Origin of the sequence: Pseudomonas batumici (genome assembly GCF_036585405.1) — a bacterium.
Lineage (GTDB): Bacteria > Pseudomonadota > Gammaproteobacteria > Pseudomonadales > Pseudomonadaceae > Aquipseudomonas > Aquipseudomonas batumici.
This window is the reverse complement of the sequence record NZ_CP144470.1, coordinates 6329370-6560055: the sequence shown is the minus strand read 5'-3', so window position 1 is coordinate 6560055 and position 230686 is coordinate 6329370. Positions and strand designations below refer to the sequence as shown.

203 protein-coding genes and 7 pseudogenes (2 of these 210 only partly in view) are annotated in these 230686 nt (G+C 61.4%); 109 read left to right on the top strand and 101 right to left on the bottom strand.

The window, feature by feature from the left end:
* A protein-coding gene (locus tag NUH87_RS30155; protein ID WP_338523922.1) for a filamentous hemagglutinin N-terminal domain-containing protein crosses the window boundary here: on the bottom strand, positions 1 to 7161 show its 5' portion. 7077 nt of this gene lie to the left of the window's left edge; only the first 7161 of its 14238 coding nucleotides appear in the window; it begins with the start codon at positions 7159 to 7161; its stop codon lies off the left edge, out of view.
* A gap of 513 nt (positions 7162 to 7674) precedes the next feature.
* Between NUH87_RS30155 and NUH87_RS30150 the strand changes: the two genes are divergently transcribed.
* Together NUH87_RS30150 and NUH87_RS30145 are read left to right on the top strand one after the other, a co-directional pair.
* A complete protein-coding gene (locus NUH87_RS30150) occupies positions 7675 to 9669 on the top strand; it encodes a methyl-accepting chemotaxis protein (protein ID WP_338523921.1) in 1995 nt (664 codons plus the stop codon).
* A 128-nt stretch (positions 9670 to 9797) separates the two neighbouring features.
* Positions 9798 to 10262 carry an SRPBCC family protein gene (locus NUH87_RS30145; protein ID WP_338523920.1) on the top strand — a complete coding sequence of 155 codons (465 nt, stop codon included), beginning with the start codon at positions 9798 to 9800 and terminating at the stop codon, positions 10260 to 10262.
* A 107-nt stretch (positions 10263 to 10369) separates the two neighbouring features.
* Here the strand turns inward: NUH87_RS30145 and NUH87_RS30140 are convergent, their stop codons facing one another.
* Positions 10370 to 11764, bottom strand: a complete 1395-nt coding sequence (locus NUH87_RS30140; protein WP_338523919.1) for a YfcC family protein — start codon at positions 11762 to 11764, stop codon at positions 10370 to 10372.
* 35 nt (positions 11765 to 11799) lie between these two features.
* Positions 11800 to 12924, bottom strand: a complete 1125-nt coding sequence (locus tag NUH87_RS30135) for a M20 family metallopeptidase (protein ID WP_338523918.1) — start codon at positions 12922 to 12924, stop codon at positions 11800 to 11802.
* A 60-nt stretch (positions 12925 to 12984) separates the two neighbouring features.
* Here NUH87_RS30135 and NUH87_RS30130 point away from each other — a divergent pair, with 60 nt between their 5' ends.
* From NUH87_RS30130 to NUH87_RS30090, 9 genes are all read left to right on the top strand, one after another.
* The gene (locus tag NUH87_RS30130; protein WP_338523917.1) at positions 12985 to 13968 is read left to right on the top strand and encodes a LysR family transcriptional regulator; all 984 of its coding nucleotides are present in this window, start codon (positions 12985 to 12987) and stop codon (positions 13966 to 13968) included.
* Between the two features lie 78 nt (positions 13969 to 14046).
* Positions 14047 to 15066, top strand: coding sequence for an alpha/beta hydrolase (locus tag NUH87_RS30125; RefSeq protein ID WP_338523916.1), 1020 nt, complete (start codon positions 14047 to 14049; stop codon positions 15064 to 15066).
* 14 nt (positions 15067 to 15080) lie between these two features.
* Positions 15081 to 16034, top strand: coding sequence for a D-2-hydroxyacid dehydrogenase family protein (locus NUH87_RS30120; RefSeq protein ID WP_338523915.1), 954 nt, complete (start codon positions 15081 to 15083; stop codon positions 16032 to 16034).
* A 582-nt stretch (positions 16035 to 16616) separates the two neighbouring features.
* Complete coding sequence (gene glgA / locus NUH87_RS30115; protein WP_040067549.1) at positions 16617 to 18182, top strand: glycogen synthase GlgA; 1566 nt, start codon at positions 16617 to 16619, stop codon at positions 18180 to 18182.
* Positions 18183 to 18219: 37 nt separating this feature from the next.
* Positions 18220 to 20301 (top strand): 4-alpha-glucanotransferase, encoded by a 2082-nt coding sequence (gene malQ / locus NUH87_RS30110; protein ID WP_338523914.1) that lies wholly within the window; start codon positions 18220 to 18222, stop codon positions 20299 to 20301.
* Positions 20302 to 20376: 75 nt separating this feature from the next.
* Positions 20377 to 20658: a DUF2934 domain-containing protein gene (locus NUH87_RS30105; RefSeq protein WP_338523913.1), complete on the top strand. Its 282-nt coding sequence runs from the start codon at positions 20377 to 20379 to the stop codon at positions 20656 to 20658.
* A 10-nt stretch (positions 20659 to 20668) separates the two neighbouring features.
* Complete coding sequence (gene glgX, locus NUH87_RS30100) at positions 20669 to 22828, top strand: glycogen debranching protein GlgX (protein ID WP_338523912.1); 2160 nt, start codon at positions 20669 to 20671, stop codon at positions 22826 to 22828.
* Between the two features lie 140 nt (positions 22829 to 22968).
* A complete protein-coding gene (locus tag NUH87_RS30095; protein WP_338523911.1) occupies positions 22969 to 23721 on the top strand; it encodes a PIG-L family deacetylase in 753 nt (250 codons plus the stop codon).
* A 308-nt stretch (positions 23722 to 24029) separates the two neighbouring features.
* Positions 24030 to 25076, top strand: coding sequence for an autotransporter outer membrane beta-barrel domain-containing protein (locus tag NUH87_RS30090; RefSeq protein ID WP_338523910.1), 1047 nt, complete (start codon positions 24030 to 24032; stop codon positions 25074 to 25076).
* Here the strand turns inward: NUH87_RS30090 and glgB are convergent, their stop codons facing one another.
* Complete coding sequence (gene glgB, locus NUH87_RS30085) at positions 25077 to 27305, bottom strand: 1,4-alpha-glucan branching protein GlgB (RefSeq protein WP_338523909.1); 2229 nt, start codon at positions 27303 to 27305, stop codon at positions 25077 to 25079.
* Positions 27306 to 27919: 614 nt separating this feature from the next.
* Between glgB and ccoG the strand changes: the two genes are divergently transcribed.
* Both ccoG and mapR read left to right on the top strand, forming a co-directional pair.
* Positions 27920 to 29332 (top strand): cytochrome c oxidase accessory protein CcoG, encoded by a 1413-nt coding sequence (gene ccoG, locus NUH87_RS30080; RefSeq protein ID WP_338523908.1) that lies wholly within the window; start codon positions 27920 to 27922, stop codon positions 29330 to 29332.
* An 83-nt stretch (positions 29333 to 29415) separates the two neighbouring features.
* Positions 29416 to 30834: a GntR family transcriptional regulator MpaR gene (gene mapR, locus NUH87_RS30075; protein ID WP_338523907.1), complete on the top strand. Its 1419-nt coding sequence runs from the start codon at positions 29416 to 29418 to the stop codon at positions 30832 to 30834.
* Positions 30835 to 30836: 2 nt separating this feature from the next.
* Here mapR and NUH87_RS30070 read toward each other — a convergent pair whose 3' ends face one another.
* The 8 genes from NUH87_RS30070 to NUH87_RS30035 all read right to left on the bottom strand — a co-directional run bounded on the left by NUH87_RS30070 (position 30837) and on the right by NUH87_RS30035 (position 39850).
* On the bottom strand, positions 30837 to 31424 hold the full coding sequence (locus NUH87_RS30070) for a GNAT family N-acetyltransferase (RefSeq protein ID WP_338523906.1): 588 nt from the start codon (positions 31422 to 31424) through the stop codon (positions 30837 to 30839).
* A 119-nt stretch (positions 31425 to 31543) separates the two neighbouring features.
* On the bottom strand, positions 31544 to 32290 hold the full coding sequence (locus NUH87_RS30065; RefSeq protein WP_338523905.1) for an SDR family oxidoreductase: 747 nt from the start codon (positions 32288 to 32290) through the stop codon (positions 31544 to 31546).
* A gap of 94 nt (positions 32291 to 32384) precedes the next feature.
* A complete protein-coding gene (locus tag NUH87_RS30060) occupies positions 32385 to 32738 on the bottom strand; it encodes a gamma-glutamylcyclotransferase family protein (RefSeq protein ID WP_338523904.1) in 354 nt (117 codons plus the stop codon).
* Positions 32739 to 32864: 126 nt separating this feature from the next.
* Positions 32865 to 35777, bottom strand: coding sequence for a bpX6 domain-containing protein (locus NUH87_RS30055; RefSeq protein ID WP_338523903.1), 2913 nt, complete (start codon positions 35775 to 35777; stop codon positions 32865 to 32867).
* The gene (locus tag NUH87_RS30050; RefSeq protein ID WP_338523902.1) at positions 35770 to 37590 is read right to left on the bottom strand and encodes a hypothetical protein; all 1821 of its coding nucleotides are present in this window, start codon (positions 37588 to 37590) and stop codon (positions 35770 to 35772) included. Before NUH87_RS30050 ends, NUH87_RS30055 begins: the two co-directional genes overlap by 8 nt.
* 62 nt (positions 37591 to 37652) lie before the next feature.
* Complete coding sequence (locus tag NUH87_RS30045) at positions 37653 to 38066, bottom strand: hypothetical protein (RefSeq protein ID WP_338523901.1); 414 nt, start codon at positions 38064 to 38066, stop codon at positions 37653 to 37655.
* Positions 38067 to 38080: 14 nt separating this feature from the next.
* Positions 38081 to 39211 carry an AAA family ATPase gene (locus NUH87_RS30040; protein ID WP_338523900.1) on the bottom strand — a complete coding sequence of 377 codons (1131 nt, stop codon included), beginning with the start codon at positions 39209 to 39211 and terminating at the stop codon, positions 38081 to 38083.
* A gap of 189 nt (positions 39212 to 39400) precedes the next feature.
* Positions 39401 to 39850 (bottom strand): hypothetical protein, encoded by a 450-nt coding sequence (locus tag NUH87_RS30035; RefSeq protein WP_338523899.1) that lies wholly within the window; start codon positions 39848 to 39850, stop codon positions 39401 to 39403.
* A 275-nt stretch (positions 39851 to 40125) separates the two neighbouring features.
* Here NUH87_RS30035 and NUH87_RS30030 point away from each other — a divergent pair, with 275 nt between their 5' ends.
* The gene (locus NUH87_RS30030) at positions 40126 to 41616 is read left to right on the top strand and encodes a serine protease (protein WP_338523898.1); all 1491 of its coding nucleotides are present in this window, start codon (positions 40126 to 40128) and stop codon (positions 41614 to 41616) included.
* 236 nt (positions 41617 to 41852) lie between these two features.
* Positions 41853 to 43745 carry a penicillin-binding protein 2 gene (gene mrdA, locus NUH87_RS30025; RefSeq protein WP_338523897.1) on the top strand — a complete coding sequence of 631 codons (1893 nt, stop codon included), beginning with the start codon at positions 41853 to 41855 and terminating at the stop codon, positions 43743 to 43745.
* A 62-nt stretch (positions 43746 to 43807) separates the two neighbouring features.
* Here the strand turns inward: mrdA and NUH87_RS30020 are convergent, their stop codons facing one another.
* Positions 43808 to 44437, bottom strand: a complete 630-nt coding sequence (locus NUH87_RS30020; RefSeq protein WP_338523896.1) for a LysE family translocator — start codon at positions 44435 to 44437, stop codon at positions 43808 to 43810.
* A 178-nt stretch (positions 44438 to 44615) separates the two neighbouring features.
* Between NUH87_RS30020 and NUH87_RS30015 the strand changes: the two genes are divergently transcribed.
* The 3 genes from NUH87_RS30015 to NUH87_RS30005 all read left to right on the top strand — a co-directional run bounded on the left by NUH87_RS30015 (position 44616) and on the right by NUH87_RS30005 (position 49237).
* Entirely contained in the window at positions 44616 to 46241 is a 1626-nt protein-coding gene (locus NUH87_RS30015) for an NADP-dependent glyceraldehyde-3-phosphate dehydrogenase (RefSeq protein ID WP_338523895.1), read from the top strand.
* A gap of 162 nt (positions 46242 to 46403) precedes the next feature.
* Complete coding sequence (locus NUH87_RS30010; RefSeq protein WP_338523894.1) at positions 46404 to 47984, top strand: sensor domain-containing diguanylate cyclase; 1581 nt, start codon at positions 46404 to 46406, stop codon at positions 47982 to 47984.
* 104 nt (positions 47985 to 48088) lie between these two features.
* Positions 48089 to 49237 (top strand): PatB family C-S lyase, encoded by a 1149-nt coding sequence (locus tag NUH87_RS30005; RefSeq protein WP_338523893.1) that lies wholly within the window; start codon positions 48089 to 48091, stop codon positions 49235 to 49237.
* Positions 49238 to 49376: 139 nt separating this feature from the next.
* On the opposite strand, the gene NUH87_RS30000 is transcribed toward NUH87_RS30005, so the two are convergent.
* From NUH87_RS30000 to NUH87_RS29980, 5 genes are all read right to left on the bottom strand, one after another.
* Positions 49377 to 49583 (bottom strand): hypothetical protein, encoded by a 207-nt coding sequence (locus NUH87_RS30000; RefSeq protein ID WP_338523892.1) that lies wholly within the window; start codon positions 49581 to 49583, stop codon positions 49377 to 49379.
* A gap of 171 nt (positions 49584 to 49754) precedes the next feature.
* Entirely contained in the window at positions 49755 to 52874 is a 3120-nt protein-coding gene (locus NUH87_RS29995; protein ID WP_338523891.1) for an efflux RND transporter permease subunit, read from the bottom strand.
* Positions 52871 to 54076 carry an efflux RND transporter periplasmic adaptor subunit gene (locus NUH87_RS29990; RefSeq protein ID WP_052451184.1) on the bottom strand — a complete coding sequence of 402 codons (1206 nt, stop codon included), beginning with the start codon at positions 54074 to 54076 and terminating at the stop codon, positions 52871 to 52873. Before NUH87_RS29990 ends, NUH87_RS29995 begins: the two co-directional genes overlap by 4 nt.
* Entirely contained in the window at positions 54073 to 55515 is a 1443-nt protein-coding gene (locus NUH87_RS29985) for an efflux transporter outer membrane subunit (protein WP_338523890.1), read from the bottom strand. Before NUH87_RS29985 ends, NUH87_RS29990 begins: the two co-directional genes overlap by 4 nt.
* 101 nt (positions 55516 to 55616) lie before the next feature.
* Positions 55617 to 56306 carry a response regulator transcription factor gene (locus NUH87_RS29980; protein WP_338523889.1) on the bottom strand — a complete coding sequence of 230 codons (690 nt, stop codon included), beginning with the start codon at positions 56304 to 56306 and terminating at the stop codon, positions 55617 to 55619.
* 172 nt (positions 56307 to 56478) lie between these two features.
* On the opposite strand from NUH87_RS29980, the gene NUH87_RS29975 reads away from it, so the two are divergent.
* The 3 genes from NUH87_RS29975 (at position 56479) to NUH87_RS29965 (ending at position 59429) form a co-directional block, all read left to right on the top strand.
* Positions 56479 to 57168 carry a response regulator transcription factor gene (locus NUH87_RS29975; protein ID WP_040067502.1) on the top strand — a complete coding sequence of 230 codons (690 nt, stop codon included), beginning with the start codon at positions 56479 to 56481 and terminating at the stop codon, positions 57166 to 57168.
* Positions 57146 to 58504, top strand: coding sequence for a sensor histidine kinase (locus NUH87_RS29970; protein ID WP_338523888.1), 1359 nt, complete (start codon positions 57146 to 57148; stop codon positions 58502 to 58504). Before NUH87_RS29975 ends, NUH87_RS29970 begins: the two co-directional genes overlap by 23 nt.
* A gap of 118 nt (positions 58505 to 58622) precedes the next feature.
* Positions 58623 to 59429, top strand: coding sequence for a DUF1460 domain-containing protein (locus NUH87_RS29965; RefSeq protein WP_338523887.1), 807 nt, complete (start codon positions 58623 to 58625; stop codon positions 59427 to 59429).
* Between the two features lie 51 nt (positions 59430 to 59480).
* Here the strand turns inward: NUH87_RS29965 and NUH87_RS31450 are convergent, their stop codons facing one another.
* Together NUH87_RS31450 and NUH87_RS31445 are read right to left on the bottom strand one after the other, a co-directional pair.
* Positions 59481 to 60344, bottom strand: a complete 864-nt coding sequence (locus NUH87_RS31450) for a methyl-accepting chemotaxis protein (protein ID WP_422393964.1) — start codon at positions 60342 to 60344, stop codon at positions 59481 to 59483.
* Positions 60339 to 61103, bottom strand: a pseudogene (locus NUH87_RS31445) (MCP four helix bundle domain-containing protein); the annotation flags it as partial. The pseudogene NUH87_RS31445 and the gene NUH87_RS31450, both read right to left, overlap by 6 nt.
* A gap of 238 nt (positions 61104 to 61341) precedes the next feature.
* Between NUH87_RS31445 and NUH87_RS29955 the strand changes: the two are divergent.
* Complete coding sequence (locus tag NUH87_RS29955) at positions 61342 to 62364, top strand: glycosyltransferase family 9 protein (protein WP_338523885.1); 1023 nt, start codon at positions 61342 to 61344, stop codon at positions 62362 to 62364.
* A 66-nt stretch (positions 62365 to 62430) separates the two neighbouring features.
* On the opposite strand, the gene NUH87_RS29950 is transcribed toward NUH87_RS29955, so the two are convergent.
* The 11 genes from NUH87_RS29950 to NUH87_RS29900 form a co-directional block, all read right to left on the bottom strand.
* Positions 62431 to 63453, bottom strand: a complete 1023-nt coding sequence (locus tag NUH87_RS29950; protein ID WP_040067492.1) for an ABC transporter permease — start codon at positions 63451 to 63453, stop codon at positions 62431 to 62433.
* A gap of 66 nt (positions 63454 to 63519) precedes the next feature.
* A complete protein-coding gene (locus NUH87_RS29945; RefSeq protein ID WP_338523884.1) occupies positions 63520 to 65088 on the bottom strand; it encodes a sugar ABC transporter ATP-binding protein in 1569 nt (522 codons plus the stop codon).
* Positions 65089 to 65158: 70 nt separating this feature from the next.
* The gene (locus NUH87_RS29940; RefSeq protein ID WP_338523883.1) at positions 65159 to 66085 is read right to left on the bottom strand and encodes a sugar ABC transporter substrate-binding protein; all 927 of its coding nucleotides are present in this window, start codon (positions 66083 to 66085) and stop codon (positions 65159 to 65161) included.
* A gap of 167 nt (positions 66086 to 66252) precedes the next feature.
* Positions 66253 to 67113 (bottom strand): sugar phosphate isomerase/epimerase family protein, encoded by an 861-nt coding sequence (locus NUH87_RS29935; RefSeq protein WP_040067488.1) that lies wholly within the window; start codon positions 67111 to 67113, stop codon positions 66253 to 66255.
* Between the two features lie 58 nt (positions 67114 to 67171).
* Positions 67172 to 68182, bottom strand: coding sequence for a Gfo/Idh/MocA family oxidoreductase (locus NUH87_RS29930; protein ID WP_338523882.1), 1011 nt, complete (start codon positions 68180 to 68182; stop codon positions 67172 to 67174).
* 56 nt (positions 68183 to 68238) lie between these two features.
* Complete coding sequence (gene iolD, locus NUH87_RS29925; RefSeq protein WP_338523881.1) at positions 68239 to 70170, bottom strand: 3D-(3,5/4)-trihydroxycyclohexane-1,2-dione acylhydrolase (decyclizing); 1932 nt, start codon at positions 70168 to 70170, stop codon at positions 68239 to 68241.
* Complete coding sequence (locus tag NUH87_RS29920; RefSeq protein WP_338523880.1) at positions 70167 to 70997, bottom strand: TIM barrel protein; 831 nt, start codon at positions 70995 to 70997, stop codon at positions 70167 to 70169. Before NUH87_RS29920 ends, iolD begins: the two co-directional genes overlap by 4 nt.
* Before the next feature lie 35 nt (positions 70998 to 71032).
* A complete protein-coding gene (locus tag NUH87_RS29915; protein ID WP_338523879.1) occupies positions 71033 to 72535 on the bottom strand; it encodes a CoA-acylating methylmalonate-semialdehyde dehydrogenase in 1503 nt (500 codons plus the stop codon).
* 40 nt (positions 72536 to 72575) lie between these two features.
* Entirely contained in the window at positions 72576 to 73385 is an 810-nt protein-coding gene (gene iolB, locus NUH87_RS29910) for a 5-deoxy-glucuronate isomerase (RefSeq protein WP_338523878.1), read from the bottom strand.
* The gene (gene iolE, locus NUH87_RS29905) at positions 73382 to 74275 is read right to left on the bottom strand and encodes a myo-inosose-2 dehydratase (RefSeq protein ID WP_338523877.1); all 894 of its coding nucleotides are present in this window, start codon (positions 74273 to 74275) and stop codon (positions 73382 to 73384) included. Before iolE ends, iolB begins: the two co-directional genes overlap by 4 nt.
* Positions 74276 to 74353: 78 nt before the next feature.
* Positions 74354 to 76297, bottom strand: coding sequence for a bifunctional 5-dehydro-2-deoxygluconokinase/5-dehydro-2-deoxyphosphogluconate aldolase (locus NUH87_RS29900; RefSeq protein WP_338523876.1), 1944 nt, complete (start codon positions 76295 to 76297; stop codon positions 74354 to 74356).
* Positions 76298 to 76573: 276 nt separating this feature from the next.
* Between NUH87_RS29900 and NUH87_RS29895 the strand changes: the two genes are divergently transcribed.
* On the top strand, positions 76574 to 77494 hold the full coding sequence (locus NUH87_RS29895; RefSeq protein ID WP_040067472.1) for a MurR/RpiR family transcriptional regulator: 921 nt from the start codon (positions 76574 to 76576) through the stop codon (positions 77492 to 77494).
* 20 nt (positions 77495 to 77514) lie between these two features.
* On the opposite strand, the gene NUH87_RS29890 is transcribed toward NUH87_RS29895, so the two are convergent.
* Positions 77515 to 77715, bottom strand: coding sequence for a hypothetical protein (locus NUH87_RS29890; protein ID WP_040067470.1), 201 nt, complete (start codon positions 77713 to 77715; stop codon positions 77515 to 77517).
* A 444-nt stretch (positions 77716 to 78159) separates the two neighbouring features.
* Between NUH87_RS29890 and NUH87_RS29885 the strand changes: the two genes are divergently transcribed.
* Positions 78160 to 78507, top strand: coding sequence for a DUF6124 family protein (locus tag NUH87_RS29885; protein ID WP_338523875.1), 348 nt, complete (start codon positions 78160 to 78162; stop codon positions 78505 to 78507).
* 113 nt (positions 78508 to 78620) lie between these two features.
* Here NUH87_RS29885 and NUH87_RS29880 read toward each other — a convergent pair whose 3' ends face one another.
* Both NUH87_RS29880 and NUH87_RS29875 read right to left on the bottom strand, forming a co-directional pair.
* Positions 78621 to 79112: a pyridoxamine 5'-phosphate oxidase family protein gene (locus tag NUH87_RS29880; RefSeq protein WP_338523874.1), complete on the bottom strand. Its 492-nt coding sequence runs from the start codon at positions 79110 to 79112 to the stop codon at positions 78621 to 78623.
* A 198-nt stretch (positions 79113 to 79310) separates the two neighbouring features.
* A complete protein-coding gene (locus tag NUH87_RS29875) occupies positions 79311 to 79958 on the bottom strand; it encodes a hypothetical protein (RefSeq protein WP_338523873.1) in 648 nt (215 codons plus the stop codon).
* A 343-nt stretch (positions 79959 to 80301) separates the two neighbouring features.
* On the opposite strand from NUH87_RS29875, the gene NUH87_RS29870 reads away from it, so the two are divergent.
* Positions 80302 to 81267: a Dyp-type peroxidase gene (locus NUH87_RS29870; protein WP_338523872.1), complete on the top strand. Its 966-nt coding sequence runs from the start codon at positions 80302 to 80304 to the stop codon at positions 81265 to 81267.
* Positions 81268 to 81338: 71 nt separating this feature from the next.
* Here the strand turns inward: NUH87_RS29870 and NUH87_RS29865 are convergent, their stop codons facing one another.
* Genes NUH87_RS29865 through NUH87_RS29855 form a run of 3 tightly spaced genes read right to left on the bottom strand, consistent with a single transcriptional unit; the run spans position 81339 to position 83742 of the window.
* Complete coding sequence (locus tag NUH87_RS29865) at positions 81339 to 81755, bottom strand: VOC family protein (RefSeq protein WP_338523871.1); 417 nt, start codon at positions 81753 to 81755, stop codon at positions 81339 to 81341.
* A 34-nt stretch (positions 81756 to 81789) separates the two neighbouring features.
* Complete coding sequence (locus tag NUH87_RS29860) at positions 81790 to 82581, bottom strand: SDR family oxidoreductase (RefSeq protein WP_338523870.1); 792 nt, start codon at positions 82579 to 82581, stop codon at positions 81790 to 81792.
* Positions 82582 to 82611: 30 nt separating this feature from the next.
* Positions 82612 to 83742, bottom strand: a complete 1131-nt coding sequence (locus NUH87_RS29855) for an alkene reductase (protein ID WP_338523869.1) — start codon at positions 83740 to 83742, stop codon at positions 82612 to 82614.
* Positions 83743 to 83870: 128 nt separating this feature from the next.
* Here NUH87_RS29855 and NUH87_RS29850 point away from each other — a divergent pair, with 128 nt between their 5' ends.
* Positions 83871 to 84758: a LysR family transcriptional regulator gene (locus NUH87_RS29850; RefSeq protein ID WP_338523868.1), complete on the top strand. Its 888-nt coding sequence runs from the start codon at positions 83871 to 83873 to the stop codon at positions 84756 to 84758.
* Between the two features lie 71 nt (positions 84759 to 84829).
* On the opposite strand, the gene NUH87_RS29845 is transcribed toward NUH87_RS29850, so the two are convergent.
* From NUH87_RS29845 to NUH87_RS29805, 9 genes are all read right to left on the bottom strand, one after another.
* Positions 84830 to 85273, bottom strand: coding sequence for a PaaI family thioesterase (locus tag NUH87_RS29845; RefSeq protein WP_338523866.1), 444 nt, complete (start codon positions 85271 to 85273; stop codon positions 84830 to 84832).
* 18 nt (positions 85274 to 85291) lie between these two features.
* Entirely contained in the window at positions 85292 to 87007 is a 1716-nt protein-coding gene (locus NUH87_RS29840) for a fatty acyl-AMP ligase (protein WP_338523865.1), read from the bottom strand.
* Complete coding sequence (locus tag NUH87_RS29835; RefSeq protein WP_338523863.1) at positions 86986 to 87720, bottom strand: thioesterase II family protein; 735 nt, start codon at positions 87718 to 87720, stop codon at positions 86986 to 86988. Before NUH87_RS29835 ends, NUH87_RS29840 begins: the two co-directional genes overlap by 22 nt.
* A gap of 19 nt (positions 87721 to 87739) precedes the next feature.
* Positions 87740 to 88963 carry a cytochrome P450 gene (locus tag NUH87_RS29830; RefSeq protein WP_338523862.1) on the bottom strand — a complete coding sequence of 408 codons (1224 nt, stop codon included), beginning with the start codon at positions 88961 to 88963 and terminating at the stop codon, positions 87740 to 87742.
* A gap of 52 nt (positions 88964 to 89015) precedes the next feature.
* Complete coding sequence (locus NUH87_RS29825; RefSeq protein WP_338523861.1) at positions 89016 to 89879, bottom strand: cyclopropane-fatty-acyl-phospholipid synthase family protein; 864 nt, start codon at positions 89877 to 89879, stop codon at positions 89016 to 89018.
* Positions 89876 to 90151, bottom strand: coding sequence for an acyl carrier protein (locus NUH87_RS29820; protein ID WP_338523860.1), 276 nt, complete (start codon positions 90149 to 90151; stop codon positions 89876 to 89878). Before NUH87_RS29820 ends, NUH87_RS29825 begins: the two co-directional genes overlap by 4 nt.
* A 14-nt stretch (positions 90152 to 90165) precedes the next feature.
* On the bottom strand, positions 90166 to 91155 hold the full coding sequence (locus NUH87_RS29815) for an acyl-CoA desaturase (protein WP_338523858.1): 990 nt from the start codon (positions 91153 to 91155) through the stop codon (positions 90166 to 90168).
* Positions 91156 to 91236: 81 nt separating this feature from the next.
* The gene (locus NUH87_RS29810) at positions 91237 to 91638 is read right to left on the bottom strand and encodes a PaaI family thioesterase (RefSeq protein WP_338523857.1); all 402 of its coding nucleotides are present in this window, start codon (positions 91636 to 91638) and stop codon (positions 91237 to 91239) included.
* Positions 91639 to 91701: 63 nt separating this feature from the next.
* On the bottom strand, positions 91702 to 92490 hold the full coding sequence (locus NUH87_RS29805; protein WP_338523856.1) for an alpha/beta hydrolase: 789 nt from the start codon (positions 92488 to 92490) through the stop codon (positions 91702 to 91704).
* A gap of 344 nt (positions 92491 to 92834) precedes the next feature.
* Here NUH87_RS29805 and NUH87_RS29800 point away from each other — a divergent pair, with 344 nt between their 5' ends.
* On the top strand, positions 92835 to 93644 hold the full coding sequence (locus NUH87_RS29800; protein ID WP_338523854.1) for an isocitrate lyase/phosphoenolpyruvate mutase family protein: 810 nt from the start codon (positions 92835 to 92837) through the stop codon (positions 93642 to 93644).
* Between the two features lie 32 nt (positions 93645 to 93676).
* Here NUH87_RS29800 and NUH87_RS29795 read toward each other — a convergent pair whose 3' ends face one another.
* Positions 93677 to 94705, bottom strand: coding sequence for an AraC family transcriptional regulator (locus tag NUH87_RS29795; protein WP_338523853.1), 1029 nt, complete (start codon positions 94703 to 94705; stop codon positions 93677 to 93679).
* A 140-nt stretch (positions 94706 to 94845) separates the two neighbouring features.
* Between NUH87_RS29795 and NUH87_RS29790 the strand changes: the two genes are divergently transcribed.
* From NUH87_RS29790 to NUH87_RS29780, 3 genes are read left to right on the top strand one after another with little or no spacing between them, the layout of a single operon-like run.
* Positions 94846 to 95592, top strand: coding sequence for an SDR family NAD(P)-dependent oxidoreductase (locus NUH87_RS29790; protein WP_338523852.1), 747 nt, complete (start codon positions 94846 to 94848; stop codon positions 95590 to 95592).
* Between the two features lie 10 nt (positions 95593 to 95602).
* Positions 95603 to 97012, top strand: a complete 1410-nt coding sequence (locus NUH87_RS29785) for an SRPBCC family protein (RefSeq protein WP_338523851.1) — start codon at positions 95603 to 95605, stop codon at positions 97010 to 97012.
* Positions 96993 to 97838: an SDR family NAD(P)-dependent oxidoreductase gene (locus tag NUH87_RS29780; protein ID WP_338523850.1), complete on the top strand. Its 846-nt coding sequence runs from the start codon at positions 96993 to 96995 to the stop codon at positions 97836 to 97838. The genes NUH87_RS29785 and NUH87_RS29780 overlap by 20 nt, the downstream gene beginning before the upstream one ends.
* A gap of 43 nt (positions 97839 to 97881) precedes the next feature.
* Here the strand turns inward: NUH87_RS29780 and NUH87_RS29775 are convergent, their stop codons facing one another.
* Positions 97882 to 98901 (bottom strand): AraC family transcriptional regulator, encoded by a 1020-nt coding sequence (locus tag NUH87_RS29775; protein ID WP_338523849.1) that lies wholly within the window; start codon positions 98899 to 98901, stop codon positions 97882 to 97884.
* A gap of 198 nt (positions 98902 to 99099) precedes the next feature.
* Here NUH87_RS29775 and NUH87_RS29770 point away from each other — a divergent pair, with 198 nt between their 5' ends.
* From NUH87_RS29770 to NUH87_RS29760, 3 genes are read left to right on the top strand one after another with little or no spacing between them, the layout of a single operon-like run.
* Positions 99100 to 99405 (top strand): YtcA family lipoprotein, encoded by a 306-nt coding sequence (locus NUH87_RS29770; protein ID WP_167337440.1) that lies wholly within the window; start codon positions 99100 to 99102, stop codon positions 99403 to 99405.
* Positions 99406 to 99420: 15 nt separating this feature from the next.
* Positions 99421 to 100488: a multidrug transporter subunit MdtN gene (mdtN, locus tag NUH87_RS29765; protein ID WP_338523848.1), complete on the top strand. Its 1068-nt coding sequence runs from the start codon at positions 99421 to 99423 to the stop codon at positions 100486 to 100488.
* Complete coding sequence (locus NUH87_RS29760; RefSeq protein ID WP_338523846.1) at positions 100485 to 101555, top strand: FUSC family protein; 1071 nt, start codon at positions 100485 to 100487, stop codon at positions 101553 to 101555. Before mdtN ends, NUH87_RS29760 begins: the two co-directional genes overlap by 4 nt.
* A 53-nt stretch (positions 101556 to 101608) precedes the next feature.
* Here NUH87_RS29760 and NUH87_RS29755 read toward each other — a convergent pair whose 3' ends face one another.
* A complete protein-coding gene (locus NUH87_RS29755) occupies positions 101609 to 102046 on the bottom strand; it encodes a ParB N-terminal domain-containing protein (RefSeq protein ID WP_338523845.1) in 438 nt (145 codons plus the stop codon).
* A 27-nt stretch (positions 102047 to 102073) separates the two neighbouring features.
* Entirely contained in the window at positions 102074 to 102964 is an 891-nt protein-coding gene (locus NUH87_RS29750) for a CoA ester lyase (protein ID WP_338523844.1), read from the bottom strand.
* A 478-nt stretch (positions 102965 to 103442) separates the two neighbouring features.
* On the opposite strand from NUH87_RS29750, the gene NUH87_RS29745 reads away from it, so the two are divergent.
* The 14 genes from NUH87_RS29745 to NUH87_RS29680 all read left to right on the top strand — a co-directional run bounded on the left by NUH87_RS29745 (position 103443) and on the right by NUH87_RS29680 (position 120788).
* On the top strand, positions 103443 to 104837 hold the full coding sequence (locus NUH87_RS29745) for a Y4yA family PLP-dependent enzyme (protein ID WP_338523843.1): 1395 nt from the start codon (positions 103443 to 103445) through the stop codon (positions 104835 to 104837).
* A 14-nt stretch (positions 104838 to 104851) separates the two neighbouring features.
* A complete protein-coding gene (locus tag NUH87_RS29740; RefSeq protein ID WP_040067453.1) occupies positions 104852 to 105895 on the top strand; it encodes a PLP-dependent cysteine synthase family protein in 1044 nt (347 codons plus the stop codon).
* Between the two features lie 28 nt (positions 105896 to 105923).
* Positions 105924 to 107069: an NAD/NADP-dependent octopine/nopaline dehydrogenase family protein gene (locus NUH87_RS29735; RefSeq protein ID WP_338523842.1), complete on the top strand. Its 1146-nt coding sequence runs from the start codon at positions 105924 to 105926 to the stop codon at positions 107067 to 107069.
* 45 nt (positions 107070 to 107114) lie between these two features.
* Complete coding sequence (locus NUH87_RS29730; RefSeq protein WP_338523841.1) at positions 107115 to 108965, top strand: IucA/IucC family protein; 1851 nt, start codon at positions 107115 to 107117, stop codon at positions 108963 to 108965.
* A 16-nt stretch (positions 108966 to 108981) separates the two neighbouring features.
* The gene (locus tag NUH87_RS29725) at positions 108982 to 110226 is read left to right on the top strand and encodes an MFS transporter (protein ID WP_338523840.1); all 1245 of its coding nucleotides are present in this window, start codon (positions 108982 to 108984) and stop codon (positions 110224 to 110226) included.
* 16 nt (positions 110227 to 110242) lie between these two features.
* Positions 110243 to 111427 (top strand): aminotransferase class V-fold PLP-dependent enzyme, encoded by a 1185-nt coding sequence (locus NUH87_RS29720; RefSeq protein ID WP_338523839.1) that lies wholly within the window; start codon positions 110243 to 110245, stop codon positions 111425 to 111427.
* Between the two features lie 83 nt (positions 111428 to 111510).
* Positions 111511 to 112026, top strand: coding sequence for a sigma-70 family RNA polymerase sigma factor (locus NUH87_RS29715; protein WP_338523837.1), 516 nt, complete (start codon positions 111511 to 111513; stop codon positions 112024 to 112026).
* Positions 112027 to 113004 carry a FecR family protein gene (locus NUH87_RS29710; protein WP_338523836.1) on the top strand — a complete coding sequence of 326 codons (978 nt, stop codon included), beginning with the start codon at positions 112027 to 112029 and terminating at the stop codon, positions 113002 to 113004.
* Positions 113005 to 113118: 114 nt separating this feature from the next.
* Positions 113119 to 115551, top strand: a complete 2433-nt coding sequence (locus NUH87_RS29705; protein ID WP_338523835.1) for a TonB-dependent receptor — start codon at positions 113119 to 113121, stop codon at positions 115549 to 115551.
* A 64-nt stretch (positions 115552 to 115615) separates the two neighbouring features.
* On the top strand, positions 115616 to 116806 hold the full coding sequence (locus NUH87_RS29700; protein ID WP_338523834.1) for an ABC transporter substrate-binding protein: 1191 nt from the start codon (positions 115616 to 115618) through the stop codon (positions 116804 to 116806).
* Positions 116803 to 117861, top strand: a complete 1059-nt coding sequence (locus NUH87_RS29695) for an iron ABC transporter permease (protein WP_338523833.1) — start codon at positions 116803 to 116805, stop codon at positions 117859 to 117861. The genes NUH87_RS29700 and NUH87_RS29695 overlap by 4 nt, the downstream gene beginning before the upstream one ends.
* Complete coding sequence (locus tag NUH87_RS29690; RefSeq protein WP_338523832.1) at positions 117858 to 118613, top strand: ABC transporter ATP-binding protein; 756 nt, start codon at positions 117858 to 117860, stop codon at positions 118611 to 118613. The genes NUH87_RS29695 and NUH87_RS29690 overlap by 4 nt, the downstream gene beginning before the upstream one ends.
* A gap of 160 nt (positions 118614 to 118773) precedes the next feature.
* Positions 118774 to 119763 (top strand): hypothetical protein, encoded by a 990-nt coding sequence (locus tag NUH87_RS29685; RefSeq protein WP_338523831.1) that lies wholly within the window; start codon positions 118774 to 118776, stop codon positions 119761 to 119763.
* Entirely contained in the window at positions 119760 to 120788 is a 1029-nt protein-coding gene (locus NUH87_RS29680) for a hypothetical protein (RefSeq protein ID WP_338523830.1), read from the top strand. The genes NUH87_RS29685 and NUH87_RS29680 overlap by 4 nt, the downstream gene beginning before the upstream one ends.
* Before the next feature lie 99 nt (positions 120789 to 120887).
* Here NUH87_RS29680 and NUH87_RS29675 read toward each other — a convergent pair whose 3' ends face one another.
* From NUH87_RS29675 to NUH87_RS29665, 3 genes are all read right to left on the bottom strand, one after another.
* The gene (locus tag NUH87_RS29675; RefSeq protein ID WP_040067429.1) at positions 120888 to 121238 is read right to left on the bottom strand and encodes a BON domain-containing protein; all 351 of its coding nucleotides are present in this window, start codon (positions 121236 to 121238) and stop codon (positions 120888 to 120890) included.
* A gap of 140 nt (positions 121239 to 121378) precedes the next feature.
* A complete protein-coding gene (locus tag NUH87_RS29670; protein WP_338523829.1) occupies positions 121379 to 122077 on the bottom strand; it encodes a pentapeptide repeat-containing protein in 699 nt (232 codons plus the stop codon).
* 72 nt (positions 122078 to 122149) lie between these two features.
* Entirely contained in the window at positions 122150 to 122800 is a 651-nt protein-coding gene (locus NUH87_RS29665) for an NAD(P)H-dependent oxidoreductase (protein ID WP_338523828.1), read from the bottom strand.
* A 92-nt stretch (positions 122801 to 122892) separates the two neighbouring features.
* On the opposite strand from NUH87_RS29665, the gene NUH87_RS29660 reads away from it, so the two are divergent.
* Positions 122893 to 123540, top strand: a complete 648-nt coding sequence (locus tag NUH87_RS29660) for a TetR/AcrR family transcriptional regulator (RefSeq protein ID WP_338523827.1) — start codon at positions 122893 to 122895, stop codon at positions 123538 to 123540.
* A 77-nt stretch (positions 123541 to 123617) separates the two neighbouring features.
* Here the strand turns inward: NUH87_RS29660 and NUH87_RS29655 are convergent, their stop codons facing one another.
* Both NUH87_RS29655 and NUH87_RS29650 read right to left on the bottom strand, forming a co-directional pair.
* Positions 123618 to 123812 (bottom strand): hypothetical protein, encoded by a 195-nt coding sequence (locus NUH87_RS29655; protein WP_084614995.1) that lies wholly within the window; start codon positions 123810 to 123812, stop codon positions 123618 to 123620.
* 122 nt (positions 123813 to 123934) lie between these two features.
* Positions 123935 to 125614 (bottom strand): M24 family metallopeptidase, encoded by a 1680-nt coding sequence (locus NUH87_RS29650; RefSeq protein ID WP_338523826.1) that lies wholly within the window; start codon positions 125612 to 125614, stop codon positions 123935 to 123937.
* Between the two features lie 77 nt (positions 125615 to 125691).
* Between NUH87_RS29650 and NUH87_RS29645 the strand changes: the two genes are divergently transcribed.
* On the top strand, positions 125692 to 127185 hold the full coding sequence (locus tag NUH87_RS29645; RefSeq protein ID WP_338523825.1) for a PLP-dependent aminotransferase family protein: 1494 nt from the start codon (positions 125692 to 125694) through the stop codon (positions 127183 to 127185).
* Between the two features lie 24 nt (positions 127186 to 127209).
* Here the strand turns inward: NUH87_RS29645 and NUH87_RS29640 are convergent, their stop codons facing one another.
* Entirely contained in the window at positions 127210 to 127668 is a 459-nt protein-coding gene (locus NUH87_RS29640) for a MarR family transcriptional regulator (protein WP_338523824.1), read from the bottom strand.
* Between the two features lie 52 nt (positions 127669 to 127720).
* Positions 127721 to 128602 (bottom strand): NmrA family NAD(P)-binding protein, encoded by an 882-nt coding sequence (locus NUH87_RS29635; RefSeq protein WP_338523823.1) that lies wholly within the window; start codon positions 128600 to 128602, stop codon positions 127721 to 127723.
* A 264-nt stretch (positions 128603 to 128866) separates the two neighbouring features.
* Here NUH87_RS29635 and NUH87_RS29630 point away from each other — a divergent pair, with 264 nt between their 5' ends.
* The 3 genes from NUH87_RS29630 to ftsH all read left to right on the top strand — a co-directional run bounded on the left by NUH87_RS29630 (position 128867) and on the right by ftsH (position 131951).
* Positions 128867 to 128998, top strand: a complete 132-nt coding sequence (locus NUH87_RS29630) for a hypothetical protein (protein ID WP_338523822.1) — start codon at positions 128867 to 128869, stop codon at positions 128996 to 128998.
* A gap of 274 nt (positions 128999 to 129272) precedes the next feature.
* A complete protein-coding gene (locus tag NUH87_RS29625) occupies positions 129273 to 129896 on the top strand; it encodes a LysE family translocator (protein ID WP_040067419.1) in 624 nt (207 codons plus the stop codon).
* 219 nt (positions 129897 to 130115) lie between these two features.
* Positions 130116 to 131951, top strand: coding sequence for an ATP-dependent zinc metalloprotease FtsH (ftsH, locus tag NUH87_RS29620; protein WP_338523821.1), 1836 nt, complete (start codon positions 130116 to 130118; stop codon positions 131949 to 131951).
* 12 nt (positions 131952 to 131963) lie between these two features.
* On the opposite strand, the gene NUH87_RS29615 is transcribed toward ftsH, so the two are convergent.
* The gene (locus NUH87_RS29615) at positions 131964 to 133076 is read right to left on the bottom strand and encodes an alkene reductase (protein ID WP_040067415.1); all 1113 of its coding nucleotides are present in this window, start codon (positions 133074 to 133076) and stop codon (positions 131964 to 131966) included.
* A 150-nt stretch (positions 133077 to 133226) separates the two neighbouring features.
* On the opposite strand from NUH87_RS29615, the gene NUH87_RS29610 reads away from it, so the two are divergent.
* From NUH87_RS29610 to NUH87_RS29595, 4 genes are all read left to right on the top strand, one after another.
* On the top strand, positions 133227 to 133781 hold the full coding sequence (locus NUH87_RS29610; protein ID WP_338523820.1) for a TetR/AcrR family transcriptional regulator: 555 nt from the start codon (positions 133227 to 133229) through the stop codon (positions 133779 to 133781).
* Between the two features lie 112 nt (positions 133782 to 133893).
* Positions 133894 to 134385 carry a GNAT family N-acetyltransferase gene (locus tag NUH87_RS29605; RefSeq protein WP_338523819.1) on the top strand — a complete coding sequence of 164 codons (492 nt, stop codon included), beginning with the start codon at positions 133894 to 133896 and terminating at the stop codon, positions 134383 to 134385.
* 248 nt (positions 134386 to 134633) lie between these two features.
* On the top strand, positions 134634 to 136070 hold the full coding sequence (locus NUH87_RS29600; protein ID WP_338523818.1) for a sodium:solute symporter family protein: 1437 nt from the start codon (positions 134634 to 134636) through the stop codon (positions 136068 to 136070).
* Between the two features lie 149 nt (positions 136071 to 136219).
* The gene (locus tag NUH87_RS29595; RefSeq protein WP_338523817.1) at positions 136220 to 136891 is read left to right on the top strand and encodes a class I SAM-dependent methyltransferase; all 672 of its coding nucleotides are present in this window, start codon (positions 136220 to 136222) and stop codon (positions 136889 to 136891) included.
* Between the two features lie 41 nt (positions 136892 to 136932).
* On the opposite strand, the gene NUH87_RS29590 is transcribed toward NUH87_RS29595, so the two are convergent.
* Positions 136933 to 137727: an SDR family NAD(P)-dependent oxidoreductase gene (locus tag NUH87_RS29590; RefSeq protein ID WP_338523816.1), complete on the bottom strand. Its 795-nt coding sequence runs from the start codon at positions 137725 to 137727 to the stop codon at positions 136933 to 136935.
* A gap of 347 nt (positions 137728 to 138074) precedes the next feature.
* Between NUH87_RS29590 and NUH87_RS31440 the strand changes: the two are divergent.
* The 3 genes and pseudogenes from NUH87_RS31440 to NUH87_RS29580 all read left to right on the top strand — a co-directional run.
* Positions 138075 to 138215, top strand: a pseudogene (locus tag NUH87_RS31440) (double zinc ribbon domain-containing protein); the annotation flags it as partial.
* A 90-nt stretch (positions 138216 to 138305) separates the two neighbouring features.
* Positions 138306 to 141524 carry an adenylate/guanylate cyclase domain-containing protein gene (locus tag NUH87_RS29585; RefSeq protein WP_338523815.1) on the top strand — a complete coding sequence of 1073 codons (3219 nt, stop codon included), beginning with the start codon at positions 138306 to 138308 and terminating at the stop codon, positions 141522 to 141524.
* Positions 141525 to 141640: 116 nt separating this feature from the next.
* Positions 141641 to 142690 carry a patatin-like phospholipase family protein gene (locus tag NUH87_RS29580; RefSeq protein ID WP_338523814.1) on the top strand — a complete coding sequence of 350 codons (1050 nt, stop codon included), beginning with the start codon at positions 141641 to 141643 and terminating at the stop codon, positions 142688 to 142690.
* 7 nt (positions 142691 to 142697) lie between these two features.
* Here the strand turns inward: NUH87_RS29580 and NUH87_RS29575 are convergent, their stop codons facing one another.
* Complete coding sequence (locus NUH87_RS29575) at positions 142698 to 143576, bottom strand: LysR family transcriptional regulator (protein ID WP_338523813.1); 879 nt, start codon at positions 143574 to 143576, stop codon at positions 142698 to 142700.
* A gap of 154 nt (positions 143577 to 143730) precedes the next feature.
* Between NUH87_RS29575 and NUH87_RS29570 the strand changes: the two genes are divergently transcribed.
* A complete protein-coding gene (locus NUH87_RS29570; protein WP_338526998.1) occupies positions 143731 to 144723 on the top strand; it encodes an NAD(P)H-quinone oxidoreductase in 993 nt (330 codons plus the stop codon).
* 73 nt (positions 144724 to 144796) lie between these two features.
* On the opposite strand, the gene NUH87_RS29565 is transcribed toward NUH87_RS29570, so the two are convergent.
* Positions 144797 to 145645 (bottom strand): MurR/RpiR family transcriptional regulator, encoded by an 849-nt coding sequence (locus NUH87_RS29565; RefSeq protein ID WP_338523812.1) that lies wholly within the window; start codon positions 145643 to 145645, stop codon positions 144797 to 144799.
* Positions 145646 to 145901: 256 nt separating this feature from the next.
* Between NUH87_RS29565 and ggt the strand changes: the two genes are divergently transcribed.
* Complete coding sequence (ggt, locus tag NUH87_RS29560) at positions 145902 to 147659, top strand: gamma-glutamyltransferase (protein ID WP_338523811.1); 1758 nt, start codon at positions 145902 to 145904, stop codon at positions 147657 to 147659.
* Positions 147660 to 147718: 59 nt separating this feature from the next.
* Here ggt and NUH87_RS29555 read toward each other — a convergent pair whose 3' ends face one another.
* A complete protein-coding gene (locus tag NUH87_RS29555; RefSeq protein WP_338527071.1) occupies positions 147719 to 147880 on the bottom strand; it encodes a hypothetical protein in 162 nt (53 codons plus the stop codon).
* 200 nt (positions 147881 to 148080) lie between these two features.
* On the opposite strand from NUH87_RS29555, the gene NUH87_RS29550 reads away from it, so the two are divergent.
* On the top strand, positions 148081 to 148713 hold the full coding sequence (locus NUH87_RS29550) for a LysE family translocator (RefSeq protein WP_338523810.1): 633 nt from the start codon (positions 148081 to 148083) through the stop codon (positions 148711 to 148713).
* Positions 148714 to 148809: 96 nt separating this feature from the next.
* On the opposite strand, the gene NUH87_RS29545 is transcribed toward NUH87_RS29550, so the two are convergent.
* Positions 148810 to 149544, bottom strand: coding sequence for a helix-turn-helix transcriptional regulator (locus NUH87_RS29545; RefSeq protein ID WP_338523809.1), 735 nt, complete (start codon positions 149542 to 149544; stop codon positions 148810 to 148812).
* A 114-nt stretch (positions 149545 to 149658) separates the two neighbouring features.
* Between NUH87_RS29545 and NUH87_RS29540 the strand changes: the two genes are divergently transcribed.
* Both NUH87_RS29540 and NUH87_RS29535 read left to right on the top strand, forming a co-directional pair.
* On the top strand, positions 149659 to 150324 hold the full coding sequence (locus NUH87_RS29540) for a YebB family permuted papain-like enzyme (protein WP_338523808.1): 666 nt from the start codon (positions 149659 to 149661) through the stop codon (positions 150322 to 150324).
* Between the two features lie 20 nt (positions 150325 to 150344).
* Positions 150345 to 150746: a hypothetical protein gene (locus NUH87_RS29535; protein WP_338523807.1), complete on the top strand. Its 402-nt coding sequence runs from the start codon at positions 150345 to 150347 to the stop codon at positions 150744 to 150746.
* A 92-nt stretch (positions 150747 to 150838) separates the two neighbouring features.
* Here the strand turns inward: NUH87_RS29535 and NUH87_RS29530 are convergent, their stop codons facing one another.
* The 4 genes from NUH87_RS29530 to NUH87_RS29515 all read right to left on the bottom strand — a co-directional run bounded on the left by NUH87_RS29530 (position 150839) and on the right by NUH87_RS29515 (position 155890).
* A complete protein-coding gene (locus tag NUH87_RS29530) occupies positions 150839 to 151387 on the bottom strand; it encodes a cupin domain-containing protein (RefSeq protein WP_008011722.1) in 549 nt (182 codons plus the stop codon).
* Between the two features lie 226 nt (positions 151388 to 151613).
* On the bottom strand, positions 151614 to 152897 hold the full coding sequence (locus NUH87_RS29525; RefSeq protein ID WP_338523806.1) for an FAD-binding oxidoreductase: 1284 nt from the start codon (positions 152895 to 152897) through the stop codon (positions 151614 to 151616).
* Positions 152898 to 152949: 52 nt separating this feature from the next.
* Entirely contained in the window at positions 152950 to 154440 is a 1491-nt protein-coding gene (locus NUH87_RS29520; RefSeq protein WP_338523805.1) for an aldehyde dehydrogenase, read from the bottom strand.
* Between the two features lie 73 nt (positions 154441 to 154513).
* On the bottom strand, positions 154514 to 155890 hold the full coding sequence (locus NUH87_RS29515) for a glutamine synthetase family protein (protein WP_338523804.1): 1377 nt from the start codon (positions 155888 to 155890) through the stop codon (positions 154514 to 154516).
* Between the two features lie 280 nt (positions 155891 to 156170).
* On the opposite strand from NUH87_RS29515, the gene NUH87_RS29510 reads away from it, so the two are divergent.
* The 4 genes from NUH87_RS29510 to NUH87_RS29495 all read left to right on the top strand — a co-directional run bounded on the left by NUH87_RS29510 (position 156171) and on the right by NUH87_RS29495 (position 160092).
* Entirely contained in the window at positions 156171 to 156932 is a 762-nt protein-coding gene (locus tag NUH87_RS29510) for a gamma-glutamyl-gamma-aminobutyrate hydrolase family protein (RefSeq protein WP_338523803.1), read from the top strand.
* Between the two features lie 222 nt (positions 156933 to 157154).
* Positions 157155 to 158297 carry an ABC transporter ATP-binding protein gene (locus NUH87_RS29505; RefSeq protein ID WP_338523802.1) on the top strand — a complete coding sequence of 381 codons (1143 nt, stop codon included), beginning with the start codon at positions 157155 to 157157 and terminating at the stop codon, positions 158295 to 158297.
* Between the two features lie 23 nt (positions 158298 to 158320).
* Positions 158321 to 159205, top strand: coding sequence for an ABC transporter permease subunit (locus tag NUH87_RS29500; protein WP_422393963.1), 885 nt, complete (start codon positions 158321 to 158323; stop codon positions 159203 to 159205).
* On the top strand, positions 159202 to 160092 hold the full coding sequence (locus tag NUH87_RS29495; protein ID WP_338523800.1) for an ABC transporter permease subunit: 891 nt from the start codon (positions 159202 to 159204) through the stop codon (positions 160090 to 160092). The genes NUH87_RS29500 and NUH87_RS29495 overlap by 4 nt, the downstream gene beginning before the upstream one ends.
* Positions 160093 to 160145: 53 nt before the next feature.
* On the opposite strand, the gene NUH87_RS29490 is transcribed toward NUH87_RS29495, so the two are convergent.
* Positions 160146 to 160574 (bottom strand): TOBE domain-containing protein, encoded by a 429-nt coding sequence (locus tag NUH87_RS29490; protein ID WP_338523799.1) that lies wholly within the window; start codon positions 160572 to 160574, stop codon positions 160146 to 160148.
* A 90-nt stretch (positions 160575 to 160664) separates the two neighbouring features.
* On the opposite strand from NUH87_RS29490, the pseudogene NUH87_RS29485 reads away from it, so the two are divergent.
* Positions 160665 to 160754, top strand: a pseudogene (locus NUH87_RS29485) (class I SAM-dependent methyltransferase); the annotation flags it as partial.
* Between the two features lie 96 nt (positions 160755 to 160850).
* On the opposite strand, the gene NUH87_RS29480 reads toward NUH87_RS29485, so the two are convergent.
* Positions 160851 to 161234 (bottom strand): hypothetical protein, encoded by a 384-nt coding sequence (locus tag NUH87_RS29480; protein WP_338523798.1) that lies wholly within the window; start codon positions 161232 to 161234, stop codon positions 160851 to 160853.
* Between the two features lie 410 nt (positions 161235 to 161644).
* On the opposite strand from NUH87_RS29480, the gene NUH87_RS29475 reads away from it, so the two are divergent.
* The 4 genes from NUH87_RS29475 to NUH87_RS29460 all read left to right on the top strand — a co-directional run bounded on the left by NUH87_RS29475 (position 161645) and on the right by NUH87_RS29460 (position 164738).
* Positions 161645 to 161833 (top strand): DUF1843 domain-containing protein, encoded by a 189-nt coding sequence (locus NUH87_RS29475; RefSeq protein WP_338523797.1) that lies wholly within the window; start codon positions 161645 to 161647, stop codon positions 161831 to 161833.
* A 33-nt stretch (positions 161834 to 161866) separates the two neighbouring features.
* Entirely contained in the window at positions 161867 to 162502 is a 636-nt protein-coding gene (locus NUH87_RS29470; protein ID WP_338523796.1) for a DUF1842 domain-containing protein, read from the top strand.
* A gap of 51 nt (positions 162503 to 162553) precedes the next feature.
* Positions 162554 to 163135, top strand: a complete 582-nt coding sequence (locus NUH87_RS29465) for a DUF1842 domain-containing protein (protein ID WP_338523795.1) — start codon at positions 162554 to 162556, stop codon at positions 163133 to 163135.
* 139 nt (positions 163136 to 163274) lie between these two features.
* Positions 163275 to 164738, top strand: a complete 1464-nt coding sequence (locus NUH87_RS29460; protein ID WP_338523794.1) for a GDL motif peptide-associated radical SAM/SPASM maturase — start codon at positions 163275 to 163277, stop codon at positions 164736 to 164738.
* 130 nt (positions 164739 to 164868) lie between these two features.
* Here NUH87_RS29460 and NUH87_RS29455 read toward each other — a convergent pair whose 3' ends face one another.
* Complete coding sequence (locus tag NUH87_RS29455; RefSeq protein ID WP_338523793.1) at positions 164869 to 165993, bottom strand: hypothetical protein; 1125 nt, start codon at positions 165991 to 165993, stop codon at positions 164869 to 164871.
* 419 nt (positions 165994 to 166412) lie between these two features.
* Entirely contained in the window at positions 166413 to 167015 is a 603-nt protein-coding gene (wrbA, locus tag NUH87_RS29450; RefSeq protein WP_338523792.1) for an NAD(P)H:quinone oxidoreductase, read from the bottom strand.
* Between the two features lie 161 nt (positions 167016 to 167176).
* Between wrbA and NUH87_RS29445 the strand changes: the two are divergent.
* Positions 167177 to 167385: pseudogene (locus NUH87_RS29445) on the top strand (hypothetical protein).
* Positions 167386 to 167433: 48 nt separating this feature from the next.
* Here NUH87_RS29445 and NUH87_RS29440 read toward each other — a convergent pair.
* Entirely contained in the window at positions 167434 to 168618 is a 1185-nt protein-coding gene (locus tag NUH87_RS29440) for a sugar transporter (RefSeq protein WP_338523791.1), read from the bottom strand.
* Positions 168619 to 168829: 211 nt separating this feature from the next.
* On the opposite strand from NUH87_RS29440, the gene NUH87_RS29435 reads away from it, so the two are divergent.
* The 15 genes from NUH87_RS29435 (at position 168830) to NUH87_RS29365 (ending at position 191185) form a co-directional block, all read left to right on the top strand.
* Complete coding sequence (locus tag NUH87_RS29435) at positions 168830 to 170485, top strand: M64 family metallopeptidase (RefSeq protein ID WP_338523790.1); 1656 nt, start codon at positions 168830 to 168832, stop codon at positions 170483 to 170485.
* A gap of 36 nt (positions 170486 to 170521) precedes the next feature.
* A complete protein-coding gene (locus NUH87_RS29430) occupies positions 170522 to 170890 on the top strand; it encodes a hypothetical protein (protein WP_338523789.1) in 369 nt (122 codons plus the stop codon).
* Between the two features lie 13 nt (positions 170891 to 170903).
* On the top strand, positions 170904 to 171506 hold the full coding sequence (locus tag NUH87_RS29425) for a hypothetical protein (protein ID WP_338523788.1): 603 nt from the start codon (positions 170904 to 170906) through the stop codon (positions 171504 to 171506).
* Positions 171507 to 171627: 121 nt separating this feature from the next.
* Positions 171628 to 172032: a 3-hydroxyacyl-ACP dehydratase FabZ family protein gene (locus NUH87_RS29420; RefSeq protein WP_338523787.1), complete on the top strand. Its 405-nt coding sequence runs from the start codon at positions 171628 to 171630 to the stop codon at positions 172030 to 172032.
* Positions 172025 to 173317, top strand: a complete 1293-nt coding sequence (locus tag NUH87_RS29415; protein WP_338523786.1) for a beta-ketoacyl-[acyl-carrier-protein] synthase family protein — start codon at positions 172025 to 172027, stop codon at positions 173315 to 173317. Before NUH87_RS29420 ends, NUH87_RS29415 begins: the two co-directional genes overlap by 8 nt.
* Positions 173314 to 174054 carry an SDR family NAD(P)-dependent oxidoreductase gene (locus NUH87_RS29410; RefSeq protein ID WP_338523785.1) on the top strand — a complete coding sequence of 247 codons (741 nt, stop codon included), beginning with the start codon at positions 173314 to 173316 and terminating at the stop codon, positions 174052 to 174054. Before NUH87_RS29415 ends, NUH87_RS29410 begins: the two co-directional genes overlap by 4 nt.
* A gap of 13 nt (positions 174055 to 174067) precedes the next feature.
* Positions 174068 to 174331 (top strand): phosphopantetheine-binding protein, encoded by a 264-nt coding sequence (locus NUH87_RS29405; protein WP_338523784.1) that lies wholly within the window; start codon positions 174068 to 174070, stop codon positions 174329 to 174331.
* A 1-nt stretch (position 174332) separates the two neighbouring features.
* Positions 174333 to 176489, top strand: a complete 2157-nt coding sequence (locus NUH87_RS29400; RefSeq protein ID WP_338523783.1) for a ComEC/Rec2 family competence protein — start codon at positions 174333 to 174335, stop codon at positions 176487 to 176489.
* A gap of 31 nt (positions 176490 to 176520) precedes the next feature.
* Positions 176521 to 181077, top strand: coding sequence for a DUF6603 domain-containing protein (locus NUH87_RS29395; RefSeq protein WP_338523782.1), 4557 nt, complete (start codon positions 176521 to 176523; stop codon positions 181075 to 181077).
* Positions 181074 to 182567 (top strand): hypothetical protein, encoded by a 1494-nt coding sequence (locus NUH87_RS29390; protein ID WP_338523781.1) that lies wholly within the window; start codon positions 181074 to 181076, stop codon positions 182565 to 182567. The genes NUH87_RS29395 and NUH87_RS29390 overlap by 4 nt, the downstream gene beginning before the upstream one ends.
* The gene (locus tag NUH87_RS29385) at positions 182564 to 183421 is read left to right on the top strand and encodes a hypothetical protein (RefSeq protein ID WP_338523780.1); all 858 of its coding nucleotides are present in this window, start codon (positions 182564 to 182566) and stop codon (positions 183419 to 183421) included. Before NUH87_RS29390 ends, NUH87_RS29385 begins: the two co-directional genes overlap by 4 nt.
* Positions 183418 to 187125: a hypothetical protein gene (locus NUH87_RS29380; RefSeq protein WP_338523779.1), complete on the top strand. Its 3708-nt coding sequence runs from the start codon at positions 183418 to 183420 to the stop codon at positions 187123 to 187125. Before NUH87_RS29385 ends, NUH87_RS29380 begins: the two co-directional genes overlap by 4 nt.
* 14 nt (positions 187126 to 187139) lie before the next feature.
* A complete protein-coding gene (locus NUH87_RS29375; protein WP_338523778.1) occupies positions 187140 to 188990 on the top strand; it encodes a hypothetical protein in 1851 nt (616 codons plus the stop codon).
* Positions 188991 to 189200: 210 nt separating this feature from the next.
* A complete protein-coding gene (locus NUH87_RS29370) occupies positions 189201 to 190331 on the top strand; it encodes a methyl-accepting chemotaxis protein (RefSeq protein WP_338523777.1) in 1131 nt (376 codons plus the stop codon).
* Between the two features lie 32 nt (positions 190332 to 190363).
* On the top strand, positions 190364 to 191185 hold the full coding sequence (locus NUH87_RS29365) for a nitrate- and nitrite sensing domain-containing protein (RefSeq protein ID WP_338523776.1): 822 nt from the start codon (positions 190364 to 190366) through the stop codon (positions 191183 to 191185).
* 82 nt (positions 191186 to 191267) lie between these two features.
* Here the strand turns inward: NUH87_RS29365 and NUH87_RS29360 are convergent, their stop codons facing one another.
* From NUH87_RS29360 to NUH87_RS29305, 12 genes are all read right to left on the bottom strand, one after another.
* Complete coding sequence (locus NUH87_RS29360) at positions 191268 to 191870, bottom strand: TetR/AcrR family transcriptional regulator (protein ID WP_338523775.1); 603 nt, start codon at positions 191868 to 191870, stop codon at positions 191268 to 191270.
* Positions 191867 to 192283 (bottom strand): N-acetyltransferase, encoded by a 417-nt coding sequence (locus NUH87_RS29355; protein ID WP_338523774.1) that lies wholly within the window; start codon positions 192281 to 192283, stop codon positions 191867 to 191869. The genes NUH87_RS29360 and NUH87_RS29355 overlap by 4 nt, the downstream gene beginning before the upstream one ends.
* The gene (locus tag NUH87_RS29350; RefSeq protein WP_338523773.1) at positions 192283 to 192510 is read right to left on the bottom strand and encodes a hypothetical protein; all 228 of its coding nucleotides are present in this window, start codon (positions 192508 to 192510) and stop codon (positions 192283 to 192285) included. Before NUH87_RS29350 ends, NUH87_RS29355 begins: the two co-directional genes overlap by 1 nt.
* Complete coding sequence (locus NUH87_RS29345; protein WP_338523772.1) at positions 192503 to 193081, bottom strand: hypothetical protein; 579 nt, start codon at positions 193079 to 193081, stop codon at positions 192503 to 192505. The genes NUH87_RS29350 and NUH87_RS29345 overlap by 8 nt, the downstream gene beginning before the upstream one ends.
* A gap of 222 nt (positions 193082 to 193303) precedes the next feature.
* Positions 193304 to 194725, bottom strand: a complete 1422-nt coding sequence (locus tag NUH87_RS29340) for an aldehyde dehydrogenase family protein (RefSeq protein WP_338523771.1) — start codon at positions 194723 to 194725, stop codon at positions 193304 to 193306.
* Positions 194726 to 194735: 10 nt separating this feature from the next.
* Positions 194736 to 195779 (bottom strand): homoserine dehydrogenase, encoded by a 1044-nt coding sequence (locus tag NUH87_RS29335; protein WP_338523770.1) that lies wholly within the window; start codon positions 195777 to 195779, stop codon positions 194736 to 194738.
* A 175-nt stretch (positions 195780 to 195954) separates the two neighbouring features.
* On the bottom strand, positions 195955 to 196392 hold the full coding sequence (locus NUH87_RS29330) for an Lrp/AsnC family transcriptional regulator (protein WP_040066289.1): 438 nt from the start codon (positions 196390 to 196392) through the stop codon (positions 195955 to 195957).
* 22 nt (positions 196393 to 196414) lie between these two features.
* Positions 196415 to 197794, bottom strand: coding sequence for a threonine synthase (thrC, locus tag NUH87_RS29325; protein ID WP_338523769.1), 1380 nt, complete (start codon positions 197792 to 197794; stop codon positions 196415 to 196417).
* Between the two features lie 16 nt (positions 197795 to 197810).
* Positions 197811 to 198701 (bottom strand): LysR substrate-binding domain-containing protein, encoded by an 891-nt coding sequence (locus tag NUH87_RS29320; protein WP_338523768.1) that lies wholly within the window; start codon positions 198699 to 198701, stop codon positions 197811 to 197813.
* 59 nt (positions 198702 to 198760) lie between these two features.
* Positions 198761 to 200191, bottom strand: coding sequence for an amino acid permease (locus tag NUH87_RS29315; RefSeq protein WP_040066285.1), 1431 nt, complete (start codon positions 200189 to 200191; stop codon positions 198761 to 198763).
* A gap of 151 nt (positions 200192 to 200342) precedes the next feature.
* Entirely contained in the window at positions 200343 to 201620 is a 1278-nt protein-coding gene (locus NUH87_RS29310; protein ID WP_338523767.1) for a cystathionine gamma-synthase family protein, read from the bottom strand.
* 149 nt (positions 201621 to 201769) lie between these two features.
* Positions 201770 to 202192, bottom strand: coding sequence for a RidA family protein (locus tag NUH87_RS29305; protein WP_338523766.1), 423 nt, complete (start codon positions 202190 to 202192; stop codon positions 201770 to 201772).
* 99 nt (positions 202193 to 202291) lie between these two features.
* Between NUH87_RS29305 and NUH87_RS29300 the strand changes: the two genes are divergently transcribed.
* On the top strand, positions 202292 to 203230 hold the full coding sequence (locus NUH87_RS29300; protein WP_338523765.1) for a LysR family transcriptional regulator: 939 nt from the start codon (positions 202292 to 202294) through the stop codon (positions 203228 to 203230).
* Here the strand turns inward: NUH87_RS29300 and NUH87_RS29295 are convergent.
* Positions 203178 to 203866: pseudogene (locus tag NUH87_RS29295) on the bottom strand (GntR family transcriptional regulator); the annotation flags it as partial. The gene NUH87_RS29300 and the pseudogene NUH87_RS29295 sit on opposite strands and share 53 nt — an antisense overlap.
* 274 nt (positions 203867 to 204140) lie before the next feature.
* On the opposite strand from NUH87_RS29295, the gene NUH87_RS29290 reads away from it, so the two are divergent.
* Positions 204141 to 205040 carry a LysR family transcriptional regulator gene (locus NUH87_RS29290; protein WP_338523764.1) on the top strand — a complete coding sequence of 300 codons (900 nt, stop codon included), beginning with the start codon at positions 204141 to 204143 and terminating at the stop codon, positions 205038 to 205040.
* A 22-nt stretch (positions 205041 to 205062) separates the two neighbouring features.
* On the opposite strand, the gene NUH87_RS29285 is transcribed toward NUH87_RS29290, so the two are convergent.
* Complete coding sequence (locus tag NUH87_RS29285; protein WP_338526996.1) at positions 205063 to 205491, bottom strand: hypothetical protein; 429 nt, start codon at positions 205489 to 205491, stop codon at positions 205063 to 205065.
* A gap of 255 nt (positions 205492 to 205746) precedes the next feature.
* Between NUH87_RS29285 and NUH87_RS29280 the strand changes: the two genes are divergently transcribed.
* Together NUH87_RS29280 and NUH87_RS29275 are read left to right on the top strand one after the other, a co-directional pair.
* On the top strand, positions 205747 to 206712 hold the full coding sequence (locus NUH87_RS29280; protein ID WP_338523763.1) for a DUF3298 domain-containing protein: 966 nt from the start codon (positions 205747 to 205749) through the stop codon (positions 206710 to 206712).
* Positions 206713 to 206885: 173 nt separating this feature from the next.
* Positions 206886 to 207497, top strand: a complete 612-nt coding sequence (locus NUH87_RS29275) for a hypothetical protein (RefSeq protein WP_338523762.1) — start codon at positions 206886 to 206888, stop codon at positions 207495 to 207497.
* Positions 207498 to 207528: 31 nt separating this feature from the next.
* Here NUH87_RS29275 and NUH87_RS29270 read toward each other — a convergent pair.
* From NUH87_RS29270 to NUH87_RS29260, 3 genes and pseudogenes are all read right to left on the bottom strand, one after another.
* Positions 207529 to 207636, bottom strand: a pseudogene (locus tag NUH87_RS29270) (transposase domain-containing protein); the annotation flags it as partial.
* Positions 207637 to 207784: 148 nt separating this feature from the next.
* Positions 207785 to 208732: a DHH family protein gene (locus NUH87_RS29265; RefSeq protein ID WP_338523761.1), complete on the bottom strand. Its 948-nt coding sequence runs from the start codon at positions 208730 to 208732 to the stop codon at positions 207785 to 207787.
* Positions 208729 to 208893 carry a hypothetical protein gene (locus NUH87_RS29260; protein WP_338523760.1) on the bottom strand — a complete coding sequence of 55 codons (165 nt, stop codon included), beginning with the start codon at positions 208891 to 208893 and terminating at the stop codon, positions 208729 to 208731. The genes NUH87_RS29265 and NUH87_RS29260 overlap by 4 nt, the downstream gene beginning before the upstream one ends.
* A 343-nt stretch (positions 208894 to 209236) precedes the next feature.
* Here NUH87_RS29260 and NUH87_RS29255 point away from each other — a divergent pair, with 343 nt between their 5' ends.
* Positions 209237 to 209941 carry a hypothetical protein gene (locus NUH87_RS29255; protein ID WP_338523759.1) on the top strand — a complete coding sequence of 235 codons (705 nt, stop codon included), beginning with the start codon at positions 209237 to 209239 and terminating at the stop codon, positions 209939 to 209941.
* A gap of 230 nt (positions 209942 to 210171) precedes the next feature.
* Here NUH87_RS29255 and NUH87_RS29250 read toward each other — a convergent pair whose 3' ends face one another.
* The 3 genes from NUH87_RS29250 to NUH87_RS29240 form a co-directional block, all read right to left on the bottom strand.
* Positions 210172 to 210957 carry an alpha/beta hydrolase gene (locus tag NUH87_RS29250; RefSeq protein ID WP_338523758.1) on the bottom strand — a complete coding sequence of 262 codons (786 nt, stop codon included), beginning with the start codon at positions 210955 to 210957 and terminating at the stop codon, positions 210172 to 210174.
* 40 nt (positions 210958 to 210997) lie between these two features.
* A complete protein-coding gene (locus tag NUH87_RS29245; protein WP_338523757.1) occupies positions 210998 to 211747 on the bottom strand; it encodes a DJ-1/PfpI family protein in 750 nt (249 codons plus the stop codon).
* A gap of 130 nt (positions 211748 to 211877) precedes the next feature.
* Positions 211878 to 212855, bottom strand: coding sequence for a GlxA family transcriptional regulator (locus NUH87_RS29240; RefSeq protein ID WP_338523756.1), 978 nt, complete (start codon positions 212853 to 212855; stop codon positions 211878 to 211880).
* A 138-nt stretch (positions 212856 to 212993) separates the two neighbouring features.
* Between NUH87_RS29240 and NUH87_RS29235 the strand changes: the two genes are divergently transcribed.
* A complete protein-coding gene (locus NUH87_RS29235; protein WP_338523755.1) occupies positions 212994 to 213383 on the top strand; it encodes a nuclear transport factor 2 family protein in 390 nt (129 codons plus the stop codon).
* An 80-nt stretch (positions 213384 to 213463) separates the two neighbouring features.
* On the opposite strand, the gene NUH87_RS29230 is transcribed toward NUH87_RS29235, so the two are convergent.
* Positions 213464 to 214495: a GlxA family transcriptional regulator gene (locus tag NUH87_RS29230; RefSeq protein WP_338523754.1), complete on the bottom strand. Its 1032-nt coding sequence runs from the start codon at positions 214493 to 214495 to the stop codon at positions 213464 to 213466.
* Positions 214496 to 214615: 120 nt separating this feature from the next.
* Here NUH87_RS29230 and NUH87_RS29225 point away from each other — a divergent pair, with 120 nt between their 5' ends.
* Positions 214616 to 215257: an HD domain-containing protein gene (locus tag NUH87_RS29225; protein WP_338523753.1), complete on the top strand. Its 642-nt coding sequence runs from the start codon at positions 214616 to 214618 to the stop codon at positions 215255 to 215257.
* Positions 215258 to 215433: 176 nt separating this feature from the next.
* Here NUH87_RS29225 and NUH87_RS29220 read toward each other — a convergent pair whose 3' ends face one another.
* The gene (locus NUH87_RS29220) at positions 215434 to 216360 is read right to left on the bottom strand and encodes an AraC family transcriptional regulator (protein WP_338523752.1); all 927 of its coding nucleotides are present in this window, start codon (positions 216358 to 216360) and stop codon (positions 215434 to 215436) included.
* 112 nt (positions 216361 to 216472) lie between these two features.
* Here NUH87_RS29220 and NUH87_RS29215 point away from each other — a divergent pair, with 112 nt between their 5' ends.
* Positions 216473 to 216838, top strand: a complete 366-nt coding sequence (locus NUH87_RS29215; protein ID WP_338523751.1) for a nuclear transport factor 2 family protein — start codon at positions 216473 to 216475, stop codon at positions 216836 to 216838.
* A gap of 147 nt (positions 216839 to 216985) precedes the next feature.
* Entirely contained in the window at positions 216986 to 217822 is an 837-nt protein-coding gene (locus NUH87_RS29210; protein ID WP_338523750.1) for an alpha/beta hydrolase, read from the top strand.
* 49 nt (positions 217823 to 217871) lie between these two features.
* Here the strand turns inward: NUH87_RS29210 and NUH87_RS29205 are convergent, their stop codons facing one another.
* On the bottom strand, positions 217872 to 219005 hold the full coding sequence (locus NUH87_RS29205; RefSeq protein ID WP_338523749.1) for an alpha/beta hydrolase: 1134 nt from the start codon (positions 219003 to 219005) through the stop codon (positions 217872 to 217874).
* Between the two features lie 291 nt (positions 219006 to 219296).
* Positions 219297 to 219524, bottom strand: coding sequence for a type II toxin-antitoxin system ParD family antitoxin (locus NUH87_RS29200; RefSeq protein WP_338523748.1), 228 nt, complete (start codon positions 219522 to 219524; stop codon positions 219297 to 219299).
* A gap of 342 nt (positions 219525 to 219866) precedes the next feature.
* Between NUH87_RS29200 and NUH87_RS29195 the strand changes: the two genes are divergently transcribed.
* From NUH87_RS29195 to NUH87_RS29185, 3 genes are read left to right on the top strand one after another with little or no spacing between them, the layout of a single operon-like run.
* Positions 219867 to 220877 carry a hypothetical protein gene (locus tag NUH87_RS29195; RefSeq protein ID WP_338523747.1) on the top strand — a complete coding sequence of 337 codons (1011 nt, stop codon included), beginning with the start codon at positions 219867 to 219869 and terminating at the stop codon, positions 220875 to 220877.
* A gap of 4 nt (positions 220878 to 220881) precedes the next feature.
* Entirely contained in the window at positions 220882 to 221481 is a 600-nt protein-coding gene (locus NUH87_RS29190) for a hypothetical protein (protein WP_338523746.1), read from the top strand.
* A complete protein-coding gene (locus NUH87_RS29185) occupies positions 221471 to 222091 on the top strand; it encodes a hypothetical protein (RefSeq protein ID WP_338523744.1) in 621 nt (206 codons plus the stop codon). Before NUH87_RS29190 ends, NUH87_RS29185 begins: the two co-directional genes overlap by 11 nt.
* An 81-nt stretch (positions 222092 to 222172) precedes the next feature.
* On the opposite strand, the gene NUH87_RS29180 is transcribed toward NUH87_RS29185, so the two are convergent.
* The 4 genes and pseudogenes from NUH87_RS29180 to NUH87_RS29165 all read right to left on the bottom strand — a co-directional run bounded on the left by NUH87_RS29180 (position 222173) and on the right by NUH87_RS29165 (position 225055).
* Positions 222173 to 222406 carry a hypothetical protein gene (locus NUH87_RS29180; RefSeq protein WP_338523743.1) on the bottom strand — a complete coding sequence of 78 codons (234 nt, stop codon included), beginning with the start codon at positions 222404 to 222406 and terminating at the stop codon, positions 222173 to 222175.
* A 145-nt stretch (positions 222407 to 222551) separates the two neighbouring features.
* The gene (locus tag NUH87_RS29175; protein WP_338523742.1) at positions 222552 to 223805 is read right to left on the bottom strand and encodes an arsenic transporter; all 1254 of its coding nucleotides are present in this window, start codon (positions 223803 to 223805) and stop codon (positions 222552 to 222554) included.
* Between the two features lie 151 nt (positions 223806 to 223956).
* Positions 223957 to 224312 (bottom strand): annotated as a pseudogene (locus NUH87_RS29170) (VOC family protein).
* 284 nt (positions 224313 to 224596) lie between these two features.
* On the bottom strand, positions 224597 to 225055 hold the full coding sequence (locus tag NUH87_RS29165) for a metallophosphoesterase family protein (RefSeq protein ID WP_338523741.1): 459 nt from the start codon (positions 225053 to 225055) through the stop codon (positions 224597 to 224599).
* Between NUH87_RS29165 and NUH87_RS29160 the strand changes: the two genes are divergently transcribed.
* From NUH87_RS29160 to NUH87_RS29125, 8 genes are all read left to right on the top strand, one after another.
* Positions 225026 to 225598, top strand: coding sequence for a T6SS immunity protein Tdi1 domain-containing protein (locus tag NUH87_RS29160; RefSeq protein ID WP_338523740.1), 573 nt, complete (start codon positions 225026 to 225028; stop codon positions 225596 to 225598). The two genes, NUH87_RS29165 and NUH87_RS29160, sit on opposite strands and share 30 nt — an antisense overlap.
* A gap of 114 nt (positions 225599 to 225712) precedes the next feature.
* The gene (locus tag NUH87_RS29155; RefSeq protein WP_338523739.1) at positions 225713 to 226081 is read left to right on the top strand and encodes a hypothetical protein; all 369 of its coding nucleotides are present in this window, start codon (positions 225713 to 225715) and stop codon (positions 226079 to 226081) included.
* Positions 226082 to 226502: 421 nt separating this feature from the next.
* Positions 226503 to 226850, top strand: a complete 348-nt coding sequence (locus NUH87_RS29150; RefSeq protein ID WP_338523738.1) for a DUF6124 family protein — start codon at positions 226503 to 226505, stop codon at positions 226848 to 226850.
* Between the two features lie 135 nt (positions 226851 to 226985).
* The gene (locus NUH87_RS29145) at positions 226986 to 227396 is read left to right on the top strand and encodes a DUF7079 family protein (RefSeq protein ID WP_338523737.1); all 411 of its coding nucleotides are present in this window, start codon (positions 226986 to 226988) and stop codon (positions 227394 to 227396) included.
* 42 nt (positions 227397 to 227438) lie between these two features.
* A complete protein-coding gene (locus NUH87_RS29140) occupies positions 227439 to 227825 on the top strand; it encodes a hypothetical protein (RefSeq protein ID WP_338523736.1) in 387 nt (128 codons plus the stop codon).
* A 58-nt stretch (positions 227826 to 227883) separates the two neighbouring features.
* On the top strand, positions 227884 to 228513 hold the full coding sequence (locus tag NUH87_RS29135) for a hypothetical protein (RefSeq protein ID WP_338523735.1): 630 nt from the start codon (positions 227884 to 227886) through the stop codon (positions 228511 to 228513).
* A gap of 102 nt (positions 228514 to 228615) precedes the next feature.
* Positions 228616 to 229320, top strand: a complete 705-nt coding sequence (locus NUH87_RS29130; RefSeq protein WP_338523734.1) for a hypothetical protein — start codon at positions 228616 to 228618, stop codon at positions 229318 to 229320.
* Positions 229321 to 229399: 79 nt separating this feature from the next.
* A complete protein-coding gene (locus tag NUH87_RS29125) occupies positions 229400 to 229810 on the top strand; it encodes a hypothetical protein (RefSeq protein WP_338523733.1) in 411 nt (136 codons plus the stop codon).
* Between the two features lie 168 nt (positions 229811 to 229978).
* Here the strand turns inward: NUH87_RS29125 and NUH87_RS29120 are convergent, their stop codons facing one another.
* A protein-coding gene (locus NUH87_RS29120; protein ID WP_338523732.1) for a hypothetical protein crosses the window boundary here: on the bottom strand, positions 229979 to 230686 show its 3' portion. Its footprint extends 270 nt past the window's final position; 708 of the gene's 978 nt are visible here — the last part of the coding sequence; its start codon lies off the right edge, out of view; it ends in the stop codon at positions 229979 to 229981.

Genomic DNA, 230686 nt, shown 5'->3' with positions numbered 1-230686 from the left:
GCCGCCCGCGGCGTTGTTCAACAGGCCGCCGACCGTCAGTTGCTGCGCGCCGCCGCTGGACAGGATACCGCCACTGTTATCCAGACTGGCGGCGGTGACGGTCAGGTTGTTCTGGCTGACCAGGGCCCCGGCTTGGCCGTTGAGCAACGCGCCACTGAGGGTTACGCCGAGGTTGCCGCTACGGCTGGACAAGGTGCCGCTGTTACGGTTGTCGAGACTGCCAGCGTTGACGGCCAGCCCCTGCCAGCCGGAGATCAGGCCGCTCTGGTTGAGGACGCTGTTGGCGGTCACGCCCAGTTGGTTGTTGCTGATCAGCTTGCCGCCGCTGTTGTCCAGGGTCCGGCCGGTGAGATTGAAGCTCTGGCTGCTGGACAGCTCGCCGTTCTGGTTGTTCAGGTCGCGCAGGTGGTTGAGGCTCAACGCGCCCTGGGCGTTCAACAGGCCGTTGCGGTTATCCAGGTCGCCGCCGGCCAGGTCCAGGCTGAGTGCCTGGCTGCCCAGCAGGCGCCCGCCATTCTGGGTCAGGGCGCCGAGGTTCAAGCCGATATCGCCCTTGGCCGAGACTTCACCGCCGTTGCTGGAGTCCAGGCTGTTGGCGCTGATGGTCAAGCCGCCCTGGCTGTTGATCAGGCCGTTGGCGCTGTTGTTCAGGGCCTGGGCGTTGAGGGTCAGCGCGCGGCTGCCAAGCAGCGTGCCGCCCTGGTTGTTCAGGTCGGCGCTGCCGATGGTCAGGGTCTGCGCGGCGTTGATCAGGCCCTGGTTCTGGTTGGTCAGGAGACCACTGGTGGTCAGGCTGAGGTCGCTGCGACTGGTGAGCGTCCCGCCGCTGTTGTCCAGGCTGGCGGCCTGCACGTCGAGCGCGGCGGCGGCGATCTGGCCCTTGAGGTTGCTCAGGGCCTGGTTGATCCGCAGGGTCAGCGCCTGATTGCTCAGCAGCTTGCCGTTGCTGTTGTCCAGGCTGTCGGCGAGCAGGCTGAAGGCTTGGGCACTGGAGAGTTCACCGCCCTGGTTGTTCACGCCCTTGAGGTTGTTCAGCACCAGCGACGGCGCGTTGATCAGGCCGTTCTGGTTGTTCAGCTGGCCGTGGTTCAGGTCCAGTGTCAGTGCGGTGTGGCTGAAGAGCTTGCCGCCCTGCTGGTCCAAGCCGCTGACGCTGGCGGTCAGGGTCTTTTCGCTGCCGAGGCTGCCGCCCTGGTTGGTGACCTGCCCGGCGCTGAGGCTGAGGCTGTCGGCGCTGCTCAGGCTGCCGTTGCTGTTGTCGAAGGCCCCGGTGGTGACAGCCGTCGTGCCCTTGGCGCTGATCACGCCTTGCTGGGTATTGGTGAGGCTGGCGCTGGTCAGGGTCAGTTGGTTGTCGGTGACCAACCGGCCGCCCTGGTTGATCAGTGCACCGGCGCTGGTGAGGCTCAAGGCTCCCGCGCTCGACAGGCTGCCCGTCGAGTTGTCCAGGCTGGCAACCTTGAGCGTCAGGTTGCCTTCGCTGCTGATCAGGCCCTGGAGTTGGTTGGTCAGGGCATTGTCGAGGGTGATGACCAGGCCCGACTGGGCACTCAGGGTGCCGCCGCTGTTGTCCAGGCTAGCGCCGCTGAGGCTGGCGCTGCCCTGGCTGCGCAACTGACCCAGGCTCTGGTTGATGACCTGGGCGACCTTGAGGCCCAACACCGTGTCGGCGAGGACCTTGCCGCCGGCGCTGTTGTCCAGGCGTGTACCGGTCAAGCTCAGATCGGCGCTGCTGGAGAGTTCACCGCCGCGGTTGTCGACTTGGTCGACGTTGAGTTTCAGCGCTTTTGTCGCCCCGACCAGGCCGCCCTGGCGGTTATCCAGGGTGCTGCCGTTGAGGCTCAGGGCGCCGCTGGCGATCAGTTGGCCGTTCTGGTTGTTCAGGCTGGCGATGTTCGCCGTCACGTCGGCCTTGCCGGACACCGCACCGTTGCGGTTGTCCAGGCTGTTGGCGGTCAGCAACAGCGCGCCGTCGCCGATCAGGGTGCCGTTCTGGTTGTTGAAGGCGTTGCTCACGCCGAGGTCGACAGTGCCCCGGCTGCTGATCAGACCCTGGCTGTTGTCCAGGCTGGCGCTGCGGCTGTCGAGCGATGCGGCGGAAATCAGGCCGTTGAGGTTGGTCAGGCTATCCGCGAGGCGCAGGGTCAGACCCTGCTCGCTCAGCAGCTTGCCATTGCTGTTATCCAGGCTTTGCGCGGCCAGGGTATAGGCCTGGGCGCTGGAGATTTCACCGTTCTGGTTGGCCACTCCGTTGAGGTTGTTCAAGACCAGCAGCGGGCCGTTGATCACACCGTGCTGGTTGTTCAACTGGCCGTTGTGCAGGTCCAGGCTCAGGCGGGTCTTGCTGAACAGTTCGCCGCCTTGCTGGTCGAGGCCAGTGACGCTGGCGGTCAGGGCCTTGGCACTGGCGATACGACCGGAGGCGCCGTTGCTGACCTGGGTGGCGCTGAGGTCCAGGCTGTCGTCACTGGTCAGGTGGCCGCCCTGGCTGTTGTCGAAGGTGCCCGTCGTAACGCGGGTCGCGCCCGTGCCGTTGATCACGCCTTGTTGGCGGTTGTCGAGGCTGGCACTGGCAAGGGTCAAGCCCTGATCCGCGAGGATCGAACCTCCCTGGTTGAGCAGAGCCCCGAGGCTGGTGATCGATAAGGCGCCCCCACTGCCGAGTTGGCCGGCACTGTTGTTCAGGCTTGCGGCATTGACGGTCAGGGTACCTTCGCTGCTGAGCAGCCCGGTGTGGTTGAGCAGTGCGCCATCGAGACGGATATCCAGGCCCTTGAGGCCGGAGACGTTGCCGCCGCTGTTATCCAGGCTGCTGCCGACCAGGCGTGTGGTCCCCTTGGCGAACAGGCGCCCCTTGGTCTGGTTGATCAGTTGAGCCACCGTCAGCCCGAGATCGGTCTCGGTCAGCAGCTTGCCGCCATCGCTGTTATTCAGGCTCTGGCCGCTCACCGCGACGCTGCTGGCGGTACTGGACAGTTCACCGGCCCGGTTGTCGATCTGCTCGACATTGAGGGTCAGGGCCTGGGTGCTGGCAACCGTACCGCCATTGCGGTTGTCGAGGGTTTTGCCGGTCAGCAACAAACTGCCTTGCGCCACCAGCGCCCCGCCCTGCTGGTTCAGGGTGTCGATGTTGGCGCTGAGATCGCCTTGGCTGGCGATACGACCCGCAGCGTTGGCGACTTCCTGTGCCTTGAGGGTCACCGGACCGACCGCACTGAGCAGGCCGCCGCTATTGTCCAGACGGGTACCTTCATAGCCGATGGCAGCCTGGCCGATCAGGTTGCCCTTGTCGCGGTTGTCCAGTTGATCGACCAGCAGCTGCAAGTCGTTGTCGGCTTGAATCACACCGCCACGGTTGTCGGCCGAGGCGCTGCGCAAGGTCAGTCGGTCCTTGCCCGCCAGGCTGCCGCCACGGTTATCCAGGCTGCCGGTACTGAGGTCGATGGCCTGGCCGGCGCGCAGTTTGCCCTGCTCGCGGTTGTCGAAGGCGCCGCTGATGGTCGCGCTGAGCGGGCCGTCGACCGCTAGCAGGCTGCCCGCCGCCCGGTTGTCCAGGCTGGCGGCGCTCAGGCGCAGGGCCTTGCCGGAACCGAGGTTGCCGGCATGGTTGTCCAGGGCGCCGCTGAGGTCGATGCTCAAGCCCAGATCGCCGGTCAGTTGGCCGCCGGTGTTGTCCAGGCTGGCCGCCTTGAGGCTCGCCTGCCCGGCGCTGGACAGGGTGCCGTTACGGTTGCTGACCGCGCCCAGCACCGTCAGGCCCAGGCCCGCATCGCTGCCGAAGGTGCCATTGGCGTTGTCGAGGCTCGCGGCGTGCACGTCCAGGCCGTTGGCCGTCACCAGCCCCTTGACGTTGCTCAGCGCCTGGTCGATGCGCAGGAGCAAGGCCTGCTGACTGATGACCTTGCCCTGGGTGTTGTCCAGGCTGTGGGCGGCCAGGGTAAAGCCCAGGTCGCTGGAGATTTCGCCGCTGTTGTTCAGTACGTCCTTGAGGTTGTTTAACGACAAGGCGCCGCGGGCATTGATCAGGCCGTTCTGGTTGTTGAGTTGGCCGTTGCCCAGGTCCAGGCTCAGGCTACTGCTGCTGAACAGCTTGCCGCCCTGCTGGTCGAGGCCGCTGACCCGCGCGGTCAGCGCCTTGGCGCTGGACAGGCTGCCACCGGCACCGTTGTTGAGTTGGCCGCTGCTCAGGTCGAGGGTATCGCCGCTGGTGAGGCTGCCGCCCAGGTTGCTCAGGGTGCCCAGGCTGTTGAGGGTCATGCCCTGGACGCTGGAGAACTGGCCGCCGTCGTTGTTCAGGCTGCCGGTGTTGAGCAGGATCGAGCCGTCGCCCTTGAGGGTGCCCTGGGCATTGAGCAACTGGTTGCTCAGGGTCAGGCCCAGGTTGCCCTTGGCGTACAGGTTACCGCCCTGACGGTTGTCGAGCAGGTTGGCGCTGAGGTTCAGGGTGTCGCCGGCGCTCAGGCTGCCGCCGCGGTTATCCAGTAGCCCGCCGATCGTCAGGCCCAGGCCGCCCTGGCTGACGACGCGGCCGTTGAGCCGGTTGTCGAAGCCGAGACTCTGGAGGCTCGAGGGACCGACCGACGACACCAGTCCGCCCTGGTTCAGCCATTGGCCGGCGAGAGTTGCCGTCAGCGCGGCATTGCTGCTCAGCGTGCCCTGAGTGTTGTCGAGGCTGGCGCCGCTCAGGGTCAGGTCGGTCCCACTGCTGATCTGCCCGCCCAGGTTGCTCAGCGCCCCGGTTGCGCCGAGGCTCAGGCGTCCCTGGCTGGAAAGCGTGCCGCTAGCACTGTTGTCCAGGCTGCCGAGGGTCAGGTCCAGCGCGGACTGGGCCGTGGCCCGCCCGCCCGTGTTGAGCAGGCTGGCCGTCTGGATCGCCAGGCTGTTGCCGGACAACACGCCCTGGGCGTTGTTCAAGGTCTGGTTGAGCAACAGGGTCAGGGCCGCGTCGCTCAGGACCTTGCCGCCGGAGCTGTTATCCAGGCTGTTGGCGGCCAGGGTGAAACCCTGATGGCTGGAGATTTCGCCGTTCTGGTTGACCACCGTGGAGAGGTTCTTGAGCAACAGCGCGCCCGGGGTGGTGATCAGCGCGTTCTGGTTATTGAGCAGGCCCTGGTTCAGGTCGAGGGTCAGGCCGGTGGTGCCGCTCAACTGGCCCTGGGTGTGCTGGTCCAGGCCGGTGACGCTGGCGGTCAGGCTCGTGGCGCTGCTGATGTGCCCGCCTTGACTGTTGTCCACCAGGCCGCTATTCAGACTCAGGGCGCTGCCGCTACTCAGTTGGCCGGATTGGTGATTGTCCAGGCCCGTGGAGTTGAGGGTCAGGGCCATGGCACTGGTGATACGACCGCTTTCGCTGTTGTTCACCTGACCGCTGCTCAGGCTCAGGGTGCTGCCGCTGCTCAGCAGGCCGGATTGGTGATTGTCCAGGCTGGCGCTGTTGATCACAGCGAGTCCATTGCTCTGGATCTGGCCGGATTGATGGTTGTCCAGCACGCCGTTGGTCGTCAGGCCCAGGTTGCCCTGGCTGACGATCGAACCTTGCTGGCTGTTGTCCAGCCACGCCGCGTTGACTTGCAGGTTCTGTGGCGCGGCCAGCCGTCCGCCCTGGTTGTTGAAGGCTCCGCTGGCATTGATGTTCAGGGTGCTGCCGGCCGCGATCAGGCCGGCGACGTTGTCCAGGCTGGCGACATTCAGGTTGACGTCGGCCAGGCTGGAGATTTCGGCCTGGCCGTTGCTCAACGCGCCCAGGTTAGCGCTCAGGGAGCCATTGCTGTGAATCAGCCCACCCTGGGTATTGAGCAGCTGCCCGGCGGCCACGCCCAGGCTAGTCGCGCTCAGGATCCGGCCTTTGTTCTGGTTATCCAGGGTCGACGCCGCCACGCTGACCTGCCGCTGCCCACTCAGGGTGCCACCCTGGTTGCCCAGGGCCTGCGTGGCGCTAACACTCAGGTCGCGGCTGGCGATCACGCTCTGGCCGCTGTTGCTGAGGTTCTGCGCGGTAATGCTGACATCGCCGCTGCTGTTGCGCGTGTTATCGGCATTGACCCCGGCCTCGATGATCGCGAGGTTGCTCAACTGGCCGCCGCTGTTGAGGGTGATGCTGTCCCGGGCCGCCAGGTTGTTCCGGCTGGTCAGATCCCCCGTGGTCTGCACGCTCAAGCTGCTGCCGGCGTAGACCGGACCTTGCGCATCCAGGCTCGCGGCCTTCACGTTGACCGCGCCGCTGGCGGTGGCCTGGGCCAGGCTCAGTTGACCGTTGGCATCGAGCTGGATATCGCCGCCACTGGCCGCCAGGTTGCCGGCCAGTTTGACCCCGACCCCGGCCTCGGTGCCCACCAGCTTGATTGCCCCGGCGTACATGCCGCCCAGGGCCGAGGAGTCGATGGCCACCTGGGGTTTGGCACTGCCGTCGTCGGCCCGCGCCGTGGCCTTGAGGCTCTGGGCATCGACGTCGTTGCGGCCGGCCACGATCGTCAGTTGATTGGCATTGATCTGCGCGTTGATCGTCGCGGCACGGGTGATGATTTCAAAGCGGTCGACGTTGTTGGCATTCAGCCCCGCGCCGTCGATGGACACGCTGCCCTGGTCGACCTGGTAGCCGCTGACCTGGCCGTTGCTGATCACCGCCTTGCCGGTGGTCAGGGTCGCTTGCGGGGTGTTGATGAAGCCACAACCGTTGCAACTGATGCCATAGGGGTTGGCCACGATGACGTGGGCCGACTGCCCCGCCACCTCGGTGTAACCGCGCAACTGGCTCGGGCTGCCGCCGTTCACTTCGTTGAGGATGACGTTGGCCGCGGCACCGCTGAAATTCGGGTTGCCGACGACGATTCCGCCCAGTTGCGTCGACTGGGTCCGTGCAGTGGCGTTGTTGAGGATGACCCCGTTGGCCCCGACGTTGTAGTCATGGAACTGGTTGTGCGACAGCCCCTGGGCATTCGGCGCGGCGATGTTGACGATGGGCACGCCATTGCCCGCCTGACCCAGCGTGGTGCCCGGCGCACTGACCACGATCCCGTCCGCCTGGGCCAGCAACGGTTGCCAGAACATCGCGTTCGCCAGGATGAAGGCCAGTCCGCGCTTGGGCAGTCCGCAGAAGTGCTCACGGTTTTTCAGGGCAGCAGAAGGCTGGCCCGCGAGGAAGGCAAACTGACGAACGTCCATGTCGGAATCTCGATGCAACGAAGGCGATAAATTGAATTAACGGAAGTAGCCCAAGTGGAAACAGATCGGCGCAGCACGCTCGGTCAAGCCGCTCATTGAGCAGGGGCATGTCAGGGCATGGGGGCGATACAGGGCTTGAAAAGGTGCTCGCAAACAGGGCGTCAGCACCTTGCACGTCGATGGTCTTGATGGAGAAACGGCACCGTGCCAACCCCCACATCGCAGATCCTTCTGGATAGCCTTATGCCATCAACGGGGTGCGATCATAGGGTGGCCATTTGATGGCGTCAATAAAATGTACCAAATTATTTCAAAACAGACACAGTTACTCCGAAAAGCATCGCAGTGGCTGCTCGCCGGGCCTTGGAGCGGTCAGCAGGCGCAACCTCAGAGCCTTCAGCGCTTTCTTGCACGATCGTACTAAAGTCGATTTATTTCAAGCCGATAGCTTGACGAAGCCCTGAACAGATCAGGCGACCGAAGAATAAAAACCGCTTTGCTAGGACAGCTCCCATGCCCATGTTCCGTACGATCCAAGCCCGCTACACGCTGTTTCTGGTCCTGTTCATCCTCCTGTTGTTCGTCCTGACCGTGGTCGGTATCAGCCAGTTGGTCGCGCCCACGCTGCGCAAGACCGAGGAGCAGGTCGTACTCAACCGCGTGGCCGAAGTGGCCGAGCAGATCAAGGGGGAGTTGAACAAGGTCCAGGCCCAGCAACGCAGCATTACCCAGACCATTCCCCTGCTCGACAGCGACACCATCGACAAGGTCCTGCCCGGCCTGGTGGACCAGTACGGTGAGCTGAAGGTCTTCGGTGGTGGTATCTGGCCCCTGCCCGGCCAGCGCACACCGGGGCGGAACAAGCACAGCACCTTCTGGCACCGCGATGCCAACGGCCAGTTGAAGGTCAATACCTTCTGGAACAGCGCCGAAGCCCCCAACTATTACGAGCAACCCTGGTACAAGGGCGGCATGGCCACCCCGCGCGGCCAGTGCCCCTGGGCGGCGGCCTACAAGGATGACGCCAGCCAGGAGCCGCGCACCAACTGCGCCATGGCCATCCAGCGCGACGGCGTGCCGTACGGCGTCTCGACCATCGACGTGACCCTGGGCTTTTTCAACGACCTGGTGGCGCGCAAGGAAAAGGACATCGGCGGTGAAATGCTGATCGTCGAAGCCGACGGCAAGATCATCAGCAACAGCACCCATATCAACAGCCCGGTGGTGCTCAAGAACATCAACGACCTGGCCGCCGGCTCGACCTTCGCCGCACAGGTCAAGAGCGCCCTGCAGAACCGTGACACCGCGTCCCAGCGGGTGGAATTCGACAACGATGGCGTGGCCAGCACCTTCTTCATGCGCCCCATCGAAGGCACCCCCTGGTTCCTCGCCACGGCCCTGCCGACCCAGTTGATCACCGCCCAGCGCGATGACGTGCTCAATACCCTGGCGCTGCTGCAGATCCCGATGATCGTGCTGCTGGCGCTGTTGCAGGTGTATGCCATCCGCCAGCTGGTGAGCCGGATGCAAGCACTCAGGAGCAATATCGACGCGCTGTCCACGGGTGATGCCGACCTGACCCGACGCATCACCATCCGCGCCGAAGACGAGCTGGGGGCCATCGGCCACTCGGTGAACCGCTTTATCGTCTACCTGCAGAACATGATCGGCGAAGTCACCCAGGCCACCGGCGACATGGCCTCAAGCCTGGACAAGCTGCAACAGACCTCGGCCCACACCAACCGGATCCTCACCCGCCACGCCTCGGAGACCGAACAGACGGTCACCGCCATCACCGAGATGAGTTCCACTGCCGACACCGTGGCCGGCAACGCCGCCGAAACCGCCGCTTTCACCCAGCGCGCCAACGAACACGCCGACCGTTCCCGGGTGGTGGTGGGCGAAGCGTCCAACAGCGTGATCGCACTGATCGACGAGGTCTCCAGCGCCACACACAAGGTCGAGAGCATGCAGCAGGATGCCCAACGCATCACCGAGATTCTCGGGGTGATCGGTGCCATTGCCGGGCAGACCAACCTGCTGGCCCTGAACGCCGCCATCGAGGCCGCCCGCGCCGGGGAGCAGGGGCGCGGCTTCGCAGTGGTGGCCGACGAGGTGCGCGCCCTCGCCGCCCGGACCCAGGCCAGCACCTCGGAAATCAACGAGATGCTCACGCGCCTGACCCAGGGGGTCAGCTCGTCGGTCGCGGCCATGGAAAACACCCAGGCCAGCTGTCAGTCCGCGGCCGACGCCACGGCGCGGGTCAACGCCGGGCTCGATGAAATGGCCGGTTCCGTCAGCCATATCAACGGCCTGAGCACCCAGATCGCCACGGCCGCCGAACAACAGAGCGCGGTCACCGAGGAGATCAACCGCAGCATGGTACAGATCCGCCAGATGGTCGAGGAACTGGTCGAAAGCGGCCACGCCACCGACGCCAATACCCGCAGCCTGCTGGACGCCAACAACCGGGTCAGTGCGTTGATGGGACGCTTCAAGGTCAGGTAGAACACGGTCGGTCGTGCCTGCCACGGGGGTGGGCACGACCGCTGGTCTTATACGCATTGAAACATTTTGTTTCATCTATGCTCATAACTGTTTCCGTCTTTAAACAAGGATGCAGTCGGAGCCATGACATGGAACAGTCCTCTTTTCAGTCTTATGCCAAGACACTCAGCAACGAAGTCTATATAGAAGTCGATATCGAGACGGTCTACGCCTATATAACCCAGCCGGACCGCTGGCATGAATGGCACCCCACGTCCGTCAGCGCCGAGACCGGCATCCGCGGCCCCCTACCCAAGGATCACCGCTTCACAGGCGTCATCGACCTGCTGGGCCTGCGGATCGAGATGAACTATCGGGTGGTCATCGCCAATCCTCCTGCCGAATTCAAGGCGGCCTTCACTTCCTCGGTGGTCGATGGCTGCATTCACTACAGCCTGCACCGTGCCGGCCCTGGTACGCGGCTCACCCGCAGCTTGCAGTACATCACCGAACTGAACCTGGGCGGTTTGCAGGCGCGCTTGGTCGAGCTCTCGACCCAGGCGACGAACAACCTCAAGCGCCTGCTGGAAACCCCGAAGCGCTCTACCGCCTGAGCCGTCCTGGACGAACGGGGTCGTCGCGGACTGCACCGGCCATTGATCGTCGATGCTTGACTCCAACTATTTCTGGCTCCCACCGGGCTTGCGCACGTTCGGTGGGATCAGAAAGGCCCCCAGTTCATTTCCACGCCTATGACCAAGGTGATGATGCAGATCGCTGCCCAGACCGCAATCAACGGTGCAACGAACTTCAGCCAGCGCCCGAAAGGAATACCCCCCACCGCCAGCACGCCCATCAGAATGCCTGAGGTCGGACTGACGCAATTGACGATGCCTTCCCCCAACAACACCGCCTGGACCGTCACCTGTCGAGTCAGCCCTACCATATCGCCAATGGGTACATAGATCGGGATCAGCAACGTGGACTCACCGGAGCCGGACGAGATAGCAAAATGCATGAGTGCGGCACTGATATGCATGCCTACCGCTGCCATGGCCGGATGCAGCGGAGCGATCAGCTCGGAGAGGTAACCCACGATCGGGTCAAGGATATTGCCGTGTTCCAACACAATGGAGATTGCCCTGGCCATGCCGACGATCAGGGCACCCTGCAGGATGCCGGAACAACCGCCGATGAAGCGGTTGACGATGGCCGACGGGGAAAGACGCCCGAGCAGGCCGCTCCCCACGGCCATGAATAGAAACATCGCCGTCATCTCGGTTTCGCCCCATTGGGCAGTCATTGCGCCGTAAATGAACGCGATCAAGGTCACGGAGGCAAAGGCCAGGATGATCCAGTGACGCCAGGTCGCCGGTGCGTCAGTGGCCTCCTCCTCGGGATTGACTGACCGTCGCTCGCCGTTTCGCCGGCACCGACGGGCGTATAACGTCAGAAAGACGATGCAGACCACGACGAACAGTGCTGACGTTATCCCCCTGAGACCCATACCCGAGAACAGCGGAAGTTGCGCCAAACGCTGGGTCAATCCGGTGGTCGCCGGGTTGGTGATCGCCGTGTTGAAACCGGCGGCGCAGGTCAGGTAGACGAGAGACACCCCGAACATGGGATTCAGGCCAATGGATCTGGCAACCAGCATGCCGATGGGAACGAAGGCAATCACCGCATTGACAACCACACCCGTGGTACCAAGCACACCAAACACCAACGCAAAAATCAGAATGATCGAAAAATCATTGAGCCTTGAACTGCGCGCGATGCCTTTGAGCACCTGGTGGATGGCACCGGTACTTTCCAGGACCGCGAGTGCGCCACCCGTAAACAAGATAAGAAAGATAATCGGCGCTGACGTCTGCAGGCCCTTGGCAACAGCCACGAAGATATCCAGCGGACGAGCGCCGCTTTGCTCGACAGCATGCAAACTGCCGGACACGGCAAAGGTAATGCCATCGCGCGTCTCCTTGTCGAAGACACCTGCAGGAACGACCCACGTGCCAATGGCCGCCACGATCAGAATGATAAACAGCAGCACGTAAGGGCTTTTGCCTTCTTGCCTCGGTTTCGCCGAGGGTGCTGCTGCCGGGTGAACGTGAGTCATTTCAAGCCTTCCTTATTATTGTCGTAGCCGAAGCCTTAAAGTTTCTTGATCAGTTCAGCAAGCAACGCGGCGCGAACGGGAAGATCGGCAATGATGATGTGCTCGTGGATGGCGTGCGGGCCGACACCGGTTGCTCCCAGGCCATCCAGCGTCGGTATGCCGATGGCCGAAGTGAAATTGCCGTCGCTTCCGCCGCCCACAGAGGCCTGGAGCAGATCAATGGATAATTCACCGGCCGCCTCTTTGGCGAGCGCAAACAACCTTCTGTTGCCCTCGGTGTTTTCCAGGGGAGGACGCACCAATCCACCCGTCACCGAAATTTGCGCCCCGGTCAACCGTGGCTGAAGGCCGTTGACTGCGGATTCGATACGGCGGGCTTCGGCGAGGCTGGTAACCCGTAGGTCCACGCTTAAACGGGCCCGCTCGGCAACGACGTTGGTACGATCACCACCCTGTGCAATCCCCACGTTGATCGTCGTCCCACGTTCAGGTGCATTGAGCCCCTGCAGAAAAAGAATCTGCTCGGCCATTTCATGCACGGCGCTGATCCCGTCCTCCGGGTTGTTGCCCGCATGGGCCGCACGTCCCTTGATAGTGATTTCAAATCGGCCTGTGCCCTTGCGCTCGGTTTTCAATGCATGGGTATGCGCCGTGGCGGGCTCCACCACCAGTACTTGCTGGCACAGCCTGGCCTCTTGCTCGATCCACTCCCGGGATGTCGGGCTGCCCAACTCTTCATCGCTGGAGCACAGGAATCTGATCTCATGATCGTCCAGAAGGTTGAGTTCCACCAACGCACGCACTGCCCAGATCGCCTGGACAAGCCCGCCCTTCATGTCCAGAACCCCTGGGCCATAGAGCTTGCCGCCTTCCTCGCGCAAGGTCAGGTGGCCAACATCCCAGACCGTATCAAAATGCCCCAGTATCGCGGTCCTGCGGGAACCCTGACCGACGCTGAACGCAAGGTGGTCCCCAAGTGTCTCACGAGGTATCACCTCGGCAGACGAACCCAGGCGCTCGGCGATGATGTCCTGCAAGACCCGACCGCAGGCGTCCACGGCCTGCTTGTCGGTAGAGGGCGATTCGGCACTGACCAGCCGTTTCAGATCATCCAGAATCTGTTGGGCATGGAGATGAAGGTACTGTTGCAGGCTGCTCATGGAAGGGTCGCTCAAGGCTGGATATAGGCCCAATTATGCCGAGCACCCAGTCATTGAAGAATGCGAGGTCGGGGCCTATATTGTTGCCCTGTAGTCAACAGTTTACTGGATCAAAGCCTTGACGATGGACGACGATTTTCAAGAAAAAAGACTGAGCTATCTCCATCAAGTGGGGGTACAAGGGGGATTCGCAAAGCTGCCGATGCGCTGAACGTCAACCCATCGGTCATCAGCCGCCAAGTGGCATTGCTGGAGCGCAGCCTGCATCTGCCGCTTCTGGAACGCAGCGGCAGAAACGTCATCCTGACCCAGGCGGGAAAGCTGCTCGCCGAGCACTTCGCCGAAACCCGAGCGCGTCGAGAAACGCTCACCAAACACCTGACCGACCTGCGCTACATGCGCGGCGGCACGGTGAGCCTGCGCATTGGCCAAGGCATGATTGAAAGCTTTGTGAACGGTGTCCTGCGGGAATTTTCCAATGACTATCCTGATGTCTTTGTCGACATCAGCACTGGCGACTTGGGCACCACCTTGATGATGCTGGTTCGCGGTGAGCTGGATATGGCCTTTTCCTTTGGCTCCGTCGGCAACATGTCCCTGCACCGCCGAAGTTTTTATCGGGGTCCCGTCTGCGCCGTGGTGCCGCAAGAACATCCCCTGGCCAGACGGTCAGATGTCAGGCTGAACGAGTTGATCGAGTACAGGCTGATTGCACTGACCGACGCGTTCGGCATACAGCGTTACGTCAACAAGATGTTCGAATCCGAAGGGCTGATATTCAGCCCCGCGTATCGCTGCAACCTGCTTTCATCGGCCCAGTCGCTATGCCAGGCAGGCCTGGGCATTGCCTTCATGACCGCCCAATCCCTAGGTCAAAGTGCTGCTACGAATCCACTCGTCGCGATCCCGATCGACCACCCTATCGCACGAACATCTGAATGCCATGTGCTACGCAGCTCCGACCGACGACTCTCCCCGGCAGCCGACCACCTGTGGCGGTTGTTGATCAACAGTTTGGAACGGGAGGTGTCGGCACACACCTAGGCAATGCTGCTGCAATACTCTTAATCCAGGGTTAATCGCCGCTCACCAGCATCGGTCCCATTCTTCTGGAGATCCCTTATGTCGAATGCCCGCGCCCTCGTGCTCGGCGGCCTGTTCCTGGCCGCCTCCCTCCCCGTCCTGTCCCACGCCGCCGAAGGCCCGGCCTACGGCCCGGAACTGCAAGGTTTCGAATACCCCTACCCGGTGCAGCATTTCGCCTTCCAGTCCCAGGGTAAATCCCTGCAGATGGGCTACATGGACGTCCAGCCCAGCGGCAAGGCCAACGGCCAGAACATCGTGCTGATGCACGGCAAGAATTTCTGCGGCGCCACCTGGGATTCCTCCATCAAGGCCCTGAGCGCCGCCGGTTACCGCGTGATTGCCCCGGACCAGATCGGTTTCTGCACCTCCAGCAAACCCGACCACTATCAATACAGCTTCCAGCAACTGGCGAACAACACCCACGCCCTGCTGGAGAAGCTCGGCATCCAGAAAACCCTGGTCCTGGGTCATTCCACCGGCGGCATGCTCGCCACCCGCTATGCCCTGCTCTACCCGCAACAGGTCGAACGCCTGGCGCTGGTCAACCCCATCGGCCTGGAAGACTGGAAAGCCCTCGGCGTGCCCTACCGGACCGTCGACCAATGGAACGAACGCGAGCTGAAACTCAATGCCGAGGGCATCCGCAACTACGAACGCAACACCTATTACGCCGGCCACTGGAAACCCGAGTTCGAGCGCTGGGTCGATATGCTCGCCGGCCTGAACAAAGGCCCCGGTCACGTTGCGGTCGCCTGGAACTCGGCGCTGATCTACGACATGATCTTCACCCAGCCGGTCTATTACGAGTTCAAGGACCTGAAGATGCCCACCCTGTTGCTGATCGGCACCTCCGATACCACGGCCATCGGCAGCGATATCGCGCCGCCCGAGGTCAAGGCGCGCATCGGTCACTACGATGTACTGGGCAAACAGGTGGCAAAACTGATCCCGCAATCGACCCTGGTGGAATTCCCCGGCCTGGGCCATGCGCCGCAGATGGAAGAACCGGCGCGTTTCCACAAGGCCCTGCTCGACTGGCTGGCCAGCAAACCCTGACGAGGAAACAACGAATGCCCCTGCAGATCGCGGTAATCGATGACTGGCAAGGCGTGGCCGCCAACGCCGTGGACTGGAGCGCCTTGAGCGCCGTGGGCCAGGTGAGTTTTCTCCACGACTACCCGGCCGATACCGCCACCATGGCCGAGCGCCTGGGCGGTTTCGAGGTGATCTGCGTGATGCGCGAACGCAGCCCGTTCAACGAGGCCCTGCTGCGCCAACTGCCCCGCCTGAAGCTGCTGGTGACCGGCGGTATGCGCAATGCCGCCCTCGACATCAAGGCCGCCAACGCGCTGGGTATCCAGGTCTGCGGCACCGAAAGCTACAAACAGGCGGCGCCGGAACTGACCTGGGCATTGATCATGGCCGTCAGCCGCAATCTCCTCAAGGAAGCCAACTCCCTGCGCGCCGGACACTGGCAGCAGGGCCTGGGCGGCGACCTGTATGGCAAGACCCTGGGGATTCTCGGCCTGGGCAGCATCGGCCAGCGCATCGCCGGCTACGGCAAGGCGTTCGGCATGCGGGTCATCGCCTGGAGCGAGAACCTCACCGCCGAACGGGCCGCCGAATCCGGCGTGGAGTACGTCAGCAAGGCCGAACTGTTCAAGCAGGCCGACCTGCTCTCCGTGCACCTGGTGCTCAGCGAGCGCTCCCGCGGCCTGGTGGATGCCCAGGCACTGGGCTGGATGAAACCCTCGGCCTACCTGATCAACACCGCGCGCGGGCCGATCGTCGATGAACAGGCGCTGATCGCCGCGCTTGAGCAAGGCCGCCTGGCCGGCGCCGCCCTGGACGTCTTCGAACAGGAGCCGCTGCCGGTCGACCACCCGTTCCGCACTCTGGACAACGTCCTGGCAACGCCTCATGTGGGCTACGTCAGCCAGAACAACTACCGGCTCTTCTACAGCCAGATGATCGAAGACATCCAGGCCTGGGCGGCCGGGCAGCCGATCCGGCTCCTGAGTTAAGCCATGGTGCAAGGGCCCGGCAACGGGTCCTGGCGCTGACCAGCCGTGGCCTGACCGACCACCACCTGCGGCCGTTCCTCGACCCAGTGACCCAGAAGCAAATTGGCGGGCTCTATATCTGGGCGTACCACGCACTCTCCCGAGCCACCCACGCACCATCCTTGAGCGTTTGGGTTTCGAGCCCGCGCCAGCGGGGTGCAGCCGTTCATGGACGTCCGTTCCAGATGGCAGCGTGATCGCCTGTGCCTTGAATCAAACGCGCCGCATTTTCCCAATATTCGTCTAAACAACGCCCTTCACGTCGGCGACATCTCTCCTACACTGATTTTCGGACCTGCTGACCGCCTGGTCATTTCTGCGACAAAAAGCCGAAACTTCTGCAACGGCGGCCTGTCAGGTCAAAGGTAGGGCCTCTGTCCCGGGGGTATTATGGACAGGGGCTCCCCTCGCACTTTCTTGCCGCCGTGCGCTGGACGTCCTTCGCCCAGTTTCGCGCAAGCGGTGTGTCCGACCAAAGGAAGCGGTTTGGGCACGTTGTATGAAAGAAAGGATGAACCAGATCAAATAAATCGGGAGAGGCACATGATCAACGCTGCGTTGGAAACTCAGGAAGAGCATTTTAATCAGGCCAGCGAAGCGGTCCCCGTGTCAGCCCCCTTGGCGGGAGGAAAACCTGTGTTGACGGCAGCCGCTGTCAATCCGGACAAGAAAAAGGTGCTGTTCGTCACCTCCGAGTTCGCCGACCTGGTCAAGACCGGTGGCCTGGGCGATGTGTCCGCCGCCCTGCCACGGGCCATGCATCACCTGCATGATGTGCGGGTGCTGATTCCCGGTTACCCGCAGGTGATCCACAGCGACAACCCGATCCATATCATCGGCGAACTGGGCGGCCACGCCGCGTTGCCGCCCTGCAAGATCGGCCGCATGGACCTGCCCGACGGCCTGGTGATCTATGTGCTGATCTGCCCCGAACTCTATGAGCGCGAAGGCACGCCCTATGGCGCCAACAACGGCCGCGACTGGCCGGACAACCACATCCGCTTCGCCCGCCTGGGCCTGGCGGCCGCCGATATCGCCGCCAACCTGGCCCAGATCCACTGGACCCCGGACCTGGTCCACGCCCACGACTGGCCGGCCGGCCTGGCCCCGGCCTATATGCACTGGCGCGGCCAGCGCACCCCGACCCTGTTCACCATTCACAACCTCGCCTACCAGGGCGTGGTCAGCCTCGCCTGCTGCCCGGAGCTGGGTATCCCGCCCCACGCCCTGCAGCAGGAAGGCATGGAGTTCTACGGCAAGCTGTCGTTCCTCAAGGCCGGCATGGCCTACTCCAGTCATATCACCACGGTGAGTGCCACCTACGCCCAGGAAATCACCACGCCGCAATTCGGTTGCGGCCTGGACGGTTTCCTCGCCAGCAAGACCCACCAGGGCCTGCTCAGCGGCATTCCCAACGGTATCGACGAAAGCTGGGACGCGGCCACCGACAGCCACCTGGTCCGCCCCTTCCTGCCGGGCGACTGGGAGGGCAAGGCCGTCAACGCCGACCATGTGCGGACCCTGTTCGGCCTGGACCCCTCCAGCGGGCCGCTGTTCGCGGTGGTCTCGCGGCTGGTCTACCAGAAAGGCCTGGACCTGACCGAGGCGGTCAGCGAAATGATCGTGGCCGAAGGTGGCCAGATCGCGATCATCGGTCGCGGCGAGCCGGAAGAAGAACAGGCCATGCGCCAACTGGCCCTGCGCTTTCCCGGCCGGATCGGGGTGCGCATCGGCTTCAACGAAACCGATGCCCGGCGCATGTTCGCCGGCAGCGACTTCCTGCTGATGCCTTCGCGCTATGAACCGTGCGGCCTGAGCCAGATGTACGCCCAGCGCTTCGGCTCGCTGCCGGTGGCGCGCAACACCGGCGGGCTGGCCGACACCATCGACAACGGGGTCACCGGTTTCCTGTTCGACGAGTCCACCGTGGAAAGCTATGCGCAGGCGTTGCGCCGGGCGTTCAAGGTGTTCGCCTACCCGCCGCTGCTCAACGCCATGCGTTGCCGCGCCATGGCCGCGCCTTTCAACTGGTGCAAGGCCGTGGAACCCTACGCCGAGCTGTACCAGAACCTGGTCGCCAAGTCCCGGAGCAGGTCGGGCCAGCACTGAGGAGGTCTTCATCGCAGCCACCCACCGGAGAACCCCCATGAGTGACGTGCAACTGGAAACACTCGCCCACCGGGCCGGCCTGGCCGTCGACTGGATCGATGCCAATGGCCGACCGCAGAAAGTCCGGCCCGAGGCCTTGCGCAAGGTCCTCGCCGGGCTCGGGCATCCCGCCGACAGTGACCAGGCCATCGAGAACAGCCTGCTGGAACTGCAACTGGCGCAGCAACACAACCACCTGCCGCCCCTGCTGACCGCGGACGTCGACAAGGGGCTGGACCTGTCCCGCTATTTTGCCGCCGGCACCTGCTGCGAGGTGCATCTGGAAAACGGCACGCTCCTGCACCTGCAACTCGACCAGGACGCGGTGCTGCCGGGCAGGATTCCCGTGGGTTACCAGACCGTCCATATCGACGGCCAGCATTTCACCCTCGCCGTGGCCCCGCAGCAGTGCCACAGCATGGCGGCGGCCACCGATACCGCGACACCCCGCGCCTGGGGCCTGGCGGTGCAACTCTATGCCTTGCAACGGTCGGGCGATGGCGGATTCGGCGACACCCTGGCCCTGGAGAACCTGGCCCGGGCCGCCGGCGAGCGCGGCGCCGACGCCCTGGCGATCAGCCCGTTGCACGCCATGTTCAGTTGCGACCCGCAACGCTACAGTCCCTATTCGCCGTCCAGCCGCCTGCTCCTCAACAGTCTCTATGCGGCGCCGGAGGCGATTCTCGGCGAACAGGCCCTGCGCCAGGCCATCGAGACCGCGGGGCTGGCCGACGAATTGCGCCAGCTGGAAGCCTTGCCACTGATCGACTGGCCTCGCGCCGCCCGCGCCAAGCAGTGCCTGTTGCGTGCGCTGTACGACGGTTTTCGCCAGGATGCCCACCCGCTCGCAGCGGACTTCGCCGAGTTCCGCCAGACCGGCGGCGAAGCCCTGGAGAATCATTGCCGCTTCGAAGCCCGGCAAGCGGTCTGCGCAGCCCGGGGCGAAAGCACCGACTGGCGGCAATGGCCCGCAGCCTGGCAGCATCCCGACAACCCGGCCCTCGCCGCCTTCGCCACGGAGCAGGCCGAAGAGATCGGCTTCTATGCCTTCAGCCAGTGGCTGATCGCCCGCTGCCTTGAGCGCGCGCAACAGGCGGCCCGGGACAGCGGCATGGGCATCGGCCTGATCGCCGACCTCGCCGTCGGTGCCGACGGCGGCGGCAGCCAGGCCTGGAGCCGGCAGGACGAACTGCTGGCCGAACTCACCGTCGGCGCACCGCCGGACAGTCTCAATCGCGCCGGACAAGGCTGGGGGATCTCGGCCTTCTCCCCGGAAGGCTTGAAGCGTCACGGTTTCAGGGCCTTTATCGAAATGCTGCGGGCCAACTTCGCCCATGCCGGTGGCCTGCGCATCGACCATGTGATGGGCCTGCAACGGCTCTGGGTGATCCCCCTCGGCTCACCGTCGAGCGACGGCGCCTACCTGTATTATCCGCTGGACGACCTGCTGCGCCTGCTGACCCTGGAGTCCGCGCGCCACCAGGCGCTGGTGCTGGGCGAAGACCTCGGCACGGTCCCCGAGGGCCTGCGGGAAAAACTGAGCGCCCGCGCGATCCTTGGCATGCGCGTGCTGTTGTTCGAGCAGGAATACGGCCATCGTTTCCGCCCGATCCTCGACTGGCCGGACAACGCCCTGGCCACCACCAGCACCCACGACCTGCCGACCCTCAACGGCTGGTGGCATGCCCGGGATATCGACTGGAACATCCGGCTCGGCTTGATCGACAAGACCAACGCCGAGCACTGGCGCGAAACCCGCCAGCGCGAGCGCGAGGGCTTGCACCGCGCGCTGAGCAACGACCCGCAGAATTTCCGCGATGAATCCCACGAGACCGACCAGGTCCTCGATGCCAGCGTGCGCTTCCTCGGCCATACCCGGGCGCCCCTGGTGTTGCTGCCGCTGGAGGACGTGCTGGGTGTCGAGGAGCAGGCCAATCTGCCCGGGACCATCGACAGTCATCCCAACTGGTGCCGACGCCTGCCCGGCGACAGCGGCCAGTTGCTGGACGATGCGGATGCCGCTCGCCGCCTGGAACTGCTGGCCTGTGCCCGGCTCCAGGCCGCCGAGCGTGACCGGTGAGTCCGTCGGGCGGTGAGGCACTCGAAGATTTCCCGGTCAATCTCTTTATACAAACCTGAGTTCAGGAGCATGGCGATGAGTAGCGACGAAAAACGCATCCGTGAGTTTGCCTATCAGATCTGGGAGTCCGAGGGTCGCCCCGAGGGCCAGGAGGGCCGGCATTGGGAGATGGCGCGCAAGCTGGCGGAGGCCGAGGCGCTGGCCCCGAAAAAGCCGACGACGGCCAAGCCTGCCGTCAAGCCCAAGGCCGCCACGAAGACCGCCGCGGCCGCGAAAGCGCCGGCGAAATCGGCCACCACCGCCAAACCCGTCGCCGAGAAGAAACCACGAGCGCCACGCAAGCCGGCGGCCAGTTGAACCTCTATCCATGACCAAGCCGAAAAATCCCGAACCCGCACCCAAAGCCCAGGCCTCGCGAATCCGCGAAGGCCTGCCCTTCCCGCTCGGTGCCACCTGGGATGGCCAGGGGGTCAATTTCGCGCTGTTTTCCGCCAACGCCACCCGGGTCGAACTGTGCCTGTTCGACGCCAGCGGCGAAGTGGAACTCGAACGCATCGAACTGCCCGAGTACACCGACGAGATCTACCACGGCTACCTGCCCGATGCCCTCCCCGGGCTGATCTACGGCTACCGGGTACACGGCCCCTACGACCCGCGCAACGGCCACCGTTTCAACCCCAACAAACTGCTGATCGACCCCTACGCCAAGCAGTTGGTCGGCCAGTTGAAATGGTCCGAGGCGCTGTTCGGCTACACCCTCGGCCACCCCGATGCCGACCTCAGTTTCGACGAGCGCGACAGTGCGCCCTTCGTCCCCAAGAGCAAGGTCGTCGACCCGGCCCACACCTGGAGCCACGACCAGCGGGTCAAGGTCCCCTGGGACCGCACCCTGCTCTATGAAACCCATGTGCGCGGCTTCAGCATGCGCCACCCCGCGGTGCCGGACGCGCTGCGCGGCACCTTCGCCGGGCTGATGGTCGACGAGGTGCTGGAACATATCCGCACACTCGGGGTGTCCTCGGTGGAGCTGCTGCCGATTCACGCCTTCGTCGACGACCAGCACCTGCTGCCCAAAGGCATGACCAACTACTGGGGCTACAACAGCATCGCCTTCTTTGCCCCCGACCCGCGCTACCTGGCCAGCGGCAAGATCGCCGAATTCAAGGACATGGTCACGCGCCTGCACGAAGCCGGCCTGGAGCTGATCCTCGACGTGGTCTACAACCACACCGGCGAAGGCGACGAGCAAGGTCCGACGCTGTCCATGCGCGGCATCGACAACGCCTCCTACTATCGCCTGATGCCCGACGACAAACGCTTCTACATGAACGACTCGGGCACCGGCAACACCCTGGACCTGAGCCATCCCAGCGTGCTGCAGATGGTCACCGATTCGCTGCGCTACTGGGCCACGGACATGCACGTGGACGGGTTCCGCTTCGACCTCGCGACCATCCTCGGGCGCTACCGCGACGGTTTCAACGAACGTCACAGTTTCCTTGTCGCCTGCCGCCAGGACCCGGTGCTGCGCCAGCTCAAACTCATCGCCGAACCTTGGGACTGCGGTCCCGGCGGCTATCAGGTGGGCGGTTTCCCGCCGGGCTGGGCCGAGTGGAACGACCGTTTCCGCGACAACGCGCGGGCGTTCTGGAGAGGCGACGACGGCCAGCTCGCCGACTTCGCCAAGCGCATGACCGCCTCCGCCGACCTCTTCGACCGGCGCGGTCGACGCCCCTACACCTCGATCAACTTCATCACCGCCCATGACGGTTTCACCCTGCGCGACCTGGTGTCGTACAACCACAAGCACAACGAAGCCAACGACGAAAACAACCAGGACGGCAGCAACCACAACCTGTCCTGGAACCACGGCGTCGAAGGGCCGACGGACGACCCGGCGATCAATGCCCTGCGCCTGCGCCAGATGCGCAACTTCTTCGCCACCCTGCTGCTGGCCCAGGGCACGCCGATGATCGTCGCCGGCGACGAGTTCGCCCGCACCCAGCACGGCAACAACAATGCCTACTGCCAGGACGGCGAAATCGGCTGGGTCAACTGGGCGCTGGACGACGACGGCCAGTCGCTGCTCGAGTTCGTCAAGCGCCTGGTCAAGCTGCGCCTGGCCTATCCGATCCTGCGGCGCGGGTGTTTCCTGGTCGGCGACTACAACGAGCAACTGGGGGGCAAGGACGTTACCTGGCTGACGCCGGACGGCCACGAAATGACCACCGGACACTGGCATGACGGCCACGGCCGCTGCCTGGGCATGTTGCTCGACGGGCGGGCGCGGGCCTGCGGCATTACCCACAGCGGCGACGATGCGACCTTGCTGCTCGCGGTCAATGCCCACCACGACGGGGTCAATTTCCGCTTGCCACCCGTGCCGCAAGGCATCGACTGGCGCTGCGTGATCGACACCAACGACCCGCGGGTCAAGGGCCAGGAGCGGTTCGCCTTCGCCCGTGAATACACCCTCGCCGGACGTTCGCTGGTGATGTTCGAACTACGGCGTGACGAAAAAACCTGACGTTTCTTCAGCAATAAAAGTCGCATTTCGAGTCATATGGGCGATACTCACTCGCGCACTACCCGGTTGCCACGCGGTACCGGACGCATCAGGATTGATGGAGGGTGCATGCATGTCCACACAAGGAAGTGACAAACATCATGAGAATCCAAGCTGCACGCAACGACGTTGCACCGCTGATCTGGAACTCGCGGCAGTTGGCCCGTGTCCCGACCATCGGCCTGCACCGCCTGATCCAACCCGGCGCCCGGGTGGTGGTGATCGCCCCCCATCCCGGTGACGAAGTGCATTGCTGCGGCGGCCTGCTGCAAATGCTCGCCGCCCTCGAACACCCGCTGCTGCTGATCTCCATTACCGATGGCAGCGCCCTCTACCCCGGCTCGACCCTGTGGCCTTCAAGCCGCCTGAGTGTGGTCTGCCCCCAGGAAAGTGCCGAAGCCTTGCGGCGCCTGGGCCTGGAACTGCACCGGCTGAAATGGATTCGCGGCGGCTTTCGCCACGGCGCACTGGAGCAGCAGGAGCAGCCCTTGAGTCAATTCCTGCGGCGCTACCTGCGCCCGGACGACGTGGTGCTGACCACCTGGCGCGAAGACGGGATTGCCGATCATGACAGTGTCGGCCGGGCCGCCGCCCAGGCCTGTGCCGCCAGCGGCGCAACGCTGCTGGAAATCCCCGTGCATACCTGGTTTCGGCCGTTGCGCGACGAAGGCCTGATCCCCTGGCACCGGGCCCGCAAGATCCGGCTCGACACCTGGGGCATCGCCCGCAAGCTGCACGCCGCGCATGCCTACCACAGCCACCTGCAAGGCGACCCGAAACTGGGGCTGCCACCGGCCCTGGTACCGGCCCTGCTCGAACGGGCGCGGCAGCCATTCGAGCTGGTGTTCATCTGAAAGACCTGGGGGCCAAGCCCCCTCTTTCCAGACTCGCTCAGATCCAGCCTGAATAAACCAAATAGCCGATTGATCAATCACTTGCAAAGCCTAATCAAACAGATCTATTTGTGCGTTACTTCCTTGACGCCGACCTGTAGCTCTCCTTAGCTAGAAGTGACTACCCCCGGTTTTAAAACCCAAGGGGCCAGCCCTCGGAGCCCGCCAGAGCGGGTCGCCGGAGGCTTGCCTCGATGATTTCGGCCGTCCCTCGTTCGGGGCAGGAGAGACACCAATGCAGGTATCTATGCGACAGCAAGGAACACCCGATGAACACGCTCATGGCCCACCCCAACCTGAGGATGACGGTTTATACGATCTCGACTGCCTTTTTGCTGTGCTCCGCCCTTGAAATCCAGGCGGCGCCCTCCGAAGAAGACCTCCAACCCTGGTACCGTGACAACGCGCCTTCACCCTTACCGCCCGGTCGACAGCCACTACTGGACAACAGCGGCCAATTACCTGGCTGGCGATTCGCCGGCATTACCCCGGACAGCGGCGCGGCCGATCCGGCGGTACGCTTCCACGACCGTGCACTGGGCCAAGGCGAGGCCGGCAACTTCGATCCGAAGTTTACCGGCGCCTTTGGCGACCTGCTGGTCATTCCCAGTCTTTACAGCAACCACAGCGATGGCCAGACATTGCAGGCCGGGGTTTTTACCGGACACAGCGGAGCCCTGGACCAGACTGATGCTTTCGTCACGGCGCCCCGCGATCCGCGTACGGACGGCCTGAGCCCCCAAGGCAATAATCTCGGGGCGTTCTGGAGCCTGACCGGACAACAGGGCTGGCACGTCAACCTGACCGCCATGAACAGCCAGAGTACGATCTACAGCCGCTCCGACCAGGGCACCCTGCAAGGTGCGGCCTCCCGGCAAACGACGTTTTCGCTGGAGGGCGGTTTCCCGATCGGGCTGGGCAAGTACTGGGTCATCGAGCCCCAGGCCCAGGTGGTCAACCAGCAAGGCAGCCTGGACACGCTCGGGCAGGCGAATACCTCCAGCGACCAGTCGCAGTGGAGCGGCCGCATAGGTGCCCGCCTCCAGGGCAGCTATGAAGTGAACGGCCTGCCGCTGGAACCCTACCTGCGGACCAACCTCTGGTACGCGTTCGGCAGCGGCAACACCCTGAGCCTGGAGCCGGTCGACAAGCTCACCAGTGGTCGCAACAGCCCTACCGTGGAGCTGGGTCTGGGCCTGGTGGCCAGGGTGTCTCCGACGCTCAGCCTGTATATCAGCGGGGATTACAGCGGCACCTCCCCTGACAATGGCCTGAGTGGCCTCATCGGCAACATCGGGGTGCGGATGCGCTGGTAGCTACTCCTCCGGGCGCAACATCAACACCGCCAGCGGCGGCAGGTTCAGCAGCAGCGACGTGGCCTGACCGTGGCTGGCGTGGTCTTCGGTGAAGACCGCGCCGCCATTGCCATAGTTGGAGCCGGCATACATCGCCGCATCGCTGTTGATGACTTCCTTCCACTGCCCGGCAAACGGCACCCCGATCCGATAAGCCTCGCGCGGCACCGGGGTGAAGTTGGCGACCACCAGCAGCGGTCGCCCTTCCCGGCTCCAGCGCACCCAGGCATAGACGCTGTTGGTCGCGTCATCGCCAATCAACCATTGGAAACCCTGGGGCACATCGTCCTGGTCGTACAGCGCCGGCTCGTCGCGGTAGAGCTGGTTGAGATCGCTCACCAGCTTCTGCACGCCAAGGTGCTCGGAGTATTGCAGCAGGTACCAGTCCAGTTGCTGGTCATGATCCCACTCGCGCCACTGGCCGAACTCGCAGCCCATGAACAGCAGCTTCTTGCCCGGGTGCGCCCACATGAAACTCAGGTAGGCCCGCAGGTTGGCGAACTTCTGCCAACGGTCGCCGGGCATCTTGTCGATCAGCGAATGCTTGCCATGCACCACTTCGTCATGGGAAATCGGCAGGATGAAGCGCTCGGACCAGGCATACACCAGGCCGAAACTCAGCTCGTTGTGATGATGGGCGCGGTACACCGGGTCCTGCTGGATGTAGTGCAGCGAATCGTGCATCCAGCCCATGTTCCATTTATAGGCGAACCCCAGTCCGCCTTGCCCGGTCCCCTGGCTCACGCCCGGCCAGGCCGTGGACTCCTCGGCAATCACCAGGGCACCCGGGGCCTCCAGGGCCACCACGTCGTTGAGGTGACGCAGGAAGTCGATGGCCTCCAGGTTTTCCCGACCGCCATGGCGGTTCGGCACCCACTCACCGGCGTTGCGCGAATAGTCGCGATACAGCATCGACGCCACCGCATCCACCCGCAGGCCGTCGACATGGAAATGCTTGAGCCAGTGCAGCGCCGAGGCCAGCATGAAGCCATGCACCTCGGTGCGGCCGAGGTTGTAGATCAGCGTGTCCCAGTCCTGGTGAAAACCTTCCAGCGGGTTGCCGTACTCGTACAACGCGGTGCCGTCGAACTGCGCCAGGCCGTGGGTATCGGTGGGAAAATGCGCCGGCACCCAGTCAAGGATCACGCCGATCTCGGCCTGGTGGCAGGCATCGACAAACGCCGCGAAGTCGTCCGCGCTGCCATAGCGCGCACTCGGCGCGAACTGCGACAGCGGCTGGTACCCCCAGGAGCCGCCGAACGGATGTTCCATGATCGGCATCAGCTCGATATGGGTGAAGCCCAGTTGCCGGACATAGGGAATCAGCCGCTCGGCCAGTTCGCTCCAGGTGTATTGCCGTGACACCTCGCCGACTTCATCGATCTCGCACTGCCAGGAGCCGGCATGCAGTTCATAGATCGACAGCGGCGCCGCATGCCGTTGCCGTTCGCCACGCGACTGCATCCAGGCCTGGTCCTGCCAGTCGATCTGCAAGGGCGCGGCGACACGCGAAGCGGTGTCCGGCGGCAGTTGGGTGGCCAGGGCCACGGGATCGGCCTTGAGCGGCAGGATCGCGTCCCTGCCGAGAATCTCGTACTTGTAGGCCTCCCCCGGACACAGGCGAGGAATGAAGATTTCCCAGACACCGCTGGGATGGCGCAGGCGCATCGGATGCCGACGCCCGTCCCAGGCATTGAAGTCGCCGACCACCGAGACCCGCCGGGCATTCGGTGCCCAGACCGCGAAGCGCACGCCGTCGATACCCTCGACCCGGGTCACCTGGGCCCCCAGGCAACTGCTGAGGTCGCGATGGTTGCCCTCGGCGAACAGGTAGAGATCCATCTCCCCCAGCAACGGTCCGAAGCTGTAGGGATCCTCGCAGACCTGCTCCCCCGCGGCCCACTGGATGCGCAACCGATAGGGTTGGCGATGCTCGAAGTGACCGACAAACAGCCCCGGCACCTCGGTAGAGTCGAGGTTGCCCAACACCTGGTCGCCGTCGTGGGCCAGCGCCTGGACGCCCAGGGCGCCCGGTAGAAAGGCGCGAATATACTGACCGCCGTCACCGTCGCCATGGGGACCGAGGATGGCAAATGGGTCCTGGTGTTCGGCCCGTACCAGGGCCTCGATATCCTTCCTGTCGGGCAATGCGCGGTTTCCGGGCTTACCTTGTTCCTTGCTCAAACTCATCACTGCTCTCCACCGGACAAGGTTTTCCCTCACTCAACAACCCGCTCAGGTCGTGCAACGGCACGCTGAGCCAGGCCGGGCGATTTTCCGCCCCATAGACACGTTCAGACGCGGCCCTCTCCAGGCTGAAAGCGATTGCAAAGCCTGTTCCATCCGACTGCCGAGCGTCTTGCTCCGGCGCTGGTGTCCTTGACCGTGCTCGGCCGCGCCGCACCTCAAGCATAGACGGGAATGTCGCTTCAGCCGCACATGCCCCTGAACGCGCTCCCCTGAAAACAAGGAGAGCACCAAGTCCGTGCATATCGAACACTCGAACCAGGCCTGTGCCCTGGAGCAAGGCAATATGCGCCTCCACCGCCCGGCCAGTGCCGTCGTGTGAACGCCGGCCACGGTGATTCGGTGATTTGATTGACCTGTATCAGCGCCGCCGCCCGGCATTTGCGCCAGGCGTCGCAGGGCACGACCGCCGGGAGTGGCGCGAGGTAGGACAACCTGTCGCAGGGGCCCGCACGCGCTCATCTGATCCGCTTTTTATTAAAATACCTGAGCCTGTTATGCAAACAGTTCGCCCGGCATAGTGCCCAGGCCTGATGGAGGCTGACGAGCGACAGACCATGAGCGAGAGAATCCCCGTCCAGATAGTTGAAACCTTCGAACCTTCGCGTCCAAGGACGAAGACCCGGTCCACCGACCAGATGATCCACACCCGCAGCTTCACCGGGCTGTTCCGCAACCTGCGCCTGGGCGGCGCGGGCTTTCTGTTCCTGCTGTTCTTCGGCACGGTATGGCTGAACTGGGGCGGACGCCAGGCGGTGCTCTGGGACCTGGCCGAAAGCCGCTTCCATATCTTCGGCGCGACCTTCTGGCCCCAGGACTTCATCCTGCTCTCGGCGCTGCTGATCATCTGTGCCTTCGGTCTGTTCGCCATCACCGTGTTCGCCGGACGGGTCTGGTGCGGCTATACCTGCCCGCAAAGCTCCTGGACCTGGCTGTTCATGTGGTGCGAGAAAGTCACCGAGGGCGAGCGCAACCAGCGCATCAAGCTGCAAGCCGCGCCCTGGGGCCCGAACAAACTGGCCCGACGCGCCGCCAAACATACGTTGTGGCTGGGCATCAGCCTGCTGACCGGGCTGACCTTCGTCGGCTACTTCACCCCGATCCGCCCGTTGGCCCAGGAGCTGATGACCCTGCAGCTCGGCGGCGTCAGCCTGTTCTGGATACTGTTTTTCACCGCGGCCACCTATATCAACGCCGGCTGGCTGCGTGAAGCGGTGTGCATGCACATGTGCCCCTATGCACGCTTCCAGAGCGTGATGTTCGACAAGGACACCCTGACCATTTCCTACGACGCCGCCCGTGGCGAAAACCGTGGTCCGCGTAAACGCGACGTGGCCCCGGCCAGCGTCGGCCTGGGAGACTGCATCGACTGCCAGATGTGCGTGCAGGTCTGCCCCACCGGCATCGACATCCGCGACGGCCTGCAGATGGAATGCATCGGCTGCGCGGCCTGCATCGATGCCTGTGACTCGATCATGGACAAGATGGGCTACGCCCGTGGGCTGGTGAGCTACACCTCCGAACACCAGTTGCAGGGGGGCAAGACCCACCTGCTGCGCCCACGGCTGATCGGCTACAGTGCCGTGCTGCTGATCATGATCGGCGCACTGGCCGTGACCCTGGCGGAACGGCCCATGGTGTCGCTGGACGTGAGCAAGGACCGCGGGCTGTTCCGGGAAAACAGCCTGGGCCAGATCGAGAACATCTACAGCCTCAAGATCATCAACAAGACCCAGCAGCGTCAGCGCTATCAGCTGGAGCTGGTGGACAGCGACGGCTTCCAGTTGCAGGGCAAGACCGAGCTGAGCCTGGCAGCGGGTGAAATCGTCGACCTGCCGGTGTCGGTGGCGCTGGTCACCGACAAGCCGAAAAGCAGTTCCCAGGCCGTCAGCTTCAAGGTGGTCGACAGCGACGAGCCCGGCGTCTACAGCGTGGCGAAGAGCCGCTTTGTCGCCCCGTTGAACCGTTGATGCCCTAGAATCCCGAGCACCGATACCGATCCATCAACACCGGTTCCTACAGGTCTCCGGTGTTTTCGAAATCCAGAGTTGCCATGAAACGCTACGAAAAATTCGCCGATGACATCGCTGAACTGATCCGCACCGGCGTCCTCGGCCCCGGCCAGCGGGTGCCATCGGTGCGCTATGCCAGCCAGACCTACGGTGTCAGTCCGTCCACGGTGTTCCAGGCCTACTATATGCTGGAACGCCGTGGCCTGATCCGCGCCCGACCGCGCTCCGGCTACTTCGTCAACGCCCACACGCCGAGCCCGTTCTCGGAGCCGGCGATCAGCAGCCAGGTCAACGAGTCCACCGAGGTGGATGTCAGCGAACTGGTCTTCTCGGTGCTGGACTCCATCAAGGACCCCGCCACCGTGCCCTTCGGCTCGGCCTTCCCGAGCCCGACGCTGTTTCCCCTGCAACGCCTGTCCCGGTCCCTGGCCAGTGCCGGCCGCGAGCTGGACCCGCGCATGGTGGTCACCGACCTGTCGCCGGGCAACCCGCAACTGCGCCGGCAGATCGCCCTGCGCTACATGGTCGGCGGGCTGATGTTGCCCATGGAGGAACTGCTGATCACCAATGGCGCCCTGGAGGCACTGAACCTGTGCCTCCAGGCCGTCACCGAGCCCGGCGACCTGGTGGCCATCGAGGCTCCGGCGTTCTATGCCTGCCTGCAAGTGCTGGAGCGGCTCAAGCTCAAGGCGGTGGAGATCCCGGTGCATCCGCGCGATGGCATCGACCTCGGGGTGTTGGCCCAGACCCTGGAACGCCATCCGATCAAGGCCTGCTGGTGCATGACCAGCTTCCAGAACCCTCTGGGCGCGACCCTGCCCGAGGCGAAGAAGCAGGAACTGGTGGAACTCTTGCGCCGCCATCAGGTGCCGCTGATCGAGGACGATGTCTACGCCGAACTCTATTACGGCCAGCAGGCGCCGAAACCGGCCAAGGCCTTCGACACCGAAGGCCTGGTGATGCACTGCGGCTCCTTCGCCAAGAGCCTGGCCCCCGGTTATCGCATCGGCTGGGTGGCGGCGGGACGTTACGCGCAGAAGGTCGAACGGCTCAAGCTGATGACCTCGCTGTGCGCCTCGATGCCGGCCCAGGCCGCCCTGGCCGATTATCTGCAAAACGGCGGCTACGACCGCCACCTGCGCAAGCTGCGCTATGCCCTGGAAGAGCAACAGAGCGCCATGCTGGCGGCCATTGCCCGCTACTTCCCGGCGCAGACCCGGGTCAGCCAGCCGAGCGGCGGTTACTTCCTGTGGCTGGAGCTGCCGGAGCAGCTGGATTCGCTGAAACTGTTCCAGATCGCCCTGGCCCAGGGCATCAGTATTGCCCCGGGGCCGATCTTTTCGCCGACCCAGCGCTTTCGCAACTGCATCCGCCTGAATTACGGCAGCCCGTGGAACGAGGTGTCGGAACAGGCCATGGAGACCCTGGGACGGATTGTGCGCTCGTTGCTGGACCAGTAAGGCTATCTCGCAGACGCCTCGGTCAGGGGCCAATGCATCAGATACGCCGCACCGGTCACCCGGATCAGCGGATGCGGCACGATCTGGCATTCGCCGACGATCGTGAAGCCATGGCGTTGATAGAAACGGCAGGCACCGCTATTCATCGCGTAGTCGATCAGGCTCAGGCCCTTGAGCTGGAGGGCCCGGCAGCGCTGGCGCGCGTGTTCGAGAAAACGCGCCCCCAGCCCCTGGTTGCGCCAGCCCTCGTGCAAGGCCAGGCTGGAAATATAGAGGGTGTCGGGAATCTCCAGGTCGGCATACGGCGCCAGGACCGGATCGGTGCTCGGCGTTGCATCCGGGTCATGCAGCATCGGATAACTGTGCAGCATGCCGATGACTTGGCCATCCGCCTCGGCCATCAGGCAATTCTCATAGGAAAAATCTACGCCTTCACGGGCATAGCGCCGCGCGCCGACATCCAGCAGGGACTCGGCGCCTTCAGCCAACTGGCTCCAGATGTAGTCGGACGCCCCTTCCGAGGAAATCTGGAACAGGCGGGCAATCTCGCGGGCGTCCGAGCGCAGCGCCGGACGAAAGATAACGGTCATTCGGGGTCCCCTGTAAGGTCGACCGGAGCCAGGCAAGGCCCTGGCTCCGGCCCTACAGTGTGGAACGTACGACCGACAGGCCTATATGCCCGAGCGACGTTCCTCGCGCAAAAACCGACTCAGCGTCCACCCGCCAGGTCGATGAAGGTACCGGTGGCGTAGGAGGCCTTGTCCGAGAGCAGCCAGACAATCGCTTCGGCCACTTCTTCGGCACGACCGCCACGGCCCATGGGAATGGCCGATTCCAGCTTGCTGACCCGGTCGGCATCGCCGCTCAAGGCATGGAACTCGGTGTAGATATAGCCGGGGCGCACGGCATTGACCCGGATGCCCTCGCCTGCCAGCTCCTTGGACAAGCCGAGGGTGAAGGTGTCCAGCGCGCCCTTGGAGGCGGCGTAGTCCACATATTCGTTGGGCGAGCCCAGGCGTGCTGCCGCCGAAGACACATTGACGATGTTGCCGCCCTGCCCGCCATGGCGCGGCGACATGCGCCGCACCGCGTGCTTGGCGCACAGGATCGGCCCCAGGGTGTTGGTCTTCAGGGTTTTCAGGATACGGAACTCGGACATTTCATCGAGCCGGGATTTCTGCCCGACGGTCCCGGCATTGTTGACCAGGGCGGTGACCGGCCCCAGTTCGGCGTCCACCCGGTTGAACAGGCGGATCACCTCATCCTCGATACTGACATCGGCGCGTACGGCAATGGCCACGGCGCCGAGTCCGCGGACCTGCTCCAGCACCCGCAGGGCCGCCGGCTCGTCCGCCAGGTAGTTGATACAGATGCGATAACCCTGCTGCGCGGCGAGCAATGCGGTGGCGGCGCCGATACCACGACTGCCGCCGGTGATGACGATGACTTTGTCCATGAATCCGCTCCCTCGATCAAGCTGTAACCTTGCCGCAAAAGCATACCCGTCGGTGACCGCTTTTGTGTAGTCACCGAAGGTCGCAAGCTTTGTACTAGGCGCTTACATAGACCCAGGCATCCAGGCCGGAGGCCAGTCGGACCGAGACCCGCCGGTAGTCCGACACTTCGTAGGCATCCGCCGCCGCCAGCTCTTCGGCGGTGATCCGGAACAGCATGCCGCTCACGCTGTCCTCGGGGTTGCGGCTGGGGCGCACGATGGGATGGTGGGTCTTGCCGCTGGTGGCGAGGACCTGGGGATCGGTGATCTCGACCCAGGATTGCGCGTAGCCGAGCATGCGATCGGCATCGCCCACCAGTTCGCGGCCGAAGTTGGAGAGCTGCACGGCCTTGTCCTGCAAGGTGCCGTAGGAGAACAACAGTACCGGCGTTTCAGTGAAATCGGACATGGTGGCTCCGCGTGTCGAAGAGGCCATAGAGTCTAGACGCTCTGCTGACGGATGCCGAGCCGATCAGCCAATGAGCGCCGTTAGAATAAAAACAGCGCGGCCTGCTCTCCACGGGCAGGCAAGCCCTCAATGAATGCTCAGGTTTCGAACCCGACTGGTGATCACATTGACATGGAAAAGCCGGCCGTCAGAGTCAGTGAAGATCCAGTCCGCCCCGTGGCGGCGCACGGCCACGTCCTGTCCCTGGCCCCAGTCCAGAATGGCACACAACTGCGACGAGCTACGGTTCATGAAATGCCAGCGCATTCGCTGCAACGACACGCGAAACCCGACCACCAGCCATTGTCGGTCAGACAATATCTGAGGCTGCAGATCCTCCGTGATCTCGGGAAAGCGAAAACGCCGCAACCGTTGCTCATCATTGACCACCAGTTCCTGCTGATCTTCTGCCGGCGCCTCGAACCAGCACTCGAGGTATTCGCCAAAGCTGTAGAACTGCCATGAAATATCCCCGCGGATCGGCTTGGGCGCAGCACCGCGACTCAGCAGGCGGCGCTCGGGCAGGCTGTAGTTCCAGCGTTCGAAAGTGCCGTCCGCCAGCTGGAGCAACCAATGTTCCCGAATATCCGTGGCGTCGAAATGTACCAGCGGGCCGGGCAAGTCGCTGACATGCCAGAGCGTAGCGAGCTCCTTGTCGATATCCACCACCCGCACCTGCTTGCGGGTGGCGATGGTCCAGGCCACCCCCTCGAAGGTACTGGCAAAGAAGTCCATGGCCAGAACCCCCAGGTCCGTGGCACTACCGGTCACCAGGTCCAGTTTGCTGACACGCCACAACTCATCGCGCCGGACCAGGGCCAGGGCAACCCGGCGATTCTTGCTGATGACCAGGCGCTGCGCAGGCACGGCGAAGCGCTGGCACAGGCTGCCGGAGCGATCAACCATCGCCGCGCCCGACTCACCCAGTGCCACCAGATACCCTTCATCGTTCAGTGGGACGGCGTCATACAGTGAGTAGCTGCCCGGTGGCGGCGCCGACCAGTGGGGTGTGGGAATAATAACCGTCGCCAGGTCCGACACGCCCTGTTGGGCAATCACCCCACTGGGCATGTCCAGCCTCAACAGTTCATCACCACTCAATTTCACCAGGGCAGCAAGCTCCTTGGGAGTGAGCCCCGGATGGCCACCGGCGTGGTCCGCCAGCACCCCATGGACAATCGCAGCCGCCATCGACCGCACCTTGCCCGCTGCGGGAGAAACCTTGAGCAGTTCCCGGGCCAGGTCCGCCCGCTCGCTGCCGCGCTGCGGATCGTCACGCAACGCACGCAGGTAAGGCTCATGGACCTCCAGGGTGTCGGGCAGCAGTACCGCCCGCTTGGCCAGTGCCGCTGCCGCCAGCCCGCCGCCGGCCGCCTCGGCACTGAGCAGCCATTGCCGGGCGCGTTCGCGGGACTTTGGCAGCGGCCAGATCACTTCCACCGCCTCCAACCAATCCCCCTGGCCGACCAACATCTCGGCCCACTCGATGCGCAATCGCTCGGCGGCTTCCGGCCAGCGATCCTGCAAACTCAGGACCGCGTTGGCAAACGCACGGTCGCGACGGGCAACCTGTACGGCTCGTTGCCAGTCGTCTGCCAGACACAGCAGCCGGACAATCATCGCCGGTCGCAAGTCCCAGGTCAGTGCCAATTCCGCCGCCTGTGGATAGCGCTGGTGTTTTTCCAGATAGTCCAACGCTTCCTGGCGCACATGCAGCAGCTCCGCCAGGACGTAAACCGCTTCTTCGATCCGCCCCTGGCGATCCAGGCGTTCGAATGTCTGGCGGTAGGTCCGGCGTAGATGCTCCCTGAGCCCGTCCGCCAGTTCCAGGCTGGCCGCAGGGCCTCGCGCCTTGCCCACGGTCAACTGGTCACGGCGCTTTGGCGTGCCAAAGGCCCGCCCGCTCCAGGCTTGGTCACTGCCCAGTGGAATCGCGTAGTGCAGCGCCTCGGCAATATTGCCGCTCTCGAACATTTCAAGCATGCGCTTCATATAGGCAGCCTGGCGCCGCTCCAGTAAACGGTTGAACTGCGAGGCCACGGCCATACGCTCCAACCACTGGCGCCAAAGTGACGGCCTGACCTGACCTCGCCGCTTGCGTTCAGGCACCGAGGCAGCGGCTGCGACAGCACCTTGTCGAGTCTGTGCGCGCGTGCCCTGGCGTAGTCGCCTGGTGGACAAGCGCACCAACCACACGACCAGGGCGACAAACAGCACACAGCCCAGGAACAAGGACGGGTTGAAGCCGGCCCCCGCCGAAGACTCGCTCAGAAGCGGCGATCGGGGGGTAGAGAGCGATGCCGGGCGAGCCGCATCCTGCCAATAGGAAATCAGCATCGCCAGCATGACCAGTCCCGACAACAGCCAGGTACGAACCGAGACCTTCAGCCCCTCGCTCGCTCGTACCACCTTCGGAACCTTCACCGCCGCGACGGGTGCCTGACGGGTCGCGGTACCGGCAGTTTTAAACGCCTTGGCGACAGCCTCCCGCTCGGCGCTGGGGGCAGGAATCACCTCCCCCAGCACTTGGCGAATGTCCTGCGATTCCCAGGCTTGCAGCACTGGTTCGGGCAGGGCTTCCCGGCAGTCATAGGTTTCCAGCAGACCATAACGCTCGATATCGAACCACTGGCCCGGTTGTAGTTCGATTCCATCGGCCAGGTTCAACGCCTGGACCCGGGCACCACGAATCAACCAGAGATCCGCCAGCGGCAGTGCACTGATTTCGTCCGACTCAAGCAACGCCGAACTCCAAGCCTGCCCCTGACGGATCAACGGCCATGGCTTGAGGCGGTCGCAGGGCATTGATTCGGCAACCTTGAAACACAGGACATCACCGTCGGCAAAACGATAGGCGCGAGCACCTGGCCGCCAATGCCGGACAATCTCTACTTGGCTGGTCACTTCGTCGAACCAGTCGCGGGGAAACCACAGCGCTCCGACCGACTGCCAGCCAACCAACCCAGGACGCTTGACGGACAGCTCAAGGATGTCACCCATCGACCTGCTCCTTACGGTTGCTCTGTACCTTCAGACGTACCTGCCGTTCGCTGACAGCGTAAACCACCAACTCACGGGCCTCGGTGATCAATGCCAATATCGTGGAGTCCGGACAGAAGCTGACCCGTAGAATTTTCGTGGTCGCCGTGAAGAGCACCTGGGTCTGTCCGCTCTTGACCAGCAGCACGCTTGTCTCGTCACTGCCAATGACCACCAGCGCAGGCTGCTCGCCCTCGACTTCATGCAACAACCCGATGGCCTTGCAGCCCGGAGCCAGTTCGAGACGGGCCAGCGGTTGAGGATGGCTGTCGTGGGTGAACAGTGTCCAGTTTTCCCGCCGGCCATGACCATATTGCACAGCACAAGAGCCGAAACGCCGACGCCAGAACGGCAGACTGGAAAACAGCACCTGCGTCGCCTCGCTACCTTCGCCCAGAGCATAGGAGTCATACTGTGTCGCGTTGAGGGTCACGTGACGAATACACAACTGGCCGGCACTGCGACTGGCATAGACCAGCACCTCATCATTGATCCGAGCCATACCGAGCACATCCCGATCCAGATAGTGAGTGATATCGGGAGCAACCGCATTCAGGCTCTTATCACTGGGCGTCATCCAGAACGCCAGGGTTCGATCGCTCGTCAGCATGAACAGCCGACTATGACGGGAGTCTCGCAGGTAGACCGCCGGGAGCAGCGTTGCCGTACCGACCGGCGCCAGCAGCTCCTCCCGGGGTGGGCGACTGACCGCGCCTATGCGTGGCAATTGCCAGAAGCGCAACTGGTCGCCAACACTCAGGACCGCGCCGGCCTGGCGATTCTGCAGGACCACACTCAAGGGCGTCGCCCCGCGCGGCCAGAGCTGCCGTTTGAACTTGGCGCTTTTTTTCTGCCCCGCCCGGGGGATCGCGTAGACCAACAGGCCCGGCTCATCCAGCAAGCGGACCGCGACATGGGTACCGGCACTGGAAATCAGCGGCGGCGAGGTTAGCGAGATTCGCTCCGACGTAGCGATGTGCGCCTCGACCGACACCTCATTCACAAACTGGCCCTTGAGCAGGCGTTGGCCTGCTGCCGCGTCGGGTAGTGGCAGGACGATCGGCGCGGTTCCCGAGGGCTGTGCCTGCAACTCCAGTGCCTCACCGAACAGCCCCTGCTGGATCTGCAAAACGCGCACGCCCTCGACCCGGGAACTCGTGACCGCCGGCAAGCGCTGACCGACCAACCAGCACTCGCTCGCCGCCTCGGGATACTCGGCCAAAACTGTCTGCCACCGCTGCCAGTGAACTTCGGTGACCACCGTATAGGTCCGCGCATCGAGCAGTCGGCGCAACTGCGAAGATGAATGCAACTCGAACAACTCGGGCTCCTGCTGCAAGACACCCCAGCGAAACTGTGCACCGTGCTCGGCCGCTCGTCGGGCCAGCAGAATCATCAGCGCCAGGTGAACCAGGCGGGCACCGCCCAGTTGCAGTGGACCGGCATCGAACAGCACCACGATCAGCCGTGAGGCCTGCCTTGCGCGAAGCTCGGGCGCGAGAAACAGATGCTCGCCGCTGGAAGCACGACGCAGGAACTCGTCGGCGAACTCATCGGCCAGCAACCACTCGCTGGTCAGCAGCCGTTCGTAGGAGCCACGCTGGCGCAAGTCACCCAGGCCATCCGGTTCCGGGACACCGCCTTGCTGTGCTCCCTTGAAGGGCCCCAGCAGCGGGCTGATGCAACCCAGCAAGGCCCCGAGAGTTGGCACCAGTTCAGGGGCAAACCACTCCAGCCATTGACGCCAGGGTTGCAAGGATTCGGGTAACTGCATGGAGGACCTACGAAGCCGGACGCCAGAGCGTCCGTGGAAGAATAAAAAAGCCAGGCATGCCGCTAGCGCCAGTAGGCATCGATGCGCGCCAACCATTCGGCACTGACCGGCAGCAATCGATCCAGCGGTACACAGGCTGCCGGCTGATGCCAGAGCAGCAGTGGCTGACGATTGAATTTCGCCGTCAGTGCCTGGGCCAGCAGATCAATCGCACAGTCCGGCTGCCAGAGACTCGGTCGCCACAGCTGCGGGGCATGTTCACAAAGGCAGGCATATTCGACGCCCGCCACCCAGGGCAAGCGCGAGGCTTCTGCGCTGACAATCAGCACATCGCGGTTGGCGGTCGCTTGCAGCCCCCGGAGTTGCTGGGCGCTCATCGCCGACAGGCGAGCATGCAGATCCCTGGCCACAAGTCCCCAGGCCACTGCCGCCACAGCTGGCCCGGGCTCGGATTGGGGCGTCCAGCCCCAACTCATTGGCAGCGCTCGGTTCATGTCGCAGGCGTCAGTTGCTTGACCAGCAGCCCCCTCAGGCCCAGCAACTCAGGCGGCATACTGTCTGCCGAGAAGTTCGCATCGATCTCGCGCAACACCGCCTCGGACTCGGCAGGGTCCAGCGCCTCTCCAGAGGATGCCCGTAGCAAACAATGCTGCGCGGCTTCCAGCAGACGGCTGGCGCGGGACAAGGGTTGCAGGGTCGCCTCCTCCACTGCACTGAACAGATTGCTGTTGCTCGACAGTTGCAGAACTTCGCGCAGCACTTCGCGACCATGCTGTTGTGCTTCCTTGGTCGCCAGTGCGTACAACAACGGCCAAAGGTCCGCCTCGGTGGCCTGCAGGCGGCCGCCGAGCAAGGCCGCAGCGGCAATCAGCCGCTGGGACTTGACGATACGCCGGTCGGACAGCTGGATACCCGCTGCCCGAAGTCGCCGAATGGCATTCGCCAGGGCTGGCCGGACCGACTGCATATCGACGTCCTGCATCGCCTGGCTCAAAGTGTCCAGTTCACTCAGATTCATCAGTTGCCGAACCGGCAGCCGATCGGACTGCCAACCACCGCTGAGCATGGCTTCAAGCTGGTTGTCCGGCACCGCGTCGACAAACAGGTGCAGCAGGAAGCGATCACCGAACGCGGCCAGCGCTTCATCGTCAGGCAAGCCGTTGGCAGCCCCCACACAGATTCGCAACGGGCACTTGATCCGGGTGTGCCCGCGCCGGAACTGACGCTCGTTAAGCACCCCGAGCAAGGTGTTGAGAATCGCGGTCGAACCCAGGAAGACCTCATCGAGGAATACAATGTCTGCCTCGGGCAGCATGCCGCTGACATCGGTCTCGACCGTGCCTTCGCGGAGTTTCTTCAGGTCCACCGGGCCGAACAGCTCAGAGGGTTCGGTGAAGCGCCCCAGCAGATACTCGAAATAGCGCCCGCCCATGGCCTGGGCCACGCGCCGCACCACTGCGCTCTTGGCCGTCCCCGGAGGACCAACCACCAGCAAATGCTCCTGGGCCACGGCGGCCAGTACGATCAGCTCTGCCAACTGTTCGCGTCCGACCAGTCCTTCGGTTGCCGCCCTGACGCCCTGACGGATGTGTTGTGCGGCTAGCTGTATGGCGGACGACATGCGACGGATCCTTCCTGGAACAAAAGTGCGGATCTTGCCTTAAACACGCGTGATCGCAAAGAGCCAGCTTGTTTCTCCTTTCTTCCGCAGCTATCGGCGCAGTCGCCTCCATGGTTGTGCGAAGAGGCTAGACCACCCAGCGACACGACTCGCACCGCGCCTTCGCGCTGACAGCCCGCTATGTGGCACTCAATCGAGTGCTCGAGGGACAGGTATGCGTTGTTGCGGATCGTAGAAAAACTGCTCCTGCGCGATACGCTCGCCCTCCCAACGCTGGTGGGCGATTTCTTCCAGGCGGGTGACGCTGCCGTCGGCCCATTCGAAGCGGAAAATCCAGCGAATGGCCACATGATCGCCATTGAGAAAGGCCGGGCGCACACAGGTCGAGGTCACGGAGCGCGCCCGGGACATCACCACCCGCTCCTTGGCGACATGAAAGTCACGCCCGACCCGCGGCGGTTCCTGGTTCTCCTGTAGCGAGGCGTCGGCGGTGTAGAAGGCTTCGACCGCTTCGGCGTGGGCATTGGCTTCGACCTGGGCGATAAAGCGTTCGAGGGTTTCAAGGGTCGGCATGGTCAGCTCCTGGCAGGGGTGATCGGCACTCATCACGCCATTGAGGCTAAGGTCGGCGACGGACAATGGAAAGGTCCATTCCGGCTGATCTGTGCAGTACCAATCAGCTAACGCCGCCCGACCGCCCAGGGGCTGAGGAACATCTCCGAGGCATAACGCAGGGCCATCAATAATATGAGACCTTCAGGTAAATGAACTACCTATACGGACCACTGGATGATTTCGTTCACGGGGGTGCCTACAACTATATATCGCACACATAAAAATCCTATGTGCTTAGATCGCTTTCAATCACCGCTCACATGATATCGAACACACCGCAAAACCTAAAGGAATAGACCATGCGTGCATTATTGACCACGGGCCTTGTTTTATATATCAACCTTCTGACGCCTTCACTTTATGCCGCCGCCTTTGAAACAGAAGATAACTTCATTCCTCCCCGTCTGGCCCTCAAAAATGAAAATGGGGAAAGTCGGCATTTGAGCGGTGTTGGCCGACTGGCAGGCAATTGCACGGCCACATTGATTGATACCCGCTATCGCCATGAGGCGACCGCGCAACCCGCCTATTTGGTAACCGCTGGACATTGCGTCAGCGGCACTCAAAAAAGAATCATCACGGACCTAATCCTCACAAATAAAATTATGGATTTCACGATAGAGTTCAATTATTTCCGCGATGTCATCGAGCAGATAAAAACCTACACACTGAAAAAAATCAACTGGAGCAGCGTACGCGGCATCGACCTTGCCGTGATCGAACTGGAGGCTTCGCTGACAGAACTGATCGACGCGGGTATCCAGCCACTCAGTATCGGCTCGCGTCCGGAACCTGGCAGCGCCATTGCGATAATCGGCGCCCCTGGGGGGGATTTCTTGCATCAATCCCTCTGTACGCTGGCGCCCGCAAAGGATGTTTACATCGATAATAACGAGGAATCGAGGATACTGCTCAACAGTCTCAATGCTCAGTGCCGCAGAATTGGAAGGGGGGCATCCGGTGGCCCCATCGTGGAGCGCGAGACGGGTAAAATCGTGGGGGTCCTGAATGGTGCCTTTGGTGACTCGGAGGTATACGGCTCTGCCATTCAGTCCCTTCAAGGATGTTTTACATCCGGTCAGTTTGATCCCTCAATCACCCGTTGCAGCTTATTTCCAGTCTACGATATTGACGCCATCGCCCCACAACACCGGCAAAACTTCCTGCCCGCCAAACCAGATCAAGGCCTGGAAGCCGTCATGCCATCCTGGGATCTGAAATTTTCCATCAGCACGCCTTTCTATCGCTACAAAATCGAGCGCTCATTGACATCGCCTTGCGAGAGCCCCCATGGCTACAGTGAGGCTATCAGTGCCGACAATGCCTATATCAATAAGGCAATCGGCACGACAAAGGGTCGCCATTGGTTATGCATCATCGGTGTTGAGACTTCCGAGCAGCGCCCCTTCCACGGCATCATGAAAAATAATCAATCGATGTGGGTCGACTTGCTGGATCACGGCAATGAACCGCCGAACGTCGATATCGCCACCGAGCGCGATAACGTCTCCGAGCCAGCGATTTATAACCTGTTTGCATCCACCTACTTTTCACCGCCCACTTATGCGCAGATCTATTCGAAAACAGGCCCAGCCTCACAGGTGGATTGCGATGATCCTCAGGGCTATGACGAAATGCACCGCCGTGCTCGTGAACCGTGGGTCCTTCTGGCGAGTTGGAACAGCACGCAGGAAGAAGCCAAGCTTTGCGTCTATAGCAAAAATGCCCATGGCGAGTCATCAAGAGCCTCAATGCATTGGCTCAAAGTCGCCGATGACTGGAAAAGCTGATCCACCGTCACCATCCAGGCCTGTGGCCGCACGCGGCAGCGGGCCCGGTCGGCCCGCTAACCGCCCCTGCCTGAGAACCCTCCCCAGAGCCCACCTTTTAGCGGTTAGCCATCAATAAAGCCCCTAAATCCGGCGCTTCTTGGTATCGTGTGCGCCGATTTAAATAGCCACCTATGCATCTTTCGTCTTAGCAGACTTTTTCATATTCAATTTTCTTTGCACAAGACAGGTTCCTGATGTCCGATCCCATTCATATCAAGGATCACGAGAACGAAAAGCGCCTGGTGAACAAGCGCCTGTTGGCGTGCGGCATCCTGGTCCTGGCACTGGCCGGCAGCCTGGTTGGCCGCCTGTATTTCCTGCAGGTCACCGAGTTTTCCTATAACTCCACCGTCTCGGAAAACAACCGCGTCCACGTCCTGCCGATCCCGCCGGAACGCGGGTTCATTTTCGACCGTAACGGCGAAGTGCTCGCCGACAACCAGCCCAGCTTCAACATGACCCTGACCCGCGAACGCGCCGGTGACGTCGGCCAGGTGCTGGACACGGTGATGAGCGTGCTCAATCTGCCGGAAGAAGACCGGACGATGTTCGCCAAGATCCTCAAGCAGTCGCGCCACCCGTTCGAGCCGGTCACCCTGCTCTACGAACTGACCGAACAGCAGATTGCCCTGCTGGCGGTGAACGAGTTCAAGCTCCCGGGCATCGAGGTCGAGCCGCAGTTCGTCCGGCATTACCCGCTGGGCGATCATTTCGCCCATTCGGTGGGCTATGTCGGACGGATCAACGAAAAGGAAAGCAAGCAGCTGGACCCGGTGGAATACCGGGGCACCCAGTCCATCGGCAAGACCGGCATCGAGCGCTTCTACGAAAACGAACTGCACGGCCACGTCGGCTACGAGGAAGTCGAGACCAACGCCCAGGGCCGGGTGATGCGGGTGCTCAAGCACACCGATCCGATTCCCGGCAAGAACATTGTCCTGAGCCTGGATGTCCATCTGCAGGAGGCCGCCGAGAAGGCCCTGGGCGATCGCCGCGGCTCGGTGGTGGCCATCGATCCGAAGACCGGCGATGTGCTGGCGATGGTCAGCAAGCCGAGCTTCGATCCGAACCTGTTCGTCACCGGGATCCGCGCCAAGGACTATTCGGCCCTGCGCGATTCCATCGACCGTCCGCTGTTCAACCGGGCCCTGCGCGGGCTCTATGCGCCCGGCTCGACCATCAAGCCGGAAGTGGCCATCGCCGGCCTCGACAGCGGTGTGATTTCCCCCAGCACCCGGGTGTTCGACCCCGGTTATTTCCAGTTGCCCAATGTCGAGCACAAATACCGCAACTGGAACCACAGCGGCGACGGCTGGGTCGACCTGAACGCGGCGATCATGCGTTCCAACGACACCTACTTCTATGACCTGGCGAACAAGCTGGGCATCGACCGCCTGCACGACTACCTGAACAAGTTCGGCGTCGGGCAGAAGGTGTCGCTGGACATGTTCGAGGAAGCACCGGGATTGATGCCGTCACGCGAATGGAAACGCATGACCCGGCGCCAGGCCTGGTTCCCCGGCGAGACGGTGATCCTTGGCATCGGCCAGGGCTACATGCAGGTCACCCCGCTGCAACTGGCCCAGGCCACCACGCTGATCGCCAACAAGGGCGTGTGGAATCGCCCGCACCTGGCCCGGAGCATCGGCCAGGTCGCGCCGGTGGACGAGCACCCGATTCCCAATATCGTGCTGCGTGACCCCAAGGAATGGGAGCAGGTCAACTACGCCATGCAGTTGGTGATGCACGATCCGCGCGGTATCGCCCGGGCGGCGGCGGTGGGTGCGCAGTACCGCATCGCCGGCAAGAGCGGCACGGCGCAGGTGGTGGCGATCAAGCAGGGCGAGCGCTATGACCGCCTGAAGACCGCGGAGCGTAATCGCGACAACGCCCTGTTCGTCGGCTTCGCCCCGGCGGAAGACCCGCAGATCGTGATTTCGGTGATGATCGAGAACGGCGAAGCCGGTGGTCGGGTGGCCGGTCCCGTGGTGCGGGAGATTCTCGATGCCTGGCTGCTGGACAAGGACGGCAAGCTCAAGCCTGAATATGCGCATCCGCTCAAACAGCACGAGGATCCGAAGGTTTAGTCAAGGCTACTGGCCCCTTCGCGGCGGTGCGGCGAAGGGGCCCTCAAGAACAATCCCGCCCGTCAGGCCGCAGCGCCGCGCCGATAAAACGCCAACACCCCGCCCAAGGTCATCAGCAAACCACCGGTCACCCGGTTGAACGCCCGCAGATGCCCGCCCTGCAACCGACTCAACAAGCGCGCGCCGCACAGCGCGTAAAACGACATGATGCTGACATTGAGCAACGTCAGCACCCCGGCCAGCGCGGCATATTGCGGCAGCTGCGGTTGCGTGCTGTCGATGAACTGCGGCAGGAACGCCGACATGAACAGCAACGCCTTGGGATTGGTCAGCGCCACCACGAAACAGCGCATGAACAAACCGATGGAGCGGTTCGAACCCTCCTGGGCCGGCAGTTCGGCCAAGGTCCCGGTCGAACGCAGCATTTTCCAGCCCAGCCAGACCAGATAGGCCGCCCCCACCCACTTCACCGCCTGGAACAGCGTCTCGCTGGCCTGCAGCAGGATCCCCAGGCCACAGGCCACCGCCGTCACCAGCAGCGCATCGGCCAGCACCGCCCCGCCCATGCCCCAGGCCGCCGCCCGTACGCCGTGGTTGGAACCATTGTGCAAAGCCAGCAGCACCGTCGGGCCGGGCATGGCGATGATCGCCGCCGAGCTGATCAGGAACAGGAGCAACGTTGCCAGCGTCATGAAGGTCGCCTTGAAAATGAAAAATGAACACCATTCTGCGGCCAGCACGGACAGGCTTCAACCGCCGGCACACCAGCCTGTCGTTTGCGCTGGACGGGACTAAGCTGTTTCGTGATAAAACAGGCCCATGCACTGAAGCGTTTCAGCGTCCTTTCCCATCAGACAGGGTGATAGCCTCATGACCGACCAGCAGCTGCTCGACTCACTGTTCCCCGCCGCCGCGGACATTCCGGAAAAATATCGCTTCGAAGGCCAGCTGGAACAGCGCGAATACCTGGTCAATGGCACCTTGCGCACCTGGCACGGCCCGCTGGCTCAGGTGCGCAGCCCGGTGTACCTCGCCACCGCCAGCGGCGATGAACAGGTGATCCTCGGCAGCACCCCGCTGCTGGATGCCGAGACCGCCCTCGGCGCCCTCGACGCCGCGGTCCAGGCCTATGACCGCGGCCAGGGCGAATGGCCGACAATGCGCGTGGCCGAGCGCATCCAGCATGTCGAAGCCTTTCTGCGGCGCATGCGCGAGCAGCGCGAGGCGGTGGTCAAGCTGCTGATGTGGGAGATCGGCAAGAACCTCAAGGATTCCGAGAAGGAATTCGACCGCACCTGCGACTACATCGTCGACACCATCAACGCCTTGAAGGAACTCGACCGCCGCTCCAGCCGCTTCGAGCTGGAGCAGGACACCCTCGGCCAGATCCGCCGCGTGCCCATGGGCGTGGCGCTGTGCATGGGCCCCTACAACTACCCGCTGAACGAAACCTTCACCACCCTGATCCCGGCGCTGATCATGGGCAATACCGTGGTGTTCAAGCCGGCCAAGCTCGGCGTACTGCTGATCCGTCCCCTGCTGGAAGCCTTCCGCGACAGCTTCCCGGCCGGGGTGATCAACGTGATCTATGGCAGCGGCCGGGAAACCGTCAGCGCCCTGATGGCCAGCGGCAAGATCGATATCTTCGCCTTCATCGGCACCAACAAGGCCGCCAGCGACCTGAAGAAACTCCATCCCCGGCCTCACCGCCTGCGCGCCGCCCTGGGCCTGGATGCGAAGAATCCGGCCATCGTGCTGCCCGAGGTCGACCTGGACAACGCGGTCAACGAGTGCGTCACCGGTTCGTTGTCGTTCAACGGCCAGCGCTGCACCGCGCTGAAGATCCTGTTCGTGCATGAGGACGTGGTCGAAGGTTTCATCGAGAAATTCAACCGCAAGGTGCACAGCCTGGTACCGGGCATGCCCTGGGAAAACGGCGTGTCCCTGACGCCACTGCCGGAAGCCGGCAAGGTCGACTACCTCAATGCCCTGGTGGCCGATGCCCAGGCCAAGGGGGCCGCGGTGATCAATCCCGGGGGTGGCCAGACCCGGGCCTCGTTCTTCTATCCGGCGGTGCTTTACCCGGTGAATGCCGGGATGCGCGTGTACCAGGAGGAGCAGTTCGGCCCGGTGGTACCCATCGTGCCCTACCGTGACCTGGAAACCGTGATCGACTACGTGCTGGAGTCGGACTTCGGCCAGCAGTTGAGCATTTTCGGCACCGATCCCGCCCAGGTCGGCCGGCTGGTGGACACCTTCGCCAACCAGGTCGGGCGGATCAACATCAATGCCCAGTGCCAGCGTGGCCCGGACACCTACCCGTTCAACGGGCGCAAGAACTCGGCCGAAGGCACGCTCTCGGTGCACGATGCGCTGCGGGTGTTCTCGATCCGCACCCTGGTGGCAACCCGGTTCCAGGACGGCAACAAGGCGCTGATCAGCGATATCATCCGTCACCGCGAGTCGACGTTCCTGACCACCGACTACATCTTCTGAAGCCCCCAGGCGGTGCGGTTCAAACCTGTAGGAGCCGGCTTGCCGGCTCCTACAGGTCAGTGCTGGCACGGGTTTTTCATGCCTGGGCTAGGGCTGCCGGGCGCTCTGATCTATCATTGCCAATAGGCTGCCCGGCCTCGCCATCATTTTCATAAGAAATCCATGCCACGCATCGACCTCCGCCGCTTGATCCTGTTGCTGTCGCTTTCCGTCGTCACCCTGACCGCCGGTAACCTTTTCTTCGCCAGCTACCAGACCCAGCGCAACTTCCTGATGGCCCAGACCCTGGAAGCCAATCGGATCTATGCCGTGAAGCTGGCCAGCACCACCGAGAACTTCCTCAAGTTGACCCAGCAACAACTGGCCTTCAGCGCCGCCCTGCTCCCCGAAATCTGGGACCAGCCCGAAAAACTGTGGCAGGAGACCCACCGGCTGCGCCGCGAGACCAACAGCTTCAACTCCGTGACGGTCATCCGCGCGGACGGCAAGATCATCGCGGCATCCCCCAGCTACATGAACCTGACGGGCACCTTTTCCAGCAGCGAAGGCTTTCGCCAGGCCACTTCGCGGCGCCAGCCGAATATCTCGCAGCCCTATATCGGCTCCAGCAACCACCTGATGATCCAGATCTCGCATCCGGTCTTCGACGCCGACGGCAACTACCTCGGCTACCTGGGCGCCGGGATCTACCTCAACGAACCAAACATCCTGCACTCGCTGCTGGGCGAACAGTATTACCGCGACGGCACCTACCTCTATGTGGTCGACACCCAGGGCCGGCTGATCTATCACCAGGACCCGACGCGGGTGGGCGACGTGGTCAAGGGCAACCCGGCCATCGATGCCGTGATCGCCGGCCAGACCGGCAGCCTGCGGTTGAACAACTCCCAGGGCATCGACATGCTCACCGGCTATGCGCCGGTGCCGCGAATCGGCTGGGGCGTGATCAGCCAGCGCCCCACCGCCATCACCCTGGAGGGCCTGCAACGACTGATGCTGGAGGTCGCCGGTTATGCCGTGCCGCTGTTGCTGCTGTCGCTGCTGGGCATCTGGTGGATTTCGACGCTGATCACCAAACCCCTCTGGCAACTGGCCAACTCCACCCAGTATTGGGGCTCCTCCACCGCCGCCCAGTCGGTCAGCAAGGTGAGGGCCTGGTATTACGAGGCGGCCCAGCTCAAGAACGCCATGCAAAAGGCCCTGATGTCGCTGCACCAGCAACTGGGCCGGCTCAATCAGGAAAACGTCACCGACCCGCTGACCGGCCTGACCAACCGACGCGGCCTGCAGCTGATCCTCGAAGACTGGGAAAACCGCCGGCAGCCCTTCTCGGTACTCGCCCTGGACATCGACCACTTCAAGCAGGTCAACGACAGCTACGGGCACAGCGCCGGCGACCTGGTGCTGCAACACCTGGCCCAGCAGATGCGCCGCCACTCCCGGGAAAGCGACGTGCTCTGCCGCCACGGCGGCGAGGAGTTCCTGATGCTGTTGCCCGGTACCCCACCGAGCCAGGCGATCCAGGTGGCCGAGCGTTTGCGCGCGGCGATGGCCTATACCGAAAGCCCGAACGGCATCCCGGTCACCGTGTCCCTGGGCGTGGCCAGTTGGCCCCAGGCGCGCAAGACCGTGGCGCTGGTGCTCAAGGAAGCGGACCAGGCTCTCTACCGGGCCAAGGAAAGCGGGCGCAATCGCGTGGTCCAAGCCGATCAGGACATGCCACCGGACGACGCGAACGGATAGACTGGGCGTCCCGGACGACGTAAGCCGGGCCCCTGCCCGCCACCGCCTTTCAGGCCACGAACACCCGACGACTTCGGGGATTTCTTTCGAGACTTACCGCCAGCATGACCTTTGATTTCGACACGCTGATCGACCGCCACAACACCGGCAGCACCAAATGGAGCCGCTACCCGGCCGATGTCCTGCCCATGTGGGTGGCCGACATGGACCTGCCGGTGGCGAACGCGATCACCCAGGCCCTGCACAAGCGCCTGGAACATCCGCAACTGGGTTACAGCGTGGCCCAGGACACCCTGCGCCAGGCCATCGTCGCCGACCTCTGGGCCAAGTACGCCTGGCGGGTGCAGCCCCAGGAGCTGATTTTCCTGCCGGGGGTCGAGCCGGGTTTCAACATGGCCCTGCGCGCCTTCGTGCAACCGGGCCAGAACGTCGTGGTGCAGACACCGAACTACCGCCCGCTGCGCCTGGCGCCAGGCCACTGGAACCTGCCGAAAGTCGAGCTGGCGTTCGACCGCGATGCCCGGGGTGACTACGTCACACCGTTCAGCGCCCTGCGCGACGCCTTGCAGGGTGGCGGCGCGCTGCTGCTGAGCAACCCGCACAACCCGCTGGGCAAGGTCTACCCCCGGGAAGAACTGCAACAGGTGGCGGACATCTGCCTGGAACAGGGTGCGCTGATCATCAGCGACGAAATCCACGCCGACCTCTGCTTCGACGGCCGTCGCCATGTGCCGATCGCCTCGCTGAGCCCCGAGATCGCCAAGCACAGCATCACCCTGATGTCGGCGAGCAAGGCCTATAACATCGCCGGCTTGAAGACCGCCTACGCCATCGTCCAGGACCCGGCGCTGCGTGAACGCTTCAACTCTGCCCGCGCAGGGATGGTCGACAGCGTCAACGTCCTGGGGCTGGAAGCGACCTGCACCGCCTACACCGAGTGCGGAGCGTGGCTCAAGGCCCTGATCGAGTACCTGCAGGCCAACCGCGACTACCTGCAACACGCCGTGGCGACCCGCCTGCCGGGCGTGGTCCTGCAGCCGATGCAGGGCACTTACCTGGCCTGGCTGGATTGCAGCGCATTGGGCCTGGAGGACCCGTACCGGTTCTTCCTGGAAGAGGCCAAGGTGGGGTTGAGCGCCGGGGTCGAATTCGCCGACGACGCCCAGCAGTTCGTCCGCTTGAATTTCGGCTGCCCGCGGGCGTTGCTGGAGGAAGGCATCAGCCGGATGGAGCAGAGTTTGCGTCGGCGCTGAAACCGCGACGCTGAAAACACTGCGATCGATGTAGGAGCGAGCTTGCTCGCGATGGTCGTCCAGGCACCGCGGGGTATTAGATACCCCGCGTTATCGTTGACCTCCATCGCGAGCAAGCTCGGCTCCTACAAGTACAAGGTCAGGCCTGCTTGTTCAGGCGCGGTTTGGCTTTAGGAAAATAGGGTTGTTTGACCAGCAGCGTCGACACGGGCTTCACCGCCTTGGCCGAGGACTCTTCAACTGGCGGCTCCCCGCCAAACTCCGCCACATAAGCCGTCTGGCCGCAACGCAGCCGATTGTTGATCGGAAACTCATCCCCGTTGTCGTAAATGTACGCGTCCTTCATGGCCATCTCCTGCTCGACATCATCGATCCCCACCAGGGAAAACACCCGGCGGCTTCAAAAACATTGAGAGTAGCCGACCGACAAAAATTCGCAGACGCTGACCCAAGGTTCCGACGAATGACCACCCGGTCACGAACACTCCGTTTTCGTGACCGGGCTTTCACGCCGATTTCATTTCTGCGCGCTTAGCGTCGACTCACTCCTCGCTTGAATCCCATCCGGCTCGCCCTCGCCGCGGGTCTTTTTCTGCCCGCGCAACCGGTCGAACCACAGGTAGACCACCGGCGTGGTGTAGAGCGTCAGCAGTTGCGAAACCGCCAGGCCGCCGACAATGGCGATCCCCAGGGGCTGGCGCAATTCCGAGCCCGCGCCGTGGCCGAACGCCAGCGGCACGGCACCGAGCAACGCCGCCAGCGAAGTCATCAGGATCGGTCGCAGGCGCAGCAGGCAGGCCTCATGCACCGCCTCCCGCGGCGCCATGCCGCCGCGCTCGGCCTCCAGGGTGAAGTCGACGATCATGATCGCGTTCTTCTTGACGATCCCGATCAGCAGGATGATCCCGATCATGCCCAGCACCGACAGGTCCTGCCCGCAGATGATCAACGCCAGCAAGGCGCCGAAGCCGGCCGAAGGCAAGGTGGAAATGATCGTCAGCGGGTGGATGGCGTTTTCATACAGCACCCCGAGGACGATATAGACCGTCAGGATCGCCGCCAGGATCAGCCAGGGTTGCGACTTGAGCGAGTCCTTGAACGCCTGGGCGGTGCCCTGGAAACTTCCCGACACGGTGTCGGGCAGGCCCACCGCCAGCGAAGCCTTCTCGATGGCGTTGACCGCATCGCTCAGGGCCTGGCCGGGAGCCAGGTCGAACGACAGGGTAATGGCCGGGAACACGCCCTGGTGGTTGATGATGATCGGCGCCAGCTCGTTGCGGATGCTGGCCAGCATGTCCAGCGGCACCATCGCCCCCGTCGTCGAACGCACGTACAGGTGCTTGAGGGTCTCGATGGACATCTGCCAGTGCGGATCGAGTTCGAGAATGACGTGGTTCTGGTCCAGCTGGGTGAACATGGTCGCGACCTGGCGCTGGCCGAAGGCGTCATAGAGCACATCGTCGATCGCCTGCACGTTGACCCCCAGGCGCGCCGCCGATGGCCGGTCGATCACCAAGGTGGCCTGGGGCGCGGCGCGCTGCTGGTCGGATGTCACGTTGCGCAACTGCGGCAACTGCTTGAGGCGTTCGAGCAACACGCCGCTCCAATGGTCCAGCTCCTGGCTGTCCGGGTCCTGCAGGGTGTACTGGTACTGGGTCTTGCTGGCCCGGCCGCCGATCTGGATATCCTGGTTGGCCTGCAGGAACAGCTTGATACCCTGCACCTTGTCCAGCGCCGGCTGCAACCGCGCGATCACCTGCTGGGCGCTGGCGCTGCGCTGGTCGAACGGCTTGAGGTTGACCATCACCTTGCCCTGGCTGACCGTCGGGTTGGGGCCGATCCAGAAATACACCTTGGCCACCGCCGGGTCGGCGCTGACGATATCGGCCAGGCGGGCGACCTGCTGGCGCATGGCAACCGGGGAAATGTCCGAGGCGGCTTCGGCGACGCCCTGGACCAGGCCGGTGTCCTGCTGCGGGAAAAAGCCCTTGGGGATATACAGGTAGAGCATGGCCGTGGCGACGAACGTGGCCACCGCCACCGCCAGGGTCAGGCGCTGGTGATCGAGCACCCACTCCAGGCTGCGCCGATAGCCCTCGTGGATCCGGTTGTAGACCGCCTCGCAGGCATCGCCGAAACGGCTCGGACGCGAATCGTGTTCCGGCTTGAGCAACCAGGCGCACAACATCGGCGTCACCGTCAGGGAGACGATGCCGGACATCAGGATCGCCACGCTGACCGTGACCGCGAACTCACGCATCAGCCGCCCGACGATGCCGCCCATCAACAGGATCGGCAGGAACACCGCGATCAGCGACACGGTCATCGAGACAATGGTGAACCCCACCTCGCGCAAACCGTCCACCGCCGCCTGGATCCGTGACTTGCCCATCTCCAGGTGGCGGACGATGTTTTCCATCACCACGATGGCATCGTCCACCACGAAGCCGACGGCAATCGCCAGGCCCATGATCGAGAGGTTGTCCAGGCTGTAGCCCAGCAGGTACATCACCGCAAAGGTCGCCACCAGCGACAGCGGGATGGTCAAGGTCGGGATCAGGGTCGCGGTAGCCTTGCGCAGGAAGACGAAGATCACCACCACCACCAGGGCGATGGACAGCAGCAAGGTGAACTGCACGTCGTTGACCGAGGCGTTGATGGTCTGGGTCCGGTCGCCGACCACCTGGACCTGGACGTCCCGGGGCAAGGACGCAGTCAGGTTCGGCAGGCTGGCCTTGATGTTGGCGATGGTCGACAGCACGTTGAAGCCCGGCTGCTTGTGGATGTCGACGATGACCGTCGGCTGGCCGTCGATGCCCGCGGCCTGCTGGGTGTCCTCGGCGCCGTCGACGACCCGGCCGAGGTCGCCGAGCTTGATCGGTACCCCGGCCTTGTAGGCCACCACCATCTCGCGATAGCCCTTGGGGTCGAGCAGTTGGTCGGTGGCATCGAGGGTCAGCGAGCGGTACTCGCCGTTGAGGTTGCCCTTGGGTTGATCCAGGGTGCTGAGGCCGACGATGCTGCGCACCTCTTCCAGGGTCAGGCCGCGCGCCGCCAGGGCATCCGGGTCGATCTGGATGCGCACCGCCGGCTTCTGCTCGCCATGGAAATCCACCAGGCCGACGCCCGGCATCTGCGACAGGCGCTGGGCCAGGTAGTTGTCGGCGTAGCGGTCCAGCTCCGGCAAGGTCCGCGTCGGCGAGGTCAGCGCCAGGGACAGCACGGTGAACTCCGCCGGGTTGACCTTGTTGAAGGTCGGCGCGCTGGTCATGGTTTTCGGCAAGGTGGCACTGGCGGTGTTGATCGCCGTCTGCACGTCCTGGGCCGCGCCGTCGATATTACGCGACAGGTCGAACTGCAGGACGATCTGGGTCTTGCCCGAGGAGCTCGAGGAGGTCATCGAAGTGACCTGTGGCACCGCCGCGAAGGCTCGCTCCAGCGGCGTCGCCACCGAGGTCGCCATGGTTTCGGCGCTGGCCCCGGAGAGCTTGGCGGTGACCTGGATGGTGGGAAAGTCCACCGTCGGCAACGGCGCCACCGGCAGTTGGAAATAGGCGACGATGCCCAGCAGCATCACCCCCAGGGCCAGCAGGCACAGGCCGGTGCGGCGCTGGATCAGACCGGCGAGCAGGTTCATGGCTTGCCTCCGGCACCGGCGGTCGACGCCAGCTCAGGAGCGGCCGGGGCCGAGTCCAGGCCCACCGGCTTGACCTTGAGCCCGGGGGCGATCCGCGACTGGCCCTGGACCACCACCATTTCACCCGGTGCCAGGCCGTCCTTGATCCACTGTTGGCCGTCGACCACCGTCGCCGCCGTGACCTGCCGCGGTTCGACCCGCTGATCGGCATTGACCACGTAGACGAAGTCGCCCTTCTGCCCCTGCTGCACGGCATTGGCCGGCACCACGGTGGCGGCCTTCTGGGTATTCACCAGCAGGCGCGCGCCCACCAGTTGGCCTGGCCAGAGTTGCTGGCCGGCATTGTGAAATTGCGCCTTGAGCTGGATCTGCCCGCTGGCAGCGATCACCTGGCTGTCGATGAAACTCAGGTAGCCGCTGGCCAACTGCTGATGGCCGTCGCGGCTCATGGCGAACACCTGCAGGGGCGCCACGGCATTTTCCTTGAGGATCCGCGCCAGGTCGTCCTGGGACACCGAGAAGGCCACCGAGATCGGGTCCATCTGCGTCAGGGTCACCAGGCCCGTGGCGTCGGCACCGTGGACAATCGAACCGACGTCCAGCAGGCGTTGCCCGGTACGGCCGGTGAAGGGCGCGTCGATCCGGGTGAAGGCCAGTTGCAGCCGGGCATTGTCCAGCGCCGCCTGGTCGGCCTGGACCGTGGCCTGCTGGGCCGCCAGCTGGGCCCGGTAGGTGTCGACGTCCTGGGTCGGGCCGGCCTTGGCCGCCGCCAGCTTGGTGGCCCGGTCGAGGTTGACCCTCAAGTTGGCAAGCTGTGCCTGGTCCTTGCTGACCAGGGCCTGGGCCTGGGCCACCTGGGCCTGGTAAACCCGTGGATCGATCTGGGCCAACTGACTGCCGGCGCTGACCATCTGGCCTTCGCTGAACAGGACTTTCTGCAGCTCACCGTCGACCCGCACCCGCACATTGACGGTGTTCAGCGGCTGGACATTGCCGATGGCGTCGATCCAGATCGGCAGGTCCTTTTGCCCGGCCGCCTGCATCACCACCGGGATGGCGCTGTCGGCGGGGGCTGCCGGTGCCGCCTGGGCGCGATCGATCCATTGGGCCTTGATCAACAACGAGGCGCCGAGCATGGCCACGACCAGCAGGCCGAGGCGCAGACGACGGTGTTGGGAGAGCGCCTGGGGTAAGTGCTTCATGACTGAGGGACCTGAGAGGGGGAAGAAGGTGTGACGGCGGACAGGGTCGGTGCGCCGAAATCGCCGCCGATGGCGCGGAACAGACCGACGGCGGCCTGCAGATGCTGGAGGCGGACCTGCAACAGGCTGTCTTCGGCCTGGTACTGGGTGCGCTCGACCACCAGCAGCGTCTGGAAATCGGTGGAGCCGAGCCGGTAGCGGACCTGGGCCAGGCGCGCGGCCTCGCGGGCCGAGTCGACGGCGGACTGGTTCAGGGTATAGGCCTGGTCCAGTTGCCGCGCGGCACTGAGCTGGGTTTCCACGTCGCGCAAGGCTTCGATGATGGATTCGCGATAGCTGGCGGTCAGTTCCTGCACATGGGCCTGGTCGGCATGCAGTTGCCCGGTCAGTTGCCCGCCGCTGAACACCGGCTGGGCCAGGCTGCCGACGATGCTCCAGATATGCCCGCCGGCCAGGGTGTCGATACCGCCCAGCAGATCCAGCGAGAGGTTGGGCAGGAACGCCGCCCGGGCCACGCCGACGTCGAAATTGGCGGAGATCAGGCGGGCCTCGGCGGCCTGGATATCCGGGCGCTGACGTACCAGACCGACCGGCAGGCCGACCTTGGGTTGCGGCACCTGGAGCGCATCGAGCCCGGCCTGCTGCACCTTGAAGCCTTCAGGCGGCGCGCCGACCAGGATCGCCAGTTGGTACAGCGCCGCGTCGAGTTGCTGCTGCAGCAGCGGCACGGCGGCCTGGAAGGTTTGCTGGGCATTGCGCTGCTGTTCGACTTCCAGGTTCGACACCGCGCCCTGGCTGGCCTGCACCTGCACCAGGTCGAGGACCTGGCTGGCGTCGGCGGCGATGGACTGGGCCAGGCGCACGCGCTCTTGCAGCGAAAGCACCTGGAAATAGGTGTCGGCGATGCTCGCGCCAAGGGTCATGCGCAGGGTCTGGGCATCGAACTGGCTGGCGTTGGCCAGGGCCTGGGAGGAATCGGCAGTAGCCCGCTGCTTGCCCCAGAAGTCCACCTCGTAGGTGGCCTGGGCGAAGACGCTGGATTTTTTCGTGGTGCCGTAGTTGTCCTGGCGCTGGTAGTTACCGCCCAGGGACAGGTTGGGGTATTGCCCGGCCCCGGCCACCTGGGCGATGGCTCGGGCCTGGTCGACCCGGCTCACGGCGGCCTTGAGCGTGTAGTTGTCGTTCAGACCACGGGCAATCAGGCCATCGAGTTCGGCGCTGTGGAACTCTCGCCACCAGGCCCCGCCCGCAGCATCGGCCGAGGTCGCGGACGGATCCTTGGCCGACCACTGCGGGGCCAGGGGCAAGGCCGGTGTCTGGTAGCCCGGCACCAGCGAGCAGCCGCCCAGCAGCGTCAAGCCGGCCAGGGCCAGGGCACGAAACAGTCGGCCCGGGGCATGGGGTGGATGAAAAGCCTCGAATCTCGGCGTGAACAACATCTACGGGGTATCTCCAGAACCTGTGTGGCAGAGCCATCGATCAGGTTCCGAAGCTATCAGGCAGAGGCTGGCGTCCCGTTCCTCCAAAGCTAAATTTTAGTTTAGGAAGCCTCGTCGTCCCGAACCAGGCGGTAACCCACCCCCGGCACGGTCTGGATCAGCGAGTGGCTGAAGCCGGCGTCCAGTTTGCGTCGCAACCGGTAGATGTGTTTATCGATCACGTTGTCGATGGGGTCGAAGTCATAGTCCCAGGCACTTTCCAGCAACATGCCGCGGGTCACCACCTCATCGCAGTGGCGCATGAGCTTTTCCAGGATCAGCGACTCGCGCTGCTGCAGGACGATGACCTGCCCTTCCCGGGTCGCGGTGCGCGAGGCGCAGTCCAGTTGCAGGCTCCCCACCCGCAAGGTGCGCGACAGCCCCGCCACCGGGTCACGGCCACGCTGCAAGGCCTCCAGTCGGGCGAGCACCTCGACGAAGGCATAGGGCTTGGCCAGGTAATCGTCACAACCGGCGCGCAACCCTTCGACCCGCTGGGCGGTGGAATCCAGGGCACTGAGCATCAGCACCGGGGTGCGCAGGCCCTGGCGCCGCAGAGCCTGGACCAGCGCGAGACCGTCCATCCCCGGCAGCTTGCGATCGACGATCAAGGCGTCGTAGATCCCTTCCAGGGCCATGTCCAGGCCACTGCGGCCATCGTCCACGGTATCGGCGACATGCCCGCTTTCGTTGAGTCCACGCACCAGGTAACTGGCCGCCCGGGCGTCATCCTCGATGACCAGAATTCTCAAGACCGGCTCCGCACTGACTCAGCTAAACTTTTTTTCATATTGACGCGACCTTTCAGATAAACCCGGTTTGGCACACTATGCCGGTCGAAAAGGAAACCACGATTGGCCGGCAAGCCTGGCTAACCCGGGATCCGTGCAAGACTACCATCCTCTCTCATCCTGCGAAGTGCCCATGACCCATGTACTGGTCGTCGAGGACGACCCCGCCACTGCTCGGGAGATCGAAGCAGCCCTGCAAGACCACGGCTTCGACGTCACCCACGTCGATAATGGCCGGGACGGCCTGGTGCGCGCCATCAGCGACAGCTACGACGTCATCGTGCTGGACCGCATGCTGCCCGGCGCCCTCGACGGCCTGGGCATGCTCACCGCCCTGCGCGCCTCGGGCATCGCCACGCCGGTGCTGATCCTCAGTGCCCTCAGCGCGCTGGACGAGCGGGTTCGCGGCCTGCGGGCCGGCGGCGACGACTACCTGACCAAGCCCTTCGAATTCATCGAACTGACCGCCCGCCTCGATGCCCTGAGCCGCCGCCGGGTCGCCCCCAGCGAGGAGCGGGCCAACCGCCTGCGGGTCGGTAACCTGGAGCTGGACCTGCTCAAGCGCAGCGTCAAGCGCGGCGAACGCCTGGTCGAGCTGCTGCCCCGGGAATACGCCCTGCTCGAATACCTGGTGCAGCACGCCGAGCAGGTGGTGACGCGGACCATGCTGTTCGAGGCCGTGTGGAACTACGCCTATGACGAACGGACCAATGTCATCGAAGTGCACATGGGCCGTCTGCGTCGCAAGGTCGATGGTGAAGGCGAGGAACCGATGATCCATACCATTCGCGGGGCCGGCTATGTTCTCCGTTCACCTGCGTGAAATCCCCCGGACCATCAGCTTCCGTACGGCGCTGATGTCCCTGGCGCTGTTCAGTTGCTCGTTCCTGGCGCTGTTCGGCTACCTCTATTGGCAGACCGCCGGCTACCTGATGGCCGAGGTCGATACGGCACTCTATCGCCAGATCGACAACCGCAGCGCGCAGCCCGACGACCTGCGCCTGGCGGAAATCCGCAAGCACGCCGAACAGGACATCGACGGGCGCTACCCTCATGGTCTCTACGATGCCCAGGGCAAGCTGATTGCCGGGGAGATCAGTGAAATGCCGGCCTTCAAGGGCTATGACAAACCCAACGAATTCTTCTGGGAAAAAACCCGCAGAAAGGATCGGCCGATCCGCTTCATGATGCATCGCCTGGACAATGGCCAGACCCTGATGGTGGCCCAGGATATCCATGACATCCGCGAGTTCGACGAGTTGCTGGTCAACGCGATGGTCTCCGGCGGCGCGCTGCTGCTGGTGGTGGGACTGCTCGGGGCGGTCGGGCTGGGCTACTCGGCGCGCCGCCGCCTGGACGTACTGACCCGCGCCATCGAGCGCATCGTCAAGGGCGACCTCAACGAACGCCTGCCGACCCGCGGCAACCGCGACGATATCGACCGTATCGCCACGGTGGTGAACCAGATGCTCGACGAACTGGAGCGGCTGATGAGCGAGGTCAAGGGTGTCTGCGACGATATCGCCCACGACCTGCGCACTCCCCTCACCCGCTTGCTCGCCGGCCTGGAGCGGGCCCGGCGGCGTGACCTGCGGGAAGAGGAATATGCGGTGGCCATCGACAACGCCATCGAGGACGCCCAGGGCCTGCTGTCGACCTTCCGCGCCTTGCTGCGGATCTCCGAGATCGAAGCCAGTGCCCGCCGCAGCAGCTTTGCCGAGATCGACCTGAACCGCATCGCCGCCGACGCCGCCGAGTTCTTCGAGCCGCTGGCCGAAGAGCGTGGCATCGAGCTGACCTTAAGCAGCTCGCCCGCGCCCTGCCTGATCTTCGGCGATGCGCAGTTGCTGTTCGACGCCACCTGCAACCTGCTGGACAACGCCATCAAGTTCTCCCCCGATCACAGCCGGGTGCAGGTGCTGGTGCTGGATACCCCGGGCCGCAGCGGATTGTGCGTGGTCGACAATGGCCCGGGCATTCCCGAGGCCGAGCGCGAGGCGGTGTTCCGCCGGCTGTACCGCTCCGAATCCAGCCGGCATACGGCGGGCAACGGGTTGGGCTTGAGCATGGTGGCGGCGGTGGCCCGGCTGCATGACATGAGCCTTGAGGTGCGCGATGCCCAGCCGGGTTGCCGGATCGAGTTGATCGTCGGCGCTTGAAGGCGCCCGCCCCCAAAAGGCACAGCGAGAGGTTTTATTGAGTCCCCGCGACAGTGGTGTAAAATCGACGCTCCAGTGCTTGTGCCGATAAGGGCACAAGCGCCCCTCCGGAGAGCGAATGAACAAGATTGTCGCGTTGGTATCGGGCTTGCCCCTGATGCTGGCGCTGAGTGGTTTCACCACCCGGCCGCCCCCAGGTGACCAGGTCAAGCTGGACGACTACACGCGCCAGAAGATCGAGTTCATCGAAACCCGGGTCCTCAAGCACGCCGGCAGCGAGCAAGGCGAGCGGATCAAGAACATCTCCGCCAACTTCCTCGGCACGCCCTACGTGGCGCATATGCTGGTCGGCTCGGCGACCGCGCCGGAGAAGCTGGTGATCGACTTCCGCGGCCTGGATTGCTTTACCTACCTGGATTACGTCGAGGCCCTGCGCAAATCCGACAGCCTGCCGCGCTTCGTCGAAAACCTGGTCCGCACGCGCTACGCCGAGGGCAAGGTCAGCTACGCAGAGCGCCGGCACTTCTTCACCGACTGGGCGCACACCCAGCCCCTCAATGCCAGGGACGTGACGACGCAGGCCAGCCCCAGGGCCACCACCGTCACCAAGATCCTGAATGCGCAACCGGACGGTGCAGGCACGCTTATCCCGTCAGTGGGCACAGTCAAGCGCGTCATCACCTACATCCCCAGCGAGTGGATCGACGACAGCGTGGTCAGCCGCCTGAAAACCGGCGACTACATCGGCATCTACACCCCGGCCGAAGGGCTGGACGTCACCCATACCGGGATCTTCATCATGACCGACAACGGCCCGGTGCTGCGCAACGCCTCCGCCCGCGAAGCCAACCACAAGGTGGTGGATTCGCCGTTCATGGATTACGTCAAGAAAACCCCGGGCATCGTGGTCCTCAGGGCGATCTGAAGCGCGTCACCCGGGCAACGGCCCGCCATCGACCGACGGGCCTGCGGGCCTCTAGATCCGGAAATGCCGGACTGTCGTGTTGAGCTCGGCAGCCAGGCTGGCCAGGGACTGCGATGCGGCGGTGGTCTGGTGCGAGCCTTCGGAAGACTGGATCGACAGCTCGCGGATATTCAGCAGATTGCGATCCACTGAACGCGCCACATGGGCCTGCTCGTCGGCGGCCGTGGTGATCACCAGGTTGCGGTTGTTGATCTCGTCATTCGCCTCGACGATTTCCGCCAGCGCCGTCTTCGCCGATTCAGCGAGCTCGAGGGTCTGCCGGGTCATGTTGCTGCTGTTGTGCATGGTGCTCACCGCGTTGGCGGTGCCGGTCTGGATGCTGCCGATCATCTCCTCGATTTCCCGGGTCGACTGCGCGGTCCGATGGGCCAATGCCCGCACCTCATCCGCGACCACCGCAAAGCCCCGACCGGCCTCACCGGCACGCGCCGCCTCGATGGCGGCATTGAGCGCCAGCAGGTTGGTCTGTTCGGCGATGGTGCGAATCACGTCGAGCACCTTGCCGATGTCCTGCGCCTGCTGCGCCAGGCCGCCGACCTGCTCGGAACTGACCTCGACGCCCCGGGTCAGGGCAACAATCGCCGTCACCGCCTCGATCATCCGCTGTTGCCCCTTCAGCGCAATCGTCCGCGACTCCTGGGAAAGCGTCGAGGTGGACGAGGCGTTCCTGGCCACCTCTTCGATGGCGCTGGTCATCTCGGTCACGGCGGTGGCGGCCTGCTCGATTTCACCGTGCTGCTGTTGCAGGTCGCGGCTGCCCTCGGCCGTCACCGCGTTCAATTCTTCGGCAGCCGACGCCAGTTGGGTCGACGAACCGGCGATTTGCTTGAGGGTGGTGAGCAAGCTGCCCTGCATGGCGGCCAAGGCCGTGAGCAGACGACTGGCTTCGTCGTTGCCGGCGGGATTGATCGGCTGGGTCAGATCGCCCTTGGCGATGGTTTCCGCGACCTGGACCGCCTCGATGATCGGCACGGTAATGCTGCGGGTGAGCAGCCAGGCCACCAGCACGGTGCCGATACCCACCAGCAGAATGGCCAGGCCGATGCCCGCCACCGCGCTGTCATAGGTGCTGGCCGACTGTTTGCCGGCCAGCTCCGCGCCCTTGTTCGCACGTTCGATCAGATCATCCAGGTTCTTGGTCATCTGTTCATAGGAATCGCGGATGGTCGAGAGGTAGGTGTTGGCGCCGGCCTTGTCCCCTTGCCGCGACAACCTGAGCAGCTCGAGGTGATTCTTGGCGTACGCCTCCAGACTGCGGTTGAACGCTTCCAGCCGCCCTTTGTCGTCGCCGCTGGTCAGCAGGCCCGCGTAAATCGACATCTGCTCATGCACGCTTTGCAGGCGCCCGGCCGATTTATCCTCATAGACCTTCATATCCGCGTCGCTGGAAGACAGAATGTGGGCCATGGAGCCCAGGCGATACCGGTCCAGCGAGGCGTTCGCCGCCGCCAGCACCCGCACCCGCTGCAACCAGTTGTTCTGGATATCGGCGGCCTGGGCCTGGACGTCGCGAGTCTGCTTCAACGCGAACAGGCCCAGGAACACACTGAGCAAGGCGATAGCGGCAAAACCGATGAACGCTCTGGGTGCAATCCGGATATTTCTCAACAACATGGGCGAGATCTCGCGTTGAACGGGGACGGAAAACAACAGGCTTCGGCAAGATAACAAGCGACGCTGGCCAAAAGCTATCGGCCTGGCCTCGATTTTCTTCAGCCACCCGCGGCGACGGGCTTTCGGAGCACGGGAAATCAAGGGAAAGCCCCGCCCAGATTGGAAAATCCCCCTCTTTACGATAGTCTGTCCGCCCCGCGAACCGTCGCCCTCGAAACCCGAACCGGATCCATTGCGCATGACGACCAGCCCGCTACAGGCCGCAGAAAAAATTCTCCTGGTGGCTCCGCACCGCCTGGGCGATACCGTGTTCGCGACGCCCGGTATTCGTGCACTGCGCCTGGCAAAACCGCAGGCGCAAATCGATGCTGTTGCGTTATCCACGCTTTCCCATGAGATGCTTTCGCGAAACAGCTGCATCGATACACTCTATACCGCAGACGAACAGCCGATCGCGCAGTTGGCCGCCGACTACGATGTCATCTTGCCACTGCAAAACATCAAGAACACCGCGACCTACCTGAAAGACATTCCAAACGTTCTGATGCTGCCTCGCTATGCCAGTGCGTTTCATTACTCGGAAGACTTTTATCGCTTTGTTCTCCAGCACCTGCCGCAAGTGGCCCAGTTCCCATTGGGGCCCTATGAGCTCAATCTGAGCGCGGAGGATCTGGCACAGGCGGATGGGCTGTTGGAGAAAATCCCAGCCACCCCCGAGCCTTTTCTCGTTGCCTTGCACATGGGCTGTCATCAGATTTCGAAAAAGGGTCGCAGCTTCCTGTCCAGGCTGTTCCCATTCCTGATGACCAAGGACACCCGCAGCTGGCCTTTCAAGCGCTTTGATCACCTGGTCCAGCGCCTGGTACAGAAGCACCCCTCTGTCTATATCGTGCTCACGGGCTCGCCCAGCGAAGCCTTTGCCGCCGACGCGCTGACCGCTCACCCGCACATCGTCAATCTCATCGGCAAGACCAACGTCGGCCAACTGGCGGCGGTGCTCAAGCGCTGCCAGTTGCTCGTGACCGGCGACACCGGCCCGATGCATGTCGCCTGTGCGGTGGAACGGCCGATGGTACTGCTCTGCGGCAAGACCGACCCGGCGCACACCGGGCCTTATCCTGCCCGTGACCATCACAGCATCATCAAGAAAGACGGGATGGATAATATTTCGGTGGACGAGGTTTACCAGGCGGTTGTGCGCTATCTGCCCGATGCGGCAACGCAACGGGATTCGCTCTCTGCGGCGCCAACGGCGAGCTGATGCCCTGCCCTGCAACAACCTGTACGCAACAAGGGCCTGAACAGGCCCTTGTCGTTTACGGCTCGCTCAGCGCTTGAGCTTGCGCTTGTTGCGGTATTGGTCGATGACCACCGCGATCACGATGATCAGTCCCTTGATGATGTCCTGGATATAGGCATCGACACCGACAAAGGTGAACCCACTGGCCATGACCCCGAGGATCAGCGCGCCGATCACCGTGCCGGTAATGCGCCCCACCCCGCCCGCCAGGCTGGTACCGCCGATCACCGCGGCGGCAATCGCGTCCAGCTCGTAGGACATGCCCATGCCCGCCTGCCCGGTGGCGGCACGCGCCGAAGCGACCACCCCGGCCAACCCCGACAAGAGCCCGGCGATGCTGTAGACGATCACCAGGTGGCGCTTGACGTTGATCCCGGAGGTGCGCGCCGCCTGCATGTTGCCGCCGATGGCATAGGTGTACTTGCCGTACTTGGTGTACCGCAGGGCGATGTGGAAGATCACCGCCACCACCAGGAAAATGATCACCGGCATGGCGCCATGGCCGATGGCCGTATAGGAATCCGAGAGCATGCTCACCGGCTGGCCTTCGGTGTAGTAACGCGCCAGGCCACGGGCCGAGACCATCATGCCCAGGGTGGCAATGAAGGGTGGAATCCCGGTGATGGCAATGATGCTGCCGTTGATCGCCCCCGCCAGCAGTCCCACCCCGAGCCCGACGATCACCGGGATCCACACCGGCAGGTCGGTCAGCGACGGAAACACCGCCCGGGCGAAATCCGAGGTTTGCGCCAGGCTCGCGGCGATCATCGCCGACAGCGCCAGCACCGAGCCCGACGACAGGTCGATGCCGGTGGTGATGATGACCTGGGTGACACCGATCGCCAGCAGGCCGATGATCGACACCTGCAGGATCATCAGCACCAGCCGCTGGGAGTTCATCAGGAAGCTCTGGTCGCGCACGATCCAGCCGAACAGTTCGAAGACCAGGCCAATGCCGATCAATACCAGGAAGATGCTCAGTTCGGTGGGAAGGCGCCGGCGACTCTTGACCGACACCGTTGCAGGCTTGTTTTCCAGTATCACGTTCATAACCACTCACCCTTCTATCGCGTTGCCGGCGCGGAGCACCGCCACCGGCCTCTGTTCGTTGAACAACTAGTGAACCGCGCTCATCCCGGAGGCCAGTTGCATGACCCGCTCCTGGGTCGCCTCGCCACGGTCAAGGGTGCCCATCAGCTCCCCCTCGTGCATGACCATCACCCGGTCGCTCATGCCGAGCACTTCCGGCAGCTCCGAGGAGATCATGATCACCGCCATGCCTTCGCTGGCGAGGTAGGCGATCAGCCGGTAGATCTCGGCCTTGGCGCCGACATCGATGCCCCGGGTCGGTTCGTCGAGAATCAGGATCCGCGGGTTGGTCATCAGCCAACGGGCGAGCAAGGCCTTTTGCTGGTTGCCCCCGGACAAGGTGTCGATGCACTGCTCCAACGACGGGGTTTTCACCCGCAGCTTCTTGCACATGTCTTCGCACAGGGCGCGCAAGGCTTTCTGCTGGATGAAGCCGTTGCCGCCGACGTAGTGCGGCAGCACGGCCATTTCCATGTTTTCCATGACCGAGAGGCAGGGGAACAGGCCGCTGAGCTTGCGGTCCTCGGTGAGCAAGGCAAAGCCCTTCTCGATGGCCATGTGCGGATCGCTGATGCGCACCGGCCGGCCATCGAGGCGGATCTCGCCACCATCGCTCGGGGTGATGCCGAACAGCGTTTCGGCGACGTTGGTCCGGCCCGACCCCATCAGCCCGGCGATGCCGAGGATCTCGCCGGCATGCAGGTCGAACGAAACCCCCTGGAAGATGCCGTCCAGGCGCAGGTCGCGCACCGACATCAGCAGGTCGCCGATCGGCTTTTCGCGCACCGGGAACAACTGGCTCAGCTCGCGCCCGACCATCATCGAAATCAGGCTGTCGCCGTCCATGCTGTCGGCCCGTTGCAGGCCGATGTAGGCACCGTCGCGGAACACCGCCACTTCATCGGCGATGGCGAACACTTCGTTCATCTTGTGGGTGATGTAGATGATGCCCTTCCCCTGGGCCTTGAGGTCGGCAATGATCGAGAACAGGTGGGCGACCTCCTTGTCGGTGATGGCCGAGGTCGGCTCATCCATGATCAGGATGTCGGAGTCGTAGGACACCGCCTTGGCGATCTCGACCATCTGCCGCTCGGCGATGCTCAGGTTGCCGACCTGTTCCTCCGGGTCGAGGTCGATGCGCAGCCGTTCCAGCAGTTTCGCCGTGCAGCGGTGCATTTCCCGGTGGTCGATCATGTGGAAGCCGTTGAGCTGCTCGCGGCCGATCCAGATGTTCTCGGCGACGCTCATGTGCGGCATCAGGTTGAGTTCCTGGTGGATCATCGCGATCCCGGACTGCAAGGCGGCCAGCGGCGTGTCGAAGACCACCGGCTTGCCGCGCAGGCGCAGCTCACCGGCGTCCGGCTGGTAGATGCCGGCGATGATCTTCATCAGGGTGGATTTGCCGGCACCGTTCTCGCCCATCAGGGCCAGCACCGACCCCGGGCGTACCCGCAACTGGACATTGGACAGCGCCACGACCCCGGGGAAACCCTTGCTGACGTTGACGATCTCCAGCAGGTACGGCTCATCGACAGGTAAAGCGGTTGGCTGGATACCCACCCGCGGGGTGCTCGAAGCAGTCGCTGAAGCGAACATGATCAGGTACTCCATCAGCAAGGCGGGGCATGCCGCCTTGCTTGTTTATTGTTGTTATTGAACGGACTGACTACTTGAACTGGTCGACGTTTTCCGGGGTGATCAGGCGGTAGGGCACCCACACTGCCTGCTCGACCGGTTCGTGCTTGGCCATCTTCACCGCTGCATCGATCGAACCGACCGCCTGGCCCTTGGCATCCTGGAACACCGAAACCGCCATGGCGCCTTTTTTCACCGCGCGCAGGCCATCGGGGGTGCCGTCGACACCGGCAATCAGCACACTCCCCTTTTTCACCCCGGCCTGCTCCAGCGCCATCGAGGCACCGATGGCCATTTCGTCGTTGTTGGCGACGACAGCGTCGAATTTGCGGCCCTGGGTCAGCCAGTCGTTGACCAGGGTCATGCCCTTGTCGCGCAGCCAGGTGCCCGTCTGCTCCTGCTCGATCTTGATGTTCGGGTACTTGGCCAGGACTTCCTTGACGCCCTTGGTGCGGTTGGTGGTGGAGTTGTTGGCGAGGTCGCCGAGGAGGATCACGATGTCGCCTTTGCCTTGCATTTTTTCGGCGAGGTACTTCATCTGCATCTGGCCGGCTTCGAGGTCGTTGGAGGCGACGGTGATCACCCCCTTGGGCAGGTTCAGGTCATCCGGCCGGCGGTTGACGTAGACCAGGGGAATCCCCGCCTTGACCGCCGCATCGGTGATTTTCCTGGTCGCGGCGGTGTCCACCGGGTTGACGATAATGGCGTCGACTTTCTGGCTGACGAAGCTTTCCACCTGGCTCAGCTGCTTGACCACGTCGCTGCGGGCGTCTTCGAACTGCAGTTTGACACCGTCGGGCATGGCCTTGGCTTTCTGGTCCATGGACTCACGCAGGTAGGTCAGCCAGGTGTCATCGAACTGCGACATGCTCACACCGATCTTCAGGTCGGCGAAAGCAGCACCGCTGACCAGCATCAGGGACAGGGCAAGCGAGGTGAAGCGGATCTTGGTTTTCATGAAAAGTCTTTCTCCACATTCTTGTTGGTTTTATGGATCAAGCGTGACTCTTTCAGTGACCGGCAAGCGAACGATCGTCGGCACTCGACAATCTGAAATCGACTGTATTGGAAAATAATTTCCACATCAATCAATTTTAGAACTTTATTTTCTTTTTCATTCCAGCCTTATTGGCAGAGCTCGCGCGTGACGCGTTCGAGCATCATCCGGTTCGACTCGTCCGGCCGATCCTCCCAGGCGAACACCGACACCGTGGCGATGCCATCGAACCTGATCTCGCGCAAGGTGCCGAAAAACGCCTCCCAGTCGACCTCGCCCTGGCCGATATCCAGGTGCTGGTGCACGGTGGCCGTGACACCCGGCGGGTTGACGATATAGCGCAGGCTCGACGACGCCTTGTGGTTGTAGGTGTCGGCGATGATCAAGTGGCTGAGCTTGGAGCCGGCATACTTGAGCATCGAGGCGATGTCGCCCTTGCCGTCGTCATAGAAGAAGGTGTGCGGCGCCGCATAAAGGTAGTTGATCCAGTCGCGGTCGAGGCCGCGAATGATGTCGACCGACTCGTTGTTGCGCTCGCAGAAGTCATAGGGGTGCGCCTGGATATCCAGCTTGATGCCTTCGCGTTCGAACTCGGGCATCAACTCGTCCATAGAACGCATGAACTGGTTTTCACAGACCAGCGGGTTGTCCGACTGCCCGGTGAACTCGGTGTTGACCAATTCACAGTCCATTTCCACGGCGATCTGGATCGCGCGCTTCCAGTTGCGCACCGCCGCCACCCGCAGGCCTTCGTCGGCGGCGGCCCAGTGGTACATCGGCAACAGGGACGAGAGCTGCACCCCGGTGTCGCTCAGGGCCTTGCGAAACTCCTTGATCCGCGCCCGGTCGACCCGTGGTGCCTTGTAGAACGGCAGGAAATCTTCCCGGGGCGACAGCTCGATATGCTGGTAACCGAGCTCGGCGACCTTGTCGACCATCTTGCCCAGGGGCAGGTTGCGGTACATATAGGGGTCGAGTGCAATACGCATGGGTGATTCTCCTTGTGTTCCCACCCGCGTGGTGGGAACGCTCGATAACGGACAGTCCTTAGCCGTAGAAGTGCGGGCGCTCAGGCAGCGCGATCCGCACAATCGCCCCGCTGCCCTGGGCCTCGATGCAGGCATCCGCCGCCACCGCTGCCGCCAGGCCATCCCAGGCCGACGGCCCACCGACCTGGCCGGCGCGTACGCCGTCGATGAACGCCTGCAGCTCGACATCATAGGCGGCGATGAAGCGGTCTTTCCAATCCATCAGGATCGCGTTGGACAGCTTGGCGCCACTGCGCATCTGCACCTGCGAGGGTTCCGGCAACTTGGCGATGCCGGTTTCGCCGACCACTTCGCACTGGATGTCATAGCCGTACTGGCAGTTGACGAAGACCTCGACGTCGATGCGCGTGCCCCGGGCGGTTTCCAGCAGGACGACCTGCGGGTCCTTCAGGTGGGCGTGGGCCTTGCTGGTCTTGCGCGGGAACACCACCTGCACCGAAACGTAGTCGTCGGCGAGCAGCCAGCGCAGCACGTCCAGTTCATGGATCAGGGTGTCGGTGATGGCCATGTCGGTCTTGTAGTTCTCGCCCACGGTCGGGTTGCGATGGGCGCAGTGCAGCATCAACGGCTCGCCGATCTGGCCGCTGTCGATCACCGCCTTGAGGGCCCGGTAACCTTCATCGTAGGGGCGCATGAAACCGACCTGCACCAGGCGCTTGCCGTGGGCCACTTCGGCGGCGACGATCTTGCGGCAGCCCTCGGCCGTGACCGCCAGCGGCTTCTCGCAGAACACCGGCTTGCCGGCCGCGATCGCCGCCAGCACATACTCCTCGTGGCTAGGGCCCCAGGAGGTGACCAGGATCGCTTCGACTTCCGGCGCGTTGATCAACGTATGACCGTCCAGGTACACCTCCGCGCTCAGTTGCAGGTCGGCCACCACCTTGGCCGCCTGCTGCAGATTGATGTCGGTGACCGCCACCACCTGGCTGTTGAGCAGGGTCTTGCTGCAACGACGAATGTGATCCTGACCGATGGCACCGGTGCCGATGACGCCCAGCTTTAAAGACATGGGAAAACTCCTGTTCGCATATTGGTTGTTCGTGGCTGTTGTTCGTTGCAGGACCGTCAGTACTGACGCGCCTTGGCCAGTCGTTCGTTGAGGGTCCTGGCCACGGCATCGGTGCGCGCGCTGGTGGAGACCTGCGCCACGCCGACCCGCCACCAGGACAGGTATTTGTGAATCATGGTCTTGGGCAGGACCTTGATGTCGATCAGCGTCGACACCGTCTGCAACCGCGCATCGGCCAAGGCCGCCTGGAGCTGCTCGACGCTGCTCACCTTGTAGGTCTTGCAGCCGTAGGCCGCCGCGCTCATGGCAAAGTCCACCGGGACGAAGTCGCCATCGAGCTTGCCGGTGGCCGGATCACGGAAACGGAACTCGGTGCCGAAGCTGTCCATGCCGTGTTCCATCTGCAGGTTGTTGATGCAGCCGAAGGTCATGTTGTCGAGCAGGATCACGTTGATCTTGCGTCGCTCCTGGATCGAGGTGACCAGCTCCGAATGCAGCATCATGTAGGAGCCGTCCCCGACCAGCGCATAGACCTCGCGCGCAGGTTCGGCGAGCTTCACCCCGAGGGCGGCATTGACCTCGTAGCCCATGCAGGAATAGCCGTACTCGACGTGGTAGGTGTTCACGCCCTTGCTGCGCCAGCTGCGTTGCAGGTCGCCGGGCAGGCTGCCGGCGGCGGCGACAATAACCGCGTCCTCGGCAAGGCTTTCATTCAACACCCCGAGCACCCGGCTCTGGGTCAGACAGGAGCCGGTCAGCTCGATGAATTCGCGCAGCACCGCCGGGTCCATGTGGTCATTGATTTCCGGGACGAAATCCCTGGCCTGGTACTCGACCTGATAAACCCGGTCGACCTCCTCGTCCAGCTGCGCCTTGGCCTGGCGCGTTTGCTCGCCCCAGCCGGCGCGGTACTCGCCCAGTGCCTCGCCCAACGCCTGCAAGCCTGAGCGGGCATCGGCCAGCAACTGCACGCCATCGAGCTTCAGGGCATCGCAAGGGCTGATATTGAGGTTGAGGAACTGCACCTCGGGATGCTGGAACAGCCATTTCGACGCGGTGGTGAAGTCCGAGTAGCGGGTGCCGATGCCGATGATCAGGTCGGCTTCCTTGGCCAGCAGGTTGGCCGCCAGGCAGCCGGTTTCGCCGATGCCGCCGACGTTCAGCGGATGGCTGGACACCACCGCGCTCTTGCCGGCCTGGGTCTCGGCGAAGGGAATCTCGAAACGTTCGGCAAAGGCCTGCAACGCCGCGTTCGCCCCTGAGTAGCGAACCCCGCCGCCACAGATGATCAGCGGTTTGCGCTTGCCCTTGAGCAGCGCCACGGCGTCGCCGAGCATGGCCTCGGTGGCCGGGCGGCGGTCGATGCGGTGCACGCGTTTCTGCAGGAAGTAATCGGGGTAGTCGTAGGCCTCGGCCTGGACGTCCTGTGGCAAGGCCAGGGTCACCGCGCCGGTTTCCGCAGGGTCGGTGAGTACACGCATGGCGTGGATCGCCGCGCTCATCAACTGTTCGGGACGGTTGATGCGGTCCCAGTATTTGCTGACGGCCTTGAAGGCGTCGTTGGTGCTGATGCTCAGGTCGTGGAACTGCTCGATCTGTTGCAGCACCGGGTCCGGTTGGCGACTGGCATAGACGTCGCCGGGCAGCAGCAGCAAGGGAATGCGGTTGGCGGTCGCCGTCGCGGCGGCGGTCAGCATATTCGCCGCGCCGGGGCCGACCGATGAGGTGCAGGCGTAGATCCGCCGACGCAGGTGCTGCTTGGCAAAGCCGATGGCCGCGTGGGCCATGCCCTGCTCGTTGCGCCCCTGGTGGACCACCAGGTCGCCGCTGTCCTGCTCCAGCGCCTGGCCGAGGCCCAGCACATTGCCATGACCGAAGATGGTGAAGACCCCGGCGACGAACTTGCTTTGCACCCCATCGACCTCGACGTACTGGTTGTCGAGGAACTTCACCAGCGCCTGGGCCATGGTCAGTCGTGTCGTGGTCATGCTTGCACCGCCAATGTCTGTTCGAGATGCGCCATGCTCGCGCCCAGCGCCTGCTGGATGTCCGCCCGCCCATGCACGCTTTCGGCAAAGGGTTCGAACGACAGGTAGCCGCTATAGCCACTACCGAGCAAGGTCTCGATCTGTGCCGCGTTGCCGAGGATGTCGGCCTCGCCCACCAGCACCCGGTGACCGTCGCGAATGGTCGCCAGCGGCGCTTTTGCGTCCTCGACCCCGGAGATGTGCACCAGGCCCGTCAGCTCAGGGAAGAACTCCTGTTCGCCGGCCAGGTGATGGTGAAAGGTGTCGTGCACCAGGCGGAACACATCCAGGCCGCCGGTCGCCTTGATCGCCTCCACCGCCGTGCGCTTGCGCCGCAGCGCGCACTCTTCGAAACCCAGCGGTTCGATGAAGCCGAGAATCCCGTACTCGCGCAGAATCGGCGCCAGTTCGCTCAAGGCCGTGCGCAACCCGGCGTTGCGTTGCGCTTCCGAGCGCGGGTCGTCGCGATCGTTGAACGGGCACATCACCAGGCCCTGCGCCCCGCAATCCCGGGCATAGGCCGCCAGCGCCAGGGTCTGTGCGCGGCGCTCGGCGTTCCAGACATCAAACGGGTACAAGGCGTTGATCGACAGCACCTTGATCCCGCGCGCCGCGCACAACTCGCGGACCTGCGCGGCGGGTGTACCGTCTTCGATCTCGACGCCCATGAGATCGTTGCGGATCTCGATGGCATCGGCTTTCAGGGCCACCGCCAGCTCAATGAATTGCGGCAGCGACAAACGTGGGGCGACCATACGGTTCAGCGCGAAACGCAGGGGCTGGTTCATTATTCTTGTTCTCCACAGACAAAGTTGAAGATCGCCTATTTGGCGGTGGGCATGCTGAATTCAGGGCCTTTGGCAATGCTGTCCGGCCAGCGCTGCATCACGCTCTTGTAGCGGCTGTAGAACCGAAGGCCTTCCTCGCCGTAGGCATGGTGATCGCCGAACAGCGAGCGCTTCCAACCGCCGAACGAGTGCCAGGCCATGGGCACCGGGATCGGCACGTTGATGCCGACCATGCCGACTTTGATGCTGCGGGCAAAGGCCCGGGCGATCCCGCCGTCGCTGGTGAAACAGGACACGCCGTTGCCGAACTCGTGGGCGTTGATCAGCGCCACGGCGCTGGCAAAATCCGGAACGCGCACGATCCCCAGAACCGGTCCGAAGATTTCCTGCTGGTAGATGCTCATCTCGGTGGTGACGTTGTCGAACAGCGTGGCGCCGACGAAGAAGCCGTTTTCCGCCCCCGGCACCTTGAAGCCGCGACCGTCGACAATCAGCCGGGCGCCCTGGGCCACGCCTTCGCTGATAAAGCCTTCGACCTTGGCCTTGTGCTCGGCGGTCACCAGCGGCCCCATGTCGCTGTCGCGCTGCAGGCCGTTGCCGACCTTCAGTTGATCGATGCGCGGCAGCAGCCGCTCGATCAGCCGGTCGCCGACATCGCCCACCGCCACGGCGATCGAGATCGCCATGCAGCGCTCGCCGGCCGAGCCGTAGGCGGCACCGATCAAGGCATCGGCGGCCTGGTCCAGATCGGCGTCGGGCATGACGATCATGTGGTTCTTCGCCCCGCCCAGGGCCTGGACCCGCTTGCCGCGCGCCGTGGCCTGCTGGTGGATGTATTCGGCAATCGGCGTCGAGCCGACAAAGGAAATGGCCTCGATGTCCGGGTGTTGCAGCAAGGCGTCGACCGCCACCTTGTCGCCCTGCACCACGTTGAACACGCCATCCGGCAGGCCGGCCTCGGTCAGCAGGCGAGCCATCAACAGGCTGGCCGACGGATCGCGCTCGGAGGGCTTGAGGATGAAGCAGTTACCAGTGACCAGCGCCAGCGGAATCATCCACAGCGGCACCATCACCGGGAAGTTGAACGGCGTGACCCCGGCGCAGACGCCCAGGGGCTGGCGCAGGTTCCAGTTGTCGATGCCGCCACCGATGTTGTCGCTGAAATCGGTTTTCAGCAGGCTCGGCGCGCCGCAGGCGTATTCGACGATCTCGATACCGCGGGTAACTTCACCCCTGGCGTCGGAAAAGACCTTGCCGTGTTCCCGGCTGATGATTTCGGCGAGTTCATCCTGATGCTTGTCCAGCAGCTCCTTGAACTTGAACATCACCCGCGAACGGCGCAGGGACGATTGCTCGGACCAGGCCGGAAAGGCCTTCAGGGCACTGGCGACGGCTTCATCGACGGTTTGCTGGCTGGCCAGCCCGACACGCGCCTGGACGCTGCCGGTGGCTGGGTTGAAGACATTGCTGAAACGCTCGCTGCCAGCGTCCTGCACCTGGCCATCGAGGTAATGACCTATAACCGGAGCCTCACTCATTATTCTTGTTCTCCATCGGAAAGTTGAAATCGCGCAGGCACTACAGATCCAGCAGCCAGCTGTGCCGCGGGTCGTTATGGAATTGCCAGACGCGCTTGGGCCCGGCCATCACGTTCAGGTAATACGACTCGTAGCCGTAAGGCACGCTGACCGGGTGATACCCCTTGGGCACCACCACCAGGTCGTTGTTTTCCACGGCCATGGCCTGGTCGATGGAACGGTCGTCGGTATAGACACGCTGAAAGACGAAGCCCTGGGGCGGGTTGACCTGGTGGTAATAGGTCTCTTCGAGAAAACTCTGGTGCGGCAGGTCGTCGGTATCGTGCTTGTGCGGCGGGTAGCTCGACGAATGCCCGGACGGTGTGCGCACCTCCACCACCAGCAGCGAGTGCGCAGGCTCCGTGTCCGGCAGGATGTCGCAGACATAGCGGGTGTTGGCGCCTTTGCCGCGCACGCTGCGCTTCATGCCTTGCGGGGTGATCAGCCGTGGGCCATGGCCCGCTGTCGCCGAACCGGGCGCGGCGCATACCGCAAGCTGCACATCGCTCAGGGCCACCACCTGGGCCTGGCTGCCGGGTGGCAGGTAGACGGCATAGGGTGACTTGTCCTCGAACACCGATTGGCGATCGCCGATATTGTCCCAGTCGAAGGCGCCCTGCCCCGGTGCTTCGCCCTTGACGCTGACCCGACCACCGAGCAGCACCAGGCACAGTTCCTGGTCACCGGCGCTGACCGGCAGGTTTTCACCGAGGCTCAGGTGGTAAGCGGCGAAACCGACATACTCCAGGGTGCCGGGCGCCAACTCGACCAGGGTCCGCCCCTTGGCGTTGCTCTTGACCAGCAGGCTCATTGTCCGGTCCTCTGGTTCAGCAGCGCACGCAAGGTGTCGAAGCCTTTCTTGGCATAGACATAACTCGGTGCAACAGCCGGATCCTGCTCGGCCTCGACCACCAGCCAACCGTGATAACCGGCGGCCAGCAACACATCCAGCAGCGCGGCAAAGTCGATATCGCCGTCGCCGGGTACGGTGAAGGTGCCGTTGACGATGCAGTCCGGGAAGCTCCAGAGGTTGTTGCGCGCCAGTTGCACCACCGGTTTGCGCACGTCCTTGAAGTGCACGTGGCAGATCCGCCCGATATGTTTGCGCAGCACCTCGAGCGGTTCGCCGCCGCCCATGTAGCAATGGCCCGAATCGAACAACAGCCCCACTTCGCTGCCGGTCAGCGCCATCAATTTATCGATGTCGGCCGGTGATTCGACGTAGGCGCCCATATGGTGGTGATAGGCCAGGCGTACACCCTGGGACAGGGTAAAACGGGCCAGCTCGGTGAGTTTGTCGGCGTATTCCTGCCAGGCCTGTTCGCTATGAAAACGCGGCCGCTCCACCAGCGCGATCCGTTGGCCTTGAATGGAATCGGCGACTTCGCCGTAGACCAGCACCTTGGCACCGTTCTGCGCCAGCAACTCGACATGGCTGGCGATGGCGTCGATTTCCTCCGCCACCGAACGCCGGGCCAGGCGGCTGGAATACCAGCCGGAGACCAGCGCCAGGTCGTAGGGCCGCAGCACATCGCCGACCCCTTTGGCGTCCTTGGGAAACTTGCCGTTGAGCTCGAAACCTTCGTAGCCGATGGCCTTGCCTTCGCTCAAGGCGGTGCTCAGCGGCGTTTCGCCGCCGAGGGAAGGCAGGTCATCGTTACTCCAGGAGATCGGGTTGATGCCAATTCGGATAGCGGGCATGGCTGCACCTTTTATTGTTTTCTGTATACCGTTGAAAATCGCATCCGCCAGGGGCAGCCGGACGAACCGGCCTGGCGCCTACAGACCGCTACGCGCCGCACGCCACGCGTCGATCAGCCCGGTGAACGTCGCCTGCACCTGCCGGATCAACGCTTCGTCATCGATCTCACCGGCCATCCAGGCCCGGCTGGGCTCTTGGAAAATCGTCCGGCCGACGGCAAAGCCACGACAGGTCCGGCTCTGGCTGGCCTGCTGGAAACCTTGTGCCAGAGTCGCTGCCGGCGCGTTCAGCCCCAACAGCACCACCCCTCGGCAATAGGGATCGCGCTCTTGAATCAGGGCGTCGAGTTGCTCCCATTCGGCGGCGCTTTGCGCTTCGATCTTCCACCAGGCCGGATAGATATCCAGGTTGTAGAGGCGCTTGAGGGCGCGATACAGCACATCGGGATGCGCCGACGGGTGATCCTTGGGCGGGATGATTTCCAGCAGCAACTCATGGCCGCTGACCTGCGACGCCTGATACAGGGCCTTGATCTGCGCTTCCTGTTCCAGGCGCAGCAAAGGCTCGTCATCCGGATGGAATTGCACCAAGCACTTGATGATCTGCTCCTGCGGCCAGTCAATCAGGTTGCTGCCGATGGAGCGGCCCTGCTCGAAGGCCAGCGGTCGGGAGCCCTGGATTTCCACCGGACGCGCGACCCACCAGCCGCGGCCGGTGGCGGCGTTCAACGAATCCTGGCCAAAGCGCTGGTCGGCCAGCAGCCCGACATCCGCCTCGATGCCCTGCTTGCGCAGATCGGCCTCGACCCGCTCCACGGCCTGGATGAACAGCAGCTTGAGTTCACCGATGCTGTTGAGCTCACGACCGCCCTTGTGCGCCAGTTCCACCAACTGCCCGCGATGGTCGAAGGCAAAGATGAACAGCGGCTTCCAGGCTTTGCGCGGCACGCTGACCTGATGCAGGCGTTGCAGGGTCATGTCCTGGTCGGGCCGGGTAATCGGCACCGGGCTGTTGAACAGATAATCCAGTTCGGCGCGGGTCGGCATCGCCGGGGCGCAGGCATGGCGTGACACCACCAGACCGCCACAGGCATTGGCCAACTGGCAGCAACGCTCATCGTTGGCCTCCTCCAGCCAACCGCAGAGGAAGCCCGACATGAAGGCATCGCCGGCCCCCAGCACGTTGAGCACTTCGACCCGTACGCCCGGGTAAATGGCGCCGTCCTCGAGCCGCGCCGGAATCGCCCCGTGAATCACCGTGCAGCCTTGCGCACCGAGCTTGACCACCAGGGTCGCGGTGGTCAGCCCACGCACGGTCCGCAGCGCGCTGAGCAGGTCTTCGCTGCCGCCGGCGATCAGGAACTCTTCTTCAGTCCCCACGATCAGGTCAAAGCGCGGGAGGATGGATTGCACATGCTGGCTGACCTGCTGGTCGGCGACAAAGCGGGTTTCGCCGTCGGCCTTGCCGGCCAGGCCCCAGAGCACCGGGCGGTAGTCGATGTCGAGCACGCGCCGGACGTTGTGTTTTTCCGCATGGTCCAGGGCTTGGATACAGGCCTTGTAGACACTGGCGGTGGAGAAATGGGTGCCGGTGATCAGCAGGGCCTTGCTGGAAGCGATGAAGTCCTCGCGGATGTCTTCGGCGCGCAGGGCCATGTCGGCGCAGTTCTCGCGGTAGAACACCAACGGAAAGGTTTCGCGGTCCTTGAGACCGAGGAGCACCATGGCGGTGAGACGTTCCGGGTCGACCTTGATACCTTGGGTGTCGCAGCCTTCGCGGGCCAGGGATTCGACCAGGAAGCGGCCCATGTGGTCGTCGCCGACCCGGCTCAACATCGCCGATTTCACCCCCAGGCGGGCTGTGCCGAAGGCAATGTTGGCGGAGGATCCGCCGAGGTATTTGGCAAAGCTCGAGACATCCTCCAGCCGCGCCCCGACTTGCTGCGCATAGAGGTCGACGCCAAGGCGCCCGAGGCAGATCAGATCCAATTGACGCCCACTGGCAAAACGAGTCTGGCCCATGCTGGCTCCTGTTATTTTTATCAGCCTGCGTTCGCCGCGGTACCAGCACGAACGCTCTTGGTGTGGGGCCAGACTAGAACGTCTCGCGGCGACATTCAATATATTTTCTATTATTTTTTATATGGAATATATTTTCCATTACACTTGAGCGTGACGGAGACTGTCGAAGTGGATCGTTTCAGCATCGCCCCACTTGACTGCGCACTCAAGATTTTATTGGCGTCGCCCCTGTAGACTACCGCCACCCAGCCACAAGCACCCATCAGAGGATTTTCCATGTCCCGCACCGATCAGCCGGCTACGCCCGAATGTGCACCCGAGGGCGACATCGCCAGCCCTCCGATCAATGCCGAGCGTCTGCTGCAGCTGATCACCGAGGAATACGAAAGCCTGCCGCGCCAGCTCAAGCGCATCGCCAGCTATATGAGCCAGCAGAGCGACCGGATCATGGTCGACCGGATCAGCGATATCGCCCGGGAATGCGAAGTGCACCCTTCGGCCATCGTGCGCTTTTCCCAGCGCTTCGGTTTCAGCGGGTTCAGTGAAATGCAGGCGTTGTTTCGCCAGGCGTATACCCACAAGACCACGCCGGCACAGAACTACCAGCAGCGCATCCGCAGCCTGATCGAAAACAAGTCGCAGAAGGCCAGCGCCGGCGACCTGGCACGCGAGTGCATCAATGCCACGCTGTCCGGTATCGAGCGCCTGGGCCTGGAACTCGACGATCAGGCGCTCGACGCCGCCGTGGACCTGGTGGTGAACGCCGAGAACATCTATGTGGTGGGGGTGCGCCGCTCATTCGCGGTGGCCGATTACCTGGTCTACAACCTGCAGCACACCAACAAGCGCATTCACCTGGTCTCGGGCCTGGGCGGCAGCTATCGCGAACAGATGCGCAGCGTGCGCGCCAACGACCTGGTGATCGCCATCAGCTTTTCGCCGTACGCCAAGGAAACCCAGCACTGCCTGCGCATCGCGCAATTGCATCAGGCGAAAACCCTGACCATCACCGACAGCACCCTCTCGCCGCTGGCCAAGCGGGCCAGTACGGTGCTGCTGGTGAATGAGGGCAGCTCGTTCGCCTTTCGGTCGTTGAGTGCGAGCCTGTGCCTGTGCCAGGCGCTGTTCATCGCCGTGGCTTATCGACTGGAGTTGAAGGTGGACGGGATTCACGAGCAGGTCGGGTTCGAGGATTAACCCGGCGACGACCTGGATGCCTAGTCGTCCAGCTGCAGGTTCTCGGCCATCAACGCCACCAGGTCCATGGGGCTGTGGCTGTTGATCACGTTGTAGATCAGCTCGCGCTTGCCACGCGGCAGTTTCTTCACGCAGCTTTTCGCCGACGCCCGCACGGCATCGTCCGTGCCATGGATACGGGCGGCCAGCAACAGGATCAGGACAGCATCGGTGAGGGTCATCGAAAACGCACTCGTGCAATCAGGACAGCAGTGTATCGGCTACGCCCGGATTTTCTCCACTGCGTCTGCGTACCCTCTTTGCACTCGATTGTAGCCGCAGTCCCGCAATCCGCTATTGGCCAGCAAGAGAACTCTCTTTCCCTTGACTGAAATTTCCTAGAAAATCCTGACCGCTTGTTTGCGCGGGATCTCGAGGCTAGGCTTCGTCCTGTCACTGCCAATTCAGTGGCCGGGTTTAGCAGCTCGTTTTTACCGAGGCACGCAAGTGCCGCCTCCCGTTCAAGCGGCGCTTTTTTTGCGTCTGCTGTTCTTTATGGTGGCTGTGCGTGGGGCACTTTCGAGTGCGCCGGGTCCCTTGGTAACCGGTCTGCTAACCCGCGTACAGTCGCCACCCAATTGTTTAGCAGCGATGTCTGGCGACTCCATTTACCAAGGAGTTTCGCCATGTTCAAGGTCACCCCCAATCCACCGGCAACACCCAACGCTGAAACCATCGACCCACGTATCGCCGACCGGGCTTTGTCTCACTACAACCTTGGTCCGGAAGCAGGCTCGAAACCCGCCCCAAACACAGTGCTGCACGACCCTCTACCTGACCCCAGGCATCAGGAAGAGGCCCTGGTCAACGTCTACTCGATTCTGCAATCCGCCGCGGCCACGGCCTATGAGCACGCCGATAACCAAACCGGTTCGAACCGCAAGGTGGCGATGGGTGTGGTGCACCTGATTGAGCTGGCACAGCTGAAAATGGACTCGGTGCTGGATGGACAGACCGTCAACGCTGGCGCCTGACAAAACTCAGTCATCGAACGGGAGGCTGTGCTTCCCGCTCCGTCGAAGATCATGCCCGCTGACAACGCATGATCTTCGACGGCACATCGCGATGAGCATAAGCCACCAGGTGTTCAGCCCACCAACGTAATCCATTCGGCGCCATCGCGTTTCAGGATTGCAGCTTGCAAGCCGAGCGGAGGTGGGGCCACGCCGAGTTTTAGACACCACAACTCAATCTGTTCGACCAGTAATTCGATCACCACCACGTCCGGGTCAAAGGGTCCGCCAGGGAACCACACGTCTGAATTCTTCCGCCACATCGTGCTCTTGAGTGCCGGATCGTGATCCAGCACTTTTGCTTGTCCAAGCAGTGTCACGTACGCATGATCTTCATCACATTGGTAAGACAGGGTCATTCGCCCAGTGTGTTGCATCTCCTGTACCTTGCGGCACTGCCGCCCCGTCAGGAAACGCACCGACCAGTGTTCGCTCAATGAATAGGGTTCAACGATACGAGCATTCGCATGGCCCGCTTCGGTAACGGTAATTGCCATGCAATACGACACTTTGGCAACGATGCTGCGGGCTATATGAAGAAGTGGTTCAGTCTTGTCGGTCTGCATAAACTCTCTTCCATGGGGAGTCGGGTATAGATTGTTCAGTATGTAAAAATTTGTAAAAAGGGGACAGATTTATTTTCGTATCACATCATTCGAAAAAATAAATCCGCCCCCTTACGATCCTTATACCGATCCAATCCGCCGGACCAGGCTTCAACCAACTACCAATCGAGTCTGAATCTGCCATTTTTCACGTCCTCGCTAGACTTTTGTTCGAATTTTCTTAATTAAACACCGCACATCAAACACAATATACTTAAAGTATACGGAGTAAAAAAAGGCAGGCGTCATACCTAAAAAAAAGAAATACAAAGACACGAAACACATTTCTAAGACGTTGTCATCGTCAATCCGAAACACTGTCCAATGGTAGACGCCATTTAGCAAACCATATGTACCAAACGCTATAAAAAAAGCCGTCCCCACATAAACATAAAAATGCAAAACCAGCCAAGCTCTTATTGCACTCAGCTGCTTTCTTTTCATGAGGAGCGCGTGGGTTTCCACACATCCAACACCAGCTGCTCTTTTATTCTTTAGCATATAAAGCACAGAAACAGCGTTGTACACCAAGGCACCAACAAATGCTATTCCGCTCAAGTTTCTATACAGAGTGCTATTGGAAGGACCCATGATGACGGGAGCGACCCTTACACCCACCGCATCAAGACCGTTCATTATCGGATTTATAAAAAAATCAAGCTCCTTGCTTAGAAACGGAAAACAAACCCCAGAAATCGCATAAAGAACAATAAGCACTGAAACAGAGGCGCATATCGGGGTCGAATTAAACCACGGAGGTTGCGGGTAGTCTATCGGAGCATTTGACAAGCTAAATTTAATGAACATTTAACCATCCAAAGCAGAGTTCGACTAAAAAGGGGACAGATTTATTTTCGTATCACACTATTCGAAAAAAATAAATCTGTCCCCTTTCGGTCGCGGCAATTTCTTCATGCAGTTTTTCGCCGATGCCCGCACAGCATCGTCCGTGCCATGGATACGAGCGGCCAGCAGCAGGATCAGGACAGCCATCGCAAACGAACTCGTGCAATCAGGACAGCAGTGTATCGGCTACGCCCGGATTTCCTCCACTGCGTCTGCGTACCCTCTTGGCACTCGATTGTAGCCACAGTGCCGCGATCTGCTATTTTCAGTGTTTAAAACGTGTCCCGCAGCGTGTGGAGCCCCAATGACAACACCTTCGCCGTCGACCCAGCGCAAGCCCGCCCCTCAAGCCGTCTATAGCCCCATCACCAGCAGCGCGATTTTCATCGTTGCCACCTTGGCGCCCGGTAGCGAGCCGGCCGAGAAAGTACGCGGTTGGTGCGAAGATGTCGCCGCCCTGACGCGCTCCGTCGGCAAACGCGTGCCCTCCGGCAACCTGTCGTGCGTCTGCGGTTTTGCTTCCGGTGCCTGGGACCGCCTGTTCGGCGGCCCGCGTCCGGCCTCGCTGCACGGGTTTCGTGAAATGGGTGTGGAGGGTCGGCGCGCGGTAGCAACACCGGGCGATATCCTGCTGCATATCCGGGCCGATCAGATGGACCTGTGTTTCGAATTGGCGACGCAACTGCTCTCGCGTCTGGGCGATGCGATCACGGTCGTCGATGAAGTCCAGGGCTTTCGTTACTTCGACATGCGCAGCATGGTCGGCTTTGTCGATGGCACCGAAAACCCGGTGGGCCACGAGGCTGTCGATTTCACGATGGTCGGGGATGAAGACCCCGGGTTCATCAACGGCAGTTATGTGCTGGTACAAAAGTACCTGCACAACATGGCCGCCTGGAACGAGCTGTCCGTCGAGGCTCAGGAACGCATCATCGGCCGCACCAAACTGTCCGATATCGAACTCGATGAATCGGTCAAACCGAGCTCGTCGCACAGTTCCCTGACGACCATCACCGAAGACGGCGAAGAAGTGAAGATCCTGCGCGACAACATGCCCTTCGGCCGACCAGGTGCCGGCGAGTTCGGGACCTACTTCATCGGCTATGCACGCTCGCCCGCCCCCATCGAGCAGATGCTCGAGAACATGTTCGTCGGCAGGCCCGCAGGCAACTATGATCGCTTGCTCGATTTCAGCACGGCGGTCACCGGTGGCCTGTTCTTCGTGCCTTCCGCCGATCTGCTGGAGGAGCTGGCTGAGCGCAGGCCTTAGTCACGTTGTCATGCATCCTGTTCCAGAGGTTTAAGGATGCATCACGACTTCCCGAGACTGGGCACTTCAAATCACCGCACTTTCGGCGAGTCCGCAAAAATCAGCTCCACCTTTATGCCATTCGGGTCCTCAACAAACAGCTGATGCTCCGACAGATCAGGCACCACGCGCTCGCTGAACCGCAAGCCAAGGTCGAGTAGGCGTTGCCGGTGACTCTCCAGATCGCTGCAGCGGAACGCGATGTGATCGAGCGCGCCGCCGCCCTCTTCCACGGCACGCGCTCCCAGATAGCGGTCCAGCTCCGCGCCGCTGCTTTCCAGATTGGCAATATGAACAAGTGGACGACCTGCTGCGTAGAGCCAGCGACCCGGAAATGGGAACGCAGGACGCCAGCCCTCCTCCAGCCCGATGGCGTCGCGAAAGAAATCCGCCGTCTCATCGACTTTGGCTGTGCGCACCGTGAAGTGATCGAGATGTTGAATCGTCATGGTCGATATCCTTTTGATCGAGGGATGAGCCAGGCTAATGCAGCCCCATCCCACGCGACGCCGCAGCAGCGGCACGAACGGCAAGCGCACGTGGAATGAAACGAGGCAACCAGGAGGTGATGCGCACGCTGGATCGCCCCGGATAAACCACCTTTTCCTGACGATCGAAGGCTTCCAGCGTCCTGCGGACAACGACTTGCGCCGTGTCCATTTTGATCGCCGGCTGATCGGCCGAGGTTGCCGCAAAAAACCGGGTGGACGTGGGTCCCGGGCAGGTCGCCAGTACCTGTACGTTACGCGGTACAAGCTCATGGCCCAGCGCTTCGCTGAAATGCAGCACGAATGCCTTGCTCGCCGCATAGGTCGCCATATAAGGAATGGGCTGGAAAGACGCGTTGGACGCCACGTTGATAATGCCGCCCTTGTTCCGGGCAGCCATCGCGCTACCCAGCCGATGCGAGAGTCCCACCAGCGCCTGGATATTCACCTGGACCAGATCCTCCTCCCTGGCCAGCGGGTTCGACAAGAACTCGCCGGTGAGCCCGAACCCGGCGTTGTTGACCAGCAGGTCCACCGCAATCCGTTGCCGTTCCAATTCTTCGCTGATACGCGTCGCGGCATCACGCTCTGCCAGGTCGACCGCCAAGACGATGGCCTGGACGCCGTACTGCTCGGTCAGTCGCTTTGCCAGGGCATTCAACGCATCCAGCGAACGGGCGACGAGAACGAGGTTGGCGCCTCGTGCCGCGAGCGCTTCGGCAAAGGCTTCGCCAAGGCCCATGGAAGCGCCGGTGACGAGCGCAAACGCATTACGGTAAGTGAACATGGTATGGGGCCTCATAGATAGGTAGAGCGGTTACGCGCGAACAGCATTCGGCGCTTCGGCCGTTGGCCACGCCGGATAATCCGAGTAACCGCGTTCGTCACCGCCGAACAGCGTGTCGCCGCCAAACTCGGCCAGTGGGAGATGTTCCAGCAGGCGTCTTGGCAAGTCAGGGTTGGCCACGAAAGGACGTCCGAAGGCGACCAGGTCGGCGTAACCCTTACCAATCACCCAGTTGGCGCGGTCCAGATCGTAGTTGCCGGCAACGATGATGGGCCGTTGGAAGCGCGCCCGGACATCGGCCCGAAACGCCTCCGTGAACTGCGGCGCATCATCCCAATCGGCCTCGACCAGATGCAGGTAGGCAATGCCAAGCGTTTGCAGGAACGAGGCGGCGTCGAGGATCGTTGGCAGAATGTCGGGGCAGTCCATGCCGCGTGCGGTCAGGAACGGGGCTAGCCGAATGGCGGTGCGCTCGGCACCCACTTCTTCTACTACAGCACCAACCACCTCCTTGAGGAAGCGCAGCCGATTTTCCCGCGAGCCGCCGTATTCGTCGGTTCGGGTGTTCGCGGTCGTGCGCAGGAACTGATCCACCAGATAGCCGTTCGCCCCATGGATCTCGACACCATCGAAACCAGCCGCGATAGCGTTGCGCGCGCCGACGCGGAAGTCGTTGACGATACCGTGGATTTCCTCTTTGCCCAGTGCACGCGGCGTCGGGCAATCCACCATCTCGCCCAGGCCGGTCGCAGGATTCACTTTCCAGATCTTGGCTTCGAATGGAACCGCCGAAGGCGCGACCGGCAACTCCCCATTGTGGAAGTCGGGATGAGAGATCCGACCGACATGCCAAAGCTGAAGAAAGATGCGTCCACCCGCGGCATGCACGGCATCGGTGATCAGTCGCCATCCCGCCACCTGCTCCTGGCTATGAATACCCGGGGTAAAGGAGTATCCCTTGCCTTGCGGTGAGATCTGCGTCGCCTCCGAAACGATCAGTGCAGCCGAGGCACGTTGCGCATAGTAACGGGCGTTCAGTGCATTGGGGATGTCACCCGGTTGCGTGCTGCGCGCGCGCGTCATCGGCGCCATCACGACGCGGTGAGGCAGGGATTGCTCACCAACAAGGGTGGGTGTGAACAGGGCTGAATAAGCGGTCATGGCAAGACTCCAAACGCTATGTGGGGTTGAACAGAGGTTTTCCGTTCAGATGCGCAGAGTGTTGCCCCTTGCCTTGAGGATTAGAATATGGCTATTGGTAGATAGATTATCGAACAAAGGTTGAGAATATGCTGGACGACCTCAACGAGCTTCGCACCTTCCAACGGATCCTGGTCTGCGGCAGCCTGTCAGCCGCTGCGCGCGACTTGGGCGTAGGGCTGGCCGTGGTCAGCAAACGGCTCATGGCACTGGAACGCCGGGCGGGACAGCGACTGATCAACCGGACCACCCGCACACTGTCCGCGACCAGTGAAGGGCTGGCCCTGAGTGCCCATGTCGATCGGATACTGGAGGAACTGGAGGCTGCGGAATCACGAATGACGGTGGGCGGTGAAGAGCCGTTTGGCCGGCTACGGGTCAGTTCGCCCATTTCTTTCGGACGCATTCACCTGGTGCCGCTGGTGGCTGAACTGGTCGAGCGCCATCCACGGCTGGATATCGAACTCCGGCTCGACGACCGACTGGTCGACCTGACGTATGAACGGATCGACGTCGCGGTGCGTATTGGTCAACCTCGGGACAGCAGCGCCATCCTGCGCAAGCTGGCGGACAACCGGCGGATTCTGGTGGCCGCCCCTGCGTATCTCGAACGCCATGGGGAACCCGGGTCTTTACAGGACCTGGAGCGTCATGGCTGTCTACGCTATGACGACCCCTCCCAGCCCTGGCGCCTGGAAGGTCCAGGGAGCGAAGTGATCGAATTCCAACCGCGCGCGCGGCTCCACGCCAATAGTGGCGATGCCGTGCGCGACTGGGCGATTGCCGGCCACGGGATCACGCTCAAATCCAGCGTCGACGTTGCAGACGACCTTACCGCCGGCCGCCTGGTTCATATACTGCGTGACTGGCACAGCGCAAGCGCACCGATCTACGCCCTGCTGCCCTCCCGACGCTTCATACCGAGCAAGACGAGGACGTTTCTTGACGCCCTCGGTGCTCGGCTCACAGCGCTTTGACGCCGACAAAATCCGCTGGGCCGTTGTCGACACGGCGTTGCGCTATCAACCCGGACATCCACCCAAATGTTTCAGGCCTTAAGGGGGATATTGCGCATCGTCACCAGTGCGGTAGCACACAGTGTTTCCTTGCCTTGTTTCACGGCAAACAAATCAGCAGCGGCAACCGTCGTATTGTTCGACGCATTGATGACACGCCCCCTGGCCAGCAGCTTGTCACCGTCCGCCGGAGCGATCAGCTTGACCGTGAAGTCTGTCGTCATATTGATCCAACCAGGCGGCAGCAGGGTTCCAGCAGCCGAACCACCGGCGAAATCGGCCAACGCGCCGATGATGCCGCCTTGAAAGAAGCCACTGTGCTGAGTGAGCTCCTTGCGGGTGGGCTGCTCGATTTCGCAATAGCCCGGTTTCAGGTAGTTATAGTGAAACCCCAGCAATTTAGCCGCGGGCATACTGAGTACGGCGCCTTGCACATGTTTGTCAAAATCTGGGTTACTGGCGTTGAAATCTTCCATGGTATAGATCCTTGTTATCTATGCGGGTGAACGACACTCACCAAGCCATCGCTCAAGGGTATTGTCGATATATTGAGAACGGATTGCATGACGCATTACTTTGCCGCTACTGGTTTTCAGCAATTTCCCAGGTAGCAATAGAACGATATCGTGAGGTGTGACTTCATTATTCAGCACCACCGCCTGTCGAATCGTTGAAACGACTTCGTCTAGGATAATTTTCTTCCTCCACGACCTTCGTACTTCCTGGACAACGATCAGTTTTTCTTCAGTCTCCATCAGTGAGAACACGGCACATGCCGAATGCTCGAGACTGTCATGGGCAGTGAACACACTGTGTTCAATATCATGTGGATAATAATTTTTACCTCGAATGACAATCATATCTTTAATACGACCTGTTACATATAGCTCCCCCTGGTGAATAAAGCCAAGGTCGCCAGTACGTAAATAAGATCGTTGAATATCACCCGATAAATTATTGACAAAAACTTCCGAGGTCAGGGCGGGCTGATTCCAATAACCTTTGGCAATATGAGGACCCGCTATCCAGACTTCTCCAACTTCAAGCGCTGCACAGGCTTTACGGGTCAGCGGTTTCACAATCGATACCCACGTCCCTGGCAACGCTCGCCCCGAACTGACCAGCGTCTGACAGAAGCCCGCATCGCTTGGCAAGATATTGCCATCGCGCAAGGCCTGCGCGTCGACGCTTAACATCACCGGAGCATTTCCCTTGGCCCCTCCCGTAGCCTGCAGGGTGCATTCGGCCAAACCATAGCAGGGGTAGATCGCCTCTCGGCGGAGTCCGAACCGGGCGAAAGCAGCCTGGAATTTGTTCAACGTTTCCTGACGAACAGGCTCGGCACCATTGAAGGCGATTTTCCAGGTGCTCAAATCCAGCTCGACATCAGGCTCACGCTCAAGGGCTGCAATGCAGGCTTCGAACGCAAAATTCGGCCCGCCGCTGGAATGCGCCTGGTACAGCGAAATGGCTTGAAGCCAGCGCAAAGGCCAGCGCATGAACGTCACGGGGGACATCAGGATGCTAGTAGCGCCGGCAAACATCGGCTGCAAGATGTTTCCGATAAGCCCCTGATCATGGTAGTGCGGGACCCAACCGACTACGCAAGAGGTCTCGTCATGGCCAAACGCCTGGTGAATCATCGCTTGATTCGCAACGACATTGGAATGCGTCACCATGACACCTTTGGGTGACGACGTGGAACCTGACGTGTACTGAATAAACGCCAGGCTTTGATCATCGAGCACAGGGTAATCAGGGCAACCCGCAGGCAGAAGATCGTCTGCCAAATCGTCCATCTCGATCCAGGAAAGCGTCTCTGGCTGATGCTGATCTCGAAAAGAGTTGCCTAAGGCTTTGTGCGTGATAACCAAACGGGGGGAGCAGTCGTCAATAATGCCTTGCAGTGTGCGTTGCGACCGCCTTTTATTGGGGGGACAGAGAGGCACGGCGACCACCCCCGCATATAGGCAGCCAAAAAACGCAATAATGAAATCCAGCCCGGCGGGGAGTATCAATAGCGCCCGGTCACCGACTTGAGTGACTATCATCAGACGACTGGCGAATTGCCTGGCTTCAACCCTCAACTGTGCAAAGGTCAGCGTTTTTTCCGGAAACAGCTTTTCCGAAAGAAAAATATAGGCCGCCTTTTCCGGATAACGTTCGCTGTGACTGTCCAGGCAGTCAATCATGAATTGAAACTGTTGCATTCAAGCCTCCTGGAAACGTGTGAATTCAATGAGCGATGAATAATGTCGATGAGTCCTTGAGGCCGAGAAGAGTGGAAGAAGTGATCCCCCTCCAACTCATGGAACGCGAAGCCGCCCGTTGTTCTCTCCTGCCAGGCCATAAGCTCACTCATTTCGACGACAGGATCCTGCCTGGCGTAGATTGCGCTGATCGGACACCTCAGCCTGTCCATTGGCTGGAATCGATAAGTTTCCACCAAGGCCAGATCACTCCGAATACTCGGTAGCAGCGTGCCTAGGACGCGGCCATTGGTGCTGATTGCCTCTGGAACGCCACCATAAGCGATCAACGCTTGCAGAAATGTCTGATCCGGCAGCTCATGAACGGGGGCTAGACGTGCCACCAGCTGCGGAGCTCGTCTACCCGAGACGAACAAATGCGCAATCGGAACCGTGTTCAGTTTCGACAGCTTGCAGGCAACGTCATAAGCCAGGATGGCCCCCATGCTATGGCCGTACAACGCCAACGGCCGGCGTTCATGACCAAGCTGTTGCGCGATATGGCTGGAAAGACAGTCGATCTCTGTAAAGGTAGCCCTGAGGGCATGCCGCTCGAAAGACTCCGGCTTTATCCTTTGGATGCGCTCGGAAAGACGTGGCCCCCAGCCGTTGTAGGTCGCATTGCTGCCACCTGCGTGAGGAAAACAGATCAGGGAAATAGCCGGGGTATCCATATCACCTTCCCTGGGAGCATCAGGCAAATTGAATATCAAGTGATGACAGACAACGAACGATGAAACTACCAGACTGCCAGCTCGGCTCAGGGCAACGACGTGTCCATTCAGGCCCCTCCAGCAACTGGGAAAGTACCGCCTGGGTCTGGCGCTCGGCCAGTAGCGCTCCCAGGCAGCCGTGCATGCCGTAGCCAAAAGCCAGATGGCCCTTGGTCTGGCGCTGGATGTCAAAGCTGGCCGCACCAGAAAAGGCCTCTTCATCCCTGTTCGCCGACCCCAGGCACAGGAGAATCTGATCCCCCTCGCGGATAACCCGCCCATCCACGATGAGATCCTTCGTCGCCAAGCGCTTGGTATGCTGAAGCGGTGCCTCGAAACGCAAGGACTCCTGTACACAACCCGGAACAAGATCCGGGCGCTCCTGAAGCAAACGATATTGGCCAGGGTACTCAAACAGCGTATTGATGGTATTGCCTATCAGGCTCTTGGTGGTTTCGTTGCCGGCAACAAAACACATGATGCAGACAAAGATCAGTTCCTCATGGCTCAGACGGTCCCCGTCGATTTGCAAATCAAGCAATTGACTGATCAAGTCCTCCCCGGGTTTGCTTCTGCGTTCGGCAATAACGCTGGCAATGTAGGCCATGTAATCATCAAGAACCGCGCTGACTCTTTCGAAGTCGTCCTTGACCATTAATCCAGGCTCCAACAAAAATCGAATCGCATGGGTCCATGCGTCAATGCTCGAATGCATGTCAGGAGGTATTCCGATCCACTCGCACATAACCCGCAACGGTAAAGGCTGAGCAAGACCGGAGATCATGTCCATACCGCCCTGCCGCCGACCCTCCGCCAACAGCTCCCGGGTAATATGCGCTATGGAGAGCTGCAACTGATCTATTGCCGTTTGCGAAAATGCCACATTCATCAGTTTTCTCAAACGATGATGATCCGGATTTTCAGTGAACACGATGGATTTGTAGGCTAACCGTTGAAATGGTGCATTATCACGAGCAAACTTGGCGGCCTGATTGTCGACCAGTTTTGGAATAATACTGACATTACAACTACGGTCACGCAAAATACTCATGACATCGGCATGTCGAGTCACGACCCACATACCCAATACCTTATGCAGTGGGTTCAGCTCACGCAACCGACTGTACACTGTGTAGGGTGCCTCGCGAAACTCGGCGGAGAACGGATTGAATCGAGGTAAATCCATTGTTTTAATGGGTGTCATTGTGTAATCCCGAGCAATGTCAGCTATCGCGAGGCAACGGCTGCCAGATCAGTCAGCGAATGGCTTGAAGCTGCAGCCTCAACAATTGAATCTTCCCAAACTGAAACCCATACGCTGACATTTTCAAATAACGCAAGTAACGACTGACCACCGCCGCCCCCACACGCTCCACTGCAACAGCTTTATTGGCAGACAATCGGTGATACCACTCTTCGCAAGTCTTCGCATAATCCAATCGACCGTTCTCGACGCGTTGGATTTCGAAGAGACCGTCCGCGGCCTGTGCTATTTCAGCCAACGTTGGCAGATCGGCATTAGGGAATATTTCTTCATTGAAGAATGCGTTCGCCTGCTCCCTGCGCATGGAACCATAGGCGATGGTTTGCAATGAAAGCCGGCCGCCGGGCGTCAGCCAGTCCCGGCAAGAAGCAAAAAAACTCCGATAGATCGCTATTTTTTCTTCGACACTGTCTGCCGGTGTCGCAAAATGCTCGAAGGCACCAATCGAAATAATCCCATCGAATGACGTGACAGGCTGGAACTCCTGCCAATTCTTCACCTCTATCGCCACCTTGGAATAGCGCTGTTTCTGGATAAAATCTGCTTGCGCATCACTCAACGTCAGGCCCACCGCGTGCTTGATACCAGGCATATGTTCCAACGCCTCAAGCACACCTCCCCAACCACAACCGATATCCAGCACCGATGTCAGTCCGGGCGCCCCAATGGCATTAAGGTGATAGGCAATTTTATTTTCTTGCGCGGCCTCTAGCGTTTTATTATCCGCCCAGATGGCACAGGAGTATGAAAGTGTCTTGTCCAGCCACAGCTCATAAAAATCGTTTCCCACATCATAATGGTAACGTATGGCTTTAGAGGCCTCATCCAATCGCTGACCAGCCGTTGAGCGGCTCATTTTTCCGCTGCCCCATTCCTGGCCAAAATTAAATTTGCCACGGCCAGGATACTGGAGTTGTCGAACAACTCTTCCGCTGAAATTTCCACCCCATACTGTTGCTCAATCTCAATCAGCAAAGACACCGCCAGAGAGGAATCCAGACCCAGCTCACTAAAATCTTTATTTTCATCGATAGCGATCCCCGGGGAGTTCAAAAGCCCACCGATCTGATCTTTACACCACTGGATAACGGCAGCTTTTTCCGCTTGAAGGTTTTCATAGGCAGTCATATTTAGCTTCCTTCTTAGAGAGACTGTACATTTCTTTTTTTACGACTCGACCTTCTTTGTGCGGTGGGAACACGAAGGTCCCATGCCAATCCCACCAAACTCAAGCCGCGCACGAACCAGTAGCCAGGATCAAATATTGCCCATTGCAAACCGAATGAAGGGGACTCGGGAAAGGCGTGATGATTGTTGTGCCATGACTCGCCAAAGGTAAACAGGCCCAACACTCCACCATTACGACTGTAATCCCTGGATTGATAGGGACGCGTACCCACACGATGGAGTACCGAGTTGATCGACCAAATGATATGCCCCACCACAAACATGCGAATGACACCGCCCCAGAGGAAACCACTGAGCGCCCCCCACCAGGATTGGCTGAGCAGTCCCCCCAGGAGCGCCGGAGCCAGCAGGCCGAGAAGCACCCAAGTGTAGTAATACCGGGCGGTTTTGCTGATGAGCGGATCTCGAAGCAGATCAGGAGCGTAATAGACAACGTTGGGATAATCGTGTGCCTTCATCCAGGTGAAGTGTGAGTGAACCAACCCCTTGATGCCCCCTATGATTCCGGACCCATGCAGATTAGGTGAATGCGGATCACCAGGCTGGTCACTCAACTCATGGTGACGACGGTGCATGGCCACCCAAGACAGCAAAGCGCCCTGACCGGCCATGGAACCTAGTATTGTCAGTAGCACAGCGACTGCCGGCGTGGCCTTGAACGAGCGGTGAGTAAAGTACCGATGATAGCCCACACTGACACCAATCCCGGTCAAGGCCCAGAATAAAATAAACAAACCAATATCCAACGCACTGATCGGCAGATACAGCGACAACAAAGCCGCCAGAACAACACCGAATATCGGAAGAATATCGAACAGAATAAAGTGTCGGCGCTGAAGCCGATGAAAATACGGACTACTGATGGCCTTGCGTTTCACGTTCTTACGTTCGGTTTTACTTTTAAACTCTTGATCCGTTTCCGATGAGTGCGCAGCACTGTCCATTGTCAATCACTCCGTGACCTATCGTTGATTGCGCTTGATATGACGTTTGGCAGAACCCTTGAGTCCTATCCTGCCAGCGTTTCAACTCGCCACTAGAAATGACGCACTGGCTCTGACCACGCGCTCGTCGTCAACGCAGATATAGGTATTGGCAAACACCAGTCGGCTCCCGGTCTTTTGAATATCGACCTTGGCTTCCAACCAATCGCCGACTTTCGCTGAGCCGGCAAAATCCGTCGTCAGTGTCGTCGTTACCAGTTTAAGAGGTGGGTCTTTTGAAAACGCGGCGCTGTAACCCAATGCGATATCAGCCAGCGCCATGAACAAGCCGCCATGGGCCAGTCCACGAGCATTAGCATGTTTTTCCTCAACGCGGATGCCAACGATAAAACCTTCAGAATCCTCACGATAATAAAAGGGTCCTAAAAGGTCAAGAAAGGGACTACTCCTGAACAACAGCTTGTAACCTTGCGGAATATCCATATCGCGCTCCACTTATTATTTTAATAGACATGAAAAAACTGGGAACTTCAACCTTGTCCCCATTCAACGCAAGGCGTCAGATAAAAACGCCTTGATGCTTGAGTTGACGACAGCGGAATGAGTGATACTGACCGAGTGTGCAGCACCCGGAACGGCCAGGAATTGACTACCGGCAAGCCCGGCACTGAGCTGTTTAGCCTGGTCAATACCGATAGCACCGTCCTCAGTCCCCCAGATGACCAACGCGGGTACATGCAACTCACTCAACGCCGGTACCAGATCGTCTCGCTCCGCCAGTGCATGAAAGTTAAAACCTAACGTACTGTTTTCGATAGTACGCCACTTTTCAACCCAAGGGGCAGCTAACGCTTTATCCGGCCCCAAAATAAGGCCGGACACACTTTGTGCTATTTCATCGGTGAGCGAATTTTCAAACCAAGCATTCAAAAGATGGGTGTAGGCGAGTCTCTGAGTTTCATCTTCAACGCCGGCTTGCGTAGCGATCAGAATCAATGCCTGAACTTTCTCGGGATAACGGAGCGCCGCTCGGAGGCTGACATAGCCACCTTGCGACATACCCAGCAGGACAGCCTGATTTATATGAAGGTAAGCCAACAAGGCAGACAGGTCGTCTGCACTGTCCCAAAGGCTGAACGGTTCATTGATGAAAGCAGCCTGTCCGTGACCCCGCTGGTCCCATGTAATGACTCGATAAGAGCCACGCAACGCCTGGACCTGAGCATCAAACATGCTTTGGTCCATAAACAGACCATGTGATAGGACGATTGCCACCTCTCCGTCCTGCGTATCTGTAAAGCTGATTTCTCTTCCATTGATCAGCGCAGTAGCCATTTTATCTTCCATGATATGACGATGTGGTGCATGTGGCGTCGAATATAGTCGAGGGATCTCAGCTGTCAAATTTCCAGGCCACTCTCACTAGGAGTCACTCGCCGCTATCCCGATAGCCAGCTCTCCAACACCTTGGCCAGAGCCAGAATACGATCCTCTTTCCAGTGAAGTCCGATAATCTGAATGCCGATCGGCAGGCCAAAATCTCGCCTCGCCCCTGCTTCACTGGGATAGTATCAATCGCCATCCAATGCCATTTAACCGATCGTTTTTTTGTAATCAACGACACAGATGACACCACCCCTTGCCATTCCAAACATAACGTTCAAAGGAGTTGAATTTTCATGACCGCACTGGATACCGCTTTTCACAACCTTCATCAGCATGGACTACTGGTCCTGGCCAACGTCGCCGATGCCGGCGGTGCACGCCTCGTCGAACGCCTGGGCGGCAAGGCGGTCGCCACCAGCAGCGCGGCCATGGCCTGGTCCCATGGCTACCAGGATGGCAACAAGCTGCCGCTCGACCTGCTGAGCACCACCGTCAAATCGATGGCCCGGGTGCTCAGCGTACCGCTCACGGTGGATATCGAAGGCGGCTACTCGGATGACCTGGAGCAGGTCGGCCAGGTGATCGACGCCGTCATCGCCGCCGGGGCGGTCGGGATCAATATCGAAGACGGCCTGGCCCGTCCCGAGCTGCTCGTGCGCAAGATCGACGTCGCCAGAAAGGTAGCCAACCGCGCGGGGGTCAACCTGTTCATCAACGTGCGTACCGACGTCTACCTGAAGAACCTGTTCCCCGCCGAACAGCGTCTTGAGGAGCTGCTCAAACGCGCCGCACTTTATGCCGGCGCCGGGGCGAATGGCCTGTTTGCGGCAGGCGTGGTCGACTCGAACGAAATTGCCGCCATCTGCCGGGACACGAAACTGCCGGTCAACCTGCTGTCCCGGGATGGGCTGCCCTCGCCCGACGAATTGCAGCGCCTGGGGGTCAGACGCCTCAGCGCAGGCTCCAGCATCGCCGAGTTCCTGTACGGCGCCATGGGCACATTGGTCCGCAGCTTCCTGGACAACGGCCAGCTCGATACCCACGCCTTGAAGGCCCACACCTACGGCGAACTGAATGCCTTGATGGCGGCGAAAACCGAGTGATGCCCGGTCCGGGACGGGGTGAATACCTCGTCTCAGGACGGCCCCCTTGCAGACCTGAACTCCCCCGGCGTCATCCCGCTCCAGCGTGAAAACGCCCGAACGAACGCTGGCGGCTCGCTGTAGAAGAGCTTGAAGCTGATGGTCTTGATGGAGTCCTCGGAGTGATGCAGCAGGTAGATCGCCCGCTCGAAACGTATCTTGTCCACCAACTCGGAATATTGCACCCCCTCCTCACCCAGGTACCGCCGCAGACTGCGCTCCGAGCAGTTGAGCTTCTTGGCCATGGCCGCAGTGTTCGGATAGAAGTCGATGCACGCCAGGAGGCTGCTCACTCGGCTTTGCCAGGACAACGTTGCACGCTCCGCCTGGGCTTCGCGACACAGCCGTAGATACAGGTGGTAAGCGTGGGGGTTTCTCCGTGCATTGCGCAGGTGGCCCCGTTCATTGTCGTAGGTGACATAGGTGTGGTCATGACCGAAGCTCACGGGACAATCGAACTCGACCGGATAGCGCTCGGCGTCTTCGGGCTCGGGATAACCGAATGCCACCGCACACACATACCCTTCTGCATCCCCACCGAAGAGGTCACGCAGTAGCTGGCGCGTGCCAAGGATGTCGCGGTCGATGAGAAACCGGTACAGCGCGGGCAATCCGCCGACCTGGCGGTAGCGGACGACCGACTGACCGGTGGCGAGGCTATCGATCAGTTCGGGCACGATCCAGGGATTGGTCAGGGGATGGAAACGCCGCGACAGATAGCCGGCATGGCCAAGATCAATCGCGTTTGCCAGCAGTCCGCCCAGCACCCCCACGCTATTCACGTTGGTCAGCCGACCGAGGTCCAGGCCGGCCGCCGTGCCTCCATCATAAAGACGCAGGATATTCTCGTAGACCGTCTGTTCCTGGCGGCTGTCGGGCACTGACTCAGGCAGTGCAAAACTGTCGACGCCCAGGCCGCTCCCCGCCAGCACCTCATGCAACGAATATCCCCACGCCTCCATCTGCGCAATGCAGAAGCACAGCGGTGCCTGGCTGGCACGGGGAAACATGGAAAGACTCATGGCGGCTCACGCTTCTCAGAAAGGGCTATTTAATGTTCTTTTGGCTGTAATTATCAATCATCTGACACGTTCGAACATCGCCTCGAAGGGACCGGCTTGGCTTAATGCGCCTGGAGAAAAACAATAATGAGGCAGCGTTCATGAGCAAATCGGTCTTCATCACCGGCGCATCTTCCGGCCTGGGGCGCCAAGTGGCGGGTGAATTCGCCAAGCGTGGCTATGACCTGGCGCTGGCTGCCCGTCAACTCGACGTCTTGCACCTCATCAAGTCCGAGCTGGAGGCGCAGCACGGCGTGCGGGTGCTGGTCTATCCGCTGGATGTCAGTGATACCGGGCAGATACGCGAGACGCTGACTGCCGCCAGCGTCGAACTGGGCAAGCTCGATATCGTTGTGGCCAATGCCGGGTTGGGTCACGACGGACGCATAGGACGCATCGATTTCGCCAACTCCCGCCAAATGTTCGAAGTGAATGTCATCGGCGCCTGCGCCACCGTCGACGCGGCAATCACCCTGTTCAAGCACCAGGGTCATGGGCAGATTGTGGCGATGAGTTCGATCGCCAGCTGGCGCGGCCTGCCCGGCAGCGCGGCCTACAGCGCGAGCAAGGCTGCCGTCAGCGTGTACATGGAGGCCCTGCGTGCCGAAACACAAGGCAAGGGCAAGAGCCTGGCCGTGACGGTCATCTACCCGGGTTATATCGACACGCCGATGAACAACAAGCTCAAGCACCGGCCCTTCCTGCTATCACTGGAGGAAGGTGGCAAACGGATCACCGATGCCATTGTGCAACGTCGCAAGCGAGCAGTGATTCCCGGTTATCCCTGGCTGCTGCTGCGGCCCCTGCTGCAACTGCTGCCGACCGCGCTGATCGGCAAACTCTTCTGAGCGAACGACCATGACCACCACTATCTGCCAGATCGCGCTGTGCGTGCGCGACACCCGCGCGTCCCTGCGTTTCTACCAGAAGCTGTTCGGCCTCAAGCATGTCTTCGGCACGTTGTCCTTCCGTGGCAAGCAGGCCGAGCGGATACAAGGCCTTGCCGGAGCCGCCTCGCGGGTCAGTTGGTTGATCGACGACCGGGCGTTCTTTCAGTTGGAACTGTTCGAATTCGAGTCGCCGGTCTCCGCCCCCCTCTCCCCCGAGGACGACGAGCGCGTCGGTTATCGGCGCATCCTGGCGCGGGTCGATTCGCTGGAGCGCTTCGAAACCCTCGCGCGGTCTCTCGGCGTCTCCCTGGAAACCAAGCGGCTCGCCAATCGCCGTTTCATCCGGGATCCGGACGGGATTCTCATCGAGCTGATCGAAGACCGCTCCCTGCAAGGGTTGCCCTACCCGTGCAAGCTGACAGGCCTGGGCCTGGTTGTCGCCGATTGCGCCCGCAGCGTGGCGGCCTTTGTCGAAGGGTTGGGATTTGAGCGTGGCGCCCCGCTTGTCGAGCAGGATAACCCTGGCATCGCCAGCGCCTGCCTGATCAAAGGCGACATGTGGCTGGACATCCGCCAACCGGCGGCCCCCAAGCCCTGGCCGCCCCGTTACCGACTGAGCGACATCGGCATCATGAACCTGGCCATGGGTTTCGACAGCCAGGACGGATTCACCGCACAGTTCGAACGGGCGCTGGTGGCCGGCTTCGTGCCCAACTGCACACCGGTGGGCCAGGCGGGGCTGGTGCAATGCGTCTACCTCAACGACCCGCACGGCTTTTCGGTGGAGATGCTCTACTGTTCGCCACGACTGTACGCCCTGGTGGGCTTCAGCAAGCCAGACTTAAGAGCCAGGTTGTTCAACCGGCAGCGCGAGAAGCAGGCGTACAAGGCCCTGGGGACCCGTCGTGACAGCCTCTTCTCGCGGCAGATCAGGACCGAAATCGAGATCGATGCGCCCCCCAGTGCGGTGTGGAACTGTCTCGTCGACTTCGAGCGCTACGCGCAGTGGAACCCCATGCTGGAAATCCAGCAGATCGATCACCGCCCCGGCGGGCAGGTGCGCTTCGCGGTCAAGCTGGGCAAGGAACGCAAGGCGTCCTTCCAGGCCCGCATCAGCAGCAACGAAGCGCCACGCCGCTTCGCCTGGCGGGGCGGCAACCCTTTCACGGTGACCGGCGAACACTTCTTCCAGCTGATGGAGAACGCCGATGGGTCCACCCGCTTCATCCATGGAGAGCGCTTTTCCGGCCTCTTGCTGCCGGCGCTCTGGCAGCGCTTGAGCCAATCGAAACGACTCTATCAACGTATGAACGAAGCGCTGAAACAGCGTATCGACACCGCTCATCAGGAGGCGACAGATGAAAGACTTGAACGCTAAGGTCAGCGTGATCACCGGAGCCGGCGCCGGCCTGGGCCGAGAGCTGGCGATGGCGTGTGCGCGACGTCGGATGAAGCTGGTACTGGCCGATGTCGAAGCCGCCAACCTGGAGACCACCCGCACCTTGATCCAGCAGGAACACCCCGGCACAGACATCGCCACCCTGCAGGTGGACGTGTCCAGATTCGAGCAGGTCGCCGCACTGGCGAAACTGGCCGTGCAACGTTTCGGCGGTGTGCATCTGCTGTTCAATAACGCCGGCGTGGGCGTCACCGCGCCGATCTGGGAAAACACCGTCGCCGACTGGCAGTGGGTCACCAACGTCAATCTTTATGGCGTCGCTTGGGGCGTGAAAGCCTTCACGCCGATCATGCTCGAACAGGGCGAGGGGCACATCGTCAATATCGCCTCGGCGGCTGGCTGGATGTATTCGGCCGGCAGTGGCATTTACAACGCCACTAAAGCGGCGGTAGTGGCGCTTTCAGAGAGCCTGGCCAACGACCTGAAGATGGCCAACAGCGTGGTCGGCGTCAGCGTGCTCTCTCCTGCCTTCTTCCCGACCGGCATCATCGAGTCCGAGCGCAACCGTCCGGCGGAGTTCGCGGATACTGCCGCCGACAGCGAGATGAAGCGGCAGTACGAGGAGCGGGTGAGACGAGCCGTGGAAGCCGGCAAGATTTCCGCGCGCGAAATCGCCGAAATCACCCTGAAGGGCGTGGAGGAGAACCGCTTCTACCTCTTTCCCCATGCCTGGGTACCCGGCGCAATCGCCTTGCGCAGCAAACAGGCGCAGGCGGGTATGACGGCCTTCGATCCACAAGCTTGATCAGGCTGACAGGAAGTCGCCCCTCACCCGGACCTTTGCCGGATCAGTCCGGGCGTCGGGCACGCCGAAAGGCATGGGGAGACTCCCCGGTCCAGCGCTTGAACGCATGGATAAAGCTGGCGGACTCCGAATACCCCAGGGTCTCGGCGATCTGCTCGACCTGCAGGCGCGAGCCGGTCAGCAAGCGTTCGGCGATCGCTTCGCGCACTTCGTCGCACAAACCGAGATAGGCCGTGCCCTCCTCCCGCAATCGACGCCGCAAGGTCCGCACCGACAGGCACAGGCTGTCGGCCAGCTGCCCCATGGAGGGCATGGCGGCCGGCTGGGCGGCCAGCAACTCGCGCACGCGCCCCGTCAGTTCGCCGGTCTTCGGCCCAACCTGCAAACCGCGCCGACACTGGTCATGGGCGATATGCAGCGCCAGCGGATCGGCCAACGCCAGCAATACATCCGCGTCGGCCTGGCTGAAGACCAGGGTGCTTTTCGGCGCATTGAACTGCGGACGCACACCGGTGAGTCGCTGATAAAGCGCCACGTCGGCAGGTTCGGCAAAACTGAACGCAATGGCCTGGGGAATCGCCGTGCGTCCGAGCAGATCGCCGGCGATCCGCAACCCGGCGGCAAAGCATCGCTCAACGATGAACGGGCGCAACTCCAGCGGGATTCCGCTCTCCTCGCATTCGATCCGCAGGTCCGTTGCCCGGGCATCCACCGCCACGCGCACCAGGCTGGCATTCAACTCGGAGTAGTGCGGAATGAGTGAAAAGGCATCGCGCAGCGTGGGGCTGCTGACCAGGGCGAATCCCAGCGCGGCCAATGAGGTGAAGCGGTAGCGCAATCCCACCTCCAGCCCCAGGCCGGTGACACCGCCACAGTGCTTGAGCAGGTTGCGGATCAGGCGAAATTCCTGCTCGAAGGAAATGATGCCCGTGGGCTTGGCCAAGTCGCCGGGCTCAAGCCTGGAGCCTGCGAGAAAGTCCACGATCGACAGGCCACGCTCAAGCCCGACCCGGGACATGATGACCGCAGCACTGATGCTACGCTGTTGATTACTCACTGGCACATCGACTCCACCAAAAGACACCCAAGGTCGATCACAGTGCACTCCCTATCAATTTTATGGCCGAACAGATCATGTTCACCCCTGAAGCGCTCTCTAGAATATCGGCAACGAAAGACTGCGGAACACTCGTTCACTTCGCTCCGGGCTCGAGCGTTTGCGGCGCGCCCCGTTTTGCCAATCCAACCAGAAGCGTCGACCTTGATTAATACCCGCCCCACCGGCGCCCGCTCCCCAGGCGAACGTCTGTACCGTACCGGAAAAACACTGGCTGGCACCCTGGCCTGCCTGACACTGGCCGCCTGCAAGCAGCCCCCGTCGATCAACGTGATCGGCGCCTATTTCCCGGATTGGCTGTTTTGCACGATCGGCGGCGTCCTGCTGACCTTTGTGATCAGGGCTGTGCTGCTCAGGACACAGCGTACCGCATGGCTGCAACCGCTGGTGCTGAGCTACCCGCTGCTGGCCCTGTTTTTTTCGCTGCTGACCTGGCTGGTCTTTTTCTAACCCGGGCGTTTTCCCATGAACACACACTCGTCTGCTCAATATCCTCGTCGACTGCTGGTAGGCGCCCTCTGCGTCGCCGTCCTGGGCCTGCTGCTCTGGGTGATCGCCCGGCTGGATGCGCAACCGCGCACCGACGACGCCTACGCCTATGCCGATACCGTCAATGTCACCCCGCAGGTCAGCGGGCGCATCGTCGAGTTGCCCGTGCGGGAAAACCAGCCCGTCCACCAGGGCGACGTACTGATGCGCATCGATCCGCGCCCCTACCAGGTGGCATTGGACGAGGCCAGGGCGGCGCTGGTGGAGCTGGATCAGCAGATCGGCCTGAACCAACGGCAGGTAAACGCCCAGCGCCTGAACGCCGAGGCGGCGCATGCCGAGATCGAGCGGGCGCAGGCGCTGGCCAAGCAAAGCGGCGACACCCTCAGGCGCCAGGAAAGCCTGCTGTCCCATGGCTACATCTCCGCGGAGGCCATCGACCAGTCGCGCACCTCACGACGCAGTGCGCTGTCGCAACTCAACGTGAGCCAACTGCAAGCCCGTCAGGCCACTGCGGCGGTCAGCGGCGTCGAGGCCCTGGTGGCCCATCGGGCGGTGATCGAAGCACAGATCGCCCGGGCAGCGCTGAACGTCGAGTACAGCACCGTGCGTGCTTCGTTCGACGGGCGCGTGGTGGGCCTCAAGACAACGGTTGGTCAATTCGCCTCGGCGGGCCAGCCGGTGTTCAGCCTGATCGACACGCAGCATTGGTACGTGGTCGCCAATTTCCGCGAAACCGAGCTGAAGAACATCCGACCGGGCGATCCCTCCACGGTCTACCTGATGAGCGATACGCGCCAGACATTCACGGGCAACGTCGACTCGATCGGCTTCGGCGTGCTGCCAGATGATGGAGGGACGGACGTCAACGGCTTGCCCAAGGTCGCACGGTCGATCAACTGGGTCAGGGTGTCGCAACGCTTTCCGGTGCGCATCCGGGTCAATGGGCCGGACCTGCCGTCATTCCGCATCGGCGCATCGGCCGTCGCCGTCGTCAACACCGGTAGCGGCCCGGCGCAAGCATCGTCGACCACGACGCCATGAAGGACGCCACGCAGGGGCAGTCGCCACTGGGAATTCTCAAGGAGGAACTGAGCATTCGCCCTGGCAGAACGAATGCGCTTGTGCGTCATCTGGTCAGCTGCACGATCGTCATCCTGCTCTCCATGAGCTTGCAGGTGCCGCTGCTGTCGATCTCCCTGGTGCTGGTGTTCTTCGTGACCCAGTCGAGCCTGGCCCTGACCCGGATGCTGGGCATGTTGTTCATCGTCAGCACCACGCTGGCCGTGGGCTTGGCGATCCTGCTGCTGAAATTCACCTTCGACTATCCCCTGCTGCGCATTGCCGCCGCCAGCCTGGTGTTTTTCGTCAGTGTGTTTTTCATGCGCACCTGTCGACTGAGCCCGCTGTTTTTCGTGATGGCCCTGGTGACGATCTATATCCAGAGCCAGGTGGACCTCAATAACAATCCCGAAGCCCTGACCCGTGTCTGCCTCTGGGCCTGGGTCGCGATTGTCTATCCGACGGTGGTGACCGTGGCGGTCAACACCCTGTTGTTGCCGCTGCCGCCCCCCGCCGAAACCCCACGGGCATCCAAGCCGCCCCTGCTGGTGGCCGACGCCTTCGAAAACCCGGCCTATCTGCAGTTCGCCTTCAAGACTCTGCTCGCCGCCCTGTTGTGCTACCTGCTGTACACCGCGGTGGACTGGCCCGGGATCCACACCGCCATGCTCACCTGCCTGATCACGGCCATGCCGAGCCTGGAAAAGACCCTGCACAAAGGCCTGTTGCGCATCCTCGGTTGCCTGGTCGGCAGTGCCCTGGCGCTGTTGTGCATGGTGTGGATCGTGCCGAAAATCGACAGCATCGTCGGCCTGTTATTGATGAGCCTGCCCGTGCTGGGCCTGGCCGCGTGGGTCAGCGCGGGCTCACCCCGCAGCAGCTATGCCGGTATCCAGATCGCGTTCGCCTTCGCGCTGGCGCTGCTGGCGGACTTCGCGCCGATGACCAACCTGAGCGAAATCCGTGATCGCCTGGTCGGCATCCTGCTGGGGGTCATCGTCACCCTCTTGATCCATGTCGGATTATGGCCGGAGTCCGAGAAAGCCTGAGGCCGGTCCAAGGTGCTCATGAAGCACCTTGGCCTGGCGTTGTGCGCCAGCCTTCAGCCATACAGGTTGTCCAAAGGGATGGCGACCACCGGCAGTGCAGGGTCGAAGGCATGCCGGGTGGTCTTGTAGGGAAAGATCTCCCCTCGCGCAATCGTGGTGAAAATCCGCGTCACCTCAAACGCCTGCCCGGTCTGCCAATGCCGCACCCGCACCCGCGGGTCGGCATAATCGAGCTCGATGCAGGGCACCCGCGTCAAGCCCAGTTGCAACGCGGCGTTGAGGCGGTGATTGCCGTCCATCACGATCCCTTTCGAACGCTCCACAATGATCGGCTCGAGCCATTGGCCCGTGTGCAGGATCGACTCACGCAGCCGCTGCACGTTGCCGGGATCGACCTGTTCCGACTGCCGCACATCATCCAAAGGCCGCAACACGATGTCGTACCCTTGCTGCGTAGCCGCTTCGACAAAACAAGGCTGGCGGTTTTCCATGGCGCATCTCCTGATTTGACGGTCGATTCAGCAGGCATCGGCTTTGGCGGCGCGCGCATAGCGACGGGCCACGTCGCGCAAACGCTGCGCCTGTTCGATCAGCGGCAGGTCGACCATCTCGCCATCCACCTGCACCGCATGACTGCCCCCGGCCACGGCGCTCAGCACCCGGTCCGCCCAGGCCAGTTGCCGGGCATCGGGCAAGAAGGCCCGCTGCACGGTGTCCAGCTGCGCGGGATGAATGCACAGCTTGGCGCCAAACCCCAGGGCCCGGGCATAGTGCGACTCCCGCGCAACCACCGCCATGTCGCTGATTGCGGGCGTCACCCCATCGATCGGTGCCGGTAGACGGGCCGTGCGCGAAGCCAGGACGATGCGATTGCGGGCAAAGAGAAAGGCTTCCGGTATCTGGCGGCAATCGATGTCCAGGGAGAAATCCAGCGAACCGAACGCCAGGCGCGTCACCCCTGGGATCCCGGCAATGGCTTCGACCTGCTGCAGGCCCTTGGCGGTCTCGATGATCGCGACAATCTGCAAGTCGGGATGCCAGGCCCGCAACCGCTCGACCACCCGGGACAGGGTCTCGGGGCACTCGACCTTGGGCAGGAAAATGCCGGCGCAACGCTCCGGGTAGCGCATGTCGCCGAGCCACGTCATGTCCTGGGCGAAAAAGCGGCTGTTGACGTCGTTCAAGCGGATGTAACGCTGGCAGCCCGTGACCGGAGTGCTCTCCTGCCAGACCCAGATCGCCGCCCGGGAAGCCGCTTTGCTGTCGGGGTGAACGGCGTCCTCCAGGTCCAGGATGATCGCGTCGGGCCGGGCGTCGACGGCCTTGGCAAAACGCTCGGGACGATTGCCCGGAACGAACAGGTAGCTGATGGGAAGCGTGGCGGTGGTGCTGAGACGATCAGTTGTCATTGAATCTCTCCTTGGCCTGCAATGGCTGGTGATGAGGGCGCGAATAAAGCGTGCTTGGCGCACTGGCGCCGGGGTCCTACGGAAAATATTTGAAAATCCTACTTGATAATCGTTTTCATTAGCAATATCGTTCTCACCAGTTCGTAGGTTTCCTCGTACATCCAGGAAATGTTCCGAGACGTGTTGTGCAGTGATGCCATTTAGATGTCAGCTGCTAGCACTTTAGAAACTGTGCGGCGGGTCATTAATTAATGGCTAGACGCCATTCCCGCAAAAACCACATGGAATGAGGTTGTCATGCAATTGTTTTGTCACTCTATGACTGTCGTCCGTGTCATTCCCTTGTCGTCCGATACTGTTTGGCGCCCTCCGCCACCGGTTTGAATTCTCGCACCTGACGAGAGGCAGTATCACTTTTGTCGGCAACATTTAGTTGTCGAAATATGAATGGCGACGTTTTCGATGCCAGAGGTTAACTATGCCTGTTTCAATGGCGCCACGACTCAAAGAGCGAATTGAAGTTCATACCCCCGAACTCCTGACGCCACTGCTTGACCCGGTTATTTCAGATTTTCTCCACAATACCCCGGACACACTTATCGATCTGGTGGCGCAACACGGTTCGCCCCTGAATCTGGTATGGCCACATGCATTTCAAGCCAACGTAGCCGACTTTCAATCCGTATTGAATCAATTTGGCGTACGCCATGCGATCTTCTATGGCGCCAAGGCCAACAAGTCGCAAAGTCTGCTCGGCGCCGCCGCCGGCGCGGGTATCGGTACCGATGTTTCCAGCCTCTACGAACTCGAGTCGGCGCTGCGTGCCGGCTCGCCGCCGGAGCGACTGTGTGCCACGGGACCGGCCAAAACCGCAGCCTTCCACCGGGCGCTGGTGCGTGAGGGTGCGCTGATTTGCGTCGACTCCCAGGAGGAGTTCGATCATCTGAAGAGCGTGGTCGAATCGCTGCCAGCCCCTGTCAAAGCTCGGGTTTTACTGCGTTACAGGCCAAGGAGCTGCCCAGCGAGCCGCTTTGGAATGGGCGCGGACGAGCTGCTGTCCTGCCTGCAACGCCTGACCGAACTCAGCGAAATCATCCACTTCGAAGGGTTCCATTTTCATCTTGGCGGGTATGACGTCGAAACCCGGGTACAGGCCTTTCGCGAGCTCGGCGGATTCGTCGACGCGGCTCGGGAAATGGCCTTGACCCCAGGGATCATCGACATCGGTGGCGGCTTGCCAATACGCTATATCGACCCCGAGGCCTATGCCCAGTTCTTACAAAACACCAATCAGCCCAGCCATTATCACAACCAGAGAGTGCCCCACTCTTTTTATCCTTATGGCAGTCATCTGACGGCCTGCGAGTGGCTGACACTGTTTCTCCAAGCCGAATATTCGGCAGGCTGTTCCATTGCAAGTTACTTGAAAAACCAGAACATTACGCTGGCGCTGGAGCCCGGCCGAAGCCTGGTCGACCAAGCGGCGATCTCAGTGTTTCGTGTAACCCGGACCAAACAACTGGCCAACGACAAGACCGTCCTGTTTGTCGAAGGCAGTAGTTTCAGCGCCTGCGAAACATGGTTCTCATCGGAGTACCTTGTCGATCCGATCCTGATTACCCAGCAAGTATCCGCGCCTAAACCCATACAAGCTTATATCGCCGGCCATAGTTGCCTGGAAGACGATGTCATCACCCATCGCTTGATCCATTTCAATACAGCACCTCAAGCCGGCGATTTATTGATCTATGCCAATACCGCCGGCTACCAGATGGACTTGCTGGAGAACGAATTCCATCGCCATCCCCTGCCCCGGCGACTGATGGCGAGTTGTTGCACGGACGGTCACTACGCGTTTTCACCTGACTACTGAAAGGAGCACTTCAAATGATATTGAATAAAGTCTCGGACCTTATTGGTAATACGCCGATGTTGGCCCTTGCTGTTCCAGATACGAACGCCAGGTTGTTGCTCAAGATCGAGAAGAATAACCCCGGCGGTAGTATCAAGGACCGAATGGCCCGCAACATGGTGCTCGCCGCCCTCAAGTCCGGGCGCCTGAAACCCGGCGGCGTGGTGGTCGAATCGTCCTCCGGCAATACCGGCATCGGCCTGGCCATGGCGGCTGTCGAATTCGGTTTGCAGTTCATTGCCGTGGTCGACCACCACGCCGCCCAGGACAAGATCGCCGTGATGAAGGCGCTGGGTGCGGACGTGCGCTATGTCTCGGGCACTTACCGGGAGGATGAGGTTGCGGTGGTCGAACGCCAGCGATTGGCGGCGGAACTGGCCGAACAGATCCCCGGCGCGGTGTTCATGAACCAATCCGACAATGCCGCCAACGCCGGCGGTTACAGTGATTTCGTCCGGGAAACCATTGCCCAGGCCGGGGGCAAGGTCGGGGCCTACGTGGGTTGCGTCGGCACCGGCGGGTCGATGACCGGGATCGCCCGTGGACTGAAATCGCACAACTCCAGCACGGTGACGGTTGGCGTCGAGCCCGCCGGCTCCATCGTCTTCGGCCACCCCGGTTATCCGTATTACCAATCCGGTACCGGCACCCCCGCCGGCGATACCGTGGGCCTGGTGCTCGACTACAGCTGCATCGACCTGGGCGTCCAGGTCACCGACGCCCAAGCCTTCGAAACCGCACGCTACATCGCCAGGAACATGGCGTTGCTGGTGGGGGGATCCACCGGTGGCGCGATCTTCAAGGCGCTGGAGCTGATCCATAAAGGGGTGCTCAGCGGCAACGTCGTGGTACCGATTGCCGACGGCGGGGAAAAGTACCTGCACACCGTGTTCGACGAAAAATGGCTGGCCGAACGCGACCTGCTCGACCCGAGCGTGGCCGTCCAGCTGGATACCTGGCTGGGTAAGACCCAATGGCTGGAATCCGCCTCCACGCCGCTGCAACTGAGCGTTGCATGATCCGTATTCGACACAGGAACACCTCTCGATGAAACCGCTGAAAGTCGCCATTTGTGGCGGTGGCAGGACCGGGCACCTCAACGCCGTCCTGTTCAAGCAACTGCCCGATGTCCAGGTCTCGCTGCTCACCCACAACCCCGAGGTGGTCGAACAACACGCCCGCCAGGGGTCAATGCAGGCGCTGTTGCCGGATGGCTCGACGCTGAGTGCCCGGCTGGATCGCGTGACCGACGATGCCCGGCTCGCCGTCGAGGAAGCCGACCTCGTCATCATCACCGTGCCGGCCCACGTCCGCGCGCAAACCCTGCAGGCCATCGCGCCGCACCTGAGTACCGAAAAACCGGTGTACGTCGGTGCCATTCCCGGGTTCTGCGGTTTCGACTGGCTGGCGGAATCCGCCCTGGCCGACCGGCCGAACCTGGTGATCTGGGGGATGAAGGATGTCCCGCACACCGCGTTCGACCTCAAGCCCGGGCTGTCGGTCAAAATGGGCGGCGGCAAAAGCCAACTCTACGTGGCCACCCACGCTCGGGAATCCGCCGCCTCGCGCCAGCACCTGCATCAACTGCTGACCCGGCTGTACGGCCCCTGCGTGACGATGCTCGACCACTACCTGGAAATCACCCTGACACCGGGCAATCCGATCATGCACAGCTCGGTGATCTACGGGCTGATCGGCCCCTATGGCCAATGGCACCGGAAAATCTTCCCACGCCCCCTGTGCTGGTGGACCGAGTGCCCCGAGCTGGGCGCGTACTTCCTCGAGCGCATGGACCAGGAAAGCCAGGACCTGTGCGCGGTGATCAGCCAGCGGCTGGGCGTCGACCTGTCTTCGGTGAAGTCCTTGAAGCAGGAAATCGTCGAGGCCTACGGCGAGCAGATCCGCGACCCGAGCAGCATGTTGTCCATCCTGCGCTCCAACCAGGCCTACAACGACATCCTCGCGCCCATGGTGCCGGCGGACAACCGCGCCGGCTACGTCATCGAACGGGAAAGCCGCGCCTTCAACGAGGACGTGGCCTACGGCCTGGTGCTGCTGGTGGAAATGGCCAAGCGCTTCGACCTGAAAGTGCCTTACATCGAGGAAGTCCTCAACTGGAGCGTTTCCTACATGCAAGGGCTACGGGATTCGGCGCTGGACTACTTCCCCCGCCACTGGCCGCGCACGGCCTGAGCCGACACCCCCTCTTCTTTACCTTTCGACGAGCACATAGCAGCTATGGATGACCTCAAGACACTGATCGCCTACTCCCGTAAAAATGCCTTGCGACGACTGATTCGTTGCTTGTTTGCCGAGAACATTCTCGACCGCTCGGCGCTGAATTTTTCCGCCGAAGGCACCCAGGCGACGTTTCCCCTGAAAGACGCCCGCGCCCATCTGTTTTTCTCCGATATTGCCCTGGGGCCGGCCGATACCCTGGTCAACCACGGTGACGTGGTGTTGCTGACCGAGGAAGGCGTTCGCCAGCCGATCCACACCCACCAGGACTTGCTGGACGTGCTGCGTGACAGCTTCGATTTCGAACCCTCGGACGACGGTGTCAACGGGCTCAAGTCGGACATGGAAAACAGCCTGACCAACGATGCCCACGCCCGTCAGTACCGTCAGCAGTGGAACGCGCGACTGGCCGAGGCCACCCGCAGCCACGGGCTCGACAGCTTCACCGACTACCTTCGCCAGCACGCCAGCACCAAGGACGCGGCCATCCTGCTGGACCAGTGGGGCTCGCTGGAAGGCCATCCGTATTACCCAACCTGGAAATCCCGCCCGGGCCTGACCGATGCCGAAGTCGCGCAACTGTCCCCCGAGTTCAACGCCCAGGTACCGCTGCGCATCGCTTCGTTGCGCGCCGACATGGCGAAAAGCGAAAGCATGCCCCATGTGACCAGCTACCACGCCTGGTTTGCCAGCAACTTCCCGGCGCAATGGGAGCAATGGAAGGCCTCGCTCCAGGCCAAGGGCTTGAACGAGCTCGACTGGCTGCCGCTGCCCATCCATGCCTGGCACTTGCAGGCCTACGTGCTCAAGACCTTCGCCGCGGAAATCGAAGCAGGCATCCTGATCACCGACGGCCCCGATATCCAGACGCTGCCGACCATGTCCTATCGGACGATGATGCCGGTGCTGGACGAAACCGCGCCGCTGATCAAGTTGCCCATCGCCCTGTGGATGACCAGCGAGCTGCGCAGCCTGCAGGCCAAGTCGATTCACATGGGGCCGCGCATCAGCACGGTGATCACCCGGATCCTGGCGGCCGAAAACGGCTTCGACCGGCGCCTGGAAATCTTTCCCGAAGAAATCGGCGTGCGTTACAAAAACGCGATCACCCAGGACGATGCGCCGGGGCGGCACCTGTCGGTGGTCTATCGCGACAGCCGACAAGCCTTCGAGCGCAACGACGGATGCCTGCCGATCACCGTGGCTTCGCTGTTCACCCGCTTGCCCGGAAATGGCCGGCCGCTGTTCACCGACCTGATCGAGCGTGACGGTGTGCGGGCCGGCGCCGCCGACGTCGAAACCTGGTTCCGCCAATACGCCAAGGTGGTCACTCAACCCGTGGTGGCAATCTATCTGTTGTACGGCATCGGGCTCGAGGCCCATCAACAGAACACCATGGTGCTGTTCTCTGCCGACGGCAAAGCCAGTAGCCTGCTGATCCGCGATTTTGGCGACGGCAGGACCTATGCTCCACTGCTGGAGGAACGCGGCTACACCCTGCAACCCCATGTCCAACCGGGTATCCTGCCGACGGTTTTCGTCGACGATATCGAGCCGGTGCGCATGTTCGTGCTGGATGCGGCGTTCCTGACCCACCTGCACGAAATGGCCCTGTGGCTGACCCAGGAATACGCCCTGGGCAACACACGGCTGTGGCAGGTGCTGCGCGAAGAAACCGAACAGGCCTTCGCGGCCGTGCGCGAGCGGGTGGCGCCGGCGCTGTGGGAAGTCGAGCGCAAGGCGTTCATCGAGGATCCCTGGCCGACCCGGTCGTTGCTGCGCATGCACTTGATGCAGTACAGCAACTATCGAGTGCAGCACACCTTGACCAATCCGCTTAACGCCGTTTAACCACCGAGGTTGATTCATGTCCCATGCAGGTGCTCTCCAGGGTTCGTCCGTAAGAATCCTGATCTATCTTCTGTTCGCCATCCAACTGATCTCCATGGGGGCGATGGAAATGAGCGGGCCCTTCTGGCCCGTCCACCTGCGTGGGCTGACCGCATCGGAATCGGTGTTCAGCTTCGCCAGCATCGCGGTCTATGTCGGCCCGATGCTCGGCATTATTCTGACCAGCGCCTTCTGGGGCCGTATCGGCGACCGTTATGGCCACAAGTTGATGATGATCCGCGCCTTGGCCGGTTTGTCCTTGACCCAGCTTGGGCTGGCACTCTTCAGCGATATCTGGGTGATCCTGGTGCTGCGTTTCCTGCAAGGCGCCTTCGCCGGGTACATTGCCCCGGCCCAGGCCTACGGGGTCAGTATCGAGGCGCCTGCGCGGCGGGCACGCCTGTTCGCCATCCTGCAGATATCGACCAACGTCGGCTCGTTGCTCGGCGCCGTGGTCGGCGGGTTGATCCTCGACCACGCCACCTTCTTCTGGATCAATATCATTGCCTCGGCCCTCTGCGCCGTCTGCACCGTGGTGGCGGCCGTGACCCTGCCGAATGTGCCGCCGGTGAAGAAAGCCCCCGCAGCAGAAAGCACCACGGCAACCCATAGCGCCCGGGGTCTCTGGCAAGGTACGCCGCTGCTCTCGCTGCTCGGCGTCATGGGCATCCTGCTGCTGGCGCGGATGCTGCCGCAGACCTCGTTTTCGCTGTATGTCAGCTCGGTGTTCGAGGTCAGCAATTCGGTGGTCGGCCTGTGCTACGGGTTGCTGGCGCTGGGCTTCATCCTGTCGGCGACACACTGGTCGCGTTACTTCGAACACCGCACCCAGCAGGACACCCTGCAGCGCATCACCTTCGTGGTCATCGGCTGTATCGGCCTGACCGCCGTCGCCGGCCTCACGCGAACCCCCGCGGTGTTTGTCGTCGCCTACTTCATCTGGGGCGTGCTGCTGGGGGCGACGACACCGGTGCTCATGGCGCTGATCTCGAAAACCGCCGACAGCTCCCGGCAGGGCCATGTGCTGGGGATTGCGCAAAGTACCGCGCAATTTGCCTCGATTGCCGGGATCTCGGCCGGTGGTTTGCTGAGCCAGGTCTATGGCTTGCAATATACCTATCTGTTCGTGTGCCTGGCCTACGCGGTAGCCTTGGTGCCCATTGTCGCCCTGCGTTACCGGCCAATGGTCATGCCGGCGGGCCAGCCCACCCGTGGCGACTGAACAAGGAGGAATCTTTTTGAACATTGAGCAATTGCGTGCCGACACCCCGGCTGTCGAACGGCTGGTTCACTTCAACAACGCCGGGGCCGCGCTGATGCCGACGCCGGTAATCCAGGCCGTCACCGAGCACCTCGAACTCGAGACGCGCCTGGGCGGCTATGAGGCGGCGGCTGAGCGGACGGTCGAATTGGAAAATGTCTACGCTTCCATCGGCCGACTGATCAATGCCCAACCGGACGAAATCGCGGTGATCGAGAACGCCACCCGCGCCTGGGACATGGCCTTCTACTCGCTGCCGCTGGGCCCCGGGGACGTGGTGCTGACCTCGACCACCGAATACGCCGGCAACTATATTCCCTACCTGCAACTACAGCAGCGCCGGGGTATCGAAATCCGCATCATCCCCAACGATGAACAGGGCCAGGTCTCACTGACAGCCCTGCAGGACATGCTCGGCGATAAGCGCGTGGCCCTGGTGTCGTTGCCGGCGATCGCCACCAACGGCGGCCCGGTCCAGCCGATTGTACAGATTGGCGCCCTGGCGCGGGCCGCGGGCGTATTGTTTCTGCTCGACGCCTGCCAGGCTGTCGGGCAGATGCCGATCGACGTGCAGAAGATCGGTTGCCATCTGCTCGCGGCGACCAGCCGCAAATACCTGCGCGGGCCTCGGGGCATGGGCTTTCTCTATGTCGAAAAAGGCCTGTGCCAGAATCTGGAGCCGACCTTTCTCGACCTGCACGCCGCGTCACTGTTGACCCCGCAAAGCTTCGAAATTCGCGCGGATGCCCGACGCTTTGAAAACTGGGAGTGCAATGTGGCGGCGAAGCTGGGCCTTGGGGCGGCTGCAGATTACGCGCAGGCCTTGGGCATGGAGCCGATGTGGCAGCGTATCCAGCAGTTGGCGGGCTATCTGCGCGGGCGACTGGGCGAAGTCCCCGGCATCACGCCCCAGGACCTGGGGGCGGTCAAATCCGGCATCGTCACCTTTACCCGCCAAGGCAGCAGTGCCGCGCAGGTCCAGCAGTGGCTGGCGGGACAGGCCAAACGGATCAATGTCAGCACTTCGACGGTCCGCTCGACCATGCTGGATATGCAGCAACGAGGCTTGCCAGAAGTCAGCCGTGCTTCGGTGCATGCCTACAACACCGAAAGCGAAATCGACACACTGATCGAGGCGTTATTGCGCATGCCCGAGGGCTGAACCCGGCAACTACCCCTTGCGTTGAAGGTACACAGCAACTTAGAATTGCGAACACTTCTCAATCGCAAAACAACAACTCAACCATGAGCGCTACCCTTCCCGCGACCCACACGAATCATCTGCGCATGATCGAGGCCTTGTACAGCGGGCATCACGGCTGGCTGTACGCCACGCTGCGCAAGAAGCTGGGTAACGCCATGGATGCCGCCGACCTGGCGCAGGACACCTTCACCCGCATCCTCGCCTCCAAGGTGGCGGTGATCGAGCAGCCCAGGGCCTACCTCAGTTGCGTGGCCAAGGGCATTCTCGTCAACTGGTATCAGCGCAAGGCGCTCGAGCGTGCCTACCTCGACGCCCTGGCGCTGCTGCCGGCCCCCGAAGTGCCCGCGCCCGAACTGCGCCTGATGGTGCTGGAAACCCTGCACGAAATCGACGCCATGCTCGATGCCCTCCTGCCCCTGGTCAAGCGCTGCTTCCTGCTGTCGCAGATCGGCGGCCTGAAATACGAGGACATCGCCGGGCAACTGGGGGTCTCGCTGATTACCGTCAAGCGCTACATGAAGCAGGCCTTCGTGCGCTGCCTGATGCTGGTGGACTGAATGCCGCCCCGTCGCAGTGACGCGCCGATCGATCCCCAGGCCCTGGAAGAAGCCGCCGAGTGGCTGATGCGCCTGGGCGAAAGCGACTTCAGCGCCGCCCAACGCGCCGAACTGGAACGCTGGAGCGGCAGCAGCCCCGAGCGCCATCGCGCCTGGGCCCGGGCGCAGAGCCTGCAAAGCAAGCTCGGCGGGCTGCCGCGCTCGCTGGCGCTGTCGGCCCTGGATCGCCCCAGCAATCCCGGCAGGCGCGGCGCCCTGGCCAAACTGGCGACGATCCTGGCGGTATTGCCCGTCGGCTGGGGCGGCTTGAACCTGCTGGAGTCGCAGCAATGGACCGCCGACTACCGGAGCGCCGTGGGTCAACGCCGTGAATTGACCCTGGCCGATGGCTCGCGGATCACCCTGAACACCGACAGCGCCATCGATGTCCTGTTCGACGCCAGGCAGCGCCTGGTCAAACTGCGCGAAGGCGAAATCCTGGTGCAAACCGCGCCGGATATGTCACCCCAGGCCCGACCGTTTCTGGTCAGCACCCTCCAGGGACGGATACAGGCACTGGGTACGCGCTTTACCGTTCGTGAATTACCCGGCCATACCCGGCTTTCGGTATTGGAAGGCGCCGTCAGGGTCGAACTGCCCCAGGACAGCAGCGTCGCCCCATTGATCGTCAATGCCGGGCAACGGACCGATTTTTCGTCGAGGGCCTTTGGCCAGGTGGTCCCGGCGGACAGCTCCGCCAGCGCCTGGACCCAAGGCATGCTGATGGCCGACAACCTGCGCCTGGCCGACTTCGTCGCCGAACTGGCGCGCTATCGGAAAGGCTTCGTGCGCTGCGATCCGGCGATTGCCGACCTGCGCATCTCCGGTGCCTTCCCCATCAGCGACAGCCAACGCACTCTCGGCATGCTGGTGCAAACCTACCCGATTACCGCCACCCGGCATTTGAACGGTTACTGGGTGACGCTCTCCCCCGCCTGAAACGTATTGAAAAGCCCCGTGTAAAAAATATCCAAACGCGAGTGATACTTTTTTCGATTTCGACTGGCTAGGGAGGAAAGCAGTTCTTTACCTTACCGAAAGGGTCACCACTCTATGCTCGCTGCACGATCTCCGCGTCCGGACCGCTCCTTGAAACTGGCTGTCCGCAGCGCACTCCTCAGCCTTGCCCTGACCGGCGTCGCAACTCCCATCGCCATGGCGGCCACCCCGGCGCAACTGGACTCGACCGCTGTGCGCAGCTTCAACATTGCGCCCGGACCGCTGGGGGCGACCTTGTCGCGGTTTGCCGCGGAGTCCGGCATTGCGCTGTCGTTCCAGCCGTCCCTGACCGAGGGGCTGACCAGTCCCGGGCTCTCGGGGTCCTATTCGACCCAGGAAGCCATGAACCGGCTGCTGGCCGGCAGCGGCCTGGAGATCGTTTCACGCACTGACGGCAGCTACAGCCTGGCACCACGCCCGACCGATAGCGCCGGCGGCCTGACCCTGGCCGAAACCACCATCAACGCCACCCAGGCACGCCCGGACGAATTGCCGCCGGTGTACGCCGGCGGCCAGGTGGCCCGGGGCGGACGACTCGGGCTGATGGGCAACAAGGATGTGATGGACGTGCCGTTCAGCGTCAGCAACTACACCTCGACCCTGATCAAGGATCAACAGGCCGTCACCGTGGCCGACGTGCTGGAGCGCGACTCCTCGGTACGCTCCACCGGCCAGACCGGCGGCGTGGTCGACTCGTTCTTCATTCGCGGTTTCCCAGTCGGCGAAGGCAACCTGGGCGAACTGGCCTTCGACGGCGTGTACGGCGTGGCCCCCAACTACCGGGTGTTCACCGAGTACGCCGAGCGCGTCGAAGTGATCAAGGGGCCGGGCGCCCTGCTCTACGGCATGTCGCCCAACAGCGGGGTCGGCGGGGTGATCAACGTGGTGCCCAAGCGCTCCCTCGACGAAGACCTGACCCGCTTCACCGCCAGCTACGCCATGAACACCCAGGTCGGCGGACATGTCGACATCAGCCGGCGCTTTGGCGAGGAGCGCCAGTTCGGCATCCGCATCAACGGCAGCACCCAGCAAGGCGACACCGCCATCGACAATCAGTCGCGGGACGTGGACATCGGCGCCATCTCCCTGGATTACCGGGGTGAACGCCTGCGCACGACCCTGGACCTGATCAGCCAGCAAGAAGAGTTCGATGCGCCGTCGCGGCCCTTCCTGATCAAGTCCGGCGTGAAGGTTCCCTCCGCCGCCGACGGTCGTATCAACGTCACCCAGGACTGGGGTTGGGCGAAAACCCGCGACAAGGCGGCGTTGCTCGGTGCCGAATACGATATGAACGACGCCCTCACGGTGTTCGCCCATGCCGGCGGCGGCAAGTCGGACGTGGCGCGCCTGTCCGACCAGACGCCGACCATTCTCAACGATGCCGGGGACACCAGTTCGATCCCCGGTTATTACAAATTCGAAGTCGAACGCTACACCGTGGATGCCGGCGCCCGCCTGCGCTTCGACACCGGCGCCATCAGCCACAATGCCACGTTCCAAGTGACCCACTACCAGGACGAGTTGTCGCGAGGGATCATCTCCGGCCCGCCGGTGCTGTCGAACATCTACCACCCGATCGATCGCCCGAAGCCTTTCATCGCGACGCCGGATGCGCTGAAAGTGTCCGCGACGGAACTGTCCGGCGCAGCCCTGGCCGACACCCTGTCGATGATGGACGAGCGCTTGCAGGTCACCTTCGGCCTGCGCGAACAGAACATCCACTCCAACAACTACAACACGGCCGGCACCGTCACCTCGACCTACGACAAAAGCAAAACCACGCCCTTGTTCGGCGTGGTGGTCAAGCCCTGGGAGCATGTGTCGCTCTACTACAACTACATCGAGGGCCTGAGCAAAGGCGACATCGCCCCGGCCACGGCCTCGAACTCGGGTGAGATCTTTGCGCCCTACATCTCTCGCCAGCAGGAAGTCGGGATCAAGGTCGACTACGGCACTTTCACCTCGACCCTCAGCCTGTTCCAGATCAAGAAACCCAGCGGCGAACTGGCCTCGGGGGTGTTCTCGGTGCAGGGCGAACAGCGCAACCGTGGCGTGGAGCTGAACGTGTTCGGCGAGATCGCCGAGGGTACCCGCCTGCTCGGTGGCGTCACCTTCCTCGATGCCGAGCTGACCAAGACCAGCGTGGTCGCCAATCGCGGCAACACACCGGTGGGGGTGCCCGATGTGCAGGCCAACCTCTGGGCCGAATGGGACACGCCCTGGATCGAAGGCCTGACCCTGACCAGCGGCGCGATCTACACCAGCAGCCAGTACGTGGACCAGGCCAACACCCAGAAACTCGACCCGTGGACCCGCTTCGACGTCGGCGCACGCTACAGCACCCGGATCGCCGAGCGTCCGACCACGTTCCGGGCCACGGTGCAGAACGTCTTCGATCGTGAGTACTGGTCCGGCGTCGCATCCTACGGGGCGTTCTCCCAAGGCTCGCCACGCACCCTGCAACTGTCGGCCACCGTCGATTTCTGAAACGTTCAGCCTTGGGCAGCGGCCTGGGCCGTTGCCTGAGCTGACCTCTACAAAGGCTTCAATCATGGCATCCGTTCAACGACGCGGCCACGCGCTCACCGCCCTGCTCCTGGCCGGCCTGCTGGGCATGACGCTGTGGTCCGCACTGGCGCCGCGCAATGCCGTCGCGACCGAGCAGGACCCGGCCCGGGTCACGGTAACCGACCTACAGGGACGCAAGGTCAAGGTCCATATCCCCGTCAGGCGGGTGATTCTCGGCGAAGGCCGCCAGTTGTACCTGGTGGCCGCGCTGGATACCCAGAATCCCCTCGAGCGCATCGTGAGCTGGCGCAAGGACCTGATCCAGTCCGACCCGGACACCTACGGCGCCTACCTGCGCAAATTCCCCGCCATTGCGAAGATTCCGACCTTCGGCGGCTTCGAGAGCGGCACCTTCGACATCGAACAGGCGATCGCCCTGCAACCGGACGTGATCATCCTCAATAGCGAGGCGCAGCACGCCACCGAGGACGCCCGTTATATCGAGAAACTCGACGCGCTGGGCATTCCGGTGGTGTATGTCGACTTTCGCAACAACCCGATGGAAAACACCGAACCGACCATGCGCCTGTTCGGCAAGCTGTTTGGCAAGGAAGAGCGCGCCGAGGCCTTTATCGACTTTCGCAATCGGCAGATCCGCCGGGTCACCGATGTGATCGAGACGCGCCAGCCCGCGCGGCCGAATGTATTTATCGAGCGCATCGGCGGCTACACCGAGGATTGCTGCCTGAGTTTCGGCAACGAGAACTTCGGGCGTTTCGTCGAAATGGCCGGTGGCAACAACATCGCCAGAACCATCATCCCTAGCACGTTCGGACAACTGAACCCGGAACAGGTGATTGTTGCCAACCCGGACCAGGTGGTCGTCACCAGCGCCAACTGGGAAGCCTTTGCCCCGGGTGGTCGCTGGGTCGGCGTGGGCCCTGGCGCGGATCTTTCACAGGCCCGCCGGAAACTGGCCTGGTACACCCAACGCCCGGCCTATGCCGGGATCAAGGCGCAGCAGGACCAGGCCTTCCATGCCATCTGGCATCAGTTCTACAACAGCCCCTATCAGTTCGTGGCCATCCAGCAGTTGGCCAAATGGTTCCACCCGACGCTGTTTGCCGATCTCGATCCCGATGCGTCGTTTCGCGAACTGCATGAACGCTTCCTGCCGGTCCCCTACGAACCGGGCTACTTCGTCAGCCTGAAGCCCACGGAGGCCAAACCATGAGTTCCCTGGGTGAAGCACAGATCCTGCAGCGCGATACCTACCGCCAACTGGTGCTGCGCAAGCGGCTGATTCTCGCCGCACTCACAACGCTGCTGGTGCTCAGCGTACTGCTCGACCTGGCGTTGGGGCCGGCAAGCTACAGCCTGGGCGAAGTTTTGGGGGCACTGTTGTCACCGGATAGCGCGCCGGCGCAGGTGCGGGTGGTGATGTGGGAAATCCGCTTACCGGTGGCCCTGATGGCCGTGGCGGTCGGGGCGGCGTTGTCCCTGGCCGGCGCGCAGATGCAGACGATCCTCAACAATCCGCTGGCCAGTCCCTTCACCCTGGGCATTTCCGCGGCCGCCAGTTTCGGCGCGGCCATGGGCCTGGCGTTTGGCGTCGCGCTGTTCCCGTTTGCGGTGCAATACATGGTGCCGTTCAACGCCTTCATCATGGCGATGCTCTGTGCGCTGCTGATCCACCTGCTGAGCCTGCGCCGCGGCGTCACCGCCGAAACCATCGTGCTGCTGGGCATCGCCCTGGTCTTCACCTTCAACGCCCTGTTGGCGCTGGTGCAGTTCTTTGCCACCGAGCAGGCGGTCGCGGCCGTGGTGTTCTGGACCATGGGCAGCCTGACCAAGGCGACCTGGCCAAAACTGGGGGTGGTCTGCCTGGTGATCCTGATCACCTTGCCGATCTTCGCCAAACGCGTCTGGGCCATGACCGCCCTGCGTCTGGGGGATGACAAGGCCGCCAGCTTCGGCATCAACGTCAAGCGCCTGCGCTTCCAGACCCTGATCATGGTCAGCCTGCTGGCCTCGTTCCCCGTGGCTTTTGTCGGCACCATCGGTTTTATCGGGCTGGTCGGGCCGCACATTGCGCGGATGCTGATCGGCGAGGATCAGCGGTTCTTCCTGCCGGCTTCACTGATCACCGGCGCACTGATCCTGTCGGCCAGTTCGGTGGTCAGCAAGACCCTGATTCCGGGCGCGATATTCCCCATCGGCGTGGTCACTTCGTTGATCGGCGTGCCGTTCTTCATCTCTCTGATCCTCAACGGGAAGAAAAACTCATGATGAAGCTTCAACTGGAAAACCTGGGCGCCCGTTACGGCCAGCAGGAGATCCTTTCCAGCGTGACCACCTCGACCTTTCTCGGCGGCCAGGTGGTCGCCGTGGTCGGCCCCAACGCCGCCGGCAAGTCCACGCTGTTCAAGCGCATGGCCGGGCTGATCGACGGACCGGGACGGGTCAATTTGCAGGACTCGAAAAAAGGCCTGCAAGGGATCAGCTACATGCCCCAGGGCCTGAATGCCAGCGCGCGCCTGACCGTCTATGAGTCGGTGCTGCTGGCGCGCAAGCAACTCTCCCCCGGCTGGGTGACCCACGACGATGAATTGAGGCTGGTTGACCAGATCCTCGGTGCCTTGGGGATCACCGAGTTGTCCTTTCGCAACCTCGGCGAACTCAGCGGCGGTCAGCAGCAACTGGTGTCGATTGCGCAGACCCTGGTGCGCGAGCCGGAAATCCTGTTGATGGACGAACCCACCAGCGCGCTGGACATGCACCGCCAGGTGCAGGTGCTGAACTTCATGCGCTCACTGGCCAGGCAACGGGAAGTCATCGTGTTCATTGCCATCCACGACCTGAACCAGGCCCTGCGTTTCGCCGACCAGGTCCTGGTCATCGCCAATGGCCGCGCCCAGGGCAGTGGCCCCAGCCATGAAGTGATCACCGTGCAGATGCTGCGTGAGGTCTACAAGGTCAAGGCCCGGATCGAAACGTGCAGCCAGGCCAGCCGCCATATCCTGATCGACGATATCGTTTGATCCTTGGTATCGCCGGCTGGCGTGCTGCTGAAAAGAACCCGCCCTCGGCAGCGCAGAGTTTGACTATGCTTCAGTGCCGAAACGTGACGCCTCGCGCTCAAAATGGCGTCAATGCGCTGTACGCCCTTTGATCTTTTCCCACCACCGACCTCTGGACACCATGAGAAAAACAACCAAGCAGCTGTTGGTTCACGAAATTGCCGACTGGCATCACCGTGGCCTGATCGATGCCGACGCTCGGAAGCGGTTGAGTGCTCCGTATGAGCAGCCCGGCCACCTGTTGTCCAGCGTATTGCAATGGCTGGGGATCGGGGCGGTCCTGCTGATCGGCATGGCGGTGCTGGGGGGCATGAGCCTGCTCAGCCAGTCGGTGATGGTCGGGGCCGTGCTGTTCTTCTTAGCCGGGGCCGGCTTGTGGTGGGGCGGTGTGCGTCTGGCCCGTGATCCGGCCCAGAGGACGCCGGTCACCGGTGTGGCGATCCTGACCATCGGCCTGATCCTTATCGGTGCCAGCCTGTTGCTGGGTGCTTCAAGCAATGACGAGGTCGAGTTTGGCAGCGTGCCGCTGGCGATGCTGGTCACAGCCGTGCTGAGTGTCCTCACCGCCTACCGTTATCGTCTGCGCTGGCCACTGCTGCTGGGACTGTTGTGCGCGTTCCATGGGTTGGGGGCCTGGGGGCGCTATGCCGGGCACGGCAGTTATTTTTTCGACATCCAGGACCCGCGTTCGATGGCCGTCATTGCCGCCCTGGCGGCGGCCTTGGGTTTATGCCACCAACTGGCCGAGGAGCGCACGTTGCGCCGCTTCTGCGGGTTTGGCCGGCTGTATGTGATCTTTGGGTTGCTCTACCTCAATTGCTCCCTGTGGTTTCTCAGCCTGGAAGATCTGAACCACGACCCACGCGTATGGACCTTGCTGTTTACCCTGGTGGCCATCGGACAACTGGTGATAGGCGCGCGATTCAAGCATCCGAGCTTTACCGGTTTCGCGGTAGTGTTCCTGGGCATCGACCTGTACACCCGCTTTTATGAGTACTCATGGGACCGCTTGAGCGCGGCGATGTTTTTCTCGGTGGGCGGGCTGATCGGCCTTTTACTGGGCTGGTGGTTTGAACGCCTGGCCCTGAACCTCAAGGGAGCCTCACAATGAGCCCGGATCAGCGCAATCAACAGGTCCACAAGGCGCTGGATCAATGGCTGCGAGACGGCCAGATCGGCATCAGCGAGCACACACGGATTGGCGAACTCTATGTGCAGACGCGCTGGGACTGGCGATCGCTGGGCCGCTGGTTCCTGACCTTTGGCGCAATCAGCCTGGCGGCGGGGTTGCTGCTGTTTCTGCGCGAGCACCTGGAATTCACCTTGCCGAAACTGGCCGTCAGCCTGGCGCTGGCAACCCTGGGGTTGTTTATCGCCGGGCGCTGGCTGATCGGCAAGCCACTGAAACTCCTGGGTGGCACGCTTGAGTTGCTCGGCGGCTTTGCCTTGATCGGCACCAGTTTCGTGCTGGGCATGATCTATTCGGATGGTTCGGGCAACTGGCCGGCGCTGCTGCTGGTCGATCTGCTGATACTGCTGGCGCTCAGTTATGCCCTTAACAACGTCTTGCTGTTGACGTTGTGCAGCGTGCTGTTCTTTGTCTGGTTTGGCGGTCGCAGCGGCTATCTGTCCGGCTGGGGCGCCTACTGGTTCGGCATGAATTACCCGCTGCGCTTTCTCGGCGCTGCGGTCGCGTTGATCGCCGCGGGCGTGGTGCATTTGCGCTGCGAGGCCGGGTTGCTGAGGCGTTATGGCGGCTTTGCCAAGGTGTGGATTTCCTGCGGTTTGTTTGTCGCCGAAATGTCGCTGTGGCTGCTGTCGCTGTTTGGCAGCTACGAGTTGATCGATGGCCCCTGGCACCTGGCCGATGCCAGCGAATTGGTGATGTTCAACGGGCTCTGGGCGCTGGTCAGCCTGGGGGTTCTGGCGCTGGGCATTCGTTTGCGTTTCGGCATGTTGGTCGGCTATGGCTCCACCTTCTTCATCATCCAGCTCTACACGCTGTTTTTCACCCAGATCGCCGAGACGCTGGGCTGGCTGATGAGTTTGCTGATCGCGGGTGGCAGCCTGCTGGCGCTGGTGCTCTGGCTGGAGTCCGAACGACAGAAACGCCGTGGCACTGCTGCCGAGGCTTGAATCAGAACCCCAAGCCCCCAGCACAGTACCTGACCCTGAGGAACAACAAGGCAGGATCGACTGACAACCATCGACCCTGCCGCTGATGTGTCGAAGGGATTACTGGTCGTCCTCGCGACGTGGCAATGGCGGCCGGTATTCGCTGGTTTCTTCGGCATTGGGCGGTTGCGCCGAACCTGAGGGCGTGAACACATTGGTCAACAGCTCATGGGCATCGACATCAAGCACGCCAGGCACCGCGCGGACCAGTTCGATGACCCGTTCGCACTGACGATGCGTCAGCAGCCGACCGCTCAGCGTCACCGTGCCGGCGAGGGTCTTGACATGGACGTGCAGGCTCAGGGCCGAGTCCGCCATGGCCAGGGCAGATTTGACCCGGGTGGTCGTCCATGTGTCGTGCACGGCCATGCCCAGATCGTGGGAGTAATGCTGCAAGGAGTGGTTTTTCATGGCAGAACCCTCTGTCGAGTCTTCAGACGTACTGTTCATCCCATGGGCGCAGCTGTGGAGTACGCGCCGCAGTCACACCGACACGGATTAATTATAGTCCTCCGAGCCCAAAGCCGACGACGGCCTGACGTGAGGCGGCCTCAGAGGACGGTCAGCCCCAACCCGGCCAACAACATGCCGGCCTGACTCCTGGAAATGATCGCGCCCTTGAACAACTTCGCATCGACCAGGCGCAGCCCCTGCAGGCTGGCTTCACGCAGATCGGCGTCATCGAAACGCGCGTTATTCACCCGGGCCATGGACAGGCTGCCGCCTTCAACAAAGACCGCCTTACGAAAATCGCAATAGGTCAGATCCGCATCGCTGAAGTCGATCTTGTGTAACTGCGACTTGTAGAAGGAAATCCCCGACAGCATGGCGCTGTTCAGCAGGCAGTCGGAAAAGCTCAAGCCCAGGGCGGAGACGTCCGCGAAGTTGGCCCCGGTAAGCTTGCAGCCTTCGAAAGCCACATGGGCGACTTTGCTGCGCTGCCAGTTCGTGTTGTTCAGGTCGCAGCGGTCGAAACCGGCATCCGTGAGCACCGCAGAGCGAAAAACCACTTCGCCGGCGCGGCAGCTGACCCAACGGGTATTGATCAGGTTGGCTGCGGTAAAGTCCGCACCGGTTAAAATACACCGCTCGAAATGGGCGCCTGCCAGGTTGATTCGCGATAGATCCTGGCCACTCAAGTCGGTCCCCACGCAGCGCAAGGGTAAGGATTGCTGGTCAGCCAGCTCAGCCAGAGTCTGCGCCTCCAGATCCTCGGGGCCGACGTTGAAGTAACCATTTGGGGCGTCCATTCCTTCTCCTGATGTTGGGCTGGAAGGTGGGCATCTTCTGGTCGAGGCACGATCAGGTCAATATTGATCTTTTCAGCTATGTGTGGACAAAGACTGAGAAAAGACAGGCGCTCCAAGCACTTTTCCTATCGCTGATGCCGTGAAGAGATGACGACCGAGGGCCCGCGCGACCTCCAAATGAGCAGTCGGATCTTGCGTTTCCGATTCGAGCAGGCGCTCGGAAGTCACGACGCGTGCGCCGCAATAATCAAAGATCCCATGGTCAATCTGCGTCTTCATGGCCTCGGAATAACCGTGTCGCTCATAAGTTCCCCCATCGGCGCCGCCAACCCCGACAAGATGAACCTGCAGGTGGCGCAGTTTCTTCACCAGCTTGGCCTGCGAACTGAAGTCGAACGCCCAGCCATTGGCGAACACCCGATCGATCCATCCCTTGAGAAGCGCTGGCATCGACCACCAGTAGATGGGATAGACCAGCACCAGGGCGTCGGCACGATCGATCCTGGCTTGCTCGGCCGCCACATCTGCCGGCGGCGGTCCAACCCGGTGATGCACGGCGAGATCAGCCGAGGAAAACCTCGGATCGAAATCTTCCGCCGAAAGATCAGCGATTTCGAAAGAGTGGCCGCCATCCGCCAGGGATACGCCCTCGGCAACCTGCACAGCGAGACTGTGGCTAAGCGACTTGGGATCAGGATGAGCAACAACGATGAGCGCATGCATGTCAAAAACTCCTTCGACTGATTGAGGGCGAAAGGCAGAGGCTATATACTTTTGGTAAGTTACTAACAGTAAGTTACTTTTGGTATATAGCCATGTCAAGCACCGAGTCGATAGAGCCGGTTTCCGGCCCGCAACCGCGTCGTCGCCTGTCCAGAGAGGAGCGACAGCGCCAACTGCTGGATGTCGCATGGCGGCTGGTTCGAGAGGAAGGCACGGACGCGTTGACGCTTGGACGACTCTCTGAGCGGGCCGGCGTTACCAAACCCGTCGTTTACGACCATTTCGGCACAAGGCCCGGATTGCTGGCGGCGCTCTATCAGGAGTTCGACGCGCGCCAAACGAAGCTCATGGACTCCGCACTCCTGGCGAGTGAACCCACGTTGGTGAGTCGGGCGAGGGTCATCGCATCGTCTTATGTCGACTGCGTGCTGCTCCAAGGCAACGAGATACCCGGCGTGATCGCAGCATTGGCCAGCTCTCCGGAACTCGAACAGATCAAGCGTGATTACGAAGTGATCTTCATGAATAAGTGCCGGCTCTCCCTCGCGCCTTTCGCCAAAGCGGGCGATATCGCGCCGGCAGGTCTTCGGGCAATGCTTGGCGCAGCGGAGGCGCTGTCCCATGCCGTCGCGACCGGAGAAATCACAGCTGCGCAAGCGCAAGACGAACTCTTCGAAACGATCGTCGCGATGGTCGCCAGAAGTGCCCGCACCGCTCCTCCCCCTGTCGCCGACGCCTAGTGCCGCCCGGCTCCACATCCCTGAATCCCAAAAACAACAAAGCCCAGCACTGGCTGGGCTTTTTCATTTCGTTGACCCTAGTGTTTCGGAGGCGCCTTGAGGCTATCCAATCGACCGCTCTCCAGCAATTCCTTGTATTTCAACGCCTCTGCCTCGCTGTGATAAACGCCTACCAGAACATCGCCCTGATACACATCCCACATTCTGACTCCCGCGCTACTGGACTCATGAGACATGTGATCCTCATCGCGTTCTTTGACAGTAATGACCATCTGTACATCCTCTGGATTGAGGCAGGTAAGGTATTTTTACTCCAGTATTCCCCAAGATTCCAGACCGAAAGCCTTCACATCCCGCCTCTCGCTACGCCGGTACGAACTCCTGATAGCCAGGATCAACAGACCGAGGCAGCCTCGCCGATCAGGATATCCTCGAAGAACGCCCCAACCGCTTCGGTGGGATGGCATAACTGAATTTCCAGGACCCAGACCATCTCGCTCGGCACAATCTCAAGCTCGGCGAGCTTCTCCTGCCCGAACAAGGCGTGGGGGAAATCGGCGATGCGATGGCCGGCCAGGTTTCGCTCCAGTCTCCAGCCTTTCGCGGCCGCACTGCGTTCCGCGAAGTCATAGAGGCCCCGGCCGGTCAGCCCGCCGCGCCAGGCCTCGCGGGTTTCGTCGAACACCTCATGCAACGCCTTGACGCACGCCAGGTGCAGCGGATGCTCACCGAAAACGAAGGTGTCGCCATAATCGCCTTCATAACCGTCCCACACCGGACCGAGATCGACCACCGCGATATCGGTCGCGCGTAACCTGCGTAGCGGATCAATGCCCTGGCGAGGTGTACGAACGGTGTCTTCGCCAAAACGGATGTAGGTCGGGTGCCAGGTGTGGGAAGCGCCCATGGCCTGCAGTTGCCGGTTGGCCATATCGATGGCCTCGGCGGTGGTCATTCCCACCCGCAGTTGACTGACGATCGCCGCCAGGGCGCGGACCGACTGCTCGCGGGCCGCCAACATGCCGTCCAGGGAATAGCGCGGACCGACTTTTTCCCGGACGGGATCCAGCGACTTGAGCATCGCCCCGGGTAGCGACAGGCCACTGGGTACGAAGGCTTCCGCGACAAAACGGTGAGCCGGCAAACCCGCGGCGAGGCATCGCTCGCGGACATGGCCGATCATCGAGCCGTTGCCGCAGGCATAGACCTGAGCCTCTGCCCAGCAATGCGCCTGCTCAAAGGCAACCTGCTGCACCCGGGCCTCTGACGACAGTACCGGGTGCCAGGAAAAACCAGGGTGCTCGGTGCTGGCCCGATCCAGGAACTCGCGGTCGTAAAAATCCGCTGGTTGCGAGCCGCCCCAGTACAACGTCACCTCGGCATCCCGGGACAGCGCGGTCAACAGCAGCGGCTTGACGCCGGCGTAACCGGTTCCCGTGGCGAACAGGACCACGGGGCGGGCGTCATCGTGCTGCCAGGTACAGGCCCCCAACGGAGCTTCCAGCGTCAGCGCGTGGCCGGCGTCCAGTGTCGCCAGGATCTGCTCGGAGAAGCGTCCGCCACGAACCCGGCGAATATGAAAGACCAGTTGGCCATGATCCTCGGCAGGGAGATTGGCAATGGAGAAACAACGGCTGTCGCCATCGTCGAGGCGAAATCTGGCGTACTGACCGGCGCGAACCTGAAGCGGCGCCGGCATTTGCGGCATCAGCACCAGTTCGGTGATATCGACGCTCAGTGCGCGTTTGCTCAGCACCCGTGCGGGGATTTCCAGCGTGGGTGTGTCCAGCGACCATCCGGGGATTTCCAGACGCATATCGGCGCAGGCATGGCTCTGGCACAACAGCATTTCATCGGCGGCGAGCGGGTAAGAAGGTAGCGGAACGTTCGCAGCCAGGTCTTTTTCACGGTATTGCCCCGCCACCACCTTGACCTTGCAGGAGCCACACGCACCTCGGCGACAGGAGAACGGCACCGACAGGCCGCTGGCGAGCATGGCGTCGAGCAGCAACTCCTCACCCGCCTCGAAGGTTTTGCCCGAGGGCGACAATTCAATGACATGGCGTGTGTTCATAGGGACCTCGGGGCGAATGAGGTCCCATTGTTGCGTTAGACTAGGACCATGAGAACCTCCAGTTTTGGATAATTCAGATGGTCCAGATGCGCAAATGGCGCCCCCTGCTCAAGCTCGATGACACCGAGGCCCAGGCGTCCTATCGCCAGATTGTCGAAGGCCTGGTGACCGCGATTGTCGACGGGCGCCTCACGCCCGGGACGCTGCTGCCCGGGACGCGGGAAATGGCGCAGTTGCTCGACGTCAACCGCAAGACCGTGATCCTGGCCTATGAGGAGGCCATGACCAAGGGCTGGCTGGTCAGCGAACCGCGCCGGGGCACCTTCGTCAACGCGCAGCTGGCCCCCATGTCCACTGTCCGCGGCGCACCACCCTCCTTCGCACTGGAGCTGCTGGCGCAACCCGCCGTCCCGTACTTTGCCCAGCGCCAGCAGGCGACGGCACTGCAACATCGGCCTGGGATGCTGTTCTTCGATAACGGCGCCTGCGACCACCGCTTGCTGCCGCAAGCCGTCTTGCATCGCTACTATCGCAACGCGCTGCGCAAGAGTTTCGCCTCCAATACCGTGCGCCACGGCAGCGACGGAACCAGCCACGGGCTGCGTCAGGCGCTGGCCGAGATGCTGCGAAACAATCGCGGCCTGGCCGTTGGTGCCGAGCATATCTGCCTGACCCAGGGCACCCAGATGTCGCTGTACCTGACCGCCAGCGCGCTGCTGGAACCTGGTGACGTGGTGCTGGTGGAACGCCTGAGCTATCCGCCGGCGTGGGAAATATTCCGCACGTTGGGCGCGCAACTGGTGACCGTGGACCTGGACAGCGAAGGCTGCCGGGTCGATCAGATCGACGAACTGTGCCGACTGCACAAGGTCCGGATGATCTATGTCACGCCCCATCACCAGTTCCCCACCACCGTCAGCCTGCATGCCGGGCGTCGGCAACAACTGCTGGCCTTGGCCAAGCGCCATGATTTCTGCGTGATCGAGGAAGACTACGACCACGAATATCACTTTGACGGCCGGCCGTATCTGCCCCTCGCCAGCGACAGCACGCAACGGCATGTGATTTATATCGGCTCGCTGTCCAAGTCGCTGGGGTCGACGTTCCGCTGCAGCTATGTGGTCGCGCCACGCAACGTGATCGAGGTGCTTGAGCAAAACGCTGCGCTGATCCTGGGCCAAGGCGATGCGGTCGCGCAGCAGATGCTGGCGGACCTGATCAATGACGGTGAACTGAAGAAACACCTGCGCCGGGTCTCGAAGGAATATCGGCGGCGCCGGGAAACCCTGCACAGTTGCTTGGCGGAGGCGTTTGGCGAGCGGATCTCGGTGCAGGAGCCCGAAGGCGGCCTGGCGCTGTGGGTCCGTTTTGCGGATGAAATAGACGTCGATCGACTGGTGGAGAAGGCCCTGGAGTACGACCTGGTGGTGCGTAACGGCCGCCAGTTCTCGCCCATGGATCAACCGGAGAATGCATTACGCCTGGGCTTTGCTTCGCTCGATCGAGAGGAAATACAGCAGGCTACGCAGCGTTTGGCGCAGGCGGCGCACGCTATCGCCGATCCTGCATGAGCTATCGGGCATTCGAACGGGTTTTCAGTCGTCGGATATCCCAACCCTATCACCGACTTTCACGCGAGCCAGATCCTGCCGCAGCGACGTTACTGTTTCAGTGCCGTTCAATTGCTCGAACTCTCGTTGAGCCTCTTCCCAGAGAGGAGCGGCTCTTTTGAACAAACTCATACCTTCCTCGGTTAGCGCTACAAGACGACTTCTACCGTCCGATGGCGAGGGACGGATCGAGATCAATCCCTCGCGCTCCAGAAAGCCGGCCATTTTTCCCATCGCCGTGCGCTCGATATCAAGTCGTTCAGCCAGGGTATTGATTGCAGCACTCCCCAACTCATAGAGAGCGGCCAAGGTCAGGTACTGGGTGATTCGCAGCCCCGATGGCTCGAGGTGCGCATCGTAGAAGCGAGAGATCTGCCGGCTCGCCTTCCTGATTGCGGAGCAATTGCACTGGGCGATCCCTAGCGGTTGGTTGACCGGCAGCATCTCTATATTTCCTCTCTACCACAGATGATTACTGATGACCTGGACGTACGGGTCACGCATAGACGTCCCGGTATTTTTCGATGAACGCCTGCACGGACAACGCGGGCGTACCGGTAACCTGCTCCACCACATCGTTCACACCCGCGAAGACGCCCTCCCGGTAGTCCTGAGCGACTTCAACCAGATGCTGTACCAAGGCTGGCGGAAACTTGTACTCCTGCGTCATCTTACGCTCGAACGCCTCGATCGATGCCGGTGCGTACTCGATTTTCGCGCCAAGCACCTCGCTCATGGCAGCAGCGATCTCGGCCTGATTCATCTCGACCGGGCCGTGAAGGCTGTAGATCTTACCCTCGTGTCCGGCAGGGTTGGCCAGGATATGGGCGATCACCCGCCCTTGGTCGTCAGTCGCGATTGGCGCGTGACGACCATTCTCGAAGGGAAACTCGATTTTTTTCCTGGCCCAGATCTCCTTGGCGAAGTGAGGGTACACGAGCCAGTCCGCAAAGAACGTGGGGCGCAGGTGCGTTATGGGTACGCCCGACCAGTCGAAGACACGCTCGGAGATCCAGTGATCCTGCGCCAAATGACTCTTGGACTCACGCCGTGCAGAAATCTGCGACATGTTCACGATCGCCTCTACTCCAGCTTCCTTCGCGGCTTGAGCAAAATACGCTGCACCTTCGACGATTCCCCCTGCCAGCGGATAAAGGAAATAGGCCGAGCGGATGCCTTCCATCGCCGCGCGGATAGCATCGATATCGGTGAAATCGCCAATAGCAATTTCAACCCCACGCTCGCGCAGGGCCGCAGCCCTCTCGTCGTCCGAGCGCACGTAAGCTCGCACGTGCTTGCCCATCTTGAGCAGCTCATCGATGGCCGCCCCACCCGTACGCCCGGTTGCACCGCTTACAAGAATGTCGGCTTCGCTCATGATCGTAGTCCTCTCAATTGATTGGAGCATATGCTCCTATACGATTCGAAATAGGGGCATATGCCCCTATTCGTCTAAATTAGGAGCATATGCTCATACTGTCAAGCAGCTCCAACGACCGTTCGGCGGGTTGACCCGTGCTTGCAAGGTGGAGATTGCTACCTGAGCGGCCAGCGTGGTCATGCCGAAACATTCAGTAACCCCCTCAATTTGGCAGGAGGCGCGGCAGCGCGTTCAATGGGCGTTTTTTGCAAGGAGCAGGCTATGCCTACCGGTCAACTCATTCTGCTGGCTATCTTTGGAATCGTTGTCATCGCCTGGGGCGCCTGGCAGGACATGAAGAACCATAAAAATGAAAAAGCAGCCCGCCAGGCTGAGAGCAATACGGGGCATTAATCCGGTGATCTGAGCCTCATCCGGACCATCTCCCCCGCTTCCAAAAACAACAAAGCCCAGCACTCTGCTGGGCTTTCTCATTACACCTTTTCTCTTGAGATCAAGTGCTGCGACTGCTGTATGACGTTTCGTCAGTCAATCTGTATCTAACGCTCCCCGTTTGCCCGCCCTACTATTGCCCCATTCATCAGGTTCATACCATCCGAGATGGCGAAAACCGTTTTGTTTTCGCGCAGCCTCCCATTCGTTATCTCTTCCTTACAGGAGTTACGCCATGCCCGAACTGTCCAACCTGGTTGCCTACGGCCTGATCTCGCTTGGCATGGTGCTGACTCCCGGCCCGAACATGATCTATCTCATCTCGCGGTCGATCTGCCAGGGACGAATGGCCGGGCTGATATCCCTGGGCGGCGTGGCGCTGGGTTTCGTCGTCTACATGTTTTGCGCCGCATTGGGCATCACTGCCCTGGTCCTGGCGGTTCCCTATGCCTATGACGCCCTGCGACTCGGCGGCGCACTCTATCTGCTCTACCTGGCCTGGCAGGCGGTCAAGCCCGGCGGCCGCTCGCCGTTCCAGGTGCGCGACTTGCCCCAGGACGGCCCGCGCAAGCTGTTCATGATGGGCTTTGTCACCAATATGCTGAACCCCAAGATCGCGGTCATGTATTTGTCGCTGCTCCCCCAATTCATCACCCCCACCGGCCACGGCAGCGTGCTGACGCAATCCCTCGTGCTTGGCTTTACGCAGATCGTCATTAGCGTGAGCGTCAACTCAGTGATTGCCATCATGGCAGGCTCCATCGCGTCATTTCTCGCCAGCAGGCCCATGTGGCAGATCGTGCAACGCTGGCTGATGGGGACGGTCCTCGCGGGCCTGGCCGTGCGCATGGCCCTCTAAGGGCGGCGCTAAACCAGGCTGGCATGGAGGGGCTCACCGACTGATTAGCCGAAATACGACAGGGTCCGATAGCTCGGGAGCCAGCGTAAACCCAGTGCCTGGGCTGATGACGTCTAGAATCGTATTTAGATGCTCAAAGGGCTTGAGCCTGCGCGTTGGGCGATTGAGCCGATAGGCAGGGTACCGCCCGAGCCCGTCTTTCCTTCCTGGGCCAAGGCCATGAAGAAGAATCACCAGTGGAACCTTTCCTACTTCGCGATCACCTTTCTGGTTCTTACGCTCGCTCAGCTTTTTTTTGTTGAGCGCCATTCTGTACAGAGCATCCCCTACAGTCAGTTCCTGCAATTGTCAGCCGAGCATAAGGTCAGCGAGTTGCGGATCGAGAAGGACCAGATCAGCGGCAAACTGCAGGAGCCCATCGACGGCCACGACCTGTTCACGACCGTGCGGGTCGATCCCACGCTGGCGGCCGAACTGGCTCAATCGGGTGTCAGCTTTTCCGGAGTCAGCGAAAACACCCTGCTGAACGGACTGCTGGGTTGGCTACTGCCCTTTGTCATGATCATGCTGCTCTGGCAATTCCTGTTCCGCAGCATGGCCGAAAAACAGGGCATGGGTGGGCTGATGAATATCGGCAAGTCACGGGCCAAGGTCTTTGTCGAGCGCGATACCGGCGTCACCTTCGCCGATGTCGCGGGCATCGATGAAGCCAAGGCCGAGCTGGTGGAAATCGTCTCGTTCCTGAAGGACAAGGCCAGATACACGCGCCTGGGCGCCCATATTCCCAAGGGCACCCTGCTGGTCGGCCCACCGGGCACCGGCAAGACCCTGGTGGCCAAGGCTATCGCCGGTGAAGCCGGTGTGCCGTTTTTCTCGATTTCCGGCTCCGCTTTCGTCGAAATGTTCGTCGGTATCGGTGCCGCTCGAGTACGCGACCTGTTCGAGCAGGCACGCGAGGCGGCACCTTGCATTATTTTCATCGACGAACTCGACGCCCTGGGCAAAATGCGCGGTGTCGGTGCGTTCGGCGGCAACGACGAAAAAGAGCAGACGCTCAACCAGCTGCTGGCCGAGCTGGATGGTTTCGACCCGCGTGAAGGTGTGGTCCTGCTGGCGGCGACCAATCGACCAGAAGTACTGGATCCGGCGCTGTTGCGGGCCGGCCGCTTCGACCGTCAACTGGTGATCGACCGCCCCGATCGAAAAGGCCGACAGGCCATTCTCAAGGTCCATCTGAAAAAAATCAGCGCAGCCCCCGACATCGACTGCGAGCGTATCGCCGAAATCACGACAGGCTTCACCGGTGCGGACCTGGCGAACCTGATCAACGAAGCCGCCATCGTTGCCACCCGCCGGGGAGGCGAAGTCGTCAGCCTCGACGACTTCACCGCCGCGGTGGAACGCATCGTCGCAGGTGTCGAACGCAAGAGCAGCCTGTTACGGCCTGATGAGCGCCTGGTGGTGGCCTATCACGAAATGGGACATGCCCTGGCCGCCGGCACCTTGCCCGGGATGGACCCGGTACACAAAGTCTCGATCATCCCCCGCTCCATTGGCTCGCTGGGTTATACCTTGCAGCGACCGACCGAGGATCACTTCCTGATCAGTTGCCAGATGCTCAAGGATCGAATCGTCGTACTGATGGCTGGTCGGGCTGCCGAGTACATCGTCTATGGCCAGATCTCCACGGGCGCAGCCGACGACCTGACCCGGGCGACCGACATCGCCCGGCAGTTGATCACCCGTTTCGGCATGAGCGCCGAACTCGGTCAGTCGGTACTGGAACGGCAAAGCCCTACGTATCTGGGCGAACACATGGTCGGGTTGGGCCAGAAGGACTATTCGGAACAAACCGCACGGGAAATTGACCTGGGCATCCGTGCCTTGCTCGATGAAGCCTATGGCCGTGCCAAAGCGCTGCTCGACAGTCGCCGGGCCGACCTGGATTCCGGCGCCCACCTGCTGCTGGAAAAGGAAACACTGACGCCCGAAGAGTTCCCTCCATTGATGCCCATCGAATCCTCCCCGACGTCGCCGACACAGGCGCCTCCATAAGCATCACTCCGGTCAATCGATGAGGCGCGGATAATCCGTATAGCCTTCAGGACCCGCCCTGTAATACCCCTCTGGACGCTGTTCGTTCAGCGCAGCGCCCAGGCGAATACGCTCCACCAGGTCCGGATTGGCGATGAACTCGCGACCGAACGCAACCCCGTCCACCAAACCGGCATCGAGCAACTGCTGGCCGTGTTCGATCGTGACGTTGGTGTTGATAATGATGTTCCCGGAATAATGCTGAAGGACGTGGTCCAGCACCCCGTCCCCTGCCAGATGCGCGATGGGCGTACCGGTCAAATCGGCTTGTTGCCGCATGACCAGCAGATGCGAGAGGTTGTAGCCCGAGAGCTTTTTGTAAACGTATTCGACTGTAGGCAAGGTTGATTCTGTTGCCTTCAACGCGCCGTGCTCGTTCATCATCGGTCCGGTTTTCACACCCACTCGGTGGCTCGGCCATACCTCTAGAACCGCCTCCAGGACGTCGAACAGAAAGCGTGCGCGATTCTCGATGCTGCCGCCATATTCGTCGGTTCGCAGATTGGTGGTTTCATGCAGGAACTGCTGGATCAGGTACACATAGCCTGCCTGGATTTGCACACCATCAAAGCCCGCTTCCTTGGCCATCTCAGCCGCGTGACGGAAGTCGGCAATCGCTTTTTTAATGTCGTCCCGCGTCATGGCGCGGGGTTCGACGGTCATTTCAAGGCCATTGCTGCCGTGGACCAACTGCCCTGGATTGACAGCCGAAGGGGCTATCGGCAGCCGGCCGTCAGAGAAGAACTCAGGCAGCGAGACCGCCCCCTGATGCCAGAGCTGTGCAAAGATCAGCCCGCCCTCGGCATGCACCGCATCAGTGATCGCTTTCCAGCCCTCGACCTGTTCCGCGGTGTAGAGGCCAGGGGCGCCATACCAGCCCTGCCCGTCTTCGCTGACCCAGGTGCCTTCGCTGATGATCAGTCCCGCAGTCGCGCGCTGCTGGTAATAGAGGCGCATCAGGTCGTTCGGAACATGGCCGGGATTCGTCGCCCGCGCCCGAGTGAGCGGAGCCATTACGGCGCTATTGCGCAGTTCGAGATCGCCAAGCAACGAGCGGTGCAGCAGGGAAGAAGGTTGAGTCGTCATTTCCAGGTCTCTGGGCTATGGGGTTGGGAGTGGCTTGCGTCAGAGGCAACGAGCGACTGGACGTATAAAACCAATTGGTTCATTATTAAATCATGCCAGGATCCCTGGCAAGGATTTTTTGAACCAAATGGTTTTTTAAGGAAGACAACGATGGGTCGCCCCAAAAAATTCAGTCGTGAGGGTGTGCTGGAGAAAGCTCTGCCAGTGTTCTGGAAGCACGGCTTCTACGGTACCAGTGTGCAAGATCTGGAGCGGGCTACAGGCGTCAACAAATCGGGCCTGTACTCCGAGTTCAGGGGCAAGGAGGATCTCTTTCTAGAGAGCCTGCGCTACTACTTCGAGACCCGTGGTGGCTGGGAGATCATCAATGCCGAGCCTTCTGGCTGGCACAACATCGAGCGTTTCCTGCGCTTGAGCGAGGCACAAGCCAACGGACAGGCGGGCTGCTTCTCCGTGAACTCAATGCGAGAATTCAGCGACCTGCCGGCAGAGGTCCACGACCTGGCGGCGAGCGTCAGAGCGCAACTCAAGCCGATGATCGTCAGGAACATTGAAGCGGAGCATCCAAAAATGGCCGCGGATGCCATTGCGGAACTGGTGATGGTGTTCTTTTCCGGAATCTGTATCGAGCAGAATACCGCTAGTGGGCGTGCCTCCGTGGGTGAGAAAATCAGCAGTTTCATGACAATCGCAAGATCGTTATGAGGCAGAATCCTCAGTTGGGATCCCCCACCCTTTCACAGCACAGATTGCAAAACGCTATGTGGCTTCGCGCCATTGTCTTCAATCTCTGTGTAGAACCCGCCCAGGAGCGCTGATGACCACCCTCGCTTTTCGTAACGCCGTGCCCTCGGACGCGGCCCCCTGCTTTCAGATCGAGTCAGATGCCTATGAAGGCGACGAAGCCGCGACCCTGGAGAAGATCTCGACTCGCATTGCGCAGTACCCTCAAGGCTTCCTGATTCTGGAAGACGCCGGAAAAATCATCGGTTTCATCAACAGTGGCTGCGCTCATGAAGTCGTCATGTCTGACGAGGCCTTCAAGGAACTGGTAGGCCATTCAGCGGAGGCGCCGAACGTCGTCATCATGTCGGTGGTGATTGCCCCTGGCAGGCAAGGCAAGGGTTACTCGACACGGATGATGGCCGAGTTCGTCCAACGCATGAGAGTACAAGGCAAGCGAAGCATCCACTTGATGTGCAAGGAGCAGCACGTAGAGCTGTATCGCCGCATGGGTTACGACTACGTACGACCCTCGCCTTCTGACCACGGCGGAATGGCCTGGCACGAGATGGTGATGGACCTCTGATGCCGGATGCGATGACCGGCCTGTCGGAATAAAACCAGCCGCCAGGCCCTGTGCGAGATCCTTTTTCTCACACAACAATACCTTGAAGGTATTCACCCATACTTCATCAATATTAGACACCACAAATCAGAGAGAGGAAGCTGAAACGCACCACAATAATACTTACAGAGCATAGCCATGAATCCAGCCTGCGAAAGCGTTCCTGCTGCGTTCCCATCAACCTTCATCACGTTGATCGGGTAACGACCATGCAGCCCACCTCTTCCTGGATCGTCCTGTCCATCACCGGTCTCTATATGCTCAGCCTCGCGCTGATCAGTTTCGGTGTTCGTCGACATTCCCATAGCACCAATAACTACACGACAGGCGGCGGACACTTTCCGGCGTTCCTGATCGGCTTTCTGATGCTGTCGGAATTCATCGGCACGGCCGTCAGCGTCGGCACCGCCCAGACGGGCTTCAAAACCGGTATCTCCGCCGCCTGGAACCTCTTCGCGCTGGCGCTGGGCTTTGTGCTGTTCGCCTGGCTGCTGGCGCGCAAATACAAGGACCTGGGCGACAACACCATCTCCGGTGTGCTGTCGCGCAACTACGGGCAAAAAACCCGTTTTGCCACGTCGATCATCACTATCTTCGCCCTGGAAATCGTCGCGGTTTCGATCTATGCCAGCGGTGGCGCGGTGTTGGCCAGTGTGCTGCAAGTCGATCGCACGCTGGCGATCATCATTGTGGGTGTCGTTTCAGTGATGTACGTCAGCATCGGCGGCATGCGCTCGGTCATCTATACCAACTTCGTACATGCCAGCCTCAAATACCTCGGCGTCGGGCTGGCGCTGTGGTTCGGCTTGAAACAGGTAGGGGGCATCAGCGCCCTGCACACTCAGCTGCCGCAAAACATGTTCGACTGGACCGCCATCGGCTGGGGTCAAATCATCGCCTGGATGATCGCCGGCATCGGCTCGATCTTCTCCACCCAATATGTGATTCAAGCGGTGAACACGGTCAGCGACGCGGGCAAGGCGCAACGCGCATGTTTCTATTGCGCAGGCCTGATGATCCCTTTCGGTATCGGGGCGGCATTGATCGGCATGTGCAGCGCCGCGTTGTTTCCGCAGATCGATTCGCTGCAAGCCTTTCCCCGCCTGATCGCGAGCATGGATCGACTGACAGCGGGCCTGGTGGTTGCAGGTTTGGCGGGCTCGCTGTTCGGCACCATCTCGGCGGTGAGCATGGGTTCAGCCACGTTATTGCTGCGCGACTTCTACGAGCCTTGGTTCAACCCGGAAAAAAGCGACGTCAAATCCCTGCGTTTTGTCCGGCTGGCGACTATCGCCGTCGGCCTGCTGCCGATCGCGCTGGCCCTGACCTCCGAGAAAGTGCTGATGATCGCCTTCCTCGGCAAAGCCTTGCGCGCGTCTCTGGCGGTGCTGGTGCTCCTGGTGTTCTACGCGCCTAAATTCGGCACGCCGAAAGCCGCGTTCCTGAGCATCATCGCCTCCCTGGTGGCGACTGTCGGGTGGTTCCTGGCCGGCAATCCGTGGGGCATCGACAATGCCTACATCGCTCTTTTCACGCCGATCGTGATCATGACCCTCGGCCATGTCATGCGACGCGGCACACCGCCCGAGCCTGTTTCGCCGAAGGTTGTCGACGGGTTGAAACAACAGCGGGCCGGAGCCTTGTAAAGGCAGGCGGTCCAGTCCTGAAACAGGTTTACACCTGTGTCACCCCAACGCCCGGTGCCTCGCATCGGGCGTTTTGTCTTTCAAAGGCAGGTCCGCTGCACCCGCACTTGACCTATCCTTCCCTCCAACCACCCACTCCGGACAGCGAAATGCCCGCCCCCGAATCCACCCTCCTGCAAAGCTGGCACCACAACGCCCAATCCTGGATCGAAGCCGTCCGCAGCGGCGCCATCGAAAGCCGCCTCCAGGTCACCGACCAGGCTATCCTGCTGGCGGTGCTGGGCCGCCAGCCCGAGCGCGTGCTCGACCTGGGCTGCGGTGAAGGTTGGCTGTTGCGGGCGCTGGCTAAACGGGGCGTCAATGCAGTCGGGGTGGATGGCGATGCGACGCTGGTCGAGGCGGCGCGGGCGGCGGGCTCTTCGCAGGTGCATTTGGCGAGCTATGAAGCGCTGGTGGAGGCGAAAGTGGACATCGGCCGCGACTACGACCTGATCTGCGCCAACTTCGCCCTGCTGCACCAGGACATCATCCCTCTGCTCGCCGCCATGAACGCCCTGCTCGCCCCTGGCGGAGCGCTGGTGATCCAGACCCTGCATCCGTGGACCGCGGCGGCAGGCGACTATCAGGATGGTTGGCGCAACGAGACCTTCACAGGGTTCCAGGGGCAATGGCACCCCATGCCATGGTACTTCCGGACCTTGTCCAGCTGGCTCAATGCACTGGACATGGCCGGTTTTCGTTTGGCCGCTCTGCAGGAGCCGCAACACCCGCAAAATCCGCTGCCACAGTCGTTGCTGTTGGTGGCCGAGAAACGGGAGTAAGCCCCCACACCTCAGAAAGGGGACGCCTGCAGAGCCCAAGCTTATGCGATCGTCCGCACCACACCGCCATCTACCCGCAGCGATGCGCCTGTGGTTGCCGATGCGGGGACACCGCAGATATAGGTAATCATCGCCGCGATCTCGTCAGGTGTTGTAAAACGCTGAAGTATCGACGACGGGCGCGCCGTTGCGAAAAACTCGCGTTCCACTGTCGCGACGTCAACACCCCGGTCCGCCGCCATTTGCGCCACGAATCCACCCACGCCTTCTGACGCGGTGGGGCCCGGCAGTACACTGTTGACCGTGACGCCTGTGCCAACGAGCGTCTCGGCCAGACCTCGTGCGACAGCCAGTTGCGCGGTTTTGGTCATGCCGTAGTGGATCATTTCAGTCGGAATCTGAAGGCCTGACTCGCTCGACACAAAAACGATACGCCCCCAGTTATGGGATCGCATCCCGCCCACATAGTGGCGCGAAAGCCGGATGCCGCTAAGTACGTTGACCTCAAAGTAATGAATCCAATCTTCATCCGAAATCTGCTCGAATGACTTCACTTCGAAAATGCCGAGGTTGTTGACCAACACATCGACTTCGGGAAGCTGCGCAATCAGTCTTTCGAAGCCTTCGCGACTGCTCAGGTCAGCGGCGATCCCGCTGACGCTCGCGTCGGGAAGGTCACGCCTTAGGCCACTCACGGCGCTGTCGACGCGTGCCTGGGTTCGGCCGTTCACGGTGACAAAAGCGCCCTCGGCCGCCAGCGCGCGTGCAGTAGCTAGCCCGATGCCAGCTGTTGAACCGGTTACGAGCGCCCGCTTTCCTTTTAGCCCAAGATTCATGACCAACCTCCCAATCAATGGTTAGGGTTTGTACGATCAGCACAGGTAATGTTTAGCGAGAAATCAGAATAGCTGAGTGACAGCTCAGCGCCTGGGTCAGTTCGACATCGGAGCCACTGCCTATACGGCACCCCTTGTCGCGCACGGCGCGCTCGGCAGCCTTGTCGACTATCGTTAAACGTAGGGTTGCAAGGATGTCCATCGGTTCGGGCTTCCCCCTTCTTCTTTCGATGAAAGGGGGGATGCGCTACTGGCCCAATGACTTCAGTCTGTATTTCGCCAGATCGATGTCACGCTTTCCGTATTTGGGGTGGTCGTCTTGAACACGTGCAAAGGGAAGAAGTCCTATGCGCTGCGCAACCTGTGGATTCGAGAATCCCTCCGGGGCCGGCTTCTGTGAAGCGTGCGGCGCCAAGCTGTCTCGCCGTTGTCTACGCTGCGGCCACGAGGCGGACCTTGGTGCCAAGTTCTGCAGCGAATGCGGCGCGCCACTGACCGATGAAGCCACTGCGCCATCACCGCCCCCCCGGCCTGTTTCAGGGCCTTCTCCAGCCCCTATTCATTACACCCCCCACCACTTGGCCGAGCGTATTCGCGCCGAACAGGCCGCCATGCAAGCCCGGGGCAAGCCCACCGGCGAACGCAAGACCGTCACGGCGCTGTTTGCCGATATGGCCGGCTCCACGGCGCTGATCCACGACCTCGATCCGGAAGAGGCCCAGCGCCTGATCGAGCCTGTCGTCGCGATGATGATGGAAGCCGTCCACTACTACGAAGGCTATGTGGCCAAGACGCTGGGCGATGGCATCCTCGCGCTATTCGGCGCCCCCATCGCCCACGAAGACCACCCGCAGCGAGCGCTGTATGCGGCACTGCGCATGCAGCAGGCCATTCGCCAACATGGCGACCGTATTCGCCTGGAGAAAGGTATTCCGCTGCAAATCCGCGTCGGCATCCACACCGGTGAGGTTGTCGTGCGCTCGATCCGCACGGACGATTTGCACACCGATTACGATCCGGTCGGGCACACGATCCACATTGCGTCCCGGATGGAGGGAATCGCCGCGCCATCATCGATCCTGGTAAGCGAGTCCACCCACAAGCTGGCGGAGGGCTATTTCGAGTTCAGGACGCTGGGGGCCACCCAGGTCAAAGGCATTCCCGATCCGCTCGTCGTTTACGAGGTGCAGGGGCTCGGCGCTCTGCGCACGCGCCTGCAGGTGGCGGCACATCGCGGGCTGGCCCGGTTTGTCGGCCGCCAGTTCGAGCTGGAGCACCTGCATCAGGCGCTCGAACAGGCCAAAGCGGGTTACGGACGGGTTGTCGCGGTAGTCGGTGAAGCCGGGGTCGGGAAGTCGCGGCTGTTCCATGAGTTCAAGGAACGCTCGCGGCACGGCTGTTTGATGCTGGAGACGTTCTCGGTGTCGCACGGCAAGGCCTTTGCCTATTTTCCGCTCATCGAACTGCTGAAGAACTATTTTCAGATCACCGCCCAGGACGACGAACGATGGTGCCGGGAAAAGGTCCTGGGAAAAACCCTGACGCTCGAGCGCAGCTTCGAGGATCTCGTGCCCTACCTGCTCTATCTGCTGGGTATTGGCGAACGCGGTTCGGCGCTCGCGGAAATGGATCCTCAGATCCGGCGCGACCGCACCTTCGACGCGATCACTCAACTGCTGGTGCGCGAGAGCCGCAATCAGCCGATCCAACTGCTGTTCGAAGACCTGCAATGGCTGGATCGCGAGACCGAAGCATTCCTCGCCTACCTCATCGACCATTTGGCGAGCGCCCCGCTCCTGCTCCTGGTGAACTACCGGCCTGAGTACCGGCCCGTGTGGACGCGAGCAGGTCACTGCAGCCAACTGCGGCTCGAACCGCTGGCCCCGGCCGAAGCCCAGGGAATGCTCGCGGCACTGCTTGGGGATGACCCCTCCCTCGTCCCCCTCAAACAGCTCATCCTGGAAAAGACGGAGGGCAACCCGTTCTTCATGGAGGAAGTGGTGCAAACGCTGGTTGAGGAGAAATCGCTGCTCGGCGAATCCGGCCGCTACCGGATCGAGCAAACGCCGGCCGCGCTGCATATTCCCACCACCGTGCAAGGTGTGCTAACCGCTCGTATCGATCGGCTCCCCGTTGCGCAGAAGGAATTGCTGCAGACGCTCGCCGTCATCGGCAAGGAGTTTCCGTTCAGCCTGATTCAGCACATCCATGATGGGCGGGGCGCTCGGATGGACGACGATTTGCGCGATCTACTGGCTCGACTGGAGGCGGCGGAGTTCATTTACCAGCGGCCCGCCTTTCCGGAGGTGGAGTATTCGTTCAAGCATGCGCTGACCCAGGAGGTCGCGGGCCACTCGCTACTGACAGAGCGGCGTAGCGCACTGCACGAACGCACCGCACAAGCCATCGAGGCACTGTTCCCCACCCGCCTCGAGGATTACTGCAGCGAACTGGCGCACCACTACAGGCTGAGCGGCAATGTCCCGAAGGCCGTGGAATACCTGCACCGTACCGGGCAACAGGCCCTCCAGCACTGCGCCAATCTCGATGCGATTCGTCACCTCGGCGCGGCGCTGGAACTGCTTGCGCATTTGCCCGACACGCCCACGCGTGCTCATCAGGAACTGACGTTGCGGCTCTGCCTGGGGCCGGCCTTGATGGCCGTGCGCGGCTATGGTGCGCCCGAGGTGGAGGCTACCTACACCCGTGCACTGGCACTCTGTGCGCAAGTCGGCGACGACATGCTTTTCCCTGCGCTCCTGGGGCTGCGGACTTACTACGAGTTGCGTGCGCACTACTCAACTGCGGGCGAACTGGGTGAACGATTGCTCAGTGTTGCGCAAACGGCGCAGGATCCGGACTTGCTCGTAGACGCTCATGCCGCACTCGGGGCGACATTGCTTTTCCAGGGGGATCTGCGCAATGCCCTTGAACACCAGGAGCGGGCGCGTGGTCTCTACAACCCGGACCGTCATCGTACACATGCCATTACCTATGGCATGGATCCGGGTTATGCCCTGACCTTTTCGAGCTGGTGCCTCTGGTTATTGGGTTTCCCCGATCAGGCAAGCACGCGCGGCCGGGATGCCCTTGCCCTGGCCAATAAGGTTTGCGACCCGTTCAGCCTGGCCTTCACCCTGTCGGCTACGTCGATACTGGGACAGCTTCGGCAGGACGTACGACTCGCCGAAGAGTGTGCTGATGCCGCCATCAAGCTTTCACTCGAACAGGGGTTTCCGTTTTATGTGGCGTGGGGGTCCATTCTCCAGGGTTGGGTTCGCACCGAGCAGGGAAACATCGACGAGGGAATCGCTCAGATAACCCAGGGTATCGCCACTTACCAGGCGGCCGGCGCAGAGCTTGGATGTTCTTATTTTCTGGCCCTGCTGGCCGAAGCTCAGGGGCGCATTGGGCAACCGCAAGCAGGATTGAATGCCGTGACCGACGCTCTGGCTATGGTGAACAGAACAGGCGAGCACTTTTACGAAGCAGAGCTGTACCGCCTCAAGGGAACGCTTATTCTCCAGGGTTCGGGCGAAGCCAAACTGGAGTCTTCCGTGCAGCAGGAAGCGCAAGCCTGCTTTCAAAAGGCGATCTCGATCGCTCGACAACAAGGGGCAAAGTCACTCGAGCTACGAGCCACCGTGAGCCTTGCTCAGCTATGGGAAACACGAGACAAGGAAGCGGCCAGGCAAATGCTGGCCGATATCCATGGCTGCTTCAGCGAAGGCTTCGACAGCGTCGATGTACTACAAGCCAAGGCGCTGCTCGATGCATGGGGATCAAGCGGGGGGTGAACGACCGATGACGCGCAGGGCGCAATGGGGCATCGGCGTGTCGTCGGCGAGCGCGTGACGGGGCGAAGCGCCGCAACAAGTTCCGATTCGGCTCAGCACTGACGAGGAGACCAAGCGTGACCACGAACACTGGTAATCGTCGGGGCCGTGATGAGCGTAAGCCGGTCGCGCTGGCTTTGCAGGGCGGCGGAATGCACGGTGCGTTCACCTGGGGCGTGCTCGATCGGTTGCTCGAGGACGGCAGGCTTGCCATTGAAGGGGTGAGCGCAACCAGTGCCGGCGCAATGAATGCCGTCGTGTTGGCCTACGGCATGCTGCAGGGTGGCGAGGCCGGCGCGCGCCAGGCGCTGCACGATTTCTGGTACGCCGTGGCGCAGTCCGCCGAGCGCCATAACCCGTTGCGCTGGATGCCATGGCTGAAAGGGACGCACAGCTTCGGGCTGGACCATTCGCCCATGTATACGTTCGCGGACATGGCGCTTCGTCTCTTCTCGCCCTACCAGTTCAATCGCCGCAACTTGAGTCCGCTGCGCAATGTGCTGGAGAGGCAGGTCGATTTCGCCGCTTTGCGAAAGCAATGTCCGCTCCACCTCTATCTGTGCGCGACCAATGTCGAGACGGGGAAGATCCGCATCTTCTCGGGCGATGACGTCTGCGCCGAGGCGGTGCTTGCTTCGGCCTGTGTGCCGACCTTGTTCCAGGCGATCACGATCGACGGCCAGCACTACTGGGATGGCGGCTACATGGGCAACCCGGCCATTTTCCCGTTGATCTACCACTGCAATACGCGCGATGTGGTGATCGTCCACATCAACCCGCTCGTTCGCCCCGGCGTGCCCATTACCGCTGCCGATATCCTCAATCGCATCAATGAAATCAGCTTCAACTCGTCACTGATGCGTGAGATGCGCACCATCGCCTTTGTCACCGATCTCATCCAGCAGGACAAGGTCGATCGCGACGGGATGAAGGAAATGCTGATCCACTCCATTCGGGCCGACGAGGCGATGTGTGCGCTCAGCGTGTCCAGCAAGTACAACGCGGACTGGCGCTTCCTGTGCAGACTGCACGACAACGGACGACGCGAGGCCGAAGCGTGGCTCACGGAGAACTACCGCAATATTGGCGAACGGTCGAGTATCGACATCCGAAAGGAGTTTCTTTGAACCATGATCAGCCAGGACCAGCCTCAGAGAAAACCTGTACCACCTGATCGATAACGGCTCGAATCCGGGCGGTATGGCGCAAGTCTGCGTGGGTCACCATCCAGACCTCGTATGGCCGGCTTCTCTCGCGTTCCGGCCAGAGCCTTACCAGCCCGTCCTGCTCGCCGATGTACTGGGGAATCTCGCCAAGCCCAAGGCCGGCAGCAATGGCCCTGCGCATCATCATGCTTGAGTTGACGCTGGCAACGATCCGCCCTCCGCCAGCGGGCTCGCCCACCAGCAACAGTTCCCTGCCCTCGCTGAGATGGGGTTCGTACACCACCAGATCATGCCCCATGAACGCCCTTCCCGGCTCAGGCATGCCATGGCTGTCGAGGTACGCCCGGGACGCGAAAAGCCCCATCGGCCAACGGGCCAGCCGCCGGACGATCAGGTCGGGGTTCTCGGGCTTCTGTGTGCGTATGGCGATGTCCGCCTCACGCCTGGAAAGGTTCAGCAGTTGCGAGGAACTGTTAAGCACCACGCGCACCTCCGGATGCTCGGCATGCACCCGGGCCATGGCGGGGATGACGAAGTCAACGGCGAGGAAGTCGGTGGTGGTCACCCGCACTTCACCCGACAGTGCCTTGTCCAGCCCCTGGGTCCTGCGCATCAGCTCGGTGGCGGCCGCTTCCATGCTCTCGGCGGCTTCGAATGCGGCCTCGCCGGCCGCGGTCAGCAAATAGCCCGTGGACGTGCGCAAGAACAGCATGGAGCCCAGGTTGCGCTCCATCACGGCGATGCGACGCCCAACGGTCGCCTGGTCGACGTGCAGCGCCCGTGCCGCCCCACGTAGCGTCTGCGCTCGGCCAAGCGCCAGAAACACTCGGGCATCGTCCCAGTTCATGGGGTTTGCTCGTGATGCATTTATGCATCCTCCAGATGAAATAACACTGCACGACTGCATCATACAACGCGACTACCATGGCGAGCATCCCAACCTGATCCCATCTACCGAGGAAGCCAGCATGCGTGAATTCAACGCCCCCATCCCCAAGCACATGACCGCTATCGAGATCACCCGGCCGGGCGGCCCCGACGTCCTGGTGCCCGTACAACGGCCGACGCCGCAGCCCGGCCCTGGCGAAGTACTGGTTCGCGTCCTGGCAGCCGGCGTGAATGGACCTGACGTTCTGCAGCGACAGGGCCTGTACAACCCGCCGGCCGGTGCTTCCGATATCCCCGGACTGGAAATCTCCGGGGAGATCGTCGCCCTTGGCAGCGCCTCCAGCCGTTTTGCCATCGGCGACAAGGTCAGCGCCCTGGTCCCGGGTGGCGGCTATGCCGAGTACGCCGTGGCCGACGAGCGCACGACGCTGCAACTGCCCAAGGGCTTGAGCCTTATCGAGGCGGCGGCACTCCCGGAAACCTTCATGACCGTGTGGGTCAATCTCTTCCAGCGCGGCCAGTTCAAGCAAGGCGAGACCTTGCTGATCCATGGCGGCGCCTCCGGGATCGGCACGACGGCGACCCTGCTGGGCAAGGCATTCGGCGCGGCGAAGATCATCACCACCGTGGGCAATGAAGAACAGCGTCAGGCGAGCCTGGCGTTGGGGGCCGACCTGGCCATCAACTACCAGCAGGAGGACTTCGCCGAAGCCGTGATGAAGGCCACCGACGGCCGAGGCGTGGATGTCATCGTCGACATTATCGCCGGCGACTACGTGGCCCGGAACTTCCAGGCTGCCGCGCTGAACGGGCGCATCGTCCAGATCGGCGTTATCAAGGGGGCGGCGAAGGAACTGGATCTCGTCCCCCTGCTAACCAAGCGCCTGACCCTCATCGGCTCGACCCTGCGCTCGCGCAGCCCTGACGAAAAGGCGCAGATCATCGCCGAGCTGGAAGCGCAGGTGTGGCCGCTGATCCAGGCCGGCAAGATCAAGCCGGTGATCTTCCAGACGTTCAGGCTCAAACAGGCCCGCCAGGCGCATGAGCTGATCGACAGTGGCCGCCATATCGGCAAGATCGTCCTGACCTCAGCGCACCTTGGCTGAATGATGGGAAAAGGGACACCCACCGCGTTCGGGAGCTAGCCCGGCGAGTCTCCCAACAGACACGCTCGCTGTGCTAACGCTCATTGTCATTGGTGATCTCTTGCCATACCGCTTCCAGCTTTTCCAGGCGTTCACGAGCGCGCCCCCCCAAGGAGTCGATCAGTTCGGAAACCAGCCGCTCTACCATGGCCATAGCCGGCACGAACGTAATGTAGGGCGAGGTGCTATCCACTTCGCACGTCAGCACATGCTTGGAGACTTCGGCGATCGGCGACAACCAAGGGTCTGTGATCAATATGACGGTCGCACCGTGCTTGCGGCAGGCCCGGGCAAAACGCACGCTGTCCGCCTGGTAGCGGCGAAAGTCGAACATCACCAGCAAGTCACGCTTGCCGATGTCCAACAGACGGTTGGCCCACTCCGTGCCACCCGGCACATAGCTCACCTGCTCGCGCAACTGGGTGAGCATCTGCGCCAGATACTGCGCCAGCATGCCGCTGAAGCGGCCGCCGGCGCACAGGATTCGCCGATCCGGATCGGCCAGCAGAGCCACTACTTTCTTGATCTCGGCCGGCGTGGTGCGAGCGAAGGTCTGACGCAGCCCCTGCTCGAACCCCGCCAGCGTGCTCTCCAGCTCCCCCATGCGGTGCGTTACCTGGTGCGACTCGTACCTCTGCAAGGGCGAGGCCGCACTCTGCTGCACCTCCTCATGCAGGCATTGATGAAAATCCGGATACCCGTTGAAGCCCAAATGGCGCACAAAACGTACTACGGTGGCTCCGCTCACCTGTGCGCGAGCCGCCAGCTCGGCCACGGTCTTCAAGCCAGCACTCGGATAGCTGGCTAGCAACACCTTGGCCAGGCGTTGTTCGGACGGCGACAGCCGCTCCATCGCCGCGTAAATCATGGCGTGAACAGTCATTCCGTTCTGATCCATCTCCCCCCCATACTCAGCAACCGTCTCGTCCCCGCAACGTGAAACGTTCATTTCATAAACCCGTTTCAACAACATAATGAAACGTTTTTGACGTTTCATGAAAAATTGTGCAGCATGCAACAGCTGTTTCATAACTAGCAAAAATTATACGCATGAAACGTCACTCAACACCTAGCTACAGGAGATAAGGATGAAATCCCTACCGCTGCCTCCCAGTAAGCCTCGACAGGCTGCGGCCCTCATGGCCGCTATGCAATTGGTCTTTTATATCGGCGCCAGTGCCCTGAGTGCGAATGCCCAAGCCGCCAGCGAACCGGCGGTGGAAGCCAGGCACGGCATGGTGGTGAGCTCGCAGCGCCTGGCCTCGCAAGTGGGCGTCGATATTCTCAAGATGGGCGGCAACGCGATCGATGCCGCGGTAGCCGTGGGCTATGCGCAAGCCGTGGTCAACCCCTGCTGCGGCAATATCGGTGGCGGCGGCTTCATGACCCTGCACCTGGCCGACGGGCGCGACACGTTCATCAACTTCCGCGAGACCGCGCCAGCGGCGGCCACCACCAACATGTACCTGGACGACAAGGGCAACGTGCGCAAGGACGCCAGCCTGGACGGCTATTTGGCCGCCGGCGTACCCGGTACGGTAGCCGGACTGGATCTGGCGCTGCAAAAATACGGCAAGCTGACGCGCGCCCAGGTGATGGCGCCGGCCATCAAGTTGGCACATCAGGGCTTCGTGCTGACCCGCGCCGACACCGACATTCTGGACGCCAAGACGCAGGGTTTGCGCAAAGACCCGGTGGCCGCGCGCATCTTCCTGCGTCCGGACGGCAGCCCGTTACAGCCGGGCGACCGGCTGGTGCAGAAGGATCTGGCCAATACGCTGGAAGCCATCTCCAAGCACGGGCCGGACGCCTTTTACAAAGGCCGCATCCCGCAGGCGGTCGAGCGGGCCTCCAAGCAAGGCGGAGGTATCCTGACCGCGCAGGACTTCGCCAATTACAAGGCGGTGGAGACCGCTCCGCTCAGTTGCAGCTACCGGGGCTATACCTTTATCTCTTCGCCACCACCGAGCTCCGGCGGCACCGCGATCTGCGAGACCCTCAACATCCTCGAGGGCTACGATCTGAAGGCCATGGGCTATGGTTCGGCGCAACAGGTACACACCCTGACCGAAGCGATGCGCTACGCCTACGTCGATCGCAACAATCTGCTGGGCGACCCAGCCTTCGTGCATAACCCGCTCGACAAGCTACTGAGCAAGGACTACGCGGCGCAGACCCGCCTGCATATCGAGGCGGACAAGGCCACGCCGTCGAAGCAGGTTCAACCGGGCATGGAGCCGCATGAAAAGCCGGAGACCACCCACTACTCGGTGGCCGACAAGGACGGTAACGCGGTCTCCACCACCTACACCGTCAACGGCCTGTTCGGCGCCGGCGTGATCGCACCGGGCACCGGCTTCCTGCTCAATGATGAAATGGACGACTTTACCGTCAAAGTGGGCGAGCAGAACCTGTTCGGCCTTGTGCAGGGCGTGACCAACGCGATCGCGCCAGGCAAGCGTCCGCTATCGTCCATGTCCCCTTCCATCGTCACCAAGGACGGCAAGCTATTCCTGGTGCTCGGCTCGCCGGGCGGTTCGCGCATCATCACCGCCACGCTGCAGTCGGCGCTCAACATCATCGACTACGGCATGGAACCGCAAGAAGCGGTGAGCGCTCCGCGTATCCACCATCAGTGGCTGCCGGATCAGGTGTCGTATGAAACGCGCGGCCTGTCACCCGACACGGTAAAGACGCTCACCGGCATGGGCTACAAGATGGTCGAGCAGACTCCGTGGAGCGCGGTGGAGCTGATCATGGCCGGCATCCCGGGCGCACCGGGCCTGAAGGAAGCCACTTCGGGCAACGACGCGGCACTGTCCGGCAAGGTGCACTCCGGCTACTACTACGGTGCCAACGACATCCGCCGCCCGGCCGGCGCAGCGATCGGCTACTAAAAGCCAGTCCTTTCCGTTTCACCCGGGCGGGGCCACCCCGCCCGTCTCTGCAGTAGAAACTAGAGAGATGAAGAGAGCCTGTTAGATGGGGACGCGCCGTCAAGCAGGGCATCCACTACCGCACGCGCCACCTCCACCGAATGCAGCATGCCCCAGAACAGCGCCCGTTCGACGGGGTTGGTATGCAGGCTGATTTCGTCGCCATTGAGTTCCGCAGTCACCTTTATTCTTCTCGGGATGCCCCTTGAGGAGCCTTCGCGGCGGGCGTTTCAATGGGGTTTAACCGTACAAAGTGTCTTGTGTAGGCGCTTACAGACAAACTTGCTAGACACTCGGAACTATGGGACCTTGACCAGGGTGGCACACTACTTGCGGGCGGCTAGCATCTTTGACAATTCCATCTGGATTAAGGATTTTCCCTTTGGCACTGCACCTCTGGTTTACTTTCGCACTGGCCTACTTGGCAACTACCCTGTCCCCCGGCCCAAACGTACTATTGATCGTGCGCAACGCGCTGCGCTATGGGCCTCCAGCCATGGCTGTGACACTTCTCGGAAACCTTGCCGCTCAGTTGCTGGTTACCAGCGGCGTCGCACTGGGCGTGGGCGCCATCCTTATTGCCGTGCCTACGGCATTTCTGGTTTTGAAGGTCGTTGGAGCCGGTTACCTGATCTACCTCGGGTTGCGACAAATGTTGACCCGTACGCAGGTAGTCCATCCAAAAGGAGAGGTGCAAACCAGCCCGCCGTCATCAAAATGGAAAATTGGCATGGAGGCGTTTCTGGTCTCCGCGAGTAATCCCAAAACGCTCATTTTTCTCTGCGCTTTTTTACCGCAGTTTCTTGATCATGACCGCCCCATTCCTGGGCAGTTCTTGATGATGTACCTCACCCTTGCAGCCATCGTAGTTATCGTCCATTCAGTTTACTGCTACACCGCTTACCGATTCAGTAGACGCCTCAGCTCCGCACATTGGGTTGCGGCCCTTAAGCGCACCACAGGGGCAATTTTCATTGGTCTGGGCGTACGTTTGCTGAACACCAAGGCGTTGTGAGCCGAAGTCTGGCAAATCCAATCTATTCGCGTTGCAGGGCGGGCTAGATGACTTAACCGAACGGTTACGATCGCCCTACGTTCTCCCTGCTTTCGACTACATCCGCTTAAGCTTTCTGAATGCCTGTGGCTCCCATACACGCATCGCCAGCAGGAGCGCAGTGCCGCGTTTCTCGGACAACGGGGCGGTCAACGACTCGTTGTGAAGCGCTGCCAGTTTGCTACGCAACCGGTGCATTTCGACCTGCAACTGGGCGTACGCCGACTGCGTCAACATGCCATGGGCAAAGTCCAGGGTCTCGTCAGGTTCGTCGAACCGACTGCCCATGAAATCGGGTAACCCCTGGCGCACGAAGAAGTGCCGGATAGGGCCGTCCGGCAGCCAATCAAAGTCTCGCGCCACCAGCAGCCTGATCCGGTTTCCCGGCTTCAGGTCCGCCAGGCCCATCCGTTCCAACACCAGCAGGTGCTTGATGCACTCGGCTTTCGACAGGTGATAGGCAGACACCATGTCTTGCAGCGACCACTGGTTCAGCGCACACACGGCCACCAACAGCAACTTCTCGTTTGAGACAAGCTGCGCTTCCTGCTCACGCGTCAGCATCTGCAGGCGCGGTGTCGACAACTCGGCCTCCTGAAGCAACTCCGCCATCGTGAGCCCCAGCAGATCACCGAACTGGGCGAGGCGCTCGACCGTCAGGCGCCCGCCGGCCAGCAGGCGCTTCACGCTGGGCTCCGACAGCTCAAGCGCTTGTGCAACGTCACGATAGGTCATTCCCTCTGACTTGAGGCGCTGCTTGATCGTCGCAATGAGCTGGATAATCTGGGTCATATAAGTATTGGAATCCGATACCAAAGGTATCAGTTTAAGGAAAACTCAAGGATAAAGGTGTGAAACCCGCAACCTCCTCCCATACTGGCTCATCAAAAGGACAAGGAGACCGGTATGTTCAACAGCAGCGGGATGATCAGCACCACACCTTCGCCTGGCAGGCACACGAATCCGCGTGTCACGCGACCTGCGGCCGGAGTAGCGGACAGACCGCCGATGGGTGATCTGCAAATCGGCGACCTGGTGTTCATCCGTGTCACCGCCCGCCCCTTCCTGGAAGTGGCTAACGCCACCAACTCATGGACCAACCATGTGGGCGTCATCGTCGATAACCGAGGCGACGAGCCACTGATTGCGGAGAGCACTTTTCCTTTTGCCCGAACAACGCCGATGACGCGCTTCCTGGAACGTTCCGAGCACGGGCGCTGCGCAATCGCAAGGCTGACCGCACCGCTCGACGAGCAGCATCGCAGTGTGCTGGTGAAGGCCGCCACTCGCAGGATGGGTACGTTCTACGACACCGGTTTCAACATCGGTTCGCGACGCCAGTTCTGCTCTCGCTTCGTTCGTGAAGTCATCCAGGAGGCGACTGCGATTCAGCTCGGCGAAGTGGAGACCTTCGCCACGTTACTGCACCAGAATCCCGATCCGAAGCTCACCTTCTGGCGTTTCTGGTACTTCGGCCGAATTCCATGGCAACGCTGCACAGTCACTCCAGCAAGCGTGCTTCGAAGTCCGCATTTGCGGGTCATTTTCCAGGCTGCCACAGCAAATCCATAACACAGAATGGGCAAGACACTATGTTTCGCTTCATCTTAATCACTTTCTGCGCGTTGGCGCTTCCGGGATGTGTAGGCATTACCGCTGTATCAGGAGAATGCCATGAAGTTCCATACCAGGCATCCAAGGCCAGGATTCATGAAGCCATGGGAGAGCCTTACCGCATAGAGCACGGTGAAGATGGCAAAGAGCTCTGGCATTATCGGAATGGTCTGAAGTGGAGAGGCGTATTTGCTTTCTTAGTGATCATTCCAGTTCCTCTGGTTGCCCCAATTGGGCTCGATGATCACACCTTCACGTTTGAAGGTGATTCCAGCCGATCCGAAGCAGTAGACGTAGATATGCCAGAAAGACCATTCATGTGCGGCTGGATGATGCGAAACGAGGGTGAAGGCAGCAAACTCCGGTGTGGCTTTGATTAAGACAACGCAAATCCACGGTCAAGGGTGCATTGGGTGATGCCCGCTGCCCCTCGAGCATCCGTTATATGGCAAGCTGTGAGGCCACTTTCACATCAGAAGTTAGCCGGCGTATTCGCGCTGATGATCTCTGCCTCATCCGCGCCAATATTGCGAAACCGATGCGGCAGCGTCGTCGGAAAGTAATACCCATCCCCGGCATTCAACACGCTGATCTGCCCATCCACGGTGAGCTCAACCGTCCCCCGTGTCACCAGCCCACACTCCTCCCCTTCGGCGTGCACGATCGGCTCCTCCCCTGAACTGGCGCCCGGTGCGTATTGCTCGCGCAACAAGCGCATCTGCCGGCTCGGCACCGAAGCGCCAATCAGCAGCAACCGCAAGCCATGACGCCCGAGATCCGGTTGTTCATTGGCGCGGAAGACGTATTGGTGTTCGCGGGGCGGCTGGTCGAAGGTGAAGAAGTCCGCCAAAGACATGGGGATGCCTTCCAGCAGTTTCTTGAGGGAACTGACAGACGGACTGACGCGATTCTGTTCGATCAGGGAAATGGTGGCATTGGTGACGCCGCTACGCCGGGCCAGCTCGCGCTGGGACAGTTTGTAGCTTTCGCGTACTAATTTGAGTCGTGAGCCCGTGTCCATGACAGCCTTATGTGAGAACGACTGAAGGGTGATGGGGGTCGGTGGCGGGCGACGGGCGCCGCAAATCGCACCGTCCCCCTATCCCAGAAACGTGAAAGGCGGCTATTAAATCACGTTTGTTCGCGTCGCTCAGCAGGTTCGACAAATGGCCGATAAATAGAGCCGGCGCATGATCACTGTCAGTCCATGCGCGACACCTGTGGCGTGGCCGCCAGAGGGGTTGACGCTAGATCCCGAAACGGTCACGCATGGCGTAATACGCGGCGCCCATGGCGGTGAGCGGCGCCTGGAAGGTCCGGCCACCGATCATCGGCATGTGCGGCAGGGAGGCGAACGCGTCGAAGCGTTCGGCATCGCCACGGATCACCTCCGAGATCAGTTTGCCGGCCAGGTGCGAGCAGGTGACGCCGTGGCCGCTGTAGCCTTGCATGTAGTAGGCGTTCTTCTCGATACGGCCGAATTGCGGCATGCGTGACATGGTCAGCAGGAAGTTACCGGTCCAGCGGTAGTCGATTTTCACGTCCTTCAATTGCGGGAAGGTCTTGAGGATTTTCGGCCTGATCAGTTGCTCGATATCGTCCGGTTCGCGGGCGCCGTAGACCACGCCACCGCCGTACAGCAGGCGGTTGTCGGCGGTCAGGCGGTAGTAATCCAGCAGGTAGTTGCAGTCTTCGACGCAGTAGTTGTGGGTGATCAGACTGCGGGCCACTTTTTCCGACAGTGGCTCGGTCACGACAATTTGCGAACCGCAGGGCATGCTTTTGCGGGTCACGCGGCTGTCGAGGTCCTGAGGCAGGTAGGCGTTACCGGCGATCAGCAGGTACTTGGCCCGAACCACCCCTTTGGCGGTGCGCACGGTGATCGGCTCACCGTAAGTGATGTCCACGGCGGCCGATTGCTCGAAGATCTTGCCGCCCAGGCCGATGATGGCCGAGGCTTCACCAAGTGCCAGGTTCAGCGGGTGGATGTGCCCGCCCTGCATGTCCAGCAGGCCGCCGACGTAGTTGTCGCAGCCCACTTCACGCTTGATATCAGCCGCATCGAGCAGTTTCAGGTTCTTGTTGCCGTAGCGCTCCCAGCTGCTTTTCTGCTCGGCCAGGCCTTTGAACTGCTTCTTGTTCAGTGCAGCAAAGACACCACCCGGACGGTAATCACACTGGATGTCGTAGTGCTGTATGCGCTGACGGATGATGTCGGCGCCTTCAAACATCATGCTGCCGAGCACTTCGGCCGTCTTGTCGCCGTAGCGTGCCTCGATGACGTCGACGTCACGGCTGTAGGAGTTGACCAGTTGACCGCCGTTGCGACCGCTGGCACCGAAACCGACTTTGGCGGCCTCGAGCACGGTCACGCTGTAGCCCGCTTCGGCGAGGAACAGGGCCGAGGACAGGCCGGTGTAGCCGGCGCCGATCACGCAGACATCGCATTCCACCAGTTCCTCAAGAACCGGGAAGTCGCCTGTGTGATTGCGGGTCGCGGCGTAGTAGCTGTTTACATGAACTTGTTTCATAAATTTCTCCGATGGCCGCCGGCACGCGCCGGCGACCGCCGTTGCAAAGGTGTCAGAGCTTGATCCAGGTCGCTTTGAGTTCGATGTATTTGTCGAACGCATGCAGCGATTTGTCCCGACCGTTACCCGACTGCTTGAACCCGCCAAATGGCGCGGTCATGTCGCCGCCGTCGTACTGGTTGACCCAGACGCTGCCGGCACGCAAGCCGCGAGCAAAGGTGTGGGCCTTGCTCAGGTTGCTGGTCCACACGCCGGCGGCCAGACCGAAGAGGCTGTCATTGGCAATCGCCAGTGCTTCCTGCTCGGTGTCGAAGGTGATCAGCGACAGCACCGGGCCGAAGATCTCTTCCCGGGCGATGGTCATGGCGTTGGTCACGCCGTCGAAAATCGTCGGTTCCACATAGAAGCCACCGGTGGCGTCGAGGGTGCGCCGACCGCCCGCAATCAGTTGGGCGCCCTGCTCTTTGCCGATCTGGATGTAGCGCAGGACCGATTCCAGCTGGCGCTGATCGACGACCGCGCCAACGGTGGTCGCCGGGTCCAGGGCATGCCCCGGCTTCCAGGCTTGCAGGGCTTCCACCAGCAGCGCAATGAATGGCTCGCGAATCGAGCGCTCCACCAGCAGGCGCGAACCGGCGGTGCAGACTTCGCCCTGGTTGAAGGCAATGGCGCTGGCCGCCGCTTGTGCCGCCGCGCGCAAATCCGGCGCGTCGGCAAACACCACGTTCGGACTCTTCCCCCCCGCCTCGAGCCAAACACGTTTCATGTTGCTTTGGCCGGCGTAGATCAGCAGTTGCTTGGCAATCGCCGTCGAGCCGGTGAAGGCCAGCACGTCGACATCCATGTGCAACGCCAGCGCCTTGCCGACGGTGTGACCGAAACCCGGCAGGACGTTGAACACGCCTTTCGGGATACCGGCGTCCAGCGCCAACTGGGCGATACGGATAGCCGTCAGTGGTGACTTTTCCGAAGGCTTGAGGATGAACGAGTTACCGGCCGCCAGCGCTGGGGCGAACTTCCAGCTGGCCATGATCAGCGGGAAATTCCACGGCACGATGGCCGCTACGACACCAGCAGGTTCGCGGGTGATGAGGCCCAACTGGTCGTGCGGTGTGGCCGCGACTTCGTCGTAGATCTTGTCGATCGCTTCGGCGCTCCAGCGGATCGCGTTGGCGGTCGCCGGGATGTCGATGGCCATGGCGTCGCTGATGGGCTTGCCCATGTCCAGGGTTTCCAGCAGCGCCAGTTCTTCCTGGTTGGCCAGAATCAGGTCGGCGAAACGAATCAGGATACGCTTGCGCTCGACCGGCGCGAGCTTGGCCCAGACGCCGGATTCGAATGCCTGGCGCGCGACGATCACCGCCGTATTGGCATCGGCTTCGTCGGTGCTGGCGACGTTCGCCAGAAAGCGACCGTCCACCGGGCTGATGCATTCGAAGGTTGCGCCGCTGAGTGCCGGGCGGTATTGGCCATCAATGAAGGCCCGCCCTTCTAGTGTCAAGGACTGAAAGCGTTGCTCCCAGTCGCTGCGAGTGTTTGCCATGAAAGTGACCCTACGCAGAAAAACAAGTAATCGTCAGACCGATGGCCGTCAGGTCATGACGGCCATTAGCCAATCAAACCGTGTGCAAGTACCAGTTGTACTCGAGGTCCGAGATGGAGTTCTCAAACTCGGCGAGCTCACTTTCCTTGCACGCCACGAATACGTCGATGTACAGCGGGTCGATGTATTGGGCCATGACTTCGCTGTCGTCCAGCTCGCGCAGGGCATCGCGCAGATTGTTCGGCAGGCTCTGTTCGTTCTGCTCGTAGCTGTTGCCTTCCACCGGTGGGCCCGGTTCGATTTCGTTGGTCAGGCCGTGGTGAATACCGGCCAGAACGGACGCCATCAGCAGGTACGGGTTGGCGTCGGCGCCGGCAACGCGGTGTTCGATGCGCACGGAGTCGGCGGAACCGGTCGGTACACGCACCGCAACGGTCCGGTTGTCGATGCCCCAGCTCGGCGAGTTCGGCACATAGAACTGCGCACCGAAACGACGGTACGAGTTGACGTTCGGGCAGAGGAAGGCCATCTGCGCCGGCAGGGTCTCGAGCACACCGCCGATCGCGTGACGCAGCGCGGCGTTCTGCTCGGGATCCTCGCAGGCAAAGATGTTGTTGCCTTGCTTGTCGAGAATCGAAATGTGCACGTGCAGGCCATTGCCCGCCTGGCCCGGATACGGCTTGGCCATGAAGGTGGTGTCCATCTCATGGTCGTAGGCGATGTTCTTCACCACACGCTTGAGCAGCACCGCGTAGTCGCAGGCCTTGATCGGGTCGGCGACGTGATGCAGGTTGACTTCGAACTGCGCCGGGGCGCTTTCCTTGACGATCGCGTCAGCCGGAATGCCCTGCTCTTTCGCCCCTTCGAGGATGTCCTGCAGGCAGTCGACGTATTCGTCGAGGTCATCGATCAGGTAGACCTGGGTCGACATCGGACGCTTGCCGGACACCGGCGAGCGTGGCGACTGCGGACGACCGTTCACGTTGTCCTGGTCGATCAGGTAGAACTCGAGTTCAAAGGCGGCGCAAATGGTCAGGCCCATGTCATCGAACTTGCTGACGACCTGACGCAACACTTCCCGCGGGTCAGCGAAGAACGGCTGGCCTTCAAGTTCGTGCATGGTCATCAACAGTTGCGCGGTCGGGCGCTTCTGCCAAGGCTCGATGCTGAGGGTATTGGGGATGGGGTAGCAGATCCGGTCCGAGTCGCCGATGTCCAGACCCAGCCCGGTGCTTTCCACCGTCGAGCCATTGATGTCCAGGGCAAACAGTGACGCCGGGAGGTTGATGCCGCTCTCGTAGACCTTGTGGAGACTGGTGCGCTCGATGCGCTTGCCGCGCACCACGCCGTTCATATCCGCAATCAGAAGGTCGACGTACAAAACCTCAGGATGTTTCTTAAGGAATGCGTTCGCTTCATTGAGCTGAACGGCACGCGGGGGTACCGACATGATGCACCTTTTTGTGTTAATTATTATGTTCACCGCCCTTTCACGCCCCCAGTCAATCCGAAAGGCAAAGTGAAGTCAATAGCGAACACCTGGCCTCTCAGCGTTATTTTTCGGGCCATTATTGGGGTGACGAAGTGCCGGATCAGCCTTGACGCACACGTAAAGCATGAGCACCTGACGCACAGTGTTTAGGATTTTTTACATTAAGGTTGTCAATTAAAATCAACAAAGCTAAGCTCCGGAAAAGCTCGTTCAAGTGTGAAACTTCGAGGTGATAAAAATGGCACTCAAGCCATTGATCGGCGTTACTGCGTGCGTCAAACAGATTGGCCTGCACCCCTACCACGTCAGCGGCGACAAGTACCTGCGTGCTGTCAGCGTCGCGGCGTCGGGGCTGCCGGTGGTCATTCCTTCCCTGGCTGAACTGACCGAAATAGATGAGCTGCTCGCGCATCTGGACGGCTTGTTACTGACCGGCTCGCCGTCGAATGTGGAACCCTTCCACTATCAAGGCCCTGCCAGCGCACCCGGTACGGATCACGATCCGGCGCGCGATGCCACCACCCTTCCCCTCTTGCGTGCCGCCATTGCGGCGGGCGTTCCGGTGCTCGGCATCTGCCGCGGCTTTCAGGAAATGAACGTGGCGTTCGGTGGCAGCCTGCATCAGAAGGTCCATGAACTCCCCGGTTTCCTCGATCACCGCGAGGCGGATCATCCGGATCTGGCCGTGCAGTACGCACCGGCTCATGCGGTCAACGTGCAACCGGGCGGCGTGTTCGAGGCGCTGGAGCTGCCTCGGGTGTTCCAGGTCAATTCGATTCACAGCCAAGGCATCGACAGACTGGCCCCCGGCCTGCATGCCGAAGCCGTCGCGCCGGATGGTTTGATCGAGGCGATTTCCGTCGCGCACAGCAAGGCGTTTGCCGTCGGTGTGCAATGGCACCCGGAATGGCAGGTCCTGGACAACCCGCCCTACTTGAGTATTTTCCAGGCGTTCGGCGAGGCCTGCCGACAACGCGCGGCGCTTCGTGATACGCGCTGACTGACGACTTCAAGACCCACTCAACGATTTAACTGCCCCCGTGAAACAGGTGGGCGTGTCCTTGCGCGCCCGTCCTTCACGACAACAACAAACCGCAATAACAACAAGTACAACCAGGCAGCCAGGACGGCGGCGCCGAATAAGCCCGCTCGCTGCGGGCTGCAATCAACTATTAAGTCGGGCCGCGTTGGCCTGACGACTGAAACCTGTTGGGAGTTTCACATGGCAAACGCCTCCAGCACCTATAGGAAGGCTCTTGAAGGTCACCAGGCACCGAAACAGGTGCTGGTCAAGATCGACAGGGTCACGAAGAAGTTCGACGAAACCATTGCCGTGGACGATGTGTCCCTGGAAATCAAGAAGGGCGAAATCTTCGCCCTGCTGGGCGGATCGGGTTCGGGCAAGTCCACCTTGCTGCGCATGCTGGCCGGCTTCGAGCGCCCGACCGAAGGGCGGATTCTCCTCGACGGTGTCGACATCACCGACCTGCCGCCCTACGAGCGGCCGATCAACATGATGTTCCAGTCCTACGCGCTGTTCCCACACATGACCGTGGCGCAGAACATCGCCTTCGGCCTGCAACAGGACAAGCTCCCCAGGACCGAGATCGATGCCCGCGTGGCCGAAATGCTCAAGCTGGTGCAGATGAGCCAGTACGCCAAGCGCAAGCCACACCAGCTGTCCGGTGGCCAGCGTCAGCGCGTGGCCCTGGCCCGCTCCCTGGCCAAGCGGCCGAAGCTGTTGTTGCTCGACGAACCGATGGGTGCACTGGACAAGAAGCTGCGTTCGCAGATGCAGCTTGAGCTGGTCGAGATCATCGAACGGGTCGGTGTGACCTGCGTGATGGTGACCCACGACCAGGAAGAAGCCATGACCATGGCCGAACGCATCGCCATCATGCACCTGGGCTGGATTGCCCAGATCGGCAGCCCGGTGGACATCTACGAAACCCCCACCAGCCGCCTGGTCTGCGAGTTCATCGGCAACGTGAACGCCTTTGACGGCACGGTCGTTGATGATGCCGAAGGTCACGCGGTGATCAGTTGCAAGGACCTGGACCGCGCGATCTACGTCGGCCATGGCGTCAGCACGTCGGTGCAGGACAAGTCGATCACCTACGCGATTCGCCCGGAAAAACTGCTGATCACCCTGAAGAAGCCCGAGTGCGAGCACAACTGGTCCAGCGGCAAGGTCCATGACATCGCCTACCTGGGCGGCCACTCGGTGTTCTACGTCGAGTTGCCGAGCGGCAAGCTGGTGCAGTCCTTCGTCGCCAACGCCGAGCGCCGTGGCGCGCGGCCGACCTGGGGTGACCAGGTCTATGTCTGGTGGGAAGACGACAGCGGCGTGGTACTGCGCTCATGAATCTCAAATCCCTGGTGCAACGAATGACCCCCAGTGGCCGCCAGGCGGTCATCGGGATTCCCTTCCTCTGGTTGTTCCTGTTCTTCATGCTGCCGTTCTTCATCGTCCTGAAGATCAGCTTCGCCGAAGCGGACGTGGCGATTCCGCCGTACACCCAGATCTACGGCTTCGTCGAACAGAAGCTGCAGATCATCCTCAACCTCGGCAACTACACGATGCTGGGGGGCGACGAGCTGTACCTGGCGGCCTACCTCGGTTCGCTGCGGATGGCCTTCTTCAGCACGCTGCTGTGCCTGCTGATCGGCTACCCGATGGCCTACGCCATTGCCCGGGCGCGCAAGGAAGTGCAGACCGTGCTGGTGCTGCTGATCATGATGCCGACCTGGACGGCGATCCTGATCCGCGTCTACGCCTGGATGGGGATTCTCAGCAACAACGGGCTGTTGAACGCCTTCCTGATGGGGATCGGGCTGATCCACGAGCCCTTGCAGATCCTCAACACCAACCTCGCGGTCTACATCGGGGTGGTCTATTCCTACCTGCCGTTCATGGTCCTGCCGCTCTACGCCAACCTGGTGAAACATGACCAGAGCCTGCTGGAAGCCGCCTCGGACCTGGGTTCGAGCACCTTCAACAGCTTCTGGAAGATCACCGTGCCGCTGTCCAGGAACGGCATCATCGCCGGCTGCATGCTGGTGTTCATCCCGGTGGTGGGCGAGTTCGTGATCCCCGAGCTGCTCGGCGGTCCGGAAACCCTGATGATCGGTAAAGTGCTGTGGCAAGAATTCTTCAACAACCGTGACTGGCCGGTGGCGTCCGCGCTGGCCGTGGTGATGCTGGCGATCCTGATCGTGCCGATCATTCTGTTCAACCGGAGTCAGGCCAAAGAGATGGAGGGCAAGGAATGAAGCGCTTCAGTTTTTCGAACCTGATGCTGGTGCTGGGTCTGTTGTTCATCTACCTGCCAATGCTGATCCTGGTGATCTACTCGTTCAACGCCTCCAAGCTGGTGACGGTGTGGGGCGGCTGGTCGGTGAAGTGGTACGTCGGCCTGCTGGACAACACCCAACTGATGGGCTCGGTGGCCCGCTCGCTGGAAATCGCCTGCTACACCGCGGTGGCCGCAGTGGCGCTGGGGACCCTGGCGGCGTTCGTCCTGACCCGGGTCACCCGCTTCAAGGGCCGCACGCTGTTCGGCGGCCTGGTGACGGCGCCGCTGGTAATGCCGGAGGTGATCACCGGTCTGTCGCTGTTGCTGCTGTTCGTGGCCATGGCGCAGTTGATCGGCTGGCCCCAGGAACGTGGCCTCGTGACCATCTGGATCGCCCACACGACGTTCTGCTCGGCCTATGTGGCGGTGGTGGTGTCGGCGCGCCTGCGTGAGCTGGACCTGTCCATCGAGGAGGCGGCCATGGACCTGGGCGCCAAGCCGTGGAAGGTGTTCTGCCTGATCACCATCCCGATGATCGCGCCGTCGCTGGCGGCGGGGGGCATGATGTCCTTCGCGTTGTCCCTCGACGACCTGGTCCTGGCCAGCTTCGTTTCGGGGCCGGGCTCGACCACCTTGCCGATGGAAGTGTTCTCGGCGGTGCGCCTGGGCGTGAAGCCGGAGATCAACGCGGTGGCCAGTCTGATTCTGCTGGCGGTCTCGCTGATGACCTTCTTTGTCTGGTACTTCGGTCGTCAGGCCGAAGAGCGCCGCAAGAAAGCCATCCAGCAGGCCATCGAGGAAGCCGCGGCGGACTCCTGGAAACAGCCGGACGTGCGTCGGGCGCCGGTGGCTGAGGCCGCGTAGGTTTCAAGCGTTTCGTCAGAATACTGACCTGGTCCTGTACCGGGTCAGTCCACTCAGACCGGGACACCCAGAATGATGTGGGAGGCCTTGATGACCGCAGTGGCACTGACACCCGGTATCAGGCCCAGCTCTGCGACGGCATCACGGGTCACGATCGAATACACCTTCGAACCGCCGGCCAACTCGATCACCACTTCGGCGTTGACCGCACCATCATTGACAGTCAGCACCTTGCCCTCCAGGCAGTTGCGAGCAGAAAGGCGAATGTCGCTGGACTCGGTCATCAGCATCACCCAAGGCGCCTTGATCAGCGCGATGGCCTCTTTGCCTACCGCGATACCGAGGTTGCGGATGCTTTCCAGGGTCACTACGGCTACCAGTTGTTCACCACCTGGCAGCGTCAAGGTCACTTCGGCATTGACCGCGCCTTCCTGTACCTGGCTGACCTGGCCCTTGAAGACGTTGCGTGCACTGACTTTCATGAGACGAACCCCTTTGTTGACTTTAGAGTTAGGATTTTCCGTGCATCATCAAGACTAGCGCTGTGTAAAAACAACTATAGCGCTCGACCTGGGTGCGGTGAGGGGTGGCTGTTGCGTGAGCTGAATAAACGGGGCATCAACGCAGCCGGGGTGGATGGCGATGCGACGCTGGTCGAGGCGGGGCACTGGTGATCCAGACGCTGCACTCGTGGGCCGCAGCGGCTGCGCGCCATTGAAGGGAAGCGGTGCAATCTGGATCAGGTCTACGCAGTGCGCTTAGTGCGCACCAAACAAGGCGAATACACCCATCACCGCCCACAGAACTGATACATATTGCATGGGCACAAAAAATAACGTGTGTTTCTTGCGAATGATAACTTCGCCACCCGTGCTTTTATCTATGTAGGTTTTGCCTGGCTGATTATTCAGCCAGTGGCCGACATAGGCGTTGACGGCCGCGCCAACCAACAGGCCGACCCCCAGCCCGAGCCCGTTCGGCAGCCCGGTGAACGGCACCATGCAAAGTACCGGGATAAGAATCGAAAGAAAGCCCCATCCTTGCCAAATAATAAAAAACATAACGCGTCCCTGGTTAATTTTTAAGGCGCGCAATCTATCAATAAAAATACACAACAGCAACATTTTGAAATATTTCGCCATCCACAGGGTTCAAGGGGCAGTGGCAATCCATGTCATGTATTTGCGCACCCTGTCCAGCCCCCACCACAGACCCGATTTTCGTAAATCCCCTCCGCAGCGCGATCAAGTTTTGCAACGTGACGGTTTCGGCGTGATGACCGTTCGGCGCTTTTTCTGGCGAGATTAGAAAATCATACCTAGGGTTACGTTGCTGGTGAAAGGCCAGCACTGCGAGTGCCAGAAAGGGCACCGTGATTGACAGCAATGCCAAGGAAAATCAGGGATGGTTTGTGCTTGCGATCCTCTATTCGCTCGCCCTGAGCAACGAGCCACCCCCTGCGTTTCGTTGTTTTCTCTCAAGAAAAGAAAGATGAGGGTGCCCTCCTTCCCGGAAGGGCGGTATTGGCAACACCACGGAAGGATCCATCGTTATGAGCCGTTCAACGCCACACTTCTCACCCCCTTATGGGACCGCCATCCACGACGCCATCGAGGAAGGCAATCTGCAGCAGATGAAGACGTTGCTCAAGCAACGTGACTCAACGAAGCCGCAACCGAAAGACCTGCAAACCGCGTACGAAAAGCTGGCCAAGGAAGTTTCCCGTTTGGAGAAGCTTTAGGGCCTTTCTCTCAATGCAATGGAGGCAATCACTATGTCTGGTTCCACTCAGCAATTTGTCGGCTTGTTCCCACTCAGCTATCGCATTGGCACTAATGCCCCAGGGGCACAAAGCCTGACGCTCAACCTGCTGGTTTTTACGCCAGAGCAGAGTGTCAGTGGTACTGCCGTCATCACCCAGGCGACCAACCCGCCGCTCGAGCTGCAGTCGGATGTCTGGGGTGAGTACACCTACATGACGGTCATGTCACCGGCCGTCAGCAAAATCCTGATTACCGCTCAAGGCAACCATGGCGGTCCGAGCTCGAACTCTGCGGTGAACTTCAAGTTGCACCTGGTGGTGGGCAGTGACTGGAAAGAAGGCGTGGCCAACTACCAGTACCTGGATGGCCAGCGCTGGGTTCAGGTCAACAACGCCCCCGCACACCTGGAGCAACCGGTGCAATCCAACGTCGCCTATGTACCGACGGGCCCTGGCCCGGTCATTCTGCCCTACCCACCCATCATGCCCCTGTACGCAGCGCCTATTCAGAGTGCCATTGCCAGCGGTGACCTGGCCCAGATGAAACACCTGGCCGGCCTTGCCAAACAGCAACTGGAGCGGCAACCCCAGCTGCAGAGCGCACTGGAAGCCGCGAAGAGCGAAATCAGCAGGCTGGAACGTCGCTGACTGGCGGCTCGATCAGACTGAACTGTCCGCATACATCAAGGGAGTTGCACCATGTCGATTGGACTTTTTCATACCCGCCTCAGCGCCCACAACTCGCTGCTGGGCTCACCCGTACTCACCCTCGATCTGCTGGTTGATACGGTTCACAAGACCGTCAGCGGGATTGCCAGTGTTTTTGCGAGCACCTACCCACCGGTCAATTTCCGCGCCCGGGTCTGGGGCAATTACTCCGAGGCCAAACTGACCGCCTCGGTCGAGAACCACATTGTGCTCACCTTGTCGGGTAGCCCGAGCGGCCCGCTCAGCCAGATCGCGGAGACCTTTCATCTCAAGGGTATCCTCGGCGCTGATTGGACCAGCGGGTTTGTCGACTATAGCTACGTCGAAAATGGCCAAGAGCATTACGTCAGGCACGCCGCGGTCAGCCCGGCCCCCGTCTCGCAGCCTGAACCGGGGACGCATCACCCCATGCCGCTCTACGCCGTAGCGTTGCAACAGGCACAAGCCAGTGGCGATCTGGCGCAGCTGAAATCCGTTGTACGCCAGGGAGAACAGCAACTGGCTCAACACGGTGTACTGCAAAGTGCCCTGGAGCAATTGAACGCGGAAATCGCACGCCTGGAAGCGCGCTGATCCGCTTTGCCCGGGCGAGGCCGATTCAGGTCTCGCCCGGGTCTTTCCAACCCGAGGTCAATCCAGTCGCGCCATCGACGTAATGGAAGGCGCGAACACTTCGATGGACTCGTATCGCGCCCGTGTACAAGGAGGTTCCATGTCAGACAGCCGCCCTGCCCGCTACCTCAGCGAAACCGACCTCAAACGCTACGTGCCGGTGCATGTGGTCTGGGAAATCACCCTGGCCTGCGACCTTAAATGCCTGCACTGCGGCTCACGCGCGGGCCATCGACGTCCCGATGAATTGAACACGCAGGAATGCCTGGAAGTGATCGACTCGCTGGCGGCCCTCGGCACCCGGGAGATCACCCTGATCGGAGGTGAAGCCTATTTGCGCAAGGATTGGACGCAACTGATCCGAGCGATCCACGATCACGGCATGTACTGCGCCATACAAACCGGTGGACGCAACCTGACGCCTGCCAAGATGCAGGCTGCGGTCGAGGCCGGCCTCAATGGTGTCGGCGTTTCACTCGACGGTCTTGCCCCGCTGCATGACGCGGTACGCAATGTGCCGGGCTCGTTCGACAAGGCCGTGGATACCTTGCGCCGCGCCAAACAAGCCGAACTCGCCGTGAGCGTCAACACGCAGATCGGCGCGGCCACATTGCCGGATTTGCCGGCGCTCATGGACACCATTATCGACCTGGGTGCCACTCACTGGCAGATCCAGCTCACGGTCGCCATGGGCAATGCCGTCGATCATCCCGACCTGCTGCTACAGCCCAGCCAGTTGCTGGAGGTGATGCCGTTGCTGGCGCGGCTTTACCGGGAGGGGGTCGATCGCGGCCTGCTGATGAACGTGGGCAACAACATTGGCTACTACGGCCCTTACGAACATATCTGGCGCGGCTTTGGTGACGAGCGCGTGCATTGGAGTGGCTGCGCCGCCGGCCAAACGGTTCTGGCACTCGAGGCCGATGGCACGGTGAAAGGCTGCCCCTCCTTGGCCACCGTCGGTTTTTCGGGCGGGAACGTGCGCAAGATGAGTTTGCACGACATCTGGCATTACAGCGAAGGCATGCACTTCGGGCGCCTGCGCTCCGTCGATGACCTGTGGGGCTATTGCCGAAGCTGTTACTACAACGATGTCTGCCGGGGTGGCTGCACCTGGACATCACACTCCCTGCTTGGCAAACCCGGCAACAATCCTTACTGCCATTACCGTGCGCTGGACCTGGAAAAGCAAGGGCTGCGCGAGCGCATCGTGAAAATCGAAGACGCCCCGCAGGCCTCCTTCGCGGTCGGGCGCTTCGACCTGATTACCGAACGCATCGACACCGGCGAAAAAGTCGGCAGCGTCAGTGATAGCGGCCAGGTGATCAAACTGGCGTGGGCCAATCAAGGGCAGAAATCGCCGGATGAAGGGCGTATTCCCGTGCAACTGACCCTGTGCCGTGGCTGCCTGCAATACATCTATCCTCACGAGTCGACCTGCCCACACTGCAAAGCCGATGTGGCGGCTGCCGAAGCGGGACACCAGGCCGACCGCGCCAGGCAACAAGCCATCATGAATACCCTGACGGAGATCCTGGGGATTGCGCCTACTAACTTGATGTAGCGATTGCACGGGCATTTTACCAGGGAGCGAGACCGGCTTTCAGGGGATGGGCGGGAGGCTCTTGCATTAATTAACGCTGCAGAAGCGCCCTCCTCGTTTTAACAAACAACTCCTGAACGGCCTCTGCCTGTTAAGCTGGCGTGGTTGGTAATGGTACGCGCACAAATGTAATTTCTTCAATGCTGGCATCTGCTGCCTGCAAGAAGATCCTCAAATCCGAACCAGAGAGAAGCGCGAGAAGTTTGGTCGAAGGCAAGGTAAGCAGAGTCGACAACTTTAGTGACCTGAGGGTAGCGTTAAGATTTTCCGTAAGATTACTCTGCACCCAGGCATTGTTGGTGCACACGCACTCCCATATATTTTCCGCACTATCAATAAAGTACACATAGAGCGTGCCTGCTTCTGTGCAGACGCCAGTCAGCGGGCTTCCGAGCTTAGCGAGAAGGGGGGCGCCACTATTGTTGGTAATCGGCTGATCCTGCCAAGATCCATTGTAGTGAAGTTGCATCACATTGCCGCCAGAAGAAATGTAGAACAGGTTTGGATTATTTTGGGAATCAACAAAGCCAAAAAGTGGGCTCAGATTATCTGGGGCCAAGACGGTATTCGGTGTTAGGTCTCCGTGAGTCCAGCCACTACCTGTCCAGGCAAGCTCATGGATGTGGCCATCAACTTTTCCATAATAATACACTCTGGACCTGTTGTTAGAGAGGTAGAATGCAACCATCTCTCGACTTGGGTCTGCAAGCGGAGCGTTGGCGGCATCGGTTATGCAACAGGAGGAAAAGCTAAAAAGTTCAGATGAGGGCTTCTGGCTGAACTCATAAATCTTATTGTCTTCGCCCACGCAGTAAATCCGAGTATTTGCCCCATCAAAACTAAATCCAGCCAATCGGGAATTGCTTGCAATGGAAATCGATGGTATTTGCAGTGGTTGTATTTTTTTCCATAGAGTAGGTTGTGCGCCCACCCGAGCCTGATAAATTCCCGATATGAGATTCTGGCTATCCAGGTAATAGACCTGGCTATGTATGCTTCGCTCTTTTTGTGGAACGAACAAGAGCGAAAGTGCATTGCCAATAGGTGTAAGCGTGTCTTGGCTCGTGGAGATAAGACTTTGAAAAGAGAGGTCTGACCATCCAGAGGCAGTTTGTTGCCGCTGGATGCCTGCCAATGTGGCATCAATGAAATACAATGTTGCGGCTGCTTGATCGATGTATCCTGTCAGTGGAGTATTGCTCTTTGGCGTGGACATAGCACTCTCCTGCTAATGGTCGATTTCGGCTCGGTTGTTGTACATTGATTTATTTAGCCATAATAAACATACCAAAAAAAATCGATACCCTGGCAAATTTTTAATGAGCACCTCGAATTATTCAACTTTCGGCGGAGCATGACCTACAAACCCGTTACTTGAGGCAAGGCCAAGGCATTTTAGGTTCCGTACGAAAAGTACTGCCGTCAATGATGCGTCGTGGAAACCGTTGGGATAGACCAATGGAGCGTGTGTTTCGCAGCTTGAAAACGGAGTGGGTACCAACTGTGGACTATAGATGGTGCTCAGTCTGTAAACAGGTCAGAGAAAACGACGCATGAAGGATACTCATGTCAGGCTCAGCGTAGAGCCTGACATGAGGCGAGTGGCGGCGAGAGAGTCGACTCGAGGCGCTCGGATTAACCGGCGATCTTTATGGCGATCTCAGCGACGTGCTTACCTTGGAAACGCGCAATATCCAATTCATTCGGTGATGGTTGCCGACTTCCATCGGCTGCTGCCAGGGTTGTGGCTCCATAAGGTGTACCGCCGGTGATCTCGCCCATATTGCTCAATCCCGGACAGGTGTAAGGTACCCCCACGATCACCATGCCCTGGTGCAGTAGCGTGGTATGGAACGAGGTAATGGTCGTTTCCTGGCCGCCGTGCTGGGTGCCGGTCGACGCGAAAACGCTGCCGATCTTCCCAACGAGAGCGCCTTTCATCCACAGGCCACCGGTCTGGTCGAGGAACGTGCGCATCTGTCCGGCCATATTGCCAAAGCGCGTCGGTGTGCCGAAGATGATGGCGTCGTAGTTGCCCAACTCGTCAGGCGTCGCCACCGGCGCCTTCTGGTCGAGCTTTGCACCGTAAGCGGCAGCCTGCTCGGCGGGGATCGTTTCAGCGACCCGCTTGATCGTCACGTCAGTGCCAGGCACTGATCGTGCGCCATCGGCGACTGCCTCAGCCATCGTTTCGATGTGACCGTACATTGAGTAATAGAGAACCAGTACCTTAGCCATGATGCCTCCTGGGTTGGGAGTCACTCGGTGTGATTTGAGGAGTCTTGAATCGAACCGCATGCACGAAAATTAACACTAGCACCCGTTACCAGGATCTGTAGGAAAACTCGCCGAGCGGCGATCATGATCAATCTCCCCCCCTAACAGTTGAAGCTCTAAAAATGCCAAAGACAAAACCGGCGGGTACCGCGACAGCAACGGCTGCTGATATCGAAAAATCAATCCAGGCCCTGAACAAAATGGCTGAACGCCTTTGGGGGATGGCAGGGAGAACGAGGCAAAAGCACTCCTCGATGCGCTGGACGCGTTAAACCGGGCGCTGGACAGGATCCGGATCGGCGAGAGTCGCAGGGTTGTGACGCTCCATTAAGAAGCCAGAGACCAGATCGGCCCTTTGTTCGCGCAACAAAAACAGGACTCAGCTCCCCGCCCCGGCCCGGCCGGCGCGATAGACCGAGAGGCCGTAGAACGCCAGCGCCAGACCCGCCAACACGCCTCCCACCACGCCGACATAGGCAAACCCGAGTTGCCGCCCTACCCAACTGCCCACCAGCGCCCCACCACCGATACCAATGTTGTAGATCCCCGAGAACAGCGCCATTGCCACATCGGTTGCGTCCGGCGCCAGCACCAGCACCTTCGACTGCAGCGACAGCCCGAAGCAGATGATCGCCATGCCCCAGAACACGCTGAGTGCCCCGAGCGTCGACACCTCGCCGCTCAAGGGCAACAACAAAGCCAGGCACACCACCAGCAACAAGGTGGCCACCAGCAGAAAGCGCTGCGGGTATTGCCGATTGAATCGACTGAACAGCAGCGACCCGAAAATCCCCGCACCGCCGAACAGCAGCAGGATAAAAGTCACCACCTCGCCGCTCATGCCGGCCACGGTTTTGATGAACGGCTCGAGATAGCTATAGGCCGTGAACTGAGCCGTGATCACCGCAGCCGTCAGGCCGTAGACCGCCACCAGTGCGGGGCGCTTGAACAGCACGGGCAGGCTTTTCAGGGAGCCCGAATTCTGGCTCGGCAGCAGCGGCAGGCTTCTGCCCAGCCAGAGCACCAGGGCGCCCGCCATCAACGCGATCACGAGAAAGGTGATGCGCCAGCCCATGGCTTCGCCGAGCATTCGGCCCAGCGGAATCCCCAGCACCAACGCCATGGACGTCCCCGTCGCCAGCAGGCCCAGCGCCTGCACCTGCTTGCCCGCAGGCGCCACCCGCACCGCGAGGGACGCGGTGATGGACCAGAACAGCGCATGGGACAAGGCGACCCCCACCCGGCTCACCAGCAGGACGCCAAAGCTCGCGGCCAGACTGGACAGCACATGGCTGACAATGAACAGGCCGAACAGCACCATCAACAGCTTGCGTCGTTCGACGTTTCGGGTGAGCAGCATCACCGGCAGCGATGTCAGGGACACCACCCAGGCATAGATCGTCAGCATCAGTCCGACCTGTGCGCTCGACAGGTCGAAGCTGTCGCCGATGGCACTCAACAGGCCGACTGGCACGAATTCGGTGGTGTTGAAGACAAAGGCCGCCAATGCCAGTGCAATGACCGGTTGCCAGTTGTCGGTGTTTTCAGTCGCGGGGGTACTCATTTAAAAATCCGTCATACGCTATCGAAGATCAACTGGCCGGTGGCTCATGGGCCGGACAGCCGAAAGGAAATCCGGCCGAGGTGAATCCTATTAAATTTTGTCGGATAGCCTTGACGGTCCCTGAACCACAACGGCAGTATGCTAGCACTCGAAGTAGGACAGCTCGCTTTTTCCAGTAGGAATCTCGACCTTAGGGATGAGGGTATTTCGCATGGATGTGGCTTCGTACACGAAAATCGTCGACAACGGTGCCGACGGAAAACGTTTCATCCTCGCCATCACCGGCGACGGTTTTACTTCCAGCCAACTCGGTGCCTTCCATCAGGCCACCGCCACGCTGATTGCCGGCCTTGGTACGATCATCCCGATCTCATGGCGCCTGCAGGACGCGATCAATGTCTATCAGATCGATACCGCTTCCAGCCAGTCGGGGCTTTCCAGCAACAGCGCACTGGGCACCGCTTCGTGCGGTCCGGGCGGTTGCCTGGCCGCAGATGCCGGCAAGGTCTCGACCGCGGTAAACGCCTCGGGCATCACCTGGCACCTGGCGGTGGTGATCGCCAACACCCCTGGCGCCGGTGGCAGCTTCGGCGGCAGCCTGTGCACCGTCACCCTCGACAGCGGCAACGTGACGATCCTCGCCCGGGCCATCGCCCACCTGGTGGCCGGCCTGGGCGTGGAATACGACACCGTGTCGCAGAACTACCCGGACAGCGAGCCGAGCAGCCCCAACCTCACCACCCTCCGCCCGGACAGCAACACGCTCAAGTGGAAGCAATACCTCACGCCGGGATACACCACCCTGCCTTCCAACCCCTCGGCCAGCGGCTGGCAGCCGTGGATGATCGGCGCCTTCGAAGGGGGTGGCAATTACGCCAAGGGCATCTATCGGCCCAGCCAGAACTGCCTGATGCGCACCCCGGGCGCAGCCTTCTGCCTGGTCTGCTATGGCGAACTGCTCAAGGCCTTCGCGCCCTATCACCAGACCACCGGCCTATCCTGGCTGGCCAGCCAGAACTACCAGGGCCAGTGGTCGCCGGTGCAAGCGGTCGCGGCACCGGTACAGCCGTCGCCAATCCAAGCCATGGCCACCACCAGCCTGTCCAGCCGGCTGTACGTGCTCACCTTGGCCAACGGCGTGATCGGCCACAACTCGGCCACGGTGGTCGGCAACTGGAAAAGCCAGCGTCCGCAGCAGCTGGATAACGGTGCCATGGGCGTGGTCACGGATATCGCCGCCACCCTCTACGGCTCGGTGGTGGTGGTCGCGGCGCTGTCCGGCAACCAGGTCTGGCTGGCCAGCCAGCCCGCCGGCGGCACCTGGAGTGCATTCAGCGCCATCGGCTCCAGCGGCCTGCCCACCGGCTGCACCCGTGTCACCTGCGCGGTGGTCAGCGGCCAGTTGTTCGTCTTCGCCTCCGGCAGCAAGGGCATCTGGCTCAGCGTGCGCAACGGCGCGCAGACCTGGGACGCCAACTGGAGCGAGGTCACTGAAAAACTGGGCCTGAGCGCCGGCTCGTCGATCGACTGCATCGCCGCCGGCGTCGCGCCCCAGGGCCAACAAATCCACGTTTTCGCCGCCCAGGGCAACACGCTCAAGCACGTCAAGGTCAATACCGCGCGCTACTGGCAGGGCCTGGAAACGGTCACCAGCATCGGTTTGACGCCGGCCCTGGACCTGAACTGCGCGGTGCGCGACGAAGCCTTCGTGTTCCTCGCCGCGGCCACCGCCAAGGGCCCGGTGAGCGCCACGCGCAATGCCGTGGCCTGGCCCACCAACGCCGCCTCCCTATCCTCCCTGCCGGCCACAGTCAGCCGTGTCTCAGCAGGGTTCCTGTCCGGCACGCTTCTGGCCGCGGCATCCTGACCCACCCACACAGCAAGGCCATCATGGAGAACGCTTATGAGTAGTGGCGGCGGCAGTAGCCCAACCCCTAACCGTATCTGCACCGGTTCCATCACCACCAACCAGAGGCTGTGGCTGGTCAGCGAAAAGTACAGCCTCACCGGCGCCAACTGGCAGAAGACGCCGATCACCCAGGTACAGCCTGGCACTACGGAGCTGTTCGTCGCCAACGGCGAAACCCCCAACGGCCAGGTCACCTACCAGACCCAGGATGGCACCCAGTTCATCCTGGTGTTCACCATGAATGGCAGCAATACCGCCAACATCCTCGGCAACGGTGGTGCGGCCCCGGCGTACAACTACTCCAAGAACTACCCCACCACAGGGGACACCATGACGGTCTCCTATACCCTTTCCAACGCCTGAGGAGGAACCCGTCATGAGCTACACAATGTCCGTGGATCGGGTGATCCAGCTCAGCCGTTGCGATGACTTCCCTGAAGCGACCATCCGCCAGATGTTCGCCGCTCACAAAGCCACCGAATTGCCGCTGCCGGTACTCGCCACCCTGGAGATCCCTCTGTCGGTGAAGGTGTTCCTGGCCCTGCAGGATGAGTTCTTCAGCCCCGAGGAATTCCGCGAGCTGGCGGTGCAGTTCGCCAAGCGCGCCGCCGCCCATGACACCGCCGTGGCCGGCAATCACTTCGTCACCAGCGCCTTGGCTGCCTATGATCAGCTGCTGACCCAGAGCCGTGCCAAGGCCGTACAGGGCGTGCTGGCGAAGGCCGCCATGCAGGTCAGCGGCTACCGTGCCGCGGTCAAGGCGATGATCCAGCCCGATGCCAACGGCGGGGTCAAGCCGGCGCTGCAAGCCGTCGCGGCCTACGAGGCGGTCTGGTTCGCCGGCTATGAAACCAACGGCATCGCCTGCCGCAATGCAGCCTCCTGCGCCGTGGCCGCAGTACCCAAGCCGCAGGCCGATGCCGAACTGCAATGGGTGTTGAAAGAGGCCGTGGACAAGACCCTGGCACGGGCGGCTTGACGTGACGGACCTCACCGCTGGTCTGGATGTAGCCGACGCGCTGACAAGGCTGCGGCGGGGCCCATTGATCCAGCGGGGGGGCGAGCCATCTGCCCCCCCTGTCTTCCCGTCCCTGGAAAGCATGCTGCCGCACCGGCCGCCGTTGCTGCTGCTGGACCGGGTCCTGGACTGGGACCCGGCGCAGAAGGCACTGCGCGCGCAACGCCGGGTCGATCCCGACGACCCGGTGCTCGCCGGGCACTTTCCCGGCAACCCGATCTACCCCGGCGCCTTGCAGGGCGAAGCCATCGCTCAGGCTGGCCAGTGCCTGCTGCACATGGCCAGCGGTTGCCCGGCGGCACCGCTGGGGCTGCTCGCCACACGGGTGTTCGGAGCCCAGTTTCTCGGCCAGGTACGCCCTGGCGAGGTGATGGATATCGAGGTGAGGATGCTCGACGACAACGGCATGCTAGCCATCTTCGGCGGGCGCATCAGCGTCGAGGGTGCGGTCCGCACCGTACTGGTGATGGAGGGCTGTCGTGTCTGAGCTGCCCCGTATCGTTGTCACCGGTATGTCAGTCCTTACGGCGCTGGGCGAAGACCCCGGCACCCTGCTGGACAATCTGCTCGCAGGCCGTTCCGGCATTCGTCGCTGGAGCGGTTTCGACCGCGAGATCGCCACCAAAATAGGCGGCAGCATGGAAGGTTTCGAGCCACGCCCGCGCCTGGCCGCGCTGGCCGACAGCCTACCTGACGATGCCCGACTGCGCCTGCGCCGGACCAGCAACCGGCTGCCCTGGTCCACCGCGCTGTCGGTGCTGATGGCCGGCCGCGCCTGGCAAAACGCAGGCCTGTTCCAACAGCCACCGGGGAATGACGGCGAAACCGCCATCGTAGTCGGTGGCCACAACATCGGCCAGAACTACTACTTCAACAACTTTCGCGACTTCGAGCGCGACCCCGACCATATCGACGTGCAGTTCGGCCTGGCCGGGCTGGACACCGATCATGTCGCCGTGGCCTCGGAAGTGCTTGGCATCCGCGGCCCCGGCTACAGCGTGGGCGGTGCCTGCGCCAGTGGCGCCCTGGCTCTGCGCGCGGCGCTCAACGAGATCCGTTACGGCGGTGCCGAGCGGGTCGTGGTGCTGGCTCCGGTGCTGGATTACTCGCCACTGGAACTGCACGCCCTGGCACTGATGCAGGCGGTCAGTCAGCGCGCCTTCAACGACTGCCCGGAACAGGCCAGCCGGCCTTTCGACCGACGCCGCGAGGGTTTCGTGCCGTCACATGGCGGCGCCTGCCTGGTGCTGGAGCGGGCCGACCTGGCCCTCGCCCGTGGCGCTGAACCACTGTGCGAAGTACTGGCGGTGGCGGCGCGCTCCGATGCCAGCCGTCAGCCCAGCCCGCAGGAAGACGGCCAGGTGCGCACCATCCAGGCCGCCCTGCGCGAGGCGCGGTTGCGCCCCGAGGACATCGACTTCATCTCCGCCCACGCCACCTCGACGCCGCTGGGCGATATCACCGAGGTGCGCTCGATCCGCCGGGTCTTCGGTAGTCATCGGCAACACCTGAAAGTCAACGCCCCCAAGTCCATGCTCGGTCACACCTGCTGGTCGGCGCCACTGGTGGAATTGGTGGCAGCCATCGCGCAAATGCGCGCCGGGCAACTGCACCCCACCATCAACCTCGACCATCCGGACCCGGAACTGGACTTCGATGTCTGCGCCGGCGGCGCGGTGGCCCACCCGGTGCGCTACCTGCTGAAGAATTCGTTCGGCTTCGGCGGCAACAACTGTGTCGCGATCCTGGGTCGCTGGGAGTCACAGCCATGAATTTTCTCGTTACCGGCGGCACCCGCGGCATCGGTCGCTGCATCGTCGAACAGGTGCTGGCCGCCGGGCATAACGTCGCCTTCACCTGGAACCATGACGCCGAAGCCGCCGACTCATTGCAGCGCCATGCCGCGCAAAGCGCTCCCGAACAACGCTGCATTGCCCTGCGCCTGGACCTGGCCGACGCCGCCGCCATCGACCGGGTCTGCGACCAGGCCGACACTGCCCTGGGCGGCATCGATGTGCTGGTGGGCAATGCGGCGATCAACCGTCCGAAACTCGCCGTGAGTCTGCCCGACGCCGACTGGCGGGCGGTGATGGACGTCAACCTGGATGGCAATTTCCGCCTGTGCCGGGCGCTATTGCCAGGCTTCATCGCCCAGCGCCGCGGGCGCATCGTGCTGCTGTCTTCGGTGGCCGCCCATGGCATGAGCGGGCAGATCGCCTACAACGTGTCCAAGGCCGGACTGATTGCCATGGCTGCCACCCTGGCCCGCGAATACGGTCGCCGAGGCATCACCGCCAACGCCCTGGTGTTGGGCCTGGTGGATACCGACATGAGCCGCGAAAGCGCACCGCCGAAAACCTTCGAACACTGGCTCGGGCAATGCCCGAGTGGCCGTTTGGGCACGCCGCAGGATGTGGCCCAGGCGGTGCTCTACCTGGCCTCGGACGGGGCCGGATTCGTTAACGGTCAGGCCATTCACCTTACCGGTGGCCTGAACTGGGTGCCATGACAAGGAGCCAGCCATGCAAGCAATCCACGACAAAGTTCGCGAGGTAGTCCTCAAGCACACCGAGGCCGCGCTGGCGTTCCTCGACCTCGGGCCGATCGACACCCAGTTGCGCTTCGACCACCTGGGCGCCAGCAGCCTGGACATCATCACCATCGTCTCCGACGCCATGCGCGAGCTGCAGGTCAAGGTGCCGGTGGAGCGACTGAACCAGTCGGCGAACATCGACGCGCTGATCGACACCCTGACCGGCGCCGTGCTCGCCAGGGCGAGGAGCTGACATGGCCTGGTCACTGGAGATCCACCACATCGACGTGCGCACGTCTGGCGACGCAACCCTGATCGTCGCTCGCAACCCGAACAACCCCGCCGGCGAGCGGGTTCGTTCGGTATTGATCGACGGCGGTCACCAGGACGCGGCCGACGACGTGCACGCCTATGTCATCAAGGCCGGGCTGGCCAGCGTCGATGCCATGGTCGCCACCCACTACGACAGTGACCACCTCGGCGGGCTGGTGGCATTGCTCGAGAGGGATGTCACCACCTACGACAATGTGCGGATCTACGACCGCGGCTGGCCCGCGTTGGGGCCCGACTCCCTGTACCAAAAATACCTGCGAGCGATCAACCTGGGACCCGACCGCCGTCGGATTACCCGCGCGGTGAAAGCCGCGGACGTCTCCCCCGGCATTCTTCTGAGCATGGTCAACCGCGACGGCAGCCCGGCGATCCCTCCCGGCGACTCGGCCTTCCAAGTAACTCGGGCGATCAACCAGGCGCCGCAGTGGTTGATCGACAGCGACCAGGCGGAAATCCTCCAGGCCACCGGCGCCCACGCGCCGACCCTGACCTGCATCGCCTGCAACCAGTGGGTAAAGCGCCACGGTCAGGCCTCGTTCCGTGCCCCGGCCGGGCTGGGCGATGCGGAGAACGCCACCAGCCTGGCATTCCTGCTGCGCTTCGGCGATTTCAGCTATTACATCGGCGGCGATATCGAAGATCCCCAGGAAGCCCTGATCGGCACTTTCGCCAACCCGGCGGACAACGCCGCCGGCCGTGTCCTGGTGGTCAAGGCCAGTCACCATGGTGCCAGCACCGCCAGCTCGGCGGAATTCCTCCAACGTATGCGCCCACTGGCGGTGATGGTCTCCAACGGCACCGACAACCAGCACCGCCACCCGGCAGCGGCCACGGTCAACGTGCTCAACGGCTACGCCCGCAATGACGGCGCGGTATTGCCGCCCTTGCCACCATCGCCAATCTACCGGCCACGTCGCAGCTATTTCACCGGTTACGACACCGACGAGAACATGGAGAACCACTTCGTCACCCTCGGTCAGGTGGCGGGGGACCCCAACTCCAGGCGCCACCCCGGCCATGTGCGGGTGGACGTCAGCGAAACCCAGGCCGTCAACAATCGCAATTTCCCCGGCAGCGCCTACCGCGGGGTCCAGGCGGTCGCGGCGATCGCCGCCCGGGCACGGGATGGCAGCGATATCGCCGACCGGGCCCGCGCCGCCGCCGAAGCCGCGGTCAAGGGCACGCTGGTGGATACGGTACGGGCACTGGTGGACACCCAGGCCAGCCGCGACATGGCCAATGCCTTGTGGACCTTGCGCTGCAAGACCGCTGGGGGCGTCAAGAGCGACTACATCGCCAATATGTCAGCGATGCCGAGCGACCTCGAAGCCTGGCGTGACGTGATCGACGAACAGGAGAAACAGCTGCCCAAGGCCGGCAACCAGCAGCAGGTCTACCAGTGCGCCGCTGCCGCGGTGCAGGTCGCCGCCGCCGCCAATGCCGCCTTCCCCGGTGTGCTGGCCGGACTGTCCGCGCTGCCGGCCAGCATCGACGGCCTCGCCGCCGCCTACACCCTGGTCAACGCGCGGGTGCCCATGGGGCCTTATGCCGCCGCCGCGCAGGCGGCAACCGATGCGGCCGCCCAGGCACGGGACATTCTCAACAATCGCGCGGCGCGGATCACCACCCTGGCGACCAATGCCGCCAACACGGCCCAGCAGATACGTGCCGCGGGCAGCGAGGAACAGGCCAAGACCCTGGCCGCACAGGCCATCAGCCTGGCCGAGCAGGCCTGCGTGGGCACCGGCGAGGCCGTGGACGATCTCGCCCTGTGCTACACCCGCCCGGCCCTCGCCGCCCCCAACCCAAGTCCGCAACTGGTCGCCCATGCCCTCACCCTCGCCTGCGGCGGTACCGCACTGGGCGTGGCGGCAGGGGCGGCAGCCGGTGCTCTGTGTGGCAACGGCAAGCTGGAGACGAGCGTAGAAGCGCTACGCGTCGCCCTGGGCACGGTCAACATCGACCCCGCTGCGGCCATCACTGCCCTACGTGAAGCACTCAGTGGCGGCGAACCGCTGTTCACCGTCCGCTACTACAAGGCATCAGCCAACAAGGACGTACAGGACAACCTTTCCTGAGGCGGACCGATCTTTCCTGGAGGCAACTCGCATGACCGCCATGAATGCCGTTTCGCAGGACCTGAGCCAGTTGCAGGCCCTGCTCAAGCAAAAAATCGATGCCGGTGGCAGCCTCGTGCTGAGTGCCGGGACCACCGGGATCACGGCGCTGGACACCTTGTTCGGCACCTGCGAGGTCACCCTGGCCAGCGCCAGCATCAACGATCCGGGCAGCGACTGGCCACGCAGCTTTACCCTCAGTGGCAGCCCCAGCGGTAACTGGCTGCTCAACGGCCTGGGTGCCAACGCGGCCATCAGCCAGTTGACCCTGACCTTCACGCAGACCGCCCAGAGCCAGCCCGTCAGTGCCAGCCTGAGCAGTGTCGCCAGCGTCACCGTCGGCCAGAGCGTGATCGGCCTTTCCGGTAGCCTCAACGATGACGCCGCGCTGGTCCTGCAACTGAGCCAGCCGAACAGCCATCTGCCGCTGCTGGCGGTGGGTAACTTCGCCTTCAGCAATCGCTTCGGCGGCTGGCTGCCAGCGGACCTGCCGCTGTTCACCGACATGCCCTTCAGCCAGATCCAGGTGCAGGCCCGCTACGACAGCGACAGTGACACCCAGTGCTCGGTGACCACCGGGGTCAACGGCGACTGGTCGCTGGTCCAGGGCGGACCGAGCCTGACCGGCGCCTGGGTGACCCTGACCAGTGACACCAAGACCGAGATCGATCAGACGATCACCAGTCTCAGCGCCAGCATCGGCGGCTCACTGCTGATCGGCGGCCAGCCCTGGTCCGTCAGTGTCACGCTCAACGGCAGCAGCCTGGTGACCATCGCCGTCAGCGCCAACGATAATCGCCAGCCAGCCCTGGCCGCCCTCGCCGGCCTGATCGCCGGTGATGCCGCCGCCGCGACGGTGACCGAGGCGGTGGCGAAACTGCCGCTGGCGAACCTGGTACTCAACGATGTACAGATCGCCTTCGACTGGCAACAACGCCAGTTGCTCGCGGCCAGCGTCGCCGCCACCCTGCCCTTCACCTTCAACAAAGTCCCCGCCGACCTGCTGCTGGCGGTCTCGGTGCCGCCGCTGCAACTGGGCGGCGGACTGTCGCCGAAGACACCGGTGAAGATCCGCGATGTAGTCATCGAATACCTCGGCGATGCCACCGGCTTCCCCGACACCGTCGTCACCCAGCTGGCCTTCGACACCGTGCCTTCCGAGGGCAGCTACAGTTTCTCGCTGGGCATGCAGGACGTCTTCAGCGCGGGTCCACTTGCCCTGAACACGGTCAGCCTGAAAATCGACAAGAGCGCCGACGCCACCACCGGCAGCATGAGCGCCGCATTGACGCTGGGCGGTGTCGATATCCTGGTCGAGGCCGGCTACGACAAGGGCTGGCAGATCGCGGGCAGTACCGCCTATGGCCAGACTATCGCCATCGGCCAACTGATCAGCGATGTGGCCTCGAAATTCAACGTGACCTGCCCCGCCGCCCTCAGCGAATTCACCCTGCAGAACCTCGCGGCCAGCCTCGATACCAGCACGTCGAAGTTCACGTTCGCGTGCCAGGGCAGTTTCCCTATCGCCGGCACGCCACTGGACTTCAGCATCAACCTGGAATTGTCGAAACCCGACACCCGTTGGCAGGGCAACTTCAACGGCAGCGTGGTGATCGGCCCTGCCACCTTCAAGGTCACCTTCACCCAGGACGCCAAGGTCAAGCTCCTGCGCGCCGAACTGGTGCCCACGCCGGGCAAGACCCTGCTCCTCACCGACCTGGCGCAGACGTTCTCCGTCGACCTGTCCGGCGTGCCGGCCGAGCTGCTGCCGCAGTTGACCATGGCGTCCTTCACCTACGACTTCAACAAGTCGCAACTGGTGTTCACCGCCAGCACCGACAAGGTCGCGGTCAGCCTGGTCAGCGTGCCCACGGACAAGGCCGGACGAATCTACGCGGCGGTGGTGGACATCGCTGTCGAGGCCGATATCTCGCAATTGCCGGTGGTCGGCGACACGTTGTCGTCTATCCAGCAGATCGGTCTGGACGGCATGAGCCTGGTGATCGCCTCGGGCCTGTTCACACCCGACGAAATCACCGCCGTCAACGCGGTGATCCCCAGCGGCCAGCCGCAGGTCCCGGCCCTCAGCGCCGAAGGCCGGGTGGTGCTTTCGGCCAACCTGATGCTCGGCGGCAAGGCGGCCAAGCCACTGCAACTGGCCTTCGCCCAACCGTCGAAGCCAAAACCGGCACTGCTCGGCGATGCGCCTGCCGCCAATGCCCCGCTCGGCGCCCCGACCCCGGCCGGCACCGCCAAGGCCCAGGGCAAGTGGGTCAACGTGCAGAAGAGCTTCGGCCCGATCAGCCTGAGCCGTGTCGGTGTCGCCTACCGCGAACAGCGCGTCTGGCTGATGCTCGATGGCGGCTTCGCCATGGGCGGCATCGAGATCGACCTGATGGGCGCGAGCATCGCCTTCCGTCCGGTGCTGCCGCCGATACCCGATGGCGCCAGCCTCGACGGCCTGTTCGTCGGTTTCAGCAACGATGCGGTCAGCATCTCCGGCGGCCTGCTGAAGGTGGTGACCGAGGACGACAAGGGCAACGAACTGATCGAATACGACGGCCAGTTGATGCTCAAGGTGCCGCAGTTCCAGCTCTCGGCGCTGGGTTCCTATGCTTCGCTCAACGGCTCGCCGTCGTTGTTCGCCTATGCCGTGCTGGCTGCGCCGATCGGCGGCCCGCCGTTCCTGCAGGTGGATGCGGTGGCGGCGGGCTTCGGCTTCAACCGTGACCTGATCATCCCCGGGCTGGACAAGCTCGGACAGATGCCGCTGATCGCCGCGGTCAACGGCGGCTCTCCGTTCGCCGGCAAGGACGCCGCCCAGGCGCTGAAGGTGATGCACGACTACGTGCCGCCCTCCTACGGCGAATACTTCATTGCCGTCGGTGTGCGGGCCGCTTCATTCCAGATGATCAAGGGCTTTCTGCTGGCCACCGGCAAGCTGGGCAACGAGTTCGAAGTGGCCCTTCTGGGACTGGCCACGGTGTCGGTGCCGCCGAACACCTCCTCGCCCATCGGCTACGCCGAGCTGGTGCTCAAGGCCGACTACAACTTCAACCGCGGCACACTGTTCCTCGGCGCGCAGCTGACCACCAACTCCTTCATCCTGTCGAAGGACTGCCACCTCACCGGCGGATTCGCCGTGGCGGCCTGGACCAAGGACAACCCGGACAATCCCTACGGTTACAAGGCCGGCGACTTCGTCGTGTCCCTCGGTGGCTACCACCCGGCGTTCAGCAAGCCGGACTGGTATCCGGACGTGCCGCGACTGGGCTTCAACTGGAACGTCACCTCGGAGCTGACGGTCAAGGGCGGCCTGTACTTTGCCCTGGTGCCTTCGGCGGTGATGGCCGGCGGCAGCCTCGAAGCGGTCTGGCAGAGCGGCGACCTGCGCGCCTGGTTCAAGGCCTGGGTGGACTTTCTGCTGGGCTGGAAGCCGTTTCACTATGACGCCGACATCGGCATCAGCCTCGGCGCCTCGTACAAGGTCGATCTGGGCATTACCTCGTTCACCGTCAGCGTCCACGTCGGCGTGCAGATCCACCTCTGGGGACCGGACTTCGCCGGAACCGCCACCGCCGACCTGTACGTCATCAGCATCACCATCAGCTTCGGCGCCAGTAACAACAACGAGATCAAGCCGATCCAGTGGAGCGACTTCAAGAGTTCGTTCCTGCCTGGCGGCGGCAGCGCGCCGAAAAACCAGCCCCATGAACTGCTGCTGGCGGCATTGCCCTCCAACCTCGGCGACAGCACACCGATCCAGCGCACCGATTCGGTCTGCCTGGTGCGGGTGGCCAACGGGCTGCTCAAGGACCTCGCCGGCCAGGACGGCATGGACTGGGTGCTGGACCCGGAACGCTTCCAGTTGACCACCTGGTGCGCGCTGCCGAGCAAGCAGGCCAGCTACACCGGCTCCGGCGCGCAGCAGGATATCTCGGCGCAGAACACCGCCTTCGGTGTCGGTCCGGTGGGGGTCAGCGACAGCGACTTCGTCTCCACCCACACGGTGGTGATCAGCAAGCTCAACGGCGAAATGAGTGCCGAGGACATTCGCGTGGATGTCAGCCCGGTGCAAGAAAACCTGCCGTCAGCCACCTGGTCCACCAGCATGGCGCTGGACCCGAGCCTGAGCAACCTGAATGACCCGCAGAAGCGCGCCATCCCCGACGCCCTGACCGGCCTGAGCATCACGGCGAAGAAAGACAATCCCGATGTGACACCGTTGCCGATCGACCTGAAGGTACTGCGCGAGGAGCTTGGCGACCCGCGCAGCGTTTTCTGGCCAACCCCGACGGTGCCCACCGCCACCGGTTACGACGAGGACGACACCATGCCCGTGTTCACCAAGGCCCTCACCGACATCAAGGTCGATGCCACTCGTTCGGCGATTCTCGCGCAACTGGCCGACGCTGGCCTCTCGGTGTCCAGCCGCATCAACGTCAGCGCACTGGCGCAGCACGCCGCCGACACCCTGCTCCACGCCCCGGTCCTGTCGGTGCTCGGTGCGCAACCCGTTTCGTCCCCTTCCGGAGCCGCCCGCCCATGACCAACGCCCTGACCACGCCGTTGAGCGACGGCACCGTCCAGTTCGTCGCGCACTGGCTGCCGCCCCTGACGGCCGGCAACTACAGCATCACCGTCACCCAGCACCTGAAGAACACCGACACCAGCGCCGGCGCCGCTGCGGCCTTCGACGAGGCCTTCGTCAACGTCCGCAAGTTTGCCGTGCGCGGCGACCGCTTCAGCCTGAACCAGAACGATGTGGTGTGTTTCCCGCCCAACGACAACCAGGGCGAGTACCAGAACGTCCTGCCCCATGTGATCCTCGCCCGCCGCACCCTGCCCTGGGAGCGCTCGCCGGAACTGGCGGCGGACAACGCCTCGTGGCTGGCGGTACTGCTGTTCGAAACCGACGAAGCACCGCCGTTGCAATCGGTGCTGGCCGGCGACCTGCAACGGCAGCCGTTCGCCCGCAGCGCCGATGACGCCAAAGGTGGCAAGCTGTCCACCAGCAGCCTGCCGGCGACCACCGCCAGCTACCCGGATGGCTACGCCCTGCTCGATGGCGCGCCGGCCTTCACCCTGGCCAGCGGCGAGAACTGGTGGGACGCCTGCCAGGTGATCGACGTACCGGCCGACCTGTTCGCCGCCATCGCCCCGACCCTCGATGAACTCGACTGGCTGGCCCACGCCCGCCGCGTGTCGCTGAGCAGCAAACAGGCAGAGGATGACGCCGAACAGGAAGGCTCGTTCTCGGTGGTGGTGGGGAACCGCCTGCCGGCGCCGAACCGTCAGTGCGTGGTGCACCTGGTCTCTCTGGAAGGCCTGGCGCACTTCCTGCCCACCGGCGACGGCGAAACCGCCGCGCCGCTGACCCTTGCCGCCGGCGGCACGGCGCAGACGCTGCGACTGGTCTCACTGGCCAACTGGAAGTTCACCTCGGTGGACCCCAACGAAACCTTCAGCGGTTACCTCAACGCCCTGGATTGCGCGCCGCTCAGGCACCCGGCCCCCGCCGCCGCCAGCGGCAGCGCGCAACAGACCGTGGCCGACGCCTTCGCCATGGGCTACACGGCCATGAACCACCAGACCCGCCTGGGTGACACCACCGTGTCCTGGTTCCGCGGCCCGTTGCTGCCATTCACCTCATCGGCGGTGATCGTCCCGCCGCCGGCCGGCCAGCCGCTGGTGGTGGCCGACCAGGCGGTGCAGTTCGATCCGGCCACGGGGCTCATGGACGTCACCTACGCCGCCGCCTGGCAGATCGGTCGCGGCCTGGCGCTGCAAAGCAGCCTGTACGCCAGCACCCTCTATGCCTGGAAACGCAGCGAGGCGCGCAAACTGGCCCAGAGCAGCGAAACCCAGGTGCTGAACCTGCGCCTGCAAGCCTCGGTGGCACCCACCTCGGCGCTACGCGGTGTCGCCGTCGAGCCCTCCAGCCCGACCGGCCTGCGTCATCTGGCCATCGGTCTGATCGCCGAGTCCCTGGCGGCCGAGTGTGCCCGCTCCGCCAACCCATCGGAGAATCCGCAATGACCCGGCTCGCCCAGCGCAACAGTCAGTTCCTCAACCTGCAAACCCTGCTTGCCCGCCCCGCCCTGCTGAGCGCGGGCCCTGCCAGTGATCCGGTGCCCGGCGAAATCACCCAGTGGTTGGGCAAACTCGCCGTTCTCAAGGGCCTGCCATTTGGCTACCTGGTGCCGGACGAAGCCATGCTGCCGCCGGAGTCGATCCGTTTCTTCGTGCTCGACCCCAACTGGATCAATGCGCTGCTCGAAGGCGCCACCAGCATCGGTCGCTCCTGCACCCTGGAAGCGGGCATCGACGCGCAACTGGTGGCGCGGCTGTACGCGGCGGTGTCGCCCACCGCCACGGTCAGCGGCTTCGTCCTGCGCTCCAACGTGGTCACCGGCTGGCCGGGCCTCGAAGTGCGTGCCTACGACGCCGCCGGCCATCGCCTGGACGCGGTGCTGCGTCAGGAACAGCTGTCGCCCACGGTGCTGCTGTTCATGACCACCGGCCAGATCAGCTACGTGGACATCAGCGAGCCGGCCGAAGCCATGCACTTCGGCGTCGATATCGGACAGGCCGGCAAATCGCTGCGCTACGTCACCGTCCCTCCCAGCGCCCCGGCCAAGACCCAGCCCGGCGGGCAGATCGAGGGGGCCAGCGTGAAGTTGAGCTACCGCGCCGCGGGCGGCGGCAAGCGCGTGCTGAAGATCGCCGACCTGGCCAAGACCCTGCAGGCGGCCCTGGTCGCCAACAGCGCCAACCTGGTGCCCGGCACCGCCCAGCAGCGCCCCTTCACGCCTGCGGAATTCGCCCTCGAACTGGTCGAGGGCGTCCAGGCGGTCCGCTTCGAAAATACCGACAAGGAAGTTTCGTCATGAGCGACACCGGCCTGATCGTTCCCATCGACGTTACCGCACTGGTGATCGGCAAGCCCGACGCCGCCGCCGTCAACGGCTTTGCCGCGGTAGCCACTGACTTCGCATTGATACCGACCAGCAAGGCGGTGGGGCCTTACTTGGCGCAGGAGCTGCTGCCTCGCCCATTCGACTCGGTCAATGGCCTGGATGCCATGCAGCCCGGCATCCACCTGCACTGGGCCCTGCCTGACAGCCTCGCCCGCGGCGCCACCGACGGCTCGGGCAAGGTGGGCTTTCACCAGGCCCCCAACCTCTGGCTGGTGACCCGCATCGCCGGCGGCAACGCCAACGGCAGCACCGTGCAGACCGCGTGGGTGATCGAAAGCGACCAGTTGCAACAGAGCCAGGACCAGACCCTCCCGCAGAACGCTTACTCGCGGGCGGTACCGGTCACCCCCGACGTCACCGGTGTACAGCAGCCTTACCTGTTCCAAGGCAGGGTCTACCGCCAGGCCGACTGGGCCGGGCGCAAGGCAACCACCTACGCCAGCAGCAACACCACGGTCGGCTACGGCACGCCGTCCTATGCCGCGGCCTACCCACATTGTTCCAACGTGTTCTCGTTCTGGGACCCGCTGGACGATGACGACGCCAAGGCCTTCACCGCCGAGACACCGCTGTCGTATTCGGTGGTCGGCTGGTACGCCGACAGCAGCGCCGACCCGTTGGCAACCCTGGTCTACCCGGACAACGCCACCACCGTCCAGGCGCGCCAGGCCTATATCGCCCAGACCCTCGACTGGGCCGTGAGCAACACCGCCGAGGTGCCCGACCGCACGGTCTGCAGCGGCCAGCTCAGCGGCCTGAGCTGGGATCCGCAACGGGCCTGGCTAACGCCACCGACCGCCGCCGGCATCGATGTGGTGATCGCCGACAACACCGCCGAGGCGGTCTCGGCGCTGATCCAGGCGCGCAACCCCAACGTTGCCGACCTGGAAACCCTGCTCAATGTGTTCCAACAGGGCATGTTGCATGAGCTGGGCAAGGTCGGTGGCGCCGCCGCCGCCGACGAGGCCGTGCACCAGTCCGGCTTCGCCGCCTTCCCCGGTGGTACGGTGTGGGTGGCCCGTCAGGTCACCACGCCGGGCGCCAATCCGGACGGCACCAACGGCCAGTTGCCGGTTGCCGCCGCCACCGCGCTGGAGCAGATCAACCGCCTGCAACGCACCCTAGACGGCCAGAGCGCCGACCTCGACGGCCTGCGCCAGCAACTGTTCGTCGACTGGGCCAAGTTCATGCTGTTGCAGTTCAACAAGGCCAACCCGACCAATGTCACCGCCGACCAGGCTCGAGCCTTCCTGGCCAGCTATGACCTGGCGACGATCAACGCCCTGAACGGTACGCGCACCAGCACCGGCAGCATCGCCACCCTCCAGGGGCAGGTCAGCAATGCGCTGACCGCCCTGAGGACCAGCCTGGGCTCCACCTGGGAGATCAAACCGGCCTCGGCGGCACGCTACTGGCAACCGGCGGACCCGGTGATCCTGCTGGCCGGACGCCCGACCACCCAGGCCTCCGCCCGCCATGGCGGCGACGGACGCTTCCACCCCGACGGGCTGCTGAGCTGCCGGGTCGGCAGCCAACTGGTCAACAGCCTGAAAGTCCACGGCAGCGTGCTTGCCCCCAACGTCCGCCTGGCCGCCGCCCCCGAGGGCGCCAGCTACCCGCCGGAGCTGGACGCGCTGCTGGCCGAATCCCTGACCCTCGATCCGTTGCGCGCCCCTGACCTGGCCCGACAGTTCCAGGTCGGCAACAGCAGGCAATTGCTCACCGCGGTGGCCCCCGACGAATTGCAGCAACAGATCGCCAGCGCCCAACAGGCCGTCCTTGGCCAGGCCAGGCTCGGCAACAACGGACTGCTCGGTGACAGCAACGCGCCGGTCGTACTGCAAGGCACGCCGCCCTCGCCGGTCGGGTTGAACAGTTGGGAACAGCCATGGCTGCCGACCTTCCTCAACTGGGAGGTCATGTTCTCGCCGTACCATCGCGTCGGCCAGGGCGAGAACGGTGCCAGCTACGCCGCCGATGCGGTCACCGGCGCCTTCACCCTGGACAAGGACGGCCTGGATTTCGACGCCAACCCCAACCTGCAACCGGACCCGACGTTCCAGACCTACTCCGGTACCCTGACCCTTGCCGGACGCACCGAACTCAACCTGCAATCGCAGATCGAGACCTACCTCAAGAATTACCCGGACGACCCCAACGCCAAGGCACTCAAGAGCATCCTCGGACAACTCGACCTGCAAGCCATGGCCCAGAGTCTGAACGGTTTCAACCAGGGCCTGCTGATGCGCAGCCAGACCCTGCAACTGCCGGTGGTCGATGCCCTCAGCCCGTCGCTGATCGTGCGCAACTTCACCAACAACCAGGTGGCGCCGGCCATCAACGGCTCCAACGTCGCCTCGCCGGCACCGAACAACGGTTTCAACCCGCTGCGCTGCGGCGAGTTGCGAATCAGCCGGCTGCGCCTGGTGGGCGCCTACGGCCAGGCCGTGGACATACCCGCGCCGACGGCGATCATCGCTCAGCGGCTCAAGCGCCGGCTGGCCGATGGCAGCGTCTCCGACGACGGCAAGATCGTCCTGCCGCCGCGCCTGACCCAACCGGCACGCCTGCAATTTCGCTGGCTCAGTGCGCTGGACGGCCAGGCCGAATGCTCCGATCAGAGCCCGGCGCCCATCTGCGGCTGGGTGCTGTTCAATCACCTCGATGACTGCCTGAGCATCTACGGCAGCGACGGTTCGCCCATTGGCACCCTCAACACCCTCGGTCCGCGCTGGCAGGGAGCACCGGGCAGCAGCAACTGGACCCGGCCGTTCGATCAGGTGATGGCGTCGATCAACCCCTACCTGGCCAACTTCGTCCGGGCCGTCTACAACCAGCCGCAGGGGCTGTCGTTCCTCACCGCCCTGCTCGCCACCCTCGATCAGGCCAGCGGTGCCAGCGGGCCGTCGGCACCCACGGCCGATCCAAGTCTGAGCGTGCTGATCGGCCGGCCGCTGGCGGTGGTGCGTGCCGCGCTGCGCCTGGAGCTGCAAGGCCAGCCCGCTGCCGACGGCAGTTGGCAGGCCTTCGCCAGCGACCTCAACCTGAAACCCAGCCAGCAACGCTCCAACGCCGGCATCGGCAACGTGCGCTTCCCGGTACGCCTGGGCGACCTGGGACTCTACGACGACGGCCTCGCGGGCTACTTCGTCGAGGACGGCAGCGACACCCAGTGGACCCGCTTCTATTCGCCGGCGGCGGTGGGTGACAGCGGCGTTGCGCCGGTAGACATCAACAAAACCGCACTGACCCCGGTGGCCGCATCAAACACCGGCGACGGCCTGGCCCTGACCATGCTCATGGACCCTCATGGCTCGGTGAATGCCACGGCGGGCATCGTCCCGGTCAAGACCATTTCCATCCCTCGCGCCCAGTGGCAGCCGGCGCTGGACCGCATCGCGGTGACCTTCCTGACGACGCCCATGGTCGGCGGAGGCACGGCGATGCCGGTCCCGGTCCCGCAGGAAAACGGATTTTCCTGGCAGTGGGTCACACGCCAGCCGGGCGGCACCGGCTGGACCAGCGAAGTGCCGGGTGCGGCGGTGTCGACAGCGACCCTGGTTTCGCCGCAACGGATCGAAGAAGGCTGGCTGCGCCTGATGCGCGATAACGGTTAACGGAGCGACAGTTCATGGCAGGAATCGATTACAGCATCGCCAACGCGGAAGGCAAACCGGTCGCCTATCTGGGCCAGTCCCAGACACTGACCCTCACCCTGACCAACAGCAGCGGCGCGGACCTGTCGCTGGCAGGAAGCCCGCCCATCGGCGAGGATCAGGCCAGTGGCGGCAGCGCCCTGCTCTACCTGTTTCTCGGGGGGCTGGTCAGCGATCCGGCCTCGGTGCAGGTGAGCTGTCCGGGCTGGACGTCAAAGTCCCAAACCACCCCGCAAGGCCAGGTCTGGTGCCTGGCGCAGGCTGAAAACGACACCTTCAAGTCCGGGGGCAAGCGGGTCATCACCCTGACCGGGGTCAACCTCAGCGGGCTGCCAGGGCCGCGCCAGGTGGGCATCGACTGCTGGTTCACGCTCGACGGCGACTCGGTGCAACTGCCGGTGCTGGCGCAGAACGATCCCGGCAAGTTACTGCCGTTGAACATCGACTTCGCCGTCACCGGAGGCAACAGCGTCTACATCACCGTAGACCCCAATGCGCCGATGTCCAGCGCACTGGTGTTCCGCCTCAGCAACCCGTCGCCGGATACGCCAATCGTTCCCGCCGATGTCAGTTGGGGCAGCAAGACACCGACCTTTACCTTGTCCTTCGTCTATGCCAGCAAGGGTGACGGTGCCGGCGCCCTGACCTCACCAGGACGGGCCATCAACTTCACCCGGCAGACAGTACAGGACTACGGCAATCTCTGGTCCGTCACGCCCAATACCCAGGGCACGCCGAGCTGGACCCTGACACCCGACCAACTGAAGAACAAGGAGATTCTCGGCACTGGCGAAGCCGCCAGTTTCGAGTTCATGCTGGGCAGCATCGTCACCCAACTGGCGGTCGGTACCACCCTGGCCTACCTGCAATGGAACAACATCCCCGGTTACAAGGACGGCTACAAGACCGTGGCACTGGTCAAGGTCAAACCGCAGCCGGGCATTTCCCGCTTCATCAGCCTGTCGCCCAGCGTGATCAAGCAAGGCACGCCGGTGCAACTGGTCTGGGAAACCTTTGCCCTGACCCGGCAGACCCTGACCTGGGCAAAGGACGGCACGCCGTACACAAAAGACGTCGATGCCAGTGCCAGCCCCTACACGCCCGACCCGCAGCCGGACGACACGGTCACCTATACCCTGGATGGCTACGACCGCAACGGCGCCAGGATCGCCCAGGCCCAGCAGACCGTTACCGTGCTGGTCAATGCACCGGTGATCAGCAACTTCACCGCGACACCTCAAGTATCGCCGTTCGAAGGTGCCAACCCGAATGTGCCCGTCAACTGCAACTGGACGGTGACCAATGCGGTTTCGCAGACGCTGAACAATCAAGTGGTCACCGGGCCGCAGAAGATTTATTTGAACACCCCGGGGCCGGTCAACCTGCTGGTGAACGGCCATCAGGGCCTACAGGCCTCGACCTCACGGCAGATCTACAGTGTGCCGGGTTATGTGCAGACATTCGTCTCCACCAGCCAGGTCAGTGGCGGCAGCAACGGACCGGTGATCAGCAATGTGCTCAGCTTCGATCGGGTCAGCAACACCGGGACCTGGACGCTCAGCCGTAGCGATACGGTGGCCCAGTGCACCATCGCTTCCCAGGGCTTTAGCTGGACCACCAATGGGCTGAGCGTAAACCTGGTGTTTCGCGACAACAGCACCGCGACCCTGACCTGTGCGTTCGGCGCCCTGACCCTGACCAGCCGCAGCGGCAACGCCGACAGCAACGGCCTGCTGCCGTTGGCGATGCTGGTGCAGAGCACGGCGGGGCAAGCCGCGCCCATATTCAGTGCGCAGACGAAAATGGCCCCTGCTCAAGAGTCATAGCGACAACCCTCCGCGACAAAAGCTGCATGCCACACGGCGGTGGGTCAGATCCTTTGAAAACCGCCGAGCACCTGTGGCATCACTCTTGCTTTCTAAAAAATCACATCCGCAGGATTAGCTCCTGCAAGGCAAAGGCGCCTGAATCCGCTGCAGATATTTTGCAGAGGCTTCAGGCTTTTTTTTTGGCTACCGCATTGGATATTCAGACACATGAAGTGGCTTACCTACCCTGCATTCTTGCTGCTGCGCGAATTGGGCATCGTCGGCATGATCCGCACACTGTTGGCGATCAGCCTGGCGGGCGGTGCCACTACCCTGACCGCCGCGACACTGCCAACAGGGCCGCTGTGGGTGGTACTGGCCTACCTGGCCATTACCAGTCTGTGGCTGTTGTTGCAGGAGATCGCGCAGTTGCAACGTGACTGTGAAGACTCCGCACAGCCTGGCGCCCAGGAGCCAGACAGCACTGCCGAGTGGCTGCTGCAGCCGATCAGACGAAGCTTTCAGCAGCGGCTGAACCGCGAACAACGCCAACAACAACTGTTGCAGCAGCGTCTGGATGAAATATCCCACTCCTCATACGAACTCGAACAAAGCGCAGCGCAGGTGACCCGCAATGCCGAAGGGCAAAGCGAATCGGCCACTGTCGCCGCAGCGGCGGTAGAACAACTGAATGTGAGCATTTTGCAGGTGGCGGCGCTGGCCGATGAGTCGCGCCAGACCAGCGTCGTGGCCAGCGAACAGTTGGCCGACGGGATCAGCCAGCTCACCAACTTGGTGCGGCAGGTCTCCGAGATGGCGCGGCAAGCCATCACCACCAACGAACTGATCCTCCAGCTGAACACCAACTCGCGCACCATCAATGAAATGTCCGGCACCATCCGCGAGATTGCTTCGCAAACCAACCTGCTCGCCCTGAATGCCGCCATCGAAGCGGCCCGCGCAGGTGAGAGCGGCCGAGGCTTCGCCGTGGTGGCCGATGAGGTTCGCCGTTTGGCTCTCCACAGCCAGGAGTCGGCGGCAGAAATCAGTCGCAACATCGAATCGGTGCAACAGCACATCAAGGAAGCCACGGTGCAGGTGTCCGACTTGACCCATCTGGCGCATCGCAGCGCCGCCAGTTCCGAAGCGGTGTGCGCGCTCATCAATCAGGTGCAACAGCACACCCTGCAATTGACCGGGCAGGTCGACCAGGTGGCGGTCAGTACCGAACAACAGGGTAAAGCCGTTGCGGAAATCGCCGAACTGGCCGACCGCGTCCGCCAAGGCAATGCCGACAACCTCCAGGCCGCCGATCAGGCACGATCCATCGCCCACCATCTGGCTCATCTGACGGGGTAATCAACATGAATGGATTGCACGGACTACTGCTCTTGCTCGTTACAGCCCTGGTCACCCTGATCCTGCTGTTCTATGGCTTGCACCGGCGCAGGCAGCGGCAAAAGCGCCAACATATCCAGTTGAACATTCGCCAGTTGGCCTTGTTACGTGCCCTGATATCCGGGTTTCAGCGCCATCGCGGCCTGAGCAACGGCGTGCTCTGTGGCGATGCCAGCCTGAGTCAGGACCTTGCCACCGCACGCCAGGGGCTGGACCAGCATATCCATGCGGCCCAGGCGTTCGACAGCACGCACCGGGCCGCCTGGAACAGCTTGATCGATCACTGGTCGCGCCTGCGCGAAGGGCGCAGTAGCGACCGGGCGAACAATCTGGTGCAGCATCACCTGATCATTCGCAACAGCATTTTCCTGATGGAGGATGTGGCGAGCGAAATCGATCTGACCGAGGGCCGTGCCGAGCTGGGCTATCTGCCCTGCATCTGGCGCGAGGTCGTCCAGGCGGCCGAATGGGCCGGCCAGGCGCGCGCCTTGGGCACCGGTATCGCCGCGACCGGTCAGAGCAGCGCCGAGCAGCGCGTGAGGATGCGTTTTCTCTACCAGAAGATCGAGCTGCTGGCCGACACGGCCTTCGCCACTCTGCAACGCCACGCCACCGATCACCCGCAGACTGACGCGTTCCGCCTGCAGCATCGCAAACAGAGGGTGGAGGATTTTCTACGCTGCACAAAAGAGGAGCTGCTCGACCAGGAACAACCCGTGATTGCCGCCAAGACCTACTTCCAACGCGCCACCCAGGCCATCGATGAACTGCTGGCCCTGGTGGATGTGGCGCTGGCTCAGCTGCAGCTCCGCTAAGGAACTGCAGATGCCAAATGCCGCTTCCTCTCTGACGCACGGAGGTTGATGGCTCCCTTGATGCTCAGTGACATCGAAGGTCTCAATTCACAGCGATGGCGCGCAGGGACTTGAGGTAGGTTGGAATGGTTCGTCGAAACACCGTGTCGATGCTCTCCTTACCCTCGAGCACACAGAGCAGCCCGGCGCCTTCTATCAGGGCAAGGCACTGATCCGCGACAACATCGGGCGACAGCGAGAGGCTGAACCGCCCTTGATCCTGATCACGCCGAACCGACGACGCAATGCGCAGACGTGCCGCCGCAATCTGCTGCGCGATAACGGGCTTGATCTTCGGCAGGATAGAAAACAGAAACCGGTAATACGCACTCAGATCAGGCGTTATCGTGGCTATTTCTGCAATCAAGTGCGAGTAACCGGAGTAAAGCTCACCCACGATCTCTTCGAGACCGGGCTCAATCTTCAGCGGTTCAACCTCTTCTGGCTCTGCCGATGTGAAGAAGCGAATGAAGAAATAGTGAATCGTCGCGTCATGCAGGGCTTCCTTGTCCTTGAAGTGATGATAGAACGCGCCTTTTGAAAGCCCGCTGGCCTTGACCAGGTTCGACAGGCTGGTGTTCTCGTACCCATGCTCCAGGAACAGGCGGAACGCACACTCAATGATTGAGGACTTGGTATCTTTCACAGGAACTCCTTGGCCGATCTGAACAGGCAGTGCGCGGTGACGCCGCCGAGGTCGACTGACGCCAGCGTTCTGAATCCCCAGCGCTGATAGAGTGCGACATTGGCCTCATTCTCGGTATCCAGTGCGATACCGGTCGAACGCCCATGGCTTTGGGAGCGATCAAACGCATCCATCATCAAGCGCCGGCCGAATCCTCGCCCCTGCCCGTCAGGGTGCACGCCGATCAACGACAGGTAGCAATGTGGCGATGGAGGCGATGCGGCTCGGGTGCGCTTCATATACTCATTCAAAAAGGCGGTGACACGCAGTGGCATCGCTAGGGTCACGGGTAAAAAGCGCAGGATCGACAGCGTCAGCCGCACGCCCATGACCAGCCGACTGCCAGAGGGCGGCTCCAGCAACGCACAGGCCATCAATTGCTGACCGACGAACAGGCCCCGCGGAGTCCCCCCATCAGCCGATTCATGTCAAACAGAAAGGACAAGAATGCCTTGAGTGGGGTTGGCGTTTTCCGGGAATGAGTAAGGCCCCCGAAAGCAAAAACAAAGAGCGGATCCTTTGCAAAAGCGCTGGCCATGACCGTCATGAACGCGGCCTTGTCGTGCCGCCCCAGGTTGCGAAGGGTTGTGGCTTCAATCATGTGAGGCCACCTGCGAGGACCGCATCCTGACGCCGCCGTAGTGATCGACCGCAAAACCGTAAATGACCTTGAGCATAAACAGCGCGCAAACAACCACCATCAACGGAGAAATCCCAGGCCATAACGGCATCCAGCCAAGGCCTGTGACCAGCAGAAAAGCCCCTGCAAAGGGTTGATATGAACTGGGCTTGAGAAGGTTGACGATCGTGGCGCTGGCCAGGGTGTAGGCCCATACCGCCCATGCCACATCCGTCTCGCGCCCGAGCAAGAAAGCGACCGCGACAACGTGGACATGTACCGCAATGAAGCCCCAGCGATTGGCTGGGCGCTGGGCATAAAAATCGTTGGTCGAGCGCGTGAAATTGGCGATGCAACCAGCCGCGATATCCAGGATCAGTACCAAAGCAAGCACGCTCCTCCAGAGCGGCAGCGCTTCAATCAACTGAGTCGAAGAAACGGCAAGCGCAACCGTCAGGCCTGTGCCGAACAGCAAGATGGCCAGTAACTCGAAGACGGTTTGCTCTTGCCCAAAGACATCGTGGAAGTAGTGATGGATGGAGATAGGTTTCATATCAACGCCTCTACATACCGAACGGTCGGTATGCTATCAACGCCATTTTTTGCCGTCAAATCGACGACCATTCAGCTTGTCCCCTCCTTCCCCATTCATGGCTACTCGCTGGCGGCCGACCTGATGTGGGAGCGGCTCAAACCGTGCCTGCGTACGTCGGCATCAGGGCAAGGTAGCCCTGGTGCCGCCAGCCTAGTGCAACATCACCTGATCTGACGCCCGTTATGTCACCTGGCCCAGGGTGTTGATACACACCACTTTGGGCTGAGTCATTTCCTCATAGGCGAAGCGCACCCCTTCCCGCCCCAGGCTGCCGTACTTGAAACCACCAAACGGCATTGCATCGAAGCGATAGTCGGAGGAGTCGTTGATCATCACACCACCGGCTTCGATCCTGCGAGCAGCGCTCATGGCCGTCACCAGATCATTGGTGAAGATCCCCGCATGCAGGCTGTACTCTGGTTCGTTCGCCAGCGCGATAGCTTCATCGAACGTCTCGAAAGGCTGTAGCACCACGACCGGGGCAAACACCTCGTCGCGCCAAAGTCGACTGGCGTGATCGACGTTTTCCAACACCGTGGCGGCGTAGCACGAGCCCTGGCGACGATGCCCACAGAGCAATACGGCGCCTTGCGCCAATGCTTCGGTCACCACTTGCTCGGCATTCAGCGCCGCTTGTAGGGTAATCATCGGGCCGATATCGGTACTGGCAAGCATCGGGTCGCCGGTCACCAGCACCTGGGCTTGACTGACAAAACGCTCGCGAAATGCCGCATAGATCGACGCCTGGATCAGCAGGCGCTGTGTGCCGATGCAGTTTTGCCCCGCCGCCCAGAACGCGCCAGACAGGCAACTCTCGACGGCAGCCTCGAGATCGCAATCGTCCATGACGATCACGGGGGCGTTGCCGCCCAGGTCCATGGCCAGCTTCTTCAGGCCTGCCGTGCGGGCAATCCGTTCCCCCGTGACAAAACCACCGGTAAAGGAAATCATCCGCACCTCGCGAGCCGCCACCAGGGCCTTGCCCAATTCCGCCCCGCCGGTGGCGACCGTGACCACCGACTCCGGCAACCCCGCCTCGACCAGATACCTCACCAATCGGAGGGCCGACAACGGCGCCAGCTCGGACGGTTTGAGAATCACCGCGTTGCCCCCGGCGATGGCCGGACCGAGCTTGTGCGCCACCAGATTCAACGGATCGTTGTACGGGGTGATCGCGACGATCAGGCCCAGGGGTTCGCGGGAGAACCAGCCTTGGCGCGACTCGGAGCCCTCGTAGGCGTCGAACGGCAATACCTCGCCAGCATTGCGCCTGGCCTCTTGCGCGGACAGCTTGAGGGTGTTGACGCACCGTTTGACTTCTTTTTCCGCCTGCTTGAAGGTCTTGCCGGCCTCTTCGACGATCAGTCGGGCAAACGCAAGGGCATCGCGTTCAACGTTCAAGGCCGCCTGTTCGAGAATACGTGCCCGCCCATGACGCGACAGTCCGGCACAGGCTCGTGCGCCGTCACGACCCTGCTCCAGCAACCCCGGAACCTGCGACGCACCAATATCCGCGACAGTCCCGACGACGGTGCCGTTAAAGGGGTTCAGGACATCGATTTGATGTTCAACTATGGCCAGGGCCAGATGCGATGGTTTCACAGGCATTCTCCTAGTTGTGCGCCACAGACTGATGCAGGTTGATGATGTCCGATAGCAGGGCGAACGCCGTTTCCGTGCGCCCTGCCCCCGGGCCCGAAACCGTCACCGCGCCGAGCAGGCCGGTGGTAAACGAAACGGCATTGGTGGCGCCGGAAATACCGGCCAGCGGATGATCGTTGTTCAACAGTCGCGGCCCGACACTGGCGCTGACCGAACCATCGGCATGACGCGTTGCGGCGCCGATAAGCTTCCAACGTGCTCCGTCCCTGCGGGCACTTTCGATGTCGTCCAGGCTGAGTGAGGAAATGCCACTGCAACTGACATCGCTGACCGTCAGCTTGGCGTCCAGCAGTTCATTGGCCAGAATCACCACCTTGAGGCGCACGTCATGACCCTCGACATCCGCCGTCGGATCAGCTTCAGCATAGCCCTGCGCCTGAGCCTCGCTCACCGCCTCGGCGAATCCCAGGCCGCCTTCCATGCGGGTGAGAACGAAGTTGGACGTGCCGTTGAGAATCCCCTCGAAACCCACCATCGAACTGCCCGCCAGCGACTGCCTGGCCAAGCGAATCACCGGCGTGCCACTCATCACCGAACCTTCGTATTCAAAGGCCACGTTATTGCGTCGAGCCAGCGCCTTCAGCTCGGCACCATGGAGGGCAATCGGTCCCTTGTTGGTGGTGACGACATGCTTGCCACCTTCCAGCGCCCAGCGGCAGAACGAAGTGGCCGGCTCGCCGTCGACCGGATTGGTAAACGTCGCCTCGACTACGATGTCAGCACCGCAGTGCTTGATCACGGATTCGTTGAAGGCTTCGCCATCCCCTCCCGGCACCTGCGCCAGGGCCCCCTTGACCGCCGGCAGGCTGGCCAACAGTCCGGCATCCAGCCCTTCGCGGCGGATCACCGAACCGAGGAACAGGTCGGTGACGCCGACGATTTTCAGGGTGAAACCCAGTTCGCTTTTCCAGCTCTCATTACGTTCAGCAATCAGCTGAGCCAATGCTCGGTTGACACCACCGAAGCCGACCAGCGCCAGTTTGTATTCAGTCATTTCTATTGCCCTTGATCCGAGTGAGGGGTTGTTGGGCACCAGATTAGGCGGGCAGCCAAGGCAGTAAAATATGCCAATTTGCTCTATTTCTTGGGCGTTTTGACCTGCACGCGGGCAAAGCGTCAGACATAAAAAAAGCCAACAGACGTTGGCTTTTCCAGCGGGATAACCGGGGCTAGACCACGGACGATAAAACGAATGAGGTCACGGTGTTTTCCACCCCGGCCAGTGCGGAAATTTCATGCCAGACCCTATGCACCCGCTCCGGACTCGCCGCGCCGACCCGCAGCATCAGATCGAACTCACCGCTCATGACATCGCACTGGATGACTTCCGGTATTGCCCGCAGGGCCTGTAGCACTTCCGCGCCGCGCATACGGTCGTAGCGGTAGACGAAAATCACCGCATTGATGTTCGAAGAAGCCTGCCGCCCCTCTCCCGTGCGCACCGTATAACCCTGGATCGCACCGTCACGCTCAAGACGCTCGATACGCTGGCGCACGGCATTGCGCGACAGATTGACCTTGGCCGCCAGCTCGGCGTGGGCGGCCCGAGCGTTGACCCGCAGCTCAGCGATGATGCGTTCATCGAGAGGGTCCAGAATTCGCTTCACTTGACCTCCTGGTACGGCGTCTTCACAAGGCACCGAGCAGTTGATGGAGGGTGTCTAGGTCATCGTGCTCAATCCGGTAGAGCTGTTCCGGCCCTGGCTCCTCAAGTGGCCGGTGCTGCGTGGGCACGATGATCCCCAGCTCGCCCAGCAGCACGGTCGACTTGGCGGGCGAGATCTCGCCCAGGGTGACCATCGGCGCCACCAGGCTTCGACGGTACAGCCTGGCCGCAAGGACGCCGGTGGCGGTATGCGGATCAATCACGTAACCGGTGTCACGGTACAGCGAGGTGATTTCCTCAAGCGTCTGCTCATCGCTGACCGCGTAAGAGTCGATGATCATCCGCGCCTGCAACCAGCACGCGTTGGAGAGGGTCATTTCACCGCTGGATTCAAACGTTGCCATCAGGGCGCTCACCGCCTGATCGTCATGCTCATAAAGCTCCCAGAGAAAACGCTCCAGGTTGGAAAAGATCGACAAGTCCATGGCCGGCGACAGGGTTTTGTTGGCTCGCGACCTGGAGTAGTGGTTCTTTAGAAACAACTGATGCAAGGCGTCGTTCTGATTGGTCGCAACGATCATCTGGGTAATCGGCAGGCCCATCTTCTGCGCGATGTAACCGGCATAGACCTCGGCAAAACTCGCCGCCGGCACGCTGAATCCGATCGGGCGCTGACCACCTCCCAACTGCAGGACAGCGTGGAAATAAAACACCAGTTGCGCCAGTACGCTGACCCAGTTGCTGGAGTTGAAACTGATCACCTCTCGTTGCGCGCACGGCCACTGCCGCAACAGCCGGGAGACGAGAGTCTGGCAATCGTCGAAGCTGCCGTTGACCGCCACTTTATGAACCCTGGGGTGCGCCACCGCTTGCAAATGCTGGAGCTGGTCCCGCGGCACACCTGTCTGCGGGTAAAGCACCACGACGACCGTTTCGTCGCAGTGCTTGAACGCCTCGATGGCCGCCAGCCCGGTATCGCCGTTGGTGGCCCCCAGGACGACTCCGCGACGCTGGCGTTTGCGCAGGAAGTGCTGCACCAGGCGTGCCTGCAACTGCGCGGCAAAATCCTTCGAAGAGCGGGTTGGCCCATGGAACAATTCCAGCACCCATTCATTGCGGTCGACCTGATGCAAAGGCGCCAGGGAGCGATGGCTGAAGTGGGTGCCCGCCTCCTTGAGCAGGCGCTTGAAATCGGCCTCGGGAATGGCCTCACCGACAAACGGACTCATGACCCGATAGGCCAGTTCGTCATAGGGCAAGGTCGACCAATTGGCGATCTCCTGCGGCTCGAACAGCGGCAGCTCGAGGGGTACGAACAACCCGCCGTCCTCGGCCATTCCAGATAACACGACCTGTTCAAAATCGACCTGCACGGTCGAGTTTCGTGTACTCACATAGCGCATGATTGGCTCCGACCACTCATTTGAATCGATGTGCCTGCTCGACCAGCCAGGTGGAAAACATGACCGCGTCGGGGTGCTGGTCGGCCTCGGAACCGCGGACCAGGTAAAACGACTCGCTGGCCTCGATACGCTGGGCGAAGGGTTCGACCAGCCGCCCATCTTCAAGCATCTCGTCAACCATCGAGGACCGGGCCAGGGCAATGCCCTGCCCCAACTCGGCCATACGCAAGGTGGATATGAGCGTGTCGAACTGCAGGCCCGTCGAGGAATCAACCCCATGCGCGCCAACCCTGTTCAGCCAGTAACCCCAGCCCTCTTCGTAGCCCAGGACGTGCAGCAGCGGGTGCTGAGCCACATCCGCTGGCACCTTCAGGGGTGAACTCGCCATCAGGGCCGGCGAACAGACCGGAAACAAGGTGTCCCAGGTCAGGCGCTGCGACACCAGGCCGGGCCATTGACCATGGCCCCAGCGAATCTCCATGTCGTCCTCACCATCGAGCTCCTTGACCCAGATATTGCTGATGTAGCGGATATCGACATGCGGATGGGCCTGGCGAAAGTCCACCAGCTTGGGCGCCAGCCAGTGCACAAAAAACGACAAACTGCCGCGCACCTTGATCGGCCGGCGCTTGTGCTGACCGAAGATCTCGTTAGTGCCCACCGCCAACCGGATGATCGCATCCTGCACCACCGGCAGATAAGCCTGCCCTTCCTCCGTCAGCCCCAACCCTCGGGGCAAGCGTTTGAACAGCGCCACCCCCAGGTGACTTTCCAGTTGGCGGATCTGCTGGCTGACCGCTCCCTGGGTCAAACACAGCTCTTCAGCGGCGTGGGTGAAGTTCAGATTACGGGCGGAGACCTCGAATGCTCGTAGCCAGTTCAACGGAGGTAACGTCTTCTGCTTCATGGCCTGGACCTCATGGATACCCTCCGCACCGAGCACGCTGCCCACCCCGTCGACAGTGCCTAGAACGCATCGGAGGGTTGTGCCAAAGGAGCAAGCGACAAGCGGCGCTCGCGGCTTTTGCGGGTAATGTAATACACGAAGTAGCACCAGGCGATGAAGGGCACACCGAAGTACAAGGCCACCCGCTGCTCAGGGTCGAAGGCAATCCCGACACAGGACAGGCTGCAGCAGACCAGCGCTCCCAGCGGTACCCACGGATAGCCCCGCACACGGAACTTGAGATCGCGGACATCGCCGCCGTTGGCCACATAGTGACGGCGGAAGGCGATCTGGCTCGCGGCGATGCTCATCCACACCACCACCACTGCCAACCCGGAAATCGACACCAGCGCCAGGTAGATGGTGTCGGCGGCAAACACGCTGCTGAGCAACGAGGCCGCACCACCGACCATGCTCAACACGATGGCATTCAACGGCGTACCCATGCGGGTCAGGGCCGAGAACTGCTTGGGCAGGTGACCTTGGTCGCTCAAGGTCCAGAGCATCCGCGAAGCGGCATACAACCCGGAGTTGGCGGCGGACAACAAGGCGCTGATGATCACGAAGTTCATGATGTCGGCGGAGTACGGAATCCCGATGTAGGTGAACACCGTGACGAACGGGCTCTCCACCAATCCGGCCTGCTCCCGGGGCAGCAAGGTCGCCAGGACGAAGATGGTCCCGACAAAGAAGATCGCCAGGCGCAGCACCGTAGTGCGAATGGCCCGCGGCACGTTGCGTTGCGGGTCCTTGGTCTCCCCCGCGGCGATACCGATCAGCTCGGTGCCGGAGAAGGCGAAGGAGACGGCCAGCAAGGTCATCGCAATCGACATGAAACCGGTGGGGAACAAGCCCTCACGGGTAAAGTTGCCCAGGCCGATGCTGTGAGCCTGATCAATGTGCAGCAGGCCCAGAATCGCCCCGCCGCCGATCAAGAGGAACATCACCACCGTCACCACCTTGACCAGGGACAACCAGAACTCGGTCTCGGCGAACCAGCGCACCGAGATCACGTTGCTCAGAAACACCACGCCAGCGAACAACGCACTCCAGATCCACACCGGAGTGTGCGGGAACCATCGGACCATAAGGATACCGGCGGCCGTGAATTCCGAGCCGATGGCCACGGCCCAGGTCAGCCAGTAAAGCCAGGCCACCGTATAACCGGTCCCCGGGCCGAGAAAACGTGTGGCATAGGTGCTGAACGAGCCGGTTTCCGGCATCTGCACCGCCAACTCCCCCAGGCACATCATGACCATGTAAACCATGAGTGCGCCGATGATATAGGCAATGACCGCTCCCAAGGGGCCGGCCTGGTTGACCGTGTACCCGGACGTGAGAAACAGCCCGGTACCAATAACGCCGCCCAATGCCAGCATGACAATATGGCGGGTCTGCATTTCCTGTTTAAAACCGGCACGCGTATCGAGTTGTTGTTCTTTTATGGACATGGTTATTCTCATGAAAGTGGTGAGGGCACGCATTAACGTCTGCGCTAAGTTGCTGGGCAGAGTAAAAACAGCTTGCCGCTACGTTTTATTATTATTGCTCTTCATGAAGTCCTCACAGACTGTCGGGGCGTGAGGTATTAACGTGCAAACTTCAACTTGCGACCTCAGTGCAAGGTTCTTTGATCGAGGGTTGTGTGTGTTTGGGTGTCTGTTCATCCCGTGAACGCCTGACAAAGGCAAAGGCCTGTTTCAGATCGTCGAGCAGATCGTCGGTGTCTTCGATGCCGACCGAGACCCGCACCAGCCCTTCGCCAATACCCAGAGCCAAACGCTCTTCCAGGGTGTTCTCCACATGGCTGGTGGTCCTGGCCGGGCCGTAGAGGGTTTCCACCGCGCCCAGATTCCCCGCGCAGTGGGCAAACCGCAGGCGGGGCAACAAGACCTTGACCGTGTCCATCCCACCGACAAGGACGAAACTGACGATGGCGCCAAAACCGCGCATTTGCGCACACGCCACCGCGTGGTTCGGGTGGCCGGGCAAGCCGGGATAGTTCACCGACTCCACCAGCGGTTCACTGCTCAGGAACTCCGCCAGGGCACGCGCGCTGTGTTGCTGCTGACGCATGCGCAGTACCAGGGTCTTCATGCCGCGGATGATCAAGTAGGCCGAGAAGGGATCAAGCGCCGCGCCATTGATTTCCCGGTAATGACGCACCTTGTCCATCAAGAATCCGGCGCCGCACACCAGGCCGCCAAGCACATCGCCGTGACCGCTGAGGAACTTGGTCGCACTGTGCACGACCACGTCCACGCCCAATGCCAGGGGGTTCTGATTCAGCGGCGTGGCGAAGGTGTTGTCCGCCACCACCAAAGCGCCGACGCGCTTGGCCGCACTCACCAGACGTTGGATATCGAGTATTTTCAGGGTCGGGTTGGTCGGCGTTTCCAGATAGAGCAACTGGCAACCCTTGGCAACCTCACGCTCGATCTCCTCGTGATCGAAGGTCTCGCACAACGTCACCTCCACGCCCATGCGCGGCAGAAACTCTTCGAATATCTTGTTGGTGCCGCCATAACTGTCCTTGGTGGACACCACCCGATTGCCGTGGGCGAGGAAGGTGTAAAGCACACTGCTGATCGCCGCCATGCCGCTGCTGAAGGCCACGGCGGACGCGGCCTTTTCCAACTCGCAGAGTTTGGCTTCGAGGATCTCGACCGTCGGGTTGCTCATACGGCTGTAGATAAAACCCGGTGCCTTGCCCAGTGCAACGTCGTACCAGTTATCGATGTCGTCGTAACCATAAGCGGCGCTGACCACGATCGGTGTTTGCGTGGCGTTGTAAGGGTGCCTGACTTGCTCCCCGCCCCAGACCGCACGGGTCCCCATTCCGGCGTTATCAAGCCCTGCGCTATCAGGTTTATTGTTCATTGAGACTTCTCGCACTGAGGGGGTGAATGCTGAATGATTCACCGGATCTGGCGGCCAATATATTGAAAACCCGTACGCCCGAGAAACGATGTTATCGGTGCCAAAGGGCTGCTTTTTTTAATGGTTGATATGCCCCGGTCCGGCCGGGTTCAGGAGGGCAGCGCGGCCACGGCCTCGATTTCAAACAACATGCCCTCCAGGGCCAGGCATGGCACCGGTATCAGGGTACAGGCAGGTGTCGGCGAGGCGCCCCAGAGTTGCTGCAATAGCGCGCTAAAAATCCCAAGGCGCGCATGGCTGTGATCGACGATCAGCACCGTGAGCTTGGCCACCTGGCCAACCTCGGCACCGACCGAACGCAGGGCCGTCTGCAGGTTGGCCAGCGCCTGGCGTACCTGATCGGAAAAATCAGCCGACAGTTGGCCATCGGCGGTCTCCCCGCCTTGGCCGGCGATAAACACCAGCCGGGCACCGGCGGCCACCTGGGCCACATGGGAGTAGCCGTTGGCGCTGGGGTCATACAGCCCCGGCGGGTTGGACAAGATAAGCGTGTGCGAGGGGGCTGAGTGCATGCCATGACTCCTGTAAGGGGGGAGCACTCATGTTATTGGCTGATCAATCATAGATAATCAGGCGCCTCATTGATTGAGATTCAACCCAGGAGAAACAATATGGATGTATGGGTGGCCATGCGTACCTTTCGCCGCGTGGTTGAACGCGGCAGCTTCAGCCTGGCCGCCGTCGACCTGGGGCAATCCACAGCGGCGGTGAGCAAGCAGGTGCGGCAGTTGGAGGAACGCTTGGGCAGCCTGTTGCTGCTGCGCACCACCCGCCGCATGAGCCTGTCCGAGGCTGGCCAGACGTACTTCAGCGAATGCTGCCACCTGCTCGATGAACTGGAAGCCCTGGAACGCGCGACCCAGGTCGGCGCCAGTGAACCCAGCGGCCGTTTACGGGTGAACGCACCGCTGTCGTTTGGCCTCAAGGTGCTGTCGCCGATCCTGGTGGCGTTCATGCAGCGCTACCCACAGCTCAAGGTCGAGCTCACCCTCGACGACCGCCTGCTGGACGTAGTCAGCGAGGGCTTTGATGTGTCGCTTCGGATTCGCAGCCACCTGCCGGACTCCTCGCTGATCGCTCGACGCCTGGGCGAAGTTGAACAAGTGATCTGCGCCGCACCGGCTTACCTGCTGGCCAACGGCACGCCGCATAGCGTCGACGACCTGCGCGAGCACAGCTGCCTTGCCTATCGCCTGGCCGAGCATCCCGGCAGTTGGCACCTACGAGGCCCGCAAGGCGGTAGCCGCCTGGAACTGCCCGTGCGCCTTGCGGTGGACAACAGCCTGATGCTTAGCGACATGTTGCTGGCCGGCCTGGGCATCGGCGCCCTGCCCTCGTTCATCGCCAAGCCCTTGCTCGACAGCGGCCAGTTGCTGCAACTGCTCCCTGGGCACTCGATGCCTCGGCGCGCGATCTATGCGCTGTACGCCAGCCATAGGCATGTGTCGCAAAAAGTTCGGGTGTTTGTCGATTTCCTCGCCAGTGCACTGGAAGCGCTACCGACACACCCTGACGCTGCGACTGGAAATATCCCGCGTACAACAGCGTAGCGTTGCATGCGCACGCATGATCGCCTCGGCTCGCGCGCCCTTGCCACTCACCAGAGCGTCGAACACGATGTGGTGTTGTTTGTGGGCGAAGTTGAGCTGACGGAACGCCTGCGGTAGATCATCGTGATCCACCGCCAGAGAGCTGGCCAAGGCAAATGGCAGATGGCTGTTTCGTGCCAGAGCTTCAGTGATGACCCGATTGCGGCTGGCTTCAATGATCACTTGGTGAAAGCGCATGCTGAGGTCGTGGTAGCTCTCCAGCTCCTCAAACAGTACATACCCCTTGTCGAATAGACGGTCGCCCTCCTCCAGGCAAACTTGCAACATCATGCGCGCCTGCTCGCTGATGCCGCGTTCGGCTGCGTGGCGGGCCGCCAAACTCTCGAGCAAACCACGCACCTCCACCGCGCCTGCAATGTCTTCAGTCGTAACCGTCCGCACGGCATAGCTACGGCCACCGGACTTGATCAGCAAGCCTTCCTGCTCCAGCACCCGCAGCGCCATGCGTACTGGCATGCGCGAAACCTTCAGGCGCTCTGCAGTGGAAATCTCGAGAATACGCTCGTCGGCAGCCAACTCGCCGGACGCGATCATCTTGCGCAACTCCGTCAGCACGCGCTGGTCTAGCTTGCTCATGGGTTCACTCCTTGAAAGGGCGGCGAATCCAGTGCGCCGCCTCACCTGCTCTAGTGGGCCGTTTGTTTAATTCATTTATCTATTTAGGCGCCCCGGCAGTTGGGCAGGCTTCCAGCGGGTCCAAGCGACGAATAGCGACAACAGCTCTCCCCCCAGAAACAAGGCAACACGAGGGTTCATAAGAATATTCGTAATATTTTCAAACAGTTTTATAAGATAGGCCGGCTAAAGGATCCAATACCTATTCCTGACCGATTGATACCCAAGGATGAACATGATCGACCTGCGCCGGCTGCGCTACTTCCTGACTGTCAGCGACGAGTTGCACTTTGGCCGTGCAGCATCGCGCCTGCACATCGCCCAGCCACCGTTGACACGACAGATCTCGGCATTGGAAGCGGAACTGGGTTTTCGCCTGTTCGACCGCAGCAGCCGCAACGTCACACTCACCTCCGAAGGCCGCCACTTTCTGCCCTACGCCCGTGCCGTACTGGAGCAAGTCGATCTGACCGCTGCCATCACCGGCAAGCTGGCGGCAGGGTCCGCAGGCCATCTGGCGGTAGGCTATGCCAGCTCCATTGCCCTCTCGGACATTTTCAGCCAGACCCTCCAGGCATTCTGCACCTCGTTTCCGGACGTCCAGTTGAGCGTGGAAGAAGGTGCCTCCAGCACCCAATGGGCACACATCATCGAGGGCCGCCTGGACATCGGCATGAGCCGCATGCAGCCACCCGGTGACGACACCGACGTCCAGGCCATCTGCCTGGACAACGAGCCACTGGTGGCGGCCATCGCCAGTGACAGTCCCCTCGCCCGTCAGGAGCAGGTGACGCTGGCCGAGCTCAGCGTCTATCCCTTGATCACGTTCCCCGCGGACTATGGTTCGGGGTTGAATGAAATCGTCGAGACGCTCTATCGCCGCCATGCGCTGACTCGCCGCCCGGCGCCCACAGGCAAGCAGATCACCTCGATCATCGCCTTGGTCGCCGCGGGCCGTGGCGTCGCCGTCGTGCCCCAGTGCACCCAAGCATTGGCCAAGCGGGGCGTGACCTATCGGCCCCTGGCAGAACCTGAGGCCACCGCGCCCTTGCTGGTGCTGACGCGCAAACGAGAGCGCAGCCCGCTGGTCGGGGCTTTTGTCGACGTGATCAAGCAAACGATCGGAATGAAATAATAACGAACGCCAAAAACCGCGCTTACCGGGTGAGTATCGAGGCCGGCGAAATGATCATCTTCTCTATCAGCGAGGCGACGTCCTTCGCACCGAAACACCGAAATTTAACGCTGCCAGCGTCGGTATCCAGACGCACTATCTTCGTCACAAATCCGCCTTCAACACTGACCTTTCGAACCATTGCCAGTGGCAGTTCAATATCCAGGGTCCCCTCCTGAACGATGCGGTTCATGGCATTGGCGCTCAAGCGAACCGCAGTTTGGCTAAGCACCATCTTCCCGCCAACCCACAGCCCTCCGTATGCTTCCTTGAAGGCCTCCAGCACATCGGCAACCGCGTCCACATCACCACACTCGGCTACGGAGTACAGATCGCCTACGGTCTCGTAATCCACCTGGGCGTCGGCCACCAGAAAATTGACCAGCTTCGACTTCACTATCTTTTCGACCATTTTCGCGTCCATGATTGGGTCTGGAAGCCGCGCAGTCTAACACTGGCGACGAGGGTGCTTTCGACCAGAAGCGTTCATTCATTCTTGAACACCAAAAAATCGATAGGACTGAATATGCGTGAACTACCGGGGGCCGGCGCAGGCCACGATGATGCAACACGTATGACAGGCTGAGGTCGGCTGCTTACGCCTTTTAGAATGGCCCAATGAGCACATCCGTAATGCTCAGTTTCCCCTGAATACAAGGACTGTTGAATGATTAAGCCTGCTCTGGTCATGGCGTGCCTGATACCCACGATTGCGTCTGCCGCGAGTTTCGATTGCGACAAAGCCCATTCACCTTTGGAAAAAGCAGTCTGCGCCGATCCGGCGCTATCAACGTTGGATAGCTCAATCGCAACGTCGTATAACGCCGCGATGCAACGCCTGTCGTCAGACGGACAGACCATCCTGCGAGACGGGCAACGACAATGGTTGCACTTCGTGCGCGATCTCTGCTTCGTGCCCCAGGACGCCTCCAGCGTCGAATTCTGCCTGACTCAGCACTATACGGATCGCCTCAAGGACCTTTCTACCGCGGCGGTTACGATCGGGCCCTACCTGTTCAGCCGTAGCGACTACTTTTCCGCGAGCACTCATGACAAAGCCGGCCGGCCGTACGAAATTCACACCGGCGCGCCACGAATCGATGCGCCGCTGTCACCGACAATTGCGCTATGGAATTCGGCAATGGCAAAACAGACGATGCACGCAGATGGCTCGGATTGCGGCCCCGGGCATGGCGACGAATACTCCGGCGCTGAAGTGACCTATGCTTCTGCGAACGCGATCAGCGTCAGAACGACAAACGAGGAATACTGCCACGGCACGCCGCATGGCCATGGCGGAAGTGCCGGCCTCACGTACATGATCGAGCCGCACCTCCATGCCCTTGAAGCTTCGGATCTGTTCAACATGGACACCGCTTGGAAAGACTTTTTGACCGGTCGAAGCTACGAGGCCATCGAAAAGAAAGCTGACGGCGCGCAAGTGGAACGCAAGCTGGTCGAGCGCGCAGCAACCGACATCCGTGACTGGACGCTTACGCAAGACGGCCTGTTGATTACCATTGATCCATACGCCGTGCTCGCCTACGCGTTTGGGACGACCGAGGTCATCATTCCGTGGCGCGACCTGAAGCCCTTTCTTGCGCCAAACTCGCCGATCCCGGCACAGACCTGATTTTCGCAGATGCCATCTGCTGCGCAGCAGAAAGGGGGCGCCTTTATTTGCTCAAAAATAAATACGTCCCCTTTTCGCTCCGTGAGGCAGGTGACTTGCCCAGACGCTTACCCTTGATGAATGGCACTGTCATACTCTAATTTTCGAACTCACAGAGGTCGCGAGCATCGAGCATGGCTTTTTTATCCAAGGGCACCGAAATCGACCCGCAGTTGCCACTGGACGCCGAATGCCGCGTCGAAGCGGGCGGTGCGCTTCTTGGATGGCTGTATACCGTGTTCCTCTTACCATTGACCTGTTTGATAGTTTGTGCGTTTTTAGAAGAACTAAGAGGACGCTATCTTACTCACGATCTGCATTTCAATTTCCAAATGGCCTTTGCGGCGTTGTCCTGCATAGTATTTGCCTTGCTTACCTGCTTAAGTGTCCAGCTAGTGCGCGCCGCTCATTTGCCGGTGGTGCTATTACAACCGGGTGAGTTAAGGCTCTGCAACAGCCTGGCACCGATCGCCCTGACAGATATACAGGCCATCGAATACTCGTTCTATAGAAATTCGGCGATCGTCACCCTGGTAATCAAGCCGCAGGCTGCTCTACCGTTACTGACCCCTCATCAATTCGGCATGATGCCTGACGGCCGACGTGTGTGGCGCAAGCACCGAGTTATCTTCCAGCTGCTCCAGCCGATGTACGCGGGCCAATTGGTAACAACAAGCTCAGTCATCCGGCGAATAGAGCAGTACTGGGTTGCAGCCAACGCTCGCAGCAATCAATCGGTTCTGTAACGTAAGCATGTGCTCAACATACCTTGCGTTGTTAAACGGACGCCCATCTATGCGGTAGCGGTTCGGCAATTTCACTCTCCCGTTGCGTCGGGAGACGCGTGAGAACGTCTTTCAAATAAGCATAAGGATCATGTCCATTTTCGCTCAAGACGAAATGCATCTAGCTATCCGCCGATAGAATCAGTACGTGATCGAAATCCAATCCTTTACTGCCGACAAAGTTGTAGCAGCGAGCTTAAGTAGGAAGAGTCCTTGTCCCAAGTGCCACATCCCAGCAACCTAGCAGCTCAACTTCGTGCTATCCCCGGCATAGCGTCTGCAACGGAGAGGCGGGCCAACCCCAACTTCAACAGTTCCTTACGCAGCAGCGAGCGCTCAAGCACAGCCGTTCCGGCCTGCCATTCGATCGGCAGCAAATGGCTCAACTTTTGTTGGCTGACCAAGGGTTCAGCCAGAAAGTAGCTTTTGCACTCGCGGATGCTGATGACGTTCAACAGCCAGTCCCCACCCTGCGCCGCCAGCCAGTGACTGATCGTTGAGCGATGCGTTCGGATCAGCGCAGCGGCATCCCATACCGTCATCTGCGCGAAAACCTGCGGCAGGTTGCTCTCGGCTTTCAGACGCTTCATATCAGCCGCCAACGCGCCAATCAGGTCTGACTCGATCGAGGCTTGGCACTCGGAGAAATACCGTTCGGGCCAGTCCGCTGCCAGTTTCGCCCGCCGCGAGAGGACGTCATAAGCACGGATATCCGATTGGGTAGTCAACTGCCCTGTGAAATTCAGGGTGTTGTCCAGAATCGCCGTGGCCAGCAACGCAGCACTGTTTTCGCTGATCAGCGACAACAGCTCTGCCGCCTCCCAACGCTGAAAAATCTGAGTCGCCGCTGCGCCGATCGGCAGGATGTCTGCGCGAGATCCGAGCTTCTGCGCCCAATAGCTTTCAAAGCCGGGGTGATGATCAATGACTTCCACCACCTGATCGAGCACCACCATCGGGTCGAAATGGTGGTAGTCGGAGACATCCACCAACACGAACTCATCACCTGCTCTCGGCCGGTAATCGTCCAGAGATGATTGCCAGCCAAGCACGGTCCTGGAGATGCTGGCATTGAGCGGTGCGCTACTGACGGCCCGAGCCTCGAGGCCTTGGTGATTCAACAGCTCGGTGTACGCAATGCAACAGGCGTATGCGTCGATGTCCAGGTACGCCGAACCGGAGGTCACCACCCTCATGACACGTGGGCCACAACATGAGCTGCCGGGGCAGTCGAAGACAACTTCAACGCCTGGGCAATGCCCTCCAGAATCCGCCCATACGGGAATTGACACTGTTCTTCGTCGATGGAAATTCGCACGGTGGCCCCGGCGATCCCGCCCAGCATCGCTTGCAGCATACGTTCAAACGTTTCCCGGCTCCGTATCGACATTGGCTTTCCTTAAACCCATTTTCCATAATTAAAACAGCGTATTAGCTGTGCCAAAAGATGCCACGCTGGTCGAGGCGAATCGCTGCCCTTGTCGGCCTTTTTCAACGGCCGGTCGAACAACTCGGTACCGGACAAGGCTCGATAATGGCATACTGCCTCTATTGATTCGTTATGAAAATGGCCGTCCTGCATGAGCTTTTTCAGATCGGCCAGTAACGGTCTACCCAGGATGGTTCGTCCCCCCTGCAATCAATTCGAAGTCCATCCAAAGCTCTTCCATTTCCCCTGACAACAGACAACAGGACGTCTTATGCACGCTTTGAAAACCCTTCTCGTGACCTCCGCGCTCGTCATTGCGGGTTGCGCCAGCCAGCCTTCGCTGCCTCCGCCGGTATTTCCGGGAATCGAGCAGTCCGACAAAATCACCATTCAGGACTTGCGCCCACGTAGCGAGAGCGAAAAAGAAATCTTCAGCCTTCTGATCACCAGTAGTGCCTACGGCATTTATCGTATGGCGGACGGCTCGACCAAACCAACAGGCATGCGACTGCTGGCCCATCGCGCCTATGAGAAGTTTCCGGAGCTGAGCAGCCAACCGACGATCAAGGTGCTGCACTTTGCGACCTACGCCAACATACAGTCGCAACTGCGCAAGAACGCGCTTCTTGCCGGGTTCACCGGTCCGATCGGCGTTGCGCTCATGGCGGATAAGAAGTTTCCTGCCGGAGACGTTCTGACCAGCCGCATCGACAGCGCGCTGCTTGAAAAAACCGCAGGCGATGAGGAATACACCCGTGCGTATTTCAGTGAAGAGGAGAATCCGAAAAAGGCGCCGGTGAATCTCATCTATATCGATACGGAAATGCTTGGGCAACGTGTGACCACCCGCTGCCTGGTTCCGCCTGTGGCATCCAAGCCCCACCTGTTCCTGGTAGAGGCGTTCGATATGTGCATCGCCAATCATCTGTCACTGTATGGCACCAGTAGCCCACAAAAGGAAACTGCCGCCAAGTGATTGGATGAGCTTGGGTCGACTCCAGCCCGTCACGGCCGGCTACATTCGGCCCAGACTGTGTGAAAACGCGGTGAAGCAGGCCAGGTAAAACAAATGCCCCGACTTGTCGGGGCATTTGCGTTTTCTGCCTTCGGCAAAAATGAAGCGACCCACCCCATCAGGGCAATCACCCCACGGCCCCCAGTACGCTATGGGCAAGGACGCCGACTCAACTTTTCAGCATGAACCGATCAAATTGAGGGGGCCGAACGGATCGCAGCGACCAGCTCCGCGGTGGCTTCGAGCGGTGCAAGGTGCCCCACTCCACCCAGGACAACGAATCCGGCCTGCGGAATCACACCGGCGAAAGCCTGGCGAAGAGACGCCTCGGACTCGATGTTGTCGGCACCGCCGACGATGACGTGGACCGGGACGGCAATCTTCGACGCCTGCCCGGTGATGTCCTGTACCATCCCCACTTCCGGCCAAGCCTGCTTGGCGCCGGCGGCACCGCACAGCGTGTCCTCGATCACCTGCTCGCGGTGTGCATCCGACAGCGGCTGCGTCGCCAGGATTCCGATAACCGCCTCGGCACCTTCCCGGACCTGATAAGCCGCGATCATGCCCTGCCGCTGCTCCTGCGGGACAGACAGCGCGGTGGGCGGGGCCGGGGCCACGAGGACCAGGCCTTTGAGCCCCTCAGGCCGCTCCGACGCCAGAAGCTGAGCGACCTTGCCGCCCATCGAATGCCCCACGATCACGTACTCCGTCAACCCAAGCTTAGCGATGACCTGGGCCACGTCATCCGCGAGCGTTTCCAGGTCATAGACCTCGGCATCCTTGTCGGACTGGCCCCAGCCCCTGAAATCGATGGCCACGCAACGGTGCGTCTTCGACAGCGCCGTGATCACTGGAGCCCATGTGCGGCTTGAGCCGCCCCAGTAATGGAGGAAAACGAGAGTGGGACTGCCTTGCCCAACATCGACGACATTGATGTCGACGTTGTTGACGCGGAGGATGCTCTGATTGCTAGACATGAATGTACCTATATGCGGATAAATAAATAGACCGTCGCCTTCAAGCGTTGGCGGCGGCGAACTTCAAAGCTTCGGCGCGATAGCGGGAAATCATGTCGGCCATCATTCCTTCGAACTTGCCCACCGTCGCGGGTCCTGCGCCCGCAGCGGTTCCGGTGCCGAATGGCGGATGCGGGTCATACTCGACGATAAATTCGGACAGTTCCGCGACCTGTCGCCCAAATGCCTGTTCCGCCACGAGAAGGGCCGCTTCGAAACTGCCGACGCTCGGGCCGGCAGTAAAGACATTCCCATCCGCGACAACGCCACTCGTGACCACCTCCGTCACGCCGTAGAGCGGCAGAATCGAGTGGGAGTTATGGCTGATCGTTGCGCGCTTGCCGCGCAGGAACCCGGCGGCACCCAGCGTCAGTACGCCGTTGCAAACACCGATGAGATAGCGCGCCTTTTTTCCACGGGTCGCGACGAAGTCCACGACTTCGCGATCGGTTTGCAATTCCGGAGGCATCATCGGCACTGCGATGACATCAAGGTCAGGGCAATCGGAAAAGGTTACTGTGGGGAGCGTCCAAAATCCCCGGAAACCCTCGACCGGCTCGCGCGACTTCCAGACCAAGTAGATTTCGGCCCCAGGCAACGTGCCAAGGACGGCCTGGACACCCACCATGTCCAGTGGAAAGTAACCGGGGCCTATCACAATGCCGACCCGAAACGGAGGGCCCTTTTTCGCGGTCGCTTCTCGAAGACTGTTGAGAGAAGGAATGTCCGTCTTCAGGTATTCATTAGTCATCTTTACGCTCGCTGATCGTGGGTGTGGGGACTTTCAGTCGCACCTACCTTCCCACGTCTTCACGATGTCAGAAATGACAAAATAACCTCAAAAACAGACACGCACTGAGAGAGGCAAACAGACCCTCCCATCAGCGCTGCAAGGGTGCCGGACCTGCTGGCCCGCCGGTCCGGGCAAAACGGCGGATGACCTGCGGCGAGTAGCCGTAAATCTTGACGAAGCTGCGGCGCATCCGCTCCACGTCCCCGAACCCGACCTCGCGTGCGATCGCCTCGATCGGCGCGATACCTTCCTCCAGTCGTGGCCTTGCCGCTTCTGCCCGCAGGCGTTCGATCGCGCGCGCAGGCGTCTCACCTGTTTCCTTCAAAAAAAGACGGGCAAACTGGCGCTCACTGATACACGCAACGTGAGCCAGCCGCTCGACCGACAGGTTTTCGTGCAGATGGCTGCGTGCAAAATCCAGCGCGTCGCGAATTCGATCGGAGTCGGGTTCCAGTTCCAGGATTGCCGAAAACTGCGATTGGCCGCCGGGGCGCCGATGGTAAACGACCAATTCCCGCGCCACCGATTTTGAGATCGCGGAACCGAAGTCCACTTCAATCATGGCAAGCGCGAGATCGATTCCAGCGGATATACCTGCCGAGGTCCAGATTTCGCGATCATTGACGTAGATCCGGTCGGCATCAACGTCCAGTGACGGAAAACGTGACTTCAGCAAAGGCGCATGCCGCCAATGCGTTGTAACGCGGTGCCCTTCCAGCACGCCAGCCTCCGCGAGATAGAAAGCGCCCGTGCACACACTCGCCATCCGGTGAGTCGAGGGTGCAAGCGACCGTAACATGTCCGCCATCTCGGGGGCGCTGCCCTCAACGAGGGCCCTGGGTCCGCCAATGACGATGAGGGTGTCACCATGTTGAGCCTGCGACCGATCACTCGTCTCTACTGAAACCCCCGCGCAACCCGCCACCAACCCTGCGTCGGCCGATACGATGCTGGTTTCATAAGAGACGCCATAGACGTCGCGAGCAACGCTAAACGCACAGAGCGGCCCGCTCAGGTCGAGGAGCTCGAAACCGCGGGCGACTAGAAATGACACCTTTCGCGACATGGCGTGACTCCAGATTGGATTTTCTTGAGGACGAACAGCTTTGGAAGCATGAGTGTCTGTTTTTAAGGCTTTAATGTCATTTATGCCATTGGATGTCAATGATAGCTTCACCCCTCCTAAGTAGAGGAATGATCAAAAATGACACTCAAAGAACAGATTCAAGCTGTAGAAGATGCGCTAGCCGCGGCTATGTCTAAAAAAAACAGTGCAGAAATTGCGAGCTTATATGCTGTTGATGCTCGACTCATGCCCCATGGTGTTCCAACGCTCAGTGGCAGGACGGCGATACAAGGTTTTTTTGACCAAGCATTCAATATGGGGATCGTAGGTGGAAAGTTTACGGCGCTCGAGGTTGAAGGCACAGACGATGAAGCGTCCGAGATCGGGAGCTTTGAGCTTTTTGTGGAAACATCTCCCGGGATCAGAGGCACAGCCGAAAAAGGTCGCTATTTCGTGATGTGGAAGCGCGTGGAAGGTCAGTGGCTTTTATTTCGTGACATCATCAATAGTGATGAAAACTCAAATTAACAGCCCCCATACTGTCTTGCTATTTTCAAACTGAAGTCATCACTGCGCGGATGAAAATCTGCGCCCATTACAAAGCGGGCTTATGCTAAATCACTATTTGGCGAAAACCGTAGGGCGTATTCTTTTGGGCTCACTCCAATTCGTCTTATGAATGCTTTCCTCAGTACGTCCACGCTGTGGTAGCCACTTCGACGCGCGACTTCCTCCATTGACCGCCCCCCTAGCTCAATCGACCGGCAGGCTGCTTCTATCCGGACGTCTTCGACGTACTTCGCAGGCGTGGTTTGCAACTCTCGCTGGAACAAGCGTATTAACGTCCTGACGCTTGTGGAGAGCTTGTCTGCCAATATTTCGACCGTGAGCTCCGAGCTCAAGTGCTCATTGATCCAAAGACAGAGTTCATCCAGATTCGAACCGGCTGCGTGCTGCGATTGGAGCGTCATACTGAACTGTGCTTGTCCACCAGGGCGCCGTAAAAACAAAACAAGATTTTTGGCGATCTCCATGGCGACCTCATCCCCCAAGTCTTCGCTGACCAACCCGAGCGCAAGATCGATACCCGCCGATATCCCAGCCGACGTATAAACGTTACCGTCCTTGACCCAGATTGGATTCGGATCAACCCGTACCTTGGGATAAAGCTCTGCCAAGCGTCTCGCCATACGCCAGTGAGTCGTTGCCCGCCGACCATCCAAAAGCCCCGCATCAGCCAAGGCAAACGCGCCTACACATATCGAGCACACACGCCGAACCACTGTGGACTGTTCTCTGATCCAATCGATAATCGTCTCGTCTATTTTTTTATCCATGGCATTCCAACCCGAAGCCACAATCAACGTGTCGATTGGTTTTTTCTCACGACGCTCCTGCTCAAGCGTTTTGTGCGCCATCAGCGCAATGCCCGTGCTGCTCTCCAGACGCTCATTGGCCCCTGCACAGACCAGCTCCAGGTTGTAGGGCGCAGCGTCACCTCGGTGCTGCTTGTTGGCAAAGGCAAACACCTCCGCCGGGCCAATGACGTCGAGAGAGTCCACAGGTGGCACCCCCAAAATAACCACTCGTTTTTGCGTCCCGCAGACAAGCAGATCGCTTGCTTTCGTCGTTTTGCTCACAGCTATCTCCCGCGCATTCAGCGTCTAGATATTGGCACAAATCGACCGAAAATAGTCAACTGTGCCACATAGGGATATTTAGACTGAGCGGCGAGTCAACTTAACTCTCAGGAAGCAAACATGAACACACCAGTCACCCTTGGCGGCTTCAGCGCTCCCGATTCCGAACTCGCCCGCAAAGCCGCTTCTCTCGTCGAACGTGTCCACTCGAAAGCGCTCTTGCACCATGTGCACCGGACATGGTGGTTTGCCGAATTCCTCGGCAAGCAGCGCGGCCTCAAATATGACCGTGAAGCGGTCTACCTGGCAGCGCTTATGCACGACCTCGGGCTGACGAACGAGTTTGCAGCCGAACAACGCTTTGAAGTGGATGGAGCGGATGCTGCCAGCCGTTTTCTTGTGGCTAACGGTTACGCGGAGTCAAAAGCAGAGCTGGTCTGGGATGCAATCGCACTGCACTCCAGCGCTGGAATTGCAGTCCGCAAACAGCCAGAAATCGCTCTCGTCTACATGGGCGCCCATGTCGACGTCATGGGAATGAGTTTGGAGGAGATCACTCCTTCGTTGGTCGACGACACACTTCAGCTTTACCCCCGTATAGGAATGAAAGCAGCCTTCACTGCGGCATTGGCCGAAGTCGGCAGGAAAAAACCGTTTACGGCAATTGGTTCAGGGATCGGTGACATTGCGCGTCGGCACGTCCATGGTTTCCATTGTCCGAATGTGTGCGATCTGATCGAAGACGCCCCCTTCGAAAGCTGATTAGAGGCTCCTTCCAGCGGCGATCTGCGTACTGCCGAATCCTTGGCCAGCGCGTAGCCGAAATCGCGGGGAAGCTGTCTCGCTGAAGTTGCCTCGCCCGATAGAAAGCTTCGAACGTATTGTCCTTTGGGTGATACGTTCAGAGCCCCCCTCATCCTCGCCCAACCGACCCAGGCTCACGCTGACCTGGCAGGTGCGTCATTCCGTTGTGCGCGGCGGTACTGGATCGGTGAAATCCCCCGCGCCAACTTGAAGGCACGACTGAACGAAAATTCCGACCTATAGCCCACTTGCAAGGCGATCTCGCCAAGTCGCAGCTCGGTCTCCTCCAACAGTTGCGCGGCAATGCCCATGCGCCAGCGCGTCAGGTATTGGTGTGGTGGCTCGCCCACCAAGGCGCAGAAGTTGCGGGCAAAAGCAGCACGCGACAAGCGAGCCTCCTTGGCGAGTTCCACCAGTGTCCATGCCCGGTCAGGCGCTTCGTGTATAAGCGCGAGAACCCGTGTCATCTGCGGCGAGCGCAAAGCTGAAAACCAGTCGTTTGCCGCTGGAGAAGCCGCATCGGCCCAACCGCGTATGAAGTAAACGAACAAGGACGAGAGCAGGTTGCGCACCACGATTTGGTTGCCGAAGTTCGGCGTCTCCACTTCATGACGCAGCATACGCAGCGTATCGCTCAGTGATGAACTGCCAGGTTCCATTCCGGCGCGCAACGACACCGCCTGCGGCAATGCCCGCAGCGCAGGAAGCGCCAGGTGCTGATCCATGTTGAACTGACCGCAAATCAACGTGGTGGCCTCTGGATGGCTGTCAAAGACGCCATCGCGCAGGGCGAGAAAGGATTCGAGCGGCATGACTCGGCCGCGCTTCGAATACGCAACTTCATGCGCATGGCCACGCGGGAACATGACCATTTCACCCGCCTGCAGCTCGATGGTTGTCGCATCGGCCTGGCGGACGAAGGCTCGTCCCTCCGCGACGAAATGAAACACGACGGCATCGCGAGCTTGCACCGCGAACCCCCATGGCCCTGCCACACGTGTGCGCGCCAACACCAAGCCATCGGCCCGAACCGCTTTCAACCAACCATTCAATGCGTTCATCACCTCATATTAGCAGAGTGAGACGAATGGATATGTGTTAGCGAGTTTTAGACATGGTTCATCTCCTTCGCGACTGGTGCAATACAGCTCATCACAACCCAAAGGTGAAACCATGAATAGAGATCGCATCCAAGCCGCAATCGACACCATCTACGCGCGCGTCTTCAACCAGGGCGAGTCTGAATTGCTGACAGGCCTGGTTGCGGGTCCCTATATCCAGCACAACCCGCTGTTTCCAGATGGCACCGCTTTCATCGCCGGCTATATCAAGCAGGTGGGCAAAGTGCCGTGCGAAGTTAAGCGCGTTGCGATAGACGGCGACCTGGCTTTCATCCACGTGCGCTACCTGGACTGGGGCGGCAAGGAAACCGCCGGCGTGGACATCTTTCGTTTCGATGCCGACGGAAAGATTGTCGAGCACTGGGACGTACTGCAACCGGTACCGGAAACGGCCAACAACACGAACACGATGTTCTGAATGGGAGCATGGCGGTGGCGTAGCCCCATGCATTTCAGCGAGCCGCCGAAGACGGCCACTGCCCGAGTACGCGCTCAGCCGCAACCCTCGAATGACCACAAAAAAGTCCCGTCACAAGGGTATGGCCTGCTACCCAAGGAACGCATCATGACGAACCTGATAAACCCAGACGGTATGAAGTTCATCGAAGTCGATGGCTTGAAAATCCGCTTTCAACGTAGCGGAGGTGAAGGACGAATTCCTGTCGTTCTCACGAGCCCCTGGCCAGAAAGCCTATACGCCTTCCAGCGAATTTGGCCGACTCTCAGCGCGCAAGTGCCCCTCCTTGCATTCGATCTTCCTGGCTTTGGGCACTCGGAAAGCCGACAGCAATTGATGTCACCCCGAGCCATGGGGGATTTCATTCCCAAGATTCTGGCGGCGCTCGGCCTTGACCGTGTCCATGCCGTCGGGCCTGACGTAGGCACCTCTGCTTTTCTATTTGCGGCCCAGGCCCAACCGGAGTTGTTCGAGAGCTTGGTGGTGGGCAGCGGCGCTATCGATGCGGCACTCACGGCTAGTGCGTTGAAGGACATCATCAACGCGCCATCGACAGTCGCCTTCGAAGAAATCGGTGGTGAGACGTTCGTCGCTGGCGCGATTGACGCGATGATGACGTCCAAGCCGGAGCCACAGGTCCTGAAGGACTATCAGGCCGCCTCAGCGGGGCGGCGCTATATCGAAGCGATGGCCTATGTGCGCGCCTACCCTACCGACCTCCCAATCCTGCACTCGGTACTCCCCAACATTCAAACCCCGGTCCTGAGCGTATGGGGTGCACACGACCCGCTCGTAGCGCCTGAAAACGCCGATGTACTGAACCGGTCGTTGCCTAGAACTCGCTCCTTGCTGCTCGACAGCGGTCACTTCGTTTGGGAGGACCGCGCACAAGAGTATGCCGCGGCGATCCTGGAATGGGTGCGAGGCGGCTACAGAACCGTCTAGCAAACCAGGGCAACGGGTCGCCGGCGACAGCCGTTGGCCCCGCCCAAAACTACTTCAACCGCCCTGCCCCATCCAGCCAACCTGGCGCGCCTTTCTGCAACCATTCAGTGGCCGCGGGATTGTGTTTGAGGCGGCTATCCAGAAACGCCACGCCAATTGCCTGAATCGCGGCAACTTGCTTGGGATCCGGGGCCGGCTCGCCCAGCATCGGGCCATGGAAACCGCCGCCGGATTTGGCGCCGCGCTTGTGTCCTCTACCTTTGGAAGCGTCGCCGGACGTACCGCTGCCCTTGTCGGCCTTTTTCAACGGCCGGTCGAACAACTCGGTACCGGACAAGGTCTTGTGCGTCGCTTTGTTCAGCTCCAACTGAACGCTGCCAGCCACCGTCACCGACTCGCCCAACACTTGTCGCTGGCGATAAGAACTGACCCAGTTGAACGGATCTTCATCCGCCTGACCGGTCATCGACAGCACGGGCGCCGACATCTGGGCGAACATCTCTCGCCGGGTGCCAGCTTCCACATAAGGGCTGAGCAGCAACACCGCTTTGGGCTGAATCGCGACGCCCGACGTAGCGCCAGGTTCCAGCGCCCCGGCCAGTGCCTCAGCGGTCTGCGCCCCAAGATCAAAGCCGGCCACCCCGACCTGGCTCCAGTCGATGGCCGCCAGTTGCGCGTCTCCTTTTGCGGCCCGTGCCCGAACCTCAGTCAGGACTTTCTGCAAGGTGGACAGCCTGTCCCGTAAGGCCGCGGCGGTGTAATGACTGCTCGCCACCCCACGGAAGTTGCCATCCAACGCCTGCGCCGACGCAAAAATCGACTGATCATAGGCGTGCCCCTGAACAGACAGCACCGCATAACCGGCTTGTGCCCAAGCCTTGCGCCATTCCACTCCGCCTGAGGCCGACTCACCCAATCCCGGCAAGTAAATAATCAGCGGCAAGCGCTCATGGGTAGCCGGCGCCAACCACGCCACATCCACCGATTGCTGATCGAGTTGCCAGATTTCGCCCCAGCCGGCCGTTTCGTTGTGGGACGGTTGATAGGCGGTGGTCAGGTCTTTATTGACCCGCTCGGTGAATTCGATACGCGGGTCTGGCGGATCGCCCGCACAACCGGAGATCAATCCCAGGCTGCCCACCAAGGCGCCCACAGCTAGCCAGTACCGAGGTTGAAGGTTCATTCGATTCACAACGCCATCAAGATCAAGATGGCTAGCAGCGTAACCGACCCTCTGGCGAACGAGGCGCAAGGGCAGGTAAAGAATGGGTAAATGAGGGCCGCTGAAGCTACGGGGCGTCCTGCCCGAGCTACGACCTCAATCAATCGGGCGGTTGTCCAACCCGGACGATTGGGAACGTAGGTCAATGCGCCCTGGGCCCAGCACAATCCCTGAAATTAATGGGAGCTGTTTTCAACCAGCGATTCAGGAATGTCTCGCGTGCGATGTAAAACGCGCCATACATCAATGTGCTCATCCTCGTGCTGTCCGAACCCTGGCACGTAGGGATTCGAAGTAATCGCCATCCACAGGAGCAGTGGGAGCCGATTCGGCCCCAGCCAGCAGCAGACCACGCAAGTGCTGTCGATCCTGATCCTTGCGAATCAGTTCCCGCACATATTCGCTACTGGTGCTGTAGCCTCGATGGCTCACTTGATCATCGACAAAAGACTTGAGGGCATCCGGCAGGGAGATGTTCATGGTTTTGTCCGTCTTTGACAAAATTTGCCAAAATATACACCCATCGCCCTAGCCCGCCAGTGCAGAAGGCATATCGAAATGTTCCGGCCTACCATTGGGTCGGCAGCAAATGGCTCAACTTTTGTTGGCTGACCAAGGGTTCAGCCAGAAAGTAGCTTTTGCACATGATTCCGAGGCAAACGCGCTGCACTTCGACAGCCTTCGAGCTGTATCTGTTGACAACGGCCTGCGCAATATCGAGAGTTGGCCGAGAACAGTAGCTCTGCCCCCTCATCGCTACCGTGCCGAAATCACAGATGGACCTCATGCTGTGGCTGCGGGCCATGCCCTTGCGAGAACAGCATGAAGAAAAAAACCGGCCTCTGCACACTCGTCACTGCACTGCTGCTCGCAGGATGCACCCACCAGAGCGTCTATCTATCCCTCAATGACGGCATGGAGTATTCGTACACCGTGGCCTACCCCATCCGAGGGCCCGAATATGTCCTGAGCGACCTTGGCGGCGAGCGGTATCTGCTGGCGCAGCAATCCCTCGACTATCGAGGTCAGGTGTCGAAGAACATTCGCTACTTCGATCGCCGCACGGGCGTGCTCACACCGATGGGGCCGTTGTTCCTGAACAGCGGCGACAACATCCCCATCCGCTATTCGAGCGACGATCCCCAGGTGGTCGCATTCCTGCAGTACGGTGTCTCTCGCGACCTTAAAAAGGAATGCCTTCGCGGCTCCACACTGGAAGAACGCTTGCAGACCCACTGCTACTACATCCGCGTCGAGCTTTCGATGGACGGTGGCAAGTCTTTCGGACTGAGACATGTGGAGATTCCATCGGTCTTGAACGCTGGCAGCGGTGAGAACAACTTTGCGTTTGCAGCCGTGCGCAATCATGTCCTGTATATCGGTCTCAAGGCCTACAACGACGACAGCCAACAGGCAAAGGTTGCCCTTCGTCGCCTGCTGACGCGCCCCGGTTTCTACGGCGTGATCCTCGCGGCGCCGCTGCCGCCGCAAGGAAGCGGCCCGGCGCAACGCATCAACAATCCACACCTCGTTGCGGACCGGCTGACCGGCAAGGAACTGGAAGACTTCGTCGTCGAGCCCGCCCACAACACCCTGCGCGCCGTTCCAAAGTCCCTCGACCTGCAATACGGCATCGCCATCCACGCGAGCGAAAGGCGCAAGTACGTGGATGAACTGAGAGCCAGCTATCCAGAATGGGCCAAGCAGCAGCGACTGGACATCCCCGAAGAGGCCCAGGAAGAAAACCGCGACGAACGAGAAAAACGCGCCGCCGCGATACCCGCATGGCGTGACGATCCCATCGAATGGATTCGCTTCGGCGAAGGAAGCTGAAATCGTGAAAGAGCTCATTTCCATCAAGCGGGATCGCCGAGCGCGTGCGATCAAGGTGCTCGAAGGCCCGCTCGACAACTTCCGTGTCGCCATCACCACGTCGATGGATATTGGCCGAGTGCGGTTTGCTCTCGACGGTATTGTGGTCGACGCTCGTCTGCGCGAGCAGAACACCAGCCCCGAGACCCTGCAGGCCCTGGCCGACCAGCGCACGCCGGTCTTGGCCGGCGTTTTCGAGAGGCACGACGGCACGCACACACTCGAATGGCTACTGCCGCAAGGCGCGCAGCAACCCATTGCACCCGAGCCGACGCAGGTACGCGTCGAAAAGGCATGGCGCTCGCTGCCCCGCGCGCTGCGGCTGGCCGCAGCTGGCGGCCTGATCGGGGCTGGCGCGTTCTTCCTGGCTCTCCAGATCAAGTCTGTCTGGAATCTCCCGTTCCTGATCGTCGGCGCTCTGGCCACGGCAACCTTGATATTCTCATTGCTTCAGATTTCCTTTTCCTTCAGCACTCTCTGGGAGAGTTTCAGTCGCAGGCGGACCTTGCGGTTGATGGCATCAGTGATGATGAAGTACTGCGGGGCGCAAGCACATGGCCACTGAACTGCCCGACATCCAGCGCGTCGAAGGACGGCTGAAGAAACTGACGGCCAAGTCACTCTATAAGCGGGGCAACGCCTACAGCTTCGATGTCGATGGCCGATCGATGTGGTTCCTCACCAACGAGGGTTCATGGAGCCCGACTTCGCCCTTTCTGGCCGAAGGAGACCGCGTCGAGCTGGCGGTGCTGGATACGCCCCTCACACCGACCGGCGAGCGCTGGGTGTACGCCCTGCGCAACCTGGAAGACGATGGTACCTACGTTGCGCACTTCGCCTGGCAAGGCACTTCGCAGCCCCATGCCGCGACACGCATCCCACCCGGAAGCGAACACCGCTACGTCCTGGTACTGACCGCCCTGCTGATTGCCATTCTCGGAATGGGTGCCTGCATGGGCGCGGCGACGGGAACGGGAACGAACAGCGAGTCCTGGCTCTTTCTGGGCGGCCTGTGCGTCGGTGCATGGCTGCTCTTCGCGGTTCCGTTGTACATCACTCGCTGGCGTTGGAAAGCCGGATTCCCCACACGCAGGCAACGCGTCACGGAGGCCGTCTATCGCTGCCTGGATCTGGGTTCGCCGCTGGCGCCGAACAGGCCCGTTCGGGCCGTGTAGCTCAAAGGCACTCTGCAAGGCGGCAGGAATTACGCCTGCGGTGGTATCCGGCCGCCAGTCAAGAAACAATGAGCACGTGGCTCACACCGCATACCGGGTCCGACTAAAAAACAGCGCCGACCCGCTACCGATAGCATAGGTTGAAGCGATGCCCAGATCGAAGCCGGCGATGAAAGGCGGCAGCATAAAAATACTCGCAAACCCCAGAGCGACCAGGGCGATGCCCAGCCATTTTCTGAGGCTGTAGGATTTCAGATAAAAGAACAACAGCAGGAACACCGCGTAAGCCCCGGCGTACAGGCCATATTCGCTCATGATCCTATCCGCCCTGGGTCTTGATGATCATGGATGATTCCGAGTGCTGAGGTGATTTCAACCAGCCATTCAGGAATGTCCCGCATGCCATGTAAAACGCTCCATACATCGATGTGACTATCGCGTTCAACGTAAAACACCCGCTTCATAGATGAAGCAACCACAGCGCCCCGATCAGGGCGGGAGGCATTACCAGCACCCCCAGGCGCAGGAAGTCCCAGGCACCAACGTGTTCGCCTTCACGGCGAATGGCAACCAACCAGAGCAAAGTGGCCAGGGAGCCGGTAATCGACAGGTTCGGCCCGAGGTCGACGCCAATCAGCAGCGCCGCAGTCGTTCGCGCTGGCAAATCGACAATATGGCCAACGGAGCCGGCGATCAGGCCGGTCGGCAGATTGTTCATCAGGTTACCGGCGATGGCAGAGACCACACCGGCGCTCCAGCTCGCCTGGACCTCGGAGCCACGCGCCAGCACGGCCAAACCATGGGCCAGGTGCTCAATCACACCCGTCTGTGCCGCCGCTTCCACCAGCACGAACAGGCCCGCGACCAACGGTAGCACGCCCCATGCCACGCCTCTGAGCACCGGCATCGGATTGCGCCGTTGACGCCAATGGATCAGCCCGGCCGTGGCGATGCCGGCGCAGAAGGTGGGTAGGCCGAGCTGCCGGTCCAAGGCGGAGGTCACCAGCAACAGTATGCCTGTCAGCACGATACCCAGCGCGCACAGGCGTGCACCGCTGGACATCGGTTGCACGTCGATGGCCGTCGCCAGGGGCTGGCGGATCTGCTTGCGCTGGGCCAGACGCAGCACCAGGTAGGTCAGGCCGATGGCGGCCAGCGACGGCAAGGTGAATTGCCGCAGCCACTCCAGCAACGGCGGCATCTGGCTGCCGAACACCACCAGGTTGGCCGGGTTGGAGATAGGCAGCACAAAACTGGCGGCATTGGCGATGAAGGCACAGACGAACAGATAAGGCAGCGGCTCGGCCTTGGCCGCCTTGCACGCGGCGTACACCGCTGGGGTCAGCACCACGGCCGTGGCATCGTTGGAGAGGAACACCGTGACCAGTGTCCCCACCAGGAACACCAGGTCGAACAGGCGCTGGCCGGAGCCCCTGGCGTGTTGCACCGCGTACATGGCCAGCCAGTCGAACAGCCCTTCCTGGCGCGCCAGTTCGGCCAGCACCATCATGCCGATCAGAAACAGGTACACATCGCCCCCCTTGGCGACGGCGGCGAGTGCCGTGTGCAGCGGCACCAGGCCAAACGCGGTCAGCAATACAGCGGCGCTGACCGCCCAGACATACTCCGGCACGCGCCAGGGGCGCAGGATTACCCCGCCGGTCGCAACGGCGGCCACGGCCCAGATGAGCGAGGATGAATCAAATACAAGCATGCAGTTTACTCAGGTGAATACAAGACTCGGCGCGGCATGATCAGGTGACGGCCGTGGAGATGCGACCCGTAACGCTCCTTCCACTTTGATCCTCGGAGACAGAGAGAAGTCAGTCCCATGTCCTGCTCACGAAACGCAGAGAAGCAGGGACCTACGGTTGAGCGGTCCAAACGGCCAGCTCATAGCCATCTGGATCAATGAAGTGGAACCGGCTTCCGCCAGGGAACGAAAATGTTTCGCGGGAAATAACAGCCCCAAGGCTTTAAGCCGACGCTGCGCCTCGTCGAGATCATCCGAGTACAAGATGATCAAAGGGCCACCGGGCCGAACGGGCTCTCCCGTAGTGAAGCCACCCGTAAGGCGGCCATCACTGAATTCTGTATAGGCAGGGCCGTAATCGACGAATGTCCATCCGAACGCCTCGCCGTAGAAGGCTTTGCTACGGGCGATGTCGCCAACGTTGAACTCAATGTTGTCGATCTGTCGGTCTTTACCACGAACGCTCATGGGTGCCTCCTTGGCTGATTTCGAAGAGGCGATAATAACGCATCGACCGTTGTGTGGCGTTGGAGCAAATGTGCGACCGTAATGCCCAAGCTTACCCGCCCGATCAGCCTGTGCCTGGGATCGTCGATACCGCTGGGGTTCGACCAATCGTGAGGATGCCTTGGCGCAGCCACTTCATGAAGGCCTGCCCCAACTCCTCAGTGCTCACGTTAGGTTGTGGTGGGTGTCGGGCTTTTTTATACCCACAGCAAACGCCCAAGACGGAGATGGATCGGCAGACCGATTCATTCCAGAAGCGAAACCAAGTGAGGCTCGATGGAGGTCTCAAGCACCTCCAGCAGCGCCAGCGTCACCGGAAGTTTGAAACGTCGAGGGCCCGCGCTGCCAGGGTTGAGATACAAGGTTTCACCACGCCATTGAATAAGAGGCTTGTGCGAATGGCCGGTGATCACCAGCCTGATGTCCTCATCGAGCACGGTTGGAACATCAGCCATGTCATGCACGAGCAAGGCCTGCCATCCGCCCAGGTCGAGCCGCAGAAGGTCAGGCAGATGATCGGCCCAGGGCGCGCCCAGGTCGTTGTTTCCGCGCACAACGAACAGTGGCGCAATAGCTGCCAGTTGCTCAAGAACCTCAGGCTTGCCGATGTCGCCGGCGTGAATGATCCTTTCGCAGCCCTTCAGGGCAGCCAGCGCCTCAGGACGGAGAAGGCCGTGAGTATCGGAAATCACGCCAACTTTCATGCAGGGCACCGCAACGGGTTAGAAGTGGATAGCCAGTGTATGCTGAATGCAGAGCACATGAACCCCTCTAGCGTCATAACAGAAACGAAGTGGACTGCTGCCGACATGGGTCTGATTGAAGAGATTGAAAAAGCATGGGGCTGGACAGGGATCAAACCTTCACTGATCGTCGGTGAGAATGAATTTGGCAACTTCATCATCAAAGACACAACAGGATGCTATTGGCGTCTTTGCCCCGAAGAGCTGTACTGCCATCGCGTAGCCAACACACGAGCGGAGCTCGATGACCTTTCTCAGAGCCAGGATTTTCTGCATGACTGGTACATGAAGGGACTGGTTGAAATGGCAAAGGCCCGGCTTGGCTTGCTCCGTCCCGGGTACAAATATCACCTGAAAATACCCGCTGTACTCGGTGGAGGATATGAAGAGGAAAATCTTGCGATGATCTCGTTGGCCGAGCTCGTGAACGTCTCTGGCTACCTTGCCAAGGAAATCGACGGATTACCCGATGGAGCAAAGGTCAGGCTCCAAGTTACGGAGTAACAAGGCCTGCAAAAAATTTTGCCACCCGACATATCTTTCACTTCATGAGTGCCGCTGGGGGCTTCATATACTCCGTGAAACTGCTGGCCAAAAGCGTCGGGACAGAGAGGTTGTGTGTTTATAAAAACAGAAGGCCATGAGGCTCATTTCTTCGGAACCCCGGCGGATTTCAATGGCATTTCACGAGCTATCCGGAAGTGTAAGCTGGGGGCGACGATCCGCTTGCCCCTTGAGAAAAACCAGGCTGGACTCACGTCACTGAACATTGCCTGCACCAGTGGCGTCGGCTCTATCGGCCTTCGAAATCCTGATGCTTTTATCATGTACCCCGAGCGGTCGAGAAACCTGCTCTCCCCTTGCTTCGCGATGCCGACTGAAACCCAACCAGGCTCAGTGTTTTTTATCAGCAGGTTGCAGATCGATTTTCTGCAAGCCCTGGAAGACGACTCTCTCGATGTGGTCCTTCATGTCAGCCCGACGTAGACCGAACTGCCCTTGCGAATCTGCCCATCTCTTAGCTCCCGGATCCACTGCACTTCTTGTCACTCATCGTTTTTATTCGTCTCGAGATGAAGGGCTCTTTCGTGGCCAGCAAGAGAACTCTCTTTCCCTTGAATGAAATTTCCTAGAAAATCCTGACCGCTTGCGCCTGATAATTTCAGTAGTTAGTCTCGATTCGTCACTGCTAATCCAGTGATCGGGTTTAGCAGCTCGGTAAATCGTTAGGCGCACGACGCCACCTATCCAACCGACGTTTCGGGCTCGGTATTTTATGGTGGCTGTGCGCAGGGCATCTCCGGATGCGCCGGTTTCCTAACGTGCCGGTCTGCTAACCTGCGTACGGCCGCCACCCATCATTTAGCAGTGATATTGGCGGCTCCCACCTACGTTAGGAGTTACCAGAATGTTCAAAGTAACCCCCAATCCGCCTGCAACACCCAACGTTGAAACCATCGATCCACGTGTCGCCGACCGGGCTCTGTCTTACTACAACCTTGGACCGAATGCAGACTCGAAATCAGCCCCTGTCACCGTGCTGCGTGATCATTTGAGTGAACCCAGGAATCAGGAAGACGCCCTGGTCAACGTCTACTCGATTCTGCAATCCGCTGCTGCAACCGCCTATGAAAACGCTGACAACCAAACCGGTTCGAACCGCAAGGTGGCGATGGGTGTGGTGCACTTGATTGAGCTGGCGCAGTTGAAAATGGACTCGGGGCTGGATGGCCAGGTCGTCAACGCTGACGCCTGACAAGGCTCAGTAGCTACACGGAAAACTGTGCAGCTCACACCGTCGAAGATCATGTCCACTGACGCCACATGATCTTCGACGGAACACCGCGATGGTCATTAACCGAATCATCGCCATGCTTCAAAAATGTACTCCATGAGTACAGAATTCATCCGCCAGCATCTCAAACACATCCCCCCTCTTCAGGAGCCATCAGTGAACGCTGTTGACGCAAACCGCCTGAAGATCTGGCAAGCGCTTTCATCACTGTTTCTGGATACCGAAATCGACGGTTCAACCTTTGACTACGTTGCCCATGTCGTTCTCGAGAGCGGGTATTCTCCCAAAGAGGTTCACAACATTCTGTGGGGTGAAGTCTTCCCAGTTCTTGAAGGAAACCTCAAGAGTGTCGCAGGGGAATGGGTTGGCTGGCCAGATGACTGGCTACTGGAGCACCTCACGGTCATCAACGAACCTGAGGCCACCAACGGCGACAGTTGCATTGTCAAAGAAATCGCCAGATGCTGGGAGCATGTGGCAGCCCGGCTCCCATCAGCGTATGCCTGAAAATCCACTCACAATTCAATGCAGGACAAAGGAGGGTTCAAAGTGGGTCTTGATCTGTCTCTCGAAGCTGATGATGCACTGACAATTCCGACACTGGGTCGGGCCTTGGAAAAAGCTGGCGCCAGTGAAGTCATCGTCGCTGACGGTGCTCTAGAGGCTTTTTTTATTTCCGGGCTAGCGGTGTGGACCCCTAGCGCGATCACCGACTCTGCGATTCATGCAGAGGATACGAAGGGTATGGATTTGCGCGTCGCTCTACGCTGTAACATCAGAATAAAGGGGCCCGCACCGGAGGGGCATTCTCCTTTGGACGATCTGGACAAAATAGCCCAGTCCATTGCCCAGATGTGCTCAGCCCACTTCCTCATCAGCTTCCAGTACGAACAAACCTTGTACTGGCGCAACGCTACGGGGCTTCATCGCCGATAAAGCGAGTGGACAAGGACCCGCATTGACAGCGGCATTCACTACACAAGGACGCGTACCGATGTTATCCGCACAACAGGCCAGCGCCATCGTGCTCGTCCTACACGACGGTACCCTCAGGGATGGAAAGCCCGAGCGCTTTGCCATTCAGTCTTGCGAGCTCTCCGCGAATGGCGATTACTGGGTGGTCCGCAGCAACAGTGAAGATTACGTGGTGCACGGTATGGCGCAATATTGCTATGTCGGCGTCAACGCCCACCTGGTCGACGTCGTGACCGGAGCGACCGAGATCGTCGGTAGTTGCTTCAGTGTTGATGAATATCTACAAGACCAATACGACCTGCGTGCGGCGGCCGGCAATCTGTATGTGCTGACCCCGGCATTTGCCCGTGACGATAAGCCCGCGATGGTTAACTTGCGCCAAAAGCTGGCGTGCACCTACCCGGAGATCCTAAACCTGCTGTCAGGTGAACAACGGCAGTGGCTCACCGGTACCCGCAGGCACCTTCAGGATGCACAGCGGTTGCTTGTAGATCAGGGCATAGCCACAAATATCGAACTGCAGCCTGAAGCGGCTGGAGCGATATCCATAGGGGTCGAATGCTGGCACCTCGATGCGTGCTCAAAGCACTTCGAAACAGACTGCGCTAATCACTCGGCTCCGGCTCCCCATTACCAGATTTTTCTGTAGGTCGCTTTCGGTCAGAAGCTGCCCTCCCAAACCATGACGACAACGCCCAAGAGACGTCTTACGCACCAGGTAAGCGGCTGACATTTGAAGGGAGCACAATCTTTGAAAACCTACTGCCCGACTTTCTGGCCAAATGGTCCCGGCGTTGACCACAGCGCACCGACCATCCACCTTGATGATCTTTTGCCACGGATAGGCAGTACCACTTCCGCGTACTTTAATAGGCGTGATTTTTTGCGCGTCGGAGAAACCATACGCCTTATCTGGTGCCCACCCGTTTCTGACTTGAATAGCTGGGGTGAGCAACCATCAGAAATCGCATTCAGTCATCTGTTGACCGCCACCGTGGTCAGTCCAGCTTCAGTAGCAACACCGTCAACGCACGACCCGCACTTCATTCATCGTGGCATGCTCAGGTACGACCTTGAGATCCTCTCCTGCGAGCGCCTATTACCCGCACTGAAGGCATTTGAGCCAGACGGCATCGATTGGCATCTGCAGATGATTGGAACCCCCCGAGGCACCATCCTGGCGTGGGACGAGATACATTGGTGTGGCCGTGCTACCGTCGAAGGGCTTATCTATCTCACGGCAAACACACGAAACGAGGCGTATTTAGAGCTGCTGCTGGAGCCGACCGACGACTCATTTATCGGACTATTTTCTCTGCACATGAACCCAGGTGGGGTCGAGTATGATCTCGGCAGAAAACGCTTCACGAGCAATGAGCTACGAGCGATCAAACGTGCACTCGCTCTCGCGCACCCACTTCAGGACTCACAACCCACGTACCTTGTTACCACATAGTATGAGTCTGGGAGTCAGGGGGCCGGCGCTGGCACTGGCTTGCTCACAGCATCCCACTGGCGAAATCAAGGTAAGACTCATGGGCGCCCCCATCATCATCGGCAACAGCTATGACCTTTGGGTCAGCAATGGCATGAAAGATGCCTTTTGCGAGGTTCTCACCACTGTCGCGACCTTGGAAGGTCATGATGTCATGGCCATCTATGAGGAGGCGCCCGGAGTGGCCGGCACATACGGTATCTCCGGTGTGGGTATCTTTCTCGACGAATTCTATCGCTATCTCGGCGGATTCTCAGGCGTTCGACGCCACCTCGATGTGTGCCGAGCGCGGCTGAACGAGGTCGCCGAGTCCTGCAGTCTGACGCCAAGAGGTTCAGAGCGCATGGCGCACGTACTGGCGTGGGCTGCTTACCACATGGATGGCAAACCGATCCCAGTAAACTGCAATCTCTATGAGGACTGGCCACCTGGCTCAGCCGACATACGATAGCTACCGGAAAAATCGTGAGTGCCTGCTTCTGGCCGATTGTTGCCTGTCACGACCGACTGAAATCGACCCTCAACGGTCGTACACATTTCTCGTCAGCGGCCATTCAGGCGAGCACTGGTGCCGCCGCTGCACTCGGGGCCTTACCTAGAGGCGCATGATGCATCGCCTTCATCGGCCCTTGCGCCAGAAGGAGAACACGGTACCGCTGCAGCCTTTGTCGTCCCGCAGGTAGACCTCGAAGGTCTTGCCGACGACGGCGAAGCTGACCGTCACGACGCCCACGTCGTTGGACAGATAATTGCCCGACATCGCCGGCACGAAATCGATCGCGTCGCGGGCGAGCAGGTAGAGATGCTCGTTATAGACGGTGGTGGCGGGCGACAGCGTCTTCAGGTGATCCTCCATTACGCTGTTGAGGGGCTGGCTGATCTCGTACTCTATGCCAGCGTTGTGGAGCTGGCTGATCTCGTACTGCATGCCAGCGTCGCGGTACGGGATCGACAGCAGCACCTTGCCATCGACGCTCAGGCGCGTGGCGAGCGAGGTGTCCAAAGTGACCGTCATGCTGTTGAGCCGGTGCAGGTCCCCGCGTGTCAGGCTCACGTCTGAGACCTCGCCGTGCCCATCCTCGACGATCGAGAAGTTCGATTTCCATCGGCCTTTGTCACGCCACGACTCCCACACGCCGCTGGGGCAGCCCACGCCGCTGACGCTATCGAGCGCATAAGTGCCGATCGCCTGCGTGAGAATCTCGCGCTTCGAGCCAATGATGATTTCCGAGGTCTGATGCGCGTCAACGGGCAAGCGCCGGTCGCCACGGGCCGATGCCCAGTTGCCGTTGAGCGTGTCGCTGGCCACCTTGCCGGTAAAGGTGCC

Excerpts from the sequence above, each read along its gene's own strand:
- NUH87_RS29275 (WP_338523762.1), top strand. The coding sequence starts at position 206,886 with ATGGCTTTTTTATCCAAGGGCACCGAAATCGACCCGCAGTTGCCACTG.
- NUH87_RS29175 (WP_338523742.1), bottom strand. The coding sequence starts at position 223,805 with ATGCTTGTATTTGATTCATCCTCGCTCATCTGGGCCGTGGCCGCCGTT.
- NUH87_RS29835 (WP_338523863.1), bottom strand. The coding sequence starts at position 87,720 with ATGGATACCCCGGCTATTTCCCTGATCTGTTTTCCTCACGCAGGTGGC.
- glgX (WP_338523912.1), top strand. The coding sequence starts at position 20,669 with ATGACCAAGCCGAAAAATCCCGAACCCGCACCCAAAGCCCAGGCCTCG.
- NUH87_RS29795 (WP_338523853.1), bottom strand. The coding sequence starts at position 94,705 with ATGAGTCTTTCCATGTTTCCCCGTGCCAGCCAGGCACCGCTGTGCTTC.
- NUH87_RS29290 (WP_338523764.1), top strand. The coding sequence starts at position 204,141 with ATGATCGACCTGCGCCGGCTGCGCTACTTCCTGACTGTCAGCGACGAG.
- NUH87_RS29690 (WP_338523832.1), top strand. The coding sequence starts at position 117,858 with ATGATGAAGCTTCAACTGGAAAACCTGGGCGCCCGTTACGGCCAGCAG.
- NUH87_RS29520 (WP_338523805.1), bottom strand. The coding sequence starts at position 154,440 with ATGGCAAACACTCGCAGCGACTGGGAGCAACGCTTTCAGTCCTTGACA.
- NUH87_RS29830 (WP_338523862.1), bottom strand. The coding sequence starts at position 88,963 with ATGACACCCATTAAAACAATGGATTTACCTCGATTCAATCCGTTCTCC.
- NUH87_RS30065 (WP_338523905.1), bottom strand. The coding sequence starts at position 32,290 with ATGGACAAAGTCATCGTCATCACCGGCGGCAGTCGTGGTATCGGCGCC.
- NUH87_RS29740 (WP_040067453.1), top strand. The coding sequence starts at position 104,852 with ATGATATTGAATAAAGTCTCGGACCTTATTGGTAATACGCCGATGTTG.
- NUH87_RS29500 (WP_422393963.1), top strand. The coding sequence starts at position 158,321 with ATGACCCCCAGTGGCCGCCAGGCGGTCATCGGGATTCCCTTCCTCTGG.
- NUH87_RS29880 (WP_338523874.1), bottom strand. The coding sequence starts at position 79,112 with ATGCAGACCGACAAGACTGAACCACTTCTTCATATAGCCCGCAGCATC.
- NUH87_RS29945 (WP_338523884.1), bottom strand. The coding sequence starts at position 65,088 with ATGTTCGCTTCAGCGACTGCTTCGAGCACCCCGCGGGTGGGTATCCAG.
- ftsH (WP_338523821.1), top strand. The coding sequence starts at position 130,116 with ATGAAGAAGAATCACCAGTGGAACCTTTCCTACTTCGCGATCACCTTT.
- NUH87_RS29150 (WP_338523738.1), top strand. The coding sequence starts at position 226,503 with ATGTTCAAAGTAACCCCCAATCCGCCTGCAACACCCAACGTTGAAACC.
- NUH87_RS30000 (WP_338523892.1), bottom strand. The coding sequence starts at position 49,583 with ATGAAGGACGCGTACATTTACGACAACGGGGATGAGTTTCCGATCAAC.
- NUH87_RS29225 (WP_338523753.1), top strand. The coding sequence starts at position 214,616 with ATGAACACACCAGTCACCCTTGGCGGCTTCAGCGCTCCCGATTCCGAA.
- NUH87_RS30140 (WP_338523919.1), bottom strand. The coding sequence starts at position 11,764 with ATGACTCACGTTCACCCGGCAGCAGCACCCTCGGCGAAACCGAGGCAA.
- mapR (WP_338523907.1), top strand. The coding sequence starts at position 29,416 with ATGAAACGCTACGAAAAATTCGCCGATGACATCGCTGAACTGATCCGC.
- NUH87_RS30090 (WP_338523910.1), top strand. The coding sequence starts at position 24,030 with ATGAACACGCTCATGGCCCACCCCAACCTGAGGATGACGGTTTATACG.
- NUH87_RS29410 (WP_338523785.1), top strand. The coding sequence starts at position 173,314 with ATGAATTTTCTCGTTACCGGCGGCACCCGCGGCATCGGTCGCTGCATC.
- glgA (WP_040067549.1), top strand. The coding sequence starts at position 16,617 with ATGATCAACGCTGCGTTGGAAACTCAGGAAGAGCATTTTAATCAGGCC.
- NUH87_RS29240 (WP_338523756.1), bottom strand. The coding sequence starts at position 212,855 with ATGTCGCGAAAGGTGTCATTTCTAGTCGCCCGCGGTTTCGAGCTCCTC.
- NUH87_RS29440 (WP_338523791.1), bottom strand. The coding sequence starts at position 168,618 with ATGAGTACCCCCGCGACTGAAAACACCGACAACTGGCAACCGGTCATT.
- NUH87_RS29125 (WP_338523733.1), top strand. The coding sequence starts at position 229,400 with ATGGGCGCCCCCATCATCATCGGCAACAGCTATGACCTTTGGGTCAGC.
- NUH87_RS29950 (WP_040067492.1), bottom strand. The coding sequence starts at position 63,453 with ATGAACGTGATACTGGAAAACAAGCCTGCAACGGTGTCGGTCAAGAGT.
- thrC (WP_338523769.1), bottom strand. The coding sequence starts at position 197,794 with ATGCGCTATGTGAGTACACGAAACTCGACCGTGCAGGTCGATTTTGAA.
- NUH87_RS29210 (WP_338523750.1), top strand. The coding sequence starts at position 216,986 with ATGACGAACCTGATAAACCCAGACGGTATGAAGTTCATCGAAGTCGAT.
- NUH87_RS29310 (WP_338523767.1), bottom strand. The coding sequence starts at position 201,620 with ATGAACAATAAACCTGATAGCGCAGGGCTTGATAACGCCGGAATGGGG.
- NUH87_RS29265 (WP_338523761.1), bottom strand. The coding sequence starts at position 208,732 with ATGAGGGTGGTGACCTCCGGTTCGGCGTACCTGGACATCGACGCATAC.
- NUH87_RS29590 (WP_338523816.1), bottom strand. The coding sequence starts at position 137,727 with ATGAATCTTGGGCTAAAAGGAAAGCGGGCGCTCGTAACCGGTTCAACA.
- NUH87_RS29940 (WP_338523883.1), bottom strand. The coding sequence starts at position 66,085 with ATGAAAACCAAGATCCGCTTCACCTCGCTTGCCCTGTCCCTGATGCTG.
- NUH87_RS29180 (WP_338523743.1), bottom strand. The coding sequence starts at position 222,406 with ATGAGCGAATATGGCCTGTACGCCGGGGCTTACGCGGTGTTCCTGCTG.
- NUH87_RS29495 (WP_338523800.1), top strand. The coding sequence starts at position 159,202 with ATGAAGCGCTTCAGTTTTTCGAACCTGATGCTGGTGCTGGGTCTGTTG.
- NUH87_RS29890 (WP_040067470.1), bottom strand. The coding sequence starts at position 77,715 with ATGACCCTCACCGATGCTGTCCTGATCCTGTTGCTGGCCGCCCGTATC.
- NUH87_RS29510 (WP_338523803.1), top strand. The coding sequence starts at position 156,171 with ATGGCACTCAAGCCATTGATCGGCGTTACTGCGTGCGTCAAACAGATT.
- NUH87_RS29650 (WP_338523826.1), bottom strand. The coding sequence starts at position 125,614 with ATGAACACACGCCATGTCATTGAATTGTCGCCCTCGGGCAAAACCTTC.
- NUH87_RS30120 (WP_338523915.1), top strand. The coding sequence starts at position 15,081 with ATGCCCCTGCAGATCGCGGTAATCGATGACTGGCAAGGCGTGGCCGCC.
- NUH87_RS29205 (WP_338523749.1), bottom strand. The coding sequence starts at position 219,005 with ATGAACCTTCAACCTCGGTACTGGCTAGCTGTGGGCGCCTTGGTGGGC.
- NUH87_RS29685 (WP_338523831.1), top strand. The coding sequence starts at position 118,774 with ATGAGAAAAACAACCAAGCAGCTGTTGGTTCACGAAATTGCCGACTGG.
- NUH87_RS29385 (WP_338523780.1), top strand. The coding sequence starts at position 182,564 with ATGACCCGGCTCGCCCAGCGCAACAGTCAGTTCCTCAACCTGCAAACC.
- NUH87_RS30030 (WP_338523898.1), top strand. The coding sequence starts at position 40,126 with ATGCGTGCATTATTGACCACGGGCCTTGTTTTATATATCAACCTTCTG.
- NUH87_RS29845 (WP_338523866.1), bottom strand. The coding sequence starts at position 85,273 with ATGGAAGATTTCAACGCCAGTAACCCAGATTTTGACAAACATGTGCAA.
- NUH87_RS29375 (WP_338523778.1), top strand. The coding sequence starts at position 187,140 with ATGGCAGGAATCGATTACAGCATCGCCAACGCGGAAGGCAAACCGGTC.
- NUH87_RS29820 (WP_338523860.1), bottom strand. The coding sequence starts at position 90,151 with ATGACTGCCTATGAAAACCTTCAAGCGGAAAAAGCTGCCGTTATCCAG.
- NUH87_RS29435 (WP_338523790.1), top strand. The coding sequence starts at position 168,830 with ATGGATGTGGCTTCGTACACGAAAATCGTCGACAACGGTGCCGACGGA.
- NUH87_RS29955 (WP_338523885.1), top strand. The coding sequence starts at position 61,342 with ATGACGACCAGCCCGCTACAGGCCGCAGAAAAAATTCTCCTGGTGGCT.
- malQ (WP_338523914.1), top strand. The coding sequence starts at position 18,220 with ATGAGTGACGTGCAACTGGAAACACTCGCCCACCGGGCCGGCCTGGCC.
- NUH87_RS29825 (WP_338523861.1), bottom strand. The coding sequence starts at position 89,879 with ATGAGCCGCTCAACGGCTGGTCAGCGATTGGATGAGGCCTCTAAAGCC.
- NUH87_RS30070 (WP_338523906.1), bottom strand. The coding sequence starts at position 31,424 with ATGACCGTTATCTTTCGTCCGGCGCTGCGCTCGGACGCCCGCGAGATT.
- NUH87_RS29185 (WP_338523744.1), top strand. The coding sequence starts at position 221,471 with ATGGCCACTGAACTGCCCGACATCCAGCGCGTCGAAGGACGGCTGAAG.
- NUH87_RS29530 (WP_008011722.1), bottom strand. The coding sequence starts at position 151,387 with ATGGACACGGGCTCACGACTCAAATTAGTACGCGAAAGCTACAAACTG.
- NUH87_RS29710 (WP_338523836.1), top strand. The coding sequence starts at position 112,027 with ATGCCGCCCCGTCGCAGTGACGCGCCGATCGATCCCCAGGCCCTGGAA.
- NUH87_RS29400 (WP_338523783.1), top strand. The coding sequence starts at position 174,333 with ATGGCCTGGTCACTGGAGATCCACCACATCGACGTGCGCACGTCTGGC.
- NUH87_RS29700 (WP_338523834.1), top strand. The coding sequence starts at position 115,616 with ATGGCATCCGTTCAACGACGCGGCCACGCGCTCACCGCCCTGCTCCTG.
- NUH87_RS29670 (WP_338523829.1), bottom strand. The coding sequence starts at position 122,077 with ATGGACGCCCCAAATGGTTACTTCAACGTCGGCCCCGAGGATCTGGAG.
- NUH87_RS29660 (WP_338523827.1), top strand. The coding sequence starts at position 122,893 with ATGTCAAGCACCGAGTCGATAGAGCCGGTTTCCGGCCCGCAACCGCGT.
- NUH87_RS30055 (WP_338523903.1), bottom strand. The coding sequence starts at position 35,777 with ATGGGTGACATCCTTGAGCTGTCCGTCAAGCGTCCTGGGTTGGTTGGC.
- NUH87_RS29575 (WP_338523813.1), bottom strand. The coding sequence starts at position 143,576 with ATGAACTGGGACGATGCCCGAGTGTTTCTGGCGCTTGGCCGAGCGCAG.
- NUH87_RS29625 (WP_040067419.1), top strand. The coding sequence starts at position 129,273 with ATGCCCGAACTGTCCAACCTGGTTGCCTACGGCCTGATCTCGCTTGGC.
- NUH87_RS29395 (WP_338523782.1), top strand. The coding sequence starts at position 176,521 with ATGACCGCCATGAATGCCGTTTCGCAGGACCTGAGCCAGTTGCAGGCC.
- NUH87_RS29975 (WP_040067502.1), top strand. The coding sequence starts at position 56,479 with ATGACCCATGTACTGGTCGTCGAGGACGACCCCGCCACTGCTCGGGAG.
- NUH87_RS29615 (WP_040067415.1), bottom strand. The coding sequence starts at position 133,076 with ATGACGACTCAACCTTCTTCCCTGCTGCACCGCTCGTTGCTTGGCGAT.
- NUH87_RS29810 (WP_338523857.1), bottom strand. The coding sequence starts at position 91,638 with ATGGATATTCCGCAAGGTTACAAGCTGTTGTTCAGGAGTAGTCCCTTT.
- NUH87_RS29245 (WP_338523757.1), bottom strand. The coding sequence starts at position 211,747 with ATGACTAATGAATACCTGAAGACGGACATTCCTTCTCTCAACAGTCTT.
- NUH87_RS29480 (WP_338523798.1), bottom strand. The coding sequence starts at position 161,234 with ATGGCGAAATATTTCAAAATGTTGCTGTTGTGTATTTTTATTGATAGA.
- NUH87_RS29985 (WP_338523890.1), bottom strand. The coding sequence starts at position 55,515 with ATGTTGTTCACGCCGAGATTCGAGGCTTTTCATCCACCCCATGCCCCG.
- NUH87_RS29995 (WP_338523891.1), bottom strand. The coding sequence starts at position 52,874 with ATGAACCTGCTCGCCGGTCTGATCCAGCGCCGCACCGGCCTGTGCCTG.
- NUH87_RS29195 (WP_338523747.1), top strand. The coding sequence starts at position 219,867 with ATGAAGAAAAAAACCGGCCTCTGCACACTCGTCACTGCACTGCTGCTC.
- NUH87_RS29215 (WP_338523751.1), top strand. The coding sequence starts at position 216,473 with ATGAATAGAGATCGCATCCAAGCCGCAATCGACACCATCTACGCGCGC.
- NUH87_RS29335 (WP_338523770.1), bottom strand. The coding sequence starts at position 195,779 with ATGACTGAATACAAACTGGCGCTGGTCGGCTTCGGTGGTGTCAACCGA.
- NUH87_RS29750 (WP_338523844.1), bottom strand. The coding sequence starts at position 102,964 with ATGACAACTGATCGTCTCAGCACCACCGCCACGCTTCCCATCAGCTAC.
- NUH87_RS29545 (WP_338523809.1), bottom strand. The coding sequence starts at position 149,544 with ATGACCCAGATTATCCAGCTCATTGCGACGATCAAGCAGCGCCTCAAG.
- NUH87_RS29255 (WP_338523759.1), top strand. The coding sequence starts at position 209,237 with ATGCACGCTTTGAAAACCCTTCTCGTGACCTCCGCGCTCGTCATTGCG.
- NUH87_RS29145 (WP_338523737.1), top strand. The coding sequence starts at position 226,986 with ATGAGTACAGAATTCATCCGCCAGCATCTCAAACACATCCCCCCTCTT.
- NUH87_RS30130 (WP_338523917.1), top strand. The coding sequence starts at position 12,985 with ATGCGAGGTCGGGGCCTATATTGTTGCCCTGTAGTCAACAGTTTACTG.
- NUH87_RS29745 (WP_338523843.1), top strand. The coding sequence starts at position 103,443 with ATGCCTGTTTCAATGGCGCCACGACTCAAAGAGCGAATTGAAGTTCAT.
- NUH87_RS29780 (WP_338523850.1), top strand. The coding sequence starts at position 96,993 with ATGAAAGACTTGAACGCTAAGGTCAGCGTGATCACCGGAGCCGGCGCC.
- NUH87_RS30015 (WP_338523895.1), top strand. The coding sequence starts at position 44,616 with ATGACCGACCAGCAGCTGCTCGACTCACTGTTCCCCGCCGCCGCGGAC.
- NUH87_RS30060 (WP_338523904.1), bottom strand. The coding sequence starts at position 32,738 with ATGTCCGATTTCACTGAAACGCCGGTACTGTTGTTCTCCTACGGCACC.
- NUH87_RS29405 (WP_338523784.1), top strand. The coding sequence starts at position 174,068 with ATGCAAGCAATCCACGACAAAGTTCGCGAGGTAGTCCTCAAGCACACC.
- NUH87_RS29455 (WP_338523793.1), bottom strand. The coding sequence starts at position 165,993 with ATGTCCACGCCAAAGAGCAATACTCCACTGACAGGATACATCGATCAA.
- mrdA (WP_338523897.1), top strand. The coding sequence starts at position 41,853 with ATGTCCGATCCCATTCATATCAAGGATCACGAGAACGAAAAGCGCCTG.
- wrbA (WP_338523792.1), bottom strand. The coding sequence starts at position 167,015 with ATGGCTAAGGTACTGGTTCTCTATTACTCAATGTACGGTCACATCGAA.
- iolE (WP_338523877.1), bottom strand. The coding sequence starts at position 74,275 with ATGCCCGCTATCCGAATTGGCATCAACCCGATCTCCTGGAGTAACGAT.
- NUH87_RS29540 (WP_338523808.1), top strand. The coding sequence starts at position 149,659 with ATGTTCAACAGCAGCGGGATGATCAGCACCACACCTTCGCCTGGCAGG.
- NUH87_RS29665 (WP_338523828.1), bottom strand. The coding sequence starts at position 122,800 with ATGCATGCGCTCATCGTTGTTGCTCATCCTGATCCCAAGTCGCTTAGC.
- NUH87_RS29610 (WP_338523820.1), top strand. The coding sequence starts at position 133,227 with ATGGGTCGCCCCAAAAAATTCAGTCGTGAGGGTGTGCTGGAGAAAGCT.
- NUH87_RS29935 (WP_040067488.1), bottom strand. The coding sequence starts at position 67,113 with ATGCGTATTGCACTCGACCCCTATATGTACCGCAACCTGCCCCTGGGC.
- NUH87_RS29250 (WP_338523758.1), bottom strand. The coding sequence starts at position 210,957 with ATGTCTAGCAATCAGAGCATCCTCCGCGTCAACAACGTCGACATCAAT.
- NUH87_RS29970 (WP_338523888.1), top strand. The coding sequence starts at position 57,146 with ATGTTCTCCGTTCACCTGCGTGAAATCCCCCGGACCATCAGCTTCCGT.
- NUH87_RS29460 (WP_338523794.1), top strand. The coding sequence starts at position 163,275 with ATGTCAGACAGCCGCCCTGCCCGCTACCTCAGCGAAACCGACCTCAAA.
- NUH87_RS29280 (WP_338523763.1), top strand. The coding sequence starts at position 205,747 with ATGATTAAGCCTGCTCTGGTCATGGCGTGCCTGATACCCACGATTGCG.
- NUH87_RS29600 (WP_338523818.1), top strand. The coding sequence starts at position 134,634 with ATGCAGCCCACCTCTTCCTGGATCGTCCTGTCCATCACCGGTCTCTAT.
- NUH87_RS29815 (WP_338523858.1), bottom strand. The coding sequence starts at position 91,155 with ATGGACAGTGCTGCGCACTCATCGGAAACGGATCAAGAGTTTAAAAGT.
- NUH87_RS29200 (WP_338523748.1), bottom strand. The coding sequence starts at position 219,524 with ATGAACATCTCCCTGCCGGATGCCCTCAAGTCTTTTGTCGATGATCAA.
- NUH87_RS29965 (WP_338523887.1), top strand. The coding sequence starts at position 58,623 with ATGAACAAGATTGTCGCGTTGGTATCGGGCTTGCCCCTGATGCTGGCG.
- NUH87_RS30105 (WP_338523913.1), top strand. The coding sequence starts at position 20,377 with ATGAGTAGCGACGAAAAACGCATCCGTGAGTTTGCCTATCAGATCTGG.
- NUH87_RS29350 (WP_338523773.1), bottom strand. The coding sequence starts at position 192,510 with ATGATTGAAGCCACAACCCTTCGCAACCTGGGGCGGCACGACAAGGCC.
- NUH87_RS29920 (WP_338523880.1), bottom strand. The coding sequence starts at position 70,997 with ATGAACCAGCCCCTGCGTTTCGCGCTGAACCGTATGGTCGCCCCACGT.
- NUH87_RS29785 (WP_338523851.1), top strand. The coding sequence starts at position 95,603 with ATGACCACCACTATCTGCCAGATCGCGCTGTGCGTGCGCGACACCCGC.
- NUH87_RS29730 (WP_338523841.1), top strand. The coding sequence starts at position 107,115 with ATGGATGACCTCAAGACACTGATCGCCTACTCCCGTAAAAATGCCTTG.
- NUH87_RS30040 (WP_338523900.1), bottom strand. The coding sequence starts at position 39,211 with ATGTCGTCCGCCATACAGCTAGCCGCACAACACATCCGTCAGGGCGTC.
- NUH87_RS29840 (WP_338523865.1), bottom strand. The coding sequence starts at position 87,007 with ATGCAACAGTTTCAATTCATGATTGACTGCCTGGACAGTCACAGCGAA.
- NUH87_RS29535 (WP_338523807.1), top strand. The coding sequence starts at position 150,345 with ATGTTTCGCTTCATCTTAATCACTTTCTGCGCGTTGGCGCTTCCGGGA.
- NUH87_RS29655 (WP_084614995.1), bottom strand. The coding sequence starts at position 123,812 with ATGGTCATTACTGTCAAAGAACGCGATGAGGATCACATGTCTCATGAG.
- NUH87_RS29525 (WP_338523806.1), bottom strand. The coding sequence starts at position 152,897 with ATGAAACAAGTTCATGTAAACAGCTACTACGCCGCGACCCGCAATCAC.
- NUH87_RS29320 (WP_338523768.1), bottom strand. The coding sequence starts at position 198,701 with ATGAAGCAGAAGACGTTACCTCCGTTGAACTGGCTACGAGCATTCGAG.
- NUH87_RS29725 (WP_338523840.1), top strand. The coding sequence starts at position 108,982 with ATGTCCCATGCAGGTGCTCTCCAGGGTTCGTCCGTAAGAATCCTGATC.
- ggt (WP_338523811.1), top strand. The coding sequence starts at position 145,902 with ATGGCCGCTATGCAATTGGTCTTTTATATCGGCGCCAGTGCCCTGAGT.
- NUH87_RS29505 (WP_338523802.1), top strand. The coding sequence starts at position 157,155 with ATGGCAAACGCCTCCAGCACCTATAGGAAGGCTCTTGAAGGTCACCAG.
- NUH87_RS30145 (WP_338523920.1), top strand. The coding sequence starts at position 9,798 with ATGGAACAGTCCTCTTTTCAGTCTTATGCCAAGACACTCAGCAACGAA.
- ccoG (WP_338523908.1), top strand. The coding sequence starts at position 27,920 with ATGAGCGAGAGAATCCCCGTCCAGATAGTTGAAACCTTCGAACCTTCG.
- NUH87_RS29915 (WP_338523879.1), bottom strand. The coding sequence starts at position 72,535 with ATGAGTGAGGCTCCGGTTATAGGTCATTACCTCGATGGCCAGGTGCAG.
- NUH87_RS29735 (WP_338523842.1), top strand. The coding sequence starts at position 105,924 with ATGAAACCGCTGAAAGTCGCCATTTGTGGCGGTGGCAGGACCGGGCAC.
- NUH87_RS29135 (WP_338523735.1), top strand. The coding sequence starts at position 227,884 with ATGTTATCCGCACAACAGGCCAGCGCCATCGTGCTCGTCCTACACGAC.
- NUH87_RS29605 (WP_338523819.1), top strand. The coding sequence starts at position 133,894 with ATGACCACCCTCGCTTTTCGTAACGCCGTGCCCTCGGACGCGGCCCCC.
- NUH87_RS29930 (WP_338523882.1), bottom strand. The coding sequence starts at position 68,182 with ATGTCTTTAAAGCTGGGCGTCATCGGCACCGGTGCCATCGGTCAGGAT.
- NUH87_RS29420 (WP_338523787.1), top strand. The coding sequence starts at position 171,628 with ATGCTGCCGCACCGGCCGCCGTTGCTGCTGCTGGACCGGGTCCTGGAC.
- NUH87_RS29475 (WP_338523797.1), top strand. The coding sequence starts at position 161,645 with ATGAGCCGTTCAACGCCACACTTCTCACCCCCTTATGGGACCGCCATC.
- NUH87_RS29570 (WP_338526998.1), top strand. The coding sequence starts at position 143,731 with ATGACCGCTATCGAGATCACCCGGCCGGGCGGCCCCGACGTCCTGGTG.
- NUH87_RS29630 (WP_338523822.1), top strand. The coding sequence starts at position 128,867 with ATGCCTACCGGTCAACTCATTCTGCTGGCTATCTTTGGAATCGTTGTC.
- NUH87_RS30010 (WP_338523894.1), top strand. The coding sequence starts at position 46,404 with ATGCCACGCATCGACCTCCGCCGCTTGATCCTGTTGCTGTCGCTTTCC.
- NUH87_RS29680 (WP_338523830.1), top strand. The coding sequence starts at position 119,760 with ATGAGCCCGGATCAGCGCAATCAACAGGTCCACAAGGCGCTGGATCAA.
- NUH87_RS29425 (WP_338523788.1), top strand. The coding sequence starts at position 170,904 with ATGAGCTACACAATGTCCGTGGATCGGGTGATCCAGCTCAGCCGTTGC.
- NUH87_RS29220 (WP_338523752.1), bottom strand. The coding sequence starts at position 216,360 with ATGAACGCATTGAATGGTTGGTTGAAAGCGGTTCGGGCCGATGGCTTG.
- NUH87_RS29305 (WP_338523766.1), bottom strand. The coding sequence starts at position 202,192 with ATGCACTCAGCCCCCTCGCACACGCTTATCTTGTCCAACCCGCCGGGG.
- NUH87_RS30045 (WP_338523901.1), bottom strand. The coding sequence starts at position 38,066 with ATGAGTTGGGGCTGGACGCCCCAATCCGAGCCCGGGCCAGCTGTGGCG.
- NUH87_RS29465 (WP_338523795.1), top strand. The coding sequence starts at position 162,554 with ATGTCGATTGGACTTTTTCATACCCGCCTCAGCGCCCACAACTCGCTG.
- NUH87_RS29675 (WP_040067429.1), bottom strand. The coding sequence starts at position 121,238 with ATGAAAAACCACTCCTTGCAGCATTACTCCCACGATCTGGGCATGGCC.
- NUH87_RS29390 (WP_338523781.1), top strand. The coding sequence starts at position 181,074 with ATGACCAACGCCCTGACCACGCCGTTGAGCGACGGCACCGTCCAGTTC.
- NUH87_RS30135 (WP_338523918.1), bottom strand. The coding sequence starts at position 12,924 with ATGAGCAGCCTGCAACAGTACCTTCATCTCCATGCCCAACAGATTCTG.
- NUH87_RS29755 (WP_338523845.1), bottom strand. The coding sequence starts at position 102,046 with ATGGAAAACCGCCAGCCTTGTTTTGTCGAAGCGGCTACGCAGCAAGGG.
- NUH87_RS29595 (WP_338523817.1), top strand. The coding sequence starts at position 136,220 with ATGCCCGCCCCCGAATCCACCCTCCTGCAAAGCTGGCACCACAACGCC.
- NUH87_RS29695 (WP_338523833.1), top strand. The coding sequence starts at position 116,803 with ATGAGTTCCCTGGGTGAAGCACAGATCCTGCAGCGCGATACCTACCGC.
- NUH87_RS29470 (WP_338523796.1), top strand. The coding sequence starts at position 161,867 with ATGTCTGGTTCCACTCAGCAATTTGTCGGCTTGTTCCCACTCAGCTAT.
- NUH87_RS29300 (WP_338523765.1), top strand. The coding sequence starts at position 202,292 with ATGGATGTATGGGTGGCCATGCGTACCTTTCGCCGCGTGGTTGAACGC.
- NUH87_RS29870 (WP_338523872.1), top strand. The coding sequence starts at position 80,302 with ATGACAACACCTTCGCCGTCGACCCAGCGCAAGCCCGCCCCTCAAGCC.
- NUH87_RS30050 (WP_338523902.1), bottom strand. The coding sequence starts at position 37,590 with ATGCAGTTACCCGAATCCTTGCAACCCTGGCGTCAATGGCTGGAGTGG.
- NUH87_RS29260 (WP_338523760.1), bottom strand. The coding sequence starts at position 208,893 with ATGCTGCAAGCGATGCTGGGCGGGATCGCCGGGGCCACCGTGCGAATT.
- NUH87_RS29885 (WP_338523875.1), top strand. The coding sequence starts at position 78,160 with ATGTTCAAGGTCACCCCCAATCCACCGGCAACACCCAACGCTGAAACC.
- NUH87_RS29705 (WP_338523835.1), top strand. The coding sequence starts at position 113,119 with ATGCTCGCTGCACGATCTCCGCGTCCGGACCGCTCCTTGAAACTGGCT.
- NUH87_RS29895 (WP_040067472.1), top strand. The coding sequence starts at position 76,574 with ATGTCCCGCACCGATCAGCCGGCTACGCCCGAATGTGCACCCGAGGGC.
- NUH87_RS30095 (WP_338523911.1), top strand. The coding sequence starts at position 22,969 with ATGAGAATCCAAGCTGCACGCAACGACGTTGCACCGCTGATCTGGAAC.
- NUH87_RS29370 (WP_338523777.1), top strand. The coding sequence starts at position 189,201 with ATGAAGTGGCTTACCTACCCTGCATTCTTGCTGCTGCGCGAATTGGGC.
- NUH87_RS30150 (WP_338523921.1), top strand. The coding sequence starts at position 7,675 with ATGCCCATGTTCCGTACGATCCAAGCCCGCTACACGCTGTTTCTGGTC.
- NUH87_RS29715 (WP_338523837.1), top strand. The coding sequence starts at position 111,511 with ATGAGCGCTACCCTTCCCGCGACCCACACGAATCATCTGCGCATGATC.
- mdtN (WP_338523848.1), top strand. The coding sequence starts at position 99,421 with ATGAACACACACTCGTCTGCTCAATATCCTCGTCGACTGCTGGTAGGC.
- NUH87_RS29430 (WP_338523789.1), top strand. The coding sequence starts at position 170,522 with ATGAGTAGTGGCGGCGGCAGTAGCCCAACCCCTAACCGTATCTGCACC.
- NUH87_RS29380 (WP_338523779.1), top strand. The coding sequence starts at position 183,418 with ATGAGCGACACCGGCCTGATCGTTCCCATCGACGTTACCGCACTGGTG.
- NUH87_RS31450 (WP_422393964.1), bottom strand. The coding sequence starts at position 60,344 with ATGCAGGGCAGCTTGCTCACCACCCTCAAGCAAATCGCCGGTTCGTCG.
- NUH87_RS29760 (WP_338523846.1), top strand. The coding sequence starts at position 100,485 with ATGAAGGACGCCACGCAGGGGCAGTCGCCACTGGGAATTCTCAAGGAG.
- NUH87_RS29900 (WP_338523876.1), bottom strand. The coding sequence starts at position 76,297 with ATGGGCCAGACTCGTTTTGCCAGTGGGCGTCAATTGGATCTGATCTGC.
- NUH87_RS29850 (WP_338523868.1), top strand. The coding sequence starts at position 83,871 with ATGCTGGACGACCTCAACGAGCTTCGCACCTTCCAACGGATCCTGGTC.
- NUH87_RS29640 (WP_338523824.1), bottom strand. The coding sequence starts at position 127,668 with ATGCTGCCGGTCAACCAACCGCTAGGGATCGCCCAGTGCAATTGCTCC.
- NUH87_RS29345 (WP_338523772.1), bottom strand. The coding sequence starts at position 193,081 with ATGAAACCTATCTCCATCCATCACTACTTCCACGATGTCTTTGGGCAA.
- NUH87_RS29490 (WP_338523799.1), bottom strand. The coding sequence starts at position 160,574 with ATGAAAGTCAGTGCACGCAACGTCTTCAAGGGCCAGGTCAGCCAGGTA.
- NUH87_RS29355 (WP_338523774.1), bottom strand. The coding sequence starts at position 192,283 with ATGGCCTGTGCGTTGCTGGAGCCGCCCTCTGGCAGTCGGCTGGTCATG.
- NUH87_RS29515 (WP_338523804.1), bottom strand. The coding sequence starts at position 155,890 with ATGTCGGTACCCCCGCGTGCCGTTCAGCTCAATGAAGCGAACGCATTC.
- NUH87_RS29565 (WP_338523812.1), bottom strand. The coding sequence starts at position 145,645 with ATGACTGTTCACGCCATGATTTACGCGGCGATGGAGCGGCTGTCGCCG.
- NUH87_RS29800 (WP_338523854.1), top strand. The coding sequence starts at position 92,835 with ATGACCGCACTGGATACCGCTTTTCACAACCTTCATCAGCATGGACTA.
- NUH87_RS29645 (WP_338523825.1), top strand. The coding sequence starts at position 125,692 with ATGGTCCAGATGCGCAAATGGCGCCCCCTGCTCAAGCTCGATGACACC.
- NUH87_RS29990 (WP_052451184.1), bottom strand. The coding sequence starts at position 54,076 with ATGAAGCACTTACCCCAGGCGCTCTCCCAACACCGTCGTCTGCGCCTC.
- NUH87_RS29790 (WP_338523852.1), top strand. The coding sequence starts at position 94,846 with ATGAGCAAATCGGTCTTCATCACCGGCGCATCTTCCGGCCTGGGGCGC.
- NUH87_RS29315 (WP_040066285.1), bottom strand. The coding sequence starts at position 200,191 with ATGTCCATAAAAGAACAACAACTCGATACGCGTGCCGGTTTTAAACAG.
- NUH87_RS29860 (WP_338523870.1), bottom strand. The coding sequence starts at position 82,581 with ATGTTCACTTACCGTAATGCGTTTGCGCTCGTCACCGGCGCTTCCATG.
- NUH87_RS29285 (WP_338526996.1), bottom strand. The coding sequence starts at position 205,491 with ATGGTCGAAAAGATAGTGAAGTCGAAGCTGGTCAATTTTCTGGTGGCC.
- iolB (WP_338523878.1), bottom strand. The coding sequence starts at position 73,385 with ATGAGCCTGCTGGTCAAGAGCAACGCCAAGGGGCGGACCCTGGTCGAG.
- NUH87_RS29635 (WP_338523823.1), bottom strand. The coding sequence starts at position 128,602 with ATGAGCGAAGCCGACATTCTTGTAAGCGGTGCAACCGGGCGTACGGGT.
- NUH87_RS30020 (WP_338523896.1), bottom strand. The coding sequence starts at position 44,437 with ATGACGCTGGCAACGTTGCTCCTGTTCCTGATCAGCTCGGCGGCGATC.
- glgB (WP_338523909.1), bottom strand. The coding sequence starts at position 27,305 with ATGAGTTTGAGCAAGGAACAAGGTAAGCCCGGAAACCGCGCATTGCCC.
- NUH87_RS29235 (WP_338523755.1), top strand. The coding sequence starts at position 212,994 with ATGACACTCAAAGAACAGATTCAAGCTGTAGAAGATGCGCTAGCCGCG.
- NUH87_RS30125 (WP_338523916.1), top strand. The coding sequence starts at position 14,047 with ATGTCGAATGCCCGCGCCCTCGTGCTCGGCGGCCTGTTCCTGGCCGCC.
- NUH87_RS29165 (WP_338523741.1), bottom strand. The coding sequence starts at position 225,055 with ATGAAAGTTGGCGTGATTTCCGATACTCACGGCCTTCTCCGTCCTGAG.
- NUH87_RS29805 (WP_338523856.1), bottom strand. The coding sequence starts at position 92,490 with ATGGCTACTGCGCTGATCAATGGAAGAGAAATCAGCTTTACAGATACG.
- NUH87_RS29855 (WP_338523869.1), bottom strand. The coding sequence starts at position 83,742 with ATGACCGCTTATTCAGCCCTGTTCACACCCACCCTTGTTGGTGAGCAA.
- NUH87_RS30005 (WP_338523893.1), top strand. The coding sequence starts at position 48,089 with ATGACCTTTGATTTCGACACGCTGATCGACCGCCACAACACCGGCAGC.
- iolD (WP_338523881.1), bottom strand. The coding sequence starts at position 70,170 with ATGACCACGACACGACTGACCATGGCCCAGGCGCTGGTGAAGTTCCTC.
- NUH87_RS29875 (WP_338523873.1), bottom strand. The coding sequence starts at position 79,958 with ATGTTCATTAAATTTAGCTTGTCAAATGCTCCGATAGACTACCCGCAA.
- NUH87_RS29865 (WP_338523871.1), bottom strand. The coding sequence starts at position 81,755 with ATGACGATTCAACATCTCGATCACTTCACGGTGCGCACAGCCAAAGTC.